General features: G+C 69.7%; 212 protein-coding genes and 4 pseudogenes (1 of these 216 only partly in view). 116 read left to right on the top strand and 100 right to left on the bottom strand.

Features of this window, described 5'->3' with window-relative positions:
* The 5 genes from AB0C30_RS23580 to AB0C30_RS23560 all read right to left on the bottom strand — a co-directional run.
* Positions 1-998: the 5' portion of a hypothetical protein gene (locus AB0C30_RS23580; protein WP_357947580.1), read on the bottom strand. 22 nt of this gene lie to the left of the window's left edge; only the first 998 of its 1020 coding nucleotides appear in the window; it begins with the start codon at positions 996-998; its stop codon lies off the left edge, out of view.
* On the bottom strand, positions 995-1375 hold the full coding sequence (locus AB0C30_RS23575) for a hypothetical protein (RefSeq protein WP_357947577.1): 381 nt from the start codon (positions 1373-1375) through the stop codon (positions 995-997). Before AB0C30_RS23575 ends, AB0C30_RS23580 begins: the two co-directional genes overlap by 4 nt.
* Before the next feature lie 156 nt (positions 1376-1531).
* Positions 1532-2797: an alpha/beta fold hydrolase gene (locus AB0C30_RS23570; protein WP_357947574.1), complete on the bottom strand. Its 1266-nt coding sequence runs from the start codon at positions 2795-2797 to the stop codon at positions 1532-1534.
* Positions 2798-2854: 57 nt separating this feature from the next.
* Positions 2855-3820, bottom strand: coding sequence for an aldo/keto reductase (locus AB0C30_RS23565; protein ID WP_357947571.1), 966 nt, complete (start codon positions 3818-3820; stop codon positions 2855-2857).
* A 169-nt stretch (positions 3821-3989) separates the two neighbouring features.
* Positions 3990-4784: an AraC family transcriptional regulator gene (locus tag AB0C30_RS23560; protein WP_357947568.1), complete on the bottom strand. Its 795-nt coding sequence runs from the start codon at positions 4782-4784 to the stop codon at positions 3990-3992.
* A gap of 138 nt (positions 4785-4922) precedes the next feature.
* Between AB0C30_RS23560 and AB0C30_RS23555 the strand changes: the two genes are divergently transcribed.
* Positions 4923-5657: a GntR family transcriptional regulator gene (locus tag AB0C30_RS23555; RefSeq protein ID WP_357947565.1), complete on the top strand. Its 735-nt coding sequence runs from the start codon at positions 4923-4925 to the stop codon at positions 5655-5657.
* Between the two features lie 8 nt (positions 5658-5665).
* On the opposite strand, the gene AB0C30_RS23550 is transcribed toward AB0C30_RS23555, so the two are convergent.
* A complete protein-coding gene (locus tag AB0C30_RS23550; RefSeq protein WP_357947562.1) occupies positions 5666-6241 on the bottom strand; it encodes an XRE family transcriptional regulator in 576 nt (191 codons plus the stop codon).
* A gap of 47 nt (positions 6242-6288) precedes the next feature.
* Here AB0C30_RS23550 and AB0C30_RS23545 point away from each other — a divergent pair, with 47 nt between their 5' ends.
* From AB0C30_RS23545 to AB0C30_RS23520, 6 genes are all read left to right on the top strand, one after another.
* Positions 6289-7140: a class I SAM-dependent methyltransferase gene (locus AB0C30_RS23545; protein WP_357947559.1), complete on the top strand. Its 852-nt coding sequence runs from the start codon at positions 6289-6291 to the stop codon at positions 7138-7140.
* A gap of 110 nt (positions 7141-7250) precedes the next feature.
* Positions 7251-8126: a hypothetical protein gene (locus AB0C30_RS23540; RefSeq protein ID WP_357947556.1), complete on the top strand. Its 876-nt coding sequence runs from the start codon at positions 7251-7253 to the stop codon at positions 8124-8126.
* Between the two features lie 127 nt (positions 8127-8253).
* Positions 8254-9093: an alpha/beta hydrolase gene (locus AB0C30_RS23535; protein WP_357947553.1), complete on the top strand. Its 840-nt coding sequence runs from the start codon at positions 8254-8256 to the stop codon at positions 9091-9093.
* A gap of 155 nt (positions 9094-9248) precedes the next feature.
* Entirely contained in the window at positions 9249-11909 is a 2661-nt protein-coding gene (gene lanL, locus AB0C30_RS23530) for a class IV lanthionine synthetase LanL (protein WP_357947550.1), read from the top strand.
* 218 nt (positions 11910-12127) lie between these two features.
* On the top strand, positions 12128-13846 hold the full coding sequence (locus tag AB0C30_RS23525; RefSeq protein WP_357947547.1) for an ABC transporter ATP-binding protein: 1719 nt from the start codon (positions 12128-12130) through the stop codon (positions 13844-13846).
* A complete protein-coding gene (locus AB0C30_RS23520; protein ID WP_357947543.1) occupies positions 13846-15057 on the top strand; it encodes a sensor histidine kinase in 1212 nt (403 codons plus the stop codon). The genes AB0C30_RS23525 and AB0C30_RS23520 overlap by 1 nt, the downstream gene beginning before the upstream one ends.
* Before the next feature lie 81 nt (positions 15058-15138).
* Here the strand turns inward: AB0C30_RS23520 and AB0C30_RS23515 are convergent, their stop codons facing one another.
* The gene (locus AB0C30_RS23515; RefSeq protein ID WP_357947540.1) at positions 15139-18639 is read right to left on the bottom strand and encodes a S8 family serine peptidase; all 3501 of its coding nucleotides are present in this window, start codon (positions 18637-18639) and stop codon (positions 15139-15141) included.
* 205 nt (positions 18640-18844) lie between these two features.
* Positions 18845-19270: a MerR family transcriptional regulator gene (locus AB0C30_RS23510; RefSeq protein WP_357947537.1), complete on the bottom strand. Its 426-nt coding sequence runs from the start codon at positions 19268-19270 to the stop codon at positions 18845-18847.
* 53 nt (positions 19271-19323) lie between these two features.
* Here AB0C30_RS23510 and AB0C30_RS23505 point away from each other — a divergent pair, with 53 nt between their 5' ends.
* Positions 19324-20280 carry an SDR family NAD(P)-dependent oxidoreductase gene (locus AB0C30_RS23505; protein WP_357947534.1) on the top strand — a complete coding sequence of 319 codons (957 nt, stop codon included), beginning with the start codon at positions 19324-19326 and terminating at the stop codon, positions 20278-20280.
* 38 nt (positions 20281-20318) lie between these two features.
* Here AB0C30_RS23505 and AB0C30_RS23500 read toward each other — a convergent pair whose 3' ends face one another.
* Together AB0C30_RS23500 and recO are read right to left on the bottom strand one after the other, a co-directional pair.
* Positions 20319-21104: an isoprenyl transferase gene (locus AB0C30_RS23500; RefSeq protein ID WP_357947531.1), complete on the bottom strand. Its 786-nt coding sequence runs from the start codon at positions 21102-21104 to the stop codon at positions 20319-20321.
* The gene (gene recO, locus AB0C30_RS23495; RefSeq protein ID WP_357947528.1) at positions 21101-21835 is read right to left on the bottom strand and encodes a DNA repair protein RecO; all 735 of its coding nucleotides are present in this window, start codon (positions 21833-21835) and stop codon (positions 21101-21103) included. Before recO ends, AB0C30_RS23500 begins: the two co-directional genes overlap by 4 nt.
* Positions 21836-22035: 200 nt before the next feature.
* Here recO and AB0C30_RS23490 point away from each other — a divergent pair, with 200 nt between their 5' ends.
* The 8 genes from AB0C30_RS23490 to AB0C30_RS23455 all read left to right on the top strand — a co-directional run bounded on the left by AB0C30_RS23490 (position 22036) and on the right by AB0C30_RS23455 (position 30461).
* Positions 22036-23544, top strand: a complete 1509-nt coding sequence (locus AB0C30_RS23490) for a CDP-alcohol phosphatidyltransferase family protein (protein WP_357947525.1) — start codon at positions 22036-22038, stop codon at positions 23542-23544.
* Positions 23541-24260 (top strand): DUF5941 domain-containing protein, encoded by a 720-nt coding sequence (locus AB0C30_RS23485; RefSeq protein ID WP_357947522.1) that lies wholly within the window; start codon positions 23541-23543, stop codon positions 24258-24260. Before AB0C30_RS23490 ends, AB0C30_RS23485 begins: the two co-directional genes overlap by 4 nt.
* 43 nt (positions 24261-24303) lie before the next feature.
* Positions 24304-24432, top strand: a complete 129-nt coding sequence (locus AB0C30_RS23480; protein ID WP_357947519.1) for a hypothetical protein — start codon at positions 24304-24306, stop codon at positions 24430-24432.
* A gap of 51 nt (positions 24433-24483) precedes the next feature.
* Positions 24484-25392: a serine hydrolase domain-containing protein gene (locus AB0C30_RS23475; protein ID WP_357947516.1), complete on the top strand. Its 909-nt coding sequence runs from the start codon at positions 24484-24486 to the stop codon at positions 25390-25392.
* A 540-nt stretch (positions 25393-25932) separates the two neighbouring features.
* On the top strand, positions 25933-27057 hold the full coding sequence (locus tag AB0C30_RS23470; RefSeq protein ID WP_357947513.1) for a YcaO-like family protein: 1125 nt from the start codon (positions 25933-25935) through the stop codon (positions 27055-27057).
* 103 nt (positions 27058-27160) lie between these two features.
* A complete protein-coding gene (locus AB0C30_RS23465; RefSeq protein ID WP_357947510.1) occupies positions 27161-29329 on the top strand; it encodes a hypothetical protein in 2169 nt (722 codons plus the stop codon).
* A 111-nt stretch (positions 29330-29440) separates the two neighbouring features.
* Entirely contained in the window at positions 29441-30175 is a 735-nt protein-coding gene (locus AB0C30_RS23460; protein WP_357947507.1) for an FAD-dependent oxidoreductase, read from the top strand.
* Positions 30168-30461, top strand: coding sequence for a hypothetical protein (locus tag AB0C30_RS23455; protein ID WP_357947504.1), 294 nt, complete (start codon positions 30168-30170; stop codon positions 30459-30461). The genes AB0C30_RS23460 and AB0C30_RS23455 overlap by 8 nt, the downstream gene beginning before the upstream one ends.
* A 42-nt stretch (positions 30462-30503) precedes the next feature.
* Here AB0C30_RS23455 and AB0C30_RS23450 read toward each other — a convergent pair whose 3' ends face one another.
* The 4 genes from AB0C30_RS23450 to AB0C30_RS23435 all read right to left on the bottom strand — a co-directional run bounded on the left by AB0C30_RS23450 (position 30504) and on the right by AB0C30_RS23435 (position 31885).
* On the bottom strand, positions 30504-30626 hold the full coding sequence (locus AB0C30_RS23450) for a hypothetical protein (RefSeq protein WP_357947501.1): 123 nt from the start codon (positions 30624-30626) through the stop codon (positions 30504-30506).
* A gap of 119 nt (positions 30627-30745) precedes the next feature.
* Positions 30746-31096, bottom strand: coding sequence for an integrase core domain-containing protein (locus tag AB0C30_RS23445; RefSeq protein WP_357948138.1), 351 nt, complete (start codon positions 31094-31096; stop codon positions 30746-30748).
* Between the two features lie 340 nt (positions 31097-31436).
* Positions 31437-31634 (bottom strand): hypothetical protein, encoded by a 198-nt coding sequence (locus tag AB0C30_RS23440; protein WP_357947499.1) that lies wholly within the window; start codon positions 31632-31634, stop codon positions 31437-31439.
* A 53-nt stretch (positions 31635-31687) separates the two neighbouring features.
* Entirely contained in the window at positions 31688-31885 is a 198-nt protein-coding gene (locus AB0C30_RS23435; RefSeq protein ID WP_357947496.1) for a hypothetical protein, read from the bottom strand.
* A gap of 23 nt (positions 31886-31908) precedes the next feature.
* On the opposite strand from AB0C30_RS23435, the gene AB0C30_RS23430 reads away from it, so the two are divergent.
* Positions 31909-32385, top strand: coding sequence for a hypothetical protein (locus AB0C30_RS23430; protein WP_357947493.1), 477 nt, complete (start codon positions 31909-31911; stop codon positions 32383-32385).
* A 188-nt stretch (positions 32386-32573) separates the two neighbouring features.
* Here AB0C30_RS23430 and AB0C30_RS23425 read toward each other — a convergent pair whose 3' ends face one another.
* Both AB0C30_RS23425 and AB0C30_RS23420 read right to left on the bottom strand, forming a co-directional pair.
* Positions 32574-33278, bottom strand: a complete 705-nt coding sequence (locus AB0C30_RS23425) for a DUF4097 family beta strand repeat-containing protein (RefSeq protein WP_357947490.1) — start codon at positions 33276-33278, stop codon at positions 32574-32576.
* Positions 33279-33399: 121 nt separating this feature from the next.
* Positions 33400-33600, bottom strand: a complete 201-nt coding sequence (locus tag AB0C30_RS23420; protein ID WP_357947487.1) for a hypothetical protein — start codon at positions 33598-33600, stop codon at positions 33400-33402.
* A 118-nt stretch (positions 33601-33718) separates the two neighbouring features.
* Here AB0C30_RS23420 and AB0C30_RS23415 point away from each other — a divergent pair, with 118 nt between their 5' ends.
* The 6 genes from AB0C30_RS23415 (at position 33719) to AB0C30_RS23390 (ending at position 39638) form a co-directional block, all read left to right on the top strand.
* The gene (locus tag AB0C30_RS23415) at positions 33719-34327 is read left to right on the top strand and encodes a hypothetical protein (protein ID WP_357947485.1); all 609 of its coding nucleotides are present in this window, start codon (positions 33719-33721) and stop codon (positions 34325-34327) included.
* An 87-nt stretch (positions 34328-34414) separates the two neighbouring features.
* Positions 34415-35542 carry a histidine kinase gene (locus AB0C30_RS23410; RefSeq protein ID WP_357947482.1) on the top strand — a complete coding sequence of 376 codons (1128 nt, stop codon included), beginning with the start codon at positions 34415-34417 and terminating at the stop codon, positions 35540-35542.
* Between the two features lie 240 nt (positions 35543-35782).
* Entirely contained in the window at positions 35783-36853 is a 1071-nt protein-coding gene (locus AB0C30_RS23405; protein WP_357947479.1) for a hypothetical protein, read from the top strand.
* Positions 36850-37617, top strand: coding sequence for a hypothetical protein (locus AB0C30_RS23400; protein ID WP_357947476.1), 768 nt, complete (start codon positions 36850-36852; stop codon positions 37615-37617). Before AB0C30_RS23405 ends, AB0C30_RS23400 begins: the two co-directional genes overlap by 4 nt.
* A 173-nt stretch (positions 37618-37790) precedes the next feature.
* Positions 37791-39176: a glycoside hydrolase family 16 protein gene (locus AB0C30_RS23395; RefSeq protein WP_357947473.1), complete on the top strand. Its 1386-nt coding sequence runs from the start codon at positions 37791-37793 to the stop codon at positions 39174-39176.
* An 84-nt stretch (positions 39177-39260) separates the two neighbouring features.
* Complete coding sequence (locus AB0C30_RS23390; protein WP_357947470.1) at positions 39261-39638, top strand: VOC family protein; 378 nt, start codon at positions 39261-39263, stop codon at positions 39636-39638.
* Here the strand turns inward: AB0C30_RS23390 and AB0C30_RS23385 are convergent, their stop codons facing one another.
* Positions 39639-40847: a hypothetical protein gene (locus AB0C30_RS23385; protein ID WP_357947467.1), complete on the bottom strand. Its 1209-nt coding sequence runs from the start codon at positions 40845-40847 to the stop codon at positions 39639-39641.
* Positions 40848-40909: 62 nt separating this feature from the next.
* On the opposite strand from AB0C30_RS23385, the gene AB0C30_RS23380 reads away from it, so the two are divergent.
* Positions 40910-41854, top strand: coding sequence for a 2-oxoglutarate and iron-dependent oxygenase domain-containing protein (locus AB0C30_RS23380; protein ID WP_357947464.1), 945 nt, complete (start codon positions 40910-40912; stop codon positions 41852-41854).
* A gap of 58 nt (positions 41855-41912) precedes the next feature.
* Here AB0C30_RS23380 and AB0C30_RS23375 read toward each other — a convergent pair whose 3' ends face one another.
* Complete coding sequence (locus AB0C30_RS23375) at positions 41913-44249, bottom strand: GH1 family beta-glucosidase (RefSeq protein ID WP_357947461.1); 2337 nt, start codon at positions 44247-44249, stop codon at positions 41913-41915.
* 91 nt (positions 44250-44340) lie between these two features.
* Here AB0C30_RS23375 and AB0C30_RS23370 point away from each other — a divergent pair.
* The 3 genes and pseudogenes from AB0C30_RS23370 to rocD all read left to right on the top strand — a co-directional run.
* Positions 44341-44775: pseudogene (locus AB0C30_RS23370) on the top strand (Lrp/AsnC family transcriptional regulator); the annotation flags it as partial.
* 153 nt (positions 44776-44928) lie between these two features.
* On the top strand, positions 44929-45801 hold the full coding sequence (gene ddaH / locus AB0C30_RS23365) for a dimethylargininase (RefSeq protein WP_357948135.1): 873 nt from the start codon (positions 44929-44931) through the stop codon (positions 45799-45801).
* A 1-nt stretch (position 45802) separates the two neighbouring features.
* Entirely contained in the window at positions 45803-47017 is a 1215-nt protein-coding gene (gene rocD, locus AB0C30_RS23360) for an ornithine--oxo-acid transaminase (RefSeq protein ID WP_357947458.1), read from the top strand.
* Between the two features lie 61 nt (positions 47018-47078).
* Here the strand turns inward: rocD and AB0C30_RS23355 are convergent, their stop codons facing one another.
* Genes AB0C30_RS23355 through AB0C30_RS23340 form a run of 4 tightly spaced genes read right to left on the bottom strand, consistent with a single transcriptional unit; the run spans position 47079 to position 51273 of the window.
* Entirely contained in the window at positions 47079-48296 is a 1218-nt protein-coding gene (locus tag AB0C30_RS23355; protein ID WP_357947455.1) for a CU044_5270 family protein, read from the bottom strand.
* Positions 48289-48900, bottom strand: coding sequence for an RNA polymerase sigma factor (locus AB0C30_RS23350; protein WP_357947452.1), 612 nt, complete (start codon positions 48898-48900; stop codon positions 48289-48291). The genes AB0C30_RS23355 and AB0C30_RS23350 overlap by 8 nt, the downstream gene beginning before the upstream one ends.
* 48 nt (positions 48901-48948) lie before the next feature.
* A complete protein-coding gene (locus tag AB0C30_RS23345) occupies positions 48949-49704 on the bottom strand; it encodes a class I SAM-dependent methyltransferase (RefSeq protein WP_357947449.1) in 756 nt (251 codons plus the stop codon).
* A gap of 21 nt (positions 49705-49725) precedes the next feature.
* Positions 49726-51273, bottom strand: a complete 1548-nt coding sequence (locus AB0C30_RS23340; RefSeq protein ID WP_357947446.1) for an alkaline phosphatase D family protein — start codon at positions 51271-51273, stop codon at positions 49726-49728.
* Between the two features lie 244 nt (positions 51274-51517).
* Here AB0C30_RS23340 and AB0C30_RS23335 point away from each other — a divergent pair, with 244 nt between their 5' ends.
* Positions 51518-52795, top strand: a complete 1278-nt coding sequence (locus tag AB0C30_RS23335; RefSeq protein WP_357947443.1) for a Glu/Leu/Phe/Val dehydrogenase — start codon at positions 51518-51520, stop codon at positions 52793-52795.
* 78 nt (positions 52796-52873) lie between these two features.
* Positions 52874-53116: a hypothetical protein gene (locus AB0C30_RS23330; protein ID WP_357947440.1), complete on the top strand. Its 243-nt coding sequence runs from the start codon at positions 52874-52876 to the stop codon at positions 53114-53116.
* A gap of 63 nt (positions 53117-53179) precedes the next feature.
* Here the strand turns inward: AB0C30_RS23330 and AB0C30_RS23325 are convergent, their stop codons facing one another.
* Positions 53180-54175: an MBL fold metallo-hydrolase gene (locus AB0C30_RS23325; RefSeq protein WP_357947437.1), complete on the bottom strand. Its 996-nt coding sequence runs from the start codon at positions 54173-54175 to the stop codon at positions 53180-53182.
* A gap of 71 nt (positions 54176-54246) precedes the next feature.
* On the opposite strand from AB0C30_RS23325, the gene AB0C30_RS23320 reads away from it, so the two are divergent.
* The 4 genes from AB0C30_RS23320 to AB0C30_RS23305 all read left to right on the top strand — a co-directional run bounded on the left by AB0C30_RS23320 (position 54247) and on the right by AB0C30_RS23305 (position 58210).
* Positions 54247-54879 carry a TetR/AcrR family transcriptional regulator gene (locus tag AB0C30_RS23320; protein ID WP_357947434.1) on the top strand — a complete coding sequence of 211 codons (633 nt, stop codon included), beginning with the start codon at positions 54247-54249 and terminating at the stop codon, positions 54877-54879.
* An 82-nt stretch (positions 54880-54961) separates the two neighbouring features.
* Positions 54962-56329, top strand: coding sequence for an APC family permease (locus AB0C30_RS23315; RefSeq protein WP_357947431.1), 1368 nt, complete (start codon positions 54962-54964; stop codon positions 56327-56329).
* Positions 56326-57333 carry an acetamidase/formamidase family protein gene (locus tag AB0C30_RS23310; RefSeq protein ID WP_357947428.1) on the top strand — a complete coding sequence of 336 codons (1008 nt, stop codon included), beginning with the start codon at positions 56326-56328 and terminating at the stop codon, positions 57331-57333. The genes AB0C30_RS23315 and AB0C30_RS23310 overlap by 4 nt, the downstream gene beginning before the upstream one ends.
* Before the next feature lie 52 nt (positions 57334-57385).
* Entirely contained in the window at positions 57386-58210 is an 825-nt protein-coding gene (locus AB0C30_RS23305; RefSeq protein WP_357947426.1) for a hypothetical protein, read from the top strand.
* 46 nt (positions 58211-58256) lie between these two features.
* Here the strand turns inward: AB0C30_RS23305 and AB0C30_RS23300 are convergent, their stop codons facing one another.
* Genes AB0C30_RS23300 through AB0C30_RS23290 form a run of 3 tightly spaced genes read right to left on the bottom strand, consistent with a single transcriptional unit; the run spans position 58257 to position 60408 of the window.
* Entirely contained in the window at positions 58257-59144 is an 888-nt protein-coding gene (locus tag AB0C30_RS23300) for a Gfo/Idh/MocA family oxidoreductase (RefSeq protein WP_357947423.1), read from the bottom strand.
* Positions 59141-60052 (bottom strand): NAD-dependent epimerase/dehydratase family protein, encoded by a 912-nt coding sequence (locus tag AB0C30_RS23295; protein WP_357947420.1) that lies wholly within the window; start codon positions 60050-60052, stop codon positions 59141-59143. The genes AB0C30_RS23300 and AB0C30_RS23295 overlap by 4 nt, the downstream gene beginning before the upstream one ends.
* A gap of 2 nt (positions 60053-60054) precedes the next feature.
* Positions 60055-60408: a YrdB family protein gene (locus AB0C30_RS23290; protein WP_357947417.1), complete on the bottom strand. Its 354-nt coding sequence runs from the start codon at positions 60406-60408 to the stop codon at positions 60055-60057.
* A gap of 113 nt (positions 60409-60521) precedes the next feature.
* Between AB0C30_RS23290 and AB0C30_RS23285 the strand changes: the two genes are divergently transcribed.
* Complete coding sequence (locus tag AB0C30_RS23285) at positions 60522-61223, top strand: TetR/AcrR family transcriptional regulator (RefSeq protein WP_357947414.1); 702 nt, start codon at positions 60522-60524, stop codon at positions 61221-61223.
* A 38-nt stretch (positions 61224-61261) separates the two neighbouring features.
* Here AB0C30_RS23285 and AB0C30_RS23280 read toward each other — a convergent pair whose 3' ends face one another.
* From AB0C30_RS23280 to AB0C30_RS23265, 4 genes are all read right to left on the bottom strand, one after another.
* Positions 61262-61861 carry a TetR/AcrR family transcriptional regulator gene (locus AB0C30_RS23280; protein ID WP_357947411.1) on the bottom strand — a complete coding sequence of 200 codons (600 nt, stop codon included), beginning with the start codon at positions 61859-61861 and terminating at the stop codon, positions 61262-61264.
* A 1-nt stretch (position 61862) separates the two neighbouring features.
* Positions 61863-64379, bottom strand: a complete 2517-nt coding sequence (locus AB0C30_RS23275) for a PEP/pyruvate-binding domain-containing protein (protein ID WP_357947408.1) — start codon at positions 64377-64379, stop codon at positions 61863-61865.
* Between the two features lie 142 nt (positions 64380-64521).
* Positions 64522-65916, bottom strand: coding sequence for an MFS transporter (locus AB0C30_RS23270; RefSeq protein WP_357947405.1), 1395 nt, complete (start codon positions 65914-65916; stop codon positions 64522-64524).
* Between the two features lie 107 nt (positions 65917-66023).
* Positions 66024-66734: a GntR family transcriptional regulator gene (locus AB0C30_RS23265; protein WP_357947402.1), complete on the bottom strand. Its 711-nt coding sequence runs from the start codon at positions 66732-66734 to the stop codon at positions 66024-66026.
* Positions 66735-66838: 104 nt separating this feature from the next.
* On the opposite strand from AB0C30_RS23265, the gene AB0C30_RS23260 reads away from it, so the two are divergent.
* Entirely contained in the window at positions 66839-67270 is a 432-nt protein-coding gene (locus AB0C30_RS23260) for a VOC family protein (RefSeq protein ID WP_357947399.1), read from the top strand.
* 181 nt (positions 67271-67451) lie between these two features.
* Positions 67452-68129, top strand: coding sequence for an NAD(P)H-binding protein (locus AB0C30_RS23255; RefSeq protein ID WP_357947396.1), 678 nt, complete (start codon positions 67452-67454; stop codon positions 68127-68129).
* A gap of 65 nt (positions 68130-68194) precedes the next feature.
* On the opposite strand, the gene AB0C30_RS23250 is transcribed toward AB0C30_RS23255, so the two are convergent.
* Together AB0C30_RS23250 and AB0C30_RS23245 are read right to left on the bottom strand one after the other, a co-directional pair.
* Complete coding sequence (locus tag AB0C30_RS23250; RefSeq protein WP_357947393.1) at positions 68195-68512, bottom strand: helix-turn-helix domain-containing protein; 318 nt, start codon at positions 68510-68512, stop codon at positions 68195-68197.
* A gap of 51 nt (positions 68513-68563) precedes the next feature.
* Positions 68564-68842 carry a type II toxin-antitoxin system RelE/ParE family toxin gene (locus AB0C30_RS23245; protein WP_357948133.1) on the bottom strand — a complete coding sequence of 93 codons (279 nt, stop codon included), beginning with the start codon at positions 68840-68842 and terminating at the stop codon, positions 68564-68566.
* A gap of 50 nt (positions 68843-68892) precedes the next feature.
* On the opposite strand from AB0C30_RS23245, the gene AB0C30_RS23240 reads away from it, so the two are divergent.
* Entirely contained in the window at positions 68893-69027 is a 135-nt protein-coding gene (locus tag AB0C30_RS23240; protein WP_357947390.1) for a hypothetical protein, read from the top strand.
* An 18-nt stretch (positions 69028-69045) separates the two neighbouring features.
* On the opposite strand, the gene AB0C30_RS23235 is transcribed toward AB0C30_RS23240, so the two are convergent.
* Positions 69046-69522, bottom strand: a complete 477-nt coding sequence (locus AB0C30_RS23235) for an ATP-binding protein (RefSeq protein ID WP_357947387.1) — start codon at positions 69520-69522, stop codon at positions 69046-69048.
* A 128-nt stretch (positions 69523-69650) separates the two neighbouring features.
* On the opposite strand from AB0C30_RS23235, the gene AB0C30_RS23230 reads away from it, so the two are divergent.
* The 8 genes from AB0C30_RS23230 to AB0C30_RS23195 all read left to right on the top strand — a co-directional run bounded on the left by AB0C30_RS23230 (position 69651) and on the right by AB0C30_RS23195 (position 76040).
* Complete coding sequence (locus AB0C30_RS23230) at positions 69651-70499, top strand: helix-turn-helix transcriptional regulator (RefSeq protein WP_357947384.1); 849 nt, start codon at positions 69651-69653, stop codon at positions 70497-70499.
* Positions 70487-70699, top strand: coding sequence for a DUF397 domain-containing protein (locus AB0C30_RS23225; protein ID WP_357947381.1), 213 nt, complete (start codon positions 70487-70489; stop codon positions 70697-70699). The genes AB0C30_RS23230 and AB0C30_RS23225 overlap by 13 nt, the downstream gene beginning before the upstream one ends.
* A gap of 130 nt (positions 70700-70829) precedes the next feature.
* Positions 70830-71042, top strand: coding sequence for a DUF397 domain-containing protein (locus AB0C30_RS23220; protein ID WP_357947378.1), 213 nt, complete (start codon positions 70830-70832; stop codon positions 71040-71042).
* Between the two features lie 127 nt (positions 71043-71169).
* On the top strand, positions 71170-71382 hold the full coding sequence (locus AB0C30_RS23215) for a DUF397 domain-containing protein (protein WP_357947375.1): 213 nt from the start codon (positions 71170-71172) through the stop codon (positions 71380-71382).
* A 973-nt stretch (positions 71383-72355) separates the two neighbouring features.
* Positions 72356-72598: a hypothetical protein gene (locus tag AB0C30_RS23210; RefSeq protein ID WP_357947371.1), complete on the top strand. Its 243-nt coding sequence runs from the start codon at positions 72356-72358 to the stop codon at positions 72596-72598.
* Complete coding sequence (locus tag AB0C30_RS23205) at positions 72595-74808, top strand: hypothetical protein (protein WP_357947368.1); 2214 nt, start codon at positions 72595-72597, stop codon at positions 74806-74808. The genes AB0C30_RS23210 and AB0C30_RS23205 overlap by 4 nt, the downstream gene beginning before the upstream one ends.
* A gap of 257 nt (positions 74809-75065) precedes the next feature.
* Positions 75066-75395: a hypothetical protein gene (locus tag AB0C30_RS23200; RefSeq protein WP_357947365.1), complete on the top strand. Its 330-nt coding sequence runs from the start codon at positions 75066-75068 to the stop codon at positions 75393-75395.
* 246 nt (positions 75396-75641) lie between these two features.
* On the top strand, positions 75642-76040 hold the full coding sequence (locus AB0C30_RS23195) for a hypothetical protein (RefSeq protein WP_357947362.1): 399 nt from the start codon (positions 75642-75644) through the stop codon (positions 76038-76040).
* 388 nt (positions 76041-76428) lie between these two features.
* Here AB0C30_RS23195 and AB0C30_RS23190 read toward each other — a convergent pair whose 3' ends face one another.
* The 9 genes from AB0C30_RS23190 to AB0C30_RS23150 form a co-directional block, all read right to left on the bottom strand.
* Positions 76429-77568 (bottom strand): M20 family metallopeptidase, encoded by a 1140-nt coding sequence (locus tag AB0C30_RS23190; protein WP_357947359.1) that lies wholly within the window; start codon positions 77566-77568, stop codon positions 76429-76431.
* Positions 77569-77599: 31 nt separating this feature from the next.
* Positions 77600-79093 carry an AbgT family transporter gene (locus tag AB0C30_RS23185; RefSeq protein WP_357948131.1) on the bottom strand — a complete coding sequence of 498 codons (1494 nt, stop codon included), beginning with the start codon at positions 79091-79093 and terminating at the stop codon, positions 77600-77602.
* Between the two features lie 292 nt (positions 79094-79385).
* Positions 79386-79700: an AzlD domain-containing protein gene (locus AB0C30_RS23180; protein WP_357947356.1), complete on the bottom strand. Its 315-nt coding sequence runs from the start codon at positions 79698-79700 to the stop codon at positions 79386-79388.
* A gap of 2 nt (positions 79701-79702) precedes the next feature.
* On the bottom strand, positions 79703-80452 hold the full coding sequence (locus AB0C30_RS23175; RefSeq protein ID WP_357947353.1) for an AzlC family ABC transporter permease: 750 nt from the start codon (positions 80450-80452) through the stop codon (positions 79703-79705).
* Between the two features lies 1 nt (position 80453).
* Positions 80454-85739: an amino acid adenylation domain-containing protein gene (locus AB0C30_RS23170; protein ID WP_357947350.1), complete on the bottom strand. Its 5286-nt coding sequence runs from the start codon at positions 85737-85739 to the stop codon at positions 80454-80456.
* A gap of 12 nt (positions 85740-85751) precedes the next feature.
* Complete coding sequence (locus AB0C30_RS23165) at positions 85752-88886, bottom strand: amino acid adenylation domain-containing protein (protein WP_357947347.1); 3135 nt, start codon at positions 88884-88886, stop codon at positions 85752-85754.
* Positions 88879-91776, bottom strand: coding sequence for an amino acid adenylation domain-containing protein (locus AB0C30_RS23160; protein ID WP_357947344.1), 2898 nt, complete (start codon positions 91774-91776; stop codon positions 88879-88881). Before AB0C30_RS23160 ends, AB0C30_RS23165 begins: the two co-directional genes overlap by 8 nt.
* Positions 91777-91817: 41 nt before the next feature.
* Positions 91818-92642: an SDR family oxidoreductase gene (locus AB0C30_RS23155; protein ID WP_357948128.1), complete on the bottom strand. Its 825-nt coding sequence runs from the start codon at positions 92640-92642 to the stop codon at positions 91818-91820.
* Positions 92643-92644: 2 nt separating this feature from the next.
* A complete protein-coding gene (locus AB0C30_RS23150; RefSeq protein ID WP_357947341.1) occupies positions 92645-93358 on the bottom strand; it encodes an alpha/beta fold hydrolase in 714 nt (237 codons plus the stop codon).
* Between the two features lie 403 nt (positions 93359-93761).
* On the opposite strand from AB0C30_RS23150, the gene AB0C30_RS23145 reads away from it, so the two are divergent.
* The 3 genes from AB0C30_RS23145 to AB0C30_RS23135 are packed head-to-tail and all read left to right on the top strand — an operon-like array spanning position 93762 to position 95936.
* The gene (locus tag AB0C30_RS23145; RefSeq protein WP_357947338.1) at positions 93762-95165 is read left to right on the top strand and encodes a hypothetical protein; all 1404 of its coding nucleotides are present in this window, start codon (positions 93762-93764) and stop codon (positions 95163-95165) included.
* A gap of 16 nt (positions 95166-95181) precedes the next feature.
* The gene (locus AB0C30_RS23140; RefSeq protein WP_357947335.1) at positions 95182-95484 is read left to right on the top strand and encodes a hypothetical protein; all 303 of its coding nucleotides are present in this window, start codon (positions 95182-95184) and stop codon (positions 95482-95484) included.
* Positions 95485-95501: 17 nt separating this feature from the next.
* A complete protein-coding gene (locus tag AB0C30_RS23135) occupies positions 95502-95936 on the top strand; it encodes a YbaB/EbfC family nucleoid-associated protein (protein ID WP_357947332.1) in 435 nt (144 codons plus the stop codon).
* Between the two features lie 48 nt (positions 95937-95984).
* Here AB0C30_RS23135 and leuA read toward each other — a convergent pair whose 3' ends face one another.
* Both leuA and ddaH (AB0C30_RS23125) read right to left on the bottom strand, forming a co-directional pair.
* Positions 95985-97691 carry a 2-isopropylmalate synthase gene (gene leuA / locus AB0C30_RS23130; protein ID WP_357947329.1) on the bottom strand — a complete coding sequence of 569 codons (1707 nt, stop codon included), beginning with the start codon at positions 97689-97691 and terminating at the stop codon, positions 95985-95987.
* 162 nt (positions 97692-97853) lie between these two features.
* Positions 97854-98597, bottom strand: coding sequence for a dimethylargininase (ddaH, locus tag AB0C30_RS23125; RefSeq protein ID WP_357947326.1), 744 nt, complete (start codon positions 98595-98597; stop codon positions 97854-97856).
* Positions 98598-98635: 38 nt separating this feature from the next.
* Between ddaH (AB0C30_RS23125) and AB0C30_RS23120 the strand changes: the two genes are divergently transcribed.
* From AB0C30_RS23120 to AB0C30_RS23105, 4 genes are all read left to right on the top strand, one after another.
* The gene (locus AB0C30_RS23120) at positions 98636-98881 is read left to right on the top strand and encodes a DUF2630 family protein (protein WP_357947322.1); all 246 of its coding nucleotides are present in this window, start codon (positions 98636-98638) and stop codon (positions 98879-98881) included.
* A 148-nt stretch (positions 98882-99029) separates the two neighbouring features.
* Entirely contained in the window at positions 99030-100352 is a 1323-nt protein-coding gene (locus tag AB0C30_RS23115; RefSeq protein ID WP_357947320.1) for an MFS transporter, read from the top strand.
* A 9-nt stretch (positions 100353-100361) separates the two neighbouring features.
* Positions 100362-101027 carry a response regulator transcription factor gene (locus tag AB0C30_RS23110; RefSeq protein WP_357947318.1) on the top strand — a complete coding sequence of 222 codons (666 nt, stop codon included), beginning with the start codon at positions 100362-100364 and terminating at the stop codon, positions 101025-101027.
* Positions 101024-102361, top strand: a complete 1338-nt coding sequence (locus AB0C30_RS23105; protein WP_357947315.1) for a HAMP domain-containing sensor histidine kinase — start codon at positions 101024-101026, stop codon at positions 102359-102361. Before AB0C30_RS23110 ends, AB0C30_RS23105 begins: the two co-directional genes overlap by 4 nt.
* Positions 102362-102368: 7 nt before the next feature.
* Here AB0C30_RS23105 and AB0C30_RS23100 read toward each other — a convergent pair whose 3' ends face one another.
* Positions 102369-103268, bottom strand: coding sequence for a TAXI family TRAP transporter solute-binding subunit (locus AB0C30_RS23100; RefSeq protein WP_357947312.1), 900 nt, complete (start codon positions 103266-103268; stop codon positions 102369-102371).
* 32 nt (positions 103269-103300) lie between these two features.
* On the opposite strand from AB0C30_RS23100, the gene AB0C30_RS23095 reads away from it, so the two are divergent.
* Positions 103301-104032 (top strand): Mut7-C RNAse domain-containing protein, encoded by a 732-nt coding sequence (locus tag AB0C30_RS23095; protein ID WP_357947309.1) that lies wholly within the window; start codon positions 103301-103303, stop codon positions 104030-104032.
* Here AB0C30_RS23095 and AB0C30_RS23090 read toward each other — a convergent pair.
* Entirely contained in the window at positions 104022-107459 is a 3438-nt protein-coding gene (locus AB0C30_RS23090; RefSeq protein WP_357948126.1) for a WD40 repeat domain-containing serine/threonine-protein kinase, read from the bottom strand. The genes AB0C30_RS23095 and AB0C30_RS23090 overlap by 11 nt on opposite strands.
* Positions 107460-107504: 45 nt before the next feature.
* Between AB0C30_RS23090 and AB0C30_RS23085 the strand changes: the two genes are divergently transcribed.
* The 10 genes from AB0C30_RS23085 to AB0C30_RS23040 all read left to right on the top strand — a co-directional run bounded on the left by AB0C30_RS23085 (position 107505) and on the right by AB0C30_RS23040 (position 117235).
* Positions 107505-110075 carry a BTAD domain-containing putative transcriptional regulator gene (locus tag AB0C30_RS23085; RefSeq protein WP_357947305.1) on the top strand — a complete coding sequence of 857 codons (2571 nt, stop codon included), beginning with the start codon at positions 107505-107507 and terminating at the stop codon, positions 110073-110075.
* Between the two features lie 93 nt (positions 110076-110168).
* Complete coding sequence (locus AB0C30_RS23080) at positions 110169-110471, top strand: urease subunit gamma (RefSeq protein WP_357947302.1); 303 nt, start codon at positions 110169-110171, stop codon at positions 110469-110471.
* A complete protein-coding gene (locus tag AB0C30_RS23075) occupies positions 110468-110779 on the top strand; it encodes an urease subunit beta (RefSeq protein WP_214638406.1) in 312 nt (103 codons plus the stop codon). Before AB0C30_RS23080 ends, AB0C30_RS23075 begins: the two co-directional genes overlap by 4 nt.
* Complete coding sequence (locus AB0C30_RS23070; protein ID WP_357947298.1) at positions 110772-112478, top strand: urease subunit alpha; 1707 nt, start codon at positions 110772-110774, stop codon at positions 112476-112478. Before AB0C30_RS23075 ends, AB0C30_RS23070 begins: the two co-directional genes overlap by 8 nt.
* Before the next feature lie 5 nt (positions 112479-112483).
* The gene (locus AB0C30_RS23065) at positions 112484-113242 is read left to right on the top strand and encodes an urease accessory UreF family protein (RefSeq protein WP_357947295.1); all 759 of its coding nucleotides are present in this window, start codon (positions 112484-112486) and stop codon (positions 113240-113242) included.
* A gap of 12 nt (positions 113243-113254) precedes the next feature.
* The gene (gene ureG, locus AB0C30_RS23060) at positions 113255-113926 is read left to right on the top strand and encodes an urease accessory protein UreG (protein ID WP_357947292.1); all 672 of its coding nucleotides are present in this window, start codon (positions 113255-113257) and stop codon (positions 113924-113926) included.
* A 13-nt stretch (positions 113927-113939) separates the two neighbouring features.
* Positions 113940-114806, top strand: a complete 867-nt coding sequence (locus tag AB0C30_RS23055) for an urease accessory protein UreD (RefSeq protein WP_357947289.1) — start codon at positions 113940-113942, stop codon at positions 114804-114806.
* 9 nt (positions 114807-114815) lie between these two features.
* Positions 114816-115286, top strand: coding sequence for a hypothetical protein (locus AB0C30_RS23050; protein WP_357947286.1), 471 nt, complete (start codon positions 114816-114818; stop codon positions 115284-115286).
* 106 nt (positions 115287-115392) lie between these two features.
* Positions 115393-115896 carry a SigE family RNA polymerase sigma factor gene (locus AB0C30_RS23045; protein WP_357947283.1) on the top strand — a complete coding sequence of 168 codons (504 nt, stop codon included), beginning with the start codon at positions 115393-115395 and terminating at the stop codon, positions 115894-115896.
* Entirely contained in the window at positions 115883-117235 is a 1353-nt protein-coding gene (locus tag AB0C30_RS23040; RefSeq protein ID WP_357947280.1) for a hypothetical protein, read from the top strand. Before AB0C30_RS23045 ends, AB0C30_RS23040 begins: the two co-directional genes overlap by 14 nt.
* Positions 117236-117282: 47 nt before the next feature.
* Here the strand turns inward: AB0C30_RS23040 and era are convergent, their stop codons facing one another.
* From era to AB0C30_RS22990, 10 genes are all read right to left on the bottom strand, one after another.
* Complete coding sequence (gene era / locus AB0C30_RS23035; protein ID WP_357947277.1) at positions 117283-118191, bottom strand: GTPase Era; 909 nt, start codon at positions 118189-118191, stop codon at positions 117283-117285.
* Positions 118192-118209: 18 nt separating this feature from the next.
* Positions 118210-118686: an NUDIX domain-containing protein gene (locus AB0C30_RS23030; RefSeq protein ID WP_357947274.1), complete on the bottom strand. Its 477-nt coding sequence runs from the start codon at positions 118684-118686 to the stop codon at positions 118210-118212.
* Position 118687: 1 nt separating this feature from the next.
* Positions 118688-119035, bottom strand: coding sequence for a cytidine deaminase (locus AB0C30_RS23025; protein WP_357947271.1), 348 nt, complete (start codon positions 119033-119035; stop codon positions 118688-118690).
* 34 nt (positions 119036-119069) lie between these two features.
* Positions 119070-119696 carry a hypothetical protein gene (locus AB0C30_RS23020; protein WP_357947268.1) on the bottom strand — a complete coding sequence of 209 codons (627 nt, stop codon included), beginning with the start codon at positions 119694-119696 and terminating at the stop codon, positions 119070-119072.
* A gap of 328 nt (positions 119697-120024) precedes the next feature.
* Positions 120025-121326 (bottom strand): hemolysin family protein, encoded by a 1302-nt coding sequence (locus AB0C30_RS23015; RefSeq protein ID WP_357947265.1) that lies wholly within the window; start codon positions 121324-121326, stop codon positions 120025-120027.
* Positions 121323-121799, bottom strand: coding sequence for an rRNA maturation RNase YbeY (ybeY, locus tag AB0C30_RS23010; RefSeq protein WP_225290749.1), 477 nt, complete (start codon positions 121797-121799; stop codon positions 121323-121325). Before ybeY ends, AB0C30_RS23015 begins: the two co-directional genes overlap by 4 nt.
* A 10-nt stretch (positions 121800-121809) precedes the next feature.
* Entirely contained in the window at positions 121810-122838 is a 1029-nt protein-coding gene (locus AB0C30_RS23005; RefSeq protein ID WP_357947261.1) for a PhoH family protein, read from the bottom strand.
* A gap of 104 nt (positions 122839-122942) precedes the next feature.
* Positions 122943-123293: a histidine triad nucleotide-binding protein gene (locus AB0C30_RS23000; RefSeq protein ID WP_225291013.1), complete on the bottom strand. Its 351-nt coding sequence runs from the start codon at positions 123291-123293 to the stop codon at positions 122943-122945.
* 4 nt (positions 123294-123297) lie between these two features.
* Positions 123298-124605 carry an extracellular solute-binding protein gene (locus AB0C30_RS22995; protein ID WP_357947258.1) on the bottom strand — a complete coding sequence of 436 codons (1308 nt, stop codon included), beginning with the start codon at positions 124603-124605 and terminating at the stop codon, positions 123298-123300.
* Positions 124602-126584: a vWA domain-containing protein gene (locus AB0C30_RS22990; RefSeq protein WP_357947255.1), complete on the bottom strand. Its 1983-nt coding sequence runs from the start codon at positions 126582-126584 to the stop codon at positions 124602-124604. The genes AB0C30_RS22995 and AB0C30_RS22990 overlap by 4 nt, the downstream gene beginning before the upstream one ends.
* Positions 126585-126941: 357 nt before the next feature.
* Here AB0C30_RS22990 and AB0C30_RS22985 point away from each other — a divergent pair, with 357 nt between their 5' ends.
* The gene (locus tag AB0C30_RS22985) at positions 126942-127421 is read left to right on the top strand and encodes a SigE family RNA polymerase sigma factor (protein WP_214638568.1); all 480 of its coding nucleotides are present in this window, start codon (positions 126942-126944) and stop codon (positions 127419-127421) included.
* The gene (locus AB0C30_RS22980; protein WP_357947252.1) at positions 127418-128077 is read left to right on the top strand and encodes a hypothetical protein; all 660 of its coding nucleotides are present in this window, start codon (positions 127418-127420) and stop codon (positions 128075-128077) included. Before AB0C30_RS22985 ends, AB0C30_RS22980 begins: the two co-directional genes overlap by 4 nt.
* A 12-nt stretch (positions 128078-128089) precedes the next feature.
* On the opposite strand, the gene AB0C30_RS22975 is transcribed toward AB0C30_RS22980, so the two are convergent.
* Positions 128090-128824, bottom strand: coding sequence for a 16S rRNA (uracil(1498)-N(3))-methyltransferase (locus AB0C30_RS22975; protein ID WP_357947249.1), 735 nt, complete (start codon positions 128822-128824; stop codon positions 128090-128092).
* Between the two features lie 484 nt (positions 128825-129308).
* Here AB0C30_RS22975 and iscB point away from each other — a divergent pair, with 484 nt between their 5' ends.
* Positions 129309-130412: an RNA-guided endonuclease IscB gene (gene iscB, locus AB0C30_RS22970; RefSeq protein WP_357947246.1), complete on the top strand. Its 1104-nt coding sequence runs from the start codon at positions 129309-129311 to the stop codon at positions 130410-130412.
* Positions 130413-130420: 8 nt separating this feature from the next.
* Positions 130421-131074, top strand: a complete 654-nt coding sequence (locus AB0C30_RS22965; protein ID WP_357947243.1) for an ATP-binding protein — start codon at positions 130421-130423, stop codon at positions 131072-131074.
* An 11-nt stretch (positions 131075-131085) separates the two neighbouring features.
* Here AB0C30_RS22965 and dnaJ read toward each other — a convergent pair whose 3' ends face one another.
* On the bottom strand, positions 131086-132225 hold the full coding sequence (gene dnaJ, locus AB0C30_RS22960; protein WP_357947240.1) for a molecular chaperone DnaJ: 1140 nt from the start codon (positions 132223-132225) through the stop codon (positions 131086-131088).
* Positions 132226-132236: 11 nt separating this feature from the next.
* Positions 132237-133250 (bottom strand): heat-inducible transcriptional repressor HrcA, encoded by a 1014-nt coding sequence (gene hrcA, locus AB0C30_RS22955; RefSeq protein ID WP_357947237.1) that lies wholly within the window; start codon positions 133248-133250, stop codon positions 132237-132239.
* 144 nt (positions 133251-133394) lie between these two features.
* Here hrcA and AB0C30_RS22950 point away from each other — a divergent pair, with 144 nt between their 5' ends.
* From AB0C30_RS22950 to AB0C30_RS22940, 3 genes are read left to right on the top strand one after another with little or no spacing between them, the layout of a single operon-like run.
* Positions 133395-134159 carry a hypothetical protein gene (locus AB0C30_RS22950; RefSeq protein WP_357947234.1) on the top strand — a complete coding sequence of 255 codons (765 nt, stop codon included), beginning with the start codon at positions 133395-133397 and terminating at the stop codon, positions 134157-134159.
* Positions 134160-134176: 17 nt separating this feature from the next.
* Positions 134177-134986, top strand: a complete 810-nt coding sequence (locus tag AB0C30_RS22945; RefSeq protein ID WP_357947231.1) for a DUF3097 domain-containing protein — start codon at positions 134177-134179, stop codon at positions 134984-134986.
* Positions 134983-135816, top strand: coding sequence for a DUF4870 domain-containing protein (locus AB0C30_RS22940; protein WP_357947228.1), 834 nt, complete (start codon positions 134983-134985; stop codon positions 135814-135816). Before AB0C30_RS22945 ends, AB0C30_RS22940 begins: the two co-directional genes overlap by 4 nt.
* A 56-nt stretch (positions 135817-135872) precedes the next feature.
* On the opposite strand, the gene hemW is transcribed toward AB0C30_RS22940, so the two are convergent.
* Both hemW and AB0C30_RS22930 read right to left on the bottom strand, forming a co-directional pair.
* Positions 135873-137093 carry a radical SAM family heme chaperone HemW gene (gene hemW / locus AB0C30_RS22935; protein ID WP_357947225.1) on the bottom strand — a complete coding sequence of 407 codons (1221 nt, stop codon included), beginning with the start codon at positions 137091-137093 and terminating at the stop codon, positions 135873-135875.
* A gap of 143 nt (positions 137094-137236) precedes the next feature.
* Positions 137237-137542: an MOSC domain-containing protein gene (locus AB0C30_RS22930; RefSeq protein WP_357947222.1), complete on the bottom strand. Its 306-nt coding sequence runs from the start codon at positions 137540-137542 to the stop codon at positions 137237-137239.
* 158 nt (positions 137543-137700) lie between these two features.
* On the opposite strand from AB0C30_RS22930, the gene AB0C30_RS22925 reads away from it, so the two are divergent.
* The 4 genes and pseudogenes from AB0C30_RS22925 to AB0C30_RS22910 all read left to right on the top strand — a co-directional run.
* A complete protein-coding gene (locus AB0C30_RS22925) occupies positions 137701-138189 on the top strand; it encodes a hypothetical protein (RefSeq protein WP_357947219.1) in 489 nt (162 codons plus the stop codon).
* A gap of 563 nt (positions 138190-138752) precedes the next feature.
* The gene (locus AB0C30_RS22920; protein WP_357947216.1) at positions 138753-139700 is read left to right on the top strand and encodes a sensor histidine kinase; all 948 of its coding nucleotides are present in this window, start codon (positions 138753-138755) and stop codon (positions 139698-139700) included.
* Between the two features lie 220 nt (positions 139701-139920).
* Positions 139921-140256, top strand: a pseudogene (locus AB0C30_RS22915) (response regulator transcription factor); the annotation flags it as partial.
* A 396-nt stretch (positions 140257-140652) separates the two neighbouring features.
* Positions 140653-140856, top strand: a pseudogene (locus AB0C30_RS22910) (response regulator transcription factor); the annotation flags it as partial.
* Here the strand turns inward: AB0C30_RS22910 and AB0C30_RS22905 are convergent.
* Positions 140813-141148 (bottom strand): hypothetical protein, encoded by a 336-nt coding sequence (locus tag AB0C30_RS22905; protein WP_357947213.1) that lies wholly within the window; start codon positions 141146-141148, stop codon positions 140813-140815. The pseudogene AB0C30_RS22910 and the gene AB0C30_RS22905 overlap by 44 nt on opposite strands.
* A 284-nt stretch (positions 141149-141432) precedes the next feature.
* On the opposite strand from AB0C30_RS22905, the gene AB0C30_RS22900 reads away from it, so the two are divergent.
* Positions 141433-141882 carry a VOC family protein gene (locus AB0C30_RS22900; protein ID WP_357947210.1) on the top strand — a complete coding sequence of 150 codons (450 nt, stop codon included), beginning with the start codon at positions 141433-141435 and terminating at the stop codon, positions 141880-141882.
* Positions 141883-142357: 475 nt separating this feature from the next.
* Positions 142358-142705 carry a hypothetical protein gene (locus tag AB0C30_RS22895; RefSeq protein ID WP_357947207.1) on the top strand — a complete coding sequence of 116 codons (348 nt, stop codon included), beginning with the start codon at positions 142358-142360 and terminating at the stop codon, positions 142703-142705.
* Here the strand turns inward: AB0C30_RS22895 and AB0C30_RS22890 are convergent.
* Together AB0C30_RS22890 and AB0C30_RS22885 are read right to left on the bottom strand one after the other, a co-directional pair.
* Positions 142698-143138 (bottom strand): hypothetical protein, encoded by a 441-nt coding sequence (locus AB0C30_RS22890; protein ID WP_357947204.1) that lies wholly within the window; start codon positions 143136-143138, stop codon positions 142698-142700. The two genes, AB0C30_RS22895 and AB0C30_RS22890, sit on opposite strands and share 8 nt — an antisense overlap.
* Before the next feature lie 129 nt (positions 143139-143267).
* A pseudogene (locus AB0C30_RS22885) lies at positions 143268-143360 on the bottom strand (helix-turn-helix domain-containing protein); the annotation flags it as partial.
* A 122-nt stretch (positions 143361-143482) separates the two neighbouring features.
* On the opposite strand from AB0C30_RS22885, the gene AB0C30_RS22880 reads away from it, so the two are divergent.
* From AB0C30_RS22880 to AB0C30_RS22870, 3 genes are all read left to right on the top strand, one after another.
* Entirely contained in the window at positions 143483-143806 is a 324-nt protein-coding gene (locus AB0C30_RS22880; RefSeq protein WP_357947201.1) for a hypothetical protein, read from the top strand.
* A gap of 648 nt (positions 143807-144454) precedes the next feature.
* Positions 144455-144751, top strand: coding sequence for a hypothetical protein (locus AB0C30_RS22875; protein WP_357947198.1), 297 nt, complete (start codon positions 144455-144457; stop codon positions 144749-144751).
* Between the two features lie 43 nt (positions 144752-144794).
* Positions 144795-145211: an acyl-CoA thioesterase gene (locus AB0C30_RS22870; RefSeq protein ID WP_357947195.1), complete on the top strand. Its 417-nt coding sequence runs from the start codon at positions 144795-144797 to the stop codon at positions 145209-145211.
* Positions 145212-145369: 158 nt separating this feature from the next.
* Here AB0C30_RS22870 and AB0C30_RS22865 read toward each other — a convergent pair whose 3' ends face one another.
* The 3 genes from AB0C30_RS22865 to lepA all read right to left on the bottom strand — a co-directional run bounded on the left by AB0C30_RS22865 (position 145370) and on the right by lepA (position 148858).
* Positions 145370-146200, bottom strand: coding sequence for a class I SAM-dependent methyltransferase (locus AB0C30_RS22865; protein ID WP_357947192.1), 831 nt, complete (start codon positions 146198-146200; stop codon positions 145370-145372).
* A 6-nt stretch (positions 146201-146206) separates the two neighbouring features.
* Positions 146207-146917 (bottom strand): TetR family transcriptional regulator, encoded by a 711-nt coding sequence (locus AB0C30_RS22860; RefSeq protein ID WP_357947189.1) that lies wholly within the window; start codon positions 146915-146917, stop codon positions 146207-146209.
* A 111-nt stretch (positions 146918-147028) separates the two neighbouring features.
* Positions 147029-148858 carry a translation elongation factor 4 gene (gene lepA, locus AB0C30_RS22855; RefSeq protein WP_357947186.1) on the bottom strand — a complete coding sequence of 610 codons (1830 nt, stop codon included), beginning with the start codon at positions 148856-148858 and terminating at the stop codon, positions 147029-147031.
* A gap of 55 nt (positions 148859-148913) precedes the next feature.
* Here lepA and AB0C30_RS22850 point away from each other — a divergent pair, with 55 nt between their 5' ends.
* The 6 genes from AB0C30_RS22850 (at position 148914) to AB0C30_RS22825 (ending at position 157779) form a co-directional block, all read left to right on the top strand.
* The gene (locus AB0C30_RS22850; RefSeq protein ID WP_357947183.1) at positions 148914-149903 is read left to right on the top strand and encodes a glycosyl hydrolase family 18 protein; all 990 of its coding nucleotides are present in this window, start codon (positions 148914-148916) and stop codon (positions 149901-149903) included.
* A 149-nt stretch (positions 149904-150052) separates the two neighbouring features.
* Positions 150053-150322 (top strand): 30S ribosomal protein S20, encoded by a 270-nt coding sequence (gene rpsT / locus AB0C30_RS22845; protein WP_219527587.1) that lies wholly within the window; start codon positions 150053-150055, stop codon positions 150320-150322.
* Positions 150323-150508: 186 nt separating this feature from the next.
* Positions 150509-153556: an FtsX-like permease family protein gene (locus AB0C30_RS22840; protein WP_357947180.1), complete on the top strand. Its 3048-nt coding sequence runs from the start codon at positions 150509-150511 to the stop codon at positions 153554-153556.
* Positions 153553-156153 carry an FtsX-like permease family protein gene (locus AB0C30_RS22835; protein ID WP_357947177.1) on the top strand — a complete coding sequence of 867 codons (2601 nt, stop codon included), beginning with the start codon at positions 153553-153555 and terminating at the stop codon, positions 156151-156153. Before AB0C30_RS22840 ends, AB0C30_RS22835 begins: the two co-directional genes overlap by 4 nt.
* Entirely contained in the window at positions 156150-157058 is a 909-nt protein-coding gene (locus AB0C30_RS22830) for an ABC transporter ATP-binding protein (RefSeq protein ID WP_357947175.1), read from the top strand. The genes AB0C30_RS22835 and AB0C30_RS22830 overlap by 4 nt, the downstream gene beginning before the upstream one ends.
* Positions 157048-157779 (top strand): ABC transporter ATP-binding protein, encoded by a 732-nt coding sequence (locus AB0C30_RS22825; protein WP_357947172.1) that lies wholly within the window; start codon positions 157048-157050, stop codon positions 157777-157779. The genes AB0C30_RS22830 and AB0C30_RS22825 overlap by 11 nt, the downstream gene beginning before the upstream one ends.
* Here the strand turns inward: AB0C30_RS22825 and AB0C30_RS22820 are convergent.
* Complete coding sequence (locus tag AB0C30_RS22820) at positions 157721-158914, bottom strand: MFS transporter (protein ID WP_357947169.1); 1194 nt, start codon at positions 158912-158914, stop codon at positions 157721-157723. The genes AB0C30_RS22825 and AB0C30_RS22820 overlap by 59 nt on opposite strands.
* Before the next feature lie 76 nt (positions 158915-158990).
* Between AB0C30_RS22820 and AB0C30_RS22815 the strand changes: the two genes are divergently transcribed.
* A complete protein-coding gene (locus AB0C30_RS22815) occupies positions 158991-159494 on the top strand; it encodes a MarR family transcriptional regulator (RefSeq protein ID WP_357948123.1) in 504 nt (167 codons plus the stop codon).
* Between the two features lie 28 nt (positions 159495-159522).
* On the opposite strand, the gene AB0C30_RS22810 is transcribed toward AB0C30_RS22815, so the two are convergent.
* The 4 genes from AB0C30_RS22810 to AB0C30_RS22795 form a co-directional block, all read right to left on the bottom strand.
* Positions 159523-160668, bottom strand: a complete 1146-nt coding sequence (locus AB0C30_RS22810) for an epoxide hydrolase family protein (RefSeq protein WP_357947166.1) — start codon at positions 160666-160668, stop codon at positions 159523-159525.
* Between the two features lie 123 nt (positions 160669-160791).
* The gene (gene holA, locus AB0C30_RS22805) at positions 160792-161763 is read right to left on the bottom strand and encodes a DNA polymerase III subunit delta (RefSeq protein ID WP_357947163.1); all 972 of its coding nucleotides are present in this window, start codon (positions 161761-161763) and stop codon (positions 160792-160794) included.
* Between the two features lie 62 nt (positions 161764-161825).
* Entirely contained in the window at positions 161826-163265 is a 1440-nt protein-coding gene (locus tag AB0C30_RS22800) for an ankyrin repeat domain-containing protein (RefSeq protein WP_357947160.1), read from the bottom strand.
* A gap of 160 nt (positions 163266-163425) precedes the next feature.
* Entirely contained in the window at positions 163426-164124 is a 699-nt protein-coding gene (locus tag AB0C30_RS22795; protein WP_357947158.1) for an alpha/beta hydrolase, read from the bottom strand.
* Between the two features lie 70 nt (positions 164125-164194).
* On the opposite strand from AB0C30_RS22795, the gene AB0C30_RS22790 reads away from it, so the two are divergent.
* The 4 genes from AB0C30_RS22790 (at position 164195) to AB0C30_RS22775 (ending at position 167351) form a co-directional block, all read left to right on the top strand.
* Entirely contained in the window at positions 164195-164752 is a 558-nt protein-coding gene (locus AB0C30_RS22790; RefSeq protein ID WP_357947156.1) for a TetR/AcrR family transcriptional regulator, read from the top strand.
* A 208-nt stretch (positions 164753-164960) separates the two neighbouring features.
* Positions 164961-165788, top strand: coding sequence for a helix-turn-helix transcriptional regulator (locus tag AB0C30_RS22785; protein WP_357947153.1), 828 nt, complete (start codon positions 164961-164963; stop codon positions 165786-165788).
* A gap of 400 nt (positions 165789-166188) precedes the next feature.
* Entirely contained in the window at positions 166189-166464 is a 276-nt protein-coding gene (locus AB0C30_RS22780) for a hypothetical protein (protein WP_357947150.1), read from the top strand.
* Complete coding sequence (locus AB0C30_RS22775; RefSeq protein WP_357947147.1) at positions 166461-167351, top strand: hypothetical protein; 891 nt, start codon at positions 166461-166463, stop codon at positions 167349-167351. The genes AB0C30_RS22780 and AB0C30_RS22775 overlap by 4 nt, the downstream gene beginning before the upstream one ends.
* Before the next feature lie 746 nt (positions 167352-168097).
* On the opposite strand, the gene AB0C30_RS22770 is transcribed toward AB0C30_RS22775, so the two are convergent.
* A complete protein-coding gene (locus tag AB0C30_RS22770; RefSeq protein WP_357947144.1) occupies positions 168098-170662 on the bottom strand; it encodes a ComEC/Rec2 family competence protein in 2565 nt (854 codons plus the stop codon).
* Positions 170663-170873: 211 nt separating this feature from the next.
* On the opposite strand from AB0C30_RS22770, the gene AB0C30_RS22765 reads away from it, so the two are divergent.
* Entirely contained in the window at positions 170874-171047 is a 174-nt protein-coding gene (locus AB0C30_RS22765) for a hypothetical protein (protein ID WP_357947141.1), read from the top strand.
* A 27-nt stretch (positions 171048-171074) separates the two neighbouring features.
* On the opposite strand, the gene AB0C30_RS22760 is transcribed toward AB0C30_RS22765, so the two are convergent.
* From AB0C30_RS22760 to AB0C30_RS22740, 5 genes are all read right to left on the bottom strand, one after another.
* The gene (locus AB0C30_RS22760; protein WP_357947138.1) at positions 171075-171716 is read right to left on the bottom strand and encodes a ComEA family DNA-binding protein; all 642 of its coding nucleotides are present in this window, start codon (positions 171714-171716) and stop codon (positions 171075-171077) included.
* Positions 171717-172458: 742 nt separating this feature from the next.
* Positions 172459-173259, bottom strand: coding sequence for a DegV family protein (locus tag AB0C30_RS22755; protein ID WP_357947136.1), 801 nt, complete (start codon positions 173257-173259; stop codon positions 172459-172461).
* Positions 173260-173284: 25 nt separating this feature from the next.
* Positions 173285-174493, bottom strand: a complete 1209-nt coding sequence (locus AB0C30_RS22750) for an amidohydrolase family protein (protein WP_225290705.1) — start codon at positions 174491-174493, stop codon at positions 173285-173287.
* A 452-nt stretch (positions 174494-174945) separates the two neighbouring features.
* Positions 174946-176358, bottom strand: coding sequence for a GTPase HflX (gene hflX / locus AB0C30_RS22745; RefSeq protein ID WP_357948121.1), 1413 nt, complete (start codon positions 176356-176358; stop codon positions 174946-174948).
* Positions 176359-176441: 83 nt separating this feature from the next.
* Positions 176442-177131 (bottom strand): DUF4097 family beta strand repeat-containing protein, encoded by a 690-nt coding sequence (locus tag AB0C30_RS22740; protein ID WP_357947133.1) that lies wholly within the window; start codon positions 177129-177131, stop codon positions 176442-176444.
* Positions 177132-177286: 155 nt separating this feature from the next.
* Here AB0C30_RS22740 and aceB point away from each other — a divergent pair, with 155 nt between their 5' ends.
* The 5 genes from aceB to AB0C30_RS22715 all read left to right on the top strand — a co-directional run bounded on the left by aceB (position 177287) and on the right by AB0C30_RS22715 (position 183682).
* Positions 177287-178864 carry a malate synthase A gene (gene aceB, locus AB0C30_RS22735; RefSeq protein ID WP_357947130.1) on the top strand — a complete coding sequence of 526 codons (1578 nt, stop codon included), beginning with the start codon at positions 177287-177289 and terminating at the stop codon, positions 178862-178864.
* 159 nt (positions 178865-179023) lie between these two features.
* Entirely contained in the window at positions 179024-180475 is a 1452-nt protein-coding gene (locus AB0C30_RS22730; protein WP_357947127.1) for an FAD-linked oxidase C-terminal domain-containing protein, read from the top strand.
* Positions 180475-181665 (top strand): FAD-binding oxidoreductase, encoded by a 1191-nt coding sequence (locus AB0C30_RS22725; protein ID WP_357947124.1) that lies wholly within the window; start codon positions 180475-180477, stop codon positions 181663-181665. The genes AB0C30_RS22730 and AB0C30_RS22725 overlap by 1 nt, the downstream gene beginning before the upstream one ends.
* A 27-nt stretch (positions 181666-181692) precedes the next feature.
* Positions 181693-182910 (top strand): heterodisulfide reductase-related iron-sulfur binding cluster, encoded by a 1218-nt coding sequence (locus AB0C30_RS22720; RefSeq protein ID WP_357947121.1) that lies wholly within the window; start codon positions 181693-181695, stop codon positions 182908-182910.
* Positions 182911-182929: 19 nt separating this feature from the next.
* Positions 182930-183682 carry an IclR family transcriptional regulator gene (locus tag AB0C30_RS22715; protein ID WP_357947119.1) on the top strand — a complete coding sequence of 251 codons (753 nt, stop codon included), beginning with the start codon at positions 182930-182932 and terminating at the stop codon, positions 183680-183682.
* Here AB0C30_RS22715 and AB0C30_RS22710 read toward each other — a convergent pair.
* Positions 183657-184166 carry a VOC family protein gene (locus AB0C30_RS22710; RefSeq protein ID WP_357947117.1) on the bottom strand — a complete coding sequence of 170 codons (510 nt, stop codon included), beginning with the start codon at positions 184164-184166 and terminating at the stop codon, positions 183657-183659. The two genes, AB0C30_RS22715 and AB0C30_RS22710, sit on opposite strands and share 26 nt — an antisense overlap.
* A gap of 16 nt (positions 184167-184182) precedes the next feature.
* Here AB0C30_RS22710 and AB0C30_RS22705 point away from each other — a divergent pair, with 16 nt between their 5' ends.
* The 3 genes from AB0C30_RS22705 to AB0C30_RS22695 all read left to right on the top strand — a co-directional run bounded on the left by AB0C30_RS22705 (position 184183) and on the right by AB0C30_RS22695 (position 187113).
* Positions 184183-184920 carry an IclR family transcriptional regulator gene (locus tag AB0C30_RS22705; RefSeq protein ID WP_357947114.1) on the top strand — a complete coding sequence of 246 codons (738 nt, stop codon included), beginning with the start codon at positions 184183-184185 and terminating at the stop codon, positions 184918-184920.
* Positions 184921-184924: 4 nt separating this feature from the next.
* Complete coding sequence (locus tag AB0C30_RS22700) at positions 184925-185137, top strand: DUF2277 domain-containing protein (RefSeq protein ID WP_225290696.1); 213 nt, start codon at positions 184925-184927, stop codon at positions 185135-185137.
* 62 nt (positions 185138-185199) lie between these two features.
* Positions 185200-187113, top strand: coding sequence for a hypothetical protein (locus tag AB0C30_RS22695; RefSeq protein WP_357947111.1), 1914 nt, complete (start codon positions 185200-185202; stop codon positions 187111-187113).
* On the opposite strand, the gene AB0C30_RS22690 is transcribed toward AB0C30_RS22695, so the two are convergent.
* Positions 187097-187525 (bottom strand): hypothetical protein, encoded by a 429-nt coding sequence (locus AB0C30_RS22690; RefSeq protein WP_357947108.1) that lies wholly within the window; start codon positions 187523-187525, stop codon positions 187097-187099. The genes AB0C30_RS22695 and AB0C30_RS22690 overlap by 17 nt on opposite strands.
* Before the next feature lie 93 nt (positions 187526-187618).
* Here AB0C30_RS22690 and AB0C30_RS22685 point away from each other — a divergent pair, with 93 nt between their 5' ends.
* From AB0C30_RS22685 to AB0C30_RS22675, 3 genes are read left to right on the top strand one after another with little or no spacing between them, the layout of a single operon-like run.
* Positions 187619-188296: a response regulator transcription factor gene (locus AB0C30_RS22685; protein WP_357947106.1), complete on the top strand. Its 678-nt coding sequence runs from the start codon at positions 187619-187621 to the stop codon at positions 188294-188296.
* Positions 188293-189531 (top strand): HAMP domain-containing sensor histidine kinase, encoded by a 1239-nt coding sequence (locus AB0C30_RS22680; RefSeq protein ID WP_357947103.1) that lies wholly within the window; start codon positions 188293-188295, stop codon positions 189529-189531. The genes AB0C30_RS22685 and AB0C30_RS22680 overlap by 4 nt, the downstream gene beginning before the upstream one ends.
* Positions 189532-189566: 35 nt before the next feature.
* A complete protein-coding gene (locus tag AB0C30_RS22675) occupies positions 189567-189881 on the top strand; it encodes a PepSY domain-containing protein (protein WP_357947100.1) in 315 nt (104 codons plus the stop codon).
* 44 nt (positions 189882-189925) lie between these two features.
* On the opposite strand, the gene AB0C30_RS22670 is transcribed toward AB0C30_RS22675, so the two are convergent.
* The 12 genes from AB0C30_RS22670 to AB0C30_RS22615 all read right to left on the bottom strand — a co-directional run bounded on the left by AB0C30_RS22670 (position 189926) and on the right by AB0C30_RS22615 (position 204924).
* Complete coding sequence (locus AB0C30_RS22670) at positions 189926-190594, bottom strand: HNH endonuclease family protein (protein WP_357947097.1); 669 nt, start codon at positions 190592-190594, stop codon at positions 189926-189928.
* A gap of 63 nt (positions 190595-190657) precedes the next feature.
* A complete protein-coding gene (locus AB0C30_RS22665) occupies positions 190658-193879 on the bottom strand; it encodes a 2Fe-2S iron-sulfur cluster-binding protein (protein ID WP_357947094.1) in 3222 nt (1073 codons plus the stop codon).
* The gene (locus AB0C30_RS22660) at positions 193876-194124 is read right to left on the bottom strand and encodes a sarcosine oxidase subunit delta (RefSeq protein ID WP_357947092.1); all 249 of its coding nucleotides are present in this window, start codon (positions 194122-194124) and stop codon (positions 193876-193878) included. Before AB0C30_RS22660 ends, AB0C30_RS22665 begins: the two co-directional genes overlap by 4 nt.
* Positions 194124-195326, bottom strand: a complete 1203-nt coding sequence (locus tag AB0C30_RS22655) for a sarcosine oxidase subunit beta family protein (RefSeq protein WP_357947089.1) — start codon at positions 195324-195326, stop codon at positions 194124-194126. Before AB0C30_RS22655 ends, AB0C30_RS22660 begins: the two co-directional genes overlap by 1 nt.
* A complete protein-coding gene (locus tag AB0C30_RS22650) occupies positions 195323-197830 on the bottom strand; it encodes an FAD-dependent oxidoreductase (RefSeq protein WP_357947086.1) in 2508 nt (835 codons plus the stop codon). Before AB0C30_RS22650 ends, AB0C30_RS22655 begins: the two co-directional genes overlap by 4 nt.
* 319 nt (positions 197831-198149) lie before the next feature.
* Positions 198150-198512 (bottom strand): phosphomannose isomerase type II C-terminal cupin domain, encoded by a 363-nt coding sequence (locus AB0C30_RS22645; RefSeq protein ID WP_214638474.1) that lies wholly within the window; start codon positions 198510-198512, stop codon positions 198150-198152.
* 192 nt (positions 198513-198704) lie between these two features.
* Positions 198705-199463: a glucose 1-dehydrogenase gene (locus AB0C30_RS22640; RefSeq protein ID WP_357947083.1), complete on the bottom strand. Its 759-nt coding sequence runs from the start codon at positions 199461-199463 to the stop codon at positions 198705-198707.
* Positions 199464-199507: 44 nt separating this feature from the next.
* Complete coding sequence (locus AB0C30_RS22635; protein ID WP_357947081.1) at positions 199508-201784, bottom strand: tetratricopeptide repeat protein; 2277 nt, start codon at positions 201782-201784, stop codon at positions 199508-199510.
* A 19-nt stretch (positions 201785-201803) separates the two neighbouring features.
* A complete protein-coding gene (locus AB0C30_RS22630; RefSeq protein WP_357947078.1) occupies positions 201804-202559 on the bottom strand; it encodes a hypothetical protein in 756 nt (251 codons plus the stop codon).
* Between the two features lie 66 nt (positions 202560-202625).
* Positions 202626-203438 (bottom strand): diaminopimelate epimerase, encoded by an 813-nt coding sequence (gene dapF / locus AB0C30_RS22625; RefSeq protein ID WP_357947075.1) that lies wholly within the window; start codon positions 203436-203438, stop codon positions 202626-202628.
* A gap of 9 nt (positions 203439-203447) precedes the next feature.
* Positions 203448-204353, bottom strand: coding sequence for a tRNA (adenosine(37)-N6)-dimethylallyltransferase MiaA (gene miaA / locus AB0C30_RS22620; protein WP_357947072.1), 906 nt, complete (start codon positions 204351-204353; stop codon positions 203448-203450).
* Positions 204354-204408: 55 nt separating this feature from the next.
* Positions 204409-204924 carry a methylated-DNA--[protein]-cysteine S-methyltransferase gene (locus AB0C30_RS22615; RefSeq protein ID WP_357947070.1) on the bottom strand — a complete coding sequence of 172 codons (516 nt, stop codon included), beginning with the start codon at positions 204922-204924 and terminating at the stop codon, positions 204409-204411.
* Between the two features lie 107 nt (positions 204925-205031).
* Here AB0C30_RS22615 and AB0C30_RS22610 point away from each other — a divergent pair, with 107 nt between their 5' ends.
* Positions 205032-205934, top strand: coding sequence for a class I SAM-dependent methyltransferase (locus tag AB0C30_RS22610; RefSeq protein WP_357947067.1), 903 nt, complete (start codon positions 205032-205034; stop codon positions 205932-205934).
* Between the two features lie 18 nt (positions 205935-205952).
* Complete coding sequence (locus tag AB0C30_RS22605) at positions 205953-206855, top strand: ribonuclease Z (protein WP_357947065.1); 903 nt, start codon at positions 205953-205955, stop codon at positions 206853-206855.
* A gap of 1 nt (position 206856) precedes the next feature.
* Here the strand turns inward: AB0C30_RS22605 and AB0C30_RS22600 are convergent, their stop codons facing one another.
* Complete coding sequence (locus AB0C30_RS22600; protein ID WP_357947062.1) at positions 206857-207729, bottom strand: LLM class flavin-dependent oxidoreductase; 873 nt, start codon at positions 207727-207729, stop codon at positions 206857-206859.
* Positions 207730-207772: 43 nt separating this feature from the next.
* A complete protein-coding gene (locus AB0C30_RS22595) occupies positions 207773-208198 on the bottom strand; it encodes a MarR family winged helix-turn-helix transcriptional regulator (protein ID WP_357947059.1) in 426 nt (141 codons plus the stop codon).
* Between the two features lie 63 nt (positions 208199-208261).
* Here AB0C30_RS22595 and AB0C30_RS22590 point away from each other — a divergent pair, with 63 nt between their 5' ends.
* Positions 208262-208654 carry a VOC family protein gene (locus AB0C30_RS22590; protein ID WP_357947056.1) on the top strand — a complete coding sequence of 131 codons (393 nt, stop codon included), beginning with the start codon at positions 208262-208264 and terminating at the stop codon, positions 208652-208654.
* 12 nt (positions 208655-208666) lie between these two features.
* Here AB0C30_RS22590 and AB0C30_RS22585 read toward each other — a convergent pair whose 3' ends face one another.
* Both AB0C30_RS22585 and AB0C30_RS22580 read right to left on the bottom strand, forming a co-directional pair.
* Complete coding sequence (locus AB0C30_RS22585; protein WP_357947053.1) at positions 208667-209410, bottom strand: isocitrate lyase/phosphoenolpyruvate mutase family protein; 744 nt, start codon at positions 209408-209410, stop codon at positions 208667-208669.
* A 75-nt stretch (positions 209411-209485) separates the two neighbouring features.
* Positions 209486-210043, bottom strand: a complete 558-nt coding sequence (locus AB0C30_RS22580) for a hypothetical protein (protein ID WP_357947050.1) — start codon at positions 210041-210043, stop codon at positions 209486-209488.
* A gap of 183 nt (positions 210044-210226) precedes the next feature.
* On the opposite strand from AB0C30_RS22580, the gene AB0C30_RS22575 reads away from it, so the two are divergent.
* On the top strand, positions 210227-210907 hold the full coding sequence (locus AB0C30_RS22575) for a hypothetical protein (protein WP_357947047.1): 681 nt from the start codon (positions 210227-210229) through the stop codon (positions 210905-210907).
* Between the two features lie 336 nt (positions 210908-211243).
* Here AB0C30_RS22575 and miaB read toward each other — a convergent pair whose 3' ends face one another.
* The gene (gene miaB / locus AB0C30_RS22570; RefSeq protein ID WP_357947044.1) at positions 211244-212731 is read right to left on the bottom strand and encodes a tRNA (N6-isopentenyl adenosine(37)-C2)-methylthiotransferase MiaB; all 1488 of its coding nucleotides are present in this window, start codon (positions 212729-212731) and stop codon (positions 211244-211246) included.
* Positions 212732-212865: 134 nt separating this feature from the next.
* Here miaB and AB0C30_RS22565 point away from each other — a divergent pair, with 134 nt between their 5' ends.
* From AB0C30_RS22565 to AB0C30_RS22520, 10 genes are all read left to right on the top strand, one after another.
* The gene (locus AB0C30_RS22565) at positions 212866-213621 is read left to right on the top strand and encodes an amino acid ABC transporter ATP-binding protein (RefSeq protein WP_357947041.1); all 756 of its coding nucleotides are present in this window, start codon (positions 212866-212868) and stop codon (positions 213619-213621) included.
* A 35-nt stretch (positions 213622-213656) separates the two neighbouring features.
* Positions 213657-214514, top strand: coding sequence for a glutamate ABC transporter substrate-binding protein (locus tag AB0C30_RS22560; protein WP_357947038.1), 858 nt, complete (start codon positions 213657-213659; stop codon positions 214512-214514).
* Positions 214515-214575: 61 nt separating this feature from the next.
* Positions 214576-215247 carry an amino acid ABC transporter permease gene (locus tag AB0C30_RS22555; protein ID WP_357947036.1) on the top strand — a complete coding sequence of 224 codons (672 nt, stop codon included), beginning with the start codon at positions 214576-214578 and terminating at the stop codon, positions 215245-215247.
* Entirely contained in the window at positions 215244-216143 is a 900-nt protein-coding gene (locus AB0C30_RS22550; RefSeq protein ID WP_357947034.1) for an amino acid ABC transporter permease, read from the top strand. Before AB0C30_RS22555 ends, AB0C30_RS22550 begins: the two co-directional genes overlap by 4 nt.
* A 139-nt stretch (positions 216144-216282) precedes the next feature.
* Entirely contained in the window at positions 216283-218127 is a 1845-nt protein-coding gene (locus AB0C30_RS22545) for a prolyl oligopeptidase family serine peptidase (RefSeq protein ID WP_357947031.1), read from the top strand.
* A 210-nt stretch (positions 218128-218337) separates the two neighbouring features.
* Positions 218338-220164 (top strand): ABC transporter substrate-binding protein, encoded by a 1827-nt coding sequence (locus AB0C30_RS22540; RefSeq protein ID WP_357947027.1) that lies wholly within the window; start codon positions 218338-218340, stop codon positions 220162-220164.
* A 48-nt stretch (positions 220165-220212) separates the two neighbouring features.
* Positions 220213-221235, top strand: a complete 1023-nt coding sequence (locus AB0C30_RS22535) for an ABC transporter ATP-binding protein (RefSeq protein ID WP_357947024.1) — start codon at positions 220213-220215, stop codon at positions 221233-221235.
* Positions 221235-222251: a dipeptide ABC transporter ATP-binding protein gene (locus tag AB0C30_RS22530; RefSeq protein ID WP_357947021.1), complete on the top strand. Its 1017-nt coding sequence runs from the start codon at positions 221235-221237 to the stop codon at positions 222249-222251. Before AB0C30_RS22535 ends, AB0C30_RS22530 begins: the two co-directional genes overlap by 1 nt.
* Positions 222248-223216 (top strand): ABC transporter permease, encoded by a 969-nt coding sequence (locus AB0C30_RS22525; RefSeq protein ID WP_357947018.1) that lies wholly within the window; start codon positions 222248-222250, stop codon positions 223214-223216. The genes AB0C30_RS22530 and AB0C30_RS22525 overlap by 4 nt, the downstream gene beginning before the upstream one ends.
* Entirely contained in the window at positions 223216-224178 is a 963-nt protein-coding gene (locus AB0C30_RS22520; protein WP_357947015.1) for an ABC transporter permease, read from the top strand. Before AB0C30_RS22525 ends, AB0C30_RS22520 begins: the two co-directional genes overlap by 1 nt.
* 18 nt (positions 224179-224196) lie before the next feature.
* On the opposite strand, the gene AB0C30_RS22515 is transcribed toward AB0C30_RS22520, so the two are convergent.
* The 3 genes from AB0C30_RS22515 to recX form a co-directional block, all read right to left on the bottom strand.
* Positions 224197-225108, bottom strand: a complete 912-nt coding sequence (locus AB0C30_RS22515; protein ID WP_357947013.1) for a hypothetical protein — start codon at positions 225106-225108, stop codon at positions 224197-224199.
* 791 nt (positions 225109-225899) lie between these two features.
* Complete coding sequence (rny, locus tag AB0C30_RS22510; protein ID WP_357947010.1) at positions 225900-227516, bottom strand: ribonuclease Y; 1617 nt, start codon at positions 227514-227516, stop codon at positions 225900-225902.
* A gap of 534 nt (positions 227517-228050) precedes the next feature.
* The gene (gene recX, locus AB0C30_RS22505; protein ID WP_357947007.1) at positions 228051-228812 is read right to left on the bottom strand and encodes a recombination regulator RecX; all 762 of its coding nucleotides are present in this window, start codon (positions 228810-228812) and stop codon (positions 228051-228053) included.
* Positions 228813-228907 lie beyond the last annotated feature (95 nt).

Below are 228907 nucleotides of genomic sequence, written 5' to 3'. Positions count from 1 at the left end.
GGCGGGAAGATGAGCGCCCGCAGGCCGTGTCCCTCCACCTTGCTCGCCCACTCCTCCGGCGTCGTCATGATCTCGCCGTCGCCGTCCAGGGCGCTCTTGACCGGCGTGTAGCCGAACCCCGAGCCGAACAGCCGCGCCACCAGCTCGCCGCCCCGCGTGGCGGGACCGGGCAAGCCCAGCTTGGCCACGTCGTAGCCGAGGATGTAGCCGGTGTTCCCGGCGACGAACCCGCCGAACTCCCTGGTGTTCTCGCCCGCCGACCTCGTCGGCCGGCCGTGGGCGGCGTCGCTCGCCGCGTCCAGCGTGAGCGCACCGGCGGCGTAGGCGGGGCCGTCGATGGCCGCGTAGTTGAGCGTGGTCAGCACGTACTTCGGCAGGCAGATCTGCAGGATCCGGCCGACGTTGACGCCGAAGACGGCCTTGACCGTCTGGGCCAGCTTCACCAGCCGCGCCATCTGGGCGGCGGCCATCGCCTGCGCCACGCCGTACAACATGGTCGTGAACGGCTGGAAGCAGACCAGCCACAGGAGCTGCACGATCGCCTTGTCCAGCTCGGCGAGCTGCTTGCGCACCCCTTCCACCAGGTCGGCGTACGCGTCGCAGCCGGCGGCGAGCACCCGGCAGTCCTTGGCGAACGCGGCGGGGAAGCCCATGATCCGCAGGATGTAGAGCTGGGCGAAGGCGTCCACTCCCTGACCGCCGTTGTTGTTCCACACCGAGGCGGCGGCGCTGTCGGCCATCCCGGCGACGCCGCCGGTGTGGCCGTGCGGGGGAGGCTGCTCCGGGCCGTTCAGGTCGGCGGCCAGCTCGCGGAAGGCGGCGGCCGCCTTGCGCAGCTCCGCCGGGTCGATCTCCGGCGCGGTGACGCCGGCGTAGACGCGCAGGGCGACCATCGTCCCGGCTGAGGCCAGCAGCAGGGTCGTCATCAGGGTGGCGGGTGACAGGACCCTGGCCCCGCTCAAGGCCGTCGGCGACAGCATCGGCCTGATGGGGATCACGGGGTGTTCTCCGCCGGCCAGGTGTAGACCGGCACGTCCGCGATCTTGATGTCGTCGGCTATGCCCCAGTCGACGGTGGCCACATTGCGGCGCATGGTCAGGATGCCGTCGGCGATGTCCCCGTACACGGCCGCGAAGTCCTCGATCATGCGGAGCATCTCGTCGCGCTTCGGCTTGTACCACTCGACGAACGCCTTGTCGGCCGGCTCGTTCACCGGCCAGCCACCCAGTGCGCTCAGCGCGTCGGCGGCCTTCCCGACGGCCCGCCGCACCGCCGCGGACGCGTCGTCGAAGGCGGGAGCCGCGTGCTTCCTGAGCTGATCGTGGTCTATTTCCAGGGGCGGCCGCGACGGCCCCTCAGAAGGGGCTTCTGCCATCGGTCACCGGTAATCGTGAGGACGGGATCGTCATGCGATCATGCTCACGGTCGGATATGTCCGAAGTGTCTCTCTGTCATTACGATCACATCTACACATTTCCGACATCCGGCGTTCACCGGGTGTTCGCCCGGGAACGCCGTGTCAGAACTCGCATCAAGGGGTCTCAGCGGCGGCGAACCGGGCCCCGACCCAGGCCAGGATGTCGGGCATGGCGCCGTCGTCGATGCCCGTCGTGGTGCCGTAGGTGTCGTGTTCGAGCCCGTCGTACACGCGGTAGGTGATGTGCGAGCCTGTGGCGCGCAGGCGGGCGGCGACCTCGGCGTTGACCGGCTCGGGGGTGACGGTGTCGGCACCGCCCTGCAGGAACAGGACCGGGCCGGCGACGCGCTTCCAGCCGAGGCTGTTGTCGCGCAGGTATTCGGTGAAGCGCGGGTCGCTGGAGTAGCCCGGTTGGACCAGTGCCGGGCCGGTCAGATCTCCGTAGACCGCGGTGGCCACGCCCAGGCAACCGTTCCGGGCGGCGTCCTGGCGGGACAGGGCGGCGGGGGTCAGGAGACGTCCGATGTCGATCTTCGGATCGCTGTAGGCGGCGCCCTGCGCGAGCAGCGGGGCGAACCCGCCGTACGGGACGGTCGTGGCCACGTGGGCGGCCAGCGCGGGCAGGTCGGCGGCGGGCGAGGTGACGACCACGCCCCGGTAGCCCGGCTCGGGGCGTGTCCCCTGGCGTTCGGCGAAGCCGAGTGCGGCGCCGCCGCCCTGGGAGTGGCCCCACAGCACCCAGTCGCCCGACAGGTCCGGAACCGCCTGGCGCGCGGACCGCACCGCCCCGGCGATGTCCTCCGCCTCGGCGGTCTTGTTCACCAGTTCCGGACGGCCGGTCGTGCCCAGGCCCGCGTAGTCCGGGGCGACGACCGCGTACCCCCGCTCCAGGAAGCGGACCATCTGGTTGCCGTGGTACAGGTCGCGCATCAGCGACGGCGCGCAGTCCGCGGCGATGCCGCTGGCGCCGTGCGCGTCCACGACCACCTTCCAGCCGCCCGCCGGGCGCGGGCGGTCCTGCGGCACCAGGACGACGCCGGAGACCGCCACGTCCCGGCCCCGGGAGGTACGGGAGTGATACAGCACGCGGACGGCCTTGACCGGCTTGTTCTCCACCACGTAGTCGGAGGTGGCCGCCGCGCGGATCAGGGTTCCGCTCGGCGCCCACGGCAGTGGGTCGGGAGCGTCGTAGAAGGGGGTACGAGGCAGGGCGTTCTGCCGCTGGGCGGTCCAGGCCCAGTCGATCTGGCAGGCCTGGTCGCAGGTGTCTGCGTTCGCTCGCGGGCCCGTGGCGGGCGCGGTGGCCAGGACGGCGCCGACCGCGATGACCGCCGAGAGCCGGCGAGCTCCGGCCAGGAAGGCATGACGAATAGACCTCATGGGAGGCTCCTGTTTCAAAAGGGGTGGCTCAGCCGCCGATCCGGCCCGGCGGCGCGCTTATCCGACGGGGCGGCCGTCGACCAGCTTTCCGCTGGGTCCGTAGACGAAGTCGGTGGTGGTGTCCATGATGAACTCCATCGGGAAGCCCAGGTCGATCGAGGCGGCCTGCTCCAGCCGCTGCACCGCCTCTTCTGGCAGTTCCAGGTCGATGGCGGCGAGGTTGTCGGTCAGCTGGTCCAGGGTGCGGGCGCCCAGGATCGGGTGGATCCAGGGCCGGTGCGCCCGCGTCCACGCGATGGCGACCTGCGAGGAGGAGACACCGAGCTCGTCGGCCACGGCGTCCACCGTGCGCGCGATGCTCAGGTCACGTTCGGAGATGGTGGCGCGGTCGACCCGGGACGGACCGTCGGCACCGGACCGGGTGAACTTGCCGGACAGGACGCCGCCGGCCAGGGGCGACCATGCGGCCACCGACAGCTCCAGAGCGGCGGCCATGGGCAGCAACTCGCGCTCGATGTCGCGTTTGACCAGGCTGTAGGGCAGCTGGAGGCCGGCGAACGGCGTCCAGCCGCGGAACTCGGCGATGGTGTTCGCGCGGGAGATCAGCCAGGCGGGCGCGTCGGAGATTCCGACATACAGCACCTTCCCGGCCCGTACGAGATCGTCCAGAGCCCGCATGGTCTCCTCGATGGGTGTGCTGGGGTCCCAGATGTGCACCCACAGCAGGTCGATGTAGTCGGTGCCCAGCCGGCGCAGGCTGGCCTCGACCGAACGGACCAGGTTCTTGCGGTGGTTGCCGCCGGCGTTGGGGTCGGTGCCGTCCATGGTCAGGGTGTACTTCGTGGACAGCACGAAGCGGTCGCGGTCGGTGCCGAGCAGTTCCCCGACGATCTGCTCGCTGCTGCCCTCGGTGTAGCGGTTGGCGGTGTCGATCACGTTCCCGCCGGCTTCGGCATAGGCGGCGAACATCTTGCGGCACTCCTCGATGGAGGCGCCCCATCCCCAGTCCTGCCCGAAGGTCATCGTGCCAAGGAACGCCTCAGACACCCTCAAACCGGTGCGACCAAGCAGTCGGTACCGCATCACATAATCTCCTTCACATTCGCGCCAAGTTGGCGACGCGAAGGAACCTATCGACCGTGATCGGCATCCGTATTGCACGTTCTTGCCCCGCCACTTGCCCTGCCCGGGGTCAGCGCGAGGTCCAGGTCGTGCCTCGATAGGTCGACTGATATATGGCCGGGGTCATCCCATAGGCTCGCGCGAACACCCGGGTCAGGTGGGGTTGGTCGTGGAATCCCGTCTCGTACGCGACCTCGGCGATCCCCGCGCCGCGCCGGAGCAACTCCCTGGCCCGATCCAGCCGGAGACGCAGGTGCAGCTTGTGCGGCGGCAGACCGAACCGCGCCGTGCACGCGCGGACGAGCCGATACTTGCTGAGGTCCGCGATCGCGCTGAGTTCGTCCAGCGTCACGTTGCGGGAGAGGTTCGCCCGCAGATACTCGCGTACGAGTTCGGGGGCCCGCTGCCTGGTGTCCCTCCCGCCCTCGGGATCGTAGGCGTGCCGAGCCAGCGCGGCGACGAACTCCAGCACCCCCGTCTCCTGCCGCAGCGCCGAACCGGCTTGCCCCGGCGGCAGGTAGAGAGAGCTGTGTACGGACCGGAAGCGGTCGGCCAGCCCGCCGTCCCGGATCACCGGGTCCCCGTAGCGCACGGCGTCAGGCGCGGCGACCTCGGCGATCAAGGATGGTGACACGCACATGATCTGCCAGTGCGCCGACCCGGGATCATCCGGCTGCCCGGAATGGGCGTCATCCGGATGCAGAGCGAGTAATTGGCCGGGAGCGGCGTGGAATGTCGTGCCACGTCTGCGTACGGTGAAACCGGAGTCGAGCACGAGAACCACTTTGAGCTCTTCATGGACGTTGCCGCTGTAGGACTGCGCCTGCCCATCCACGACCACGACGTCCGGCACGTCCTCGGACACCCGTGGGACTTCTAACTGAGCCACACCTGACACGGCCACAACCTTAGTCAACGGCACTTTGATCGCAGGATCCTCAGGTTTCTGGATCTCATCGCATTCTGGAAGAATCTCCATGACAGGCGACGGACCGGAGGACTGATGGCCGAAGGACCCGGCGAGGCACGTGCGGAGGAGCCTGCGGTCAAGCGCAGGAGGCCCCGCGCGGGTAGCGGGGAGTCGCTCGGCGATCAGGCGTACGAGCACATACGCGCCGCGATCCTCCAGGGCGAATACCGGCCCAACCAGCGGCTTCCGGAAGACGAGGTGGCGGCGCGGCTCAACAGCAGCCGCACCCCCGTACGCGTCGCGCTGATGCGGCTGGTCGACCAGGGGCTGGTCGTCCGGGAGCGGCAGGGCTGGGTGGTGCGCGAGCACACGCCGGACGAGATCCGCGAGATCTACGAGGTGCGGTGCGCCCTTGAGTCGATGGCCACCGGGCTGGCCGCCGTGCGCGCGTCCGAGGAGCAACTGGACACGATCGCCGCGTTCTACGACGGGCCGATGGCGGATTTCATCCAGCGCCCGCGGGCCGAGCTGGGGCGGATGAACCGCGACTTCCACGAGGCCATCGTGCGGGCCTCGGGCAACGGCCGGCTGCTGGACGAATGGCTGCGCAACCGCGACTTCGGCATCACGTACAACATGGCCGTCCTCTTCACCCCGGACGAGGTGGTCACGTGTGTGGCGGGCCATCAGCGCATCGTCGAGGCGCTGACGAACCGCGACCGTGAGGGCGCGGAGCGGCAGGCGCGGATCCACGTCGAGGACGTCCAGGCCGCGGCCTGCCGCCGGCTCGACGCCCTGCGGACGTCCGCCGGGCTGTACCTGTCCTGAAGGCCCGGTCACGGCGATGAGCGGAGATGGGTGCGCTCTCCGTCGTGCTCCAGGATGGTCAGGATCTCGGCCGGGCCGTCGTGGGCGCCGAAGGCGTGGGGGATCATGGTCGAGAACTCCGCCGCCTGACCGGCCTCGACCACGATGGTCCGCTCCCCCAGCAGCAGTACGACGGCTCCCGACAGAACGGTGAACCAGTCCCTGCCGGGGTGGACCTTCAGCTCGGCGGGGTCCCTCGGGGGCGGCTTGGTGAGGCGCATCTTGGCCACGGTCATGCCGTTCGGCCCCGGCTCCCGGCTCAGCGTCCAGATGGTCATCCCCCGCGCCTCGTTGCGCTGGGGCCTGATCACCACATCGTCGTCGGTGACCGACTCGACGAGGTGGTCGAGGGTGGTCTCCAGGGCGCGGGCGATCGCGGTCAGCTGGTCGAGGCTGATGCGCCGGTGGCCCGTCTCGATCCGGCTCAGGGTGGAGGGGCTGAGGTAGCAGCGGGCCGCCAGGTCGTCGAGTGACCAGCCGCGGGCCGTACGCAGGCCCCTGATCCGCTTGCGGACCAAGCCGTCGAGATCTCCGTCTTGCTTCATACGCAAGACCTTATGCCAGAGGAGCAAGGTGGACATAGTCTCCGAACATGGCAACCCACCACGACCACTCCACGGCCGGATCCGACGACGCCGTGATGACCGAACTGCTGGATCTCGACGCGGAGGTGCTGCACGCGTACCTGTCCGAGGTGACCGCCTGGGTCCACCAGCTCGCCGGCGACCCGGCCCCCAGCCATCTCCTCGACCTCGGCAGCGGAACCGGCACCGGCACGTTCGCCCTGCTGGAGCGCTTCGCGAAGGCCGAGGTGACCGCGCTGGACATGTCCGCGCCCTATCTGCACCACCTCCGGAACAAGGCTGATGAACGGGGCGTGGCCCACCGTGTCCGCACCGTTCAGGCGGATCTGGACGCGACCTGGCCCGATCTCGACCCCGTCGACCTCGTGTGGGCGGCCTCGTCCTTGCACCACATGGCGGACCCCGTCCGCACGCTCACCGACGTCCGCACGGCGCTCCGCCCCGGCGGGCTGCTCGTGGCGGTCGAGATCGACTCCTTCCCGCGCTTCCTGCCCGATGACCTCGGCATCGGCCGCCCCGGACTCGAAGCGCGCTGCCACGCCGCAATGGCCGAGGAGCGCAGCGCCCGGCTCCCGCATATGGGCGCCGACTGGGGCCCACTCCTGACCAGGGCCGGGTTCACCGTCGAGACCGAACGGGTCTTCACCGTCGACCTGACGCCCCCTCTGCCCGCCGCCACCGGCCGCTACGCCCAGCTGTCCCTGCGACGCCTGCGAACCGGGCTGGGCGAGCGGCTGAGCGCCGACGACCTGGCCGCACTCGACGCCCTTCTCGACGACGAAAGGCCCGACGGCATCCTGCGGAGGGGCGACCTTCACGTCCGCACCACGAGGACCGCCTGGGCGGCACGACGCCCATAGCCGGTTGACCCACCACGCTCCCGGACAGGTCGGGAGCGTGGTGGGTCAACCGGTTGCGGCGGAAATGGTGCCTCTTGAGCAATTGGATCCAAATTTGTACCCTACGTTGCATGCAATCTTCGAAGCGCTCCTCGTCGGTCGGCCCGCGGACTGAGGCGATCACCACGACGGAGCCCGGCGATGCCGCCCGTGGCGCGGTGCTCCTGCCGTCGCTGCCCGGCAAGCCCGAATTGACCCCCGAAACCGCCCAGGTGATCGAGGAGGTACCGGGCTACCTGGGCGTACCGTTCGTCAGCCCGATCTTCCAGGCGCTCGCGAACTACCCTGACTACCTCGTCCCGGCCTGGAACCGGTTCAAGCCGATCATCGGTTCACCCGAGTTCAAGCAGGCCGCGGCGGGGCTGGGCGTGCCGGCCGGCCTACTGCCCGCGCCGGAGGAGTCGTTGGCGGCCGGTGACATCCGCCGTTACACCATCACGTTCCACCGGCTGCTGCCCGAGATCCTCCTGCTGGCCTCGTGCTGGTACCGAGGGCTGACCGTGGGCGCCCCCGCGACCCTCGCGCTCGACGGCACCACCCCCGATCCGGGCCCGCGTGGCATCGCCCCGGAAGCGGTCAACATCGTGCCGGACGGCACTCCGCCCGGCGAGGAACTGGCGCGGGTGTACGAGGAGATCCGCGCCGTGCACGGTCATCCCCGGGTGCTGAGCTACTACCGCGCGATCGGCGGCTTCATGCCGCAGGTGTGGCGGCGGCTGGAGCCGATCGCCCGCAGCGCGGAGTACGCCGAGGCGCGCGAGCAGGTGCTGGCCGACGCCGCCGCCGCTGCCGCCCGCCTGCCCGTCCCGGTGATCGACACGGCTCACGCGGACGAGGTGGCGGCCATTCTCGCGGTGTTCCGGGTCCGGCTGATCCCGTCGCTACTGCTCGACACGGCGGTCGTTCTCGCGCTTCTGGGGGAGAACGCGGCGATCGTCACCACCTGACCCTCAGGCCGTGTCTCCGAGAGCACCGGCCGACCCGGGACGCCGACCAGACCCGGGCTCGGGGCACTGGCCGGGGCTCGGGATAATCGTTCGCCCTGACCGAAACGCCGCTGACAGGATCCACGCCATGCCTGCCTTCTTCGCACCCGACGGAACCACCCTGGCCTACCACGTGTTCGGAGCGGGGACCCCGCTGATCTGCCTGCCGGGCGGCCCGATGCAGGACGCCGACTACCTCGGCGAACTCGGCGGCCTGTCGGCGCATCGACAGCTGATCATGGTGGACCCTCGGGGCACCGGCCGGTCCGCGACACCGGAGGACACCACCTCCTACCGCTGTGACCGGCTGGTCGACGACGTCGAGGCGCTGCGCGAGCACCTCGGTCTTGACCGGATCGACCTGCTCGCGCACTGCGCCGGCGCGAACCTCGCGGCCCTGTACACGGCCCGGCATCCGCGACGCGTCGGCAAGCTCGCGCTGATCACGCCGAGCCCCTTCGCCGTCGGCCTCGCGGTCACCGGTGAGGCCCGGCTGGAGGTCGCGCGGCTGCGCGAGGAGGAGCCCTGGTTCGCGGCCGCCTTCGCGGCCCTTGAGGCGATCATGGGCGGCAAGGCCACCGACGACAGCTGGACGGCCATCGACCCCTTCTTCTACGGCCGGTGGGACGCGGCCGCGCAGGCCCACCACGCCGCTCAGGAGGGTCATCGAAACGACGAGGCCGCCGCCGCCTTCGGCGCCGAGGGCGTCTACGACCCGGCCGCCACCCGCGCGGCACTGGCCGCCTTCGACGCGCCGGTGCTGCTGCTGGCCGGCGAGGTCGACCTGAACACGCCCCCGAGCGTCGTGGCCGAGTACGCCGGGCTGTTCCCCGACGCCGAGTTCGTCGTTCAACCGCGAGCGGGCCACTTCCCGTGGGTCGACAACGCCGACCGGTTCGTGGCGACGACCGCGAAGTTCCTGGGCTGACCCCGATGTTCTTGGGCTGAAACCCGCGGCGTCGCTCGCCGCCCATCTGACGATCAGTCAGGCGCCGACAGCCCCTGTCAGCGAAATGCAAGACCCGTCGGCCACCCTCCTATGGAGCGCTCCACGAGCGGCGCCGGACTTCGGGAGGTAGTGCCATGGGGGCGGACGCGACCATTCTGCGCGACCTCGTGACCGACGAGCTGGCCCGGTCCGGCGAGGGCGGCTGGGCGATCGAGGCGGCCGATTTCTGGTGCCGGGTCACTCCCGACGGCTATCCGATGCCCGATCAGGGATGGAAGCTGCACGTCTCCGCCACGATGCTGTCGGCTCCCTTCGTACTGGCCCAGGTCGCCCGGGTGCTCATCGAGGCGGGATGCGCCTTCAAGTTCCCCGACCGGCTAGGCGACTACTGGGAGCTGCTCGCCCCGCATTGCGCGCGGGCGCAGGCGGGCAAGTTCGTGACCGCCTACCCGACCAGTGACGCCGAATCTGTCCGCCTGGCCGCCCTCCTCGACGAGGCCACCAGGGGACTGCCTGGCCCGGCGATCCTCTCCGACCGGCCCTACCGCGCGGGCGGCCTCGTCCACTACCGCTATGGCGCCTTCTCCGGGCACCGGACGCTGGGCAACGACGGGTTCTACGAGGTACGACTGCGCGCTCCGGGAGGACAACTGGTCCGCGACGAACGGGCGGCCTCCTTCACCCCGCCGAGCTTCGCGGCCTGCCCTTTCCCTGAACCACCAAAAAAGACCGCAAAAGGGACGTCCGCGGTCATGCTCAACGACCGGTTCGTGGTGCGGGAGGCGATCAGACACGCCAACAGGGGCGGCGTGTACATCGCCGAAGACACGAAGACCGGCCGCGAGGTCGTCATCAAGGAGGGTCGCCCGCATGCCTCCTCCGACCTCAGCGGCCGGGACGCCAAGGACCGGCTGGCTCTCGAACGTTCGGCTCTCGACGACCTCGCCGCCACCGGTGGCGTGCCGGCCGTCGTGGACTTCTTCGAACAGGGCGGCCACGCCTTCCTCGCGGAGGAGCTGGTGCCCGGCCACACCGCGCACCGATGGACGGAGGCGCACGCGACGCCTCTCGGCCGGGACGGCTTCGGCTGCCCGGCCGAGCAGGTCATACCGGTCGTCGCACGCCTGGTCGGCCTGCTGCAGAAGGTGCATGAGCAGGGCTACGTCTTCCGGGACCTCTCCCCCGGCAACGTCATGATCCTGCCCGACGGCCAGATCCGGCTCGTCGACCTCGAGTACGCGGCCAAGCGGGACAGCACCGTCATGATCGGCGGCACCTCCGGCTATCTCGCGCCGGAGCTGGCGCCGTACTCCGGAGCCTTCCGCCAGGCGCCCACGGCGGCGGCGGATCTCTACAGCCTCGGCGCGCTGGTGTACTTCCTCGCGGTCGGCGCCGAGCTCGGCCTGGCGGAGGACGAGGAGGCCGGCCCGGCTTGGGGCGTCCGCGCCGGCGACCTCCTGGCCAGGGTCGCCGAGGGCAACCCCGCTCTGGCGGCGCTCCGGCCCATGGTGGCGGGCCTGCTCGCCGAACCCGAGGACCGCTGGACGCTCGACGCCTGCGCGCGCTTCCTGGCCGAGCTCCGAGAGCCCCTCGCGCGACGCGTTCTTCCGTCTCGCGTGAGCGCGGACGACCTGGTCGCCGACGGGCTCGCCTGGCTGGCCGAGACCATGGACGACCGCGCCGACAGCCCGTCCCCCTGGCCCAACATCACCTATGGGCTCGAAGCCGACCCCTGCGCGGTGAGCGCCGGCGCGGCCGGCATCCTCCCGGTCCTCCCACCCGAACAGGCCGGCACCGTCTCGCGCTGGCTCCGCCGCCGCCTCGCCGAGGAGGACGTCTGGCCGTCCGGCCTCTACGCCGGGCGATCCGGCGCCCTCTGGGCGTTGTACGAGGCGGCGCGGGACGCGGAGTCGAGGGACTTCGCGGTGCGGGCCGCGTACCGGCTGCCGACCGACCATCCCAGCCCCGACATGACCCACGGCCTGGCCGGGTGCGCGATGGCCACCCTGCGCCTGGCCATCCGCGCGGACGACGCCGCGCTGCGCGAGCGGGCCGCGCGGATGTTCCAGAACCTGCACGACGCGCGGTCCTCGTTGGACGGGCGCCCGCAATGGCTGACACCGGCCTCCCATGACTCCAGCCTCGCCGGCACCAATCACTTCGGCTTCGCCCATGGCCTGGCGGGAATCGGCACCGCCCTGCTCTACGGAGGCGTCGCCTTCGGCCAGGCGGAGTGGCTGGAGACCGTGCGCGAGGTGGCCCACACGTTCTACGCGCACGCCGATGTCGAACGGGGTGCGGCCTGGTGGCCGTACCGGCGCGACGAGCCCGAGTCCGTACGGCCGCGCCGCCCCCACTGGTGCAGCGGATCGTCGGGCGTCGGCTCGTTCCTCATCCGCTACTGGCACGCCACCGGCGACCCGATCGCGCTGGAGCTCGCCGAACAGGCGGCGGTCGCCGTACACCGGACGAGGTGGCAGTCGGGCTCGGTGCTGTGCCACGGCCTGCCGGGCGAAGGCGACTTCCTGCTCGACATGGCCGAATTCACCGGAGACGAGCGGTACCACCGATGGGCGGAGGATCTGGCCATCTGCCTGACCGCGCGGGCCGTCAGGCGCGCGGGCAAGCTGCACGTGCCCGACCGCCTGGGCCGGATCCTGCCGAGCTACCTGGGCGGGGCCGCGGGCGTCCTCGCCTTCCTGCTGCGCCTGCGTCACGGACATCCGCGCCTGTGGACGCTCGACGACGTCATCGGCCGCCCAGCCCATGAGCTCACCGCGCTTCGAGCGCGGTGATACCCGAAGGAACGGAACCAGAGAGAGGGGGAGAACATGTCTTTCGACGTTCAGGACCTGCAGAACCTGCAGGAGCGTGAGCCGAGCACCTCGGAGTCGGCGCTGCTGAGCAACTGCATCAAGCACCCGGGTTGCACCGACACCAACTGATGAAGATAACGGCGTGCGGCTTGGCATCGGCCGCACGCCGTTTCCAGATCTCCGAGAGGGCAGGCGTCGTGACGACCCGCAGGATCATCCGGCTGTTCGCGCCGTATCGCCGCGCCGTCCTGCTCGTCGTGCTGCTGGTCGCGATCTTCTCCGCGCTGAACGCGGCCGTGCCGCTGCTGACCCAGGTCGTCTTCGACCGCGCCCTGTTCGGCGCGGGCGGCCCGCGGCCCGGCCTGCTGGCCCTGATCGCCGCTCTCGCGGCGGTCGTCGCGGCCGGGGCGGCGGGCGTCGACCTGGCCCAGGCGTGGATCTCGGCCCGGATGGCCCAGCGGGTCATCCACTCCTTGCGTACGCGGCTGTTCGGCCACCTGCAGCGGATGCCGCTGGGCTTCTTCGCCGCCGCCCGGAGCGGCGAGATCCAGTCGAGGCTGGCCAACGACACCGACCAGATCGAGGACGCGATCAAGGACACGCTGCCCAGCCTGCTCGGCAGCCTGCTCGGGTTCCTGTTCGCGCTGGGGGCGATGTTCTCGCTGTCGTGGCGGCTCGCGGCGGTCACCCTCTGCCTGGCGCCGGCCATCCTGTGGGTCACCGCCCGTTCGGGACGCGCGCTCAAGATCCTCTCCGCCGCCGGCCAGCGCGCCCGCGCGGAGATCGCCTCCATCGCCGCCGAACGCCTCTCCCTGGGCGGCATCACGCTCGCCCGGGTGCACGGGCGCGACGGCCACGAGGCCGCGGTGTTCGCCGCGGAGAGCGAACGGCTGGCCGGGCTGGGCGTCCGCGCGAGCCTGGCCGCTCAGTCGGTGCTGAGCGCGGGGCACATCTTCTTCGTCCTGACTCCGTACATCGTGTTCGTCGCGGCCGGGCTCATGGACGGGATCACGCCCGGCACGCTCATGGCGTTCGTGGTCCTGCAGTCGAGGCTCTACCAGCCGCTCTGGCAGATCCTGCACATCTCGACGGAGTTCCGCACCGCCCAGGCGGCCTTCGAGCGGGTCTTCGAGTACCTGGACCTGCCGCCGGAATCGCCCCCTCCCGTGGGGGGAGCAGGGGCGGGTGAGGTGAGCGTCGCGGGCGCCTCGTACGCCTACGCGGGGCCGCAGGGCGAGACCCGGTGGGCGCTCCGCGAGGTGACCCTCGACCTGCCCGCCGCCTCCGCCACCCTGATCGTCGGCCCGAACGGATCGGGCAAGACGACGCTCGGCCACCTGCTCGCCGGTCTGTACGAACCGGCGGAGGGCTCCGTACGGACCGGCGGGCGCGTCTGCCTGGCCCCACAGGAGGCGCTGCTCTTCCAGGGCTCCATCGCCGACAACCTCCGCTACGCCGCCCCCGACGCCGGCCTGGACGACCTGGTCGCGGCCTGCACGACCACCAGGATGCACGAGCGGATCATGGCCCTGCCCGACGGCTACGACTCCGTGGTCGGCGAGCGCGGGGCGCTGTTCTCCGGCGGCGAACGCCAGCGCCTCGCCCTCGCCCGCGCGCTCCTGAGCGACGCGCCCGTCCTGGTCCTGGACGAGGCGACGTCCGCGCTCGACCCGCTGGCCGAACGCGAGGTCGTCCACGCGGTTCTGCGGCGCCGCAGGGGGCTGACGACGGTGATGATCACCCATCGGTTCGGGGGCCTGGACGCGTTCGACACGGTCGTCGTACTGGACGGCGGACGCGTGGCCGAGTCGGGCACGCCTCCGGAACTGCTCGGCGACCGGCACGGCCTGTACGCGCGGATGGTCCGCGCCCAAGCCGTCCAGCGGCGCGCGGAGATCGCGGCTAACATGCGCTGATGCGGGTAAAGCTGCTGTCGTCCCTCAGACGGCTGGCCGCGATGAACCCTTTCATCGTCGACCTGGCTTTCGGCGCGGCGGTCGCCGCCATCACCTTGACGTTCCTGTTCTCCGTGGGCGGGACCGAGGCGGGTTACGCGGAGCGTCCCCTGGACGCCGTCGGCGTGGGATTGACGCTGGTGACCAACCTCGTACTGGCCTGGCGGCGGCGCGCGTCCCTCACCGTGCTGGCGATCTCCTGCGCCGCGGCGTTCGTCTTCCACCTGGCGGGTTACGACTCCAGGTTCAACGAAGTGGCGCCGCTGCTGGCGCTGTACACCGTGGCCAGTCGGTGGCGTCCGGCCGTCTCGCTCCCCTGCGTGCTTCCCATGACGGCCGTCTGGTGGCACGCCGCGTTCCTCGCCCCGCCCGACTTCGCCTGGCCGAACGTCCTGCAGGTGAGCATCATGGTCGCCGTCGCCTGGACGTTCGGCAACAGCACCCGGATGCTGGTCGAACGCAACAAGCAGCTGGCCCACCTCACCGGACGGCTGCGCCAGGAGCAGGAGGACAAGGCGCGGCGCGCCGTCACCGAGGAACGGGTGCGCATCGCCCGCGAACTGCACGACGTGGTCGCCCACCACATGTCGGTCATCGTGATCCAGGCGGGACTCGCCCGGTACGTCTTCGGCACCGACCCCGCCACGGCGCGCGGCGCGCTCACCACCATCGCCGACACCGGCAGCGAGGCCATGGGCGAGATGAGACGACTGCTGTCCGTCCTGCGCATAGAAGCGAGCGACGACACGGATGGCTACGACCCGGCACCCGGTCTGCAACGGCTCGAACAGCTGGTGGAACGGGTGAACTCGGCCGGCCTGCCGGTGAAGATGTCGATCACCGGCGCCGTACGCCCGTTACCTCCAGGAATCGACCTGTGTGCCTACCGGATCGTCCAGGAATCCCTCACCAACGTGCTGAAGCACGCGGGCCCGGCGACGGCGACGGTCTCGCTCCATTACGGCGCCGAGCTGGAGCTGCGCGTCACCGACGACGGCAGCGGGCCGGCCGTCACCCCGGACGGTGATGGTCACGGCCTGATCGGCATGCGCGAACGCGTCAAGCTCTACGGGGGAACGGTCACGGCCGGGCCGAAGCCGACAGGCGGTTTCGAGGTCGCGGTCACCCTGCCCCTGGCCTCCCCGGCTATGGACGATCGCCCTTCACCATGAAGGCGAACCTGCGATACTGCAGACGCCCTGAAAAGCCTCCCGGGCCCGCCTTAGAGGCGGGCCCGGGTCATTCTGGCTGTTTCACGAGGCCTTGTCGGGCCGCTCCGAGATGCGGATGGCGTTGACGATCGTCATGCCCTGCCGCGTGGCGAAGCGGACGTTGAGCTGGCCGTCGGTGACCTTCACCGTGTACTGCCTGCTGACGGCCGTGTACGTGCCCGCCTCCAGCGCCAGGTCCAGCGCCGGGATCGCGAGCTGGCCCTCGACGAGGACGTCGAAGACCCGGCGGCCGATCTGCGTCGACTTGACGTCGGCGAAGTCCAGCTCGACGGTGTACGTCCCGGCCGGCACGTTGTCGAAGCGGTATTCCAGCATCCCTTCGCGGGCCGACTTGAACAGCGCCTGGTCGTCGGTGCCCTTGATGGCCTTGGACGAGGTGGTCGTACGGGTCGAGGTGGCGATATACCCGTAGCCGCCGGTGCTGTACTTCTTGTCGGCCGTCCACGCGTCACCGGCGGTGTCCGTCACGGCCTTGGTGCCGCCGGCCTCCAGAGCCACCTGGAGCTTGGGCACCACGACCGTCACCGTGACCTCGATGATCGGCTGCCGCCCGCTGGCCGACTTCACGATCAGCTTGCCCGAGCGGTACGTGCCCGGCTGGACGCCGGTGCTGGACACGCTGACCTTCAGCGTGACCGCCTGCCCCTTGGCCAGATCGCCCGCCGTCGGTGTGACGCCGATCCAGCTCTGCGCCGGGTCGGTGGTGACGGTGTACGCCGTGGGCGAGCCGAGGTTGGTCAGCTCCATCGTGCGGGTCCTGGCGGCGTTCGTGGGCATCACCACGGTCAGCTCGCTGACCGAGGGGCTGACCCGGCCGGTGACCAGCGCGGTGTCGATCCTGGTGACCGTCGTCGGCGCGATCGTGACGGTCTTGGTGAAGGTGCCGTAGTTCTCCTTCGACACCACCACCTCATAGTCACCGGCCAGGACCTGCCCGTAGAAGGCGCCGTCCTCGCCGGTGGTGTAGGTGGCCACGTCGCCCACCTTGACCGTCGCGCCCGCCAGCGGCTTGCCGTCGTTGGCGTCGGTGACGGTGCCGGTCACCAGGCCGTGCCTGCTCGCGATGAACGTCAGGCCCTGCCCGGTGGACAGCGCGGCCTCCTCGTTGGCGTACTGGAGCGCGTCGGTGCCCGTCGCGTTCTCGATGCCGATCGTGGCGCTGGTGCCCTTGTCGCGCTCGCTCTCGATGTCCTTGTAGCGGTAGCTCATCGTGCCGTCCTCGCCCAGCAGGGCGGCGAACGAGACGCGCTGATCGGTGGCCGAGTAGAACTTCGCGTTGCGCCACTCGATCACGAACTGGCGGTGCGGCGCCGTCCCCGTGACACCGGTGTAGACGCCGCTGTCGGCGTCCACCACCAGGTCGTCCCAGTACGGGTAGACGGCGTTGTTGGGCGTACCAGCGCTGGGCAGCTTGCCGTTGCTGCCGGTGACGACCTTGTCGGTGGCGAAGGTGGCGAACCCGTTGGTGCTGATCCACGCCTTGCTCTGCCCCACCCCGTAGAACGGGACCGGGAACGGCAGCGTCACCTGCTGCGCCTCGTCGTCGCCCGAGAGCGCGAGCTTGTCGGTGCCCGCGACGTACGGGGCGGCGGCGCTGCGGCAGGTGTAGCCGAAGTCGTCGCCGCGCAACGGCAGCTCGACGTCCTTGGTCACGTCCCCGGCCACCGTGACGGACGCCGTGGCGCTGCTGGCGCAGCGGGAGGCCGGAGTGATCGTGAGGTCGTAGGCGCCGTTCGGCAGCGACATCCGGTAACGGCCGGCGGCGTCGGTGACCGCGCTGACGGGCGTGCCGGCCGCCTCGACCTTGGCGCCCGGCTCCGGCGTGCCCGCCGTGGTGATCGTGCCGGTCACCACGCCCGTGGCCTTCTGGGTCATCACCACGTCGGCGGTGGTGCTCTGGTCGGCCGCGATCGTCGCCGTCGCGCTGCCCTTGTCGTAGCCGAACTTCTCCGTGGCGATCTGGTAGTCGCCCGGCAGCAGGCGCGGGACGGCGTACGTCCCGTCCGTACCGGTGACCACCGTACGGCTCAGCGGCCCGGACAGGGTGACCGTGGCACCGGACACCGGGCTGCCCGCGGCGGTGACCGTACCCTTGAGGTCGCCGAGACCCCCGCGCGGCGCGGCGGACACCGCGGCGAAGGCGTCCAGGCGGCCCTCGCCCCAGACGTTGTTGTCGGCGGCGGTGCCGCCGCAACTGGTGTCGTTGACGTCGATCGCGGTGCTGTCGAGCAGCGGCCGGGTGGCGGCCACGTCACCCTGGAGCCCCGGCGACGCCGACCAGATCAGCGCCACCGTCGCGGCCAGGTGCGGCGAGGCCATCGACGTGCCCGTGTAGCTGTCGTAGCCGTTGCCGGGCACCGACGAGCGGACGTCCACGGCGGGGGCGGCCAGGTTCGGCTTGATCTCGCCGTTCTCTCCCTCGCCCTTGCTGGAGCGGGCGTACAGGACGTTGTTGACGTCGAAGCCGCCCGCGCTGTAGCTGTTCACGTACTGGCCGGGCGAGCCGCTGGTCCGGCAGGCGGGCCCCTCGTTGCCGTTGGCGAAGGCCGGGAAGATGCCGGCGGCGACCCACGCGTCGACGATCTCCTTGTACCAGGGGTCGAAGCCCACGCCGCCCCAGGAGTTGTTGACGATGTCGGGGGCCAGGTCGGGGCGCGGGTTGGCGCCGTTCAGGTCGGTGGGGGCGAGCATCCACTGGCCGGCGGCGAGCAGCGAGGCGTCCGTGCAGGTGTTGACCTCACAGCCCTTGGCGGCGATCCACTTGGCGCCGGGCGCCACCCCGATGCCGTTGACGCCGACCATGGTGCCCATGACGTGCGTGCCGTGCCCGAGGTTGTCGCAGGGCGCCGCGCTCGGGCAGATGTGCGCCGGGTCGAACCAGTTGTAATTGTGGTCGACGGAGCCGTCAGGGCTCCGGCCGCGGTAGGCGGCGGCCAGCTCGGGGTGGTCGAACTGGGCGCCGGAGTCGATGGTGCCGACCACGATGCCCTCGCCGCGGTCGCCGAGCTCGTTCCAGACGCGCGGGGCGTTGACGCGGTCGATGTTCCACTCGACGGCGTTGACCTTCGCCTCGGCCTTGCCGGGCGCCGGCTTCGGCAGCGACACGGTCCGTACGGGGTCGATCCGGTCCACTTCCGGCAGGTTGGCGATCTCGGCCGCCAGCTTGGGGTCGGCGGTCACTCTGACGGCGTTGACGATCCAGTACGGGGTGTAGTCGGCCTTGTGGGAGTCCAGAAGCTTGCGCAGGGCCGCCTGCGAGCTGCCGGCCTTGGCGGTCTTGGCCTCGAAGACCTGCTCGGCCTTGTCGTCCTTGGTCGTGGCCCGGCGGGCGCCGCTGAGGTCGGCGGTGCCCTTCAGGCGTACCCAGAAGGTGGCCTTTCCGTCCGCTGCCAGGTCGGCCTGGACGGATTGATTGATCTTTCCCGGATCGGGCGCGGCTTGGGCCACGCCCTGGGGGAGGATGAGGGTGACAGCGGCGGCGACCGCGATCAAGATCGCACGCCAATGGGGGGTGGACGGCACACGCTCTCCTTCACGCCATGGAGTAGAGCTGATCTTTACGCCTATGGGGAGAAGAGTGAAGAGAACGTGTCAGCTTTGCAAGGGCCCGACCATAACAAGACACGACTTGTCATGAAATGTGATCTGGTAACTGCAGGGGACGGCCGCGCTGCCCGACCTCGTGCGTGCAACCGACGCGCACACAGCGGGTGCATCTTGACCACGCCTACGGAGACGGCGTCGGCGACCAGAGTCCGGCCGCGGTTCCGTCCTCGACATGCTTGCGATAGGTGAGGACCTTGCCATGGATGATCTCCAGGCTCGCCGTCAAGTCGGCGATCTTGTCCCGGACGGTTCTCTCATGCTCCTCCAAGAGCGCGAGCCGCTCCGGCTCGTTGCCCGGACCTGATCGAACCAGCCGGGCGAACCTCTTCACGCCGGCGATGGGCATGCCGGAGTCCCGCAGCCGGTTGCACAGCAGGAGCCACTCCACATCCTCCGGGTCATAGACCCGCTGCCCCCCGGCTGTGCGCGGGATCGGGCGGAGGAAGAGCTCCTCCCGTTCGAAGAACCGCAGCGCGTGCACACCCAGCCCGGTCGCCTTCGCGACGTCGCCGATGGAAAGCCCGTCTCCAGTTGCGTTCTTACTCATGCCGTTCCGCCTAGCTTGACCTAGATTGCAGTCTAGATTCTAACGTTCGAGGCATGGCAATCACGCAACACAAGATCGGTTCGGGATTCGACGCGCACAGCACCGCGAACGACGTTCTAGCCGGTATCCAGCTATCCGGCAAGAACGTCCTGGTCACCGGCGGTTACTCGGGACTCGGCCTGGAGGCCACAAGCGCGCTGGTCCGCGCCGGGGCACACGTCATCGTGCCCGCCCGCCGTCCTGCGGTGGCGAGGCAGGCGCTGTCCGGCGTCCCGCGAACGGAGGTGCACGAGCTCGACCTGTCGGACGCCGACAGCATCCGGACGTTCAGCCACCGGTTCCTGGAAACCGGCCGCACCCTCGACATCCTCATCAACAACGCGGGCGTCATGGCCTACCCGCACAGGCTCATCGCTTCCGGTTGGGAAGCGCACTTCGCCATCAACCACCTCGGTCACTTCGCTCTGGTCAACCGGCTGCGCCCGGCGCTGTCCCCCACCGGGGCACGAGTGGTGTCCGTGGCCTCGTCCGGGCACTTCCTGTCCGACATCCGCTGGGACGACCCGCACTTCCGCCACGGCTACGACCATTGGTCGGCCTACGGGCAGTCCAAGACGGCCAACGCCTTGTTCGCCGTCCACCTCGACACCCTCGGCGCGGCCAGTGGCGTGCATGCCTTCGCGGTGCACCCCGGCAGCATCCTCACTGAACTGCAACGGCGCATCCCCCAAGAAGAGCAGATCGCCCAGGGCTGGATCACCCGGGACGGCCGGCACGCCGACGGTTTCAAGACTCCAGCCCAGGGCGCGGCGACGGCCGTATGGGCGGCCACCTCGCCCCTGCTCGACGAGCACGGCGGCGCCTACTGCCAGGACTGCGACGTCGCAGAGCCCGCGATCACCGATGACATGCTCATCGGCGGTGTCAAGCCGTGGGCGGTCGATCCCGACTCCGCATCCCGGCTCTGGGCGCTCTCCAGCGAACTCACCGGGCTGGATCGCTTCTCCTGACTCGGGGGTGAGGTCACCACGCGCCCTGGCTGGATCGTCTAGACCTGGTTGGGGATCTGGTTGGGGATCGCCCCGCCGTAGCGCCTGTCGCGCTTGGCGAAGGTCTCGCACGCCTCCCAGAGATCGCGGCGGTCGAAGTCCGGCCAGAGCCGGTCGAGGAACACCATCTCGGCGTAGGCCGACTGCCACAGCAGGAAGTTGGAGAACCGCTGCTCCCCCGACGACCGTACGAACAGGTCGACCTCCGGGATCTCCGGCTCGTCCAGATAACGGGCGAAGACCTTCTCGTTGACCTTCGACGGCTTGACCCGGCCCGCCGCGATGTCATCGGCCAGCCGTAGCGCCGCCTCGACGATCTCCGCCTGGCCGCCGTAGTTGACGCAGAACTGCAACGTCAGCTTGCGGTTGTCCTTGGTCAGCTCCTCGGCGGTCTGCAGCTCGGAGATCACGCTCTTCCACAGGCGGCCCGGCTTGCCCGCCCAGCGCACCCGTACACCCATCGCGTGCAACTCGTCACGGCGGCGGCGGATGACGTCGCGGTTGAAGCCCATGAGGAAGCGGACCTCGTCGGGCGAGCGTTTCCAGTTCTCCGTGGAGAAGGCGTACGCGGAGAGGTAGGGAATGCCCAGCTCCAGGGCACCCTCAATAACGTCGAACAGCGACGCCTCGCCGGCCTTGTGCCCTTCGGTGCGCGGCAACCCGCGGGCCTTGGCCCAGCGGCCGTTGCCGTCCATGATGATGGCCACATGCTTGGGCACCAGGTCACGCGGAATCGGCGGCGGAACCGCGCCGGACGGATGCGGGGTCGGGGGTCGGACATTCACGCAGGCTCCCTTTCGACGTGTCGGAGAGAGCGTATTCCGTGCTCGAGGTGCCATTGGAGGTATGCGGCGACGAGGCCGCTGCACTCGCCGCGATGCCGTGACTGCGACGCGTCGGCCGTGGCCCAGTCGCCGCGCAGCAGCGCGGTCATGAGCCCGATCGTCTCCCCCGCGGGCACCACCGATCCGGACGGTTTGCACGCCCCGCACACCACGCCACCGGCCACGATGGCGAACGCCCTGATCGCCGGAGCCTGGCACCGGGCGCACGCGTCCAGCGCGGGGGCGTAGCCGGCGACCGCCAGGGAGCGCAGGAAATAGGCGTCGAGCACCAGCCTGGCCTCGTGCTCGCCGTCGGCCAGCGTACGCAGCCCGCCCACCAGCAGCAGGAACTGCCGCAGCGCCGGCTCCTTCTCGCCCTGCGTGAGCCGGTCGGCGGTCTCCAGCATCGCCGTGCCCGCGGTGTAGCGGGGATAGTCGATCGCCAGCGCCTCGCCGTAGGGCCTGATGGTCTCCGCCTGCGTGACGACGTCGAGCGTGCGGCCGGTGTGCAGCTGCAGGTCGACGTGGGTGAACGGCTCCAGCCTGGCCCCGAAGCGCGAGGTGGTGCGGCGCACGCCCTTGGCCACGGCGCGGACCTTGCCGGTGCGCTTGGCCAGGATGGTGACGATGCGATCGGCCTCACCGAGCTTCTGCGTGCGCAGAACCACGCCTTCGTCACGATAGAGACTCACTCGCCCATCCTATGGCGCGCCAAGGTCATGCTCGGGTGGAGTGGCTTCGCGAAGCCCGGGTGGAACGGTGGCGCGAAGCCCGGCTGGAACGGCTTCGCAGAGCGCGGATGGAGCGACTTTGCGCAACCCTCACTAGACTTTGACGTCCGTCCCCGCTCTACCCGTTGTTCAACCCCCCGCAACCGCCTCGAAAGGGAGTCATGACCCGCGTGGTCCTGCTGGGCTCTTCGCCCGGCCCCGACACCGCTCCGACCGGCCTGAGGCTGGCCGCGCTGCCTGGCAATCCCACCGTGGCCGAACGGCTGCGCAGCCAGATCCTCTCCCTGGATCCGCAGCCGGCCACGATCGAGCCCGGCGACGTGGCCTCCGCTCTGCGCGCGCTGGCCGACGTAGCCGAGTCCGCAACGGAGAACCTGTTCCTGATCCCGGACAACTCGATCGTCCACGACGAGCTGATCTACCAGATCACCAAGGCCAAGCGCGGCGCGCTGGCCCTCGTCGCCAAGGAGCCGCGCCCGGACGTGGTCGACCAGGCGCAAGAGGAGATCGTCCCGATCGACGAGGCGGAGCCCGAGATCGGGCTCAACAGGCTCGAAGGGCTGCCCGTCCGCGCACGCGCGGGCAAGTCCCGCATCATCTCCGTCGGCACCGCCAACCACGCCGTGACCAGGCCCAACACGGCGCTGCTCGGCCCCCTCCACGTGAGCGCGCGCAACGCTCCCATGCTGGCGGAGACCTGCCGCGAGCTCGCCGACATGGCCGGTTCGTTCGGCGCCGACGACGACCTGATCCAGCTGATCGTCTTCGGCCTGGTCCGCAAGGGCGTGTCCGTCGGCATCCGCGGCCGCCGCGACCTCTTCTACCGCCGGGTCACCACCCAGGAGGAGGTCAACGAGGCCGGCACCGAGATGTCCGGCATCGACGAGGACCGGGCCAGACTCAACAACGCGGTCAAGGGTGCGGATGGCTTCTTCACCACCTATTTTGTCTCCACCTACTCCCGCTTCATCGCCCGCTGGGCCGCCCGTCGCGGCCTGACGCCCAACCAGGTGACGCTGATCTCGATCACGCTCGGCGTGCTCGCCGCGGCCTGCTTCGCCACCGGCGCCCGGCCGTGGATGGTGGCGGGCGGCGTGCTGATCTACTTCGCCTTCGTCTTCGACTGCGTCGACGGCCAGGTCGCCCGCTACGCCCGTAAGTTCGGCGTGCTCGGCGCGTGGCTCGACGCCACCTTCGACCGCTTCAAGGAATACGTCGTCTTCGCCGGCCTGGCCATCGGCTGGGTCGTCTCGGGCAACGGCGATGACATCTGGATTCTCGCGCTGGCGGCGCTCGGCCTGCAGTCCACCCGCCACCTGCTCGACTTCTCCTTCGGTGTCTCCAACCGCCGCAAACCGCCCGCCCAGCTGCCCACGCTTCCCCTGGACGCCCCCGACGACCGCGCCCTGCGCAAGGCGCTGGAACGTCGTAAGGTGGAGCGCAGTCAGGGCATCCGCGGCGTGCTCAAGATGTGGACCCGCGCCGGGCGGTTCCGAGCGGTGCACTGGGCGCGTAAGATGATCGTCTTCCCCATCGGCGAGCGGTTCGCGGCCATCGCGATCACCGCCGCCCTCTTCGACGCCCGCATCACCTTCCTCACCCTGGTGATCTGGGGCTCCGTCGCCGCCGCCTACACCCTCACCGGACGCCTCATGAGGTCGCTCGCATGATCACCGCACCACTGGCCGCAGCTACCCCCACGCCGGATCCCGACGAGGAACGCCGCCGCATCCAGACCGCCCGCCTACTCGCCTACCGCGACGACGGCCCCCTCGTACACGCGCTGGCGGGCCGCATCGGCAAGGGCATCCCGCCGGTCCCGGCCACCTTCGTCGCCCTGCTGGCGGTGGTGGCCGTGACGGTCACCGGCGTACTGAAGCCGGGCCCGATCCTGCTCCTGCCGCCGCTGATCGTCCTCCTGCTGGTCCTCCCGACCGCGCCCCGCGACCACCTGGGCCGCCTCGACTGGCTTACCCCACCGCTGCTGCGCGGCGCCGAGTTCCTCACGATCATCGCGGTGGGGCTGGCGGCCGACGTACCGAAGTGGCTGCTGTTCGTGCTCGTGTACGTGGTGGGCTACCACACGTACGACACCGTCTACCGGACGCGGCAGAGCATCTGGCCGCCCGCCTGGGTCTTCCACGCGGGGCTCGGCTGGGAGCTACGCCTGCTGATCATCGGGGTCGGCGCGGCACTGGGCGTACTGACGCCGGTGCTGGCGGTACTGACGGCGTACCTGTTCGTACTGTTCGCGGTGGAGAGCGTGACCAGCTGGGTCCGCCTCGACAAGGCGTCCGCCCAGGCAGGCGCCGACGCCGAACAGGACCTGGAGGCCTCCCCGGAGGACGCCATGGAACAGGCCACCGGAGAGGCCGAGAAGGGCTGACTTCCCTCCCTGCCCTTGCACCACCCCTGTGTTTCATGCGGGGGTGGTGTTTTTCTTTCTGTACGAGCTACGTACGCCACGCAACTCAATGCCCCTCACCGAACTACGGGACGTCTTCTCCCGTATCGACGCGTTCAGCGAAGACCCCGAACAGGAACGTCCGGAGCTGTAGAAGGCCACGCAGGCGATCGTCAATGCCGGTTTCGCCGGGGTGCAGGTGCGCGTGCACGATGAGCAGGGCGAGTGGGTCGGCAGCGCCGGGGTACGCAAGCTGGGCCAGAGCGCCAAGCCGCCGAAGAACGGGTCGTTCTGGACGGGCAGCGTCATGAAGCCCTTCACCGCGACCCTGGTGCTGCAACTGGTGGCCGAGGGCAAGGTCGGGCTAGACGCTCCAGTGGCCGGCTACCTGCCTGAGCTCGGGCTGGACCTGCGGATCACGGTGCGGATGCTGCTGCAATACACCAGCGGGTTGTTCAACTACACCGGCGGGTACTACGACGACCGGACGGTCGTGCCGGGCGTCCCCGCCACCGGCAAGGAGTGGCTGGACAACCGGTTCCGCAGCTACCAACCGGAGGAGCTGGTACGGCAGGCGTTGTCCAAGCCGTCGCGGTTCGAGCCGGGGACGGACCAGAACTACGCCAACACCAACTACACGCTGGCCTTGCTGCTGTTCGAGAAGGTCACCGGCCGCTCCTACCCCGAGGAGATGCAGCGGCGGATCCTGCGGCCGCTCGGCATGCGGGACACCGTGGTCCCGGGCAATCGGACCGAGCTGCCCGGGCCGCACGCCCACGGCTACTACCGGTATGAGGAGGCCGGCCAGCACAAGGTGGTCGACATCTCGCGCCAGAACCTCTCCCTGCTGGCCGGCGCCGGCGACCCGATCTCGATCACTCAGGATCTGGCCACGTTCTTCTCCGCGCTGAACAGCGGCAAGCTCCTGCCGGCCCAGCTGCTGGCCGAGATGCGCAAGCCGCACGCGAAGATGGGCTACGGCCTCGGGCTGTTCGTGCAGGACCTGGGCCCGGGCTGCGGCACCGTCTACCAGCACAACGGCAGCCCCCCGCACGGCTATGGGGCGCTGATGTACAGCTCACCTGACGGCAAGAAGACCTGGCCGCCTCGGTGACCTGGGTGGACGAGGTCACCAGGGGCCCGGCAAAGGACTTCCAGAAGCTGGTGGACGGGCTCGTCAAGGAGGTGTTCTGCGGCGGGCATACCGCGAACTGACGAGGCATACCGTGCGGTCGAGGCACACAATCCCTCGCGGAGAAAATCACGTTCACCATTCTTTTAGAGCGAATGTGTCGCCAAATTCTCCAACGACGTGTTAACTAGGGAATAAGTCCCTATTTGCGCCCTCATGACAGGAGGTCAAGATCATGGGCCTCGGAGTAGATTACACGTTGGTGGAGTCGCTCGCCAGAAGCCGCCAGGAGCTTACATGCCTCGAGGAGGAATGGCTAGACGAGCTGACCGAACCGGGGTACAGAAAGTGCCAGGAAATGCCTGGGTAGAGCGCTCGATACCACTCCTAGAGGCTGATCAACGGGCGATGACAGCCCTAGCCGGCCTCGAGATGGAGCCGGAATTTGCCGATCTCGGCCGAGGAAGCGACCCGACGGCGTGGTCTTGCCGATTGCTCACCCTGAGTGATACTGGGCCGCCCATGGCCACGGGGACGGGCAAGGGAAGGGGCGCGGAAGCACGCGTAGGGGCGTTGTACGAGGCCCTAGAGCATTACCTGACGGGCCCGGCCCTGTTCGACGCCACGGCAGTGACGCAGGCGGACTGCTTGGAGATCGCGCGCGGGCCCCTGAGCAGCGATCTCGCTGTCGCCCTGCTCGCGAGAAGACCGACTCAGCGCCTGGCATGCCACTCGTACCGCTCGCTCACCGAAGAGCGAGCAGTACTGGTACCGGTCTTTCTCTCCGCTCCCTGGTACGTCGAGTCCCACGCGGGCCACCTGCGCGAGAAAGCCTCGGACACCTGTGATTATGGCGAATTGATGCGCTACAGCTGCAACAGCGGCTCGGCCATCGGCGTTACCGCCGCCGAGGCGCTTCTGCACGCTCTCAATGAGGTGATCGAACGCGACGCCTTCTCCCTGCTACTCGCGAGGTCATTCCTGGGCGAGGGCGCCACCCGGCTCACTGTGATCGACCCGGCCACCCTGCCAAGCGGGCTGGCGCGCGCGTTCACGGCTTGTGAGCGGCTTACCAACTCACAAGTCCACCTTCTGGACATCACCACGAACCTCGGCGTGCCTACCATGCTGGCCTACAGCCCTCCCACAGCCGGCCGTCCACACCGGCGCGGCGTTGGCACCTCTCTCAGCTCCACCCATGCCGCCTGGCGCGCTCTCACCGAGTTCCTCCAGATCAGCTTGGGCGAAGAATCGTCCCCGCCATCCCGTTCGCCGCATGCTCACCTGACCGGTCTCGTCGCCTATCCGGCGCTCTTCGCCTGCGGACGGTTCGACCTCACAGATCACCTGCGCACAGCCTGGACAATGCCCTTCATCCCCACCGGATCCGCCTCAGGACCTCCACATGTCCAACTACAAGAGGTGATCGCCACCCTGACTTCGCACCGCTACCCGCTGTACCACCGCACGGTGGCCATCCTTCCTGGAGAGATCACCGCCGTACACGCCATCGTGCCCGGGCTGGAACGGTTCATGATTGTCACTGAGGGTAACCTCGTCATCCCCGGCCCTCGCGGACGAGCAGCCGCCCGGGAGTCGCAGAACCTGACGGTCGCACGCAGAGATCCCGCACAGCCGCAGCACTAAATCTAACATCGCTTTGATTGAGCCGAATTTCTTTTCTGTCGATTAGCCGGGCGTTGCAGCTCCTTTAGTTACACCCGGCCCCCTCCAGGCGCATCATGGGTACATGGGACGAAAAGAGAAGCTCACGCCAAAATCATCAGCGATGCTGGGAGCCTGCCTTATACTCCTGGGCCTGATCCTCCTGTGGGCGACGAAAAAGTGGCAGCAACCGGCTCTCGATATTCCGACATTCCTGTCCACGGCGATCGGCGTGGTGATGCTCACTGACGGAGGATTGCGAAAGCTGTCGCACTGGCGGCGTGCACGTCGGTCTCCAGCCGATCCCACGCCCGATGACGTCCGGGAGGCCAAGGAAATCCTCGCTCGCCAGATCACCGAGCAGTGGAAGGACGCGATGCGACTGCTGCTGCTGGACGACCCCAGACTCATTCCGGTTCCCTGGCGATCCACCCAACGGGAGGAGTTGCAGGACCATCCCAGTCTGATCGCCGAGGATGCCGGCGCCCTCACCAATCGTGGGGACCGCATCGCGATGCTGGCTGATGCATTCCGCAAACTGCGGTGCAAGCGCCTGGTGATCCTTGGCGATCAAGGCGCCGGCAAGACGACGCTCGCTTTGCAACTGCTTGCAGAACTGATGGGAACGCGTGGGCCTGAGGGTCCCGTCCCGGTTCTGCTGCCTGCCGCAGGCTGGACCGTTGAGGCTGATAATTGGGGCAGTGAGAATGAAGAGGACAAGTACGTACCACTGCAGGTCTGGCTCGCCGACTATCTCGAGATGGAGTATCCCGCGCTGCGCGCCCAAGGGCTCGCGCCGAACCTTCCGCAGGCGCTCGCGTCGCACGGCGATGTGCTGCCTGTCTTGGATGCGCTGGACGAGGCACCCAACGAAGCCACGATGCTCAAGGCGCTGAGATCGTGGCTGGACGACCCCGATCATCAGCTGATCGTTACGTGTCGTACCAAGGAGTTCGTCGAAGCTGCCAAGTCAGCTGGGGATGTTCTCGCCTCGGCGACCGTCATCGAGCCGGATCCTCTACCCCCCGGAGCAGTCGCCGACTACCTGGAGGAGTCGTTCTACCTGGAGGAGCCGCATCCGCCGCAGCCTCCTGCCCCCTGGCGTGACATCCTGGCGGAGCTGAGGGAAGGTAGGGCTCCTGCGCTCGCGGAGATCACCTCGAAGCCCCTGGGGCTTTGGCTTGTTCGCGAAGTCTACGTCTCCGGCCCGAAGGACGCCAAGGAACTTCAGCGCCTCGGTGAGATGGCAGATCCACAGCCGCTCCGTGACCACCTGTGTGACGAGCTCATCCCCGCTCTGATCAACTTGCATCCGCACAACGGCGATACGGGACAGCCCTTCCGCCCGCTCCATACCCTCGAAGCCGGACAGGTCCGCGATTGGCTCGCTTACCTGTCCCGTCATACTTCGAAGGACAGCAGCCCTCACGATGTGGCGTGGTGGCAGATGGCCTGCAACCCGCACTCCCTGCTGATCCCATGGGGAGTCGCCGCCCTGTGCGGCCTCGTGGTGGGATTGACGCTCGGCCTCCTGCAAGACCCCGCGCTCGGGACGACGGTCGGCGTCGCCTCCGGCGTTTTGTTGGGGTTCAAAATCAGGTCGTGGTTCAAGGAGCAGCCCGGCTACGCGAACTTCCATATCCAGAACAGGCTTCCCTACCTCATGGGCACCATGGGAGACGCTCTGTGCGTGGTGCTTGTGGGTGCCATGGTCGGCTGGCTGCAGACCAAAGGAGAGCTGAAAGGCACGATCACCCTCGCGCTAGTGTGCGGGCTCGGATATGAGTTCACGGTGGGTCTAATGCGTTGGGTCGAGCAGGCCACCGAAAACAGCACTGCGAGGTCACCCAGCTCAACGTGGAAGGATGACATGCACCTGACGCTCATCCGGATCGCCAGCGGCCTCGTGATCGGCCTTGTCGCAAGCTACATCGGGTGGCGACATGGCATGATTATTCCGACCGCCGTCGTGGGAGGGACACTGGTGGGCCTGATCTTCGGGCTCATCCTGGGAAGCCACCACGCGTGGCTGGCGTACCATCTGACGATTCCCCGACTGGCCACAAGAAGGTGGCTGCCGCTGCGCACCATGAGCTTCCTTGAGGACGCCCACCGGGTGGGCCTCTTGCGCATAGAAGGACCATACTACCAGTTCCGCGACACCTTGCTCCAAGAGCACCTCGCGGAGCATCACCAGCTCGAGCGACCTTGCTCATGCCATCCTCGCACCCGAAAGCGCGAAGATCACAACTGATTACCGAAATCACCACGCTCAACAGGTCGAGTTACCAGTTGAGCCTGATGAGTCGCGTTAGGTAGCCGATACTCGGTGTCGCGGCAGTGCCTCACCTGCTAGAACGCTGGAATGACGGATCGCAGCATTGTCGTGGTCGGCGCCGGCATCTTCGGGGAGTCACTGGCGTACCACCTGGCCGGGCGCGGCCGACCCGTCACGTTGATCGATGCAGGCCTGCCTGGTTCGGGCGCCACCCGCGCTTCTTTCGCCTGGATCGGACGACCGGTCACCAGCGACTTGCCCTCGGCGCCGCTGCGCTACCCTGCACTGGACGAGTACCGGCGGCTGGAGACGGAACTTCCCGAATTGTCGATCCGCTGGTCGGGCTCAATCAGCTGGGACGGCTTCGACGAGACCCCGGGGCCGCGCACGGACGATGTCGGAGCGCTGGAACCGCACCTGCTCAACCCCCCGGCCGTGGCCATCCATCGCCCGGAAGATACGGCATTCGACCCGGTCGCGGCGACCGATCTCCTGGTCACCGCCGCGCGCAACCGGGGCGCGCGGTTGCTGACGGGGGCGCTGGCGACTGCCCTTGACCACCGGGCGGGCACAGTGAGCGGCGTCCAGACGACCGCCGGAGTTGTTCCCGTCGAGACCGTCGCCCTGGCCGCCGGTACCGGCACGGTTGCCCTGTGCTCCGGGATCGGCACACCCTGCCCGTCGAGCCGTCGCCCGCCATCCTTGTCCGGCTGCGCACACGCCATGCCATGCCATGCCATGCCATGCCATGCCATGACAAGACAAGACATGGGCCGGAACGAGCTGTATGTGCAGGTATTCCTATGGTTAGAGAGTGATTGAGTTCGAGCCCGATCGCTTCAGGTGGGAGCAGATCGCCGACACCCTCCGCCAACGCATCAGCGACGGCACCTACCGGCTCAAGCACCTACTGTCCGAGGTGCAGCTCATGCAGGAGTTCGACGTACCCGCGGTACCCTCCGCAAAGCCATGCAGCGACTACGCGACGAAAAGCTCATCTACACGATCCCCAGCCTGGGCAGCTTCGTCGGCCAACGCACCGAACCCAACACCACCGCCGACCAACCCTGAGCAGGCAGCTTATGACGCGGAGGCGGCATCGGCGTAGCGGGGCTCTGCCCGCCGGTTGCGACCAGTGGGGCTGCGCTATTCAGGGCTTGTCGGCCGCCACCTGGCACACGCCGTACGAGGCGCTGCTCTTCGCTTCCCGCACCACCTGGCCGTCGATCTCGACCCGGCACTCCACCACGCCCTCGTTGCCTGCGTTCTGCACCCACGGGTACAGGCGCGGCTGCGACTGCCCGGTCGTCCTGGACTTCGACGGTATGCAGGCAGAGATCTGCCACTAGAAGCTCGACGAGCTGTCAATCCCCTCAAAGCGTGGAGACGGGTCTATGCCACAGCGGTCCTCAGCAGGGCCGATGAGGCTTGTCTCTTCTCGATCATGTGACGTTCGAAGGTGATGGGCGGCAGTCCGTCGTTGGCGCTGTGCCGCTGGCTGGTGTTATAGAAGTCGGCGATCCAGGTGGCGATCTTCAGGCGGGCCTCGGCCCGGGTGCGGAACCGATGGCGGTGTACGTACTCGACCTTGAGGGTGCTGTTGAACGCCTCGGCCGCTGCGTTGTCGAGCGCGCAGCCCACGCGGCCCATGGACTGAACCACGCCCAGGCGCCCGCATAGCTCCTGGTAGCGGGCCGCGGTGTATTCCGAGCCGCGATCCGAGTGGAAGATCACCCCGTGCACAGCTGTCAATCGGCTGGGACGCTATAGACATCACAGCGGCGATCACAGGCTGGGAGTCGCTGGAGCTGACGCCTGAGTGGTCACGCTCCGACGAACGACTAGAGCCATTCGTCGGTCAGGAACTGTCCCAGGTCACTCTGCTCGAGTGGCGATCTTCAAGCCTCGACCTGGCGCGCGGCACCGTTGCCGTGGAGTTTGTGTTCCATAGCAGTCGCTTCCAGATCGTCAACCCCGGCTCGTCCATGTGCGACTCGATGGCCGCCATTCCCTGCCCGTTGATCTCATGCGCGGCATCGAAGTCGGCGGCCTCTCGATGCGCCTGAACGAGGAACCACACCGCTCACGACAACGCCAGCGGATCCTCTGACTCCCGCGCGGCGGTCAGCGCCCGGTCGGCCACCCGCCACAGCAGGTCCGGCGCGGGCTGGTAAGCGACGAACGTCTGAGTCAGACCATATGTCTCCGCAAGCAGTGCCTGGGCGGTGCGCCGGTGCTTGCCTCGGTACATCCAGGCGGCCAGCTGGGCATCGCGAATCAAGTCGGGCAGCAGATCACCGAGGGCAGTGCGGTGATCGGGAGAGGCATACCTGATCACCGCACTGCCGCATCGAGTCGTGCCCGAAGGCTGGTGAGCGGCTGCACAGTGCCGCGCGGCTGGATACGTACGGCGTTGACGGCCTCTCGGACAGCGTTCAGCGCCGGATGGCCGGAACCGGTGAACATCCGCACGGCCGTGCCTATGGCGGCCCGCCGTCCAACGCTCTTCGGTCGTTCGACGAACGTCTTCACGCCACTCTGCTCTGAGGGGGATCATGATCCGCATCGCCGTCTCCGGCCACCGGGGCTTGCCGGAAAAGACTGCCGTACTGGTCGATCGGGCGATTTGTGAGGCGCTCGCGGAGTACCTCCAGGACATCAGTGGATTGTCCTACTTGGCGGATGGAGCCGATCAGATTTTCGCTCGCCGGGTACTCGACCTTGGCGGAGCACGGAAGGCGGTGATTCCGGCCAAGGCGTACCGAGACGGGCTGCCGAGCGAGTGCCATGCGGCTTACGACGAGTTGCTGGGCCGGGCGGTCCGGGCTCACAGGCTGGACTTCGTGGAGTCCACCTCGGAGTCCCACATGACGGCCAGTGCGCGCATGCTCGACGACGCCGATGTGTTGTTCGCCGTCTGGGACGGACAGCCCGCCCGAGGCTACGGCGGCACCGCTGACGTGGTGGCCGAGGCCCGGGGCCGGGAGATGTCCGTCCGGGTGATCTGGCCCGAAGGAGCCCGGCGAGATTAAGAGCCTCTAGGCGCTAGATAGCACCAGGACCTCGGCGTCGCGCCGATCGCCTTGGCCCGGTTGCTCTTGAGGGTCGACCGGCTCGATCAGCGTCATGCCGCGTGCTTCGAGGGCGGAACCCGCTTCCGGGGCGTACGTGCGGGGCGGTGTGGCGGTCGCCGAGATCACCGGCGGGCCGGTGGAGGACTTCAGGGAGTCGCGACCTCCATGTCCCCGGAGTCGCTGGACAGCGCGATCGAACGCTGGGCCGAGGTGTCACTGGCGGTCCTGATGACCTTGTTCCCGGAGTCGGTTTCGGCGTCGATCCGGTACGGCGTCTGCGGCACGTGGATCACGGTCTTGCCCGAATCGGTAACGGTCGTGACCGTGTCGGGCGGCCCGGTGAAGGTCAGGGTCATGTCCCCCGAATCGGTCTTCGCGACGACGTACTTGGCCGTCAGGCCGCTGGCCTCGACGGCTCCGGAGTCGCTCGTGGCCTCCAGCGTGCCCGACAGCCCCTTCAGCGTCAGGTCCCCCGAGTCGGAGCGGACCTTGACGCGCAGGCCTTTGGGCACCTCGACCTGGTAGCTCACGTCGCAGGTCACGCCCCAGGCGCCCAGCCCCCAACTGGTCGGGCAGTCGAACGCCAACTCCAGCGTGTCACCCCGTACCTCGCGGCGGGTCGTCGGCTTGTTCTTGCGCCAGTTGAGGCGCTCGATCACATGAATGCCCTGCCGATCCGACTCGACCACATCCACGGTGCCGGCGTCGGCTTCGATGTGCAGCGCCGCCACCTTGTCGGTGAGGTCGTACGACGCGGTGTCCGCCTCGGACGGAATACCGGCGCCGCATCCGGTCAACACCGCCGCGAGCCCGAGCAGGCCCGCGATCACCGCTGTTCTCTCCATCTTCATGGTGCTCAATTCTGGGCGACCCGCCCCGTACCCGGCCTCAAGGTCATCCCTGAAATCCCCCTGATGACATCACTGAGTGAACCCGGCGATCACCAAGGGCAGCGCCTTGCGAACGGTCTGGTTATGGTCCACGTCGCCCGCGTCGGTGAGGGTCTGCGTCGCGCCGCGGGAGCGCAGGTCGTCGCACCTTGTCCAGGAACTCCGCCGCGAACAACTTCTCGGACGTCGGCGGCAGCGCCTTGACGATCCCCGCGGCCTGGTGGTTCCCGTCGAAGAGCCCCTCGGCCTGCTTGTCGTACGGGCGCGGAACAGGCTGGCACACCCACCCACGATAACAGAGCGCGCGCTCCGGAATGGTGTATCTTTTGTGGATGTCGTCCTGACCGGAGTAATTACCGAAAGTAATGAGGCGATCTTGGTACGTGGGCGGAAGCGGTCACGTGAGCGACCTCGCCAGCGGAGCTGAGGGCCTGCCGCGCCCGCGCTCGCAGTGGAGCCGATCTCCGGACTCGAGCGGCATCCCCCCTGTGACGACGTCAAGTCAGGAGTTTTCGATGTTTCGCAGATCTCTGTCGGTCGTTCTTGCGACGGCCTCCGTCATGACCCTGCAAGCACTCGCGTCAGCGCCGGCGAACGCGGGCGCGTACGGCTGCACCGGATCGCTGGTGCGCAGCTGGCCCCTGCCGCTGAAAGACGCCATTACCCGAAAGACCTATTACCGGAGTGACGTCAAGCTCTACTACAACGCGAGAACCGGCTGGAACTGCGCCGTCCTCGCCAAGCGTCCCGGCCTCCCACGGTACGGCGTGCGCACTCCGATGAATATATATATGGAAAACGACCTTATGGGCGACGACAATGTGAAGAACGTGAAGAACAAGAGAGACTACGATGGTGGGAACTTCAAGGTCTACGCGGGTCCGGTGAAGGTCTACGGCAGGAACCTCTGCGTGACCATCAAGGCCGAACACGATGACGCCGAGAACCACGGCAGCGAGCCCACCAAGTACCAAGGTCGTCTCTGGCTCCTCAGGGTGGGTTGTCGCTGATCCGCTCGGACCGCTGAACCACCGTGCCGGCGTGCTTCCTGCGGGCTGAGCGAGTACGCCGCCCGCAGGATTCCTATGCTTGGGCCCGTGCACGATCACTCCGGCCATCAGCATCCTCTCGACCGATGGGGGAGCGCACTGCGCTACGTCGCGGCGCTGGCGCCGATGCTCTTTTACGGCGCGCTCTGGGTCTGGCTCGTCCCGCAGGAGCCGGATCGGCTGCCACGCGCCCTGCTCGACGTGGGCCTGAGCGTGGTGGCGCTGGTCCTCATGAGGTGGCGGCACCGGTGGTCGTGGCAGATCGCCGCGGTGACCGCGCTGCTGACCGTCCTGTCCAGCATGGCGACCGGTCCCGCTTATGTGGCGTACGTGTCCCTGTGCGCGCACCGCCGCTGGCGGCAGATCATCCCGATCGCGGCCCTGTTCTGGGCCTGCGCGGGCGGGTACGCGTTCGCGGGCGGCCCCACGCAGCAGGCCATGATCAGCCTGGTCACCAGCACCGCGATCCTCGGCGGGCTGACCGTCTTCGGTCTCTACCTCCGGTCCCTGCGCGAGGCCGACCTGGCCGCCAAGCGGGCCGAGCTGCAGCGCATCGAGCAGGCCAAGCTGACCGAACGCGCGAACATCGCCCACGAGATGCACGACGCGCTGGCCCATCGCATGTCGCTGCTGGCGATGCTCGCCGGCGGGCTGGCCCACCGAACAGACCTCGGCCCGGAGGAGATGCGGCAGACCGCGCAGGCCGTCCAGGAGAGCGCCCACCAGTCACTCAACGAGCTTCGCACCGTGCTCGGCACCCTCCACTCCGAGGGCGATACCGCGGGCCCGCAGCCGACACTGGCCGACCTGCGAGAGCTGTTCCATGAGGTACAGGCGGCCGGGCAGAAGGTCGACGTGGCCGACACCATCGAGCAGCGCGACCTGCTGCCCACACAGACCGGGCGCAACGCCTACCGGGTCGTTCAAGAGGCGCTCACCAACGCGCGCAAGCACGCGCCAGGCAGCAGCGTGACGGTCGAGCTGAACGGGCAGCCGGGCGACGCGCTGTGCATCCGCGTGACCAACCCGACGCCTTACGGGGCTTTCGCCGGTCCCGGTGGCAGGCTGGGCCTGGTCGGCCTGGGGGAACGGGTCCGTATGGCGGGCGGCACGATAGCGCACGCCAACCAGAACAGGCACTTCGTCCTCGATGTCCGGCTGCCGTGGAAAGCTTGACCCCCTGAAGAGTTGCCACTCAGGGCCTCTGCGTCCGCGGCTCCCCCGGTGGTGGCGGGCACCCGATCGATGTGGAAGCCGATCTGCGGCGTCCGGGCCGACCAGGGAGCCATCTCGGTCGGATTCTCGACCTGTGTCGGCATCGGCTTGGCCAGGAGCCGTTTGGAGTGTGATTCGAGCGATTAGGGTGAGCAGCGAGGGCACACTAGTCGGGTAGCGGTTCTCTGCCGGGAGACGCGGATGGCGTTCTGGTCGCGGCTGTTCAAGTGGGGGGCGGGCGATCCGCTGGCCGAGCGGGAGGAAGCGCGTCGGCAGGGGATGCGGGATGCCCGGCAGCATCCGCTTGGGGAATTCACGGACCCGGAGTTCCAGCCTTCGTACGTGACCGAGGTGCGTGCTCTGGCGCGGGAGCGGATCACCGAGGTCGATCGGCGGCTGGCGGCCACCAGGACCGCGCTGCTTGAGCGGGCTGTGGGGGCTCGGGAGACGATACTGCGCGAGCTCGGGCGGGCCGATCTGCGGCCGGTCGGCGGCAACGGGTCCGGATCCGGGGTCAAGGGTGCCGGATCGGCGGGTGATTCCACTGCTGCTTCTGCCGATGCTTCGACCCGGACCTCCGCTGGTGGGGAGGATGCGTTCATTTCCATCGCCGAGGCCAGGCGGCGGCGGGGTGAGGCGCGGCGCAGGGTGGTGTTACAGGAGGCCAGTGACACGGTTCATCGGGCCAGGGCGCAGATCGAGCGGCTCACGCAGGAGTGGGAGAGTGCGCTGATCGAGCGCAACCACGCCGTGGAGACCGTGCATGCCAGGGCCGAGCAGCTCATCGCCGCCTATCGGGGTGGGGTGATGCGGGCTCATCCGCGCAAAGAGGAGATTCCGTCGCTGTGGAAGGGCGAGGTCATCGCGATGGACTCCTCGGGGGACAGTGCGGTGGCGGTCTCCGGGCGGGAGGAGATCGGGCGGATCATGGAGGAGGTCGAAGCGCGGATCGAGGTGTGGCACGCCGAGGTCATACCCCAGGCGCTGCCCAGCGAGGTACGGCGCTCCCTGCCCAGAGAGGCGACCCCCGATGACGACCTGGACTCGGAGAGTTCCGATGGGGACCTCAGTTCGGACGCCACCTCCGATTCGGACGCCGCCCTGGGTCCCGACGCCGATCCCGATCCCGGCCCCGATGCAGGCCACCACACCGCTTCCACCACACACACCGACTCGGCCCCCGCCTCCGAACTGGACCCCGTTGAAGAGATGGCGCCTGATCGGAGGGCCGGGCCGGAAGGTGACGGGCCGAGGGCTGGAGGAAGGCGATGACGGATGGCGGTGGCGGCGACGCCGGGAGCCGGGGGAAGCCCTTGACGCAGGTGGCCAGGCGGCGGGCAATCGCTTCGGTGGCCGTGGTGGTGCTGGTGGTGGGCGGGGTCGCTGGGTGTGGGACTGAGGCGAAGGCCGTGTGCGGGGTGGTCGTGGACTCCACGAGTTATGCCGATCCGGCGAGCTCCCGCAGTGATGTCACCTCCAAGTTGCCCGCCTTCGCCCAGGGCTGTGACTGGATCGCGTACGCCGCCGTGACCGGGAGCTCCGAAAGCAGTACGTGCCGCCAGGACCCGGTGTCCATCGCGGCGACCAAAGCCGAGAACCCCAACGCGAACCCGGTCGTCGAGGACCGCATCCGGGCCCATCGGATCACCGAGGTGCTCCCCCGCGCGGTGAAGCTGTTCGACTGCCCGACCGAAGGCCAAGGGTCGGATGTGCTCGGTGCGCTCCGGTACCTGGTCAAGCAGATGAACGCCCAGCGACAGCCGGACAAGGCGCATCAGATCATCGTGTTCAGCGACCTCATCAACAACCGAGGCGAGCTGAACATCAACAAGCTCGACCTGAGCGAGGCTGCCAGAAAGCAGAAGGCCAAGCAGTTGCGGGAGTCGCAGTTGATGCCTGATCTGGCGGGTTACGGGGTGGTCGTGCATGGGTTTCTGCGGGAGAAGACGGCGAGTCCTGACCGTTTCCCGCTGCTGGAGGACTTCTGGAAGGAGACGTTCGAGGCGGCGGGAGCGAGCCCGGTCGACCTCCTGTAGCCGGGGGTTTCGAGAGCGCTCTCTGGCTGCGGGAAAATGGCCTTGCTCCCAGCCGTCAAGGCTGTGAATGCGGTTTGTTGACACGGCGTTACGGCTGTGTTTACGTCTCGGTGAGAGAGCGCTCTCTAGCAAACGATCTCTGCTCAAGCCTCCGCATCCCCCAGGAGCAAGGAATGGCAGCACAATCACCGAGCCGCAGGCGCTTGGCGGCGGTGGCCGTGGCGCTGGCGGTGCTCTCCGCCCTCCTCGTGCACGTGGCCGTGAGTGCGTCCGCGGCCGTGCCCCCAACCCCTTCCGGCTGGTCACTCGTCTGGTCGGACGACTTCAACGGCAACGCGGGCGCGCCGCCCTCGTCGGCCAACTGGATCGTGGACACCGGGCACGCGTACCCCGGCGGGCCGGGCAACTGGGGCACCGGCGAGATCCAGAACTACACCGGCTCCTCCTCCAACCTCGGCCTCGACGGCGCCGGAAACCTGCGCATCACCCCCCAGCGCAGCAGCTCCGGCGAATGGACGTCGGCGCGCATCGAGACGACGCGGTCCGACTTCAAGCCGGCCGACGGGCGGGTGCTGCGCATCGAGGGCCGCATCCAGATGCCGAACGTGACCGGTCAGGCCGCCCTCGGCTACTGGCCGGCGTTCTGGGCGCTCGGCTCGCCGTACCGGGGCAACTACTGGAACTGGCCGGGCATCGGCGAGTTCGACATCATGGAGAACGTCAACGGCATCAACTCCGTCTGGGGCGTCCTGCACTGCGGCGTGAGCCCCGGCGGACCGTGCAACGAGACCACCGGCCTGGGCGCCAACCGCGCCTGCCCCGGCTCGACGTGCCAGGAGGCCTTCCACACCTACCGCTTCGAGTGGGACCGCAGCGTCAGTCCCAACCAGTTGCGCTGGTACGTGGACGGCCAGCAGTTCCACAGCGTAAGCCAGTCGCAGATGGACGCCACGAACTGGGCCAACATGACCGGGCACGCCGGCTACTTCCTGCTGCTCAACGTGGCCATGGGCGGGGCGTTCCCGAACGCGCTGGCCGGCAGTGGGACGCCGGTCGCGGCCACCGTGCCCGGGCGGCCGACGGTCGTCGACTACGTGGCGGTATGGCAGAGCGGCAGCTCCGGACCGACCAACCCGCCAGGCGGGGTGGACGCCCGCTCGACCATCCAGGCCGAGAGCTACCAGGCTCAGTCGGGCACCATCGTCGAGACCACCACGGACACGGGCGGCGGCCAGAACGTCGGCGCCATCGCCAACGGCGACTGGCTCCGCTTCGACGGCGTGAACTTCGGCTCCACGGCCGCCGGGCAGTTCAAGGCCAGGGTGGCGTCGGGGGCGGGGGCCGGGGTGAGCGGGCTCGTGCAGGTACGGCTCGACAGCCCCACCGCCACACCGATCGGCGACTTCGCGCTGGCCAACACGGGCGGCTGGCAGAGCTGGCGGACGGTACCGGCGAACATCTCGGGAGTAACTGGTACGCACACGGTCTACCTGACGTTCAGCAGCGGGCAGCCGGCCGACTTCGTCAACGTCAACTGGTTCACGTTCTCCACCGCCTGATCGCCCCGGTCCGTCAGTCCCCTGAGGGATCGCCTCTGGGGGGAGATGGCGGGACCGCTCTGATCACCTGGCTAGGGTGGCGTCATGATTCTGCGCCATGTGACGATCGACTGTGCCGAACCGTACGAGCTGGGGACCTTCTGGAGCCAGGTGACCGGGTGGCCGGTGTCCGACGAGGACGAGCCGGGTGATCCGGAGGTGCTCGTCGTGGCGCCCTCGCCTGTGCCGGGCCTGCTGTTCATCCGGGTGCCGGAGGGCAAGACGGTGAAGAACCGGATCCACTTCGACTGGATACCCACCGGCCACCGGACCCGCGACGAGGAGGTGGAGCGCATCATCTCCCTTGGGGCGAAGTTGTACGAGGACCACCGGACCGCTGACGGGCGCGGCTGGGTGACGCTGCGCGATCCTGAGGGCAACGAGTTCTGTGTTGAGCGCAGCGAAGCCGAGCGCGCCAACTGATCAGACGCTGGGCGACGCTCCCGGGGTGTTGGCGCTGCGGCGTCTGACCACGATGCGTTCGGCCCAGCTCGCCGCCTCCGGGTCGTGCAGGCCCTCCACCACGCCGCCCAGGTACGCCGTGCCGAGGCTGTCGAACCCGCTGTCGAGCTGCCTCATCCTGCTGGCCTGACGCCGCTCGACGGCCTGGAGGTACTGGGCGACGCTCTCCGCGTACCCGGCGTCTCGCTGGTAGTCGGCCTGGGCGGCGGCGCAGGCCGACGCCTCGGCGTCGCGTTTGGCGCGCAACTCGCGCAGGCGGCGGTCGTTGGGGTTGTGCATCCTGCGCCCCAGGTCCGCGGCGATCAGCGCGGTGGCGACGAGCAGGGCGAGCAGCAGGATCATGGTGGGCAGGAGGCCGACGCCGGAGGAGGTGGGCCCGATCTCCTGGCCGTCCACGACCAGCGGCTTGACCAGGGCCTCGCGGCGGAGCACGGCCACGGCGACGATCAGGCCGAGCCAGACGAGCGCGACACCGATCAGCAGCCAGCGCCCTTTGGCCGGGCTGCCGTTCTCCTGCCAGGCCCGGAACGACCTGCCGTACATGTGCGGTGCGACCAGCATGATCAACGCGGCGCCCGCCGCGAGCAGTGCGGTCATCGCCACGCTGTCGCCCCAGTTCAGGATCACCTGGTAGAGGATGGGCACCTCGACGATCAGCAGGAGCAGCAGGAGCAGCGCGGCGGGCAGCCAGCGGCGTACGACCGGCCAGCGGCTGCCGGACAGCGCGATGGAGCTGGGGCGGCCGTCGCCGGGGCGCCTGCTCGGCTGCTCCAGCTCGCGCACCCGGCGCTGGGTGTCGTCGAGGGCCTGGCGGGCCTCCCCGAACGTGCGCTGCGACTCGGTCAGCTTGATCTTCTGTGCCTCGAACTCGGCCCGGGCCTGCTGGATCTCGCGCTCGGTGAGGTTCTCGATCTGGGCCAGTTCGGCCAGGCGCTCGTCCTCCAGCTCGTGGAAGCGCGGCACGCTGCCGGTTTCGAGGGTGAGCGTGTCGATCTGGCCGTCGGTGGCGTGGGCGCGGCCCAGCTCGCGTTCCTCGCGGCGGCGCTGCGCCCAGTCGGGCAGGTGGTAGAGGTCTCCGTCGTACGCGACGGCGGGGGCGATACGGGCGACCTGGCGTGGCTCGTCGGATTCGTCCCCGTGCTCGTGCTCGTTCCGGCGAGTGAAGCGCATGCGGCCTCCAACGCGGTCCTGTCATTCGATGCTAATCGCCGGGAATGCGGAACAATGGCGTCGTGAGCGAATTGCCGGTGATCGATATCTCACCGCTCCTCTCCAGAGGGAACGCGGACGCCGTGGCGGAGCGGATCGGCGCCGCCTGCCGGGACAGCGGATTCTTCTACGTCTCCGGCCACGGGGTCTCCCCCGAGCTCGTCGCCCGCCTCGACGCGGCGGCCAGGAGGTTCTTCGAGCTGCCGGTCGAGGTGAAGAACGAGATCTCGATGGAGCGCGGCGGCCGGGCCTGGCGCGGGTTCTTCCCGGTCGGCGACGAGCTGACCTCCGGGCGGCCGGACCAGAAGGAAGGCATCTACTTCGGCGCCGAGGAGCCCGCGAGCGAGCTGCCGTTGCACGGCCCGAACCTGTTCCCCGAGCAGGTGCCCGAGCTGCGCGCGGCCGTACTTGACTACCTCGGCACGATGACCGGCGTCGCCCAGGCCGTCATGTCGGGGATCGCGCTCAGCCTGGAATTGCCCGAGGACTATTTCCGGACCGGCTACACGGCCGATCCGACCATCCTTTTCCGGATATTTCACTATCCGCCCGCGGCGCCGGACAAGGACGCGTGGGGCGTCGGCGAGCACACTGACTATGGGCTGCTCACTCTCCTGCTTCAGGACGGCAACGAGGGGCTCCAGGTCCACACCTCTAGCGGCTGGATCGACGCGCCGCCGCTGCCGGGCACGTTCGTCTGCAACATCGGCGACATGCTGGACAAGCTCACCGGGGGTCTCTACCGGTCCACTCCGCACCGGGTGCGCAACCTGAGCGGCAACGAGCGTCTGAGTTATCCGTTCTTCTTCGATCCCGGATGGGATTGTGAGGTGCCGCCGCTTCCGTACACACCTGGAGGCCGCGCGCGCTGGGACGGGCAGGATCTGCGAGCGTTCAGCGGCACATACGGGGACTATCTCCTCGCCAAGGTGTCCAAGGTCTTCCCCCATCTCGCCGACGCGCTATAGCCCCCGCGCCCGGCGGAGTGAGCCGGGCGCGGTGAGGCCGTCCAAGCGGTGAGGCCGTCTAGGTGGATTCCCGCACCACGAGGCGGGTCGGGACGATGACCGACGTGGTGTGCCTGCCTTCCAGCCTCGACAGCAGCAGCCTGGCCAGCGCCATGGCCTGCTCCGCGACCGGCGCCTGAACCGTGGTGAGGGACGGGGTGGTGCAGGCGGCCGCGTCTATGTCGTCGAAGCCCGCGATCGCCAGGTCGTCAGGCACTCGGCGGCCCGCCTGCCGGGCCGCGCGCAGCGCGCCGATCGCCAGGTGGTCGGAGGTGGCGAAGACGGCGTCCAGCCGGGGGTTGTCCGCGAGCAGGCGCCGCGCCGCCGCCGCGCCCGATTCCAGGGTGGGGTCGGCGGTTGCGATCAAGGGGTGCGCGCCTGCCCGTTCGAGCGCGTTTCGGTGCCCCGTCAGGCGGTCCTGGACCGTGACCAGGTCCAGGGGGCCGCAGATGATGCCGAGGTCGCGGCGGCCGGCGGCCAGGAGGTGGTTCGTCGCCGCCGCCGCGCCGCCGATGTTGTCCACGTCCACGTAAGGGACCAGAGAGGCGACCGGCGGCTTGCCGAGCAGGACCAGCGGCAGGCCCGTGCGGGCCAGGCTCTCGGTCAGCGGGCCGGTCCGGTCCGGCATGGCGAGGATGACACCGTCCACCAGCCGGGCCTCGACGTGCTGGACGATGCGCCGGTGGCTCTCCGCCGTGTCGGCGAGCATGAGCGTGATCCGCTTGCCCGCCCCTTCCAGGACGCTCGTGACGTACTGGACGACGGCCGCGGTCAGCGCCTCGCCGCCGGGTCTGGGCGCGGACAGGACCAGCGCGATCGACTCCGTGCGGCGCGTGACCAGGCTGCGGGCCGCCGCGTTGGGGACGTAGCCCAACTCCTGTACGGCGCGCAGCACGCTGGCGCGGGCCTCGGAGCTGACCGACGCCTCGCCGTTCATGACGCGGGACGCCGTGGCCCTGGAGACCGAGGCGCGGGCGGCGACGGTCTCCAGCGTGGGCCGTTTCGGACGGCTCTCGCCCAGGCCGTTGCGCTTGATGACGTCGCGGTACCAGTGGGCGCTGTCCTTCGGCCGCCGCCGCTGGGTGGCGAAGTCGACGTGGTAGACGCCGAACTTGCGCTGGTACCCGTCGGCCCACTCCAAGCAGTCCAGCAATGACCAGAGCAGATATCCGCCGACCCGCGCACCCTCCTCGATCGACACCCGGAGTGCCCGCAGGTGCTCCTCGATGAAATTGATCCTGTCGACGTCGTGAATGCCGTCGCCCGATATCACGTCGACGAAATCGGCGCCGTTCTCGGTGAGCATCAACTGGGTTTCTGGATATTCCCGGGAAAGGCGGCGGAGCAGCAGCGGGAGTGCGTCCGGGACGATCGGCCAGCCCATCGCGGTCACCGCCGTCGGCACGGTGCAGAAGAGAATTCCCGCGCTTCCCGGATAGGCCGGGTCGGCGGGCTGACTCGGCTGGGCCTGTACGACGGTCGGCGCATAGTAATTGACGCCGAGCAGGTCGATCGGCTGGGAAATGGTGGCCAGGTCGCCGTCCTGGATGTGGTCGAGGCCCGCGGCCCGCTCGATGACCGGAAGCAGCTCGGCGGGATAGGCGCCGCGCAGCACGGGCTCCAGGAACTGCCGGTGCAGCAGCGTGTCGATCCTGGCCACCGCCTCCGCGTCCTCCTCCGGCAGCTCCATCGACAGGTCGCCGACCTGGCCCGGCGTCATGACGGGGCCGAAGTTGAGCACCAGCCCGACCTTGGACGGGCGCAGCGCCTGGGTCGCGAGCCCGTGCGCCAGCAGCAGGTGGTGCGCGCTCCTGAAGGCGTCGGCCGCCGAGGTGCGGCCCGGCGCGTGAATGCCGGAGCCGTAACCGAGAAAGGCCGCCACCCACGGCTCGTTGACCGTGAACCAGGTATCGACGCGGTCGCCCAGCCGATCACGCACGACCCGCGCGTAGTCGGCGAAATGAGCGGCCGTGTCGCGGACCGCCCAGCCGCCCTTGTCCTCCAACGCCTGCGGCAGATCCCAGTGGTAAAGCGTCGCGTACGGCTTTATGCCCGCGCCGAGTAATTCGTCGACCAGCTTCTCGTAGAAATCCAGCCCGGCGGCGTTGATCCGCCCCGAGCCATCGGGGACCACCCGCGGCCAGCTCACCGAGAAACGATAGGCGGTCACGCCCAGGTCTTTCAGCAGGCCGATGTCCTCGACATATCTGTGGTAATGGTCGCAGGCGGCCTGCGAATCGGAAAAGGTGTCCCAGATGGACGGTCCCCGGCCGTCGGCCACATTGGCGCCCTCAATTTGATAGGCGGACGTCGAGACGCCCCAGACGAAATTCTCGGGAAAGGCTGCGCTGCTCACTTGCCCAGTATCCTCCGGTGAAAGATCGAGCGCCCAGTCTCCCCCGGCGCGCTCGTCGCGCGCCAGCCGGGACAGGCTGTATACAGGGCGCGTGGAACTGGACCGGCTGGATCGTGACATCATCGCGGCGCTCGTCGACGACGCCCGCCAGACCTATGCGGAGATCGGGCAGCGGGTCGCCCTGAGCGCGTCGGCCGTGAAGCGCCGGGTCGACCGGCTGCGCGATGCCGGGGCGATCACCGGGTTCAGCGCCAGGGTGGCGCCGCAGGCGCTCGGCTGGACCACCGAGGCGTACGTCGAGCTGTTCTGCCAGGGCAAGACCAAGCCGTCCGACATCGCGCTGGCCGTGGCCAAGTGCCCGGAGGTCGTCGCGGCGGCCACGATCACGGGGGAGGCCGACGCGCTGGTGCACATCCGGGCCACGGACGTGCGGCACGTCGAGCGGGTGATCGAGCGGCTGGCCGCCGAGGCGTTCGTGGTGCGGACCAAGAGCTCGATCGTGCTGTCGCGGCTCGTCGACCTGCCGCCGGGAGCCATCCCCGAGGTGCCGCCCACCGGCGGTGCCCTGCCGGAGTCGGACCCGTTCGGGGGTTCCGTACCGGATGAGCGCAACAGAACGCAGGTCGGTGGTTGAGACTCGCAACAGACCCGCGCGTACACGCAATGTCAACCCCTTGGCCTGCGCAAACATAAATTTCTAGGCTGTCTTCGTCCCCGCAGGGGACATTTCCCGACGACCCCGACGGAGACCTGCATGCCCAAGCACTTCCTCATGTGCCGCCCGGAATACTTCACGGTCGAGTACGCGATCAACCCGTGGATGCATCCCGAGGCCGACACCGACCGCGATCTCGCGATCCGGCAGTGGGAGGGCCTCAAGTCGGCTTACGAGAGCCTCGGGCACCAGGTCAGCCTCATCGATCCCGTCGAAGGGCTGCCCGACATGGTGTTCGCCGCGAACGGCGCCCTGGTCGTCGGCGGGCGCGTCTACGGCGCCAGGTTCGCCTTCCCGGAGCGGGCCGCCGAGGGTCCGGCCTACCTGCGCTGGTTCGCCGAGAACGGCTTCCCGGTCAAGGAGCCGGTGCACGTCAACGAGGGCGAGGGCGACTTCCTCACGCTCGACGACGTCATCCTGGCCGGCACCGGCTTCCGTACGAACCTGGCGGCGCACCAGGAGGCGCAGGAGTTCACCGGCCGGCCGGTGATCTCGCTGACGCTGGTGGACCCGCGTTTCTACCACCTCGACACGGCGCTGTTCCCGATCGACGGCCGCAACGTCGCCTACTACCCCGCCGCCTTCTCCGAGGGCAGCCGCGCGGTGCTGGCCCGGCTGTTCCCGGACGCGGTGCTCGCGACCGACACCGACGCCGAGGTCCTCGGGCTGAACGCGGTCAGCGACGGCACCCACGTAGTGATCAACGCCGAGGCGGGCGACCTCCAGCTGGAGCTCAAGCGGCGCGGCTACGAGCCGATCCCCGTCGACCTGTCAGAGCTGCGCAAGGCAGGCGGCGGCCCCAAGTGCTGCACGCTGGAGATCCGGGGGGAGAACTGAGATGAGCACCACCCAAGAGCTGATCGACGTAAGCGAGCGCCGTAGCGCGCACAACTACCACCCGCTGCCCGTGGTCATCCACGAGGCACACGGCGCGTGGGTGACCGACGTCGAGGGCAAGCGTTACCTGGACTGCCTGTCCGGCTACTCCTCGCTCAACTTCGGGCACGGCAACCCGAAGATCATCCAGGCGGCTCAGGAGCAGCTGAAGAACCTGACGCTGACCAGCCGGGCGTTCTATCACGACCAGTTCGCCACGTTCTGTGCCGGGCTCGGTGACCTCACCGGCAAGGACATGATCCTGCCGATGAACACCGGCGCCGAGGCCGTCGAGACCGCCGTCAAGGTCGCCCGCAAGTGGGGCTACGAGGTCAAGGGCGTCCGGCCGGAGCAGGCCAACATCATCGTGATGGAGGACAACTTCCACGGCCGGACGACCACGATCGTCAGCTTCTCCACCGACCCCGACGCCCGCGACAATTTCGGTCCCTACACCCCGGGTTTCCGGATCGTGAAGTACGGCTCGGTCGAGGCGATCAGGGAGGCGATCGACGCCGACACGGTGGCGGTGCTGCTGGAGCCCATCCAGGGCGAGGCCGGGGTGCTGGTGCCGCCGGACGGCTACCTCACGCAGGTGCGGGAGCTGTGCACCGCCGAGGGGATCCTGATGATCGCCGATGAGATCCAGTCGGGTCTCGGGCGCACCGGCAAGACGTTCGCCTGTGACCACGAGGGCGTCGTGCCCGACATGTACGTCCTGGGCAAGGCTCTCGGCGGCGGCGTCGTACCGGTCTCGGCGATCGCCGCGAACGCGGACATCCTCGGCGTGATCAAGCCGGGCCAGCACGGCTCCACCTTCGGCGGCAACCCGCTGGCCTGCGCGGTCGGCAACGCGGTTATCGAGATCCTCAACACCGGCGAGTTCCAGGCCAGGGCGAGCGAGCTCGGCGAGGTGCTGCACGCGCGGCTGCGCGAGCTGATCGGCCACGGCGTGGTGACGGTACGCGGGCGCGGGCTGTGGGCGGGCGTCGACATCGACCCGTCGCTGGCCGGCGGGCGCGAGCTCTCCAAGGCGCTGATGGCGCGCGGCGTGCTGGCCAAGGACACGCACGGCTCCACGATCCGGCTGGCGCCGCCGATCGTGATCGCGGAGGAGGACCTCGTCTGGGCGGTCGACCAGCTCGCCGACGCCCTGGCCTCGTTCCGCCAGAGCTAGAGACCACATCCGGAAACAGGTACGGCCCGCGCATCTACTCCGGGGCGCGGGCCGTACTGGTTCAGCCGGTCTTCGTAGGGACAGGGGCCGTCGGCTCAACGGTGGCCTCGGCTGTGGCCGAGTCGGTCGTCGGCTCAGCGGTGGGCGGGACGGTCGTCTCGACAGGAGCCGGAGCGGTGGCCGTGACGGTCACCTCGACAGTGGGCGGAGCGGTCGGCTGTCCGGTGGAGTCCGCCGTTGCGCCGGGTTGGGGCAGGCAGGAGGAGTCCTTCTCCGCCTTACTCGCTTGCTCCGGCAGCCGGTCCGCGACACTCACCTTCAGCTGGGCCGTCAGGGCGAGCACGCTGCCCACCGGCGCGCCGGCGGCCTTGGCGTCCACGACCGTGTGCCGCTCCCCCAGCAGCATGTGCGTGTCCCGATCGAAGATCAGCTGCTCCAGGATCCCGTGCGATTCCCTGCCCAGGGCCACCCCCTGGCGCCCGTCGGAGTCCTCGACCCCTTCGGCCACCTGCACCCCCGGGATCTCCTTGGCCGCCTCGAACAGCGCGTCACGCTGCGCCTTGGGCATGTACGTCTCCCTGAGCAGGTCCCCCGCCGCGACGAACGCCTCCCGGTCGGCCTCCCCCTTGCCGGCGGCCTCCTTGCCGCCGGACTGCGCGGGCTGCCGCTTGTAGAGGAAGTCCCGCATCGCCGCCGGGTCGTTCGGCAGCGTGCTGAGGTAGGCGTAGTCGGTCCGGAAGGCCGCGAGCCGGTCCGGGCAGGAAGCGAGTTGCATCCAACTCTCCCCCTTCCACTTCTGTGCCTCCTTGGGCAGCGGCTCGCCCGGCCACGGCTTGGGCGAGAGCCCCGCGATGAGCAGCACGCCGTCCGCGCTGGCATCGGCCGACTGCCAGATCTCGCGGTGCGTCCGGTAGAGATAGCGGATCATCTTGCCGTTGGCCTGCGTGAACGAGCTGTACATCGTGTTGGACGCGACCATGATGAACTGCCCCGGCTTGGGCTGCAGCTCACCGTCCGACACGGCCGCCGACTGGGTGGCGGCCGACGTGGCCACCCCGATCTTCGGCTGCTGCGCCGACAGAGCCACGGCCACGCCCCCGACAAGAGCGACCGTCACCCCGAACGCGGCCGCGGCCTGCCAGCCCAGCTTCGGCAAGCGAAACCCGCGCCCCTCGCGGGCCTCTCGTAGCAACCGTTCACGCGCCTTCGCGCGGGCCTCCTCCGGGTACGACGGAGCGGCCGGCCTCCCGTCCGCGAACATCCGGATCTCGTCATCCATGCTGGGGCTCCTCTGCGAAGGGGTCGATGCCGCCGAGAGCTCTGCGTACCTTGACGCGGAGCCGGTGCAGCCTGGACCGGACCGTGCCCACCGGCACGCCGAGCGCGAGCGCCGCGTCCTCGTACGTCAGGTCCGCCCACGCCACCAGCAGCAGCAGGTCGCGCTCCGCCGCGCTGAGCCTGGTCAGCGCCCGCGCCAGCCTGGGCTGGAGCTGCTCGGCGGTGACCCGGTCCGCGCTGCGGTCGTCGAACGAGCCCGGCCGCTCCGCGCTCACCTTCGACATCGCGTGAATGCGCCGTCGCTCCGCCCTGCGATGCTGGGCGACGACCTTGGTGGCGATGCCGTACAGCCAGGGCCTGGCGTCCGGCCACGTACGGTCATAGCGCGCCCGGACGCGGAAGGCGACCAGGAACACCTCGCCCGTCACGTCCTCGGCCGCTTCGGGACCGAGGCGCCTGGCCGCGTACCGGTGGATCTCGTCGGCATGCCGGTCGAACAGCACCGCGAAACGTTCCGGATCAATCACCGACTGCGCGATCAGCGCCGAGTCGTCCAGCGTTTCAGGTTTCTCCTGAACACCCACCACGTGCCGGTCCTCTCTCATGCGGTCACCCTGTTGTTGACCGCACGCGGGACCTCGGTTCCACCTATTTCACGCTATTTCCATGAGCCGCCGCCGAGCCGTCCCTGAGCCGCGCTTGAGCCGCCAGGCCAGGAGGCCCTCCGAAGCCCGCTGGGCCGTGAAGCCGGCCGCGTCGAGCTCGGCGTCGAGCCGCTCCCTGCCGGGCCGGTGGCTGACGCTCACCACCTCGTCCTCGCTGATCAGCACCCCACGCTGCCTGATCTGGTAGAGGAAGCGCCACGTGACGGTCTCGCCCGCCGTCTCCAGCACCTGTCCCCAGATCTCGTACGTGTGCCTGCCGACCTGGTACGACCCCATGCGCTCGAGCTCGCCCGGGACGGCGGGAGGCGGTTCGCGGTGGTTGAACACCAGCAGCCCGCCGGGTTCGAGCTGCCTGGCCAGGACCTCCCAGAGCCGCTCCCGCTCGGCGGCGTCGAACCCGTGCAGGACCGAGATCATCACGATGGCCTCGACCGGCTCGTCGACCTCCACGTCGAGCGCGCCGCACGGCAGGACGGTCACGCGGGACAGCAGGTCGGCGCGCTCGGCCAGGCGGGAGACCAGGACCGAGCGCATGCCGAGCGACGGTTCGACGGCGTAGATCTCCGCCGGCGTCTCCCACGCGATCAGCTCGGTGATCAGGCCGGTGCCGGCCCCGATCTCCATGATGCTCCGACCGATGCCGCTGAGCAGCGGCGGGAGGAGCCGGCGTACTTCCGGGACGTGCCCGTCCTCGTGCCACAGGTCGTAGAAGGGCACGGCGACGGAGTACTGGTCATGGTACACAAAAGCCAACGATAACCGTTTTCACGGAATCCGTACAGAATCGATGTGCTTGACCGCGTCACCGGATGATTCGTACCAGTCCAGTTCGCCGGGCAGCGTCAGCGTGGCCACGGCGTTCTGGAACCACGGCCCGGCGATGACCTCCCAGCGGAACGGCGGGCGCGGAATGCGGGCCAGCCGCGCCAGCAGCCCGCCGACCAGCGTGGCCAGGCCGAACTGGCTGAACACGTTGGCCCAGCGCAGCACCGGGCTGAGCGGGTTGCGGATCGGCGAGCAGACGACCTGGTAGATCGGCCGGCCGTTGACCTTGGCCAGGTAGGAGTAGTGCACGTCGCCGGACAGGAGCAGCACCGGCTTGCCGACCTCGACCAGCAGCCGGGCCAGGTCCTCGAACGAGCGGCGGAAGGCCGCCCAGTGCTCCAGGTCGATCGCCTGCCGGAACCGCTCCGAGAGCCGCGCGACTAACCGGCCCCACTTGCCGTCGCAGAGCGCCTCGTTCCAGTTCTGTACGAAGTGGACGCCCTCGGGCAGCAGGAACGGGATCGACGAGCCGATGACCAGCCGCTCGGCGGGCTTGGCGACCTCTTCCCGCAGCCAGGCCCACTCGACCGGGTCGAGCATCCGCCGGTCGCCCGGAGTCAGCTGCCTGGCGCACCGGGTGTCGACCATGATCAGGCGGGTGTCGCCGAGTTCGCGGGAGTAGCTCCACCGGTTGCTGCTCGGATCGGCGTCGGCCCGCTCGGCGAAGGCGTCGAGCGCGTCGCCGCCCTCGCCCTTCAGCAGGCTCGCCAGCAGCGCGTCGTCCGCCCGCTCGGCCGGCGACAGGTTGCCGAGGTGCTGGTAGACCCAGTAGGCGCCGAGCCCGGCGATCACCCGGCGCTTCCACCAGGAGGTCGCGGCCATCTGCTCGCGCCACGTCTGTGAGGTGTTCCAGTCGTCGCGCAGGTCGTGGTCATCGAAGATCATCGCAGTGGGCACGGTGGACAGCGCCCACCGGATCTCCGGCTCGGTCCACGCCTGGCGGTAGAGCTCGGCGTACTCCTCGAAGTCGGCGATCTCCTTCTGCGGCTCGCTGTTCCTGCGCGCGGCGATGAACTCCAGCATCTCCGGCGACGGGTTGTCGGCGTAGACCTGGTCGCCGAGGAGCAGCAGCAGGTCCGGCCACTCCTCGGGGCCGGCGTCCTTGAGGTGCGAGCCATAGGTGCGCAGCACGTCCTCGCCGTGGGTCAGGACGTACGTGCCGTCGTGAGGCACGCTCGTGCGGCAGGAACCGAACGCCAGCCGGCTCGGCCCCTCCGCCGGGAACAACCTGATCCGGCTGGGTGGCCAGCCTTCCAGCGGCCAGACCCGCTCTTCCCCTATCTTGACCACGTACGAGTCGACGTCCTCGGTCAGGCCGAGCAGATCGACGATCGCGTAGTGGTGTCCGTGGACGGTGAACGTGGACGAGGTGAAGACCCGGCCCGCGGCCTCCACGGTGACCACGCCGGGTTCGCCGACCTCCACCCAGATCGAGGCGCTGGCTGAATCGACGTAACGCAGCATGGGCCCGACGACCAGTGCGGGCATCAGTCCCCCAGATTCGACAGTTCGGCACACTTGCCGGGGCAAGCCTGCCAGAGTGGCGCGTTTGCAGCATCCCGCTCAGCGCATGTAATTGATGACAGCAGATCGCCTTGGATACGGCAATCCGAAAACCGTAGGCGGCGATAAACGCCGCGCTCTAGGATGATCGTGACACGAACGCCCAAACAAGGCAGGCAATGGCGCCTGTCTTACGTACCGGGCGTAGACAACAGGAGGACTCCCTTCCATGACCGTCATGGTGCCGTCAAGGACGCCGGCCCTGATCACACCTGGCCGCCAGGCCCTCGATTCGGCTCTCCACCAGCTGGACCAAGCCGCCGAACATCTCCGGCTCGACGCCGGGCTCCGCACGATGCTCGCCACACCGCGCCGCTCGCTGACCGTCTCGGTCCCCGTGCGCCGCGAGGACGGGCGCATGGACGTCGTCCAGGGCTTCCGGGTCCAGCACAACGTCTCACGCGGGCCCGCCAAGGGCGGCCTCCGCTTCCACCCGAGCACCGACATCCATGAGGTCACCGCGCTGGCGATGTGGATGACGTGGAAGTGCGCGCTGGTCGGCATCCCGTACGGCGGCGCCAAGGGCGGCGTGGCCGTGGACCCGACCGAGCTCACCCAGCGCGAGCTGGAGCGCGTGACCCGCCGCTACGTCAACGAGATCCTGCCGATGATCGGCCCGGAGAAGGACATCCCGGCCCCCGATGTCGGCACCGACGAGCAGACCATGGCCTGGATCATGGACACCTACAGCGTCAACACCGGCTACTCGGTGCCCGGCGTGGTCACCGGTAAGCCGCTGACGCTGGGCGGCTCGCTCGGCCGGACCGGCTCGACCTCGCGCGGCGTCCAGATCGCCGCCATGTGCGCGCTCGGCCGCTCGCCCGAGGGCGTGACGGTGGCCGTACAGGGGTTCGGCAAGGTGGGCGCCCCGGCCGCGCAATACCTCTCCGACGCCGGCTGCACGGTGGTCGCCGTGTCCGACGCGACGGGCGCGGTGTACGCCCCCGGCGGGCTCGACATCGCCGACCTGCGCGCCTGGGCCGCCGAGTCGGGCGGCGTGTCCGGCTACCGCCACGCGGACGCCCTGGACCACGCCGAGCTGTTCGAGCTGGACGTGGACGTGCTGGTGCCCGCGGCCCTGGAGGGGGCGATCACCGCCGAGAACGCGCCGCGGATCCGCGCCCGCCTGATCGTGGAGGGCGCCAACGGGCCCACCACGCCGGAGGCGGATGAGATCCTGGCCGCCAACGGCACGATCGTGGTGCCCGACATCCTGGCCAACGCGGGCGGGGTGATCGTGTCGTACCTGGAGTGGGTGCAGAACATGCAGGCCTACTCCTGGAGCGGCGGCGAGGTGGAGCTGAAGCTGCGCGACCTGATGGAGGGCGCCTACGCCGAGGTGCGTTCGCTGGCCACGGCCCGCGACCTCACCCTGCGGCAGGCGGCGCACGTCATCGGCGTCGGCCGGGTGGCGGAGGCACACCAGATGCGCGGCCTCTACCCGTGACGGCCTGAACTTTAGTAGCCCCCTGCCGTAGCCCTAGGTTCGATGCCCGTGCCTCCACCGACTCGCCATGGTGGAGGCATGAGGGGATTTCTGGGAGTGATCGCGGTCATTCAGGGGTTGGGCGGATTCGTGGCGCGAGTCTTCTTCGACACCGAATGGGGCCTGCTGCACAGGTTGTTCGACATCCCGACCCCCGTGTACCTCGCGGTCGCGGCAGCCGGCGTCGCCCTGCTCATCTGGAGCGATCAGGACCAAACCCCTCAGAGGGACACCAGCGACAACGGACCTTCTCCCTCACCCCCGAAGGAACCCCAGCCATAACGGGGTACCTCCCATAAGGACATCAGCCACCACAGACCATCACAGAGATCGATACCAGGGCGGTCACCGACCCTCATAGAGGCGGTAGGTGGCCAGGATGTTCAGCCGGTGCAGGTCACGGCAGAGCTGAAGCATGCCGGCCTGGGCCAATTCCCGTGGCACCGCATAGGCCGTGAGCGCCGCCGACAGCGCCGGGTCCAGCCGCTCCGCCCACGGGTTCGAGCAGGCGGCGAACGTCTCCTCCAGGCTCCGCCCGGCCGCCACGCTCGCGGCGACCTCGTCGTGGAGCACCTCCAGGTAGCCGACGAGCGCGTCGATGGCCGCGTGCCCGTCACCCATCGGCCCGTGACCCGGCACGATCGTGTCCAGGTCGGGCAGCGCCTCGCGCATCCGGCGCAGTGAGGCCAGGTAGGGCTCGGGTCCGCCCTGCAACAGCATGTGAGCGGTGCCCGCGTGGCAGAGGAAGTTGCCGGTCCACGCGGTGCGGGTGTCGGGGACGTACACGACGGTGTCGCCGGGGCCGTTGCCCGGGCCGAAGTGGTGGAGCTGGACCAGCCGTCCGCCCAGATCGATCTCGGCGTAGGAGTCGAACACCACGTCCGGGGTGCGCCACCGGCTCACCTCGTCGAGCAGCCCGCCGTCGCCGTACATGTTGGCGGACCTGATCTCCTTCTCGTACGCGAGGTCGGACATCTCGCTCTTGTTCCGCCGCGACGAGAGGATGACCACCTCGGCGGGGAACGCCGCGTTCCCGAACGTGTGGTCGCCGTGATACGTGGTGTTGACCAGGTAGCGCACGGGCTTGGCCGTCAGCTCGGCGGCGAGCCGCTGGATCTGGTGGGAGATCGCGGGCGTGATGCCCGCGTCGACCACCAGCGCGGCGTCGCGGCCGGCGATGAGGCCGTTGTTGTCCTTGGGCGGGATGCCGGCCATCAGCGCGTACACACCGTCGGCGAAGGCGTGCGGAGCCAGCTCCAGGCCGACCGGTGACAGGTTGGGCCCGCCGTATCCCTCGGGCCGCTCGGCGATCTCGCGTTCCGGAATTCTGGACTTGGACATCTTCTGCTCCTCTCGGCTGCTGCTAAAATAATAGAACACTCGATTATTTTGCAAGTGATTGGATGGCCCTTGTGGAGACGACGACAGGCCGGCGCGGTCCGGGCCGCCCGCCCAAGGCCGAGGCCGGAGACACCAAGGCCGCCCTGCTCGACGCCGCGTTGCGGCTGTTCGCGCGGTACGGCTACGCGGGCACCTCGATCAGGGCGATCGCCCGCGAGGTGGGGCTGAGCGAGAGCGTCCTGTACGCGCACTTCCCCGGCAAGCAGGCGATCTACGAGGCGGCGATGTCCCTGGCCGGGCCGCAGGTGGCACTGGTCGCCCTGGGCGACGAGGGCCCTGGCGACGACCCGGCGGAGTTCGTCCGCGCGTTCGCCGACCGCGTGCTGGCCGCCTGGGACACACCTCAGGCCAGGCAGAGCATCAGCCTGGTCTCCCGCGACGGGCTGATTCACGACGAGATGCTCGGCCTGGGCATCGAGCGGGCGCTGGCCGGGCTGGCGGAGGTGTTCGCCCGGTGGCTGGCCGAGGGGCGGGTGCGCGACGATCTGGGGTCGCCGGACGATCTCGCGTACTCGCTGCTGGGCCCGATAGCGCACGCCCGCGTGCTGTGGCTGCACGACGGGGCCACGCCGGAGCAGCGCGAGCTGGCCCGGCGGCGGATGACGGCGCACGCCGCCCTGTTCGCCCGCGCGATCACACCCTGACCGGGCCGCCCGCGGCGAAGCCTGTTCAGCAGGAGGTTTTGGATCTACCGTGCGAATTGCCCCCTGCGTCAAGGAGCCGTCCATGAGCAGCGTCGAGCAGTTCGGCTACCGCCAGGAGCTTCAGCGTTCCCTGGGCTTCGCGGATCTGATGATCTACGGCTTGATCTTCATGGTGCCGATCGCGCCGTTCGGCATCTTCGGCAACGTCTTCGCCCTGTCCGGTGGGATGGTGGCTCTCGCCTACATGATCGGGCTGGTCGCGATGGCGTTCAGCGGGCTGTCGTACGCGCAGATGGCCAGGGCCTTCCCGATGGCCGGCTCGGTCTACACCTATGCGGGCCGCGGCATCGCGCCGCCCGTCGGGTTCATGGCCGGGTGGGCGATCCTGCTCGACTACCTGCTGGTCCCGGCACTGCTCTACCTGGTGGCGAGCACGGCCATGAACTCGTTCGTGCCGGCGGTGCCGGTGTGGCTGTGGCTCGTCGCCTTCGTGCTGCTCAACACCGTGGTGAACTATTTCGGCATCCAGATGACGGCGCGCATCACCCGGATCATGCTGGTGGCCGAGCTGCTCGTGCTGGCGATCTTCCTGGTCGTCGGCGGCATCGCGCTGGCGCAGGGCAAGGCCACGACGGGCGCACTGACTCCTCTTTACGACTCCTCGAGCTTCTCCTGGACGCTGGTGTTCGGGGCGGCCTCGGTGGCGGTGCTGTCGTTCCTCGGCTTCGACGGCATCTCGACGCTGGCCGAGGAGAACCGCGAGGACGCGCGGCGGCTGGGCCGGTCCATGGTGGCCGCGCTGGCGCTGGCCGCGGTGCTGTTCGTGGTGCAGACCTGGGTCGCGGCCCTGCTCGTGCCCGACCGGGCCGCCCTCCTGGCCCCGGGGGCCCAGCTGGGCAATGCCTTCTACGACCTGGCCTCGTACGCCGGTGGCGCCTGGCTGGGTGTGTTGTGCGCGGTCGCGACGGCCATCGCCTGGGGTTTCGCCAACTCGCTGGTCGCGCAGGCGGCCACCTCGCGGCTGCTGTTCGCGATGGCGCGGGACCGGCAGTTACCGTCGTTCCTGGCCCGTATCGACCCCAAGCACAAGGTGCCGGTGAACGCCACGTTCGCGGTCGCGGTCGTCTCGCTGCTGCTCGGTGTCGGCATGAGCCTCTACGACAAGGGCATCGACCTGCTCAGCACCATGGTCAACTTCGGCGCGATGACCGCGTTCCTGCTGCTGCACGTGGCCGTCGTGGTGCACTACGTGGTGCGGCGGCGCAGCCGCCGCTGGCTGGCGCACCTCGTCGTGCCGGTGGCCGGCTTCGCCGTGCTGGTCCTCGTCGTCATCAATGCCAACGTCGCGGCCCAGCGGCTCGGCTTCATCTGGCTCGGCATCGGGCTGCTCGCCACGATCGCGCTCTATGTCCTGGGCCGCAAGCCCGTCCTGCCCTCGGAGGTCTCGTGAACGTCGTCTCCTATCGTCCCTCTCCGGAGGAGTTCGGTTACACCTTCGGCGGGCGCGCCCCGGTGGGCAAGGTGACGCCGGGCACGATCCTCGAACTGTTCACCGAGGACTGCTTCGGCGGCCGGGTCCGCACGGTCGACGACCTGCCGTCGCGAGTGTGCGAGTTCCCCTACCTGAACCCCGTCACCGGCCCCTTCCACGTGACGGGCGCCGAGCCCGGCGACACGCTGGCGTTGCACTTCGTCTCGATCACGCCGGCGAGGGACTGGGCGGTCTCCACCACGTTCCCGCACTTCGGAGCGCTGACCGGCACGCACACCACCGCCATGCTGCAGCCGCCGCTGGAGGAGCGGGTCTGGCGCTACGACCTCGACACCGCCAAGGGCGTCGCCGTCTACCACGCCCGCAACAGCGACTTCAGCGTGGAGCTGCCGCTCGACCCGATGCACGGCACGGTCGGCGTCGCGCCCGCCGCGAACGAGTCGCGGATGACGATCACACCCGACGCGCACGGCGGCAACATGGACACCCCCGAGCTGCGCGCCGGCGTCACCGTCTACCTGGGCGTCAACGTGGCGGGCGGCCTGTTCTCCATCGGCGACGGCCACGGCCGGCAGGGCCACGGCGAGGTGTGCGGCACCGCGGTCGAGGCCGCCATGAACACGGTCGTGGCGGTCGAGCTGATCAAGGGGGTGGCGACGCCCTGGCCGCGGCTGGAGGATGATCTGCATCTGATGTCCACCGGATCGGCCCGGCCGCTGGAGGACGCCTACCGCATCAGCCAGCACGACCTGGTCACCTGGACGTCGGCGCTGACCGGGCTCGACACGCTCGACGCCTACCAGCTGGTCAGCCAGGGCGGGCAGGCACCGGTGGGAAATGTGTGCGACACCAACTACACGATGGTCGCCAAACTTCCCAAGTCCTACCTCGGCACCCCGGCCGCCTACGATTCGGCGCACTCGCGGCTGCGCGCCCTAGGCGCCCAGTACACGGTTAGGTAAACCTTCATGTCGCAGGTCAGAGCACTGATGATCATCGGCCTAGAGTGTACGGGTGCTCAGGATGGTGCTCTCTCTGGCCCTGCTCGATCCGACCGGCCTCGCGGAGGTGCCCCAGCGATCGGTGCCCCCGCGCAGGGTGCTGACACCGGACGGCGACCGCCTGGGGTACGCACTGGTCCCCCGCCCCTACACCGGCGTCCAACGGCTCATCGGGGTGCTGCTCGGGCGTGATCCGGCCACCCGTACGACCGTGCTGTGCGGGGGCACCGTGATCAGGTCCCGCAGCCGCAGCCTGGTGCTGACGGCCGCGCACTGCCTCTACCACGATGGCCGGCCGCTGCGGCAGGTGGTCTTCCTGCCGGGCTTCGACCAGGGGCGGCCGCCGTTCGGCGTCTGGCCGGCCGTGCGGACCTGGGTGCCCGATCAGTGGCGGGGCCGGCCGTACTCCGCCGAGCTGCTGCCGTACGACGTCGGGCTGGTCGGGGTGATGCGGCGCGGCGGCACGCTGGAGGACACGACCGGGCCCGGGCTGCGCACGCTGGCCACCCGCAGGGGTACGTCGCTGCGCGGGCTCGACCTGCTCGGCTACCCGGCGGGGCGGCGGTATCCCGGCACCCGGATGTACCACTGCGTGGGGGACGCCAAAGAAGCCACCGCACAGGGGCCGGGCGTGCTGGTGACCCAGAACTGTCACGCCCCGTCGGGCGGCAGCGGCGGTCCGGCCGTGTACGGGGGGGAGGTGGCGGGTGTCGTATCGTCCTCCAGTCCGATGAGCGACGCGGGCGGGTTCACCGTGCTGGCCCGGCTCGGCGGCCGGCCGTTCAGCCGGCTGCTGGCCGGCGCCGACACCTGGATGCGCCACAGGCAGAGCTCGTGACGGCGGCCCGGCACAGGGCGCGCTCGTCACGGTGGCCCGGGGCCGGTCATGAGGCGTTCGCGACGATGTCCTCGCAGATCGCGTGGCTGATCAGCGCGTCGTCCGCGCTGATCGTGCGGCCGTCGCGGACCGCGGCGAGGAACTCCAGGCAGATGCGCTCGATGCCGCGCTGCCGGGCGACCGGGACCCAGTCGGGCCGCCTGGTGAGCGTCTCGCCGCCCGCGTAGTCGATCACGTCACCCAGGTTGACCACCCGGCGCTTGACGCCGTCGCCCATGACCTCGCAGGTCTCCTCCGTGGCGCCGCTGACCCGGTTCATCAGGCCGATGGCGGTGAAGCCGTCGCCGGACAGCTCCAGCACGATGTGCTCGATCCGTCCGTCCTGGACGCGGGTCCTGATCCGGGTGCCGGTGACCTCGCCGGGCGCGAGGAAGCGGAGCGTGTCGACCACATGAATGAAGTCATCAAATATCGCCCGGCGGGGCACGTCGGGGTATGTTTCGCGGTTCTTCGCCAGCACAATGAGGTGCCGAGGGAGGGCGAGAAGTCCGGTGTATCCGGGGGCGTACCGGCGGTTGAAGCCGACCATCAGCGAGCGCCTCTTCGCCTTCGCCAGCCGTACGAGAGCCTCGCAGTCGGCCAGGTTGTCGGCGATCGGCTTGTCCACGTAGACGTGCGCCCCGGCGTCGAGCAGCGGCTCGACGATCTCGCGATGGGCCCCGGTGGCGGCGTGCACGAACGCGACCTCGACCCCGCTCTTGATCACGTCGTCCACCGACGTGGACCGGGCGGCGATCCGGTAGGTATCGCCGAGCCGGTCCAGGGTCTTGCTGTTGCGCGTGCAGAGGTGCAGGTCGAGGCCCGGCTGGGCGGCGAGTACGGGCAGGTACGCCTTCTCCGCGATGTCGCCCAGGCCGATCATGGCTGTTTTCACGCCTCGAGCGTAGCCGCGAGCGCCTCGTCGATCGGCGTGGGCGCGACACCGAACGTCCGCTGGAAGGCCGAGGAGTCGAGCACGTACGGCGCGGTGAACTGGTAGCGGACGTGCTTCAACTCCCTGACCATCGGCGAGAACAGACCCATCGCCTGGACCAGCGGCCACGGCAGCGTGGCCAGCTTGGGCACGGGCCGCCCCTCGATGGCCGCCATCCGCTCACCGATCTGGCGGAAGCTGAGCGGGTCGCTGGTGGGCACGTGCCACGGCCGCCCCCAGGCCCGCTCGTCCGTGCCCGCGACGATCAGCGCGTCGGCCACATCGGGCAGGTACGTCCAGCTGTGCGGAACGTCGGCCGGGAACACCAGCTGGATGGTCTTGCCCGCCCTGAACGGCACGAGGAACCGCCCGCCCAGATGCGACTGGTCGGTGGCGCCGGGGCCGAAGTAGTCGGAGCCGCGCACCTCGGTCGTCCGGATCCGGCCCGCCTTGTGCGCGGCCAGCGCGTCGTTCCAGATCTTCGCCCGCACCTGAGCCTTCGGGGTGGCCGAGGCGAGCGGCAGGTCCTCGGTCATCGGACCCTTGACCGGGCCGTAGGGGTAGAGGTTGCCCAGGATGACCAGCACCGCGCCCGTGGCCTCCGCGGCGCCGAGGAACGACTCCGCCATCGGCGGCCAGTCGGTCAGCCAGCGGTGGTATTGCGGGTTGACGCAGTTGTACAGGACGTCGGCGCCCTTGGCGACCTCCGTCAGCCGTGCCATGTCGGCGACGTCGGCCGCCACCTTGTGGACCCCGGCGGGGCCGCTGCCCGAGCGGGTCACCACGGTGACCTCGTGCCCCTGAGCCAGGAGCTTGGTGGCCAGATGCGTACCGACCTGGCCGGAACCTACGACGACGTGCTTACCCATGATCAGACCTGCTTCCAGACGATGCGGAGGACCGCGTTGAGGACGAAGAGCGCCGCGAAGACGGCGGCCGGTGCGACCCGGCCCGCGGCGTAGAGCGCCAGGGCGCCGCCGCCGAACCAGAGGATCTCCAGGGCGACCCTGGCCAGGCCGGTCAGCGGGAACGTGGCGTTGGCGCCGCCGCCCGCACCGAACAGGGCCCAGGCGCCGATGAACAGCGCCATCCCACCGAGCCCGGCGAGGAGCTTGATCGCCCAGTTGGGGCTCACCGTGAAGCCCCAGTACCCCACGGAGACCAGGACACCCAGCTCCAGGAAGAACATCAGAGCCAGGTTGGCTCCCTTGGCGATGCTCAGCATCTCAACCTCCGCGTGACTGCCGTTCGCTTACGAGAGCAATGCTCTCTCATGAGAGCGACAGTCGTCAAGAGCGGTGCTCTCGTTTTTTCTCAGTGCTCTGATATGGTCGAGACATGACTGCGAGCCGTACCGCGAGAGAACGTGTCAGGGCCGAGCTGACCAAGGAGATCACCGACATCGCCCGTCGCCAGCTGGCCACCGAGGGCGCGGGCGGCCTCTCCCTGCGCGCGGTGGCCCGCGAGATGGGCATGGTCTCGTCGGCCATCTACCGCTATTTCCCCAGCCGCGATGACCTGCTGACCGCCCTGATCATCGACGGCTACAACGCGCTCGGCGCGGCGGTGGAGCGCGCCGACGAGGACAGCCCGCCCGGCGACTTCGCGGGGCGCTGGCTGGCCGTCTGCCATGCCGTACGTGACTGGGCGCTGGCCCATCCGCACGAGTACACGCTGTTGTACGGCTCCCCCGTGCCCGGCTACCAGGCGCCGGAGGAGACGATCACGGCCAGGCTGCGCGATGTGGCGGTGTTCGGCCGGATCACCGCGCAGGCGTACGACGCGGGCGCGCTGACCCCACCCGACCTCGCCCGGCCCGCCCCTGCCACGCTGTCGGCGGACGCGGCGAACCTGCGCCAGATCATGCCCGGGGTCCCCGACGACCTGATCTTCCGTGGCCTCACCGCGTGGACCGGCCTGTACGGCTGGGTCAACTTCGAGGTGTTCGGCCAGTTCGAGAACACGATCGACGACAGGCGTGGGAGCTTCGAGCAGTCGGTGCGTACGTTGGGCGCGCTGCTGGGCCTCAAGCCCGCGTGAACGATTGGCTTGCCCGCTTGCCCGCTTGCCTACCGGGCTCAGGCTCGGGTGAAGAGCGGGACCATGACCTCGTCAGCGATCTGCACGAGAAGCTCGTCCGGGATGGGCAGGCCCTGGAAGAGGAAATGCTGCCGGAGCAGCGCCTGACCGGCGTCGAGCCGGCGCGGGGTCACGTCCTCGGGGGCGACCTCGCCGCGCTCGACCGCCCGGCGGACGATCTCCCGCATCAGCCGTCTGCCGGTGCCCTGCGAGTGCTCCCGGAACCTCGCGGCCCGCGACTCGTCGCCCAGCGCCTCGCTGAGCAGCCCGCGCATCGCCTCACCTGCGGGACCGGCCAGCGCCTCGGCCGTCCGCCGCAACGCCGCCAGTATGTCGCCGCGCAGGCTGCCCGTGTCGGGGACGGACAGCGCGTCGGGCAGTACGTGATAGACGGCGTCCATGACCAGCTCGATGCGGGTGGGCCAGCGCCGGTAGAGCGAGGCTTTGCTGGCCTTGGCCCGCTCGGCGACCCGCTCCATGGTCAGCCGGGCGTAGCCGACCTCGGCAAGCTCGGCGAGGGTCGCCTGATAGATGGCGACGTTGAGCGCCTCGCCGCGCCGACGGGGCAGCTTACGGTGGTCGGTGACCATGACAGGCATCCTATGAGGCCGCGGTGACCGTGCCCACGCCGTCATCTGAGACCGGGGCGACCGCATCCCCGCCCGAGCCCGCGGGGTCCGCGTCCCCGCTCAAGTGGGCGATGACGACGGTGCCCGCGTCCCCGTCGACGGTCACCACCTGCCCGTCGACCAGCGTGGACGTGCCTCCGGCCGTACCCATGACGGCCGGGATGCCGTACTCCCTGGCGACGATCGCGGCGTGCGAGGCGGCGCTCCCGGTGTCGACGACGACGGCCGCCGCACGCTGGAACAGCGGGGTCCACGACGGGTTGGTGTAGGGGCAGACGAGCACGTCCCCGCTCGTCAGGCTGCCGAACTCGGCCGGATCCCGGATGACCTTGACCGGCCCGGTGGCACTGCCGCCGCCCGCGGGCGTCCCGGTCACGATCGCGTCGCCCGCGTCGCGGACGGGGAAGATCGCCCGCGGGTCGATGAGCCGCACACCCGAGAGCTCCTCCCGCTTGGCCGCCCGCTGCCGCACGGCCGCCCGCAGCCCGTCGAGGCACTCATCGGAGCCGGCCAGGCCCTTGATCGACTCCAGCTCCTCCAACCGCAGGTGGAAGACGTCCTCGGGCCGCTGGAGCACGGCCGCGTCGCGCAGCCGGGCCCCGATCTCCAACAGCGACCGGCGCAGAATGGGCAGCGGCAGCGTGAAGTAGAAGTGGCTGTCCTCGCGGAACGCGTGACCCGCGCGAGCCGCCTCGACCCAGCGCACGACCCGGGCCCTCCGGCGCCCGGCCCCCAGCAGGGGGTGCCGGAGCAGCCGCTCGAACGCCCCGCTCGCTTCCGCCGCCGCCCTGTCCGTGGCCGCCCCGTCTGCGGCCGCCCCGTCTGCGGTGGTCGCGGCGGTCACGGGAGTGGGCGGCTTGGCCGCGAGCACCCTGATCGTTCCGAGGACGATTTCCGGGGCCTCGCCCCAGGTCGGCGGGGTGACCAGAATCGGAGTCACCGTCTCCCGGTGCCCGTATTCGGCGAGGAAGTCGCGTAGCTTCGCGGCGAAGCCGGAGGGCATCGGATCCGCGTCGAGCGCTCCGGTCGCCCGGGCCTCCTCGGCCAGCTCCTCCAGCGCCTGGTTGGCGTCGGAGGTACGAGTACGCGCGCCGGTCATCAGCTCGCCGAACAGCGCGCCACGCCGCAACAACTTGACCGCCACCAGCAGCCGCAACAGGGCGAGCCCCGTGCCAGGCAGGTAGTCGGTGCGCAGGTCCGTCACCGGCCGGACCAGGTCCAGTGCCTGTCTGGGCACCCGAATCAGCTCCGGCCAAGACATCGAGGCCAGGTCACGGGCCGCCAGCTCGCGGTTCGCGGCAAGGAAGGTCTGGAAGCGCGGATCCTCCGTCCACCGGGCGGGATCGTAGTGCCTGGCCCGCCGAACGAGCCGGAACGGGATTGCCAGCAGACCGGCTGTCACACGCGGAGAGCGGGGCACCAACCGGTAGACGACACCGTCCTCCTCCTGCAGGAAGTCCTCGAACACCCCCTTGATGCCAAAGGCCGCCGCGACCTCGGCCATCATGCCCGCCGGACCGTACGGCAGCCAGGTTGTCATATCGATCGGATAGGGGCGTACGGGCAGATACTCCAGCAGAACGCTGCCGACCTTGCGCTGGACAGGGTTGAGCGGCCCCACCGGCGCCGGCGGGAGCGCGGTCATGGGACGGGCCTGGACCAGGCTCACCCGGCCGCCCGCGTACGCCCACTCGATGTCCTGCGGGCGGCCGAACCGAGCCGCGACCTCGCTCGCCAGCCGGGCCAGCTCAGCGAGCGCCGCGCGGGGCAGCGCCTCGCCGGTGGCGGGGTCTCCGGTCTCGTGTACGACGCCGCCGCCGGCCGTACCACGGATGACCACCTCGCGACGGCCCGGTGTGAAGGAGGCGACTCGCCCCGAGGCGTCGAGCACGTAGTGGTCGGGCGTGACGAGTCCCGAGACGACGGCCTCGCCGAGCCCGCTGCTCGCGTCCACGACGATCTGCGTACGGTCGCCGGTGACCGGGTTCGCGGTGAACAGCACGCCGGCCGCCTCCGACTGGACCATGCGCTGCACCACCACCGCGATGCGCACCTCGGCCGTGTCGACACCCCGCTTCTCGCGGTAGGCGACGGCCCGCTCGGTCCAGAGCGAGCCCCAGCACCGGCGGACCGCGTCGACCACCGCCTCCGCGCCCACGATGTTGAGGTAGGTGTCCTGCTGCCCGGCGAACGCCGCCCCCGGCAGATCCTCCGCGGTGGCGCTGGACCGTACCGCCACGGGCCCGCCGCCGAGCTCGGCGTAGGCGCCGGTGATCGCCTCGTGCAGGTCCGGGGGGATCTCCACGTTCTCGAAGTACGTACGGGTGTCGTGCCCGTCGGCGACCAGGTCGTAGGCGGCGGTGGTCACGACGAAGCCGCCCGGGACGGGAAAACCGTTCTTGACGAGCTCGCCCAGGTTGGCGCCTTTGCCGCCGGCCAGAGCCAGGTCGCCGCGGCCGAAGGCGTTCAGGGGTGCTACGAGTTTCACTGGCCCTCCCCGGCTTTCACTCGGTACTCGCCGCCTTTCACTTGCTCCTGGCCGTCTTTCACTTGGTTCTCTTCGGCTGTTCACCGGCTCTCCTCGACCGTCGCTCGGTCCGCCTCGGCTGTTCACCGGCTCTCCTCGACTGTCACTGGTTCTCCTCGGCGTAGGCGGTGGTGCGGAGCGGTCGCGCCGGCAGCGCAAACGCGAGGACGAACGCCACCGCGAGCAGCGGCGCCATGGCCGCGAACACCGGTGGCACGGCCGTGGCGAAGGCGTCCCGCACGCTGCCGGGCAGGTCGGCCGCCTCCGTGGCGGTGATGCCGGACCTCCAGGTGATCAGCGCCCCTACCAGCGCGACCCCGGCCGAGGCGCCGATCTGCCGCGTGAACGTCACCGCCGAGGTCGCGGTGCCGAGGTCGGCGTAGTCGACGGCGTTCTGCGTGGCCAGCACCATGACCTGCATGACCAGCCCGACGCCGAGCCCCATCAGCAGCATCACGGCGGCGATCGCCACCGCTCCCCCGCGGTCGCCCACGATCCCGAGCAGCGCCAGCCCGGCCGCCGTCATCGCCGTGCCCGCCACCGGGTACGGCTTGTAGCGCCCCGTCCTGGTGATGAGCCTGCCGGAGACGATGGTGGTGGTCAGCACGCCCCCCATGAGCGCGGTCACCAGCAGGCCCGCCTGCGTGGCGGTGGAGCGCAGGGCGATCTGCAGGTAGGCGGGCATGTACGCGATGGTCCCGAACAGGGTGAATCCGATGAGCAGGCTGATCGCCACGGGCACGGCGAAGGCGCGGTCGCGGAACAGACGCAGCGGCAGGATCGGATCGGCGGCGTACCGGGCGCTCACCAGCCACGCCGCCCCGCCCGCGACGGCCAGGGCGAGGAAGGCCAGGTTCCTGGTCTGTCCCAGCATGACCACGCCGACCACGGCGACCGCCAACGTGACCGCACCGGCGAAGTCGATCGGCGCGCGATTCTCGACCGTGAGCTCGGGCTTGGGGAGCCGCAAGGTCGCCGTCAGCACGACCAGGGCGAGCAGCCCGAGCGGCGGGTAGATCGCGAAGATCCACCGCCAGCTGAGCCGGTCGATGAAGAACCCGCCCAGCAGCGGTCCACCGACCGCGGCGACCACGTACGCGGCACCGATCAGACCCAGATAGCGACCACGCTCACGCGGACTGACGACCTCGCCGATGATCGCCTGTGCCCCGATCATCAGCCCGCCACCACCGATGCCCTGCACCGCACGGAACGCGATGAACTGCGGCATCGACGCGGCCACCGAGCACAGCACGGCGCCGGTGACGAAGATGACGATCGCCGCCTGCATCATCGGCTTGCGCCCGTACCGGTCGCCGAGCTTGCCGTACAGGGGCATCACGACGGTCGCGGCGACCAGGTAGGCGCTGATCACCGCCGGCATCTGATCCAGCCCGCCGAGACTCCCCGCCACGGCGGGCAGAGCGGGCGCCATGATCGTCTGGTCGAGCGCGCCCAGCAGCATCGCCAGCAGCAGACCCGGCAGCACGAGGCCCATGGCAAGCTCCTTAGAGAACGAAACGTTCTCTAAGGAGCATACGATTCACCTCATAGAAACGCAACGTTCACTAACAACCGCGAGCGCGTACTGAAGAGCGATGTGCGCTACCGCTTCGCCGTGGACCCCACAACGCCCTGATCCTCCTGCCCCGGCGGGAGGTCGTGAGCGGTGAGCACTTGGGCCGCATGGTGACGGTGCGCGGCGAACAGCTTCAAGGCGGCGTCAGCGTCGCCGGCACGCAGGGTATCCGCGAGCAGGCGGTGTTCGTCCGCGATGTGCTCGAGATAGCCGTCGGAACTGCGGCCGATCCGGGTCAGCAGGAACAGGTGGATCTGTGAGCGGATCGCCTGCCAGGCTTCACTCAGGCGCCGGTGGTGGGCGGCGTCGTAGACGGCGTCGTGGAACGCGAGGTCGCAGCGGACCATCGCGTGCGCGTCCACCGCGCGCCCCATGCCGTCGACCACCTTGTCGATCTTGGCAAGGTCCTCTTCGGATGCGTGGCCGACCACCCGCTGCACGGCCAGGTGCTCAAGCGCGCCGCGCAGGCTGTCCAGTTCGGCGATGTCCTGCGGGGACAGGGTGATCACTGTGGCGCCGCGATGCCACTGGCTGCGGACCAGACCCTCGCGCTCCAGCAGGAGCAGCGCCTCGCGGACCGGGCCACGGCTCACGTCCAGCGCCTGGGACAGTTCGACCTCGCGCAGCTGGGCCCCAGGGGCGTACACGCCGCCGAAGATGGCCTCCCGTACGCGATCGGCGACCTCGTCGGCCAGCCCTCGACGACGAGCGGGAGCCACTGTGCTCTGTTCCCCCATGACCCTTTGCCCTCCGCTGATTGTCTCAATGTTAACAACTTCCGCGCAGTGACGTAATGTCAACATTAGGACATTTCCTCCTTTGGTAGAAAGGCCCACCCGTCATGAGCGTGTTGAACTCCCCGATCCCGCGCTTCCACCTGGCCATGCCGGTCGACGACCTGACGGCCGCCCGCCGCTTCTACGGCGAGGTACTCGGCCTGCGGCACGGCCGCAGCGCCGAAACCTGGATCGACTGGAACATGTACGGCCACCAGTTCGTCACCCACCTGGCGCCGGCCCGAACCCAGCAGATCCACAACCCGGTCGACGGCCACGACGTCCCGGTGCCGCACTTCGGCCTGATCCTCACGATCGGGGACTTCCACACGCTGGCCGACCGGCTCCGTACCGCAGGCGTCCCGTTCGTGATCGAGCCCTATGTGCGCTTCGCCGGGCAGGCCGGCGAACAATGGACGATGTTTCTGCTCGACCCGGCCGGCAACGCCCTGGAGTTCAAGGCGTTCGCCGACGACGCCCAGGTCTTCGCTGCCTGACCGTACGTACTGCCTGCCTGCCACTCCGCATGTCGTGGCAGGACCGACGGCGCACGGAGAGTCACGGGTTGCCGCATGGTGTCCTTCTAGGGGATTGCAGCGACAGCCATCACGCCCCCTCGGCGGGTGTTCCGCCGTACTGCCATCCACCTGAAAGAAAACACCTCTCGAAAGGATGATCATGAAGGTGTTCCTGATCGGCGCCGCCGGCGGCGTGGGGAACCGGCTGGCCCGCCTGCTGACCGCCCGCGGCGACACGGTGACGGGGATGTTCCGCAACCCCGCCCAGGCCGATACCGTGCGCAGTTCCGGCGCCACCCCGCTGACCGGCGACCTCATCGCCGACACCATGGACGACCTGGCGACCAAGATGAGCGCACATGACGCGGTCGTGTTCTCGGCCGGCGCACACGGCACCGGCATGGACCTCACTACCGCGATCGACGGCAAGGGCCTGGAGAAGGCCGCGGACGCAGCCGCCCGCGCCGGTGTGTCGCGCTTCGTCCTCGTGTCGGTGTTTCCCGACGCGCTGCGTGGCGGCGAGCCCAACGAGGGCTTCGAGCACTACATCAAGGTCAAGAAGACAGCCGACGTCTATCTCGCCCGTACCGGCCTCGACTGGCTCATCATCCGCCCCGGCACCCTCCTCGACGAGCCCGGCACCGGCCGGGTCACGGCTGGACCGGCGATCGAGTACGGCAAGGTGCCCCGCGACGACGTGGCCGCCTTCATCGACGCGGCCCTGCACGAACCGGCCTTGAACCGCGTCATCGTCGAGCTCACCACCGGCGACACACCCGTCTCCGACGCGGTCGCCCACCTCCTGCACCACGCAACCGGCCAGGACAGACCCGCCTGACGATGTTCGGCACGGCAGCCATTGGGTGGCCTCCCTCGCCCTGCGTTGCCCACCAAGAGCGGCTCCTATGCGGGCGGCCCGGCCGCGTGCGCGTCAGGCGGGCCCGACTCATCCAGCTTGGTGAGGAAGGAAGCCGATGGCCAGGTCCGCGTCCAGCTGGCCAGGTCCGCGTCCAGCGCGGCGGCCAGCCGCCTCAGGGACGCCACGGTGATGTTGCCACCACCCGTCTCCGAACGGGGTACCTGTGGTTGAATCATCCCCGCACGCTCAGCCAGCTCCGCCTGCGACAGGCCAAGAACAACGCGCCGGTCGTAGACAAGCTGGCCAAGTCGCTGCTCGGCTTCCGCCTCTTCGTAAAGCCTGGCGTACTCGGGGTCGTTCACTTCACCGGCGAGGCGGCGATGCCGGGTCGTCCGCCACTTACTGTGCCCGCCTCACAGATCCTCCTTGAACTCTCTGTGGTACGCCTGACGCGCCGGACCATGACCACTCTCGCAGACGATCTGCGCCCGCTCCGCTCGGTCGATCTGCGGCGTCTCTTTGCGCCTGGTCTTGTAGAACGTCGTCAGCAACACAACCCGGCGCCCAGGGGCCAACCAGTAGGTGATGCGCACCCGGCGGCGCGACAGCGCCAGCCGTAGCTCACGCACCTTGCCGCGCAAGTGCTTCGAGTAGCGCCCTGAAACTGGCCGGACTAGCTGCCCCCGCCTGATCCATCGAGCCGGTACGGCCTACGGCACGAGGGCCGCCCAAAGCGATGGAGATGGCCCCCGATGAGGGTGGGCTGAGCGCGCTCATCGGGGGCCCGGCCGGCCTGGAGCTACGGGGGATGATCCTGGCCGGACGTTTCTACGGCGTCTCCGCCACTCCCCCTCCACGAGAAGGCGGAGCCGCCTGACCCTGGCCGGCTGCGCGATCAGCCGGGGCCACGTACGCCAGCCGAATCCGAGACCGGTTCGGGAGCGGACGGACCAGTGGATGGAGGAGCCGATCGAATGGCGCACCAGACGGAACGGCCCAGCCCGCGGCCATGCTCGCGGACCCCCCAGTCCTGGGAGATCTCACGGACGATCAGCAGGCCGCGGCCGTCTTCCGCCTCCGGCTCCAGCCGGATGTGCGGCCCGGAGAACGCGGAACCAGGATCGCGCACCTCCAGGTAGACCATCTCCTCCGTCGCGGTGAGGGTAACGCTGATGAGGTCGTACGGCTTGGCGTCGGAGTGACGGAGCGCGTTCGTCACGAGCTCGGACGCCGCCAGTACGACGTCATCCACGGCCGGGTGATCGTCCCCGAGCCATCCGCGCACTTCGGAGCGGGCGCGCGAGACGGATTCGCGAATGCCCACCAGCTGGATCGAACCGATGATCCACGGCTCCGCGCTCACTGCTTTCATGGCTTCACCCACTCGAAGAAGTCGGCCTCGATCGGCCTTCCAACCATCCCCCGACTTGGCTACAGTCAGTAGCTGATTGACTTCAACCAGTCATCAACGGTTCCGCTGGGCTACTGGCTGAAACGCCGATGAAATCCCCCGGAGGTCAGATGCCAAAGGAAAGCGATCTATACCCCTCGGACTCCCCCACCGCACTCTTCGGCTTCGAACTGCGGCGACACCGCAAAGCACGAGGCTGGTCCCAACTCCGACTCGCAAAGACGGTGCCCTACTCCGTCGGCACCATCAGCATGATCGAGACCGCACAGCGGTCACCCTCGGAGGAGTTCGCCCGATACTGCGACGAGGCGCTGGAGGCGGACGGGGCACTGACGCGACTCTGGCCAATGGTCAGCCGCACGGCGGCCCCCACGTGGTTCCGCCCATGGCTCGACGTGGAAGCCACGGCAGAGGCAATTCGTGCATGGGAACCGTTGATGATCCCCGGTTTGTTTCAAACCGAGGACTACGCCCGGGCCATCCTGAGCGGCGAACCAGGCGCAGGACCGGAGCAGATCGACGAGCAGGTCACTGCTCGCATGGAGCGCCAGAGCATTCTCAGGCGTGCCAAGCCTCCTATGCTCTGGGTGGTCCTCGACGAAGGAATTTTGCATCGCCCCATCGGCAACTCCGCCATGATGTCTGCGCAGCTCAACCACCTTATCGAGCTCGCACAGGCACCCCGGATCACTGTTCAGATTCTCTGCCTCAACGCCTATTCCACACCTGGGCTTCTGGGAGGGTTCGCCATTGCCCAGACGCAAGGCGCCCCTGACACCGCCTACATCGAATCAGCCGGAATTTTGGGGCGGGTAACCGAGCGGCCAGAAGACGTCAGCGCTCTAACATTCAGATATGAAGGCATTCGCGCCGAAGCACTGTCACAGCGCGAGTCCATGAAGGTGATCAAGGAGGCAACGCAGCGATGGACGAGCTGACCCAAGAACTCAGCACGGCTACATGGCGCAAGTCCACCCGATCGGGAAGCGACGGAGGCAACTGCGTCGAAGTCGCCGAACTGTCCGGCGGACACCGAGGCATCCGCGACAGCAAGAACCCAACCGGACCCGCACTGATCTTCACCCCCGGCGAATGGAGCGCCTTCATCAGCGGTGTGAGGAACGGCGAATTCGACTGACCCTGCCGATCACCCTGCGGGGAACACTTCCAGCCCCGTCGAGATCCCGGCATTCAGATATGAGGGATATTCGCCCCGAAGCACTGCTCCAAGCGCGAGCCCCGAAACTCACCAAGGAGGTGATGCAGCGATGGACGAGTGGACCGAAGAACTGCGGGTTGCTACGTGGATCAAGTCTTCCAACTCGGGCAGCAACGGAGGCAACTGCGTTGAGGTCGCCGAACTGTCCGGCGGACACCGAGGCATCCGCGACAGCAAGAACCCAACCGGGCCCGCACTGATCTTCACCCCCGGCGAATGGAGCGCCTTCATCAGCGGTGTGAGGAACGGCGAGTTCGACTGACCTTGCCGATCATCCTGCAGGGAACGTTTCCGGCCCCGTCGAGATCCCGGCATTCAGATATGAGGGATCCACTCCGAAGCCCCCTCCTAGCGCGATCCATAAGCATGATCAAGGAGACGATGCGGCGATGGGCGAGCTGACAAGAGAGCTCAACACGGCTACATGGCGCAAATCCACCCGATCGGGACCCGACGGCGGCAACTGCGTTGAAGTCGCCGAACTGTCCGGCGGACACCGAGGCATCCGCGACAGCAAGAACCCAACCGGGCCCGCACTGATCTTCACCCCCGGCGAATGGAATGCCTTCATCGGCGGAGTGAAGAACGGCGAATTCGACTAGCCCCACCAAACAGCCTGCGGGGCAAGGCTCTAAGCCTCCCCGCAGGCCACATAGATAACGCCCGAAACCATCAGCGAACTGACCGGCCCTCGACGTCACACCTTCGTGGCGTCGTACCCCTCAGTGCTGGCGCCGCCCCTGGCCGATAGGCAGGGTCATCGCGTCGGCGATCACCGCCGGAGGCACGAGCATCCCCGCGCTGGCCGGGACCGCCTAGATCAACAATGGCGGCGCGAAATGGAGTGGAGTGGCGAGGGCGAGTTCGAGGGAGCGCTGGAATCCAATGAGGACGGCGACAGCGTGCCTGCCGTCGGCGAGCCCTTCATCTTCAAGCCGCGCGTCCCGATGATGACCAATAGCGCTGCCAGGCTCAACGCCATCTCCACCGAGATCCTGCGCCTCGACGCGGAGACCCGCGAGCCAGCAAGCTCTTCGCGGCCTCGATCCGAGAAGACCGCAACCAGGTCATGGTCCAAGCCGACGAGGCATCGCCCGAACTGCGACTGGGGTTGGCCCAGCGGTACGGCGCCACGCCGGTCTCCATCCGGCGTCGGCCGGGTGTGACACGACGCGCTCTGGCCGGGATCCGCCGAAGGATCCGGACGTCTCCACGTGGAGCGCCACTAACGAGAGCGGCAAGAAGCGTGACTACCAACTCAAAGACGGCATAGCCGGAAAACTCCTTTACTCCTTCCGTCCGATGGACATCATCTCCCGTCCACGGCGGCGTACTCGTCAATCTTCCAATCGCGATTCCGCCCGATGCTTTAGCTGACGCTCAACGGGCATCCGTCGGGTTTTATTCTCGGTGCTAGGTATGCCCTTATCGGAAAAACTGCCCAATCCAGAACAAAAAGCGGAAGGGCTAAGCCTTTCACCGAGGTTAAGCTTGTTTTGTTGATGCGATGTTGATTACGGTAGGACGCCGCCTCCCGATCTGTTCTGGTACTGCGAGCCATGCAAGGGGATCATCGTGGCCTACCTCGACCACCAGGCGATGCGGGCCGTGGCGGAGCGGATCCAGCGGCTGTCCGACGAGCACTGGTGGGCGCTCGATCCGTCCTGCCGCCTGATGGAGAAGGCCGCGTGGGTGGGGCCAACAGGCGTCCGGTTCGGCGCCCAGGTTCACGCCGACCAGCGAGAGTTGCGGGATCTGCTCACGCAGGCCGTACACAGCGCGAACCAGAAGCTGGCCTCGCTTCAGGCCGCGCCATGACGGAGTTCACCGGGGTCAAGCAGCCCGAATTCGACTCCATGGCGAGCAAGCACACCGAGGCCGCCAGGCGTCTGGAGGAGTTGGCGCAGACTCTGCACAGCGAGCTGCAGAGCGCCGGGCTCGACACTTCTCCGGCGGCGCGGCTGCGGCAATTGGCCGGCCGCGTCACCACACAGGCCGAGGACCTGCGGCGGCGGCAGAAACTAATTCACGAGCTGCAGCGGCAGAAGGTGGCCTTCGGCATGAGTACGGCCGCCGGGAGCTTCCTCGAGATGCCTGATGGCCTGGAGGCCGCCAAGGGGCTGCTGGACGGAACGCTGGCTGGTCGCGCCGCGCTGAACGCCGCGGATGGGGACGCACAGGCGCTGGCCGAGCTGCAGAAATACGCGGCACGGACTGGGGACGCGGAGTTCGTGAAGGCGTTCCTGGGCACGCTGGGCGCCCAGGGCGTGACGCGGCTACCGGGCTCGCTCACCGCGCGACTGCGCGACGCCAGGACTCACGGGGACTCCGATCGCATGGCGACCCAGCTCTCCAATCAGGGCAAGGAGGCTCTGCGCATGCTGAGCGCGGCTCTGGCCCGAGGAACAGATCCGAAAAGTCCCGCGTACGTGGGCGCCGGCTTTCTCAAGGACCTGGTGAAGGAGGGCCGGGCTCAGCAGAAGTCCGGCGACACGAAGTACACGGGCTACCAGGCCCAGGCGCTCATCTGGCGTGCCCACGACGGGAAGCCGCCGTACTCGAAGGAATTCATGGAGGTCGTCGGGCGTGACGTGATCGTCTACGAGTACGAGCAGCGTAAGGACGAATGGGCGGCCAGCAAGGATCTGCTGGGCCGGATGTTCGCGGGAGCCCAGGTCCCAATAGTCGACCTGGCCGGTGCACTGGGTCTTGGCAGCATGCTGAGACCGGGAACGCATGTGGGCAATCCGGGCGCGAAGGCTAGCTCATCGTTGGTGGACGATCTTTTCCACGCGGCGAAATCCAGCCGGGAGGCGTCCCATGCCCTGCTGGACCACACGCCGGCCGGGTGGCAGGAGTCTGTGCTGGACTATCTGTTGACGAGCCGGTGGGGGGCTTCCCGCTATCTGGGGGACTACGGGCCGTTCAATGACCTGCTGGTGACTGCGACGACTGGCCGGGATGAGACTTCCCAGAGGTTGGCCGCGGAGATGATCAAAGTCGTCGCAGATGACGTACGCGGCGCCTTCGACAAAGGCGAGAGCGGCAACCTGGAGATCAGGGACAGGGACACATTCGATCGTCTCGCTTCCCTGCGCTACCCGCTGGGCCGCGTGATCGCCGCCAATATCGACGAGCTCTCCCGGCTAATCCTGAACCATGCGACCTTCGGCAAGGTCACGGCCCAGGACATGGACTACGCGTTGGCACTGGCGACCGCCGACGACGACGCGTTTGAGGTACTGGTGAGGGCGCAGACCGAACACATGCGAGCAGCGCTCGACACTGTGCCTCCGGTGGGACTCGATGCTTCGAACGCCGAGCGGCTCGGTTTCAAGAAGTCCGACGTCAAGGAGTACGACTTTGACGGGGATGGGCAGGTGGACAAGGCCGACATCATGCAGTACCTGACAGACCGGACCGTGGCGGAAGCACGGCCTTTCACCCACATCGTGGAGATCCGCCGCCAGGTGCTGATCGCCCAGGGGTTGAACGACAAGAAGGCGGACGAAGCGCTGAAGACCATGGTGGGCGACGCGCTGGGGCTGCTCCCGGTACCGGGCGCCAGGCTCGTAGGCCAGCTGGCCACCGGAGCCTTCGGCGAGCTGATCAGCAAGGAGTACGGCAAACTCGCAGGAGCCGGATATGACGAGATCGCCAAACAGATCGCCCAGCAGATGTCAGAAAGTCGGCGGGGCCTGGACGATACGCACCGGACGCTTGCGGACAACCGTCTGGCGGTGGAGAGGCTGGCGGAGCAGATGCTCGCCACGGCCATGCTGAACAAAGGCTTGTTTGACGAGTTCCCTATGAAGGGCCAGATATTCATTACCGGAACACCGCCGGCGATCAAACCTTTTGCCGAGATGAGCGCGCAGGAATACAGCGAGTTCCTTCGTTGGGTTCGGGACAAAGGTGGAAGCAGTAGTTTGCTCGATCGTTTCGGCGGCACCTTCCGCAGGACCAGTGAGGTGGACGACTATCTCGGCCTGCAGATCCCACCCTCCTCTACAGGGGGTGAAAAATGAGGAATTCTCGTCCGTCTGCCGCCTTTAGCGCTCTCGTGTTGCTCATGGCAGCATGCACCCCAGAGAACGACGTCGTCTCCACACCGACTCCAGCCCTCCAGCCCATCGTGGATGTTCCCCCATACGTCTGCAAGCTTGTCCCTGAGCAGGGGCTTCGTTTGGTGAGCGGAGCAACAGGGTCTCTTGTGGGGAAAACGGCTGGCAGCGAGAAGAGCGGCGAGTGCTGGGCTCCAGAAACGACCCCTTGGCCTCTTCAAGTGAACTGGCTGCAAGCGGACGGTGGGACAAGTCAGGAGCATTTGGACTTTCTCATGGATGACAGGCGTAACGTTTATACGCAGCACGGCGGAGTGAAGCTCCCTACCGATCTCGGCGACGGCATGACTGCCCATCTGACGAATAGCCCATTGGCCGACCAACCGTACCGGACGAGCGCGAAGTTCCGCTGCGGCGGCAAAGAACGAATGATTGACATCTACCTGGCCCAGGTCGCCAAGGGTAGGGACGCGATCAAGGACATGACCGAGCTCATGCGCATCGCCCAAAAACGCTACGGCCACCTGTACAACTGCACCCCCGGCGCCTAGCAAATAGCACCGCCGCCAAAAATCCAGCCAGCCCGTAGCGTCCCAGAATGTCCCAGTCACGACACATTCACGTGAGCCCAAAATTGGACTCAGGTGCATCTCTGCCACACCGCGATGAATAAAACCACACCCGGATTCCGATGACCGTGCGTCATCGACAACAACTTCTTGCGACGATGTACTCACACACAGTGATCTCGGCTGCCAAGGCCGGGATCCTTCCAGCTACCGAAAAGGTAGGGGTACATGAACGAAGAGGCGGAGACTCGCGACGCAAAACTTCGCGCGGCAGCCGTCGAAGCGACAGCGCGTTCCCGTAATGGGGCCTATCGCGGCCCTCGCGCGCGGCGTCAACATGCGAGCCTCCCGACAAACGGCTGCCCATGCCTGGAAGGCATACACACCGCCATCGCCTCAACGACGGTCGCCGTTGCCCGGATAAGAGTTGAAATCGCCAGCATCAAGGCGGAAACGTCCCAGGACTTCGCGGCTCTCGGAGACGAGATCGGCGGCCTTCGCCGACACACCCTCGAGCAGCTCACATCCGCCCAGGAGCAGATGCTAGGCAGACTCGACACCCTGCAGCGCACAATGACCGACGTGGGACTGACACTCGATCGACTGCTGGACAAGGGCGGCGCCTAGCGACGAATAGGTCCTGAGTCGTTCGGGAAATGACAAGGGGTGTTGAGGATTGGCCTGTTGTCACAAAACCGATCATCAACACCCTTATCACAGACCGTACGTGACGGTCGATCGGACGAGCGCCGGAAACTGGCCGAGGTCCAGTTGTTGACCCTGGCAGTGGCCCAAGACCCGCTCGGCCTGCACCCCGAGGCCCGCGCCTCCATTCCGGGAGCCGCCGACCGCACTACCTTCCCGAACGAACGCCTGCCACCTGGCCAGCCTGGCTACATCAAGAATTTCGGCCTAGAAAACCGCTGCTCAAACGCGCGATTTGAGCTCCGGCCCGGCGATACGTCCAGGCCGGCACCCCACAGCGCAAGCCGGCCAAGATCGCGTGACGGGGCGACTAGCTGGCGAAGCCCGCGATAAGCCCGATGGTCAGGGCGGTGCGTTCGGGGATGTACTCGATGATGGCATGCTCTCCCCGGGAGTGGGAGCCCGCTCCGACGGGGCCGAGTCCGTCGAGGACGGGCCGGCCCAGGGCTGAGATGAAGTTGGCGTCGCTGGCCCCGCCGACGCCCGCCTCGCGGAGGTCCCAGCCGTGCTCGATCGCCACCTTGTACGTCCTGGCGTACAGGTCCTGGGAGGCGGGGTTGGGCGTCATGGGCGGCCGGTTCCATTCGCCGGAGAGCGCCACGGAGACCCGAGGGTCGGGGGCGCGCAGCGAGGTGAGTGCGGCGTCCACCCGGGCCATCTCGGCCGGGTCGGACACGCGTACGTCGATGCCGCAGGTTGCCTGGCCTGCGGTGACGTTGGTGCCGGTGCCGCCGCTGACCAGGCCGACGTTGACCGTCGTGCCGAGCGCGGGGGCGCCCAGGGCGGCGATCTGGGTGATCAGGTCGGCCATGGCGTGGATGGCGCTGGCACCGGCGGTGGGGTCGAGGCCGGCATGGGCCTCGATCCCGGTGACGGACACCTGGAAGATGCCGACGCCCTTGCGGGAGGTTTTGACCGCGCCGTCTATGGCGCCCTCGAAGACCAGGCTGGCCAGCGCCCCGGCGCTGGCCGCCTCGATGCGGGCGCGGGAGGCCGGGCTGCCGATCTCCTCGTCGCCGTTGAACAGCAGGCGGACCGTGGGATGCGGCAGGCCCAGCTCACGCAGCCCGCGTACCGCCCAGACCGCCTGGACGAGGCCGGTCTTCATGTCGAAGACGCCAGGTGCGCTGATGACACCGTCGGTGACCTGCCACGGCCAGTCGGCGAGGGTGCCGACCGGCCACACGGTGTCGTAGTGGCCGACCAGCAGGACGAAGCCGGGGGCGGTGCCCTGGTAGGTCAGTTCCAGCACGTCGCCGTACTGGCCGCCGTCGTGACGGGTGAACTCGTCCGGCTCCCCGGCGCGGTCCACCGCCCAGCGGAAGATCGCGTCGAGTGCCCCGTCCAGGAGCTGTTTGTCGTTGCTCGGGCTTTCCAGCTCGACGAGCATACGCAGGTCGTCGAGCATGGAGGGGAGCGCCTGGCGGGTCCACGTGGGAGCCGGTGTCACTAAAGGATCCTTTCGCTAAGAGTGAGGAGAGTTAGGAGGGGACGCCGGGGCCCAGCGGGATGCCGAGCGCCCACCATGCCAGGAAGAACAGTGTCCAGACCACGAGCATGATCAGGCACAACGGCATGGTGAGGGCGATCAGCGTGCCGATGCCGGCTGATTTGCGGTAGCGCTGGATGAAGCCGAGGACCAGCACGAAGTAGGGGCTCATCGGGCTCAGGGCGTTGGTGCAGGAGTCGGCGATGCGGTACACCGCCTGGGTGGCTTCCGGCGAGATCTTCAGCAGCATCAGCATCGGTACGAAGACCGGGCCGACCAGCGCCCACTGGGCGGAGCCGCTGGTGATCAGCAGGTTGATGAAGGTGACGATGATCAGGATGCCGACAAAGATCATCGGGCCGTTGATCCCGGCGGACTTCAGCAGGTCCGCGCCGTTGATGGCGACGATCGTGCCGATGCCGGTCCACTTGAAGTAGGCCAGGAACTGGGAGATGGCGAAGAACAGCACGAGGACCGGCGCCATCTCGCGCATGCCCTCGGCCATGAACGTGGGTACGTCGTTGCCGCTCTTGATGGTGCCGGCTACGCGGCCGTACACGATGCCGACGAGGCAGAAAGCGACGCCGAGCATGACGGAGATCGCGTTCAGCAGCGGGCCGGTGACCAGGCTGCCGCCCTCGCCGCGTAGCGGTGAGTCGGCCGGGATGATGGACAGCGCGATCAGCGCGGCGATCACCAGCAGCGCGATGCCGGACCAGCGCAGCCCGCGCCGCTCCTTGTCGGTCAGCTCCAGCGCGCCGAGGTCGCCCACTTCGGCGTCCTCGTCGATCGGCATGCTCGCCGCCCGCTTGGTGAGGATCGTCTCCGTCACCACGGTGATGACGATGGACAGCACGACCGACGAGCCGATGGAGAAGAAGTAGTTGGCGAGCGGGGTGACGGTGTAGCTCGGGTCGATGGTGTGCGCGGCGTCGGTGGTGATGCCGCCCAGGATGACGTCGAGCGGGGTGACCACCGGGCTGGCGTCGAAGCCGGCCGCGACCGAGACGAACGCGACCACGACGCCGACGATCGGGCTGCGGCCGACCGCGTAGAAGGCCAGCCCGCCCAGCGGGATCAGCACGATGTACGCCGAGTCGGCGGCCACGTGGGAGACCATGCCGGTGAAGGCGAGCGCGAACGTGACCCACCGGGCCGGCACGCGGGAGACGCCCCGGCGCAGGACCGCCGAGAGCAGCCCCGCCCTGTCGGCCACCGCGACGCCGAGCATGACCACCAGGATCGTGCCCAGCGGGGGGAAGGTGGTGAAGCTCTTGATGGCGTCGCCGAGCATCAGCGTGACGCCCTCGCTCGACAACAGGTTCTTCACCGCGACGGTCGTCTTGTCGGCGGGGTTGACCGCCGACACTCCGGCCGCCGACAGGATCCAGCTCAGCGCCATGAGCACGACGCTCAGGATGATGAAGAGCCAGAACGGATGAGGCAGTTTATTACCGGCGCGTTCGACGCTGTTCAGCACGCGCATGGTCACGTTTAAGGCACGTGATTCTTTCTCAGCGGACACGGTCGTCATGGAGACCCGGTCATCCTTTCTTGGTCGTTTCGCCTGAGGCACAGACCGAACGCGAAAGATGCCCCGTCTCTTTATTGCGAGTCCGCACCTGCGGGCCATACTTTAACGGGCGACCGGATCATCTCGCAATAGCTATTTGTCAAGGATGTCTCACCAGTTGAGAGCCGTTATGTGGGCATGCGAAATCGCCCGCGCAATGTCGGGTGTCAAATGAATTTCGACAAACTTAAGACGCCTATAACATTCAGCCGACAAGCCAGCGACTGAGATAGAAAGCGACAATTCCGACTGCTGTCACAAGCAGGAACCTTTTCGACACCAGACCCACGGCGAAGGTGACCGCGCCGCCTATCAGATAAGGGTTCGTCAGGGTCAGCTCGACGCCGTTCCCCGAGGGCGCGAGAACGGCCGGGAACACCAGTGCGGCCAGCACGGCCGGCGGCGTGTACCTGAGCAGCGTCTCCGCCAGCGGCGGCATCTCCCTGTCGGCGAAGAGGGCCAGCGGCAGGTAGCGCGGCAGGAAACTGCACAACCCCATGCCGAGGATCAGCAGCGCCATACTCATCGGGCGATCTCCTTCGTCCTCGACTTCGCCGCGTACTCGCACGCGGCCCCCACCACCGCTCCCACCACCGCGGCCAGCACGACGCCGAGGTTGTACGGCAGGCCCCGCGCCAGCATCACGGTCACCCCCGCGGCGCAGATGGCCGCGGTCACGCGCCAGTTCGCCAGCCCGATCGCGAGCATGGCGATGAACATGGCAGTCACCGGGAAGTCCAGTCCGAGCCCCCGCACGTCCGGGACGGCCGAGCCGAGGGACATGCCGACCGCCGTGCACAGCATCCAGGTGACGTACAGCAGCGAGGACGCCCCGAGGAAGAACATGTGCTTGTTGTGGGTGAGTTCGCCCTTCCTCAGCCGTTCGATCGCCACGAAGAAGACCTCGTCGATCAGCCCGAACCCGAGCAGCACCCGCCACCGCTGGGGCACTTCCTTGATGTACGGGATCAGGATGGTGGAGTAGAGGAGCATCCGGAGCCCCAGGATGAGCGTGGTGAGGATGATCGCGGCCCAGCCCGTGCCGCCGGCGATGAGGGCGAAGCCGACGAACTGGGCGGTGCCGGAGTTCACGGCCATCGCCAGGCCCAGGGTCGCCCAGCCGGAGAGCCCGCTCGACAGTCCGAGTACGCCTCCGGCGATGCCCATGGGAATGGCCGAGGCGAGGAACGGCACCATGCTCCTCGCTCCGGCGAGGTACTGCTGGCCGGGGGTCAGCGGTGTGACCGCCTGGGGGGTGTTCGTGGTGGTCATGTCAGTGCGCTTCGCTCCATCGATCTTTCGTAGGTGGTCCCGGCGGGTCTTCCGGACGCGGCACAAACTCGTGCAGCAGTGTGGCCACGGCGTCCGGGGCCGTCCGGCAGAAGTAGTGGCCGAAGGGCCCGAGCTCCGCGAGCCGCGGCCGATCGGCGAACAGCGACCAGTCCTCGTACCTCCGCCGATGGTCAGGGGTCAGCGGATCGTCCGAGGCATGGACGACCGTGAGCGGCGCGCGCAGCCTGGCCACGGGCCCCCGCTCGGCCGCCGCCAGCAGATAGCCGTTGGCCGAGCCGGAGTCGTGCCGGAACGTCCTGGTGACGAAGGCCGCCTGCTCGGGTGAGAGCACGTCGAGCCCGGAGTACCCGGTCGCCTCGACGAGCCAGCGCACGATGTCCTCATCCGTCATCGCGTCCACCCGCTCCATGGACTCGCGGGTGGTCCGGGCGTCGTGCAGCAGCTTTCCGGCCACGAAGACGTGGAGCGGCGCGTTTCCGCCCGCCTCCATCAAGCGTGCGGTCTCGATGGCCAGAGCCGAGCCGACGCAGTGGCCCCAGAGCAGTACGGGGCGTTCGGCGAGAGCGCGGACCTCCTCCGCCACCCGCCGTGCCGCCTCCTCGATGGACAGGAAGGGTTCGTCCGGATGGCCGGGATCGTGGCCCGGCAGCTCCACGCCATAGACGGCCACGTCGGCGCCCGCCTTGTCGAGGGCGGTGGCCAGCGGCTCGAAGTTGACGGCGTTGCCGGCCGCGTAGGGAAAGCACACGAGGGCGGCCCGGGCCCGGCCGGGGTCGGCCGACAGCGAGCGAAGCAGCGGCGAGCGGGACGTGGACGCGCCATCGTTCAGACGAGCCTCGGCCACCTCACACAGCGGTCCCAGGGTGGAGTTGCGCATCAGGTCGGTGAGCGACACGAGCCCCTCCAACTCCATGACCACCCGCATGGCCGACAGCGAGCTGCCGCCGAGCTCGAAGAAGTTGCCGTCGAGGGTGATCTGCTCCAGCGGCACGTCGAGCACCCTGGACCACACCTCCGCGATGCGCGGTCCCACCGCTCCGGTGGGACGACGGCTGGGGCGAGGGCCGGGGTGACGGCTGGGGTGACGGCCCGTCTCTCCGGCGGCACTCCGCTCTTCGGAACGGTGAAACGTCAGGCGTCGGGGTGCCTGGAACAGCTCAAGGCCGCCGGGCATGCGGCGTCCGTACACACCTGTGGTGGGGATCGTGACCCCGTTGGCGATCAGCACGATCCGCCCCGGCGTGGCGAAGGGCACCCGCAGACCGTGTTCGTCGACGACCCGCGCCCGATAATGGTCTGCCAGCTTCGGCAGGACGCTCTCGCTCTGTTCCATCGCGATCAGCGCCGCGCTCTCCTCGCCGGGCAGCAGATCGGCGAGGTGATGGAGGGCGGCCGGATCGGCTGTCATCTGCTCGAACGCGGCGATGTAGTACGCCCCCATCCGCGCCACCTGCCAGGGCTCGAAGAGGTGGGCGTGGTAGTGCAGGCTGAGCCGTACCTCGTCGGTGATGAAGTGCCGGGAGAACTCGGCGCGCAGCACGAACTCCGTCTCCGAGTTGGCCCGCACGTCGAGCAGGGAGAAGCCGTCGAGCGCCTCCAGCTGCCTGAGCAGATAGAAGTGCGTGAAGTTGAAGGCCGTCTCGAACAGCGCCTGTTGTGTCCCCAGGTCGTGCTTCATCCGCGCCATCGGGTATCGCCGCGCGGGGAGCAGTTCGACCTCGGCCCGGTAGACGTCGCGCACGAGGCTCTCCCAGGAGCCCTCGCCCGTACGCACCCGGAAGGGCACCGTGTTGAGGAACAGGCCGATCGAACGGGTGGCGCCCTCCGCCTCGGGCCGGCCGCTGTGCTCGTACCCGGTCATGACGTCGCGCTCGCCGGTGATCAGGGAGAGGACCTTGACGTGCGCGGCCATCGCGACGTTCTTGACCGGCACGGACAGCGCCCCGGCCAGCGCCACGATCCGGTCGGACAGGCCGCGCGGGAACTCCACCTCGTGGAACACGACGGGGAAGACGTCCGGCGACGCCGATTCCCTCGTGCGGGGCACCTCGGCGAAGGTGCTGCCTTCGAGCACGCCCGCCCAGTAGGAACGGTGGCCCTCGTCGGCGAGGGACCGGCGCTCCAGTGAGACGTAGTCGCGCGCGTACCCGTCCGGCTCCACGTCCGGCAGCGGCCGTCCGTCGAGCAGCCGGTAGTAGGTGTCGAACAGCGTGGTGTGCACCAGGGTGATGCTCCAGCCGTCCAGTGCGGAGTTGTGCTGGCTGAGCGTGTAGCGGAACAGGTCGTCGCCGAGCACGTGCACGTGCAACCGGACGAGGCCGGGCTCGGTCCAGGTGAAGCGATGAGCCTTCTCCCGCTCCGCCCATACGTGGTACCAGGCGTCCTGTTCGTCCTCGTGCATACCGCGCAGGTCGGCGATGTACAGCGGTGACGGCGCGTCCTCGTGGACGAGTTGCAGGTACTCGCTGTAGCCGGTGAGGTGGTAGCTGGTACGGAAGATCGGGTTCGCGGCGACGATGTGCCGGACCGCCCGCTCGAAGCATCCGGCGTCGAACGAACTCTGGATCGTGTAGCTGATGATGTCGTGATATTCGACTGTGTTGTGTGACAGTTCGCTCTGAAAGACCAGTCCCGCCTGGAGCTGCGTCATCGGGTAGGCGTCGGCCACCCCGGCCGGGATCTTCGCCCGGTCCTCAGGCGTCAGCAGCTCGAACGGCCGGAGCGGGCGCGTCGCCGGATCCGCGTCCCGCGCGAGAGCGACCAGACTCGCGATGGTCGGATTCTCGAAGAGCTGCTGGAAGGTGAAGTCGAGGCCGCACGCGCGCGCCCTGGCCAGCACGGTGACGAAGTGGATCGAGTTGCCGCCGAGCGCGAAGAAGTTGTCGTGCACCCCGACCGATTCGACGCCGAGCACCTCGGCCCAGACGCGGGCCAGGTCCGCCTCCTGCGGCGTGCGCGGGGCGACGTGGTCCACTGCGCGGGCCGGTTCGCCGGGGTCGGGCAGCGCGCGGCGGTCCAGCTTGCCACTCGGACTGAGCGGGAACGAGGCGAGCGTGACGAGGCGCGCGGGGACCATGTACTCCGGTAGCGTGCGCCTCAGGTGCTCCTTGAGCTCATCTTCGGGCAGGGGCTCGGCGGCCACGACGTAACCGCACAGATGATCCTGTCCGCGAGGGATGACGACGGCGTCCCTCACGGCGGCGTGCTGCCGCAGCCGCTCCTCGATCTCACCCGGTTCGATGCGGTATCCCCGCAGCTTGACCTGGTGGTCGATGCGGCCCAGGTACTCGATGCCGCCGTCGGCCAGCCTGCGGGCCAGGTCCCCCGTACGGTAGACGCGCTCCTCGCCCGCTTGGGGCGCGGCGACGAAGCGCTCGGCCGTCAGTTCGGGGCGACCCAGGTACCCGCGAGCCAGCTGGACCCCCGCGACGCACAGCTCCCCCGGGACGCCGACGGGCTGGGGTCGCAGGTCCGCGTCGAGCACGTGGATACGCGTGTTGTCGACCGGCCGCCCGATCGGCACCATGGTCTCGCCGCCGTGGCAGGCGTAGTGGGTGACGTCGACGGCCGCCTCGGTGGGCCCGTACAGGTTGATCAGCCGGCAACCCGTGACCACCTCGTGGAAGCGTCGCACGTGGTGCGCCGGCAGCGCCTCGCCGCTGGCGAACACCTGCCGCAAGGTGCCCAGCCTCCATTGCTCGCCCGTTCCCGAGACGAAGTCGAGGAAGGCCCCGAGCATGGACGGCACGAAGTGCATCGTGGTGACGCGGTGCCGCTCGACCGCGGCGGTCAGCGCCTCCGGCTCCCGCTCCGCGCCGGGCTCGGGCAGGCACACCGACGCCCCCGCGAACGTCCACCAGAACAGCTCCCACACCGAGACGTCGAACGACGTGGGCGTCTTCTGCATGATGACGTCCGTGGAGTTGATCGGGTACGCCTTCTGCATCCAGCCGATGCGGTTGACGACCGACCGGTGCTCGATCCGCACGCCCTTGGGAGCACCGGTCGAACCCGAGGTGTAGATGACATACGCGAGGTCGCGGGCGCCGCCCTCGACCGGCGGCGTGCTCACCTCCTGCGCGTAGGACCCCTCGTCCATGAGGTCCAGGACGGCGACGCCGTCGCCGACCAGCTCCTGGTGGCGGGGCTGGGTGAGGACGAGGCGGGCGGCGCTGTCATGGAGGATGTACGCGATGCGGTCGCGCGGGTTGCCCGGGTCGATCGGCAGGTACGCGCCCCCCGCCTTCAGCACGGCGTAGACGGCGACGAGCATCTCCGGCGAGCGGTCCGCCAGCACGGCCACGAGGTCGTCGCGGCCCACGCCGCGGGCGCGCAGCGTGTGCGCCAGGCGATTGGCCCGGGCGTTCAGCTCGGCGTACGTGAGCAGGAAGCCGTCGCCCACCACGGCCACGGCGTCAGGGGTCGCGGTGACCTGGCGGCTGAAGAGCTCGTCGAGCCGCACCGTGTCCTCGAAGGCGGCGTCCGTGTCGTTCGCCTTGTCGATCAGCGCCAGATCGTCGTCGGATCGCAGGTCGAAGGCGGCCATCGCCGTGTCGGGCGAGGCGGTGGCCTGGTCGAGCAGCATCACGCAGTGCGTGAGAAGCCGCCGGGCGGTGTCGGGGCCGTGCGTGCCGGTCCGGTGCCGCAGTTCCAGAGCCAGCCCGGCCGGCCCGCGTACGAAGGCGAAGGCGAGCGGAAAGCCGGGCCGTCCGGCGGGATCCGCCTCGTCGCGTACCGCGTCCACGAGCACGTCGGCGAACGGATCGTCCCCCTCCCCCGCCGCGGTCCCGAACTCGTCGGCGAGCAGCTCGATCGGGTAGTCCTGGTGTTCGATCGCGGCCCGCAGCCGGTCCCCGACCTCGCCCAGCAGCCCGCGCAGCGTGGTGTCGCGGGTGACCGGCAGCCGCAGCACCAGTGAGGAGGCCAGCGGCGTGGGTCCGGCGGGCACGGGGGCGGGAGGCGTGGCCAGCACGGATTCGGCGCCACCGCCGTAACGCTGGAGCAACGCGCCTGTCACGGCGATCAGCACGGAACGCAGAGCGATGTCCTGGCCCCGGGCCAGCTTGCCGAGTCTGGCGGTCAGCTCGGGGCCGAGGTCGAGCGCGGTCACCGCGCGCGCCGCCTCCCCTGCCGAGCCACCGTGCGTGTCGGACGGGAAGCCGGTGCGCTCGGGCAGCGCCGCGAGCTGGGCGCGCCAGAACACCCCCTCGCGGCGACGCTTCGCGGCCGCGACCTTGAGCCTGCCCAGGGTCTCGATGGACTGCATGGCCCCTCCAGTTCAGAAGTCGAAGTCGAACGCGAGCGCGGGCGGGCCGGGCCGGGCCGAAGGCGCCCGGCCGAGCTCGCCGAGCGGCGTGTCCGGCTCGGCGAGTGCCGCGTCGAGCAAGGACAGGAACTCGTCCCGGAACGTCTCCACGGTGGGGCGCAGGAAGAGGTTCGTGGCGTACGCCAGCCGGGCCTCGTACCCTTCGGGTGAGTCCTCGACCTGCAGGTCCAGGTCGAAGATCGTGCGCCGGGTGGCCTCCGGCAGCCACCGGGGCCGGCCGCCGAGGAAGTCCACCTGGTGCAGCCCCATGTCCTGCATCGCGAAGAACGCGTCGAAGAGCGGGTGGCGGCTGAAGTCATGCTCGCCCCGCATCGCCACCAGAGCGTCGAACGCGTGATCCTGGTGGTCGCCGGCGGCCACCGCGTGCCGGGCCACGGCTCGCAGATACGCGCGGAACGGCAGCTCGGGGGCCGGGTAGGCCCGCAGGCACAGGGTGTTGACGAACATCCCCTGAACCCGGTCCACGCCCGGCAGGTGCCGTCCGGAAAAGGGCGTCCCGACCGTCACGTCGTCGCCCCCGCTCACCTGTCCGAGGAAGACGGTGTACACGGCCAGGATCACCTGGAACGCCGTCACCCCTTGGGCGCGGGCCAGCTCCCTGACCGCGTGGCTGCGCTCCGCGCCGAACGCGAACGGCAGGTGGTCCCCCTCCGTCCGGCGGACCGCCGGCCGGGGCAGGTCGATGGGCAGATCGAGAGGTTTGACCGGCCGCGCGAACGTCTCGGCCCAGAAGCCACGCTGGGTCTCGGACAGCACGCGCCGCTCCGGCCCGTTCGCCCACTGCGCGAAGTCCCGGTAACGCAGCTCCACCTCGGGGAGCGGTTCGCCCCTGAGCAGCGCCGCCCACTCGGCCATCAGGAGGGCGAGCGAGCGGCCGTCGGTGAGGAGGTGGTGAATGTCCAGCACCAGCCGGGTCCCATGGTCATGCCGCGCCAGGGCCGCCCGCCACAGGGGGGCCTGATGGACGTCGAAGGCGCGGATCCACCTCTCGGTCCAGCCGTCGAGATTCGCACCGCGAAACAGGCCGACCTCGTCCAGCGCCGTACATAGCACCTCGTGAACGCGCTGGTACGGCTGCCCGTCGTCGCCCACGGCCACGTCGGTGCGCAGGATCTCGTGCCGCTCGACGAGGGTCGCGAGAGCGGCGCGCACCCGTCCGGCGTCGATCCGGCCGGGGAGGTCGACGACGATCGGCAGGTTGTACTGGGTGCTGGACGGGTCCTTGATCTGCTCGACATAGACGCCCTTCTGCTGGGGTGACAGCGGGGTCCGCTCGCCGGCCTGGCACGGACGCGGCCCCACCACGTCGGCGCCGTCCGCGGCACGGACCAGGTCGGCCAGCGCCGACACCGTACGGACCGCCAGCACGGCCGAGACCGGACAGGCCACCCCGAACCTCTTCCGCACCCTGGCGGCCAGCCGGGTCGCGGTGAGCGAGCTGCCGCCCAGCCGGTCGAGCGGGTCGTCGACGCCGATCCCGCGCACGCCGAGGACGTCCTCCCACAGCTCGACGAGCTCTCGCTCGAGCTCGTCCCCAGCCGTCCCGCCGCCCGCGGGGATCGGCTCGGGCAGCGCGGCCCGGTCCACCTTCCCGTTGACGTTGAGCGGCAGCGCGGGCAGCACCACGATCTGGGCGGGCACCATGTGAGCGGGCAGCACGCGCTCGATCTCCGTCCGCAGCCGCTCCGGTTCCAGGGACCGCTCACCCGAGACGTACGCGCGTAGGTGACCGTCGGACGAATCCGGAGCGCGCCGCTCCACGACCACCGCTTCGCGCACTCCGGGGCGGGCCAGCAACGCGGCCTCGACCTCGCCCGGCTCGACGCGCAGACCGCGCACCTTGACCTGGTGATCCGTCCTGCCGAGGAAGTCGATCGACCCGTCGGGCAGCCTGCGCGCCCGGTCGCCGGTCCGGTAGAGAAGCTCTCCTGGCCGGAAAGGGTGGGGGACGAAGGCGCGCGCGGTCAGGTCGGGGCGCCCGTGGTAGCCGAGCGCCAGCCCGTCGCCGCCGACGTACAGCTCTCCGGCGACGCCCGCTGGAAGCGGTTGTCTGTCCTGGTCGAGCACGTACGCGGTGGTATTGGGCACCGGGCGGCCGATGGGCACGCGTTCGCCGATCGGCTCGCGAACCTCGTGGCAGGTGGAGATGACCGCGTTCTCGGTCGGCCCGTACGCGTTGACGAGCCGCAGACCCGGATTGGCCCGCAGCACGGACCTGGCGTGCTTGGCCGAGAGCACGTCACCTCCGACCAGCAGGTCCCGCAGCGGCCCGAACACGGTCGGGTCCTCGCCCGCGAGCTGGCTGAACAGCGCGGAGGTGAAGAGCGCCGTGGTGATACCCCCGTCCGCCAGCGCCCGCCTCAACTGCGCGCCGTCGAGGAACGTCTCCCGGTCGAGGATGTGCACGGTCCCACCGCAGAGCAGGGCGGCCCAGGTCTCCCAGACGGAAGCATCGAAACCGGTCGCCCCGATCTGCGCCACCCTGGCCGTGGAGTCGAGCCGTACATAGCCGACGCCCCGCACCAGCCGGACGATGCCGCGATGCGGGACCAGGACGCCCTTGGGCCGTCCGGTGGTCCCCGAGGTGTACATCAAGTACGCGACGTCCGACGCGTCGCTCAGCGCGGGGAGGTCGGCCTCGGGTTCGGCCGACCAGTCCTGGGCGTCCACCGCGATGGCCGGCCCGCGGGCCGGCTCTCGCGTGGTCAGCTCTCGTGTGGTCAGCAGGAGGCCGGCGCCGCTGTCCTCGATCAGCTGGGAGATCCGATCCGCCGGATGGGCGGGGTCCATCGGCACGTAGAACCCGCCGGCCTTCAGCACGGCGAGCGCCGCGACGATCAGGTCGGGGGTACGCGGCAGCAGCAGCGCCACCGGTTCCGCGGGACGCAGCCCATCGCGGCGTAACCTCTGGGCCAGCAGAGTGCTGCGGTGGTGCAGTTCGGCATAGGTGAGCGTGGTATCTCCGTACACCACGGCCGGGTGGCCGGGCGCCGCCTCGACCTGCTCGGCGAAGAGCCGCTCGACGCGGCTGTCTCGGGGATAGTCCGTGGCCGTGCCGTCGCAGCCGTCCAGCAGCCGATCACTCATGGGAGATCACCCCCGCGAGGCCGTTCACCGTCGGGTGCAGGTACAGCTCGCGCATCGGAAAGGCGGGCAGGCCACGGTCACGCATGGCCGCCGCCACCCGCATGGCGTACAGGGAGTTGCCGCCGAGCTCGAAGAAGTTGTCGTCGGGACCGACGGGCACGCCCAGCACCGCCTCCCACACCGCGGCGAGCGCGCCCGCCAGCTCACCTGACGGAGCCCGGATCGGCGCGGCGGGCGCGACGACCGGCACGGGCAGCCCGCGAACGTCGAGCTTGCCGTTGGCGGTGAGTGGCAGCGTGTCGAGGGGCGTGATGGTGGCGGGCAGCATGTGCTCCGGCAGCACCTTGGCGGCTCGTTGCCGGATCGCCGCCGGATCGCCGCCGGCCGGCACCACGTACGCGTCGATGCGCGCTCCCGCGGCGTCCCGCTCGCCGTTCAGCACCACGGCGGCCGCCGTGACGGCGGGGTCGTCCAGCAGGACGTTGCGGATCTCGTCCAGCTCGACGCGGAATCCGCGCAGCTTGACCTGGGTGTCGAGACGGCCGAGGTGCTCCAGCCGGCCATCGGGCAGCAGCCTGCCCCGGTCGCCGCTGCGGTAGACGCGGCCCATGGTGAAGGGATCGGGCAGGAAGCACTGCGCGGTCAGCTCGGGACGGTCCAGGTACTCCAGGGCGACCCCGTCTCCCCCGACGTGGATCTCTCCGGGGACACCGCACGGCACGGGACGGCCGCGCTCGTCGAGGACGTACAGGTGCCAGCCGGGCAGGGCGTGCCCCACGGACCGCGACCCGGTCATCGCCTCACGGCGGGTCACGTTCTGCGCCGTCACGTGCACCGTCGTCTCCGTGATGCCGTACATGTTGACCAGCCGGCACCGGTCCTCCGGATACCGGTCGAACCAGGCCCGCAAGGGCCGGGCGTCCAGCGGCTCACCGCCGAAGATCACCAGCCGGACCGCCAGCCGCTCGTCCTGCCGCCGGTCGGCCTCCATGAGCTGGGCGAACGCCGACGGCGTCTGGTTCAGCACGGTGACGCGCTCGCGCGCCAGCAGCTCGCGGAACTCCTCGGGCGAGCGAGAGACCCAGTACGGCACCACGACCAGCCGGGCGCCGGTGAGCAGCGTTCCCCAGATCTCCCAGACGGAGAAGTCGAACGCGCTGGAGTGGAAGAGCGTCCAGGTGTCACCGGGACCGAGCCCGAAATCGTCACGGGTGGCCGACAGCAGGGCGATGACGTTGCGATGCGGCACCACGACGCCTTTCGGGCGCCCGGTCGAGCCCGAGGTGTAGATGACGTACGCGGCCTCACCCGGCCCCCGACCCGGCCCCCGCCGCTCTGGACGGGCACGGCCTGCCTCGCCGCCGTGGGTCTCCAGCTCCTCGGGCCTGACCACGCTCGCCGACCCGCCGCCGGGAAAGTCCTGGTCCGCGATGACGATGCGCAAGGCCGCGTCCTGAGCCGTGAACGCCAGCCGATCGGCCGGGTAGGCCGGATCCATGGGCACGTACACCGCGTCCGTCTTGAGCACGGCCAGCATGGCGACCACGAGATCGGGCGTGCGTCCGAGGCAGACGCCGACGCGCTCCCCGGGACGCACGCCCCGGTCGAGGAGGGCGGCGGCGAAGCGGTCGGCGCGCGCGTCCAGTTCCGCGTAGGTCAGGGAGCGGCCCTCGCAGGTGAGCGCCACCGCGTCGGGACGCTCCGCCACGCGGGCGGCGAACACGTCGTCGATCCGCTCCGGCCGCCGGTCCAGCCGCCGTAACGGACGGCCGAGAGCGACCACCTGCCGTGTCTCCGCCTCGTCCAGCAGCTCGACGTCGGCGGGGACCAGGCCGGCGGGCGCGTTGGCCAGCTGCTCGTAGGCGCGGGCGACATGGCGGGCGAAGCGCCTGGCCGAGTCGGCGTCCACGTCTTCCAGCCGGTGGTGTACCACCAGCTGAAGGCCGCCGTCCGGGGTGTGGCCGGGCACGATCGTGAGCGGGAATGGGGCTGTCTGGCAGGGAACGTGCGTACCGGACCCGCTCTCCGCCGGCTCGTCGGCGAGCAGACCGGCCACGGCCCGGCCGCCGGTCTCCGCGAGGAGTTCGGCGTACTGCCGCCCGTCGCACCGCCCGCCGCCCGAGGCCAGGGCTTGGGCGGTCTCGGCCACCAGTTCCCCCGCGGTGCGCGCGCCCGAAAGGTCCAGTGCCAGCAGGAGCCCGGCGTCGAACGCGCCCAGCGCTCCTTCCGGCCGCTCGGGCACGGGGCCGAGCACGCCGATGACCGGGTTCTCCTGGTTCTCGTACCGTCCGAGCACCAGCCCGACCGCCGCCGCCATCGTGGCCGGCACATCCGCTCCGGCCTCGCTTATCGCCACGGTGACCAGGCCGGTACGGTCACCCGCCGCGTCGTCGCCGCTGGCCCACGCAATACGTCCGGAAAAATCCGCTTCCCGCCATCTTTTGAACGTCTCGGCGTCTGCGGCGGCGATGGCATGACTCGCCGTCTTGTCGGTGAATCCCTCATACCGAGCCCGCCCGGTGAGCACGTCGGCCACGGCGCGCAGCGACAGGGCGTCGAGATTGGCGCGATGGGCGACGAGCACGAGGTCGGCGGGCCCGTCCGCGTACCGCAGCAGCACCGCGCGCAGCAAGGCGCCCTCCGCGTCCAAAGGACGGTGCAGTTCGGCCTCGACGCGGCGGCCCGCCACCGCGGAGTCGCAGGCGGCCGGAACCCGCTCGTCCCAGAGCCGGGGCAGCCGGTCAGGCGTGTCCCCCCACCAGGTGCGGACCGCGCGTTCGAAGAGTCCGGCCAGCCAGGTGGCACCAACGCCATCGGGCAGCCTGACGCGGCGGGCATGACAGTGTGCGGAGGGCGAGCGGTCTGGGGGAATGAGATCGGTTCGGGGCACGCGGTGATCTCCAGAGCGTGGTCGTGGTGAAAGAGCGGGCGTCAGCGTGCGGTGAAGCCGCCGTCGACGGTGAGTACGCTGCCGGTGACCTGCCGGGATTCGTCGGAGGCCAGCCATACGGCGGCCGAGGCGACGTCGTCCGGCTCGATGAGGGCGTTCATGGGCTGGGCCTGCACGAAGGCCTCCTCGTGCTCGTCCGCCGGCACGTCGAGCGAACGCGCGATCTCCGCCAGCATCCGGCCCTCGACCTGCGAGTCATCGCGGACGGAACCAGGGCACAGGGCGTTGACCCGCACCTTGCGGGGGGCGTAGTCGAGCGCGACGGCCTTGGTCAGGCCGATGAGACCGTGCTTGGCGGCCACGTATCCGGCGAAGTGCCGATATCCCACCAGCCCGGCGGTCGAGGCGATGTTGACGATGCTGCCGGATCGCTGCTCGACCATCAGTTTGCCGACCGCGCGGATGGCGCGCCACGCACCGGAGAGATCGACGTCGATCATCAACTGCCACTCGTGCTCGTCGATCTCGTGCGCCACCTTGCCGGAAGGCGCGGCGATGCCGGCGTTGTTGACGAGGACGTCGATGCGGCCGAAGCGCCCGATTGCCATGGACACCGCGGCCTCGACTTCGTGCGTCTCCCGTACGTCGGCCTGCCTGGTCAGGACGGAGACGCCGAACTCCCGGCAGAGTTCGGCCGTGTATTCGAGCTGACTGGCCGAGCCGAGCGCGTACGGCACACCCGGCAGATCGCGCGCGACGTCGAGCAGCACCAGGTCGGCGCCCTCCCGCGCGAACATCCGGGCACTGGCCCGGCCCAGCCCGCGGGCCGCACCGGTGATGACGGCCGTCTTCCCGGACAGGCGCATCGTCACCGCTCATCCGGCGTCGCGAGCTCGGCGCCGATCACGCGCAGCAGGGGAGCGGGATCATCGGCCAGGTACATGTGGCCCCCGTCGAGCTCCACGGTGTTGAACCCGGCGCTCGTGGCCCGCTCCCACTGGGCGATCATCGCCATGTCCACCAGCTCGTCGTCGAGGCCGTGCACGGCGGTGATCGGTGTGGACAGCGGCTTGTCGGACTGGGGACGGTAGCTCTCGTGCAGTTCGACGTCGGCGCGCAGCATGGGCAACAGCAGCGCCCGCATCTCGGGGTCCTCCAGGGCCGGGTGCGAGTATCCGGCGAAGGAACGGATCCGTGCCAGGAACGCCTCGTCATCCAGGCCGGTGGCGCGGCTCTCCCGCCCGCTCCACGGCCCGGGGGAACCGCTGACGTACAGGCGGGCGAGCCGCAATCCGGTCACGCCGCTGAGCCGGTGCGCCAGCTCGTACGCCAGCACCGCCCCGAGGCTGTGACCGAAGACGGCCACCCGGGAACCGGGGCCGATTCGCTGCAGCACCTGCGAGCACGCCTCGTCGGCGGCGCGGGCGGCATCGGTGTGCGGAGGCTCGACGAAGCGCTCCTCACGGCCGGGCAGTTGCACCGGCAGGATGCTCAGGCCCTCGGCCAGGTAGCGCTGCCAGCCCTTGAAGAAGGAGGCGCCGGCCCCGGCGAAGGGCAGGCAGATGAGGTAGGTGGGTTCCATGATCCGTTCTCCCGTCTGTAGACGGTGTCTCGGCTGTGGGGGGTCGCCTCGCCTGTCACGGCGTCGATGGGTCACGGCGCTGCGAACAGTCGCGAAACGTCACCGAACGTATGTATCCTTGATCGACACCGTCAAGATCCACATCTCCGATCTAACAAACACTTAAGGTTCGGATGTGATGCGCGGGGCCATACTCGACGCCGGACGTCCTTGATCTCCGGATCTCTGGCCGAACATCCGCCCGCATGCCACAATGCGGGGCACCGCAGCGATCATGACCACATGACCTGATGCCGCCTGCCCTACCGGGAGCCGCATGGGAGGGGGACCTCGAGCGCTTCCCTGCGTCTGCGGATCGCAGCTTTGGCGAATTGAGGACAGCGCGACGCATGAAGGGGAGTACATGGACCTAGCCGCTGAGGGCGACGCGCTGTCGCAGCTCATCACGACGATCATGAACGCCATGAGGGCCGCGGGCAACGACAACGACGAACGCCAGCTGGCGCAGATGTCCGAGGCGTGCAAGCAGCTGGCCGCCAGTCTGGATTCCGTGGGCGACAAGAACATCGACCCGGCCGTGCAGAAGGGCCGCAAGCAGTGGACCGGCGACGCGGCCACGCACTACCAGGAGATGGTCGACACCTACTTCGACCCGGCCGAACGGAAGGCGCTGGTCAAGAGCCTCGGCCACGTGTCGGAAGTGCTCCTCATGGCCAAGGAGGCCACCCACGAGACCAAACGGGCGTTCCGGGAGCTGCTGAAATCCATCCTCCAGGCGTTGGCGATCAGCGTGGTCCTCTCCATGTTCACAGGCGTGATGGGCAGGTACGCCGCGTGGGTCGCCAGAGCCAAGATCGCCGCCCAGGGCGCCGGCCTCGCGGCCACCATCCTGGCGCGGCTGATCTGGTTTCTCAAAAAGGTCGCCGTACCCCTGCGCAAGCTGGCCGAGCTGATGAAGAGGAGCAAGGCGCTCAGGAGGGGCCTGACGGTCTTCAAGTCGCAGAACTGGGTGCTGAACGGCACGCAGGGCATGAGTTTCGGCAAGACGGCCCTGACGTCCTTCAAGAGCTACGCCAAGATGTTCGGCCTCCAGCTGGGCGCCGGCCAGTTCATGTTCGTGGGCCTGGGCCGGGAGCTCAAGGGCCAGTCGTTCTTCGCGCCCTTCGGCCTCCAATACGCGCAGATGGTGAATTCCGCGGCGATATCGTCGGCCTTCCCCTGGGGCCGCGTCGGCTGGGACAAGGCGAAAAAGGCGTACGGCGCCAAGGCCCTCTTCGCGGCAGGAGCCATGACCGGAACGGGCTACACGATCATCAACGACAGGCTCGAAGGCAAGACGCTGGGGCAAATGGTCAAGGACATCGGGAAGGTGGCGGTGCTGAACGGCGGCTGGGGCGCCCTGAACGGTGCCGCACTCAAAAAGATCGGCATCACCGGCGACTTCCAGGTCCAGCTCTTCAACTCCACCGGCGCGATCATCCCCGGCACCGCCCTGCGCAACCTTCCCCCACCCATCGGCGTCCCCTTCAAACAGACGGAGCCGCCGGCGCACATCGACCATAAGAAGTACCCGGAGCCTGATACTCCCCCATTGATGGACTACCGGCCGCAGGACCCCACCACGACCGCCCCCCAGGCATCGTCGCACCAGGTCGGAGGGGAGGAGACGCTGGCAGGCATCGCCAAACGGGTCTACGGCAGCGAAAGGTACTGGCCCCAACTCTACGAGGCCAACCGCGACGTCATCGGCCCTGACCCCGGGGTCCTGAAACCGGGCACGCCGCTGAAACTCCCGAAACTGAAGTGACCGACTGGAGAGTGCGATGACCGGAAAGAGCAAGGAAGTCGGATATTCCACGGACGACCTGAAGAAGGGAGGAAAGGCCACCGACGAATCGATGAGCCTGCTGTCCACTCCCCGAAACGCTTTCGCCGAGGCGGCCAGGCCGACGTCCACCTGCTTCGGCCTGCTCCCCGAGGGATCCCAGGAGCTGGCCGACGACTATCTGAAGTTCTACACCAACACCATCGACTGGGTGGACTCCCTGATGTGGAACCTGAACAACGCGGGCCTGACTCTGAACCAGACCGGAAAGAACTACGACCGGACCAACCCGACCGGATAAGCCGTCAAAGGGAGAACATGAGTTCCGACGACTCCAAAAATATCTACCAGGACGAACTCCACCGAATCTCAGAACAAGCCGAACGGGCACACAGCCGCCTGAAGAAAGCCGGTGGCGGCTTCAACGACGTCTACGGCACCGGCGAGAGCGCCGACGGCAAGATCAGGGCCCGCACCGACTCCGGCGGCCGCATCACCGAGGTGCGCCTCGACCCCCGCGCCATGAAACTGAGCAGCCAGGACCTCGGCGAGGAGATCACCCTCGCGGTGCGGCGCGCACAGGACGACTGCGAGAGGAACCACGAGGAACTGCTACGCGACGCCGTCGGCCGGACGCCACCGTCCCCTGACGCGGCCATGGAACAGTTCGAGGAGGTCATGCACTCCTTCAACCACGCCATGAACAATCGAGAGAGCCGAATCGACCAGATCCTTCGGGAAATGGACCAGTAAGTCGACCGCGCCGCACCATGCTCAGGGGGCGCGGTCGACTGACAACGGTCAGCGCGACGCGCGGTTGACCGCCGAGATGATCGCCTTGAGCGAGGCCGTCGTGGTGTTGGCGTCGACGCCCACCCCCCACAGCACCCGGCCGTCGACGTCGCACTCCAGGTAGGAGGCCGCCTTCGCGTCGCTGCCCGCGCTCATCGCGTGCTCCACGTAGTCGAGCACCCGCACCCGGATGCCGACCTTGGCGATCGCGTCGATGAAGGCCGAGATCGGGCCGTTGCCAACGCCTTCGATCTCGCGGATCTCGCCGTCGAGCCGTACGTCGGCGCCGATGCGGTCCTTGTCGTCCCCGGCCGACTCGTGGCGGTGGGCCATCAGACTGAGGCGGCCCCAGCGGTTGGCCGGGTTGGGCAGGTATTCGTCGCGGAAGATGGAGTACATCTCGGCCGAGCCGATCTCGCCGCCCTCGGCGTCGGTGCGTGCCTGGACGACCTTGGAGAACTCGATCTGCAGCCGTCGCGGCAGGTCCAGCTGGTGGTCGGCCTTCATGATGTAGGAGACGCCGCCCTTGCCCGACTGGCTGTTGACCCGGATGACCGCCTCGTAGGTGCGGCCGATGTCCTTGGGGTCGATCGGCAGGTAGGGGACGGCCCAGGTGAACTGGTCGACCGGGACTCCGGCCGCGGCCGCGTCGGCCTCCAGGTGGTCGAAGCCCTTCTTGATGGCGTCCTGGTGGGAGCCGGAGAAGGCGGTGTAGACCAGCTCGCCGCCCCACGGGTGGCGCGGGTGCACCGGCAGCTGGTTGCAGTATTCGACGACGCGGCGGATCTCGTCGATGTCGCCGAAGTCGATCTGCGGGTCGATGCCCTGGGAGAACAGGTTCATGCCCAGGGTGACCAGGCAGACGTTGCCGGTGCGCTCGCCGTTGCCGAACAGGCAGCCCTCGATGCGGTCGGCCCCGGCCATGTAGCCCAGCTCGGCGGCGGCCACGGCGCTGCCGCGGTCGTTGTGCGGGTGCAGGGACAGGACGATCGAGTCGCGGTACTTCAGGTGGCGGTGCATCCACTCGATCTGGTCGGCGTAGATGTTGGGCGTGGCCATCTCGACCGTGGCCGGCAGGTTGACGATGACCTTGCGGTCGGGCGTCGGCTGCCACACGTCGTTGACCGCGTCGCAGACCTCGACGGCGTAGTCCAGCTCGGTGCCGGTGAAGGACTCGGGCGAGTATTGGAAACGTACGTCCACGTCGGTCGCGTCGGCGAGCTTCTTGACCAGCTTGGCGCCCTCGACGGCGATGGCGGTGATGCCGTCGCGGTCCTGTCCGAACACCACCCGGCGCTGCAGCGTGGAGGTGGAGTTGTACAGGTGCACGATGGCCTGCTTGGCGCCCTCGATCGACTCGAAGGTGCGCTCGATCAGCTCGGGCCGGGCCTGGGTCAGCACCTGGATCACCACGTCGCCGGGGATCCGGTCCTCTTCGATGATCTGCCGGATGAAGTCGAAGTCGGTCTGGCTGGCCGCGGGGAAGCCGACCTCGATCTCCTTGTAGCCCATCTTCACCAGCAGCTCGAACATCTGCAGCTTGCGATGGGCGTCCATCGGGTCGATCAATGCCTGGTTGCCGTCACGCAGGTCCACCGCGCACCATCGCGGCGCTTCGGTGATGACCCGATCAGGCCAGGTGCGATCGGTCAGCCGGATCGGCTCGAACGGCTGATAACGCTGGAAAGGCATCGGGCTGGGCTGCTGAGCGGTCATGTCGGGAGCTCCTCGTCGGTCGAAAGAAAAGCGGCCGACGCGCATGGCTCGCTCCGCGGCGAGGGAGCCGGCCTCAGTGGCCCCCGCCGCGGCAGCTAAGAAGGAGGCCACGCAGCATGCCTTGCACGCTACCAGACGTCTCGCGGTAAACCGTCCTTGATCTCACATGATGAGAACCGACAGGCAGGTGACGCAGCCTTCCAGCTTCTCGAACTCCGAGATGTCCACCAGCGTCACCTCCAGCCCGCGTTCCTGCAGCATCTTGCAGGTCCGCGGCGCGGAGGCGGCCATCAGCACCCGGTCGCCGCCCAGCGGCACCACGTGCGCCCCCGACTCCTCGGCGGGCACGAGCAGGCCCGGCAGGTCCGCGCGGTCGGGGTCGCCGATGAGCGTGCCGTCCGGCAGCGCCGTGACGGCCGACTTCAGGTGCAGGACGCCGGTCAGGTCCACAGGCACCACCTGCCGCTCCGGCAGCAACGCGGAGAGCTGGGTGATCCCCTCGTCGTTGGTCCTGCCCGACCTGCCGACGTACACGGTCCTGCCGACCTGAAGGACGTCACCGCCGTCGAGCGTGCCGGGCCGCGCGATCCTGACGGACTTGACCCCGAGCTCCCGTACGAGGGCCGCCACGGTGTCCACCTCAGGCCGTCGCTCGATCGCCCCCGGTCTGGTCAGTACGGCCAGCCGGTCGCAGACGACGACCATGTCCTCGACGAAGGGCCCGTCGGGCAGGTCGTCGGCCGCCTCCACATGGCGTACCTGCCACCCGGCCTCCTCCAGCGCGGCGACGTAGCGTTCGTGCTGGTCAAGGGCCCGTCCGGGATCGACCGGCTCGCGCTCCACATGCGTGACGATGCCCTCGGAGATCCGTGGGCCGGGCTTTCTTACCAGCGCGATACCAGGCATAGGCCGTGTTCTATCACGTAGTAACTAAAGTCTTGGACATGCGTGACAACGAGATTCTCAGCAAGATCAGCGATCTGGTCACCGAAGAGCACAAGCTGCGGAGCAGGCTGTCGGCGGGCGAGGTCAGCTCGGACGAGGAGCACGCGCGGGTCAAGGAGCTGGAGACGGCTCTCGACCAGTGCTGGGACCTGCTCAGGCAGCGCAGGGCTAGGAGGGACGCGGGCGAGAACCCGGAGGGCGCCAAGGCCCGGCCGGCCGGCGAGGTGGAGAACTACCGGCAATGACGGGAAAACGGGCCTGATCTCACCACTCCGTTTCCTTGATGTTAAGCGGACGTTAGATCTAGCCCGTCTCCCCTTGTCGGAACAACCTTCTGCGGAGAGGCTCTGGCCTGCACCTACTCCCCCCAGGCCCCGCACAGGAGGTATTCCAGTGAGCCAACCCCGCGTGCCGTGGAAGGCAGTGATCGGCGGTTCCGTCGGCAATCTGGTCGAGTGGTACGACTGGTTTGTCTACAGCAGTTTCGCCGTTTATTTCGCCGCCTCCTTCTTCCCCAATGGCAACTCCACCGCACAATTGCTCAACACCGCGGGCATCTTCGCCGTGGGCTTCTTCATGCGCCCGATCGGCGGCTGGCTGCTCGGCCGCTACGCCGACACGAAGGGCCGCAAGGCGGCGCTGACCATGACGGTCACGCTGATGTCGCTGAGCGCGCTGCTGATCGCCATCGCCCCGACGTACGCGTCGGTCGGCTACTTCGGCGCCGTGGTCCTGCTGATCGCCCGCCTCCTGCAGGGCATCTCCGTGGGCGGTGAGTACGCGGCCAGCGCCACATACCTGACCGAGGCCACTCCGGCGGGCAAGCGCGGCTTCGCCTCAAGCTTCCAGTACGTGTCGATGACCGCCGGTCAGCTCGTCGGCCTGGGCCTGCAGATCATCCTGCAGAACACGATGACCAAGGAAGCGCTCAACTCCTACGGCTGGCGCATCCCGTTCATCATCGGCGCCCTCGGCGCGGCGGTCGTGTTCTACCTGCGGCGCAACCTCCTGGAGACCGAGGCTTACGACGAGGAGGAGCAGGTCAAGGACGGCGAGAAGAGCGAGCGCGGCACCATCAAGGCGCTGATGGCCCACAAGAAGGAAGCGCTGCTCGTCATCGCCCTGACCATGGGCGGCACGGTCGCGTACTACACCTACACGACCTACCTCACCAAGTACCTGGTCAACACCGCGAACCTGCCGAAGGAGACCGCGTCGCTGGTCAGCTTCTCGGCGCTGTTCATCTTCATGTTGATCCAGCCGCTCGCCGGCGGGCTGTCCGACCGGATCGGCCGGCGGCCGCTGCTGATCACGTTCGGCATCGGGTCAATGCTCGGCACCGTACCGCTCATGACCGCGCTGTCCAGCGTCTCCGGCTTCGTCGGCGCGTTCATCCTGTCGCTGGTCGGCCTGATCATCATCACCGGCTACACCTCGATCAACGCGGTGGTCAAGGCGGAGCTGTTCCCGACGCACGTCCGGGCGCTCGGCGTGGCCCTGCCGTACGCCATCGCGAACGCCCTGTTCGGCGGCACGGCGGAGTACGTCGCGCTGTGGTTCAAGTCGGCGGGCATCGAGTCCGGCTTCTACTGGTACGTCTCGGGCTGCGCCGCCGTGTCGCTGGTGGTCTACCTGACCATGCGCGAGACGCGCGACGTGGCGCTCTCCCGCTCGGAGCGAGAGGGAGCGGCGGAGTCGGTCTCCGTCCGGGCCTAATCTGGCCTGATGCGAGTTCTCCTGGTCGAAGACGACGATCGACTCGCCTCCGCGCTCACCACGGCCCTCGCGCGCCATGGCCACCAGGTCGCGCGCGCCGGGCTGGCAGTCGACGCCCTCCGTCTGGCGGGGGGCGTCGACTTCGTCCTGCTGGACCTGGGCCTGCCCGACATGGATGGCCTTGAGGTGCTGCGCCGCCTGCGCCGGGTGTCGGCCGTGCCGGTCATCGTGGTGACCGCCCGTACGGAGGAGCGCGAGGTGCTCCGCGGCCTGCGGTCCGGGGCCGACGACTACCTGGTCAAGCCGTTCCGTACGGTCGAGTTGATGGCCCGTATGGAGGCCGTGATGCGCAGGGGCACCCGCCCGATGCCGACGCGGGACCACGTGGTCAGCGTCGGCGATGTGCGCATCGACCTGGAAGCCAGGCAAGTCACCGTGTCGGGTGAGCAGGTGACGCTGACCCGGCGCGAGTTCGACGTGCTGGCCCTGCTGGCCCGCGAGCCGGGCGTGGTGCGCAGCCGCGAGGAGATCCTGGACGAGGTCTGGGGCGACCCGCTGCTGTCCGCCTCCCGCTCGCTCGACGTGCACGTGGCCGGGCTGCGGTCGAAGACCGGCCGCCCGCACCTGGTCGAGACGCTGCGCGGCACCGGCTACCGCCTGGGTTCCACGGCGTGAACTCCCGCCTGGTGGTCACGTTCACCACGCTGATCGTGTTCCTCATCGCGGCGCTGGCGGTGCCGCTCGGCTTCGCCTACGCCTCGCACCGGACGAACCGCCTGCTGCTCGACCGCCGCGCCGACGCCACCCGCTTCGCGGAACTGGCCGACCAGGCCGCGCGCGACGACGATCGCACGGCGCTGACGGCCGAGGTCGTCCGTTACGCCGACCTGTACGGCGCGGCCATCCGCGTCCGCGACAGAGACGGCATGATCGTGGTCACGGCCGGCCGCTTCGAGGGCGACGACCAGGCGGAGACCCGGCTGGCGCTGAGCGGCCGCACGACCGAGGACCTGCCCACGATCAGCCCCTTCGGCCCCGCGAAGGTCCTGCTGGCCGAGCCGGCCGGCCGGGACGCGCAGTTGTCCGGCGTGGTGCTGCTCCAGGCCCGCACCGACCAGTCGCGGCTGGACGTCTCGCTCGTCTGGGGCGCGCTGGCGCTGGGCGCGCTGATCGCGCTGGGCTACTCGGTGCTGGCGGCCAGACAGCTGGCCCGCTGGATCCTGCGCCCGGTGACCGAGCTCGACCGCACCACCCGGGCCATCGCGGAAGGCCATCTCGACGCCCGGGCCAATCCCGGCGGGGGGCCCTCGGAGCTGCAACGGCTGGAGGAGCGGTTCAACGCGATGGCCGACGCGGTGTCGGGGGCGATGGAGCGGCAGCGGGCGTTCGTGGCCGACGCCTCGCACGAGCTGCGCACCCCGCTGACCGTGCTCGGGCTGCGGCTGGAGAACCTGGAGCCGCACCTGCGCTCCGACGGCACCACCGAGTTCGAGGAGGCGATGGCCGAGCTCGACCGGCTGGCTCTGCTGGTGGAGGACCTGCTGGCGCTGGCCAGGGTCGAGGCGGGCGCGGGCACCGAGGCCAAGGAGATCGAGCTGCGGCCCCGGCTGGCGGTGTGGCGGGAGGTCTACCCGGCCAAGGACCTCACCCTGCGGGTGGATGTGCCGGAGATGTCGCTGGTGCCGGAGGCGGCGGCCAGGGTGGCGGACATCGCGCTCGACAACGCCCAGAAGTTCGTGCCCGCGGGCGGCACGGTGACGGTCACGCTCTCCGACGGCGTCCTGCGGGTCGCCGACGACGGGCCGGGGCTGGCCGAGGAGGAGCGGGGTGACGCGCTGGGCCGGTTCTGGCGGTCGGGCGCGCACGCGAACGTGCCGGGCAGCGGGCTGGGGCTGGCCATCGCCACCGAGCTGGCCAAGTCGTGCGGGGCGACGTTGAGCCTGCTGCCCGCCGTACCCCATGGGCTGGTCGTGGAGTTGCGGCTGGCTGAGCCGTACACGGAGCTCTAGCGCTTGTTTACCCGTACACAGACCTGTAGTAGCGGGCGGCGCCGGGGTGCAGGGGGACGATGCCGGTGCCGATGGCGTAGCGCTTGTCGAGGAGGCCGCCCGGTGCCGAGGGGGCCCGCAGGCGGTCGCGGGCGCTGAAGAGCGTCCCGGTGACGGTGTAGGCCACGTCGTCGGACAGGGCCTGACGGCAGACCAGGTAGCTGGGTGTGCCGACGGTGGGGACCGGTTTCGAGCTGCCGTACACGCCCGCGGGGATGGTGGCGTGCTCGTAGACCGGGCCATAGATGCGGCGCAGCATCGGCACGAACGGCTCCAACGAGACGATCCTGATGCCGCCGAGTGAGGCGAGCGCGGGGGTGGGCACACCGCCCGACCAGAAGAACGCGTCGATCACGCCGTCGACGAGCGCCTTGATCGACCCGTCGAGGCCAAGCCTGGCGGTGATGTGATTACGTACCCCGGCGGCGTCGAGCACCCGTTCGGCGGTCACGGCGGTGCCCGATCCGTCGGCGCCGATGGAGACCTGCCGCCAGGCCAGGTCCTTGGGGGCGAAGATGTCCGAGTTGGCGCGTACCACCAGATGGACGTAGTTCATGTACATCCTGGCCAGCGCGGCGACGGGCTGGTGGCGCACGCGTACGGCGTCGTCGGCGCTGTCGGCGAGCGAGAACCCGAGGTCCGCCCGGCCGTCGGTGAGCATGGTGAGATTCTGGACGCTGGCCGCGGTCTCGATCACCTCAACGGTGAACCCGTCGCGCCGCAACTCGGCCGCGAACCGATCACCGAGCGCCCCGTACGGCCCACCGGCCAACCCGGTCGCCAGCCGCAGCGAGCGTTGCTCCGAGGCGGTGACCGAGCAGCCCGCAGCGTTCAGCGCGGCGAGCGCGAGAAAGACACGGCGGGACATCGGCACAGGCTCACGTTATCGAATCAAGCAGAATGGACAATGTGACCGAACGGGACGCGCACCTTCGAATCTCCGCAGACCTGATGATGTTCCTGCCCGTGAGCCGGCGCCGCGAACGCCACCGGATCGCCATCGGCGGCAGCTCGACCCTGGGCCACCACGTGGAGTCGGCCGGCATCCCGCTGACGGAGGTCGGGCCGATGACCGTCGACGGCCGCGGCGTCGGCCCCTCCTACCAGCCCGCAGCTGGCGACCTCATCGAGGTACGGCCGATACCCAGACCCCAGCCGCTGCCCCGCGAGCCCCGCTTCCTGCTGGACGTGCACCTGGGCACGCTCGCGCGACGGCTGCGCCTGCTCGGCCTCGACACGGCCTACCACAACGACATGGACGACCCGGCGCTGGTCGTGCAGGCCAACGAGGAGCGCCGGGTGCTGCTCACCCAGGACCGCGGCCTGCTGCGCCGCCGCGCGCTGTGGCTCGGCGCGTACGTGCGCGGCTCCCGCCCCCACGACCAACTCCGCGACCTGCTCGAACGCTTCACCCCGCCGCTGCGCCCGTGGACGAGATGCACGGCCTGCAACGGCGAGCTGACCCCGGTGGAGAAGCGCGAGGTGCTGCCGGTCCTTGAAGCGGGCACCCGGCACGCTTACGACGCGTACGGGCGGTGCCAGGAGTGCGGGCACGTGTACTGGCACGGCGCCCACAGCGGCCACCTGGAGGAGATCGTGGCGACGGCACGGCAGTGGGCGGCTACGGGCTGACGCAGGGGTCGAACCTGTCGGCCTCGGGCAGGTAGCGCTGCCACTCCCGCTCGGTCAGCGACCGACCGGCGCGGCGGCAGACGGCGGCCGCCACCTTGCCACCGTCGAGCGGGAACGTCCGCACCACGCCGTCTGGCATGGCGCTGTAGAGGGTGCCGCCGTCGGCGCTGAAGGCCAGTGACCCGTCGCCCAGTGGGATCTTCTTCTGGCCGTCGAAGATCAGACCGAGCGGCTGCCTGCTGGGCACGTCCCAAAGCCTGACCCGGTCGCCGTTCTCGTACGTGGCGATGGTACGGCCGTCAGGCGACCAGGCGATCCCCTGGATCGGGCTGTCCGGCACGGCGGGGAACGCCCCGACGGGCGCCTTCAGGTCCGCGTCCCACAACGCCATCCGGTCGGGCCCCGAGAAGGCGATGAGCCGGCCGTCGGGGCTGAAGGCGTGAGTACCGTTCAACCGGCCAAGCCCCTCGGCGAGCGGTAACCGGGCGCCGGTCACCGGGTCGATGGGTTGGGGCTCCGTTCCGGCCACCAGCAGCCTGCCGTCAGGACGGAAGGCGAGCGTGCCGGGGCCGGGCACGGCGGCGCGAGTGACGGTGCCCTTCGCCAGGTTCCACAGCTCGAGCGGAGCGCCGGTGCGGTCGGGCCTGGTGGGGGAGACGGCCAGCGTTCGACCATCGGGGCTGAAGGCCATGTCGTCCACGTCCGCGACCTTTATCGCGTCGAGCACGCGGCCCGTGTGCGCATCCACGATCCGGGTGCCCGACTCGTCGCCGACGGCCAGCCGCCCGCCGTCCCGGCTGAAGGCCAGCGCGGGCTCGCGGCCGATGACGCCGATCGGCGGCCCGGGTGGGCGCTTGGTCGCCACGTCCCACAGCCGGGTCTCCCCGGGCCTCGTGATGGCCACTGTGTGCCCACCCGGCCCCAGCAGCGCGTGCCCTTCGGAGGTTCCCGTGGTCAGCGGTTGGTCGAACAACATGGATATGTCCACGGTGTCGATCTCGCCATTATCGGCCTGGTAGCGCAGCACACGGTCGGCTTCGTCGAAGTGAACGTCGTTGATGCCCCCGGGCATGTCGCGCTCCAGAACGACCGACCATCCGGCGCGCCGCCACACTATGAGCTCCCCCAGGTAGGTCCAGCCCGCGACGTAGCGGTCGCCGAAGCCGAAGGCGGTATCTCGGTCCGATTCGCCGCCGTAACGTCCCCCGATCACGCCTCCGCCCGGGACGGTCCAGACACGCATCCGTCGCTCGCCCGGCGGTGGCGGATTCTCGCTGACCGTGAGCGCGCGCCCGTCGTCGCTGAGACGCACGTACGTGACGTCAGTCTTGGCGGGCAGCCAGGGCGCGGGCAGCCGCTTGCCGGTGCGCAGGTTCCAGAGCTCGACCTTGCCGTGCCCACCTGTGGACACCACGCCGACGTGGCGTGCCGGGTCCACCATGTCGAGCCCCGCTCCCGATCCGGCGGTCAGCCGCTTCCGGGTGGCCACGTCCCAGGCGCGCTCGGCGCCGCCGGTCCCCTCGGGTACAAGGAGGGTGCGACCAGCGCGGTCGAAGGCGAGCCTCCCCCCTCCCTCCGGCACCACGAACCCACCGCCGAACGTGGCGCCGATCGCCGTGCCCGCCATAACGTCCCAGAGGCGCACATCCTTGTCCTCCAGCACGGCGAGCGTCCGCCCGTCGGGACTGAGCGCGACCTGGCGCACGGCCGTGCCCACGCCGGAGAACTCGCGGAGCAGGCGGTGCGCGCGTACGTCCCAGAGCCGCACCCGGCCCTCCTGGACGGCCGCCAGCGTGCGTCCGGTGTCGTCCAGTCCGTAGACACTGCTCGGACTGGCGTACGGGTCGGTGAAGACGTCGCTCGCCGGCCTGGACAGCGACTCGTACAGCGCGCCCCGCGTCTCGACCAGGTCAGGGCTCAGCCGCCAGCCCGCGACGGTCAACAGCCTCGCCAGTTGCGGGTCGCTCTCCCGCAGATCAGCGGCCTGCAACGCGAGCGACTTGGCCAGCGCGTCGTCACGCTGTCTGCCGGACTCCCTGCGCAGGTACTCGGCCGTCCCCAGGCCGCCCAGGGCCGCCACCAGCAGTACGGCCAGCGCCGTCGCCAACAGGCCGCGCCTTCTGGACTGGCTTCTGGTCTGCTTGGCCGCTGCGTCGAGGAACTCGCGTTCCCTCCTGGCCAGCGTGAGGTCCTTGCGTTCGGCGGCGGCCCACTGGAGTGTCCGGTCGAGGCTGGAGCCGTGCAGCAGGTCGGCGGGTTTCCTGCCGTTGCCGTCCCAGAGGCCGGCCGCCTCGACCAGGCGCCGGTGCACCGGCAGCCCCTCGCGGTTGTCGGCCACCCAGGTCCGCAGCCGGGGCCATGCCTGGATCAGGGCGGGCTTGGCCAGCTCGTACGTCGTGCCGGTGCTCGTCACCAGGCCGGCCGCCTCGAAGAAGGCGAGCAGGGCGGACACGGCCTCGGTCTCGGGCAGCTCGTCGCGGGTCACCGGCCTGAGCGAGCCGTCGCCGTCGAGCATGCGCAGCAGCACCTCGGGGACGGCCGCCCGCTCGGCCTCGGACAGCTCGTCGTACAGCTCCTCGGCGATCGCGCCCAGGTCGGGCTCGGCCGGGCTCCTGAGCGAGCTGGCCAGCGCCCCGCCATGAGAAAGCGGGTCGCCGTCGGCGCCGATCAGGTCCAGCAGGGCCGCGCGCGCCGAGGGCCGCGCGGCCGGGTCCTTCGTGAGCGCGCTCGTCACGAGTCGTCCGAGCGGGTCGGCCAGGTCGGCCGTGTCGGGCCGGAAGTCCATGACCTCGCCGATGACCGCGACCGGCTCGCGTACCTCGATCGCGTCCTCGCCCCGCGCGGCGAACAGCACCACCAGCCCCCACGCCCACAGGTCCGCCGCGGCCGTCGCGCCCCGCCCGGCCAGGACCTCCGGCGCCATGTAGTTGGGCGTGCCCATGACCGGACCCGTGGTCGTCGGCCCGGCCTCGCGTGCCACGCCGAAGTCGATCACCCGGGGACCGTCGGGGCCGAGGATGATGTTGTCGGGCTTGAGGTCGCGGTGCACGACGCCGGCCTGGTGGATGGCCGTCAGCGCGGTGGCCACGCCGATCGCCAGGCGCCGCAGCGTGTCACCCTCGTAGGGGCCGTGCTCGGCGATCACCTGCCGCAGGTTGGGGCCGGGCACGAACTCGCTGACGATGTACGGCTCGGCCACCTCGATGATTCTGGCCGTGCAGAACGAGGCCACCCGCGCGGCCGCCGCCGCCTCCCTGGCCAATCTGGCCCGCGACTCTGGATCATCGAACCTGGGCACCTTGACGGCGACGCGCTCCCCCTCCTCGCCGTACGCCTCATAGACGACGCCCTGGCCCCCGGCGCCCAGCCGCCCGGCGAGCCAGTAGCGGCCCAACCGGTGCGGGTCTGAGGGAGTCAGAGGGATCATCAAGTGTGTAATTGTGGTCGAGTTCGCTCTGCTGAGGAAGGCCGCGTGGAATTTCGCATCATGGGTCCGCTGGAAGTGCTCGACGGCGACGACGACCGCACACCGACCGCGCCCAAGCACCGCGACCTGCTGGCGATGTTCGTGCTCAACGCGCGCCGCCCGCTCACCGTCGGACGGCTGCGCGGGCTGCTGTGGCCGCGCGAGGGCGGCGACCGGTCCGACTCCCTGGTCCGGGGCTATGTCGGGCAGCTGCGCCAGCTCATCGGCAAGGACGTGATCACCACGGTGTCCGGCACGTACACGCTGGCCATCGATGAGGAACAACTCGACGTCGACCGCTTCAGGTCGCTGGTGGAGCGGGGCTCGTACCAGGAGGCGCTGGCCCTGTGGCGCGGACCGGCGCTCGAGGACCTCGACCCCGACGGGGAGCGCTGGGTGGAGACGCGGCGGCTGCGCGAGGAGCTGGAGGAGCTGCGGCTGTTCGCCCTGGAACGCCGGGTGCAGCTCGACCTCGACGCCGGCCGTCACCGCGAGCTGCTGTCGGAGCTGCGACGGCTGGCCGGGCAGCATCCGCTCTGGCAGCGCTTCCGCGGCCAGTACATGCTCGCGCTCTACCGGAGCGGGCGGCGGGCGGAGGCCCTCGACGCGTACGCGGCGTTACGTGAGGCGCTCGACGACGGCCACGCGATCGAGCCCGACTCCGACCTGCAGCTCCTCTATCACCGCATGCTGCACGACGACGTGTCGCTGCACGTCTCGGCGGGGCCGCCGGTGCTGCTGCCGCACGACGTGCCCGGGTTCACCGGCCGCGCCGACCTCCTCGATCTGGTGGTAGGCGGGCAGGTCGTGGTGCACGGGCAGGCGGGCGCCGGCAAGTCGGCGCTGGCCGTGCACGCAGCCTGGCGCGAGCGCGAACGCTTTCCCGACGGGATCCTCTACACCGACCTGCGCGAGACGACGGCGCCCGCGGCGGTGCTCGAGGACTTCCTGCGCTGGCTGGGCTGCCCGGCCCAGGCCGTCCCCGCCTCGCTCGACGGACGAGAGCGACTTTTCCGTACGTACGCGGCCAACCGCCGGCTGCTGGTGCTGCTGGACAACGCGTCGGCCGAGAACCAGGTGCGGCCGCTGCTGACGTCCTGCCCCACGGTCGTCACCAGCCGCTCCTCCCTCGGCGGCCTGTCCGGCGCGACCCGCGTGTCCGTGGGCGTGCTCGGCGAGGACGACGCGCTCGACCTGCTCGTCCGCACCTCCGGCCGGGTGGCCGACGAGGCGCTGGGCAGGCTGGCCAGGTTCTGCGGCGGGCTGCCGATCGCGCTGCGCATCGCCGGGTCCCGGCTGGCCGCCCGGCCGGGCTGGACCGTCGACTACCTGGTCGGCCTGCTGGAGGACGAGCACGAGCGGCTTGACGGGCTGCGCTCCGGCGACCAGGCCGTACGCAGCGTGCTCGCCATCGGCTACGACGGCCTGCCCGATCCCGCCAAGGCCACACTGCGCGGGCTCGGCGCGCTGTCGGCGCCGGACTTCGCGGACTGGGTGGCGGAGCTGTTCGGCGGGCAGGCCGAGGCGCTGGTCGACGCCGGGCTGCTGGAGACGCACGTGGTCGACGTGGCCGGGCAGGTGCGCTACCGGCTGCACGACCTGACCCGCCTGTTCGCCCGCGAGCAAACGAGCCAGGGCGCACCGGACGCGCTCGTACGGCTGATGGACGTGGTCCTGGCCAGGGTACGGTCCTCGCGCTTCTCGCTGGTCTCCGGCGATCCGGGCACCCTCGTGGCGACCAGGGACATCAGGGAGTCGGTCGAGTGGCTCGCCGCCGAGCGGGCCTTCCTGGTCAGCCTGGTCTCCGACCTCCATCAGGCCGGCCTCGACGACGGCTGCCGGCGGCTCGCCCACCTGCTCGGACCGTACCTCGAACGCCACCGCTTCCTCGACGACTGGCGCCACGTCACGGCGGCGGCGCTGGAGTCGGCGCGGCGCGCGGGCGACGCCATAGGCGAGGCGCTGATCCTGCGTGACCTGGGCGACCTGCACCTGGCCGAACGGGAGTGGGACCTGGCGCACGACCGGCTCAGGCTGGCGCTCGGCATGTTCCTGCGCGAGGGACGCACCCGCGACGTCAACCAGACCAGGCGGCGCCTCGGCCGCGTCCACCTCGAACGCGACCGGCTGCCCGAGGCCGAGCGCGCCCTGCTCGGCTGCCTGAAGGCGGCGGAGAACGATCGCGACGCCGCCGAAGCGCTGCGCGTGCTTGGCGTGGTCCTGCACCGCGCGGGCCGGCTCGACGAGGCCGCGGACCGCCTCCAGACCGCCGCCGCCCACCTCGACGCGCTCGGCGACCGCTACCGGCAGGCCGACACGCTCCTGGATCTGTGCTCGGTACGGCTGGCGCAGCACGCGGTCCCCGACGCCAGAACGGCCGCCGAGACGGCCAGAGGGATCGCCATACGACTCGGCGACCAGCTGCTCGACGCGTACGCCCTGCTGGCCCTGGCCCGGGTGAACCAGGCGGAGGGCGCGGCGGAGCGGGCCAGGGAGCTGGCGGGGTCGGCGCTGGCGGTCTTCGAGGCGCTGGAGGACGATCTGGGCCGCTCCCAAGCGCTGCCCATGGTGGGGTGAAACGTGGTGGGGTGAAACTGGTGGGCCGACCGGAAACCGACTCGACATCCTCCGGCAACATCGCGGAAACGGCCGGTTCTTAAGGTCCGGGCCATGCGGCTTACCCCACACGAGCAAGAGCGCCTGCTCATCCACGTCGCCGCCGGGGTGGCCCGGCAGCGTCAGTCCAGGGGCCTGCGCCTCAACCACCCAGAGGCTACCGCGATCATCGCGTCGTTCCTGATGGAGGGGGCCAGGGACGGGCGGACCGTGGCCGATCTGATGGACGCCGGACGCTCGGTGCTCGGGCGGGACGACGTCATGGAGGGAGTGCCCGAGATGCTGGACTCCGTCCAGATCGAGGCGACCTTCCCCGACGGCACCAAGCTGGTCACCGTGCACAGGCCGATCCCGTGATTCCGGGCGAATATCTGCATCCCGCCGACGACATCCCGCTCAATCCGGGACGGCCGAGGGTCACGGTCCGGGTCGTCAACACCGCCGACCGGCCGGTCCAGGTCGGGTCGCACTACCACTTCGCCGCCGCCAACCCCGGGCTGGCCTTCGACCGCGACGCCGCCTGGGGGATGCGGCTCGACGTGCCCGCGGGCACCGCGATCAGGTTCGAGCCGGGTGTCGAGCGCGACGTGACCCTGGTACCGATCGCCGGGCGCCGCGTGGTGCCCGGCCTGCGACCGGAATGGGCGGGCCCCCTCGATGGCTGAGATCTCCCGTGCTCGATACGCCGCCCTGTACGGCCCCACCACGGGCGACCGCATCAGGCTGGCCGACACCGACCTGTTCGTCGAGGTCACCGAGGACCTGTCCGTGGGGCCGGCGGGAGCCGGGGACGAGGCGGTGTTCGGCGGCGGCAAGGTGATCCGCGAGTCGATGGGCCAGGCCAGGACGACCCGGGCCGAGGGCGCGCCCGACCTGGTCATCACAGGTGCGGTGATCCTCGACCACTGGGGCGTGGTCAAAGCCGACGTCGGCGTCACCGACGGCCGGATCTCCGCCATCGGCAAGGCCGGCAATCCGGACACCATGGACGGGGTCGACATCGTCATCGGGCCGTCCACCGAGATCCTCAGCGGCAACGGCAAGATCCTCACCGCGGGCGCCGTCGACTCCCACGTACACCTCATCTGCCCCCAGATCCTCGAGGAGGCGATCGGCGCGGGCGTCACCACGATCGTCGGCGGCGGCACCGGGCCGGTCGAGGGCACCAAGGCCACCACGGTCACCGGCACCTGGTACCTCTCCAGGATGCTGGAGTCGCTCGACTCCTACCCGCTCAACTTCGCGCTGCTCGGCAAGGGCAACACGGTGAGCGCCGAGGGCCTGGTCGAACAGCTCGAAGCGGGCGCCTCGGGGTTCAAGCTGCACGAGGACTGGGGCTCCACGCCGGCCGCGATCGACGCCTGCCTGACCGTGGCCGACGCGCACGGCGTACAGGTGACGATCCACACCGACACGCTCAACGAGGCCGGGTTCGTCGAGTCGACGCTGGCCGCCATCGGCGACCGGACGATCCACGCCTACCACACAGAAGGGGCGGGGGGCGGGCACGCGCCCGACATCATCAGGATGGCATCGTTCGCCAACGTCCTGCCCTCCTCCACGAACCCCACCCGGCCCCACACCATCAACACCCTCGACGAACACCTCGACATGCTGATGGTCTGCCACCACCTGAACCCGTCGATCCCCGAGGACCTGGCCTTCGCCGAGTCCCGGATCCGGCCCACCACGATGGCCGCCGAGGACGTCCTGCACGACCTGGGGGCGATCTCGATGATCGGCTCCGACTCGCAGGCGATGGGCCGCGTCGGCGAGACGATCATCCGTACGTGGCAGACTGCGCACGTCATGAAACGCCGCCGCGGCGCTCTGGGCGGCCCCGCGGACAACCTCCGCGCCCGCCGCTACATCGCGAAATATACGATCTGCCCGGCCATCGCCCACGGCCTCGACGCCGAACTCGGCTCCGTCGAACGCGGCAAGCTCGCCGACCTCGTCCTCTGGGACCCGGCGTTCTTCGGCGTCAAGCCCACGCTGGTGCTCAAGGGCGGCGTGGTGGCCTGGGCCCAGATGGGCGACGCGAACGCCTCCATCCCCACGCCGCAGCCGGTGCTGCCCCGCCCGATGTTCGGCGCCGCCCCGGCCACGGCCGCCGCGACGTCACTGCACTTCGTCTCACCCCTCGCCCTCGACGCGGGCCTCGCCGACCGCCTCGCGGTCCGCCGCCGCCTGGTCCCCGTGGCGGACGTACGGGGGCGGGGCAAGGACGCGATGCCGCTCAACGACGCGCTGCCCCGGATCGACGTGGCTCCGGACACGTTCGAGGTACGCGTGGACGGCGACCTGATCGAACCCGCGCCCGCCGAGACACTCCCGATGACCCAGCGCTACTTCCTGTTCTGATGACCATGAACCCCGCACTCCTGCTCCTCACGGACTCCCGCCTCCCGGCCGGGGGCCACGCCCACTCGGGCGGCACCGAACAGGCGATCGCCACGGGCGCGGTCCACGACCTGACGTCCCTGGCCGCCTTCCTGAGGGGCCGCCTGCACACCTCCGGGCATGTCGCCGCCGCCCTCGCCGCCGCCGCCTGCGCGTTGGGCGCCAACCGCTCCTCCGACACCTCATGGGATCTGCTGGACGCGGAGGCCGACGCCCGGACCGCCTCCCCAGCCCAGCGGGCCGCCTCCAGGACTCAGGGCAGACTGCTCTTGCGGGTGGCCCGCCGCCTGTGGCCGCCGCCCACGCTCGACGACCTGGCGCCGGGCGTACCGAGTCCCCGTCGCTCCGTCGCGCTCGACGGCCTGGCGCAGGCCGTACCGAATCCCCATCACCCCATCGCGCTCGGCGCGGCGGCGCACGCGGCGGGAGCGTCGCCCGAGGACGCCGCCCTGGCGGCGGCCTACCACGCGATCACCGGCCCGGCCACGGCGGCGGTCCGCCTGCTCGGCCTGGACCCGGTAGCGGTCCACGGCCTGCTCGCCGACCTGACCCCGGACCTCGCCACCACGGCTTCCGACGCCACGTCATCCGACCTCGCCACCTCGGCTTGCGACACCTCGCCGTACGGCGGGAGCTGGGCCGAACTGCCCGCCCGGTCCGCCCCCGCGCTGGACCTGCTGGCCGAGCGGCATGCGGAGGCCACGGTCAGACTGTTCGTCTCCTAGGAAGGACACACCATGGGCGCCAACCACGACGACCATCACCACGCGCCCGCCCACCACGGCAGAGCACTTCGCCTCGGGGTGGGCGGGCCGGTGGGCAGCGGCAAGACGGCCCTGGTCGCCGCCCTGTGCCGCGCGCTCGGCGGCTCCCTGCGGCTGGGCGTGGTGACCAACGACATCTACACGACCGAGGACGCCGACTTCCTGCGCCGGGCCGGGGTACTCGATCAGGAACGCATCCTCGCCGTCGAGACCGGCTGCTGCCCCCACACGGCCATCCGCGACGACATCGCCGCCAACCTCGACGCCGTGGAGACCCTGGAGGACCGGTTCGGCCCGCTGGACCTGGTGATCGTGGAGAGTGGCGGGGACAACCTGACGGCGACGTTCAGCCGTGGGCTGGCCGACCGGCAGATCTTCGTCCTCGACGTGTCCGGCGGCGACAAGGTGCCCCGCAAGGGCGGCCCGGGAGTGACCTCCGCCGACCTGCTGGTGATCAACAAAACCGACCTGGCGCCGCTGGTGGACGCCGACCTGACCGTGATGGCCCGCGACGCGGCGGCGGTACGCGGCGACAAACCCGTACTGTTCACCTCGATCCGCCAGGACCCCTCGGCGGCGGATGTGGCGGCCTGGGTCTCCGAACAGGCCCTTTCCTGGCCCCACGAGCCCGTCTCAGCGGCTTGACGGGCGTCGCCCTATGACTGACACGGGCTTGCCGCAGACAGCGGCAGAGACGTCGTCAGACGCCCAGGAGGACACGTCGGCGAGCGCCATCAGCGCCGTCGGGCGGCGGGCGATGCGGGCTCGGGCGGCTGTCGCGACCTCCCTGGCCGATGGCCGGACGGTCATCAGCAGGCTGAGCTCGATGCCGCCCCTGACCTTGCGGCAGACGGGTCCGCGGACCGTGCACCTGGTCTCCACGGCGGCCGGGCCGCTCGGTGGCGACCGGCTCGAACTCGACCTCGACGTCGCACCCGGCACCAGCCTCGAGGTCGGCTCGGTGGCCGGCACGCTGGTACTGCCGGGCGACGGTGAGTCCGTCATGGTGATCTCCGCACGCGTCGGGGCGGGCGCCGCACTCCGCTTCGCGCCCCAGCCGACAGTGCTCGCCGCCGGCTGCGCTCATCGCCTGGTGGTACGGCTGACGCTTTCGGCGGGCGCGCGGGTGTTCTGGCGCGAGGAGATCGTCTTCGGCCGGTACGGCGAGACGCCGGGCCGCTGCCACGCCCGCTTCGACGCCACGTACGACGGCCGCCCGCTGCTCAGGCAGGAGTACACGGTCGGCGACCCCGCCATCGACGCCTCGCCTGCCGTCTACGGCGACGCCCGCTGCATCGGCACCACCCTGATCACCCCCTCCCTGGCCTCCGCCCCGCCCCGCGCCATCTCGTCGCAAGCCGCCTCAGGGGCTGTGGTCGCGGAAGGTGTAGCCGTGTTACCGCTGGCCGGACCGGGTGTGCTGGTGTCCGCGCTGGCCGCCGACGCCGTCGCGTTGCGCCGGCGTCTGGAGTGGGGTGAGGGTGTGGCCCTCGGTAACCTGGCAGGAGCCGCGCGCCCGACCTAAGGTGATCGGGTGGCCGACTCTCTCTCACCGAGCCCCGCGAAGCCCAAGGCGCGGCGCGGCTACGCGTTCGTCATCGCGGTGGCGGGGGCGCTGCTGGTGTTCTGCGCGTTCCTGCCGTGGACGGGGGTCGAGGCCAGGATCGGTGCCATCGGCGGCGTGTCCAACGACCTACGGGGCATTGACGACAGTCTTGGCGTCTACGCGCTCATCGCCGGGCTCGCCACGCTGGCGCTCGGGGTCGCGGGTCTGTTCGCCCGGCCGCGGACGGCCGCGTTGGCGGTCATCCCGGGGGCGCTGGCGACGATCTGGCTGGTGATGTTCGTGGTCGATCCGCCCGGTGTCGGCAACGGGGTCTCCGTCGATCTCGGGTTCCTGTCGATCGAGCCGGGGATCCGCTACGGGTGGTTCGCCGCACTGGCCTGCGCGCTGGCCGTGATCGCCCTCGCCGTCCTGTCGCTAGTACGCGGCCGCCGGGCATAGCCGCCCAGCGGGGGTCCGCTCCCGAACGTGCCCCCCGGCGGGGAGACCAAGGCAACCTTCGCGGCGTGCTGTGCGTGTATGGGGTCATGATTTCAAAGGGCGTTCAGTGACGCCACATGCGGGCGGGTTCACGGAGTTCGTGGCCGCCCGCAGTACCAGCCTGTTACGCACGGCGTACCTGACCTGCGGTTCGCTCGGGGAAGCCGAAGACTTACTGCAGACCGCGCTGGAGCGGGCGTGCCTGCATTGGGACAGGCTGTGCCGAGGCGGCGACCCTGAGCCCTACATTCGGCGGATCATCGTCAACCTGGCGATCAGCCGGGCGCGGCGTCTGGCGATCGTGCGATTGATTCCGACGCACACCCCTCCCGAACTGCCCGCCGCGCGGGAGGACATCGAGTTACGGCACGTCGTCATGGACGGGTTGCGGGCGTTGCCGCCCCGTCAGCGGGCTGTGGTGGTGCTCAGGTTCTGGGATGACCTGACTGAGGCCCAGACCGCGAAGATGCTCGGCTGCTCCATCGGCACGGTCAAGAGCCAGACGTCCAAGGCGCTGAAACGCCTGCGGGCGCTGCTGGGTGAGGAGGTGGCGAACAGTGCGCGGTATTGAGGAACGACTACGCCAGGGAATGACCGACGCGACCCGGCCGGTGCGGGGGGCGCCGGAGCTGGCCGTACGGGTGATGGCCCGGGTGGCGCTGCGCAGGAGGCGGCGCAGGCTGGCGGCGAGTGTCGCCGCGGCTGCCGCTGTCGTGCTGGTGGCGATCGGCATCGTGTCGCCGTACATCGTCACCCGGCCGGACCCGGTCGCCGCTCCCCCGGAACTGGAAGGTGTGCGGATCGGCTACATCCCGGAGGGCCTGGGTGCCCCGCAACGCCTGCGGGAGGAGGAGAAAAACGTCGGAGGGCAGATCCGGCTGCGCGGTAAGGCGCTGAGATGGCAGGCCGGCGGCGATTTCGTCCAGGTCTCGGTTTACCGGGTGGACGGCGTCATGCGCGACGCGATGGACATCATGGCCATGAACGTTGTCGACGCACCGGTCGAGCCGCGATCCATCGATGATCCGGTGCTGTCCGGTGACGGCACCAGCGCGATGTGGGTCGCTGACCACCGCCTTGTGCTGGAAGTCACGGTCTCGGCGGCTCTGAAGGGAGAGCGCGACCGAATCGTCGGCGGTCTGCGCGTGACCGGCTGGAATCCCGCCTTCGCCGGGCTCCGCGTCACGTACATGCCGGCGGGCATGTGGGTCTCGGGAACGGTCGGCGCGAATCTCGACGCGCTGACCCGGCTCTGGCAGGGTGAGTCCGGCCGGCAGGTCTCCATCGAGGTCGTATACGGCCAGGCTGGGACGACGCTGGAGGAGTTGCGTGCCGCCGGACCGCCGCAGGAGGTGCTGACCGATGTGCGTCCGGCCTCGGTACACGGCCGGCCGGCCTACGCCGGCGCCACCGGACAGGCAGGCCGGGTGCTGCTGTGGCTGGTCGAGCCAGGAATCGGCGTACGGATCAGGGGGGACCACCTGCCGGAGGCAGACCTGGTACGGATCGCCGAGGGCATCCAGTCGCCCTCCGAAGGCCAGGGCGAGTCCGTCGACGGCATCGCCACCTACCTCGCCGGCCCAGCTCTGCGGCCGGGTCCTGTGGGGACCGTCATCACTCCACGCTGGCGTTCCACCATCCGGCGATGGATCGGCCCGGACGGCGAAGGCAGCGTCACCGTCTCCGTCCAGCGTGGCGCGGCGGTGCCGAGCGCCACTTGGTGGAGCAGCGTCTCCAGAGGCGAGCCGAAGCCGACGACCATCGCCGGGGTGCAAGGGATGCTGCTCGGTATGGGGGCCTCCAGAGCCAGCCGGAAGTTCGCCTGGACTCCAGAGTTCGGCCTGGCCATCGTGGTCACCGCCCCCGCACATGATCTAGGGCGAATCGTGAAAGGTATCGCAGCGCGATGATGGGGAATCCCCACCGGCTTGCAGGCGGGTGTCCCGTGCGAAAGCCGTCAGTCGTAGAAGCCCAGGCGGCGCAGCTGCTTGGGGTCGCGCTGCCAGTCCTTGGCCACGCTGATCCGCAGGTCGAGATAGACCCGAGTGCCCAGCAGCCCCTCGATCTGGGCGCGTGCCCGCGTCCCGACGTCGCGCAGGCGTTCGCCCTTGTGGCCGATCACGATCGCCTTCTGCGACGGCCGTTCGACGAACATGTGCGCGTAGATGTCGAGCAGATCATCCCGCCCTTCGCGTGGCATCATCTCGTCGACCACCACGGCGATCGAGTGCGGCAGCTCGTCGCGTACACCTTCCAGCGCCGCCTCCCTGATCAGCTCCCCCACCAGCACCTGCTCGGGCTCATCGGTGAGCTGCCCGCCCGGGTAGAGCGGCGGCGACTCCGGCAGGTGCTCGATCAGCACCTCGGCCAGCACGTCGAGCTGGTCACCCGACTGCGCCGACACCGGGACGATCGCCGCGAACTCCGCCACCTGCGACAACGCCAGGAGCTGCTGCGCGATCTGCTCCTTGGAGGCCAGGTCGCACTTGGTGAGTACGGCGACGACCGGCGTCTTCTTCACGGCCGAGAGCTTGTCGGCGATGAAGCGGTCGCCCTTGCCGATGGGCTCGTTGGCGGGTACGCAGAAGCCGATCACGTCGACCTCGGTCAGCGTGGACAGCACGAGGCTGTCGAGCCGCTCGCCGAGCAGGGTGCGGGGGCGGTGCAGGCCGGGAGTGTCGACGATGACGATCTGGGCCTCGGGCCGATGCACGATGCCCCTGATGACGCGGCGGGTCGTCTGCGGCTTGGACGAGGTGATCGCCACCTTCGTGCCGACCAGGGCGTTCATCAGCGTGGACTTGCCGACGTTCGGCCTCCCAACGAAGCAGGCGAATCCGGCGCGATGGCTGTCTGGCGAAGTCACATAGTGCATTGTGGCCTATCAAACGCCCTGTCGACGCCACCAGGCAAACGCGTCGGGCAGCACCAACGGCATCCAGGTGGTCGTGGTCAGGCCGGCGATCTCCGGCTCGGTCGCCCATCGGGCGTCGGTGATCTCGTCGCCGTCGGGGGTGGGCGTGCCCGACTCGATGACGCAGCCGTACACGGCGATGACGTACGCGCACAGGTGCCCGTTGGGGTAGACAGTACGGAATTCGGGCCCGCCGTACACACCGATCAGGCCGCGCGGCGCGACGTCAATGCGGAGTTCTTCCTGGAGCTCTCTGACCAGGGCGTCCTCGGGGCGTTCGTCGGGGTCGACGCCGCCGCCGGGTGCGGCCCAGAGGCCCACGTCGCCGTGACGCGCCATGAGCGCCCTTCCCGCGGAGTCGAACACGAAGCCGCAGACCGACGGAAGCATCAGCAGATCGGAGCCGACCTTGGCCCGTACCCCGGCCAAATACGGCGAAATCGCCACGTCAGCCTCTCACTGTGCCGTCGGGCCCGGAGCCCTTCAGCGTGCCGTCGGGCCCGGCCACCAGCAGCGCCTTGACGCCCAGCTCGGCGGCCACCGCCTCGTCCTCGGCGCTCGGCCCGTCGCCCGCCGTGACCAGCGCCGCCGCCTCCAGCGTCTGCGCGCCGCTGGAGACGGCCGTGGCGACCGCCACCTGCACCGCGGACAGCGTGAGGGAGGAGAGCGCGACGTTCGTGGCGGAGTAGGTGCGCCCGGTCTCATCGCGTACGGCGGCGCCTTCGGCCGAGCCGTTGCGCGCCCTTGCCGCCCGCGCGAGCGTAATGATCTTGCTGTCTTCTGGATCGAGAGTCACGAACTCTAGGTTAGGCGCTGACCATCCCCACAGGTTAAGCACTGACCATCCCCACAGCGGCGCTGAGCACCTGCCGGGTACGCTCCGGGTCCACCTTGGCGATGCCCGTGTGCACGACGGACACCAGCGTGTCCCCCGAGCGCGCGAGCATCACGTCCAGCGCGTACGGGTAGCCGTTCAGCCGCCCGCGCAGCTCCGCGCCCACCACCTCGTCGCCCACGTCCTCGACCGGCAGCATCGTCAGCCGCAACCGGGTGCCCCCACCCGCCCGCACCGCCCGGCACGCCTCCAGTGCCTCGGTCAGCTCCTCGATGCGCCCCTCCGCCTCCGAGCCCGCGTAGCGCGCCAGGCCCACCCCGGCCACCTCGCCCAGCTCGTCCCCCTCGAAGCTGGCCGCCGCCTGCGCCGTCAGCGCCAGCGCGGGCGCCCGCCCCGCGGCCGGATCCAGCGCGGCCCGGCAGTTGTGGTCCGCCGCCGCGAACGGCACCCGCCACGGCTCCTCGGACCGGGCGGAGAAGCCGTCAGGCAGCTGCGGATCCTTGTTCAGCACCTCGCGCAGCCGGGCCATGGCCTGGACGTCGACGTAACTCTCGGCCGGCCCGCCGCCGCAGCCGGCGAGCAGCCCGCTCATGATGGCCAGGATGATGATCCCGCGTTCCATGATTCCCCCCGGTTCGCAACGTCCCCGGGCGACGAATACGGCAATCCACCAGAGTCGCCAACAAAGCCCCAAACGCTAAAAGGGGGTTCTCGTCCGGCTTACCGGACGTGAACCCCCTTTACGCCGAGCAACGTCACGATCGGCTAGCAGACCGAGACGTTGTCGTCCCCCCCAGGGACATCCTCCCGCCGCGAACCCCACCCGGCGTTCGGATGCTTCCCCAGTGACACCCACCGCACTGGGGTGTCGGGATTAAGGCTGTCGTACGCCGCTTGCAACAGACTTGTAGAACACTTGCCACATCCATCGCAAAAGGGTCAGCGCGCTGTCAGTCGTGCTCGGCGGCGGCGGGTACGACATCACCCTCATGCGGAGCCACCCTGCGGACGACCACGGTGCTGATCCGGTTACGGCGCCCGGCGAGGCTCTCGGCCGTCAGCCGCAGCCCGGCCATCTCCGCCTCGGAGCCCGCGATCGGCACCCGGCCCAGCGCGTGGGCGAGCAGCCCGCCGACGGTCTCGACGTCGTCGACCTCGATCTCGGTGTGGAACAGCTCGGCGAGCTCGTCGACCGGCATCCGGGCCGTCACCCGGAGCCCGCCGTCGGGCATGGTCTCGACGCGGGGCGCCTCCCGGTCGTATTCGTCGGCGATCTCGCCCACGATCTCCTCGAGCACGTCCTCGATCGTGACCAGGCCGGCCGTCCCGCCGTATTCGTCGATGACGATGGCCAGGTGGATCTGTCTGGCCTGCATCTCGCGCAGGAGCTGGTCGATCGGCTTGCTCTCTGGGACGTAAGTGGCCGGGCGCATGATCGACTCGACCTTCTCCTCGCCGCCGTCCTCCCCCGAGTCCGACTCGTGCACCCTGCGGGTGACGTCCTTGAGGTAGGCGATGCCGATGACGTCGTCCTCGTTCTCGCCCACGACGGGGATGCGGGAGAAGCCGCTGCGCAGCGCCAGCGAGAGCGCCTGGCTGAGCGTCTTGCCCCGCTCGATGAAGACCATGTCGGTGCGCGGCACCATGACCTCGCGTACGAGCGTGTCACCCAGCTCGAAGACCGAGTGGATCATCTCCCGCTCGTCGGGCTCGATCATCCGTCGTTCCTCGGCCAGGTCGACCAGGTCGCGCAGCTCCGCCTCGGAGGTGAACGGGCCGTCGCGGAACCCCTTGCCGGGGGTCAGCGCGTTGCCGAGCAGGATGAGCAGCTTGGGCAGCGGGCCGAAGATCCGGGTCAGGCCGTAGACGATGGGGGCGCTGGCCAGCGCGATCGGCTCGGCGTGCTGGCGGCCGAGGGTGCGGGGCGAGACGCCGACGATCACGTAGCTGACCACGATCATGACGGCGGCCGCGCACACGTACGCCCAGCCCTGGTCGTGCATCAGGTCGATGAACAGCAGCGTCGCGATCACCGTGGCGACCAGCTCGCAGCTCAGCCGGAGCAGGAGCAGCAGGTTGAGATAGCGCGGGGGGTCGTTGACGATGGCCCGCAGCCGCGGGGCGCCACGCCGCCCCTCGCGCACGAACTCCTCCGCGCGCACCCTGGAAATGCGCGTCAGTGCCGTTTCCGCACTGGCGATCAGGCCACCGATCACCACGAGGGCGATGGCCAGAGGCAACCAGGCGTTCACCGCGGGCTGCGCACCTCCCGCCACGACTCGAGGAGCCGGGCCTGCAGGCCGAACATCTCCTTGTGCTCCTCAGGCTCGGCGTGGTCGTAGCCGAGCAGGTGGAGGATGCCGTGCGTGCACAGCAGCTCCAGCTCCTCCTGCGCGCTGTGACCGGCCTCCTCCGCCTGCCGGGCGGCCACCGGCGGGCAGAGCACCACGTCGCCGAGCAGCGCCGGGTCGGCGGCGGTGTCGGCGTCGCCGCGCGCCCCGCCTCCCGGGCGCAGCTCGTCCATGGGGAAGGCGAGCACGTCGGTCGGACCCGGCTCGCCCATCCACTTCTCGTGCAGCTCGGCCATCGTGCGCTCGTCGACCACCACGATCGACAGCTCGGCGAGCGGGTTGATGCCCATCTCGCCGAGCACGTGCGTGGCCAGCTCGACCAGGCCCTGCTCGCCGACCTCAGCGCCCGACTCGTTATTGATCTCGATACTCATCGTCGATTCCTCAACGTCTCTTCCCCCGATGCTGAATCTGCTTCGGCTCCTGAAGCGCGTCGTAGCGACCATAGGCGTCGACGATCTCGCTCACCAGCTTGTGGCGGACCACGTCGGCGCTGGTCAGCCGGGAGAAGTGGATGTCGTTGATGCCATCGAGGATCTCCTGGACCACCCGCAGGCCGCTGACCGTGCCCGAGGGCAGGTCGACCTGCGTGACGTCACCGGTCACCACGATCTTGGAATTGAAGCCGAGCCTGGTCAGGAACATCTTCATCTGCTCGGCCGAGGAGTTTTGTGCCTCGTCGAGGATGATGAAGGCGTCGTTGAGGGTACGGCCGCGCATATAGGCGAGCGGTGCCACCTCGATCGTGCCCGCCGCCATCAGCTTGGGGATCGACTCGGGGTCCAGCATGTCGTGCAGCGCGTCGTACAGGGGGCGCAGGTAGGGGTCGATCTTCTCGTAGAGCGTGCCCGGCAGGAAGCCGAGCCGCTCCCCCGCCTCGACGGCGGGCCGCGTCAGGATGATGCGGTTGACCCGCTTCTCCTGCAGCGCGCGTACGGCCTTGGCCATCGCGAGATAGGTCTTGCCGGTGCCCGCGGGACCGATGCCGAACACGACCGTGTACTGGTCGATGGCGTCGACGTAGCGCTTCTGGTTGACGGTCTTGGGCCGGATCGTCCGGCCGCGTGAGGACAGGATGTCGAGCGACAACACCTCGGCCGGGCGGTCGGACGTCATGCGCAGCATGGCGATGCTCCGCTCGACCGCGTCGGCGGTCAGCTCGCCGCCATTGCGCAGCACCTCGACCAGCTCCTCGAACAGGCGCACCACGGCGCCGCTCTCGTCAGGGCTGCCGGTGACGGTGATCTCGTTGCCACGCACGTGGATGTCGGCCCTGAACGCACCCTCGATGACGCGCAGCAGCTCGTCACGGGAGCCCAGGAGGCTGACCATTGGGTATTCGTCCGGTATCAGCACCTTGGCTTGAGTGCGCGAGGGAGGTGCCGTTCTTCGGGATTCATGTAGTTCGGACATGGGCAGGCCAGCGGCCTGATGCCTCCCGGTCTGTTCGGATGTACTTCTCCGCCCATCGTAGCCGGGACCAGGCTGATTGCTCGCGCCAATATCACCGCGCCGGATCAGCCGGGCGGCCACCGCAGATCACGCCCGCCGAGCACGTGGGCGTGCACGTGGAAGACCGTCTGCCCGGCGCCCGGCCCGGTGTTGAAGACCACCCGGTAGCCGCGCTCGGCCACGCCCTCCTGCACGGCCACGGCATGCGCGGTCTTGAGCACGTCGTCGGCCAGACCATCGTCGGCCTGGGCCAGGGCGGCCGCGTCGGCGTGGTGCTCCTTGGGGATGACCAGCACGTGCGTGGGCGCCTGCGGGTTGATGTCGCGGAAGGCCAGCGCCCGGTCGTTCTCGAGAACGATCTCGGCCGGGATCTCCTTGGCCACGATCTTGCAGAAGAGGCAGTCGGTCACAGGCAGCACCCTACCCACAGGGCTCGCCCTCCTCGGTCCTGCCCAGCTTGGCCGCCTCCAGTTCGTCGGCGATGATCCCGATGTCGTCAAGGGTCGGCTCCTCCGCGGCGAAGACGTACTTCGTCACGCAGGCCCTGAACACCTCGCTGAACCGGGTGTAGTGCTCCAGCTTGGGCCGCGTGGCCGTCGGCAGCGAGTCCTTGATCGCGGAGGCCAGTCGCCGGAGGTCCTCGCGCGTCGGCGGGGTACCCGTCTCGCGCGCGTCGGCCTCGGGGCAGACGGCCACGTCCTCGTAGGCGACCTCGACGACCGGGGCGTAGCCGCCGCAGGCGAACAGCTGCCGCTGGTTGTCCGGCTGGAGGAGGTATTTCACGAACTTGAGGACGCTGTCGTACTTGGTGGATCTGGCGGTGATGGCGAGGTTCGAGCCGCCGAGGGTCGCCGGGCCGGGGAGCTTCGACAGCTTGACCGGCGTCCTGCCGTCGGTGATCAGCTGCAGATCCGCGTACGGCCAGTGCCGAAGGTATCCGGCACCCCCGTCGGCGAAGGCGGCCAGGCTCTCGGCTTCCTTGTCCTTCCAGGAGTCCCCCAGCGTCTGGTCGCTCTGCCACTGCCGCATCCACCGCAGCGCGGCGAGCGCCCGCCGGTCGTTGGGCGCCTGGTCGAGCACGATCTCGCCGTCGTCGTCCACCACGGTGGCGCCATAGGCGCGGAGCAGTTCGAGCAGCCCCACGGTCCTGCCTTCGAAGTCGGCGAGCTGCGCCAGGTACCCGCCGTGTGGGAAGCTGGCCCCGGCCTGGCGGGCGGCGGGCCAGAGCTGGTCCCAGCTCGTCGGCTCGGGCAGGTCGGCCCTGCGGTACAGCAGCCCCACGTCCACCGCGAACGGCAGCGCGTACTGCTTGCCGTCCCACTGGCCGCTCTCGCGCGCCTGGCGTACCAGACCCGAGGGGACGTCCTCGGGCCGGATCTCGCTGAGCAGGCCGGCGGCGGCGAACTCGGCCGTCGAGGCCATGTCGATGATCAGCAGGTCGTACGCCTGGCACGGGTCGGCCTGGGCGGCGGCCAGCATCTCGTCGCGCTTGAGGTCGGCCACCCTGGAGATCTCGATCATCTGGACGAGCGGGCCCTTCCAGCGGCGGATCAGCTCCCTGCGCGCGCCGCCGACGCTCACGTCATCGCCGGTGGCGACCCTGATCACGTCGTCGTCCACGCACTGCTCCGCGGGCGCCGGCCGCTCCTTGACGCCGACCACGCCGAGCGTGAGCAGCACCCCCGCCGCCGCGCCCACGGCCGCGGCCCGCCATCGCCGCACGGTCACGGGCTCTCCCGCCACAGCTCCGTCAACTCCTTGTCGACCTCGTCGACCTGGTCCTGGTACGGCGTCGCGGCCTCGGCCCGGCTGATGGGCGCGCACTTGACGACCTCGCCGGCGGCCTTGACCAACCGCGCGATGTGGTCGGCGTCGCACCGCTGCTCCCCGGTGAGCAGCAGCCGTACCCTGAGCCCCTTCACCTTCCGCAGGGCGGCCACCGTACGGCCGAGGTCGCCCGCCTGGTGACCGCCGTCGGTCAGCATGACCACGACCGGGTTGGGGGTGTCCGCGAGCAGGGGCGCCGCCCGCGCCAGCACGTCCCCGAGCGGGGCGTCGCGCCCGTGTACGGCCAGCGTCCCCAGCCGCCCGGCCACCTGAGCCGAGCCTGTCACCAGGGTCTCGCCGATCCCGCCGGAATCGGAAAAGGTGGCCAGCCGGACCGTGTCGCGGCCCTCGCGCAGCCGCCTGAGCAAGGTGCTGGCCCCTGAGCTGGCCCGCTGCAGCGCGGTGCCGCCCGTGATCGGATTGCCCATCGAGCCCGACGCGTCGACCAGCAGCAGGAACGACGTCTCCGGATGCGCCTTGCCGAGGCGGTCGATCAGTCGGGCCGGTTCGACGATGGCCGGTTCGGCGCTGTCGGCCTGTCCCGAGTCGAGCTCTTTGCCGAGCGGCATGGGTTCCTTGCGGTCGGACACGCCCGCCGAGTCGCGGTAGCCGTAGGGGGCGAGCTTGTCCTGGGCGAGCCAGTCGTGGAAGTCGATCACCGCCCGCTCGCGCGCGTCGTTCCACTGATCGGCCCACTTCAGCCGGACGTAGCGGTAACTGAGGGTGGGCAGTCCATCGAGCCGGTGCCAGGACAGGCCGGCCGTCTGCCGCCCCGGAGCGCAGGCACCCAGGTCCTGGTGGTTGTTGACCGCGTAGACGAGGTGCTCCGGCACGATCATGGCAAGCGATTCCTTGACGGTGTCGAAGCGGTCGCGGGCGTAGCAGAGGAGGCTGGCGGCGTCGGAGAGCGGGAGGTTCGGCGGGGTGTAGGCCATCTCGTCGGAGATGTCCTTGGAGGTGTCGGAGCTGTAGAGCCCGGCGCTGGCGATGAGCCCGATCTCCGACAGGTCGGCGCGCGGCCTGGCCAGGGGTGCCCCGACGCTCTCCAGCCAGGCCCGCATCCCGGGCAGGTCCGTTGGCGGGGACTGCGTGCCCAGCCGCGCCTCCAGCGCGGGCGTGAACGCCACCAGCAGCGCGGAGGTGGCCACCGGGGTCATCCGATCGAAGGTGACCTGGCCCAGGTTGGCGAACGCCTGGCGGAGATATTCCTCGGTGGCGGTGCTGGAGGGGATCCAGATGTCGGGGTGGACCGCGATCAGCGCGCGGTAGGTGCTGCTGTTCCAGGAGGCGGGGTCGTTCCACTCCTTGTTGGCGGCCTGGGACATGGTGGCGAGCGGCGGCTGGGGGGTCACGGCGAACCGGACGCGCGGGCAGCCGCGCAGGTCGGCGCTCTCGTCGGCGTAGCGGCGGCCGACCGCCTGGAGGGCGGCCACGTTCTCGGCGGAGGTGAGCACCCGCAGCTCCAGCGGCTGGTCACAGGGGGTGGAGAGCGCCCAGCCCAGTCCGATCCGTACGAGCGGCCCGCCCTGCAGGACGAGCACCACCGCGAGCATCCCGGCGACGAACCCGAGCGCCCCGGCCGTCAGCGGCCCGGTGCGCCGACTCACCCACTCGACGGCGGCCCTGACCAGCAGGGCGACGAACACGATCAGCCGCCACACCCCGCCGAAGAACGCCCGCAGCAGGGTGCCGAGCCACGCGACGGCCGTCCCGACGGGGCCGAGCCGGGCGCCGAGCATGACCACCACCACGAGGACGGTCAGGACCAGGATCACCAAGGAGGCCACGGTGAACACCACGCGCCCGGCCGCGCCGCCGCCCAGCAGCGGCGCCGCCACCGCCCCCAGGAAGGCCCATAGTGGCGTCACGATGGCAGCCACGTCCTTCAACCGCTCGCTCCGAGCGGCCGGGGCGGCTCTGCGGGGTGACTGGGGGCGCCGCATTCTCCCTCGATCCTAGATCGGCCGGAATCCGCTGTCTCCGTTGCGAATCGGTAATCCGCCGTGCCGTGCGTCCGAAGATCCTCGCGGTTAGGGTTAGTGTGCGAGACTGCCGAAAAATAAGACGATTCAGGGTCGGGCGAAGCCACCTGGCGAGGACACGACTGGCTAATGCCCTCTAAGGAACCGCAAGAGCGTAAACCCTCCGGGAAGGCCGCGCGTCCCAATGATGTGACCACCGAAACCCTCTTGGCCGACAGGTCGCTGGGGGCGGTGCCGGTCGGGTGGGACGCCGACATGGCCGTGACCGCGCTTTACAGTGCGCACTTTCGGTCATTAGTGCGTCTCGCTGTGTTGCTGGTGCGAGACATGGCAACCGCGGAAGAAGTCGTGCAGGACACGTTCGTCGCCATCCATGGCGCCTGGCGTAGACTGCGCGATCCCGACAAAGCACTTGCCTACCTGCGGCAATCCGTCGTCAACCGGTCCCGTTCCGTGCTGCGTCACCGCGCGGTCGTCGAGAAGTACGCGCCCAAGGGCCTGCCCGATGCTCCGAGCGCCGAGAACGGCGCGATCGGCGAGCTCGAACGCACCGCCGTCATCGAAGCGCTAAGGTCCCTGCCAACACGTCAGAGAGAGGCACTCGTCCTTCGCTACTACGGTGATCTGTCCGAGGCTGAGATCGCCCACGCCATGGGCATCAGCAAGGGTGCGGTCAAGAGCCACACAGCTCGTGGCATGGCCGCCTTGCGATCCGTCCTGGAGAAAATGTCATGACCCAGTCCCCCGACGAGTATGGCGACGTCCTGCGCCGTGTGCTCCGTGCGGAGGCGGACACGGTCGTGCCCTCGCCGGAAGGACTGGAGATCATCCGCGCCCGCATCGAGCGGCGCGGAGTGCGCAACCTGTTCTGGTGGCGAGCGGGCGCCGCCGCCGCCAGCGCGCTGCTGGTGGCGGGCACGATCGTGATGGTCGTCCCCGAGCTGCGCCACAAGGTCATCCAGCAGGAGACCGTGGAGCAGGTGAGAGACACCAGGTCCAAGCCGCCATCCAACTCCTCGACCAGTCGGCCCGCCTCGCCCAAGCCGACCCCGCCACCGGACGATCCGCCCGCCGTGGTGCCCGCCCCGATCACCTCCGCGCCGTTGCCCGCCTCGGAGACCGCCAAGTCCACCAGCAAGCCGACGCCCAAGGCGACACCGACCCCCAAGTGCCCGACTCCCACGACGCCCACCGAGGAGCAGCCGCCGGAGGACTGCCCCACGGACGAGGCGACGCCCACACCGACGCCTACGCCGACTCCCACGCCGTCGGACACGAGCATGCCCGGCGGGCCCTGTCCGCTCGAGGAGTGCCCACCGACCGACATCGACACGACGTCCGGCACCTTCGCCAGCCCGCTCGGCGGCACCCCTCTCGCCACCACACCATGAGCGGCTGAGAGCTCACCAGCGTCCGGTACGCGCCAGGAGTACGGCCGCCGCCGCCACCCCCGCCGTCGAGGTACGCAGCACCGTAGGGCCGAGCAGCACCGGCACCGCCTTCGCCGCCCTGAACCCGGCCAGCTCCGCGTCCGAGACGCCCCCCTCGGGCCCCACCACGACGACGATGTCGCCCCCGGCGGGCAGCGTCACGCCCGACAGCGGCTCGGCGGCCTCCTCGTGCAGCACCAGACCGAGCGCCGCGCCGCCGAGCAGCGCCTCGACCCCGGCCGTGGACACCGGCGCGGCCACCTCCGGCAGATGGAACCTGCGGGCCTGCTTGCCCGCCTCCCGGGCCGTCGAACGCCACTTGGCCAGCGACTTGGCCGCCCTGTCGCCCTTCCACTGGGTGACGCTGCGAGCCGCCGCCCAGGGCACGATCACGTCGACGCCCGCCTCGGTCATCATCTCGACGGCCAGCTCGCCCCTGTCGCCCTTGGGCAACCCCTGGACGACGACCAGCCTGGGCTCGGGCGGCGGCGCCTCGTAGCGGCCCAGCACGTCGAGTCTGAGCGCGTCCTTCAACGCCTCACGTACGACGCACTCGGCGACCGTGCCGGCGCCGTCCGTCAGGTCGATCCGCTCTCCGGCGCGCAGGCGCCGGACCGAGGCCGCGTGGCGCCCTTCAGGACCGTCGAGGACCAGCTCCGGCCCGGTGCGGTCGGCGAGGCCGTCGGCCAGGAATACCGGCACGGTCACCGGCGATCACCCCAAAGATTTTCACGTTCAGTAGCCATAGGATCACGAAACGATTAAGGTTGGCCGCGATCGCACCTTCCTGAGGTCACTCTACGAGGGGTCCAGAGCGGTCAACGACCCCCTCCTGAAGGAGAAGGCTTGAGGTGCCGCCAGGTGCTTTGAAGCCCCGTGTTGACCAGCCCTAGTCATCACCGTTGGAGGTGTGATCCAGATGGCTACCTTTCACGCAGGACCGCAGACCCACCAGCGAATGCTTCCTCAGTTCGCTGCTCTGGAATCCGTGGGAGCAGACACGCCCGAGGGTGGGCACGAAACGGCTTACGGACGCGCGGCAGGCCGCGCACCCGGTGTGGAAGTTGGGCGAGGGGAGATCCGCCGTACCGCACCGGGCGGCGGGCGTCACCCCGACCCGGAGCAGTCCGGGAAGGGCGGAAGGGTCCTTACAGACCCACACGTTTTCGTCCTCGATCGCCACGGGAAACCGTTGCAGCCCTGCCGACCCGGCCGAGCCCGGCACTTCCTCAAAGCGGGCCGGGCGTTGGTGGTCCGGCACACCCCGTTCGTCATCCGCCTGACCGACCGCACGGCGGCCGACTCCACGGTCGCCGGCGTCGAGATCGGCCTCGACCCCGGCTCCAAGCACACCGGCATTGCCGTCTTCACCGAACGCGGCGCAAGCCGTGCCGGGAAATACAGCGTCCAACTCGAACACCGGGGCGCCGCGATCCGCGACAAGCTCACCGCCCGCTCGCGCTACCGGCGCGGCAGGAGATCGCGCAACCTGCGCTACCGCGCTCCTCGATTCCTCAACCGCGCCAAACCCAAGGGCTGGCTCGCGCCGTCCCTACGGCACCGGGTGGACACCACCATGTCGTGGGTGGCCCGGCTGGGCCGGTGGGCACCCGTGCGCGCCATCCAGATCGAGCGCGTCGCGTTCGACACGCACGCCATGTCGGCGGGCAAGCCGCTGGAAGGCGTCGAGTACCAGCAGGGGACGCTGGCCGGATACGAGGTCCGCCAGTACCTGCTGGAGAAATGGGGCCGGACCTGCGCGTACTGCGGTGCGGCGGGTACGCGTTTGCAGGTCGAGCACATCCACCCCAAGGCGCGGGGCGGCTCCGACCGGATCTCCAACCTGACGCTGGCGTGCCAGCCGTGCAACCAGGCGAAGAACACAACACCCGTCGAAGAGTTCCTGCGAAACACACCTACCGCCGAACCCGCACCGACCGGTACGGATTCCCCCGCCTGCGGCTCCCCCGCATCAAGCACGTCCATGGGTTCGCCACCGGCGACCTCGTACGCGCCACCCTCACCCACGGCAAACACACCGGAGTCCACACCGGACGCGTCGCCGTCCGCACCACAGGCTCCTTCAACATCACCACCGCGACCGGCACCCGCCAAGGCATCAACCACAAACACATCCGCCTGCTCCAAAGAGCCGACGGCTACAGCTACACCACGAGCAAGGAGACCACCACTGAACGGTGAACCTCAGGGCACACTCAGGCCCTCAAGGGCCTTCCCGCTCCCGCTCCCGTTCCCTCCCCGGCATGAACGCCGGGGTATCCACGGGTGGTTCTGATGACGTTCATGTCCAGGAACACCCGCCGCGCGCGGCGCTGGCCGTGCGCGCTGAAGACCCGGCTGACCGTCCTGCTCACCGTCCCTGCCAGGATCGCCCGCGCGGCGCCGCGCCGGCTCGCCGGAAAGGCCCCGGACACGACGGGGCCCGCGGCCGAGGAGCCCCACCGGCCCGCCACCGGCCGCCCGCGCCGCCCGCCCGATCCCGTGGCCGTACGCGACGTGCTCCGCTCGGCCCTGAGCGCGGCCGGGTCCGGCCGCGCGGTGCTGGGCGAAGTGGACGACGCCCTGCTCAGGGGCACGGCCGTCGCCGAGATCGCGCACCTGGTGACCGAGCTGGTCGACAACGCGCTGACCTGCTCGGCGCCCGACACCGAGGTGGAGATCCGGGCCAGCACCCGCGAGGGCGAGTGCCACATCGCGATCGTCGACCAGGGCGTGGGGATGACCGAGGGAGAGCGCGCCGCCGCGAACGCCCGGCTCCGTGGCGAACGGCGCTTCTTCGCCGCCCCCACCCGCTACCTCGGCCACTACGTGGTGGGCAGGCTGGCCGAGCGGCTCGGTGTGCGCGTGTGGCTGGACGAGTCGCCGCCACACGGCATCACCGCCCGGGTGGCCCTCCCGGGCGAACTCCTGGTGCCCTTACGGGTCACCGGCCGTTGAACGTGTCCCGTTCAGCGGCCGTTGAACGCGTCCCGCAGCCGCGAGAAGAACCCCTGCTGCCCGGGGGCGAACTTCCCGGGCGGCCGCTCCTCGCCACGCTGCTTGGCCAGCTCGCGCAGCAGCTCCTCCTGCGCCGGGTCGAGGCGCAGCGGGGTCTCCACGTTGACGTGGATGAGCAGGTCGCCGCGGCCCGTCTCGTTGAGCCGCTGCACGCCCCTGCCGTACATCGTGATGACCTGGCCCGACTGCGTGCCCGGCCGCACGTCGACCTCCTCGGAGCCGTCGAGCGTCTCCACGGCGAGGTTGGTGCCGAGCGCGGCGGCCGTCATCGGGATCTGGACCGTGCAGTGCAGGTCGTCGCCGCGCCGCTCGAAGATCTCGTGCGGGCGCTCGACGATCTCCAGGAAGAGGTCTCCGGGCGGGCCGCCGCCGGGGCCGACCTCGCCCTCGCCGGCGAGCTGGATGTGCGTGCCGTCCTCGACGCCCGCGGGGATGCGGACCTTGATCGTACGGCGGGTGCGCACACGGCCGTCACCCGAGCACTCCTGGCACGGGTGGCGGATGATCGTCCCGAAGCCGCCGCACTGGGGGCACGGCCTGGAGGTCATGACCTGGCCCAGGAACGACCGGGTGACCTGGGAGATCTCGCCGCGCCCGTTGCACATGTCACAGGTGTCGGGGTGGGTGCCGGACGCGGCGCCCGCGCCCTGGCAGACCTCACAGAGCACGGCCGTGTCGACGACCAGCTCGCGGGTGGTGCCGAAGGCGGTCTCGCGCAGGTCGAGCTCGACGCGGATGGTCGCGTTGCGACCTCTCCTGGCCCGCGAACGGGGCCCGCGCGCGCCCCCGGCCGTGCCGAAGAAGGCGTCCATGATGTCGCTGAACGGGAAGCCCGCGCCGAAGCCGGCCGCTCCCTGGCCCGCGCCGGCGCCGCCGAAGGGGTCGCCGCCCAGGTCGTACATCTGACGCTTGTTGGCGTCGGACAGCACCTCGTAGGCCTGCGTGATCTCCTTGAACCGCTCCTGGGTCGCGGGGTCCGGATTGACGTCGGGATGGAGTTCGCGGGCAAGCCTGCGGTAGGCCTTCTTGATCTCTTCCTGACTGGCGTCACGGCGCACCCCGAGGGTGGCGTAGTAGTCGCTGTTTGCCACTTATCGACCTCTTATGATGCAGCCAGGATTTGGCTGACGTAGCGTGCCACCGCGCGCACGGCGCCCATCGTCACGGGATAGTCCATCCTCGTGGGGCCTAGCACGCCTAGCCGGGCCAGTTCGTTGTCGCCAGAACCGTACCCGGTTGCGACGATCGACGTGCCACGGAGGAACGGGTTCTCCGAGCCGATGCGCACGGTGAGCGTGGACGGGGTGTCTGTGGAAGTCTCGCCGAGCAGCCGCATGAGCACGACCTGCTCCTCCAGTGCTTCGAGCACATCGCGCAGCCCGGTCGAGAAGTCGGCCCCGGCGAGGTTGGCCGCACCGGCGAACACGATCTTCTCATCATGGCGCTCGACCAGCGTCTCGAGGAGCACCGACAGGATAGTGGCCACCACGGGACGGTCTTCGACGGGCAGCCGCTCCGGCAGGTCGGCGACCTGATCGGGGACGTTGAGCAGGCCGCAGCCGTCGAGGGAGGCGTTGAGCACCGCGCGCAGGTGCGCGATGCGGGTGTCCTCCACCACTTCGGGCAGCTCGACCACCCGCTGCTCGACGCGGCCCGTGTTGGTGATCAGCACGAGCATGATCCGCCGGTCGTGCAGGGGCACGAGCTCGACGTGCCTGACCGTCGAGCGGGTCAGCGTCGGGTATTGCACGACCGCGACCTGCCGGGTGAGCTGCGCGAGCAGCCGCACCGTGCGGGTGACCACGTCGTCGAGGTCGACCGCGCCGGCGAGGAACGTCTCGATCGCCCGGCGTTCCGCTCCGGAGAGCGGCTTGACCTGCGAGAGCCGGTCGACGAACAGGCGATAGCCCTTGTCCGTCGGCACGCGGCCCGCGCTGGTGTGCGGCTGGGTGATGTAGCCCTCCTCCTCCAGGGCGGCCATGTCGTTCCTGACCGTCGCTGGGGAGACCTTCAGGTTGTGGCGTTCGGCGAGCGCCCTGGAGCCCACCGGCTCATTGGTGGACACGTAGTCTTCGACAATGGCGCGGAGCACCGCCAGCTTCCGATCGTCGAGCACGCGCTCACCTCCTACCTCTGCCTTTCAGGAAACGACAGGTCTAGCACTCTGTGTTCCCGAGTGCCAAGTGTACGGCTCCCGCCCACAAGGTGCGATAACACCGGAGCTAGCGAGTGGCCGCCAATAGGGCGCACACTGGCCGATATGACCGACGACTCCCAGCCCCCCTCCTACGGTCCACCGCCGGGACAGGGTCCGTACCAGGGGCAACCTCCCCAGTACGGCCCGCCGCCGCCCCAATATGGTCCGCCGCAATACGGCCAGCAGCACTACCAGCCCGGCCCCTACGGGCAGCAGCAGCCGTACCAGCCCGGACCTTACGGCACGCCGCAGCGGTTCGGCCCTCAGGTTGACCCGAAGTTGATCAGACCGCGGTTGCGGTGGATCGCGGTCGCCTGGGGCCTGGCGCTGCTCGCCGGGCTGGTCGGGGTGGGAGTGTTCGTGAGCGGCATCCTGAACACGGTGGGCGCGGTGGCCCCGTCCAAGACGTTCACAGCGGGCCAGAGCGTCACCGTGCCGCTGGACCCGGCGGAGAAGCCGGTGGTGTACCTCGCCAGTGAGAGCCAGGTCCATTACATGTGCCGGATCGACGGCGGTCCCGGCGAGGCCAAGCTCGCCAAGACGTCCGGCACCGAGCGGGTCACCGTCAATGGCACGCAGTGGAATCTCATACTCGTGGTCAACGCGCCTGCCAAGGGCGACTACCAGTTCACCTGCACGACCCAGGAGCCGACGAACGTGCGCTTCGGCGTCGGCCGCGACTTCGCCGCCGCCGCGGGCGGGCTGGTGGGCGGTGTGGCGGCGCTGCTGGTGATCCCGGGTCTGGGCGTGCTGGCCGCCGTCATCACGACGATCATGGTGGTGACCCGGCGCAGCTCTCATCGCAAGCGCCTTGCGGCGGGCGGGTGATTTGCTACGGTCCCCGTGTGTACGACGGCGATGTTCTAGCGGGAAATTGGCGGCGGCCGGGCAAGGGCAAGATCCCCCAGGTGCCCGCCGAACTCGATCTGGTCGTGGAGGACGCCGAGAGCGGCTTCTGCGGCGCCGTGGTGGCCTGCGACAAGGAGGCCGTCACGCTGGAGGACCGTTTCGGCAAGCGCCGCCTGTTCCCGTTCGCGCCCGCCGCGTTCCTGCTGGACGGCAAGGTCGTGACGCTCGTACGGCCGGCCGCCCCGGGGGTGTCGAGCCCCAGGCGGAGCGCGTCCGGCTCGATAGCCGTCGAGGGCCTGCGGGCCAGGGTGGCAAAGGAGAGCCGCATCTACGTGGAAGGCGTGCACGACGCCGCCCTCGTGGAGAAGATCTGGGGCCACGACCTCCGGGTGGAGGGCGTCGTGGTCGAGTACCTGGAGGGCGTGGACGACCTGCCCGCGATCGTCGCCGAGTTCGGCCCGTCGCCGGAGCGTAGGCTGGGCGTGCTGGTCGACCATCTCGTGCCGGGCTCCAAGGAGAGCCGGATCGCCGCTCAGGTGACCTCACCCCACGTGCTCGTCGTGGGCCATCCCTACGTGGACATCTGGCAGGCGGTCAAGCCCTCCGTGCTGCGGATCCCGGCCTGGCCGGACGTGCCGCGCGGGGTGCCGTGGAAGGAGGGCGTGATCGCCGCCCTGGGCTGGCGGATGGAGCCGGCCGACGCGTGGCGGCGGATCCTCGGCGCCGTCTCGGCATTCACGGACCTGGAGCCCGAGCTGCTCGGCCGGGTCGAGGAACTGATCGACTTCGTTACGGAGGCACCATGAGCCAGGATCCCCCGCAGCCGCCGCCGGACGATGATGCGACGCGACGCATCTCGCAGTCGGACATCAACCCCGAAACCCCTCGGCAACCGGAGTACGGCGCCCAGCCTGGCTCCGGACCGACGCCCGGATACGGAGCCCAGCCTGGGTCGGGTCCCGCGCCCGGATACGGCGCCCAGCCAGGGTCCGGTCCCGCGCCCGAGTATGGCGGTCAGCCCGGCTCGGGGCCCGCGCCTGGGTATGGTGACCAGCCCGCTTACGGTTCCGGGCCTCAGAGCGGTCCTGGGTCGGGGCCACAGCCTGGTTACGGTTACGGGCAGCCTGGTTCCGGCGGCTACGGGCAGCCTGGTTCCGGCGGCTACGGGCAGCCTGGTTCTGGCGGCTACGGGCAGTCGCCCGGTTACGGTTACGGGCAGCCGCCCACGCCGCCGCCCGGCTACGAGCAGCCCGGCTACGGCTACGCGGCCCCGCAGCAGCGTCCGCCGCACGTCCCCGGCGTCTACGGTCCGCGGCCGGGCAGCGACGACACCACGATGGCCATGCTGGCCCACCTGCTCGGCCTGCTCGTCTCCTGGATCGGCCCGCTGATCATCTACCTGATGAAGCGGGACGAGTCACCCTATGTCCGCGACCAGTCGGCCGAGGCGCTGAACTTCCAGATCACGATGTTCATCGGCTACGTCGTCGCGGGCCTGCTGACGGTCGTCCTGATCGGGATCATCCTGTTCCCCATCATCTGGATCGTGTCGCTGATCTTCCACATCCAGGCCGCCATCGCCGCCAACAAGGGCGAGAACTACCGCTACCCGATCGCCATCCGCATGGTCAGCTGAGCAGACCGCATACCAGGCCAATAGTCGGCTGAGCTGAGCCCGTACCAGGGCAATGCTCAGCCGAGCAGATCGCGTACCAGGGCATCGGCCAGGAGCCGGCCGCGCAGGGTGAGCACCAGCCGCCCCGCCTTGAACGGCTCCGGCTCCAGCAGGCCGTCGCCCAGCGCCACCGCGACGGCCGTACGCGCGCCCGGAGCCACGTCGGCGACCGGGTAGCCGGAGGCCAGCCGGAGCTCCAGCATCAGGCGCTCGGCCTCGCGGTCGTCGTCGGCGAGCACTTCGCGCGCGTGCGCGGGCGAAGTGCCCGCGGCCAGGCGCTGGGCGTAGGCGGCCGGATGCTTGACGTTCCACCAGCGGGTGCCGCCCACGTGGCTGTGCGCGCCGGGGCCCACGGCCCACCAGTCGCCACCGGTCCAGTAGAGCAGGTTGTGCCGGCACCGCGCGTCGTCGTCCGTGGCCCAGTTGGACACCTCGTACCAGCGCAAGCCCGCCTCCGCCAGCAGCGCGTCGGCGATCTGGTAGCGGTCGGCGGCCACGTCGTCGTCGGGCATCGGCAGCTCGCCGCGCCTGATCCTGGCGGCCAGCCGCGTGCCCTCCTCCACGATCAGCGAGTAGGCGGAGACGTGGTCGGGCTCGGCGGCGATCGCCGCCTCCAGCGACGCCCGCCAGTCGTCGTCGGACTCGCCGGGCGTGCTGTAGATCAGGTCCAGGTTGACGTGCTCGAAACCGGCCTTCTTGGCTTCGTGTACGGCCTGCGCCGCCCGGCCGGGCGTGTGCTGCCGGTCGAGCACCTTGAGCACATGCTCCCTGGCGCTCTGCATGCCGAAGCTGACCCGGTTGAAGCCGCCGTCCAGCAGGCGGCCGAGGTAGGCCGGGTCGACCGACTCGGGGTTGGCCTCCGTGGTCACCTCGGCGCCCGCCTTGAGCCCGAACTCCGCGTCGATCGCGCCGAGGATCCGGCCCAGGTCTTCGGCGGGCAGCAGGGTGGGCGTGCCGCCGCCGAAGAACACGGTCTCGACCGGGAGCTCCACGTCACCGAGGACGCGTCGGGCCAGCCGTACCTCCTCGATGGCCGTGTCGGCGTAGTCGCGGTGCGAGGCACCGGGGCCCAGCTCGGCGGCGGTGTAGGTGTTGAAGTCGCAGTAGCCGCAGCGCGTCACGCAGAACGGGACGTGCACGTAGAAGCCGAACGGACGCTCGCCGAGGCCGCGCAGCGCGCTCTCGGGCAGTTCGCCGGAGGAGGGCGCGGCGTCGCCGTCGGGCAGGGTGGATGGCACGCCTCCAGTCTGCCCGCTGCCATTGACTGCCTGATCCAGCGGCGCTCCGATCCGGTGACTCACCGATCCGGTGACTCTCCGATCCGGTGACTCTCCGATCCGGGAAACTATTTGGCGGCTCTTGGAAGACCGCCCGGCGAGGCTCACGGAGCGTCTTTGAGGACCCGTTCCGCGATCCGGTCCCCCGAGCAGCGCCCCATTGACGTCCGGCCCCGACGTGGTGAGGTTCTCACCGAACCTGCCGTCACGCAGGTCACGTCCCAGAACCCCCTCCACCAGTCGTAATCCTCCCTGGCGTAGGCGTGGACCGCGTGGCACGGCCCGCCGTGGTTCGCCTTGTCGGCCCGTTCGTCACCCGCCAGCCCGTTGGCGTACGCATCCACCCGCCCCGCGACAGACGCCTTGTTGATGGCCGTCCGCCCCAGCTTGCCCGCCCACTCAACATCCACCGGTTTCCCGACATTTACTGAGATAAGACGCATATGCCGACGGCAAACCGAACCCCATGACCGATCCACTGCCCGTGCTCTCCACCCCAGGGTGGAGATCCAGGACTCAACCCCCAGTCCGATCCGCCGCCACACCGCTCATCCCTACCGTCAGACCCATGGATCCCCTGCTGAGCGCGCTGCTCATCCCCGCCGCCGTCATCTTCGTCGTCTACCGGCAGATGATGACCCGCCCCACGGCCAGAAACGGCATCGTCTATGTCTCCGCCGCCCTGGTCGCACTGGGCCTGCTGACCGGCGGCCTCATCGACACCGCCCAGCTTGCCCTCAGCCTGGCCCTCGTGGTGGTGGAGGCCATCGCCGCCGTGGTCTTCGGCGCCGTCCGAGCCGCGACCGTACGCGTCTGGATGGACGAGGCCGGGGTTACCTGGTCGAAAGCCACCCCCTTGACCCTTCTGGCCTGGCTGGCCTCGGTCGCGAGCCGCGTGGGCCTGTACTTCGCCGGCACCGCCCTCGGCCTGAACGTCTCGACCTCCGGCATCCTGTTCTTCGTCGGCCTGACCATCGGCGCCCAGGCTCTGCTCGTCGCCCGTCGCGGCCGCGCCCTTTCCGGTACGACCGTGCGGGCGGATAGCTTCGTGGAGTGATGCCGGACCCGTCAAAGATCGCCCCCTTCGTCCTGCGACTGGGGGTGATCGTCGTGTTCGTATGGGCGCAGGTACGGTCCAAGCCGGCGCTCGGCTTGAGCGGCTCCGGCCTGACGATCACCGGATTGACCGCAGCCATAGTGATCCTGCTGATCGTCGCCCAACTCCCCTTCACTCGGAAGGCGTCAGGGCTCCTACAGCCCCGCAAGGCGCCCCAACCCCAGCCAGACCAGGCACCGTCCCCACCCCGGCCGGCCCGAGCAGCATCCCCGACACCACCAAACCAAGCGCCCTCCCCACCGCCAGTGGATCGAGCGGCGCCCCCGCCACCGGACCAAAGCACCTCCCCACCACCGCTGGACCAAGCCACCTCTCGGCTCTCGCCATACCGCGCGCTCTCCCGATCCCCGCTGGACCGAGCGACTCCCCAGCTACCGCGGGATCAAGTGACATCGCGCATGTCCGGGCCCGCCAGCGTGGCGCGCAAGGGGGTCACAATCGCGTCCCGCGTATCCCGCATGACGACCGTGTTCCGCCGATCCACCACAGCGACCACGTCCCAAGTGCCTGACACAGCGACCACCTCCCGGCTGTCCGCACTGGCGATCACATCCCGGGTGCCTCTCCTGGCGGTCGCGCTCGGCGCATCGACCGCCTTCGCGATCGCTCTCGACGCGGTGGCCGACGGCGGCCCGGCGTTCGCCGTGCTGTTCTACAGCCTCGGCATGGCGGCCATCCGGCTGCCGTTGCGCCAGTCGGTGCCGATCGGGGCGCTGGCCATTTGCGCGCTGCTCGTGGAGGGGGCCATCGCCGGTCGGCTGAGTCGCGATCTCAGCCTCATCCTCAGCCTCTGCCTGGTGTTCCTGGTGGCCTACTCGGTCAAGGAACGCCGGGCGGCCAGAGCCGCCGAGGCCCGCGAGGCCGTACTCGCCGAGAGGGCACGGATCGCCAGAGAGATCCACGACATCCTCGCCCACTCGCTGTCGGCGCAGCTCGTGCATCTGGAGGGCGCCAAGCTCCTGCTCCGCGCGGACAAGACCGAGGAAGCGCTCGACCGCGTCGTCCGCGCGCGCGACCTGGCCAAATCCGGGCTCGAGGAAGCCCGGCGCGCGGTGTCGGCCCTGCGCGAGAACACGCCCGCCCTTCCGCAGGCACTTCGGACGCTGGCGGAGGATTTTCAGGCGGCCACCGACCGGGCGTGCACGCTGCACGTCTCGGGCACGGAGCACCGCCTGCCCCCGGAGACGGAGCTCGCCCTGCTGCGTACCGCCCAGGAGGCGCTGACGAACGTACGGCGGCACGCTCCCGGCTCTCCGGCCACGATCAGACTGGTGTACGAGCCCGGCTCATGCGACCTCCACATCACCAACCCCGCCGGAGCCGAGCGAGGCACACCTGGGGGAGGATATGGCCTCATGGGTATGCGCGAACGAGCCGAACTTCTCGGCGGCACCCTGTCAGCGGGCGAGACGACGGACGGTTTCCGCGTCCATTTGCGGGTCCCGGCGTGAACCAGTGCACAGGTGAGACGAATGGCGGCTTCCGCCAATCCGCCAGTCTCCTGGGCTTCCGCGTCCACCTGGGGAGTCCCTGCATGACCTTCCTCACGTCCGGCAGCCCCGCCGGGATCCGGGCGGCCGCCCCCAGCACGGAGTCGCGAGATTCCCGTTTACTCCCCCTCACGTCCGGCGGCCCCGCCACTCTCGCCCGGTGGGTCACGGTGGCCGGATCATGAGCGTCACGGTCGTGGTCGTCGATGACCAGGCGGTCGTTCGGGAAGGGCTGGTCCTGCTGCTCGGACTCCTGCCGGGGATCGAGGTGGTCGGCTCGGCAGGGGACGGTGAGGCGGCGCTCCGCCTGGTCGCGGAGCGGCGGCCAGACGTGGCACTGATGGACCTCCGGATGCCGCGCATGGACGGCGTCGAGGCGACCCGCCGCATCCGCGCCGAGCACCCGGACACCCAGGTCGTGGTGCTCACCACGTATTCGGACGACGAATCGGTGTTCGCCGCGCTCAGGGCGGGAGCGCGAGGCTTCCTGACCAAGAGCGCGGACTCGGACGAGATCGCCAAGGCCATCGCCGTCGTCGTCAGCGGTAACGCCCAGCTCGATCCCTCCGTCCAGCGCCGTCTCCTCGACACCATGACGGCTCCCGACGGCGGTCGGCCTCAGGGCGCGCGACCTGACCGCGATCCGCGCGATCAGCATGACCGCAACCCACCCGAGCAGCCCGACCGCGACACGCGCACACAACCTGACCAAACCGGTCCGACGACTCTCGACGAGGGTGCCGCCTCCACCGGCCGGAGCGTGTTCGGCGACGATCTCTCCGTCGGCCAGACCGCTCCCCGGCAGCAGCCGGAGCCGGTCCTTGGCAGGCCGGATGCGACAATCGAACGGCGCACTCCCGGCAGCGGAGACGCCGCGACAAGCACCGACGACGAAGCGCTCGCCGACGCGCGTGACGGCCTGACGCGGCGCGAGGTCGAGGTGCTGCGGCTCATCGCCGACGGCCTGTCGAACACCGAGATCGCCGCCCGGCTCTTCATCAGTGAGGCCACCGTCAAGACCCACATCAACAACCTCTTCGCCAAGGCCCGCCTGAGAGACCGCGCGCAAGCCGTCACATACGCGTACCGCCACGGTCTCGTCCGCCCGAACCCGTGACCTCCACGTGGTTGAGCTGGGAATCATCATCGAAGCCCGCCAGCTGTAAGACCGTCTCCAGGGCGGCCTGGCGGGTTTCCTCGACCGAATCGCCACGTTCGCCGAAACAGTCGGCGGCCACGTCGAGCACGGCCACCACCACGGCCGCGTCAGGGTAGGGCACGTCGACCAGGACGGTGCCGTCACCCGCTCCCTCGGCCGGGACCGCGTGAAGTCTCAGCAACCGCCGCATTTCTTCCGCCACGGCGACCCCCAGCACAGCAGCACGCTCGAATTGCTCAGCGGCAATCATGTCACCCTCCTATCGCACAGGTGTTCGGACATGAAGGTAGCGGGCGCCACCGACAGAAACCTCGGCGTGCACGGGGATCCAGGGCTGCGCGTCCTGCGCCACCGAACCTTGAGTGCGGCCATCGAATTTCGAGTGGTGCAGGCCCCTCGCTGAGAGTCCATGGTCCTGACAGACCCCGCAGCCCTCGAAGGGGATGGAGCAAAGGATGTCGATAATGGCTTCTCGGCTCCGCCTCAGGGGCACATGCGGCCACCGTGGCCACAGCACACCAAGGGAGACCCAACATGGCGATTCAGCGGATGGACAATGTCCTCATCGTTGTCGACGACCTGGACGCCGTTATTGCGTTCTTCGTCGAACTTGGCATGGAACTGGAGGGCAAGGGGCCCCTTGAGGGACGTTGGGCGGAGCAGGCGGAGCGCGTCATCGGGCTCGACGACGTCCGGCAGGACATCGCCATGTTGCGGGTTCCGGACGGCCATGGCCGAGTAGAGCTGGCGAAGTTCCACCGGCCGAAGGCCATCACCCCCGAGCCGAAAGACGCGCCGGCGAACACGCTGGGCATTCGCCGCATCATGTTCGCCGTCGACGACATCGAGGACGTCATTGCCCGCCTACGCGCCCACGGCGCCGAACTCGTCGGCGCGCTGGAGCAGTACGAGGACACCTATCGGCTCTGTTACGTCCGCGGCCCCGAGGGCATCATCGTCGGACTGGCGGAGCAGATCGGCTGAAGACTACCGAAAGGACCGTGCACCCAAGCAGCATCCGGGCAGCCGCATCGGGGACCTGCTCTGAACCGCAGGCTGGGCGCGGCTTACTCGCCTCACGCGGAGCGAGGCAGACGAAATGATCAGGCCCACCCCAGCCAACCACTGCGTGAAGATCAATACCGCCCCAATAGGGTCCTTGCTGTCTCGCACAGCCACGCGCTTACCGTTGAAGGTCTCTCGATCATGTTGCCGCCGAGGTCAGTCCAATCAGCCGACCCGGCGAAGCGTTCTTGGGAAGGCGGTCCAAGCGCAGCGAGGCCCTTCAGGGGTCGGGCGTAAGCCCGACTGGGAGGACGTCCGGAGCGAAGCGGAGGCCCGTTGTAGGCGGGCGGCCATCAGACGGCCCGCCACCGAATCGGGTGACGGGTGGGGAGAAGGACTGGGCGAACATGCTGGTAGCGGCGACAGGCGTGACACCATGTGCGACGCTAAACGCATGCACCTTCCTGGCCGCAAGGGCGCACCGCAGCACGGTCACGCGTTCGTGCGGCGGCGCTGGTGGTCTCGCCGCCGAGTCACGCCCGCGGTCCACGCGGACGTAGCCGAGCTGGATGAGGGGCGGCACGTGTGGCGGGTTGCCTGGTGGGGCGAGGGCTGGGGCGTGTGGCCCGGCCGGAAGCCGGACGTCACGACGATGCCCGCCTACAGCACTGAGGACATCCCCCACGCCAAACCTGAGATTGCGGCCCATTGGGCGTTTGAGGTGGTGCCGCCGCTCGGCCGTACGGTGATCGAGTGCCCGCCGTGGGGAGTGGTGAGCGGCAGCCGGCAAGCCCTCAGGTGATCGGTTCGGGGTGGTCGCAGTCTACGTGGCTGCTGGAACTCTCGTCCTGCACCTTGTAGGGCTCGCCGCTGGTGAACGTGCCGACTCTGGAGGCACGCGCCCGGTAGCTGCCGCCATCCCGGCATGGGGTCACGAGGGTGTAAGACTTGGCCAGGCCAGGCAGCTGTTCGTAGTAGTCGTGGTCCACCTCGTACCAGTCGGTGAATAGGCCGTCCTTGTGATCGATGGCGATCCGGGCGTGGAACGTGGTGAGGACTTCCTGATCACATATGACGCGCAGGCTAACCCTCACTCGGGGCGCGGCCGATGCGAATTGGACGGCGGCGAGTGGCCCCCAGGAGTTTTCGCAGCCATGGCGACCTTCGGGGTGGGTGGTGCTGTGGTTGCCGCAGTCTGCTGGGGTGCTGGCCAGAGTAAAGGCTGCGGCGATCACGGCAGCGTGTTTGGTCCACACAGCGGGGGCTCCATCGGTGGCGGGTGATCCGTCGTCTGAAACGGTAGTAGCGTCAGACACGCTGTGTACGCGATAGTTCACCGTCCGCATGTGAGTCCACAGATCGGACGCGTTTATGCCTCGGCGACCAGCTTCGATGCGACTGAGCGACGACTGTGCGACTTCAAGTCGTGTAGCAACCCGCTCAGCAGTGAGGTCGGATTCCTTCCTGACACTTGCCCTGTGCCGCGCATGCGGGGCATCGACGGCGAGCGGTCGCGGACTTCGAAGCGCGCTCCGACTTCATCGCGCAGGCGGCCCGCCACGCGCCACGCCCGCCCGAATTGCCGGAAATCCTCAGGCAAACACAGAGAATCGCAGACGCTCACGGCACCGATCACCGGTTCCAGGAGCAGCTGAGGAAATGCCGGAAGTGCGGCGCCACCTGGCGGTCCTACGAGGGGAAGAAGACCGACGTCGCCATGGTCGCTGACATCGCCCTCAAGCAGGTAGATGTCGTCATGCCTGTGTCGGCCGATTCGGATCTCTGCGGGGCGGTCGAAAAGATCCGGGAGATCGACGGACTCCGTGGCACCAAGACGAGGGCCGTCGCCGTCTTCCCGCCTGGCAAAAGCGCGGACGGCCTGCGCAGGTGCAGCGACGCGTAGTTCCCCATCGGGGCGGCCGTCGTGCGGCGCTCCCAGATCCCCGATGTGGTGAGCGGCCTGGGAGATGCCGTCTACCACCGCCCGCCGCACTGGAACTGAGCGCTCTCCCAACTCCCCCGAAAGCAGTGCGCAACCATACCTCTCGTCAGGAAAGCGAATGTGGCAGTTCATGCCCCGTGTACGAGCACGCCGACGGGCCTGATGCGCCCATGGCACGCATCGCAGGCGAGTGCAGAAAAGCATGCAGGGCGACACTGGACGCCCGGGCGAAGAGGGGCTCACATGGTTTTCGGTTGGACCAAACACGGTGCGCGGGCTTCGGTCTAGGCCAGGTGGTAGGAGTCGGTGCCGGTCTCGATGATGTTGCCGCCTAGGTCAGTTTAATCGGCCGACCAGGCGAAGCGTTCTTGGGAAGGCGGTCCTCGCGCAGCGAGGCCCTTCAGGGGGCGGGCGTCAGCCCGCCTGGGAGGACGCCCGGAGCGAAGCGGAGGCCCGTTGTAGGCGGGCGGGGATCAAAAGGCCAACCACCGAATTGGGTGACGGGCGGGAAGAAAGAACACCCGGAGCGAAGCGAAGGCCCTTTGGCGAGGGGCGCTCGGCATGGGTAGGATCGGTTAGCAATCGCAATCGATTGGTAGGCGATATGAGATGGATGTCGCACGTACGCAGGCCGCGCTCCGGCTGATCGCTCGCGGGTTCGAGGAGCTCGCCGCCGCCCTCGGTGAGGCGGAGGAGGCAGGGGAGGACGAGCGGACGGCTCGGGTCATCGAGGAGTGGGGGCAGCGGGGGCTGACGCAGAAGGAGGCGTCGGTGCTGTTTCAGCGGCATGGGTTCGCCCCGCAGACGACCGGCGGGTGGGCTCGGGGCGACTGGGTCGAGATCCGCGACGACGGCCTGCGTTACCTCACCGCGAAGTCGCACACCTGGCTGGAAGGTCGGGCATGACAGCGGGCACCGTAACGATGCCCACCAGAAGGATGGTGTCCAGGTGACCTTTTCCGTGCGCATCGCCGTACGCGGCTATGAGCTTGACTCGCAAGGGCATGTCAACAGCGCCGTCTATCACCAGTACGGCGACCACGCTCGCTGGGAGTGCCTGCGTGCGGCGGGCATCTCGGTCGACGACATGCTGGGCTCGGGCATCGGCCCCGTGACCCTGGAGAACACCATCCGCTACCTCGGCGAGCTGCGCGGCGGCGACGAGGTGGAGGTGACGTGCGCGTTCCTGTGGGGCGAGGGGAAGACGTTCAGGATCGCGCAGGAGTTCAGGCACGCCGACGGGCGGCTGGCGGCCGAGATGACCAGCGTGGGCGGGCTGCTCGATCTGGCGGCCCGCCGCCTGGTGGATGACCCGGCGGCCCGCTGGCGCGTCCTGGCCGACTCCCCGGATCTGCTCGGACTGTAGAGGATGTGCTCGGCGCGAGTAGGACACGCTCGCTGTAGAGGACGCGCACAGGTCGCAGAGGACGTGCTCGGGCCGCAGAAGGCGCGGGTAGAGGACGCGCTCGGGCCGCAGAAGGCGCGGGTAGAGGACGTGCTCGGGGCTGTTGACGTTCGAGTTCGCTAAAAACGGTAGTGGAGTACGACGTTGCCCCGGCGGGATAGGGCCGCGCTCAGCGCGCCTAGACGGGTCCACCAGCGAAGGACCGGCGGGAACAGGGCGACCTCAGGCTCCCGGGTGCACAGGATCTCCCTGACCAGCTTCAGCTTGGGGTGCCAGCGTTCGGCGTCCCGGGGATCGTCGAGGCCGGGGAACTTGGTGATGTCCCTGACGGCTTGGGTGGCGGCCATGGGAAGGTGCTGCTGGGCCCAGACGTGGAAGCTTCCGTACCCGTTGAAGGCTATCTCCCCGCTTGGGAAGTGACCGATGAGGCGGTCCACCAAGGCGATCATCTCCTCCATGGAGAGGAACGCGATCAGCCCGTCGGCGACGATCACCGCGGGCCGGTCGGTGGGCAGGGTGTCCAGCCACGCGGGGTCGGTCAGGTCGGCGGCGATGCCATGTGGGGTGGCGCGGGCGGGCAGCAGTTGCCGCCGGGCAGCCATGACCTCGAGGAAGTCGATGTCGTACCAGTCGGCCGTGGGCGGTGGGGAGATGCGCAGCACCCGGCTGTCCAGACCGGCTCCGAGGTCGAGGCCGACCCCGTCGGGGTGGCGGGCGAAGAACCGCTGGGCCACCTCGTCCAGCTTCTTGGCCCGGTGCGCGATGTTGATCGCGGCGCTCGGGATGAGGCCGAACTTCTTGTAGTCGTAGCCGGCCTCGCGCACGATCTCGTCGGCCATCTCGTCACCGAGGATGGGGCGGGGCAAGCGGTTGTCGAGGGCCCGGCCGCACAGCGTCAGCCACAGGGTCTCCTGCAGCGGCGTGAGAGCCGGAAGGGTATCTGGGGGCATGGGTCGTCAGTCCTCTTCCCATCGGGTATTGGTCGGTGCTTCTTCTGATCGGTTGTCGGCCGGACGGTCTTTCAAGGTGTCGCTCGGTGCGCCTGCCCAGCGGGGGTCGGTCAGTGCGTCACTGGCCGCCTTGAGCAGGGAGTCATCGGCGTACAGGCCGTGCGTGTAGACCTCGAGCGTCGGCAGCGCGAGCCGCCGCAGGGCCTCCGGGCCGAAGGCCTCGTAGCCGAGGGCGCGCGCCAGCGACGGCGCCATGGTGAGCGTGGCGAGGCTGGTCAGCACGCTGAACACGGCCAGCGCCCGCACGTCCGACGATGGGCGCATGGAGCCGTCGGCGATCCCGGCCCGCAGAGTCGCCTCCGTCTCCTCCACCATCGTGGTCACGAACGTGGCGCCCGCGGGCGAGTCGTCCTCCACAGCGCGGCCCATGTACTGCACGTACAGGTGGTACTCCGCCGGGTCCGCCAGGTATTCGTTCGCCAGATTCGGCAGGCCGGCGCGTCCCTTGCGGGCCAGCGTCCGCAGGACATGCTCGTCGCAGACGGCACGCAGCTTGTCCTTGCTGCCGAAGTGGTGGATGACCAGGCCGGCGCTCACCCCCGCCGTGGCGGCGACGGCCCGCAGGTTCGTTTTCTGGAAGCCGTCGCGGGCGAAGTGGGCGATGGCCGCATTGCGGATCTTCGCCTGGGCGGTCAGATCCGAAGAGGCTGAACACATGTTTAGTACTATAAACAGCCGTTCAGTCGCTGGGCAAGCGGACATGAGGAAGCCCCGCACCTACAAACGGGTGCGGGGCTTCCGAAAAGCTGGCAAACGCCGCCGAAAGGGCTACTTCTTGGCCTTGTCGGCGCTCGAGTCCGTCGACAGCGCCGCGACGAACGCCTCCTGCGGCACCTCGACCCGCCCGACCATCTTCATCCGCTTCTTGCCTTCCTTCTGCTTCTCCAGCAGCTTGCGCTTACGCGTGATGTCGCCGCCGTAGCACTTGGCGAGGACGTCCTTGCGGATGGCGCGGATGTTCTCGCGGGCGATGACGCGGGCGCCGATGGCCGCCTGGATCGGCACCTCGAACTGCTGCCTGGGGATCAGCTCGCGCAGCTTCTTGGCCATGTCGACGCCGTAGGCGTAGGCCTTGTCCTTGTGGACGATGGCGCTGAAGGCGTCGACGGCCTCGCCCTGGAGCAGGATGTCGACCTTGACCAGCTCCGACTCCTGCTCCCCGTCGGGCTCGTAGTCGAGCGAGGCGTAGCCACGGGTGCGCGACTTGAGCTGGTCGAAGAAGTCGAAGATGATCTCGCCGAGCGGCAGCGTGTAGCGGATCTCGACCCGGTCTTCCGACAGGTAGTCCATGCCGCGGAGCTGACCGCGCCGCCCCTGGCAGATCTCCATGATCACGCCGATGAACTCGGCCGGGGCCAGGATGGTCGACTTGGTCACCGGCTCGAAGACCTGCGAGATCTTGCCGCCGGTGGGGAACTCCGACGGGTTGGTGACGGTCAGCTCGGAGCCGTCCTCCATGACCACCCGGTAGACGACGTTGGGCGCGGTGGAGATCAGCGACAGGCCGAACTCGCGCTCCAGCCGTTCGCGGACGATCTCCATGTGGAGCAGGCCGAGGAAACCGACCCGGAAGCCGAAGCCGAGCGCGGCCGAGGTCTCCGGCTCGTAGATCAGCGCGGCGTCGTTGAGCTGGAGCTTGTCGAGGGCCTCGCGCAGCTCGGGATATTGGTCGCCGTCGATGGGATAAAGGCCGGAGAAAACCATCGGCTTGGGGTGCTCGTAGCCCGCCAGCATCTCCGTGGCGCCCTTGGTGACCGAGGTGACGGTGTCACCGACGCGCGACTGGCGCACATCCTTGACGCCGGTGATCAGGTAGCCCACCTCGCCGACGCCCAGCCCCAGATCCGACACCTTGGGCTCGGGCGAGATGACGCCGATCTCCAGCGTCTCGTGGGCGGCTTGGGTCGACATCATCAGGATGCGCTCGCGCTTGCCCAGGTGGCCGTCGAAGACCCGGACATAGGTGACGACGCCCCGGTAGGTGTCATAGACCGAGTCGAAGATCAGCGCGCGGGCGGCCGCGTCGGCCTTGCCCACCGGCGCGGGGATGGTCTGCACCACGTGGTCGAGCAGCTCGCGTACGCCCACGCCGGTCTTCCCCGAGACCCTGAGCACGTCGGACGGGTCGCAGCCGATCAGGCCCGCGAGCTCCTCGGCGAACTTCTCCGGCTGCGCGGCGGGCAGGTCGATCTTGTTGAGCACCGGGATGATGTGCAGGTCGGCGTTCATGGCCAGGTAGAGGTTGGCCAGCGTCTGCGCCTCGATGCCCTGGGCGGCGTCGACCAGCAGGACCGCGCCCTCGCACGCCTGCAGCGACCGGGACACCTCGTAGGTGAAGTCGACGTGGCCCGGCGTGTCGATCATGTTGAGGACGTGGCCGTCCCAGGGCAGCCGCACGGCCTGCGACTTGATCGTGATGCCGCGCTCCCGCTCGATGTCCATCCTGTCGAGGTATTGGGCGCGCATGGACCGGTCGTCTACCACGCCGGTGATCTGCAGCATCCGATCGGCAAGGGTCGACTTGCCATGGTCGATATGCGCGATGATGCAGAAGTTGCGGATCAACGCGGGGTCGGTCTGGCCAGGCTGAGTGCGCACCGAAGTCCGTTTCGACAGGGTTGAGGTCAAGCGTCTTTCATGGTGACATGCCCGGGTGATTGCCCGAACCGCCATTCGCCGTGGCCTGCGCCTTGTCGCGCTGGCCCTGGCCGTCGTCGTCGCGCTGCTCGGCCTCCTCGCCGGCGCGCTCCGCGTTCAGTTTACCGGTGACCCGGCGGCCTGGGCGAAGAGCACGGGCAACGACGCTCTCTGGCTCGGCCACGCGTGGGTCGACGGCCGCCGTACGGAGCAGGACGTGGAGCGGCTCGCGGTACGCCTGCGCGCCACGGGCATCAAGGACCTGTACGTCCACGCGGGCCCGTTCGAGAAGGACGGCCAGCTAAAACCTGATAAATACCCCAGCGCCGGAAATTTCGTTCGATGGGCACGACAGTACCTCCCCGGCCTCCGTGTCTCCGCCTGGCTCGGCCAGAAGGTCGACGGCTTCCTCGACCTCGACGACGCCAAGTCCCGTGAGAACGTCCTGGCCGGAGTCGCCGCCATCATGAAGACCGGCTTCGACGGCATCCACTACAACTTCGAGCCGATCGGCGACGGCGACCGCGAGTTCCTCGACCTCCTCGACAGAACCCGCCAGTACACCAAGCTGCTGTCGATCTCGACACCCCAGATCGAGCCGTACCCCCTGATACGCCTGCCCGCTCGGACGATCCTCGGCCACGACAAATACTGGTCGAGCGGCTACTTCAGGGAGGCCGCCGAGCGCGTCGACCAGGTGGCCATCATGACGTACGACTCCTTGACCCCCCTGCAGTCCCTTTACGGCGGTTATGTCGTGCGGCAGGCCACGCTCGCCCTCGACCTGGTCCCGGAGACGAAGCAGATCCTCGTGGGCGCCCCCGCCTACCACGACCACGGCGTCGGATGGAGCGACGCCGCCGAGAGCGTGGCCATGGCCGCCCAGGGCGCCAAGCTGGCCCTGACGGAGCACGGCAGGCGGGAGCGGTTCGGCCTGGCCCTGTACGTCGATTTCGCCGCCACGGAGGAGGATTGGCGCGAATACACCACCGAGTGGTTCTCCTGAGGCCGTACACTGGACCGAGACTCCAATTCCCAGGGTGTTGATTTGAGCTGTCCTCTGGGTTATTGGTAACCTGTTCAACTGCGTGTGGCGCGCCCCTCTCACGAGCCCGCGCGCCCCATCCATCACTCAGACTTTACCGAGGCTTCTTCGTGGCGAACATCAAGTCCCAGATCAAGCGCAACAAGCAGAACGAGAAGGCTCGCCTGCGCAACAAGGCGGTCAAGTCCTCGCTGAAGACGGCCGTGCGCAAGTTCCGCGAGGCCGCCGAGCAGGGCGACGCCCAGCAGGCCGCCGAGCTGCAGCGGGCCGCCGCCCGTCAGCTCGACAAGGCCGTCAGCAAGGGCGTCATCCACAAGAACCAGGCCGCCAACCGCAAGTCGGCGATCGCCAAGCAGGCCGCCTCCCTGGCAGCCAAGTAAGGCCCAGCCAGGCTCGATCAAAGAGCAGGGCGCCAGAGCGCCGCACCTCCGTCAAGGGGTGCGGCGTTTTTTGTGTCACGATTTCGATATCACACCGCCGTCTCGGGTCTGTCACCGTTGCGAAGATCGCCTTGCCCTCCCCCAGCGGAATGCTCAAAGGTTCACTAAACGGGGCAAGGGGGGCACATGCGGGGGCCGTTGGTCGTCAAACGGGCGTTCAGCGAGCCGTTGCTGTTGCTGGCCGCGTTCGGGTCGATCCTGCTGGCCACCACGACTCTGGTCGCGCTGACCATGTACGCCTCCACCATCGCCGAGGTGGGCGTGCGCCGCACGATGGAGACCGCGCCGCTGGGCCAGGTGGCCGCGACCATCGCCGCGCCCGTCACCGGCGAGACGTTCCCGGCGCTCGACCGGGCGACACGCGCCGAGCTCGCCAGGGCCTACGCGGGCGCGCCCGCCGCCATCACGACCGCCTTCCGCTCCGACTCCTACGTCCGGCCGGGCCAGGAGAGCCGCAAGACCCCCGAACTGCTCAGGTTCGGCAGCTATGACGGCCTCGACGCCCACGCCAAGCTGGTCTCCGGCACCTGGCCGAACGCCACCGAACGCAAGACGGTCGAGGCCGCGATCTCCCTGTCGGCGGCCACGGCGCTCGGCGTCAAGGCGGGTCAGGAGATCACCACAGAAGGCCGCCTCGACCACAAGGCGGTCAACGTCCGCATCACCGGCGTCTTCCAGCTCAACGACCCGTTCGGTGACCGCTGGACCGGCGAGCAGCTGCTCACCAGGGGCGTCGAGACGGGCGAGTTCACCACCTACGGCCCGCTGATGGTCTCCCGCGAGACGTTCCTGAGCCGCTTCGCCACGAACGTCAACGCCACCTGGACCGCCGTCCCCGACCTGCGCGCTCTGTCACCGGAGCAGCTGCGGCCGTTCGCCGCCCGGGTGACCGAGCTGCGCGACCGACTCCACGCGAACGGCTGCGCGAGCTGCACCGCCACCAGCCGCCTGCCGGAGATGCTCGCTCAGCTCGGCACCGCCGCCCTGGTCGCCCGCTCCACCATGCTGATCCCGGTCCTGCAGTTGCTGCTGCTGGCCGCGTACGCGCTCATGCTCACCGCCCGCCTGCTCGCCGACCACCGCCGCATGGAGGTGGCGCTGCTGCGCTCGCGCGGCGCGGGCACGCTGCGGCTGGCCGCGCTGGCGGGCGGCGAGGCGCTGCTGGTGGCCCTGCCATGCGCGATCGTCGCGCCCTTCCTCGGCCCGCCGCTGCTGGCCCTGGTCAACGCGCTGCCCTGGATCAGGGCCTCCGGTGTACGGCTGGCGCCCTCGCCCGACCTGGGCACGTTCGCGGTCTCGATCGGCGTGGCCCTGGCCTCAGCCGTACTCCTCATGCTCCCGGCCCTCGCCGGCGCCCGGCGTACCTACGTGGAGGAGCAGTCGGCGCGCGGCCGCGGCGGCGGGCGCGGGCTCATCGAGCGGGCCGGGGCGGACCTGGCGCTGCTGGTGGTCGCGGGGCTGGCCATCTGGCAGCTGCGGCGCTACGGCGCGCCCGTGACCGCGACCGCCGCCGGTGACCTCGGCATCGACCCGCTCATCGTCTCGGGACCGGCCCTGGCGCTGCTCACCGGCGGCATGCTGGGCCTGCGCCTGGTCCCCCGCGTCTCGAAGCTGGCCGAGCGGATCACCGCCAGGCGGCCCACGCTCGCCCCGGCGCTCGGCGTCTGGCAGGTCAGCCGGCGGCCGCTCAAGTACGCCGGGCCCGCGCTGCTGCTGACCATGGCCATCGCGATCGGCATCGTGTCCATGGCCACGGCCGCCACCTGGCGTGGTTCGCAGCAGGACCAGGCCCGCCATCAGGCCGGGGCCGACCTGCGGATCTCCGGGCCGCCGGACGGTCCCGAGCTGGGCACGTTCGGGCGCGGCACCGCGTTCGCCGCGCTGCCGGGCGTCACGGCGGCCTCGCCCGCCTTCCGCGGCCCGGTCCAGCTCAGCGGCGAGGGCGCGGTCCTGCTCGGCCTCGACGCCGGCAAGCTCGACCGGCTCTTCCAGTTGCGGCCCGACCTGTCGGCGCGATCGGTCGCGGAGATGGCACGGGTGCTCGGCTCGGGCCGGCCGCGAGGTGCCCCGCTGGAGCTGCCGGGCCGGCCCACGACGCTCACGTTGCACGCCCGCGCCGACGCCGCGGTGTCACTGCGGATCATGGTCTCGGACGCGCTCGGCGTCTGGCGCGAGCTGCCCCTGGGCCTGCTCCATCCGGGCGACAACCGGATCGACCTCGACCTTTCGGAGATCGTGGGACGGACCGGGAAGATCACCTATCCGCTGTCGGTCCGCGGCCTGGTCGCCAATCCGCCCGAGAGCGGCAGTGCGCAGGTCACGGTGACCGGTCTGAGCGCGGATCGCCCGATCTCGCTCAAGGCGACCGGATCACAGCCGGTCGCGGTCGCCTTCGGCGAGTTGCCGGGCCCGCTGCCCGTGGTGCTCACCACCGATCTGGCCGCCTCGCTCAAGCTCTCGGCGGGCCAGGTGGGCCGGGTCAACCTGGATCGGCGGATCGTCGAGGTCAAGGTCGCGGGCCTGGTCGACCGGATGCCGACGACCGCCGCTGACCAGCCCGCCGTACTGGCCGACTGGGCCACCCTGCAGGCGTACGGCCTGGCGGCGGGAGAGATCCCCAGACCGGCCACCGAATGGTGGCTCGCCGCCCACGACGGCGACGCCGGGCCCGCGCTCGCGGCGCTGAAGAAGCGGCCGGAGTGGGACGTCACCGCGGTCGACCAGCGCGAGCTCGCCGAGCGGCTGCGGGACGACCCGCTGGCCAGCGGGCTGCAGGGGGCGTTGATCCTGGGCTTCGCGGCGGCGCTGGCGTTCGCCGCGCTCGGCTTCGTGGTGAACGCCACCGTCGCGGCGCGGGAGCGGATGGCCGAGTTCACGATCCTGCGGGCGCTCGGGGTGAGCCACCGGCAGGTGTTCGGGCTGCTGGCGGTCGAGCAGGCGTTCGTCATCGGGCTGTCGCTGATTGCGGGGACGGCACTGGCGGTCGTCGTGGGCGTCCTGGTCGTGCCGCACATCGTGCTCACCGGGCAGGCCGCCGCCGTCACGCCGGACGTGCTGCTCGACATCCCGTGGGCGGCGACCGCGGCCATGCTGGCGCTGGTGGCCGCGGTGCTGCTCGGCATCGTCGCCGTATTGGCCCGTAACCTGCGTGGGCAGCGTCAGGAGGACTTGTGAGGATCCTGCGGCTGGCCCAGGCGTATCTGGGCGCGATGGCCATGCTGTCCCTGCTGACGTTGAGCGCCTGCCTGCTCGTGGCGGGGCTGCCGCGGATGCTGCAGGGCTCGTACGACGAAGCCCTCCACCAGGCCCTTCAGGACGCGCCCGCGCAGCAGGCCGACCTGACCGTACAGACCAGGACGCGCGGCGGGCCGGACGACCTGCACGAGCCCGGCCAGTTCGCCTCCAGGGACGCCCGGCTGCGCTCGCTCGTGCCGCCGCAGCTGCGGCCGCTCGTCTCGGCCACCGGCCAGATGAGCGCGAAGACGTACGACACGCCGGTCCACCTGTCGGGCGGGCAGACCTACATCAACCTCGCCTGGCTGTCGGACAGTGAGCGGCGGGTCGAGTGGGTCGACGGCCGGGCGCCGGGCAAGCCGACGACCATGCGCTGGAGCGGGACGGAGATCCCGCTGTTCGAGGTGGGCATCGTGGAGGAGGCCCGCACCACGATGCCGCTGAAGATCGGCGACGTGCGGATCCTCGGTGAGAGCGACTACGCCGCCGTCAAGATCGTGGGCGTGTTCCGGGCGAAGGACCCCGGCGCCCGCTACTGGAGCCACGACACCGACGTCCTGCACGTCACGCAGGTCCAGCCGCCCGGCAAGCTGGAGCTGGAGCGGCGCACGACCGCGCTGATCCCGGCCGCCGGCCTGGCCGCCCTGAGCGGCGCCGACCGCAACCTGCTCTACAGCTGGATCCTGCCGGTCGATCCCACCGCGGCCGCCTCTCTCGACCTGCCCGAGTTGCGTGCCGCCATCGAGGACTACGGGCACGTGGTCACCCTGCAACCGGCGGGCGCCGACAGCCAGTACCGGCTGGAGACGGAGCTGCCGGGCCTGCTGGACAAGTTCGGGACCGCGCTGGGCACCGCGCAGACCGTGATGTTCCTGGTGCTCGGCGGCCTGCTGGTCGTGGCGCTGGGGGTGCTCGTGCTGGCCGTGCAACTGCTGGCCGAGCGGATCGATCACCCGCTCGCGCTGGCGCGGGCGCGCGGCGGGTCGCTGCGGCAGGTGGCGGGTGCCGGCACGGCGCTCGTGGCGATCGCGGTGGTGCCCGCGGCGCTGGCCGGGTGGGGGCTGGCCTTCCTGGTGCCGGGGCCGGTGCCGTGGCTCGCCCACGCGGGGCCCGCCCTCGTGCCCCTCACCGCCGTCGGCTACGCGGCCGCGCGGCTGGCCGTGACGCACCGGACGCCCCTGCACGAGCGCCGCGACGACGTGGCCGCCGCCCGCCCGTCGGCCCGGCGGATCACCCTGGAGGTGCTGGTCGTCGGTCTGGCGCTGGCCGGCGCGTACCTGCTGCGTGCCCGCGGCCTGACGACCGGCGGCCAGGACCCGTTCCTGCTGCTCGTGCCGGTCGCGCTGACGGTCGCCGCCGCGCTGATCACCATCCGCTGCTATCCCCTCCCCCTCAAGCTGCTCGTACGGCTGGCCGCGCGCGGCCGCCTCGCCGTGCCCTTCCTGGGCCTGACCAGGGCGGCCCGGGCCCGATCCGCCAGCGTGCTGCCGGTGCTGATCCTGCTGCCCGCGCTGGCCGTGTCGGTGTTCGGGACGGTGATCTCCGGCGGGCTGTCCACCACGCAGCGCCTGGCGTCCTGGCAGAGCGTCGGCGCGCCGATCAAGCTGACCTCCCCCGTGGAGTTGCCTCCTGACGCCATCGAGCGGGTGCGCAAGGTGCCCGGTGTGCGGCTGCTCGTGCCCGCGCAGACCGCCACCGCGCAGATCGGCTACGGCGGCGAACGGGCCGAGATCATCGCCGTCGACCTGGCCCCATGGCAGCGGCTGCTGGACGGCGCGCCGATCAGCGTGCCCCTCACCGCCTCGGGAGCCTCAGGGATCCCGGTGCTGGTCTCCAGCGAGCTGCGCGGACGCGGCACCTTCGAGATCGCCTGGTACGAGCGGATGAAGGTCACCACGGCCGGCGAGATCGCCTCGCTGCCCGGCTTCTACCCGCGCGGCAAGTTCATCGTGCTGCCCTTCGCGACGAACAAGCGGCCCGGCGTCAACACCCTGCTGATCAAGGGCGAGGCGGATCACGCGGCGCTGCTGGCGGCCACCGGACAGCCCAAGGCCGAGCTGACCTCGCAGGAACAGGCCCTCGCCACGATCGAGGACGACCCGATGACCGGAACCGTCCAGAACATCCTGCGCATCACCACCATCGCGCTCGCGGTCTACGCGTTCATCGCCGTGCTGGTGACGCTGGTGATCGGCGCGGCCGACCGGGCCAGGGCGCTGTCGTTCCTGCGCACGCTGGGACTGTCGGACCGGCAGGCGCGGGGCCTGACCGTGCTGGAGATCCTCCCGCTCATCCTCATCACCTCGCTCACCGGGCTCGCGCTCGGCCTCGGCCTGCCCGCGGCGCTCGGGCCCGGCATCGACCTGTCCGCCTACGCCGGTGACCTGGCCGTCGGCGACTACTCCGCCGATCCGGTCGTGCCGGTCGTCCTGGCGGCCGGGCTGGCCGCCGTCGCCGTGCTCGGAACGTACGCGCACACCGCCATCAGCCGCCGCCGCAGCCTCGGCGCCGTACTCCGAGTGGGTGACCTCACATGAATCCAACGTTGTCCGAGCTCGAAGCCAAGGCCGCCGAGAAAAAAGCCGCGTTCGGCGGGGACGCGCACATCGTCTGCGACAACCTGGTGCGCATCTACAAGACCGAGGGCGTCGAGGTGGTCGCCCTGCAGGGCCTCGACCTGCTCATCCAGGAGGGCGAACTGGTCGCCGTCGTCGGCGCCTCCGGGTCGGGCAAGTCGACGCTCCTGAACGTACTGTCCGGCCTGGACGTGCCCACGGCGGGCGTGGCCAGGGTGGCGGGCACAGACCTGCTGTCGATGACCGCGAAGGACCGGCTGCGGTACCGGCGCGACATCGTCGGGTTCGTCTGGCAGCAGACCGCGCGCAACCTGCTCCCGTACCTGACCGCCCGCGAGAACGTCGAGCTACCGATGAAGCTGGCCGGTAGGGCACGCAGGGGGCGCGCCGCCGAACTGCTGGACCTGATGGGCGTCGCCTCCTGCGCGGACCGCAAGGTGCCCGAGATGTCCGGCGGCGAGCAGCAGCGGGTCGCCATCGCCGTCGCCCTGGCCAACTCCCCGCAGCTCGTCCTGGCCGACGAACCCACCGGCGAGCTGGACAGCGAGACCTCGGAGGAGGTGTTCGGGGCGCTGCGCAAGGCCAACGGCGAGCTGGGCGTGACCGTGGTCATCGTGACCCACGACCCGCTGGTGTCAGAGCGCGTCGATCGTACGATCGGCATCCGCGACGGGCGTACCAGCAGCGAGACGCTCCGCCGCGAGGGCGTCGCCGAGGAGTACGCCGTGCTCGACCGCGTGGGGCGGCTGCAACTGCCCCGCGACTTCATGAACGCCCTGGACATGGAACGCCGGGTGCGCCTCGAACTCGAATCCGACCACATCGGCGTGTGGCCGGCCCGAGAGGAGCCCTCCAATGAGCAGTGAGCCCCTGGTCGCCGGCGAGCCCCTGGTTGTCGTAGAGGGGGTGCGCAAGACCTATCGCACCGGGCCGAAGGAGGTCGTGGCGCTGCGGGAGGTGTCGTTCTCGGCCTATCCCGGCGAGCTGATCGCCATCCGCGGCCGGTCGGGGTCCGGCAAGACGACCCTGCTGAACCAGATCGGCGGACTCGACCGGCCCGACGCCGGGCGCGTCGTCGTGGCGGGGACCGAGGTGACCTCGATGTCCGAGGACGACCTGCTGGCGCTGCGCCGCGACGTGGTGGGGTTCGTGTTCCAGTCGTTCGGGCTGATCCCGGTGCTGTCGGCGGCCGAGAACGTCGGCGTGCCGATGCGGCTGGCCCGCACGCCGGTCACGGAACGGGAGGCGCGCGTGCGCGTGCTGCTCTCCCTCGTCGGGCTGGAACAGCACGTCAACCAGCGGCCGTACGAGCTGTCGGGCGGTCAGCGGCAGCGGGTGGCGATCGCCAGGTCGCTGGCCAACCGGCCCCGGCTGCTCGTCGCCGACGAGCCCACCGGACAACTCGATTCACAGACCGGGCGGCAGATCATGGAGTTGCTGCGCGCCCTGGTCCGCAGCGAGGGCGTCACCGCGCTCGTCGCCACCCACGATCCGAGCCTCATCACGCTGGCCGACCGGGTGCTGGAGATCAGCGACGGAGTCCTGCGGGAGGCTGCGCCTCTAGAGAGCCGGTCTTCGGAGGCTTGACGGACGTGATCGCGGCCAGATTCGCCACGGCCACGGCGACCGCTCCCGCCAGCAGCAGCCCGGTCATGCCCACGAAGCCCGCGAGCGGCGCCGCCACGGCCAGCCCAAACGGCCGCGACGCGAACGAGATGAGCTGATCGAAGGCCCGCACCCGCCCCAGCGCGCCCTCGGGGATCTCCTCGGCGACGACGGTCTCCCACAGTGGGCTGAGCAGCCCGAGCCCGAACATCGCCACGAAGTACGCCGCCGCGATCAGCACCACGTTCGCGGTCACCGCCAGCGCCACCAACGGCAGCAGGTACAGCGCGGCGGCCACCTGGACGACGACCAGCGGCCGGCGGACGGGCAGCCTCGGCACCAGGAACACCCCCGCGACCAGGCCGACCGTACCGCACTGCACGATGAGCACCCAGCTGGCCTCGCCGCCGAGCTGCTTGACGGCGGTCAGCGGGCCGAGGGTGAGGAACAACCCGGCCATGAAGTGCCATACGCCGTGGCCGAGCACTGACTTGAGGAACCACGGCCGCGTCCTGACCTCGCGCCATCCCTCGGCCAGGTCCTTGGCGAAGGTGTTCCGGGCTCTCTCGGGCTGCTTGGCCGTACGGACTCCGCCAAGGGTGAGCGCCGAGCAGGCGAACAGCGCGGCGGTGAGCAGCGCCGCCCACCCCGGGCCCGCCACCAGCACCACGCCGCCCGACAGGGCGGGCGCGAGCACGCTGGAGGTGCTGGTGGCCACGCCGATGCGCGCGTTCACACGCAACCGATCCGGGCCCGGCACCACGGCCGCGACCAGCCTCGGCACAGCAGGCATGCCGAACGCGATCGCCACCCCCGCCACCGCGGACAACACGGCCAGGTCGAGCACGCGGCCGACGCCCATCAGCAGCTCGATCCCGATGGCGGCCTGGGAGAGGCCGCGGACCAGGTCGGCCACCAGCGCCACCCGCTCGGGCCGGAACCGGTCGGCCAGCACCCCGCCGACCGGGAGGAGCAGGAGGAGGGGGATCAATTCGCAGGCCAGGACGAGACCAAGGGCCTCGGCCGAGCCTGTGGTGCGGAGGACGGCGAGGGTGAGGGTGGTGGGGATCAAGGCGGTGGCCAAGGCGGAGATGGCTCGCCCGAGCAGAAGTCTCATGGGGTTCGACATTAATTCGCTGGCTAATGATTCGTCAACTAAATACTTGCTGGCTTAAGATTGGTGGGTGGACTCGATGAACGCAGGCTCCGGCTCCAGTGACTCTGTCGATCGGCATCTGGCGCGGTGGCGGGGCAAGGCGCCGTACGACGAGCGGGTGGAGGCGGTCGTGACGCGGATGCAGTTCCTCGTCAAGCACCTGCATCAGACGAAGGAGGCGGCGCTGGCGGAGGTGGGGATGCAGGACTTCGAGTTCGAGACGCTGCATCGGCTGGTGGCCAGGGCGGGCTCCGCGACGCCTTCGGAGCTGGCCGCGGAGCTGATGCTGTCGCCCGCCGGCATGACCGGCCGCCTCGACACGCTGGAGAAGTCAGGCCTGGTACGCCGCCTGCGCAGCACGGACGACCGCCGCCGGGTCGACGTGGAGCTCACGGACCGGGGGCATGAGCTGTGGATGGAGGCCATGCGGATCCGGGGGGAGGTGGAGGCCGCGATGGTCTACGCACTGGATCCGGCGGAGCGGGCGACCCTGGACGGCCTGCTCAAACGTCTCCTGGTGAACGTGGAATCCACCCGCTGACCCTCACCCGCGTGAGGGCCGTATCCCGTCAGGTGCGGCGGAGTTCGCGGAAGAAGCTCGTCAGCTCCTCCTGGAGGAGGGCCGGCTCCTCCAGGGGCAGGAAGTGGCCGCCCCTGCCGGGCTCGCTCCAGTGCCGGATGTCCGTGAGGGCCCGCTCGGCGAGCGCCCGCGGAAAGTCGGCCATCAACGGCTCGTGGCTCAGCGTGACCGCCGCCGGCACAGTGATGGGCGGCCGGGCGTAGTTGTGCTCGAAGTCGAAGTATTGCCTGAACGAGGTGCCGATCGAGCCCGTGGCCCAGTAGAGGGTGAGGATCGTCAGCAGGGTGTCCCGGTCGAACCGCGTCTCCACCTCGCCGTGACAGTCGCTCCAGTCCCGGTATTTGTCCACGATCCACGCGGCCAGCCCGACCGGCGAGTCCAGCAGCGCGGCGGCGATGGTGTCGGGCCGCGTGCCCATGATGGCGCTGTAGCCGGCGTCACCCTCGTCATAGACGGCTTCCGCGTCGAGGAACGCCTGCTCCTCCGCCGACAGCGGCGGAACCTCCAGCGACGCCGGGAACGGCGGATGGATCAGGTGGATCCCGATCACCTGCTCCGGATAGAGCGCCCCCAGCCACCCGGTCGCCGCCCCGCCGATGTCACCACCGAACGCGCCGTAACGCTCATAGCCCAGCATCTCGGTCATCAGCGTGTGCAGGATCCGCGCCATCGCCGCCCTGGTCAGCGGCTCAGCGGGCAGCTCCGAATAGAGGAAGCCGGGCATGGACGGGATCACCACGTCGAACGCGTCATCCGGATCGCCCCCGAACCGTCCCGGATCGGCCAGCCGGGCCGCCAGCGGCAGCATCTCCATGAAGCTGCTCGGCCACCCGTGGCTCAGCAGCAACGGCATGGGCGCGGGCCCGTTGCCGGGGATCTTCAGGAAGTGCGTACGCGCGCCGTCGATGTGCGCGATGCCGTGCGGCAGAGCGTTCAGCTCGGCCTCACGTGCCCGGAAGTCGAATCCCTCGGCCCAGTAGCCGACCAGGTCACGTAGGTAGCCGGGGTCCGCGCCGCCCTGCCACGCCTGCTCCCCTGGCCGCGTGGGGTCGCCGAACCGCGTGTTACGCAGCCGACTCCGCAGGTCGTCCAGCACGTCCTCCGGCACCTCAATACGAAACGGCGACCAGCTCACATAACCTCCAGCAACCGACAGAAGGCGCGCATCGCCCTCCGACGCTTCGCGACCTTACCGGGGCGCCGGCTACCGGACTATCGGTTATCGGGGCGGGTGGCACTCACTCTCCCGCACGGGCGGCTACCGGCCCGTACGGTTGGCGACGATCACTTGCACCGTGTGTTCGAGCGCGTACGCCGGGTCGGCGCCGCCGCCCTTGACCTGCTCGTCGGCGTCGGCCACCGCCTGGATGGCGCGTGACAGGCCCTCCGGACCCCAGCCGTTCAGCTGCCGCTTGACGCGGTCGATCTTCCACGGCGGCATGCCCAGATGGCTCGCCAACTGCCCACCCCTGAGGTTGCGCGGCGCTCCGCCGACCTTGGCCAAGCCCCTCAGCCCGCCCGCCAGCGCGCTCACCAGCAGCACAGGGGCCACCCCGGTGCCGAGCGCCCAGCGGAGCTGCTCCAGCGCCTCGGCCAGCCGCCCCTCGAGCGCCGAGTCGGCCACGTTGAAGCCGGTGACCTCGGCCCGCCCCTTGTGATAGCGGGCCACGGCCGCCGCGTTGATCGTCTTGTCTTCCGTGTCGAACACCAGCTGGTTGCAGGCCGCGGCCAGCTCCCGCAGATCGTTGCCCACCGCCTCGAGCAGCGCCTGCGCGGCATCGCTCGAAATGCCGCGCCCAGCCCGCTTGATCTCGCCCTTGACGAAGTCGAGCCGCTCCCCGGCCTTGGTGACCTTGTTGACGGTGACGACTCGCGCCCCCGCCTTCTTGACCCCGTCGACCAGCGCCTTGCCCTTCACCCCGCCCGGGTGGACCAGGATGAGCACGGTGTCGTCGGAGGGCTGCGCCACGTACTTCACGACCTCGGCGATGACGTCCTTGACGAGATCCTGCGCGGACCGGATCACCACCACGGAACGATCACCGAAGAGCGACGGCGAGGTCAGCTGGGTCAGCTCCCCCAGCGCCACCTTCCCGCCGATGAGATCGTGCACCTCCGCGCCGCCGGCGGCCGCCCGCGCCGCCGCGATCACCTCGCTGACCGCCCGCTCGGCCAGCAGCTCCTCGTCGCCGACGACCAAGGTCACGAGTGCTGGATCTGTTGCCGCCATGTCGTGCAGCATGCCATGCGGCACCGACAAGCCGGTACTCGACGACGACGGTTACCGGACCTTCACTCCAGACTTCGCAGGTACGCCGCCGCGCGGTGCATGCCGCCGTGTTCGGCCCAGCCGAGCGGGGTCGAGTCGTACGCCGTGTCCTTGATCGCCGGGTCGGCGCCGAGCTCGATCAGTGTCTCGGCCGTCTCGACGTCGTCGTTCCAGGCCGCCGCGTGCAGCGGGGTGGATCGATGCAGGTGGTTCACGCCGAAGCCGAGACCGGCCAGCAGCCGTACCGCCGCGGGCTTGCGCTGCTCGGCGGCCCTGATGATCAGCCCGGGGAATCGTTCGAGCGCCCGCGCCAGCGGTTCCGGGCCGAATCCGGCCACCGCGTCGGCGTCGGCGCGCATGCAGGCGGCGGTGAAGGTCTCCATCTCGTCCAGTACCGCCGAGGCGCCTGCCCCGGCGAGCAACTCCGCGATCTCGGTGTGCCCGTTCAGCAGGGCGAGCTCGTAGGGGGTGCGCCCGCCGTACGCCGGATGCCCGCCCAGGCCGTCCACCTCCGCGCCGTGTGCCAGGAGCAGCCGGGCCCGCCGCGGGCAGCCGCGCAGCGCGGCGGTGGCCAGTTCGTCGCGCAGCATCTGCTGTGGAGACTGCAGCGTGGGCCCCAGCCGGGCATGCCACGGACCGCCCGCGCCCCGGCCCAGGCCGAACTCCAGCAGCAGCTGAAGGTGGGCGGTGTCGTCGGAGCGGGCGCCGCCGAGCCCGAGGTTGTAGAGGGTCTGGCTGTCGTTGGGGTCCGCCCCGGCCTCCAGCAGCAGCCTGGCCAGCGCCAGGCCCTGCGGATGCGGTGGCTGGTGGCCCTCTCCCCCACCGAATGCGCCGGTGAGTACGGTGAACGGCGAGGTCAGCCCGTCCCACAGGAATCCGGCGTTCGGATCGGCGCCATGGTCGAGGAGGAGCCGGGCGGCGGGCACGTACCGGCCGGGAGCGTCGAGCCGCGCGTAGGCCAGGTACAGCAGCGGCTCCCACCCGAAGGGGCCGCCCTGCTCGCGCGCGAGCCCCGGATTTTCGACCAGCACGTCGGCCAGCGCATCGGCCGAGCCGGTGGCCGCCATGGTGAAGACGTTCGCGGTGGACAACTGCGGATGCCGGGCCAGCAGCAGGTCGGCGTCGGCGGTCCGGCCCGGGTAGTCCGTGCCATAGGTGAGGCAGGCGAGCCGCAGGAACTCCTCCGGCAACTCCTGGCTCGGCGCGACCCGGTGCGGCGAGCGGGAGTAGCGCTCGACGGTGCCGAGGTGTTCTTTGAGCTTGGGCCAGCTCGCGAAGCCGTACATGCGGGCGGTGACGAGTTGCGCGTCGGCCAGCTTGAGCGCCTCCGGCGTTCGGGGATGGAACTCGGCGACGAGCCCGAGCGCCTCAGGAACTCCCGCCTTCGCATCCTGGAGGAGCGTCTTGGCCTGCTTGCGGAGCCGTTCGAGGCTGGGGTTGTCGGGCAGGCGATGGATGGGCACGAGGGCCTCCTTTCCGTCTGGCCTGGCGTCCGCATGATCAGGCCGGAAAAGAGGTCGGGCCGGGTCGTTCGATGAGCATCAGGTGGGCTTAGCCCTGTCCGCGGACCGGTGGCGCCCTGAGCGCGCACCACCCACCCTACGCCGTGACAGCGAGCCCGGCTCAGGTCAGATCGAGGACGAGCCCGGCGACGACATCCGGCTGGGCCAGGAAGGGGTGATGCCCCGTGGCCACCTCGACCACGCGCGTGGCCCGCTTGGCCTGGGCGCGCTGCGCCGCCGGAGGAGTGCCGTTGTCCTGCGCGCACACGACGTAGGTGGACGGGATCTGTTTCCAAGCCGCGGCCTGGACCGGGGCGGTGATGACGGCAGCGCTCTGCCGTACCAAGCGCGCGTGCGCCTGCTCCACCGTCTCCTGGTCGCAGTCTTGCAGGAAAGTCTGCGTGGCGAGCTCAGCGCGCACGCCGAAGGTGCCGTCAGGGCCGAAGTCCAGGTACGGCGCGGGCGTCCCGTCGCCGAACGATGCCAGGCTCTCGCCCACCTCCGGGAGGAAACTTGCGATGTACACCAGATGGCGCACCTGGGGCAGCCCTATCGCCGCGGCGCTCGCCACAACACCGCCATAACTGTGGCTGACCACGATCGTCGGCTGCTTGTCCGCCGCCAGCCATTCGCGCACGGCCGCCACGTCGTCCTCCAGCGTCGGCCCTTTCCCGTTGGGCGCGCGCCCCGTCTCCCCGCAACTCGGCAGCGGCGGAGCGGAACTCGGGACGCCGCGCGCCTCCAGCTCGCCGGCGGCCCGGTGCCACCACCATGCCCCGTCGCGTACACACGCCCCGTGGACGAACACCACCCGCACCATGACCTCCCGGATCTTCCCTGTCGGTTGGGCACGATAATATGCGTAACGCGCATTACGTCAAAGGAAGGTCATGGGACGCAAGCCACAGCCCGACATCAGAAGGTCGCTCCTCGACGCCTGCACCGACCACGTGCTGGCTCGCGGCTTGCCCACCAGCCTGACCCCGCTCGCCGAAGCCGCCGGCACCACGGCGCGCATGCTGATCTACCACTTTGGCACTCGCGAACGGCTCCTACGTGAAGTGCTCGACGAGGCCCGGCGACGGCAACTCGGCTTCTTCGGAAAAGCGCTCGCACCAAGGGACGAACCGTACGAGGAGACCCTCGCCCGAGCCTGGCGGGTGCTGACCGGCCCTGAGGGCGCGCCCTACCTGCGCCTGTTCGGCGCCGTCCACAACACGCCCGACGGGCAGGCCCTGTGGCCCGACTTCCGCAGAGCCGCAACCACCGACTGGCTCGCGGTCCTGGAACAAGGGCTGCGCGCCCACCATGGCGCGGCGGCACCCGCACTGGCCACCGTCGCGCTCGCCGTTGTCCGCGGGCTCCTCATGGACACCGACGCCACCGGCGACACCGCCCGCACCGATGCGGCCTTCACCGCCTTCCTCGACCTGCTCCGCGCGCGGTGAGACTCGCGGGCCGCCGAATTGGCCTGAGTCGCTGCTGTTTCGCCGAAAGCAGCGGTCACATCCGGCCGAACCGTACTCAATGGTTTCTTCATGATTTTCAAGAAACCCTACAGACGGAGGGCCGAACCCGGGCGTAGCTTCGAAGCAAACTCCATCACCCAAGCCGAGGTGGCCCGTGACAAGTCACAGCACAATCATGGAAGCGCGAATGTCGCTCGCTATCCGGCTCAAGGATTTACGCACCGCCCACACCGCGGACGGTCGGCGAATGACCGGCGACCGCCTGGCCGAGGCCATGGGGTGGCGCGGACGCAAGTCCCGCATCTCCAAAATCGAGAACGGCCAGCAGGTCCCGAGCGACGACGATATCCGCGCCTGGGCCACCGCCTGCGGAGCCGAACACGAAATACCCGACCTGCTCGCCGCCGCCCGCCATATCGACACGCTCTACACCGAATGGCGGCGCCTGGAGCGGAATGGACTGGGCCAGGTCCAGGAGGCGTTCATCCCGCTGTACGAGCGCACCACCCGATTACGCGTGTGGCAGCACTCCACCGTGCCCGGCCTGCTGCAGACCGAGGCGTACGCCCGCGCCCACCTGTCCACGATCATCTCCTTCCGCGGCATAACCGATGACCTGGACCGAGCCGTGGCGGCGCGCATGGCGCAGCAGCAGTCGCTCGGGGGTGTACGGCGCTTCGTGTTCGTACTCGGCGAGCAGACGCTGCGCACCCCCATGGTGAACCCCGCCGGAATGAACGCCCAGCTCGACCGGCTGGCCACCTACACCCGGGACAATCCCTACGTCAGCCTCGGCATCCTCCCGTACAGCCGCAAACCGCCCGTCATGCCGCCGGAGAACTTCTGGCTGTACGACGCCACCGAGGTCCGGGTCGACGGTGTCGCCGCGCAGTTCCGGATCAAGAAACCGGACGACGTCGCCGTCTACGAAAAGGCGTTCACCGCACTGGCAGAAGTGGCCGTCTACGGGCCGCTCGCGCTGTCTTGTATCGACGCGGCTCGCCCAGATCTTTAAGAAACTTTTCGAAACTTACTTGAGCGGCCACAACGCTGATTCGTACCTTCGAGGCGGACCACTTCGCGGCGGCCGGAAGGCTCCGGACTTCCAAACCCCGGCCGCCGCAAGCAAGCACCACCTCCGTGAGGAAGTCGCTGTGTCCCCCACCGCCTCACCTGCGGACACCTCCGCACACCGGCCCGCATTACCGGTGAACATCTCCGCACGTCCGATCGCGTCACCCGCGGACACCACCGCACGTCCGATCGCGCTATCTGCGGACATCACCACGCACCCATCCGCATTACCCGCAGGCACCTCCACATATCCGATCGCGGTACCCGCGGACGCCACCGCACACCCATCCGCGCTACCCGCGGACAATCTCCGCGTGTCCCCCCATAGCTGGAGCACGGCAATGATCCCCCTGCTGGACCCGCCAGCCCTGACCCACCCGTGCGACCTCATCAACCAGGGCCCGCTCGATCAGCCGATCGGGCGAGTCGTACGCGACGACGGCACCGACGACCTGGCCGGGGCAGCGCTCCGCCCCGCGACCGAGCGAGCCGCCGCCGCACAAACCATGCGCACCCCCGCTCTCCCGCTCGACGCCGAACTGCGGATCTCAGACGGCAGACGCGGCCAGTGGTACTCGGGCTGCGCCGACGTCTCCGGAAATGGAGGATTACGATGACCCGGCAGCAATGGGAAGACCTCCCGGCGAGCGTGCGCGAAACGGTAGAACTCGAATGCGGCGGCCCGGTCATCAAGGCGGAGCCCGCCGGCGAAGGCACCATGCCCGGCATCTCGGCCCGGTTACAGACCGAGAATCACAGCGTGTTCATCAAGGCCGTCGAGGCATCCGGGCCCGCTGCCAAGGCACACCGTACGGAGTCCTGGACGGCGAACGTGCTGCCCGACGAGGCTCCCGCTCCGCACCTGCTGTGGCGAGGGCAGCAGGATGGGTGGCTGGTGGCCGTGTTCGAGTACATCAACGACAACAGCCGCCACGTCGACCTGACACCCGGCTCCCCCGACCTGCCCGCCGTCCTGGACACGGTGTCCCTGCTCGGCGCCCTGCTCACACCCTGTCCCCGGGGAGCGGCGCCGGTCATCGACAACATCCTGCCGCTCCTGGCCAAGCACTCCCACCTGCGCGACAAGGGCATCCCGGCGGACCGTGACCTGTACGACACCGCGATCGAACGCTTCGAACCGCGCGACCTCCGCGGCAACACGCTGCTCCACTACGACCTCGGCTCGAACAACATGCTCATCTCACAGGGCCGTGTGTACGCGATCGACTGGTCATTCTCCGCTCGGGGCGCGGCCTGGATCGACGCGGCCATGCTCGCTCCCCACCTCGTCGAAGCCGGACACACCCCAGCGGAGGTGGACGAACTGCTGTCCCGCGTACCGTCGTGGTCGTCCGCACCCCCGGACGCGGTGATCGGACTGGCCGCACTGTGGACGCGCTTCCGCACCTACAAGGCTCGGTACGGGCCGGAGGAGAGGCGCGAGTTCCGGGCCAGGATGGCGGGCGCGGGGAGGACGTGGCTCGCGTACCGGCAATCACTGTGACGCGCCGATCCACTGACCTGCCGGGCGACCGACGTAGTGATCCACTGCGTGTTGAGCCGTTCACTTGCCAAGCCGCTGAGCTCGTGAGTCACTGACACGCCGAGCCATTCACCTGCCGAGGCACCGACGTGCCGAGCCCTGTATGCGGTGAGCTGCAAATGCTCCGGGTACCTGCTAAGCCGTTTTACGTGCTGAGCCAATTTCCCGCCTGAGCCCGCGCCGGAGGCGCCCGCCCAGACAAGGGGCGCTCGCCGGGAGGGGGGCGAGCGCCCTTCGCCTGGGCGGGCGCCTTTGCTTTAGCAGGCGTCATTGCTGTCGCGGCCTCCGCAGACGCACTGCCTCCGCAGACGCACTGCCTCCGCAGACGCACTGCCTTCGTGGACGCACCGCTTCCGCAGACGCACCGCCTCCGCAGACGCACCACTTCCGCAGACGACCGCCTTCATAGACGCACCGCCTTCATAGACGCACCGCCTTCGTGGACGCGGCGGCCGCCGCCTTCACGCTCGGTACTCGTCCGCGAGATCCGATGCCTAACTTCATTCCGATGCCTTTCACTGCCGCATCCATCAAAAAGCCTCCGTCGACACAGCCATTGATCGGATCGCAGTCAGCTCTCACCCCTCCTTCGTCTCCTTCCTGTCCGGCGCCCCGCAGAACGGCATGCTGGAACGGATCGGTGCCGACTACCGGCCGTAGCCAGTAGTCGGACCGGTAACCGGTAACTGATCCACGGCCGGTGCCGGCTACGGGCCGCGGGCGACCACCGCCAGTTGTCCGTCCTGGTCGATGACCGCCAGGTCGCCCGCGCGGTCGGTGCGGTAGACGCGGGCGCCGAGGCGGTGCAGGAGCGCGATCGTGGACGGAGCGGGATGGCCGTAGTCGTTGTCGGCTCCTACGCTGATCAGCGCCGCGCGAGCGCCTACGGACGCGAAGAAGGCCGGGTCCAGTCGCCGCGAGCCGTGGTGCGGGACCTTGAGTACGTCCGCTCGCGGGGCGAGGCGCCGCAGCAGCGCGTCTTGAGCCTCGGTTTCGATGTCGCCGCTCAGGAGGGCCGAGCCCGCTCGCCAGCGTACGCGCGCCACGACGCTGGAGTTGTTGATCAAGCTGCCTTCCCCCTGCCCCTCGGCGTCACCCTGGGCCGGGTCGGGGGCGAGGATGGTCATCTCGGACGGGCCCAGTTGCCAGCGACTGCCCGAGGAAGGTGTCCATTCGGGAATCCGGTGGCGGGCGAGGATGGTCGCGATGCGGTTGCTCTCCTGCGGGGCGACGCGTTGCGGGCTGACGATGACCGCGCCGACACGCCTGTTCCTGAGTACGCCGGGGAGGCCGTCCACGTGGTCTGCGTGCGGGTGGGTGAGGAGTAGCAGGGGTACGTCGCGTACGTCCAGCCTGCGCAGGCAGCGGTCCATGACGACGGGGTCCGGGCCGGTGTCGACGACGATGCCACGACCGGGACCGGCCGCCAGCACCATGCCGTCGCCCTGACCGACGTCGCAGACGACCATGAGCCAGTTCGGGGGCGGCCAGGGCTTGGCCATGGGGCGGACCACGAGCCCGACCACGAGAGCCGCGGCGGCCATCGTGAGGGCCGCCGTTCTCCAGGTACGGCGTCTGAGCACGAGGATCATCACAGCCACGGCGACCATCAGAAGCCCGAGTCCCGGAAGACCGCCCGGCCATGGGAGCGTGGCGAGTGGCATGCTCACGGCCCACTGGGCGACCAGGATGATCCAGCCCACGGCGTACCCTGCCGGGATGACCAGCCACTGAGCTGCCTGCGGCCAGAGGGGAGCCACCAACGCGGCGACGAACCCGAGGATGGTCGCCGGCGCCACTGCCGGGCCCGCCAGGAGGTTGGCGGGTATGGCCACCAGGGTCAGTTGGCCGGACATCAGCACGAGAACCGGTGTCACAGCGGCCTGCGCCGCAGCGGACACGGCCACCGCCTCCGCCGCCCACCGAGGCAGCCGCAGACGGCGCCGACCTCGTCCTGGCGATGAGCGAATCGGGGCAGAGTGCGGCTCATGGGACTCGAGGACGACGTCAGGTGTGTCGGCGTCGTCGCTGTGAGGTGCCGAGTCGGAGGTGAAGGCACCAAACGCTGCCGACCCAGCGGCCAAGTCAGCGGCTGAGTGAGCGGCTGAATTAGACGCGACGCCATCGCGAAGCACCGAACCGGACCCGATGGCCCCACGGCCCGCTGAATCGGACGTGGCCGCACCACCAACGACCCAATCGGACCCGACCACACCACGACCCGCCGAACCCGACCCGCCGGCACCACGGCCCGCTGGATCGGACGCGACGGCGCCGTATGGTGCCGAGTCGCGGAGACGGCTGGCAGCGTCGGCCCAGGTGGGAGCGGGGTTCTCGGCAGCGGAGTCGTCGTGGGTGTCAGCGTGGGCGGGGGTTTCTTCCGGGTCGGGGCCAGTGAGGTGGGCTCGCCAGCGGGGAGCCAGGAGGAGGATGCCGGCGGTCGCGAAGACGGACAGGGCGAAGCCGTACGAACGAGCCAGTTCGGGGTCGAACAGGATGAGCAGCAGGATCGACGCGGACAGGGCCGCCACGCCGTCCTTGGTCCGGCCGGTGCCCAGGGCTATGGCGGCGGTCATACCCATGAGCAGGGCTCGCAGGACGCTGGGCGAGGGTCTGGCCACCACGGCGAAGGCGATCATCGCGAGGGCGGCGAGGACGGCTCTCAGGGCGAGCGGGAAGCCGGCCAGGCGAGAGAGGGCCAGGACGGCACTGGCCACGACTGCAAGGTTCGCGCCACTTACCGCGTTCAGGTGGCTCAGGCCTGCTTCGTTGAGGTCGGCGGTGAGTTGTGGGTCCATGCGGGAGACGTCGCCCACGACCAAGCCTGGGAGGAGGCCGCGCTGGTCTGCCGGGAGTACGTCTGCGGCCGTCCGTAGACCTGCCCTGAGGGTGCCTGCCGCGGCCTGGATCCACGACGGGGACGTGAGGACGCGTGGTGACCCTCGTACGAGGAGGACGGCGCCGATCAGGTCACCTGGGGTTGCCGGTGCCAGGCGAGCGGTTACTTCCAGGCTCTGGCTCGGGAGGAGGCTGCTCCACTCGGGGCCCTGGGCGAAGACGACGACAGGGGTGTTCACCGCGATCGCTCTGCCGGCCGCACCCCGCCGAAGCGGCGATCCAAGGCTGGCTGGGGTTTGGAGGACGGTCAGGGTGGCGGGGACGACGATGCGGTCCTGGGTGAAGCGGCCGCCTCGGTGGCGTCTGATCTTCGGATCGTCGGTAAGAGTGATCTGGGCGGTGACCTGCGCTCCGCGGGTTGCCAGGTCAGCCACCGGGCCTGTGCTCACGGCGTGAACGCGCAGGGCCACTGAGGCTGAGGTCGCGGCGACGCAGATAAGAGTCGCGATGGCCACGTTGCGCCACAACCGCCGGACAGCCCCCTGAACAACCGCTCTCGAGGAAGTGCGACCGGACACGATCCCAGTGACTGAGCCCGCTTGGAGAACGCGGGAACGCCTGGAGAGGGTCACGAGTGCGGACACGGTGGCTACGGCGGAGACCATCAGGCTCGTGGTCGGCGAGAAGTTCAGGACGGTCAGGAGCACGGCCACGATGGCCGCAGCGGAGACGATCAAGCTTGTGGTCGGGGAGAAGTTCAGGAGGGTGAGGGTGGCGGCCCAGGTGGCGAGGGCGGGCAGGGCCAGGGACCAGGAGTGAGATGGGGAGGGGAGGCTGTGGGACATGTCAGACGCGGACCTTTCCCTTGATCTCCTCGTATTTCTTCGCGCCGATGCCGCTGACCTCGCGCAACTGGTCGACGCTGGTGAAGCCGCCGTGTGCGGTACGGAAGTCGGCGATGCGGGCCGCCAGGACCTCGCCCACGCCGGGGAGTTGTTCGAGTTGGTCGGGAGTGGCCGAATTGAGGTCGAGGGTCGTGGTGGCGGGGTCGGCTGAGGCGAGGCCGGGTGCGAAGCCTGATGGGGCACCTACGACGATCTGTTCGCCGTCCACCAGGCGTCGGGCCAGGTTGACCGAGGACATGGCGGTGCTGCGGACGGGACCTCCTGCGGCCGTCACCGCGTCGGCCACCCTGGCGCCCATGGCGAGGGTGTAGAGGCCCGGCTTGCGGACCTTGCCGGTGATGTGGACGGTCACCTTGGCCGTTGGAGATGGGGTGGCGGGTCCCGGCGGGCTGGGGGGTGGGGCGGGGAGGGGTTCTGGGGTGGGTTGGGAGCGCCACGCGATCACGCCCGCCACCACCGCGGTCAGGACGGCCAGGGCTATCAGGATGCGCAGGCCCGGCCTGCCGGGGTCGAGCGAGGCGGGCGGCTTGGTGGTGACGGCCTGGCGAAAGGCCTCGAACGAGGGCGGGATCGGGGCCGTCATTCGGCTCGGCCTCTGAGTCGGCTCGTGAGAGACCGCCGCTCGGCCAGACCTTTGAGTCGGCTCGTGCGGGGTGGAAGCGCGGCCTGACCGCACGGGCGTCCCATGTGAGGCTCGGTCCGGCCTCACGGGCGTCTCATGCCGGGCTGGGCCTGGTCTCACGGCCGCTTCGCGCAGGGCTGGGCCTGGCCGGACGAGCCCTTCGTGCAGGGCGCGGCCGGCCTGCGGAGTCGGGTCGTGCGGGTGTTGGAGTGCGCCGCCGGGCAGACTGGGGTTGGTGAGCGACCGTAGGCGGGACTCGGCGATGGTCCGCTCGGCTGTCGCATCGTGGTTGCGCACGCCAGCGAACGTACGAGAACGGCAGGGGCCCGCAGGCCGGTGAACGAGGTTCTGGGGACAACCGAGCCACGATCAGCCGGCCCTGTGGACGAGACAGGTTGTCCACGGCGGAAACGGTGTCAGGCCCGATCCTGCCCGGCTTGCCATACCTGAAGCTGGTCTCGCCCAGCAGGAGGTGCCACAGTGACGGGAGTGCGGCGTGGGTGTCGGCATGGCTCCGCGTGCCCGACGTCTCTTACAGGCTGCATCTCCCGGCGGCGAGTGCCGTGATCGCGCACTCGGCCGCGTGCCGTGCCGCGAGCGCGGAAGGGAAGGGCCCGCGACCGTGGGAGGCGCGGCCGGCCGGCCCGCTCGTGATACGCCACTGCCAGGCGGTGTGTGCGGCAGGAGGCGAGGCCGCAGCGCGTTAGTCGGCCGAGGTGACCGTCAGTCCCAGCATCCCGGGACCCACATGAACCCCGATAACCGCTCCCACCTCCACCACCCGCATCTCCACCGCCCCAGGCAGGCGCTTAACCAGTCGTTCGGCCAGCCCTTCCGCCCGCCCCAGCGCCCCAAGGTGCTGTACGGCGACCCGTACCTCCGCCTTGCCCGCCGCGGCCGCCACCGCCAGGTCCTCCAGCCGGGCGATGGCCCTGGTCGCGGTCCGTACCTTCTCCAGCAGCGAGACCCGCCCATCCACCAGGTGCAGCAACGGCTTGATCAGCAGTGCCGAGCCCACCAGCGAGGCCGCCGTCCCGACTCGGCCGCCTCGCCGCAGGTACTCCAGCGTGTCGGCGTAGAAGTACGTCCGGGTCCGTAAGGCGCACCGCCGGGCCGCCGTCGCCACGTCCGCCGGCGATCCCCCGTCCGCGGCCGTACGGGCGGCGGCGAGCACCGGGTAGCCGAGGCCCATGGCGATCGAGCGGCTGTCGATGACCTCCACCGGTACCGGGGACTCCTTGGCGGCCAGCAGGGCGGCGGAGGCTGTGCCGGAAAAATCACCGGAAAGGTGTATTGAGACCACGGCCGAAGCGCCGCCGGCCGCCAGCGATGAGTAGCACGCGGCGAAGCGCGCGGGTGCGGGTCTGGACGTGGTCGCCGACGACAGGTCACCGGTGAAGGAGTCCTCGTCGTACGAAAGACCGCCGGAAGTCACCTGTACCGGTACGACAGCGACACCAGGCACCGGAGGCAGGTAGGCGGTTGAATCCGTGACCACGAACACCGATGGCGGCATAGTCCGAGATCAACTACTGGACCGGAGTGCCACCCCGCCAGACCCGGCGCGGCTTGAGACCGAAGGACCAGGCGAAGGCGCCCTCGTGGTCGGCGTCCCACTGGACGATGTCGGCGAGGCGACCGGGAGCCAGCACGCCGCGGTCGGGCGCGCCCAGCACGGTGGCGCCGCCGAGCGTGGCCGCCCGCAGCGCGTCGTTGACGCTCATCCCGAACGCCGACACCGCCATCGCGATGACCAGGGACATCGAGGTGATGCCGCAGTAGCCGGGGTTGTGGTCGCTGCCGAGCGCGATCTGCACACCGTGCTTGATCATCTGACGGACCGGCGGCAGGTGGCCGCGCTGAAGCGCCGTCGCGGGGCAGACCACGGCGGGCACGCCGTAGCGGGACATGATCGCGATGTCCTCTTCGGACATGTGGTGCAGCCCGTCGGCGGAGGCGCAGCCGAGCTCGGCGGCCAGCTGAACGGCGCCGCGGCGGCTGTAGAGACCGGCGTGGATACGCGGCAGCAGGCCGACGTTGCGGCCCGAGGCGAGCACCCAGCGGGACTCCTCGGTGGTGAAGTGGCCCTCGTCGCAGTAGACGTCCACGCTGTCAGCGCCGGCGGCGGCCGCGTCGGCGCACCAGGCGCCCACGGCCTCGACGTATTCGCGCTGCCGGCCGAAGTATTCCGGCGGCACCACCTGCGCCGCGAGGAAGGTGACGTGCACCCGCGGCATCATCGGCTCCTTCTCCAGCTCGCGCAGGAGCCGCACGTCGGCGAGCTCGCCGTCGCGGGTGAGGTGGTAGCCGGTCTTGGCCTCGACGGTCGTGGTGCCGCTGAGCAGCCAGCCGCGCAGCCGCTCGCGGACGCCGTTGCACAGGGTCCACGGGTCGGTGCCGCGGGTCACGGTGACGGTCGAGCCCACGCCGCCACCCGCCGCGGTGATCGCCGAGGAGGTGGAGCCGCCGGTGCGGATCGCCAGCTCGGCGTAGCGGTTGCCCGCGTAGACGGGGTGGGTGTGCGCGTCGATGAGGCCGGGCGTGACGAGCGCCCCGCCCAGGTTTTCGACGTGGTCCACGTCGACGATGTCGTCGACAACGCCGGGCACGCTCTGCGGCAGGTCGGGCGCTCGCCCGACCCACGCGATCCGGTCGTTGTGCACAAGGATGGCCGCGTTGCTGAGGACCTCGTTGCCGGTCCAGAGGCGGCCGATGTTGGTCAGGAGCCGAACGGTCACCGCATCACCGCCCCGCGGGATCCCCCAGCTGAGCACAGTGCACAGCAGCGCACGGCTGCCGCCGCGCCCACTGAGTCGGCTCCGGGTCCGGACGACATGGGGGGTCTCCTGATCTCATCCGCTTATGGCTGTGCGGTGACCGTATCGCCAGACTCATGATCCGGCGATTTCAGTTCAGTTACGTTATTTCACAGCTGGGCTTGCTGTACAGGGTTATTCGGAAAGAAGCCCACTCATCCCAACCGCCACTCAGCCCCATCGATCCCCTGTGGCCCCCGCACGCGACCTGACTCGCAGCAGCGATCATCTGAAACCCGTGCCATTAGTGTCGTAAGACTCGGCTTATCCTAGCAATCCCAGCGTTCAGGGACCACTGCCGCCTTTGGGCAGCTCCGCAGTGATTTTGGGGGTTCTGGCCCCCCACAACCACCAAGAGCTGCCCGATGCGACCTCTAGGAGACGCGTTCGACCGGCTTGCCGGCCCGCTCCAGCTCCTGGAACAGGCTCGGGAGCACGCGCGCGTGCAGGACCGTGCCCTCCGCGACGTGGTCCACCGAGAGCACCTCGCCCTCCTTGTGGGCCCGCGAGATCAGGTCACCCCTGTCATACGGCACGAGCAGCACGACCTCGTGGTCGAGCCTGGGCAGCTCACGCTCGATGAGTGCCATCAGCTCGGCGATGCCGGCACCGGTGCGCGCCGAGACCACGATGCTGTCGCGCTCGCGCCTGGCGATGCGGTCCAGCACCTCCTGGTCGGCGGCGTCGGCCTTGTTGATCACCACGATCTCGGGAATGTCCAAGGCGCCCTCGATGTCCGCGAAGACCTCGCGTACGGCGGCGAGCTGGCCTTCGGGGTCGGGGTGAGCGCCGTCGACCACGTGCAGGATGAGGTCGGCGTCGGCCACCTCCTCCAGCGTGGAGCGGAACGCCTCGACCAGCTGGTGCGGCAGGTGGCGGACGAAGCCGACCGTGTCGGCGATCGTGAACAGCCTGCCGTCGGGCGTGTGCGCCCGGCGTACGGTCGGATCCAGGGTGGCGAACAGGGCGTCCTCCACCAGCACACCCGCGCCGGTGACGCGGTTGAGCAGCGAGGACTTGCCGGCGTTGGTGTAACCCGCGATCGCGACGGCCGGGACCTCCCGGCGACTGCGCCGGTGGCGCATGGTGTCGCGTGAGGTGGACATGCCGCTGATCTGGCGACGCAGCTTGGCCATGCGCTCGCGGATGCGGCGCCGGTCGAGCTCGATCTTGGTCTCACCGGGGCCACGGCCGCCGATGCCGACGCCGCCCGCGGCGCGTCCGCCGACCTGCCGGGACAGGTTGCCACCCCAGCCACGCAGGCGGGGCAGCAGGTAGCTGAGCTGGGCCAGTTCGACCTGAGCCTTGCCCTCACGGCTCTTGGCGTGCTGCGCGAAGATGTCGAGGATCAGCGCGGTGCGGTCGATGACCTTCACCTTGACCGTCTCCTCCAGCTGGCGGAGCTGGCCAGGGGCCAGTTCGCCGTCGCAGATCACGGTGTCGGCGCCGGTCGACTCGACCACGTCGCGAAGCTCGAGCGCCTTGCCCGATCCGATGTACGTGGCGGGGTCGGGCTTCTGACGGCGCTGGATGAGGCCCTCGAGGACCTCCGAACCGGCCGTTTCGGCCAGGAGCTTCAGCTCAAGAAGGGAGTTTTCAGCGTCCTCCGCCGTGCCTGAGGTCCAGACGCCGACCAGGACGACCCGCTCGAGCCGCAGCTGCCGGTATTCGACCTCGGAGACATCCTGGAGTTCGGTGGAGAGGCCCGCCACGCGGCGTAGCGCCTGGCGCTCCTCAAGATCCATCTCGCCGGTCTCGAACTCGTCAAGCGCGGAGTATTCGTGCATTCGTGTCATCTCTAATAGGCAACGTCTGAACACCGGAGTGTCTTCCCCGATGGTGACATGACATCCCTCATGCCATCACCTGGTTATCCCGGCAACACGCTGATGTCTCCCGAGCCCGTGGTCAGCGACACCTTGTGCGGAGAGGCCGCGTCCTTGTCGACCGACACCTGCACGTCGCCCGATCCGACCTGGGTCTTCACATCATAGGCACCGGCCGGAACCCGCAGGGTGGCGTCGCCGGAGCCGCTCTTCAGCTCGACGCTGTCGGGCACGACGGCGAACTTCAGGTCTATGCTGCCGGAGCCGGCCTCGGCGAAGATCTTCTTGGTCCCGAGACCGCTGGCGTCCACGTCCCCCGAGCCGGCGTTGGCCTCGATCTGCCCGGTCAGCTGCCTCATGGCGATGTCGCCCGAACCCGCGTCGGCGTCGACCTGAAGACCCTTGGGGACCTCGATCTTGTAGTCGACGCTGCAGCTGTCCCAGCCCTTGGGGCAGCTGTAGAACACCGAGAGCGTGTCGCCGTCGACCTTGTGCTCGGCCTTCGGCTTGTCGTTACGCCAATGGAGGGTCTCGGTGACCCGCACGGCGGTGCCGTCGTACTCGGTGAGCACGGTGTCGCCGGAGCCGCTCTTGAGCTGCAGCTTGGCGACCTTGTCCGTGACCTGGTACGTGACGGTGTCCTGGTTGGTCGGGCCGGCCAGGTCCTTCAGCCCGCAGCCCGTCAGCAGTAATGCCGAGGCGAGGAGGCCACCCGCGATCACGATCGTCTTCATGAGACAGATCCTCGCGTCCACAGGGGATGCCGTACATCGGGGTTTCCCCCTGACCCTCCCCCAGGGGACCCCCACCTTGAACCGGGGACCGCCCATGAAGTAGCTTCACTTCCATAATCCAGAACCAATTTTCCACATCATGGAAGAAGGGGCGTATGGAGATCACCGGCCCGATGCTCGACCGCTTCGACGAGGTCCTCACGCCGGAGGCGCTCGCCTTCGTGGAGAGCCTGCAGCGGGAGTTCGACGCGACCCGCCAGGAGCTGCTGGAAGCCCGGCGTGTACGGCAGGCGGAGCTGTCGGCGGGCGGCCGGCTCGACTTCCTGCCGGAGACCAAGGAGGTCAGGGAGAGCGACTGGAGCGTCGCGCCGCCGGCCCCGGGGCTGGAGGACCGCCGGGTCGAGATCACCGGCCCGGTCGACCGCAAGATGACGATCAACGCGCTCAACTCGGGGGCCAAGGTCTGGCTCGCCGACTTCGAGGACGCCAACTCCCCGCTCTGGGCCAACTGCGTCAGCGGCCACCTCAACCTGCGCGCCGCGCTCGACCGGACGATCGACTTCGAGACCGGTGGCAAGACGTACGCGCTCAAACCCGACGCCGAGCTGGCCACGATCGTGGTCCGGCCGCGCGGCTGGCACCTGGACGAGAAGCACGCCCTGGTGGACGGGCGGCCGGTGTCGGCCTCACTGTTCGACTTCGGGCTCTACTTCTTCCACTGCGCCCAGCGGCAGCTGGACAAGGGGCGCGGCCCGTACTTCTACCTGCCGAAGATGGAGTCGCACCTGGAGGCGCGGCTCTGGAACCAGGTGTTCGTCCGCGCCCAGGACCTGCTGGGCATCCCCCAGGGAACGATCAGGGCGACCGTGCTGATCGAGACGTACCCGGCGGCGTTCGAGATGGAGGAGATCCTCTACGAGCTGCGCGACCACTCGGCCGGGCTCAACGCGGGCCGCTGGGACTACCTGTTCAGCGTGATCAAGAAGTTCCGCACCCGGGGCCGGGAGTTCCTGCTGCCCGAGCGCAACGCGGTCACCATGACCGCGCCGTTCATGCGCGCGTACACCGAGCTGCTCGTCCGGACCTGCCACAAGCGGGGCGCGCACGCGATCGGGGGGATGGCGGCGTTCATCCCCTCGCGGCGCGACGCCGAGGTCAACGCGACGGCTCTGGAGAAGGTGCGGGCCGACAAGACGCGCGAGTCGGGCGACGGCTTCGACGGCTCCTGGGTCGCGCACCCCGACCTGGTGCCGATCTGCCGCGAGGTGTTCGACGGCGTGCTGGGGTCGCGGCCCAACCAGCTCGACCGGACGCGCGAGGAGGTCTCGGTCTCGGCCGCCGATCTGCTGGCGGTCTCCGAGACGCCGGGTGACATCACCGAGGCCGGGCTGCGCGCCAACGTGGACGTGGCGCTGCGCTACCTGGCCGCCTGGATGGGCGGGCTCGGCGCGGTGGCGATCCACAACCTCATGGAGGACGCGGCCACGGCGGAGATCTCCCGCTCGCAGATCTGGCAGTGGATCCACAACGACATCACGCTCGCCGACACGGGCGCGACGGTGACGAAGGAGCTGGTCGAGCGGATCATCGCGGAGGAGCTGGCGAAGATCGCGGCCGAGCCGGGCTACGACGAACTGCTGTACGCGCAGGCCACGGCGCTGTTCAAGGAGGTCGCGCTGGACGACGACTTCGCCGAGTTCCTGACGCTTCCCGCGTATGCCCGCATGCCGTAATCACGAAATTTCCGGATATATCCGGCGGGTCAGCGCCGGATATATCCGGAAAGGTAGTGCGATTGACCGGGTATGACCAAGGATGGCGGAGAGCCGGGTATGACCGAGGGTGACCGAGAGCCCGGTAGGACCAAGGATGGCCGACAGAAGGGGGGCGCCATGGTCGACAAGCCGCTCGACGAGCTGACGGCCGCGCTGCGCGCGCTGCTGCCCGCCGACTCGGTGATCACGGACCCGGTACGCCTGCGCACCTACGAGTGCGACGGCCTGACCTACCACCGAGCCACCCCGGGCGTCGTCGTACTGCCCGAGACGGCCGAGCAGATCGCCGGGGTGGTCCGCGCCTGCAACGACTTCGGGGTCCCGTTCGTGGCCCGCGGCTCCGGCACCGGCCTGTCCGGCGGGGCGCTCCCCCGCCAGGACGGCGTGCTGATCGTCACCTCCAAGATGCGCCGCGTCCTGGAGATCGACCTGCCCAACCGCCGGGCCGTCGTCGAGCCGGGCGTCACCAACCTGGCGATCACCGAGGCGGTCCGCGACCAGGGCTATTACTACGCCCCCGACCCCTCCAGCCAGCAGGTCTGCTCGATCGGCGGCAACGTGGCGGAGAACTCCGGCGGCGCCCACTGCCTCAAATACGGCTTCACGGTCAACCACATCGAAGCCTGCGAGATCGTCACCCCCGACGGCGACCTGGTGACACTCGACCGGATGGATCCCGGCTACGACCTGCTCGGGGCATTCATCGGCTCGGAGGGCACGCTGGGCATCGCCACCAAGATCACGGTACGACTGAGCCGCGCCCCCGAGGCCGTCACCACGGTGCTGGCCGCGTTCGAGAGCATCGAGCAGGGCGGGCGGGCGGTGTCGGCCATCGTCGGCGCCGGCATCGTGCCGGCGGCGATCGAGATGATGGACGCGCTGGCCATCGAGGCGGCCGAGGCGGCGGTGTCCTGCTCCTATCCCGAGGGCGCGGGCGCGGTGCTGATCGTGGAGCTCGACGGGCCGGAGCGGGAGGTCGCCCGGCAGTTCGCCCGGCTGCAGGAGATCTGCTCGGGGGCGTTCGAGCTGCGCACGGCCGACGACCCGGCCGAGCGGGCGGCGATCTGGAAGGGCCGCAAGTCGGCGTTCGCGGCCGTCGGCCGCATCAGCCCCGCCTACATCGTGCAGGACGGCGTGGTGCCCCGCACCTCGCTGCCGAAGGTGCTGGCCGCCATCGACCGGCTGTCGGAGGAGTACGGGATCAGGGTGGCCAACGTCTTCCACGCGGGCGACGGCAACCTGCACCCGCTGGTGCTGTTCGACGACGCGGAGCCGGGGGCGGGCGAACGGGCCGAGACGGTCTCGGGCGCCATCCTCGACCTGTGCATCGAGCACGGCGGGTCGATCACCGGTGAGCACGGGGTGGGCGTGGACAAGGCGAAGTACATGCCGAGGATGTTCTCCGCGGACGATCTCGACACCATGCAGCTCGTCCGCTGCGCCTTCGACCCGAAGGGCCTGTCGAACCCGGGCAAGGTGTTCCCCACGCCGCGGCTGTGCGGGGAGGTGCCGGGGGTGCGCAAGGGCGGCCATCCGCTGGTCGCCTCGGGGCAGGCGGAGCAGTTCTGATGGACGAGCTGGAGGAGCGGACCGGCGTGACGGTCAGGGAGGCCGGGCCGGACGACGTCGTGGGCGGCGTGCGAGCGGGGGTGGTGGCCCTGCCCGAGTCGGTCGAGGAGATCTCGGCCGTGCTGCGCGCCTGCGCCGGGGCCGGCCTGGCGGTCGTGCCCGTGGGCGGCGGCACCAAGCTGCACTGGGGCCACCCGCCCGAGCGGTGTGACGTCCTGCTCGACCTGTGCTGCCTGAACGAGGTCGTCGAGCACGCCGCGGGCGACCTGGTGGTGAAGACCCAGGCCGGGGTGACGATGGACGCGCTGGCGGAAGCGCTCGCCGAGCAGGGGCAGGAGCTGGCGCTGGACGTGCCGTTCGCCGAGGGCGCCACGGTCGGCGGCACGCTGGCCGCCGCGACGGCCGGGCCGCGCGCCTTCCGCTACGGTACGGCCCGCGACCTGCTCATCGGCATCACCGTCGTGCTGCCGGACGGGACCGTGGCCAAGTCGGGCGGCCGGGTGGTCAAGAACGTCGCGGGCTACGACCTGGGCAAGCTGTTCACCGGCTCGTACGGCACCCTGGGCGTCATCGCCGAGGCCACGTTCCGGCTGCACCCGCTGCCCGCCGACCACCGCTATGTCGTGACCGAGCTCGCCCAGCGGCACGTTCAGGAGGTGACCGCGATGCTGGCCGCCTCCCAGGCCGAGCCGAGCGCGGTCGAGCTCGACTGGCCCGGCGGGGACGCGCCGATCACGCTGGCCGTGCTGGTCGAGGGCTCGGCCGCCGGGCAACGGGCCGAGGCGCTGCGCGAGGCGATCGGCGCGGGCGCCGTCACGGACGAGGCACCCGCCTGGTGGGGGCTGATCAGCGACGACGAGCTCCTGATCGAGCTGCGGTTCCCGCCCGCGCGGACGAGCGACGTCCTGGCGGAGGTACGCGACACCGGTCTCTCGCTCCGCGGCTCGCCCGTCGCGGGCCGGGTCTGGCTCCAGCCCACGGCCGAACCGCCTGCGGACTTCGGGGGTGTCGTGTCCGGCCTGCGGGAGCGCTTGACGCCGCTGGGCGGCCGGGTGACCGTGCTGGCCGCGCCGCACGAGGGCGTGGACCGCTGGGGGCCGGTGAGCGCGCTGCCGCTGATGCGGCGGGTCAAGGAGCGGTTCGACCCGGAGCGCCGGATGTCTCCCGGCCGGTTCATCGGCGGCATCTGAGTGAGCGGTAACCAGGAGGCATCTGGCATGACGTCCGGCGGTATCGACCCCAAGCTGATCAACGACTGCGTGCACTGCGGGTTCTGCCTGCCCACCTGCCCGACGTACACGCTGTGGGGCGAGGAGATGGACTCGCCGCGCGGCCGGATCCACCTGATGAAACAGCACGTCGAGGGCACGCCGGTGACGCCGGAGATGGCCGGGCACTTCGACGCCTGCCTCGGCTGCATGGCGTGCGTCACCGCCTGCCCGTCGGGCGTCCAGTACGACCGGCTGATCGAGCAGACGCGGGCCGAGGTCGAGCGGGTCCACGTGCGCGAGCCGCGCGAGCGGGCGGTCAGGGAGATCGTGTTCAGCCTGTTCCCCTACCCGCGCAGGCTGCGGCTGCTGCGCCCCGGGATGGGGCTGGCCGAGCGGATGGCGCCGTTCCTGGAGCGGGTGCATCCCAGCCTCGGGGCGATGGCGGGGCTGGCACCCCGGGTCGGGCGCAGGCAGCGGATCCCGCGGCTGGTCCGGGCCAGAGGGCCGCGCCGGGCCGTGGTCGGCATGCTGACCGGGTGCGTGCAGGGCGAGTTCTTCCCCCAGGTCAACGCGGCCACCGCGCGGGTGCTCGCACTGGAGGGCTGCGACGTGATCATCCCGCCCGGCCAGGGCTGCTGCGGGGCGCTCAGCGTGCACTCGGGACGCGAGGAACAGGCCAGGCGGCTCGCGCGGCGCACGGTAAGGACCTTCACCAGGGCCGGCGTGGACACGGTCGTGGTCAACGCGGCCGGGTGCGGGTCGTCCATGAAGGAGTACGGCCAGCTGCTGGGCAGCGAGCCGGGGTTCCGCGTGCTGGACCTGTCGGAATTCCTCGTCGAGCTGGGACCGGTGGCGGACCGGCATCCCCTGCCCGTCACGGTGGCCTATCACGACGCCTGCCACCTGGCCCACGCGCAGGGGATCCGGGCCCAGCCGCGCGAGCTGCTGAAGGCGATCCCGGGGCTGGACCTGCGCGAGGTGCCGGAGTCGGCCATCTGCTGCGGCTCGGCGGGGACGTACAACATCTTCCAGCCCGAGGCGGCCCGCGACCTGGGCGACCGGAAGGCCAAGTCGGTGGCCTCGACGGGCGCGGAGCTGCTGGTGTCGGCGAATCCGGGCTGCACGATGCAGATCGCCGCCGCGATGCGGCGCGGTGGCGCGCGGATCAGGGTGGCGCACACGGCCGAGGTGCTGGACGCGTCGCTGCGCGGGGTGTCCCTTTGATCGGACGGGGGTTGGGCGGGTGAGCGTGCAGTCTGTCGAGCGGGCGCTCGACGTGCTGGAGGCGCTGGCCGAGCACGGTGGCGAGGCGGGGCTGTCGGAGATCGCGGCCAAGACCGGGCTGCCGTTCGGGACGATCCACCGGCTGCTGCAGACGCTCCTGGCCCGCGGCTACGTACGCCAGGAGTCGGACCGGCGCTACGCGCTGGGCGGCGGGCTGGTGCGGCTGGGCGGCATCGCCGAGAGCATGGTCGGGGTGTGGGCGCGGCCGTACCTGTCGAAGCTGGTGTCGCTGTCGGGTGAGACGGCGAACCTGGCGGTGCTGGAGGGCGACTTCATCGTCTACGTGGCGCAGGTGCCGTCGCCGCGCAGGCTGCGCATGTTCGCGGAGGTCGGGCGGCGGGTGCTGCCGCACAGCACGGCCGTGGGCAAGGTGCTGCTGGCCGGGCGGCCGGCGGAGGAGGCGGTCGCGGTGTTCGTACGGACCGGCATGCCGCGCCGCACCCCCAACACGATCACCGACACCGAGGGCATGCTCACCGAGCTCGGCCTGGTCCGGGACCGCGGTTACGCCATGGACCTGGGCGAGGAGGAGCTCGGCGTGCACTGCCTGGCCGTGCCCGTGCACGACGGCAACCGGGTGGTGGCGGCCATGTCGGTCTCGGGCCCGGCGGAGCGGATCGACGCCCTCGACCGGGATGAGCTGGCCGGGGCCATGCGGAAGCTCGCGCTGGACTTCGGCGCCGAGCTCAGCCCCGTGGCCGGCGCAGGCTGAAGAAACCGCCGCCGCCCGCGTGATGGATGACCGCGATGCGCCCATAGGGCGAATCGAACGGCGGCACGGGCACCTCCCCGCCGAGCTCGGTGACCTTCGCGGTGGCCGCGTCGAGGTCGGCCACGTCGAAGTAGACCATCCAGTGCGGCGGCACGCCCGCCCGGTGCTCGTCCATCTGGAGCCGGCCGCAGACGGGCTCGCCGCCCGCCTGGTAGACGGTGTAGTCGAGACCCCCTTCGACCCGCTGCAGTTCGTAGGGGAAGAGCGTGCCGTAGAACGCGTCGGCCGCCGCGCCGTCGGGGGCGTTGACCTCGGCCCAGCTCATCGCGCCCGGCTCGGCCAGCACGCCGGCGCCGATGAAGGCGCCCGGCTGGTAGAGCGCGAACTTGGCGCCGGACGGGTTGGTGACCAGGGCGTAGCCCGCGACGGGGCCTTTAAGCGGTTCTGTCTGCCATGACCGCAGCGTGTCACAGGGCCCCGACATATTAGTCTGTTGCGCTATGGGCAACACGTCCGTTCAGTCGGTCGATCGGGCCATCGCCATCCTGGAGATCCTGGCGCGCGAGGGCGCGACGCGGGTGACGGACCTCGCCGTCCAGCTCGATGTGCACAAGTCCACGGCCTTCCGGCTGCTGGCCGCGCTGGAGCAGGGCGGGCTGGTGGAGCAGAGCGGTGACCGCGGCCGCTACCGCCTGGGATTCGGCGTCGTACGGCTGGCGGGCGCGGCCACCGCGCAGCTGGACCTTTCGAAGGAGAGCCGCCCGGTGTGCCTGCGCCTGGCCGAGGCCGTCGGCGAGACCGTCAACATCGCGGTGCCCCAGGACGGCGACGCGGTGAACATCAGCCAGGTTCGCGGCCCCGCCGCGATCAGCGGGCACAACTGGGTGGGCCAGCGCACCCCCTCGCACGCCACCTCCAGCGGCAAGGTGCTGCTGGCGTTCGGGGCGCTGCGGCTGCCCGCCGAGCCGGCCCGTTACACGCCCTCGACGCTCACCGAGGCCGGGCGGCTGGGGCTGGCCGAGATCAGGGAGCGCGGCTGGGCCACCACGGTGGAGGAGCTGGAGGTGGGCCTGAACGCGGTGGCCGCGCCGATCAGGGGCAGTGACGGCTCGGTGGTGGCCGCGGTGAGCGTCTCGGGGCCGTCCTACCGGCTCACGCCCGAGCGACTGCCCGAAGTCGGGGCGCTCCTGGCCGAGGGCGCGAGGGAGATAAGCCAGCGCATCGGCTATTACCGTTGACGGCATGTGTAGAAGCATCAAGACCCTGCGCCCGCCGTACACCGAGGACGTGACGGAAGACGACGTACGGGCGGCGGCGCTCCAGTACGTACGCAAGATCTCCGGGTTCCGCGCACCCGCCGCGCACAACGCGGAGGCGTTCGACCGGGCGGTCGAGACGATCACCAAGGCGTCGGAGGAGTTGCTCGCGGCGCTACAGGTGCGCGGAGGGCGTTGACACGATCCCCTGGTGGGAGAAGTCTCCCCTGTAACCGCATCCATCTCGCCAGGGGGCACCCCGTGATCAGTGGGCTGTATCAGGGTACGGACGGAGACTCGCGCCTCGAACTCCGGGTGGACGTGGACGGGGCGCGGCCCACCGGGCGGGTGAGCGGGGACCTGTTCACCACGGCCGGCGCGACCACGTCCTACGCCGGCTCGTTCGTGGTGAACACGGCGGCGGCGACGGCCGAGGGCGCGGGGACGAAGATCACCGGACGCGGGACGTTCTCGTTCGACACCCCGGCCAAGGACGTGACGGTCGCGATCAGCGGCACCGTGGGCACCGCCCAGGTCGCCGGTCAGACCTATCAGCTGACGTTCTCGGGCCGCCACTTCCGGACCGTGCTCCTGGAACAGGACTCGGTGGCGGGCACCGAGCCGTTCGAGAAGTACCACACCGGGACCCTGCCCGGCCCGACCGGCTCGCCGGCGAGGGAGCTGAGCGTGGCCGCCGCCTACGACGAGGCGGGGATCCGCCTGACCGTCAACCCGCCCGGGGTGATCCCGGTCGACGGGTCGGGCGCGGACCTGGCGTGGGACGACGCCGAGCTGCATCACGCGATGACGCAGCAGTTCAGCGCGTTCGGGGACGTACCGGCCTGGCGGGTGTGGCTGCTGGTGGCCAGCAAGCACGTGGGCGGCTACCGGGGCATCATGTTCGACTACGACGACGCGCATCAGCGGCAGGGGTCCGCGGTCTTCTACGACGCGATCAAAGGCCGGACCCCGCAGGCGCAGCGCGCGCAGCTGCGCACGTACGTCCACGAGCTCGGCCACGCCTTCAACCTGCTGCACTCGTGGCAGAAGAACCTGGGCAACCCACCCCAGCCACTCGGCCCGAACGGCGGCTTCGGCGACCTGTCCTGGATGAACTATGTCCAGAACTACCAACCCGGCGGCGAGCAGGGCTACTGGGCCGCCTTCCCCTTCCAGTTCACCGACCCCGAGCTCGTCCACCTTCGCCATGGTTTCTACCGGGACGTGGCCATGGGCGCGAACGCCTTCGGCACGGGCGCCGCCGACATCGCGCCCTTCGAGCAGCCGGTCGTGGACCAGTCAGGGCTGCGGCTCGAACTGCGGGCCAAGGAGTCGTTCGGCTTCGGCGAGCCCGTCGTGGTGGAGCTGAAGCTGTCCACGGCCGGGGAGCCGCGCACCACGCACGGCCACCTCCACCCCGACACCGAGTTCACCCAGGTCACCATCACCCAGCCGACCGGCAGGACCGTGCTCTACCGGCCGATGATGCGGCACTGCGTCGACACCTCACCCGACATCCGGCTCGACTCGGGCAACCCGGCCATGTACCGGAGCGCCTACATCGGGCACGGCCGCGACGGGCACTACTTCCAGCAGCCCGGCGAGTACCAGGTGCGCGGCCAGTACATCGCCGCCGACGGATCCCGCATCGTCTCCCCCGCCTGCCTGATCAAGGTGCGCTACCCGGTCGGCGCGGACGACCACCGGGTAGCCGAGCTGATGCTCGGCGACGAGCAGGGCAAGCTGTTCTCGCTGCTCGGCTCCGACTCGCCGACGCTGAGCTCGGGCAACCGGGCGCTGGACGAGGTGATCGACAGGTACGGCGGCCACCCGCTGGCCGTCTACGCCCGGATGGTCAAGGGGCTCAACGCCGAGCGGGAGTTCAAGGCGATCACCGCCGCCAAGCAGGTACGGGTCCGGCCGCCGGACCTCAAGCAGGGCATCGAGCAGCTCACCGCGGTGGCCCGTGACGCCAGCGTCGACAACATCACCCTGAACATGGTGCTGCGCCGCCTGGCCAGGGCCGAAGCCCGGCAGGGCGACCTCGATCGGGCGAACGCGGTGATGGACAAGATGGTCGCGCTGTTCCAGGCGAAGGGCGTCAACCCCATCGTCATGGGACAGATCAGACGGCAGGCCGAGCTCACGAAGGCGGCCCTCAGCGCGGAAGCATGACCGGCTGGTCGCCCGAACAGCCGATCCGCACTTCGACGTCGGTGCCTTCGTCCTCGGCGGTGTCGAACTCGACCATGGCCTCCTGCCGGGGGCCCGGGTCGACGTCGTCGACGGAGTAGCCCTGGGCGGGGCTCCACGAGCGCAGTGTCACCCGGCCGCCCGCGCAGGAGGCGATCACGGTGCCGCCGGCCGTACGGATGACCTTGTCGCCACGCGGACCCGCTGACGTCTTCGGGGCGGCGGTCCCGGGCGCCCGCACAGTAGCGGTGGCGAGGGCGGCGCGGATCTCGCTTTGGCTCAGCACCCGCCCGGACGTGCCGGTGAACACTCCGCCGAGCAGCCCGAGCACCGCCACGGCCGCACCCGTCGCGGCGAGCGCGGTGGCGGCCCAGGCCAGTACGAGTCGCTTCACCACGCCAGTTTCCCCCCTCTCCGGATAAGGCCGGGTTAACGCCACGATAAGGCGGCCCTGCCCATGTCCTGGCACCCTCTACCGTTGCCATATATGGCTGACATCCTGCTCATCGAGGACGACGTGGCGATCCGCACGGCGCTGAGCCGCGGGCTGCGGGAGCTCGGCCATGCCGTCTCCTCCTCCCCCACGGCCCTGGACGGGTTGCGGCTGGCCGTCGAGGACCGGCCCGACCTGATCGTGCTCGATCTGGGGCTGCCCGACCTCGACGGCGTGGACCTGCTGCGCATGCTGCGGGCGGTGAGCCGGGTGCCGGTGATCGTCGCCACCGCCCGTGACGGGGATGCCGAGATGGTGCCGGTGCTCGACGCGGGTGCCGACGACTACGTGGTCAAGCCGTACAGCTCCGCGCAGCTCGACGCTCGGATCAGGGCCGTGCTGCGCCGCGCGGGCGAGTCCGCGCCCGAGCCGCTGGAGGTCGGCGCGCTGCGCGTCGACCCGCGTGCGCGGGTCGCCACGATCGGCGGCGAGCAGCTGGACCTGACGCCGCGCGAGTTCGACGTGCTGAGCTACCTCGCCGCCCGGCCCGGCGAGGTGGTCACCAAGCGGGAACTGCTGACCGAGGTGTGGCAGCTCCCGTACGGCGGGGCGGACAAGACCGTCGACGTGCACCTGTCGTGGCTGCGCAGGAAGCTGGGCGAGACCGCCGCGGAACCGCGTTACCTGCACACGGTGCGGGGCGTCGGGGTCAAGCTGGTCCAACCGTCATGAGGCGCTGGCTGGCGCTGCTGGTGGCCGCGACCACCTCGGTCGTGCTGATCGCGCTGCTGGTGCCGATGGCGCTGCTGATCCGCTCCGTGGCCGAGAACGGCGCCATGAACCGCGCCACCGCCGCCGCCGAGTCGGTCGCCGTCGCGGTCGGCACGCCCGACCTGGAGCTCGCGGTGGCGAAGGTCTCCCGCCCCGTGACGGTGTTCATGCCCGACGGGCGGACGCTCGGCCAGGCCGCGCCCCGCTCCGACGCGGTACGGCTGGCCATGACCGGCCGCAGCGTCACCGCCGAGGCCCCGGGCGGCAGGGAGGTGCTCGTCTCGGTGCGTTCGCCGGAAGGAACGGTGGTGATCAGGGCGTTCGCGGACGAGGCGGAACTGCTGCGCGGGGTCCGCGAGGCGTGGCTGGCGCTGCTGGTGCTCGGCCTGGCGCTGGTGGTACTGGGCATCGTCCTGGCCGACCGGCTGGCGCTCGCCGTCACCAGGCCGGTCGACGGGCTGGCCAAGGTCTCGCACCGGCTGGCGGGCGGCGACCTGGCCGCGCGGGCGGAGCCGGGCGGCCCGCCGGAGGTGCGCTCGGTGGCGCTCGCGCTGAACCACCTGGCCGGGCGGATCCACGACCTGCTGGCGGCCGAGCGGGAGTCGGTGGCAGACCTGTCACACCGGCTGCGCACCCCCCTGACCGGTCTCAGGCTGGACGTGGAGTCGATGCGCGACCCTGAGGAGGCGGAACGCGTCGGAGCCCGCGTGGATGACCTGGAGCGCGCTGTCAGCGCGGTCATCACCGACGCCCGCCGCCGCGCCGCCGACCTGGAGGAGTGCGACGCGACGGCGGTGGTACGGGAGCGGGTGCGGTTCTGGTCGGTGCTCGCGGAGGATCAGGGACGGGCCGTCGAGGTGGACCTGCCGTCCGGCCCGCTCCCTGTGGCAGTCCGCGCGGAGGATCTCGCCGCCTGCGTGGACGCGCTGCTCGGCAACGTGTTCGCGCACACTCCCGAGGGAGCCGCCCTGTCCGTACGGCTGGCCGCCCGCCCTCCCGGAGCCGTGCTGACCATCGCCGACGAGGGTCCCGGCTTCGATCAGGCGCTCCTGGAGCGCGGCAACAGCGGAGGCGGATCCACCGGGCTCGGTCTGGACATCGCGCGTCGTACGGCCGAGGACGCAAGCGGGCGACTGTCCGTCTCATCCCCGCCTGGGGGTGGGACGGTGGTGGAGGTGACGTTAACCGGGGCTTAGCGCGGCCTTACCGGAGATCGCGATTGCGTAGAGGCATGAACACTATTACCAAGTTCGTCGCAGCAGGTGCCGGTGCCGTCGTACTCGTCGCGGGTGGCGGCGCCGCCTACGCCACCGCCACATCCACGCTCACCGCTCCTAAGGTCACGGTCGAGCAGGCCATCGAGATCGCGCACAAGCAGGTTCCCGGCGCGTGGGTCAAGGAGGTCTCCTACGACGCTCGCGAGACCCGGCCGGACGTGTGGGAGGTGGAGGTGGTCAAGGGCGATGTGGAGCACGAACTCGACGTCGACGCGGCCACCGGGAAGGTCCTGAGCCAGGGCACCGACCGTACGGACGACGACGGCTGACACCGGCATCCGGGCGCGCCTGTTCGAATGGCGCGCCCGGATCGTCAGCAGGAGTCCAGGATGCCGGTCATCGCGTCCTTCTCACCGGTGGTCAGCCACAGGTCGTACTTCGCTTTCACGTCGATCTGCTTGGCGATGTAGGTGCAGCGGTAGGCCTTGCGCGGTGGCAGCCAGGTCGCGGCGTCGGAGTCGCTCTTCTGGCCGTTGAGCGGCCCGTCCACGGCCATCAGGTTCATCGGGTCGTTGGCGAACTCCTTGCGCTTGTCCGCCGTCCACTGCTGCGCGCCCTTCTGCCAGGCGTCCGACAGCGGGATCAGGTGGTCGATCTGCACGGCGGTGCTGGTGTCCTGGCCGCGCTTGAACGTGATGGTCTTGCCGCTGTAGGGGTCGTCCAGCACGCCGGTGAGGACGATGCAGTCGTGCGTGCCCGACTTGAACGTCTCGTCCTTCAGGTCGCGCTTCAGAATGTCGTTACGCGTGTCGCAGCCGTTGTGGTCGACGTCCGCCCAGGCCGGGCCGAACTTCTCGCGCTCGAAGCCGGTACGCGGCGCGCGTCCTTTGACGGCGAGCTTGGCCAGTTTCTTGCGGGCGTCCCCGACGTCGGCCGACGAAGCCTTGCCCGTGTCGGCTTTAGGTGTCTGCGCATCCAGTTGCCCGCATCCCGCGAGCAATCCCACTGTGGCCAAACCGGCCAAACCCACCCGAAGCCGCACGCTCCACCCCCAGACTCAAGTTTTCGTAAAGTCTAGGTAGAGCAATTACCCCTAAGCGCCTATTTATCCCTCAAGTGCGTCAAGCAACCATTCGGCGAGGTAAGAGGCGTAGGACGAACGCACGTAGATCCGGTAGCCGCCCTCCTCTTCCGGACCTTCCGGACCGGAGAACCGTTCGAGCAGGACGGCCGCCTTGCCCAGCAGCGTCTGGGCGTGCCCCGGGAACACCGCCGGATGCAGGTCGATCGGGCAGCCGGTGATCAGGACGTCCAGCGCGCCCGGCCCCGTGAGCTCCAGCACGGTCCGCTGCCCCGACACGTCCACCCACCCGGGCCGCTCTTCGGCGCCACCCGACGCGTCCACCCTCCCGGGCCGCTCTTCGATGTCCCCTGTCACGAGCCACCAGTCTGGTCCCAGCCGCAGCCCCACGCCCGGATCGGTGCCGCGAACCTCCCACATCCGTACGAAGGGCACCTCGCGCAGGCGTACCCGCTCGGAACCGGCGGCCTCGAAGCGGTCGGTGAAGGCCGCCGCCGGGCTCTCCTTGCGGCAGTCCGCCACTCGCCCGGCGACCGCCCGCGCAGCCGGATCACCGTCGCGCCGGGTGTTGCCGGGATCGTAGAAGACCGGCTCGACCACCGTCACGGGCACGGCCGCCTCTCCCGACACCGCCGACAGCCGGTCGCCGACGGCCACGTCACGGACCATGGCGAGGCTGAAGCTCCGCCCGAGCGCCGCGCTCAGGTAGCTGGACGTCACATGCCCCAGCATCGGCCCAGTCTGGCCCACGAGCTGGGCGCCCTCCGCCACGAACGCGGCCGGATCATCGCTGAGCAGCCCCACCAGCCGCTTGCGCCCGTCGCGGGCGGTGTCGGGCCGCGCGTGCGAGCGCTTGCCCACGAAGTCGGGCTTGCGCTTCGACACCAGCCACGACATGCCGAGGTCCTGCGGGGTGACCGTGCCGTCGGTCTCCTGGCCGACGATGGCGAACCCCTTCTCGGCCCGCAGCACGTGCATGGTCTCGGTCCCGTACGGCACCGCGCCCAGGTCCAGCACGCTCTCCCAGAGCGACCTGCCGTACCACCAGGGCACGTTGACCTCGTAGGCCAGCTCGCCGGAGAAGCTGATCCTGAACACCCGCCCGTCGACGCCCAGCACGCTCGTGGCCGCGTACGTCATGAACGCCAGCTCCTCGGCCCCCGGCGCGATCAGTCCGATGATCTCCCGCGCCTTGGGTCCCACCACCGCGACCGTTGCCCAGTGGTCCGTCACGGACGTGAACGACACCTCGAGCCCCGGCCACTCGGTCTGCCGCCACTCCTCCAGCCAGTCGAGCACGGCCGCCGCGTTGCCGGTGGTCGTGGTCATCAGATAGTGGTCATCGGCCAGCCGCGTGGTCGTGCCGTCGTCGAACACCATCCCGTCGGCGGTGCACATCACCCCATAGCGGCACGAGCCAACGCGCAGCGTGGAGTACATGTTCGTGTAGATCCGGTCGAGGAACTCCCCCGCGTCGGCGCCCCTGACGTCGATCTTCCCGAGTGTGGAGGCGTCCATGGCGGCGATACCCGTACGGGCCGCCCGGCACTCGCGCAGCACCGCCTGCTCCATCGTCTCGCCGTCGAGCGGGAAGTAGCGGGGCCGCTTCCACTGCCCGACGTCCTCGAACACCGCGCCCCGCGCGACGTGCGAGGCGTGTGGCGCGGTCGTCCTGATCGGGTCGGAGAGCGCGCCCCGGTCACGTCCGGCGAGCGTGGCGAAGGACACAGGTGTGTACGGCGGGCGGAACGTGGTCGTACCCACCTGTCCGGGAGCGGCACCGAGCAGCGCGGACATCACCCCCGCCACCACGGCGCCCGACGTCTTGCCCTGGTCGGCGCCGGTTCCGGCGGTGGTGTAGCGCTTGACGTGCTCCACGGACCGCATGCCGGTCCCCGCGGCCCGGGCGAGATCGGCCACGGTGACATCTCGCTGCAGATCGGCGAAGGCGTCGGTCGACTGCGGGTCCACCGCCCAGAGCGCCGCCGGGGGCCGCAGGGGGAGCTCGTCGGTCTCCGGTACGCGGAAGCCGCCTCCCTGCCTCTTGCCCGTCGGCCGGGCCGCCTGGCAGCCCGCCGCGTAGCCGTCCTGGATGGCCTCAGCGGTGCCGTAGCGGCCCCGGCAGGCACCGGCGGAGCGTTCGGCCTGGGCGGAGACGCCCGGCACGAACGCCTGCGCCTCCTCGTCGAACACGGTCCGGCCCTGCGACTGGCTGAACAAGTGGACGACCGGGTTCCAGCCGCCGGCGACGGCCAGCAGGTCGGCCTCGAAGCGCCGGTCGCCGACCAGGACCTCGGTGAGCAACCCGTCGGCATCCGCCACGGTCCCCGTGACGACCTGCCCGGCGAGCGCTTCGGCACCGGCTTGTGGGCGCGGGTCGATGATGGCGGCGATCTCGACCCCGGCCGCCCGCAGGTCGCGGGCCGCCTCGTAACCCGAGTCCGTACAGGCGAAGACGACCACCCGGCGGCCAGGCCGTACGCCATACCGGTTGACGTAGGTACGGGCGGCCGAGGCGAGCATCACGCCGGGCCGGTCGTTGCCGGGGAAGGCGATCGAGCGCTCCTGCGCGCCGGTCGCCAGGACGACCTGGGCAGCGCGCAGATGCCACAGCCGCTCACCCCGGGGGCGGCGCTCGACGGCCACCACGTAGTTGTGGTCGTAGTAGCCGATCGCCGTGGTCCTGGTGAGCACCCGGACGTCGGGCATGGACGCCAGCCGGGCCCGTACCAGGGCCACCCAGTCGAGCGCGCGGGCGCCGTCCAGGCGAACCCGACTGTTGAGCAGGTCGCCGCCAAGCCGGGGCTGGTCGTCGACGAGGATCACCCGGGCGCCCGCCACCCCGGCGCTGAGCGCGGCGGCCAGCCCGGCGGGGCCGCCGCCGACCACCAGGACGTCACAGTGCAGGTAGCCCTTGTCGCGGCGGCGATCATCGGTCGCGTGCGGGTCCACCCGGCCCTTGCCGCGCAGGCTCCACGCCGCCAGTCCCTCGTACAACTCCACGGTAGTGGCCGCCAGCATCGGGTCGGCACCCACGCGGATCAGGGCGTTCGGCTCCTCGGGGCCGGCGGAGAAGACGCCGCGCGGGCGGCCCAGCTCGACGCTGTGGCCGACCACGCGCACGCCGTTGGCCAGCAGCGCGGAGGCGAGCGTGTCGCCGGGATGCCCCTCCATGCGGCGACCGTCGAAGCTGAACGACAGCACGACGGAGCGGTCCACCAGACCGCCCCTGTCCAGACGGTTCATGGGGCCTTCCAGAATTCGTGGGTGACGGTGTGCCGCCGGAGCGTGAACCAGGTCCGGCAGCCGTGGACGTGGAACCAGCGCTCGTCGAACCAGCCCTTGGGGTTGTCCCGCAGGAACACGTACTCGGCCCACTCCGCGTCCGTGACGGTGGCGGGCGTCTCGGGGTAGGCGATGCCGGCCTGCCCGCCGTAGCGGAACTCGTTCTCGTCGCGGGGCCCGCAGTGGGGGCAGTCGATGAGCAGCATCAGTGCGCCACCGCCGCCGCGCCGTGCTCGTCGATGAGCGCCCCGGTGGTGAACCGCTCCAGCGCGAACGGCTCGGCGAGCGGATGCGGCTCACCGTGCGCGATCGTGTGCGCGTACACCCACCCGGAGCCCGGCGTGGCCTTGAAGCCGCCGGTGCCCCAGCCCGCGTTGACGAACAGCCCGTCCACCGGGGTACGCCCGATGATCGGCGAGGCGTCGGGCGAGACGTCCACGATGCCGGCCCAGGTTCGCAGCACCCGCACCCGGCTGAAGATCGGAAACAGCTCCAAGGCCGCCGCCATCTGCGCCTCGATGACGTGGAAGGCGCCCCGCTGACCGTAAGAGTTGTAGGAGTCGATACCCGCGCCCATGACCAGCTCGCCTTTGTGCGCCTGGCTCACGTAGACGTGCACGGCGTTCGACATCACCACGCAGTCGAGCACCGGTTCCAGCAGCTCCGACACCAGCGCCTGCAGGGGATGCGACTGGAGCGGCAGCCGGATCCCGGCCTCGGCCGCGAGCACCGAGGTGTGCCCGGCGGACGCGAGCGCGATCTTCCCGGCCGCGATCCGCCCCCGGGAGGTCTGTACGGCCACCGCCCGGTTCCCGGTGATCTCGAAGCCGGTGACCTCACAGCCCTGGATCAGGTCGATGCCATAGGCGTCGGCCTTGCGGGCCAGGGCCCAGGCGACGTGGTCGTGCTTGGCGATGCCGCCCCGCCGTTGCAGCGTGGCGCCCATGACGGGGTAGCGGGCGCGCTCGGAGACGTTGATGACCGGGCAGAATTTCTTGACCTCGTCGGCGTCCAGCCACTCGGCGTCGACGCCGTTGAGCCGGTTGGCGTTGACCCGCCGCCTGCCCTCACGCACGTCGCCCAGGTTGTGCGCCAGGTTGAGCACGCCGCGCTGGCTGAACTGCAGGTCGTAGTCCAGCTCCTGGCTGAGGCCCTCCCACAGCTTGAGCGAGTGCTCGTAGATGGCGGCGCTCTCGTCCCACAGGTAGTTGGAGCGGATGATCGTGGTGTTGCGCGCCATGTTGCCGCCGGCCAGCCAGCCCTTCTCCAGTACGGCGACGTTCGTGATCCCGTGGTTCTTGGCCAGGTAGTAGGCGGTGGCCAGGCCGTGCCCGCCGCCGCCGACGATGACCACGTCATAGGCGGGCCCGGGGTCGGGGTTGCGCCAGAGAAAGTCCGGGTGGGTCACCTTCTGATCTTCTCCATCTTGGGGTCGAACAGGGGCTCGGTGGCGACTTCGGCCGGGACTCGCCGCCCGAAATACGAAATATCGACATGCGTCCCGGGGGTGGTCAGCTCGATCGGCAGCCAGGCGTACGCGATCGGCCGCTGGATCGTGTGCCCGTAGGCGGCGCTCGTCACGTAACCGACCGTGCGGCCCGCGTGCCGTACCGGCTCCTTGCCCATCACGACCTCCGCGCTGAGCAGCGGGACCAGCTTGCGGGTGAGCTCGGTGGACAGCGCGTCCCGGCCGAGGAAGTCCTTGCCGTCCTTGACGGCGAAGGCCAGCCCCGCCTCGTACGGGCTGTGCTCCGGGGTCATGTCGACGCCCCAGAGCCGATAGCCCTTCTCCAGCCGGAGGCTGTTGAACGCGGCCCGGCCCCCGGCGATCGGCAGGCCCGTCGCCCAGAGTGTGTCCCAGAGCTTGAGGCCCAGGTCGGCGCTGGTGTAGAGCTCCCAGCCGAGCTCGCCGACGTAGGAGACGCGCATCGCGGTCACCGGGACGTGCCCGACATATCCGGTCTTGAGGCTGAAGTAGCGGAAGCCCTCATGGGACAGGTCCATGTCCGTGAGGGGCTGAAGGAGCTCCCTGGCCTGCGGCCCCCACACGCCGACGCAGCAGGTGCCGGGCGTGATGTCCCGGACGTACACGCCGCCGGGGGCGTGGCGGGTCAGCCAGTCGAGGTCGAGGTTGCCGTTGGCGCCGATCTGGAACCGGTCCTCCGCCAGCCGCGCCACCGTGAGATCGGAGCGCACACCGCCGCTCGCGTCGAGGAGCAGCGAGTAGGTGACCGAGCCGGGCTTCTTGTCGACGTTGTTCGTGGTCAGGTACTGCAGGAACGCCACCGAGCCAGGGCCGCCGACCTCGATCCGCTTGAGCGAGGTCATGTCATAGAGCGCGACGTTCTCCCGGGTCGCGTGCGACTCCGCGGCGGCGACCGGCGACCAGTAGCGGCTGGCCCACTGGTCCCGCTGGGCCACGCCGAGCAGTCGCTCGACCGCCATGCCGCGCGCCTCTTCGGGCAACTCGGCTTCTGGCTGCTCGGCTTCTGGCTGCTCGGCCGCCTGGCTGTGGTGCCGCAGCACCAGGTCCTCCAGCAGCGGCAGATTCGCCTCGAACCAGTGCGGACGCTCCCAACCGGCCGCCTCCAGGAAGTAGCCGCCCAGCTCGAGCTGCCTGACATAGAACGGGCTGGTCCGCATCGGCCGCGGCGACTCCATCGGCTGGAGCGGGTGGATGACGTCGTAGACCTCGACGAAGTTCTGCTTACCGCGCTCTTCGACGAACGCGGGCGACAGCTGCACCGGCTCGAACCGGCTCAGCTCGCATTCATGCAGGTCGAAGCTGGACCGCCCGTCGACGAGCAGCTCGGCCACCGCCCTGGCCACGCCCGCCGAGTGGGTGACCCAGACGGCCTCGGCCAGCCAGAACCCGTCGAGGTGCGGCGCCTCGCCGATCAGCGGGAACCCGTCGGGGGTGAAGGAGAAGATCCCGTTGATGCCGTCCTCGTACGTGGACTCCTTGAGCGCCGGCAGCAGCTCGACCGCGTCCCGCCACGCGGGATCGAAGTCCTCCTCGGTGAACGCCTGCACCGAGGGCATCACCGTGCCCTTGGGCCCGATCTCGTCCTGCCGGACCGGCATCGACCGGTGCGCGTAGGAGCCGATCCCGATGCGGTCGCCGTGGCCGCGGAAGTACAGGTCGCGATCCTGGTGCCGCAGGATGGGCCCGTCCGGCACGCCCGGCGTCCGCGCCTTGGCGTACTGGTGGGCCAGCGGCAGCAGCGGCACGGTCAGCCCCGCCAGCCGCCCGATCGCCGGCCCCCAGAACCCGGCGGCGCACACGACCACCTCGGCGGCCAGCACCCGATACTCGACCTCGCGCGACTCCGGCCGCCGGACCTCGACGGCGACGCCGGTCACCCGGCCGCCCCCCTGCTCGACGCCCACGACCGTGTGGTGCGGAAGGAACCTGGCGCCCCGCTCGACCGCCCGCCGCGCCTGCGCCTCACCGCAGCTCACGGCCGCGGCCAGCCCATCGGTGGGGACGTGGAAGCCGCCCAGCACCTTGCCCCTGTCGAGCAGCGGCCAGAGCTCCACGCACTGGTCGGCGTCGACCAGCCGCCCCTCGACGCCCCAGGACTCGGCCCATCCCTGCTTGCGGTGCAGGTCCGTCCACCGCTCCTCGGTGGTGGCCACTTCCAGGCCGCCGACCTGGTCGAAGCAGGACCGCCCGGCGAGGGCCAGTTCGCTGTACTTGCGCACGGTATAGGAGGCGAACTCGGTCATGGTCTTGGATGGGTTCGTCTGAAACACGAGTCCGGGAGCATGCGAGCTCGACCCGCCGGCGGCGAACAAGGGCCCCCGATCGACGACGGTGACATCGGTCCACCCCCGCCCGGTGAGCTCGTCGGCCAGGGCACAGCCCACGATGCCGGCTCCAATGATCACCAAACGAGGCCGGCTCACCATGCGCCCTCCGGTTGTTCCCTAATACGCAACAAGCACCGGACTACGCAACGAACATAGAGCCCGCCGCACCCCCGGACAAGGCCCCGGCAAGGTCACATGTCGCCCGGGGAGGGGCATACCGAATCGCCACCGGCTCTCAGCCGGACCACGGACGGGGCCCAGAAGGCGCACGTCACGGCGCCCAGCGCGCTCCACCGGAGGAGCGTGTCCCTGGACAGGCCCCGGCCCTGTGCGGGGGTGGGGCCCACCGTGCTCTGCCGTAAAAAAAGAGGATCCCGCCTGAAAAGGCGGGACCCCTCACGATGGGAGAGCCGGGCGGCTACGAACGCCCGTACGAGTCCTCAAGGCGCTCGATGTCGTCCTCGTCGAAGTGACCGAAGGCGATCTCGAGGATCCGCGTCGCGGGCCCGGACGAGCTGAGCCGGTGCGTCTGGCCCTGCTGGATCAGCACCCGATCCCCCACAGCGGGCTCGATGCGCTTCCCGTCCACCTCGAACACGCATCCCGGGTCGAGCGCCACCCAAAGCTCGGAGCGGTGCTCATGACGCTGCAGGCTCAGCCGCTGCCCCGGCGAGACCTCGATGATCTTAACGGTGGACACCTCGTTGAGGGTGAACCGCTCGAACCCACCCCACGGCCGCTCATCACGGATAACAGCCGCCAGCCTGTCGATGTCCTGCATCGCCCCTCCATGGAAAAATCACGCCATAAACCCGCGCTCAAACTACCAGGCATCCCCTGATCAGGCGGTACGCGGTCCGGCGCCGCAGCCAGACGACGCACAGCCCAGAGACGCACGACCGACCCACTCGCAGCCAGACGACGCACAAGCCCGGCGATACGCAACCGGCCGGCTCGCGGCCAGACGAGTTGGTCAGGTGATGAGGATGCCGCCGTCGACGGGCAGGACGACGCCCGTGATGTACGACGACGCGTCACTCGCCAGGAAGACCGCCGCGGCCACCAGCTCCGCCGCCTCCCCCACCCGGCCCATGACCACCCGCTGCGCGACCATCCGCTCCATGTACTCGGGCTTGAACTGCACCGTCATCTCCGAGGCGAAGAACCCGGGCTCCAGGCAGTTGACCCGGATCCCCCGCCGCCCCGTCCATTGCTGCGCCAGGTCGCGGGTCAGCCCGATCACCGCCGCCTTCGACGCGCTGTAGGCGGCCTGCGGCAGCCCGGCCGTCGTCTCCGCCAGGATGCTGCCGATGTTGACGATCGACGAGCCGGGCCGCATCACCCGTGCGCACGCCTGCGCCATCCAGTACGTGCCGTGCAGGTTGATGTCGACCACCTGCCGGAACTCCTCCGGCGTCTCCCGCAGCGCCGGCACGGCGGTGCCGACCCCGGCGTTGTTGATCAGCACGTCGACCGCGCCCATGGTCTCCACGGCCGCGTCGACCAGCGCCTGGCAGTCCTCGACCTTGGCCACGTCGGTCCGCACGGCCAGGCACCGGCGGCCGGTCTCCTCGACCAGCCGCCGCGTCTCGTCCAGCCGATCCTGCCGCCGGGCCCCGATCACGATGTCGGCCCCGGCCTCGGCCAGCCCGCGGGCGAAGGCCACGCCCAGCCCCGACGACGCGCCGGTGACGATGGCGACCTTCCCGTCAAGGCTGAAGCGTTGCAGCATCCTGGAGACCGTATTCCTTGTCGAGGTTGACGCGTTGCTGAATCCTAGAGACCGTATTCCTTGACGATCCGCTCGTGACGCTCGACCTCCACGTCGACCTCCTTGGCCAGGTCGAGCCAGGCCAGCGGGTGCGACCAGCGCTCGGTGGCGTCGTCGAGCAGGGCGTCGACCTCGGTCGCCGACACGTCCGGCGGCACCGCGACCCAGCCGAACACGCCGGGCAGCGGCTCGCCACCGGTCGGGTGGGTGACCATGTAGTTCTCGTCGCTGTAGACCCACATCGGCCAGCCGCGCTCGGCCATGACCTCGGTGAACTCCGCCCAGTCCTCCTCGCTCGGCGCGGCGCCGTCGAAGAAGTAGCTGGTGTAGCCGCCGGGGCGGAGGATGCGCACCGCGGCGAAGGGCGGCACGAAGTTCTGCTGCTCTTCGGGGTCGTCGGGGACCGGCTCCAGCAGCTGCGGGTCGAAGACGACCAGGTCGCCGGCGTTGTAGTCCATGCCGCGCGGCTGCGGCAGGGCGAGCCGGGCGGTGGCCGGGCCGGTGCGGATGGACAGGATCTGGCGCTGGCCGCCGTCGGGCGCGGGGAGGATGACCCGGATCAGGCCCATCTCCTCCTCGATCGGCCCTTCGGTCGACTTGACCGGCATGCCGATCTTGGCCGTGCCCTTGCGGACGATGTCCCAGTCCTCGCTCGAGGTGGCCATGACGATCATGCGCCAGGTGTCCTCTTCGGTGATCTCGTCGATCACTTCGAGCAGCGCCCTGGCGCCCTTGGCGTTGTCGTCGAGCTGCTGGGCCGCGGTGGCGACCAGGCGGCGCGCCTCGATGCCGCCCCCGGCGGCCACGGCGTGCTCGGCCGCCTCCAGCGCCTCCGGCCAGCGCTCGCGGGCGCTGTGGAGACGGGCCATCGCGAGGTATTGGGTGTCGTGCGGCAGCAGCGCCGCCATCTGCTCCAGCCGCTCGTCCTGGCGGGCCTCGATGAGCAGCGTGGTCAGCGTGGAGACGTCGTCGGCGTCAGCGGTGGCGATGTCGCCGGAGTCGACCAGCAGCTTCCAGTAGATGTCGGCGCCCGTCGCCGGGTAGCCGAGGAAGCCGAGCGTGGTGGTGTGGCGGCGGGTGGTCTCCAGGTCCTCGCCGGACCTCGGGGCCAGCCAGCCGGTCCACCGCTCGGGGTCGGCGTTGTGGCCGTCGGCGGCGTCGAAGTAGGCGACCCGCTCCTCGACCGGGCAGGGCGCGGGCGGCTCGGTCGTCGCGTCGGCGGCGGCGCGCAGGGCGGCGATCCGCTCGGCCACGCCCGTGCTGTCGCGCAGCTCGGCGGCGGCCGACTGGGCCAGGTCGGCCAGCAACTTCGCCTGCCAGACGCTCTGCCTGCCGATGGCCAGCTCGCCCGCGACCAGCGAGAGCTCGAAACGGGCGCGGTAGCCGCCCATCATGCCGTAGTAGTCGATCCACTGGCGCAGCACGCGGCCCAGCTGCCAGGTGTTGGTGATCTGCGAGGAGCCGGCCAGCTTGGCGACGGCGTGCGTCCACTCGACCCACGAGCGCGGGTGCTCGCCGACCACGTCGAGGTCGGGCAGCGCGTCGACGGCCTCGGCGATGCGGCCCAGCGTGGCCAGGATCAGCGCGCGGCGTACGCCGTCGTTGCGCTCCTTGGACACCGGGTCGTCGGCCTGGAAGTCGGCCGCGGCCTGGAGCGCGGCCAGCGCGTCCTCACCGCGCCCGGCGGCCAGCAGCGCGCGGGCGCTCTCGGCGCCGAGCTCCCAGCTGGCCTCGCGGTCGGCGGCGCGCAGCCGCTCGACGGCGGTCTCGGCGTAGGTGACGGCCTCTCCGGCCCGGCCCGCGTCGATGAGCGCGGCGACGTATTGCGTCACCAGCCCGGTGTAGGCGGGGTTGGCCGGCTCCAGGTCCTGGATGACCGCGTCGAGCGTCTCCAGGCGCTCGCCGGCGTAGCCCGGACCGTCGGCGTTGGCCCACGCCAGGGCGAGCGCCTCGACCGCGGCCGGGGTGGCCGGGCAGTCACGCACCTCTTCGCGCTGAGCGAACGACAGCAGGTGCTCGGCGTCACCGATCGCGACGGCACCCTGCGCGCGGTCGCCCACGCGGCCGAGCAGGTGCCAGTAGCGGGCGTAGAACTCGAGCCACGGGAGCTCCAGGGCCTCCGCCTGCTGGGCGATGGCCGGAGCCATCACGTCTAGCTGGGGGTATCGCCCCTCGTAGGCCTGTGCGGGCAGGTCTCCCAGCGCCATGGCGAGCCCCACGTTGCCCGCCTCAGAAAGCTGCTGCTGGGTTTCACCGACCCAGGCCCAGATGTCCACGTCCATGAGCAGTCAGTCTGCCAGGTCAATCACCGTGCCCAAAACGCAGAAGCTCGATGAGCTCGTCCGATTCGTCATTGTTGAGTACCGAAAATACAGATGCCAGCAGATCATCGGTCGCCTCTTCGACCGCGACCCTTTTCGCGACGACAGCGGGACTCGGCTTCTGGTACGGCTCCGGCCACGTGAAGAACTTCGCCATCACCTCACCCGTGGAGTGTCCGAAAGGAGTGCCGTCGTGGTCGGCCGCCAGCATCGCCTCCAGCGGGTCGAGGCCCGCCGCGATCACCGCGTTGGCGTGCAGCCCCCCTCGCAGCTCCCGTACGACGTGCATGAGCTGCGTGGCCCGCGCGGGCGCGTCGTCGGGCAGGGGTACGGCCCGCCACCCGGCGAACAGCGGCGCCCCGGCGGCCGGGGCCTGGGCGACGACCGGTTCGAGCAGCTCGGCGAGCCTGGCGCAGCCGTCGTAGTCGCCGAGCCTGCGCCGCCCCCACTCGTGGCAGACGTCGGTGTAGACCTCGACGGCCCGCTCGACGCTCAGCTTGCGCCCGCCGTACCAGCTCTCCTCGACGTGGGCGGCGGGGAAGAAGACCGCGACGGAGGTGACGACGTCGGCCGCGCACTCGCCGAGGACCCCGCAGCGCCCGCGGAAGTAGAACTCACGCGGGCCGAGGCCGTACTCCTCGCAACGGGCCTTGGCCTCCCTGGAGACCATGAAGCCGCCGCCGTATTGGCCGATGGGGCCCTTGACGCGCGCCGCCGTGGTTCTGGGGTCCGCCATGTCCACCTTCCCTCCGCTCGCAAAAGCTCAGTTCGGCAAGTGGACTCAGCATCCCTCAGGAGAACATCATTCTGCAAGCATCAGGTTCCCGCCCGCGACGATCACGGCGGGGCCGGTCAGGTAGCTGGTCTCCTCGGTGAGCGTGACGACGACGGTGCCGCCGGGCACCTCGATCGTCCACTTACCGGTGGTCTCCCCGCTCAGGGCCGCCGCCGCGACGGCGGTGGCGACCGTGCCGGTGCCGCAGGAGCGGGTCTCGCCCGAGCCGCGCTCGTAGACGCGCATGACCGCGCGGCTGGGGCCCACCGCGTTGAACAGCTCGATGTTGACGCCGCTGGGGAAGACCCCCGGGTCGAAGCCGGGCTGGTGGGTCAGGTCGAGCTGGACGACGGGGTCGCCGATGGGGCAGGCCAGGTGCGGGTTGCCGATGTCGACGTGGACGCCTTCGTACTCGTGACCGGCGACGGTGGTGACGCTGTGGCCGCGGACGACGGGCTTGCCCATGTCGACGGTGACGTCGCCGTTGTCCTCGATGCGGATCTTCCTGACGCCGCCCCTGGTCGCCACGCTGAAGTCGCTCTCCCCGACCAGCCCCGTCTCGACGAGGTAGCGGGCGAAGACGCGGGCGCCGTTGCCGCACATCTCGGCCATGCTGCCGTCGGCGTTGCGGTAGTCCATGAACCATTCGGCCGTGGCGGCCTGGTCGGCCACCTCGGGGCTCAGCTTGGTGCGGACCACGCGCAGGACGCCGTCGGCGCCGATCCCGGCGCGCCGTTCGCAGATCTTGGCGACCAGCACGGCGGACAAGTCGAGCTCGCCCTCGGGGTCAGGGAGGATGACGAAATCGTTCTCGGTGCCGTGACCCTTAAGGAAGCGCATTTGACCATTTTATGCGGAGCCTTGGCCGGCGATCCGCGCCAGGGACCGCTCCAGCAGGTCAGGGGCGTCGTAGGGCAGCCAGTGGACCCGCGGGTCGCGGCGGAACCACGACTCCTGGCGGCGGGCGAAGCGCCTGGTCGCCCGGACTGTCTCGGCGAACGCCTGCTCCTCGGTCCACTCGCCGTCGAGGAAGCGCGCCACCTGGGCGTAGCCCAGCGCGCGGCTCGCCGTACGCCCCTCGGCCAGGCCCTGCCCGAGCAGCGCCCGCACCTCGTCGACCAGGCCCGCCGCCCACATGCGCCCGACCCGGACCTCGATCCGCTCGTCGAGCTCCGGCCTGGGCACCTCCAGCCCGATCTGCACGCTCGGGTAGAGCGCCTCGAACGACGGCATGGTGGCCGAGAACGGGCGGCCCGAATGCTCGATCACCTCCAGCGCGCGCACGATGCGGCGGCCGTTGCTCGGCAGGATCGCCGACGCGGCGGCCGGATCGGCCTCGCGCAACCGCTCGTACAGCGGTGCCGGGCCGCGTTCGGCCAGCTCGGCCTCCAGCCGGGCCCTGATCTCCGGGTCGGTGCCGGGGAAGTCCAGGTCGTCGATGGCCGCGCGCACGTAGAGCCCGCTGCCGCCGACCAGCACGGGCGCGGCCAGTGACTCGATGAGCGGCCTGACCAGCTTCTGGTACTCGGCCACGCTGGCGGTCTCGGTGACGTCCCAGATGTCGAGCAGGTGGTGCGGCACCCCCCGCTGTTCGGCCGGGGAAAGCTTCGCCGTGCCTATGTCCATCCCTCGATAGAGCTGCATCGAGTCGGCGTTGATGCACTCGCCCCCGAGCCGGAGCGCGAGGTCCACAGCGAGATCGGACTTTCCGGCGGCCGTGGGGCCCACGACGGCGATGACTGGTTGCTGACGCACACCGACAAGTGTGTCAACTGTGCAGGTATGGACGGACCGACTAGAGATCGAGCGTCTAGAGATCGAGAAGCGTCGGCTGCAGGTATCCCTCGTGGGTCAGCAGCCAGCGCTTGGTCTCCACGCCCTCGCCGCCGCTGAAGCCGCCCAGCCCGTTGCCCGCGACGACGCGGTGGCAGGGCACCACGATCGGGATCGGGTTCGAGCCCATGATCGAGCCGATGCCGCGGGCCGGCACCCGCGAACCGCTCCGCTCGGCCAGCTCGCCGTAGGTGACGGCGGTGCCGTACGGGATGCCGTGCAGGGTTTTGAGCACCTGCCGCCGCGATCCGGCGGTCAGGCGCCAGTCGATCGGGGTCTCGAACGTACGCAGGTCACCGGCGAAATAGGCGTTCAGCTCGGCGACGGCGAAGGCCGTGCGCTCGGGGTCGTCTACCTCGGTCAGATCCGCGAGCCGCTCCCCCGGATGCGTGCGGGAGCCCCATCCCGTGGCGGCCAGGCCGACCTCGGTCACCGCCAGCACGAACGGCCCTACCGGCGTCGGCACCTCGGCGAACGCGACCGTACCCATCATGTCCTCCCCTGGGGGAATTGCTCCCGGCATAAACACTAGGCGACTCCGGGATGGCCATGTGGCAAAGGCTCTTCAGGGCTGGGAATCCGTGTTGATACCGTCACAGCATGTCAGCACCGAGCGCCACCGCACTCGACCGGATCCCCGGCTGGTTCTGGCCCGCCGACCAGCGCCTTTTCGGCTGGTTTCTGTCGGCCGACGCGCCGGGCGACCTTCTGGAGCTCGGAGCGTACCTCGGGAAGAGCGCGGTTCTGATCGGCGACCACCTGCGGCCGGGCGAGACGTTCACGGTCTGCGATCTGTTCGAGTCGGAAGCGCCGGACGCCGCGAACGAGGCCGAGACCACCGGCTCCTACTCCACCCTCACCCGGCAACGCTTCGAGCAGAACTACCTGAGCGTCCACGACAGCCTGCCGGAGATCGTGCACGGCCCGACCTCGGTGATCCTGAACCACGTCAAGGCGGACTCCTGCCGGTTCGTCCACGTCGACGCCTCACACCTCTACGCGCACGTCAAAGAGGACGTCCTGGCGGCGCGGACGGTGCTGCGGGGTGACGGGATCGCCGCCTTCGACGACTACCGCAGCGAGCACACGCCGGGCGTCGCGCTGGCGGTCTGGGAGGCGGTCGCCGGGCTCGGACTGTCGCCGATCTGCGTCAGCTCACAGAAGTTGTACGCCACATGGGGCGATCCCGTCCCCGTCCAGCGGCGCCTGCTCGCATGGCTGGCGGCCACCCCCGAGCTCTGGCACACCACGGACATACTCGGCGAACGCGAACTCGTCCGCATCAACCAGCGCAAGAAGCCGCCCGCACCGGATGGTGAGCTGAGCGAGCTGGGCCGGCTCAGCGCCGAGCTCCGGCGTACGGCGGCGGACCTGAAGAAGACCGCGGCCGAGTCCCGCACCACTGTCCAGGCGCTGAAGACGGCCACCAAGGAGATCAGCCTGGTCGGTCCCGTCGTCCACCGCGCGGTCCGCTGGACCCGCAGACGCCTCACCCGGCGCTGACGGTCTACCATCGCGCTCGTGTCATCCCGTGAACTCGTCATCCTGGGAACCTCCAGCGCGGTGCCCACGCGCCACCGCAACCACAACGGTTACCTGCTGCGCTGGGACGGCCAGGGGTTCCTGTTCGACCCGGGTGAGGGCACGCAGCGGCAGATGGTGCACGCGGGGGTCAGCGCCAACGACGTCCACTGGCTGTGCCTGACCCACTTCCACGGCGATCACTGCCTGGGAGTGCCCGGCGTGGTGCAGCGCATCGCGCGTGACAAGGTCCGGCATCCCGTGCGAGCGGTCTACCCCGCCTCCGGCGCCGGCTACTGGCAGCGGCTCCGGCATGCCGCCGTCTTCGCCGACACCACAGTCATCGAGGAGCGGCCGGTCAGCGGCGAGCAGGCCACGATCGGCCCGCTGACCGCCCGCCGTCTGTCCCACCCCGTCGAGTCCTACGGCTACCGCCTCCAGGAGGCGGCCAGCCGCCGCATGCTGCCCGACAAGCTGGCATCTTTCGGCATTCGCGGGCCGGAAATCAGCGAGCTCCAGCGCACCGGGTCCGTACGCGGCATCACCCTCGACCAGTGCAGCGTCCCCAAGCCGGGCCAGAGCGCCGCCTTCATCATGGACACCCGCCTGTGCGACGCCGTCTTCGAACTCGCCTCCGGCACCGACCTGCTGGTGATCGAGTCGACGTTCCTGTCCGCCGAGAGCGCCCTGGCCAAGGAGTATGGCCATCTCACCGCGTTCGAGGCCGGTCTCGTGGCCGCCGACGCCGGTGTGCGCCGCCTGGTGCTGACCCACTTCTCCGAACGCTACGGCTTCGCCGACGAGCCTGCCTTCCTCAGCGACGTACGGCGTAGCTATGACGGCGAGGTCATCCTGGCCCGCGACCTGATGAAGATCCCCGTACCGCGACGACGGCACCCGTAGGTCACGGGACCAGCGGGCGCACCTCTTCGGCCACGAACCGGACGAAACCCTCAAGGTCGGGCTCGTCCGCCGTCGGCTGGAGCACCACGGTGTCACCCCCGGCGTCCGCCAGCCGTTGTACGGCCTCGGCCACCGTGCCCGCGTCCCCGGCGACTCCGAAGTCCGGTTTGCCGGCGTCGCCCCAGCGCTCGAGCTCGGCCTTGAGGCGTCCGGCTCCGTCCGGCCCGGTCGCCGCGTGCAGGTGGACGATCACCTCATGGCGGTCGGTACGCCCGGCCGCCGCCCGCCCCTCGTCGATGAGCCCGCGAGCCCGCCGCACCTCGTCGGGCGGAGTCCCGGCGACGAGAATGGTCCCGTCGGCGGCCTCGCCGGACAGGCGCAGCGAGCGCGGCCCGATCGCCCCGGCGAGCACCGGGGACGCCGTCTCCGGCGGCCAGTCGAGGCCGACGTCGTCGAGCCGCACGTAACGGCCCTCCACGGTGACCCGCTCACCGCGCAGCAGCGCCCGCAGAGCCGCGAGGTGCTCGCGCAGCAGGGTCACGGGCGAGTCCACCCGCGCGCCGGCCTGCGCCATCCACTCCTGTACGCCGTGCCCGACACCCAGAACCACCCGCCCCGGGAACAGCCGGTGGAGCGTGGCCGCCTCCATGGCGGTCAGGGCGACGTTCCGCAGGGGCACCGGGAGCAGTCCGACGCCGACGCGCAGCCGCTCGGTCCAGGCCAGGGCCGCGGCCGCGCTGGCGATGCCGCTCTGGGAGAAGCAGTCCTCCCAGAGCCACAGCTCATCCAGCCCCGCCTCCTCCGCGGCACGGGCCGCGCCGCGCATCCGTTCGGGAGGTAGCTGAGGCCGGAACACGGCACCGAGAGCAGTCATGAGATCTTTCCTACCCGCCCGCACCCGGACCGGACAACAACCGCTAGACCAGGATCCGGGTGAGCAGGTCGTGCAGCTGGCCGCGCTCGGCGGCGTCGAGGGGGGCGAGGAGCTCGTCCTGGATGGCTCGCGCCTCCCGCGTCAGGCGGGTGAGTTCGCGCCGTCCCCGGGCGGTGATGGTGGCGGTGACCCTGCGGCGGTCGCCGGGGTCGCGAGCGCGCTCGACGAAGCCGGGCGCCGAGAGCTCGTCCAGGACCTTGACCACGTCGCTGGGGTCGATGCCGAGCCTGGCCGACAGGTCGCGCTGGGCGTGCGGCCCGAAATCCGCCAGCGCCGCCAGCACGGCCATGTGCCACATGCGCAGCCCATCTGCCGCCAGCCGCGCGGCCAGCCGGCCTCTGGCCGCCTTCCCGGTCTTCGACAGCAGGTACGTGGTGAGTCCGAGCAGGCTCGGCGGCAGCGCTTCCATCCTGAATATTGTAGGGTCAACCCCAATAATAGGTCTCCACCCACTATTTAAGGAGATTTCCGGATGGACGTGCTGCATCCTCGGCTGCTGGTCTCGGCGTTCGCGGAGTGCTTCGCCTTCTACGACGCGGTCCTGCCAGAGGTGCTCGGGGCGAGCCTCATGAAGGGCGGCCCGGACGGTCCCTACGCGCACTGGGACGTGGGCTCTGAGGGGGTGCTGTCGATGCTCGACCGTGGCTTCATGCCCGAGGTCGCGGGTGCCCTGCCGGTGGACGCCGCCGCCCAGGATCGCGTCATGCTCGTCAGCCGGGTGGCCGACGTCGACCGGGCCTACGCCGTCTGCCTGGCCCATGGCGGCCGGTCCGTCACCGAGCCCGCGGATCGGCCCGGCTGGGGCGTGCGAGCCGCTCACGTCCGTGACCCGGAAGGCAACCTGGTGGAGTTCCAGTCCTACTGAGCAGGGACGCGGTCACTCGTACGGGCTGCGGCCCTCGTCGATCGCCTGGATCAGGCCGCGAGCGTAGTCGTACGTCGCCCGGTGCAGCCCGCCCCCATAGCTGACCCTGGCCACCCCCAGCTCGGCCAGCTCGGCAAGATCCGGGACGCCCGGCCGGAACAGCACGTTCACCGGGCCGCCGACCTCGCTCACCACGGCCCGGATCTCCTCCGCGTCGCCGAGGACGATCGGGTAGACGCAGTCGGCGCCGGCCTCCAGGTAGCGCCGCGCCCGCGCCACCGCCGCCGCCCGCGTCCCGTCGCCGTGCAGATAGGTGTCGACCCTGGCGTTGATCACCAGCGCCGGACCGGCCGCGGCCCGCACACCGGCCAGGAACTCGGCCTGTGCCTCCACGTCGACGAGCACGTCGGTGCGGGGGTCGGAGTCCTCCAGGTTGCAGCCCACCGCACCGGCCGCGACCAGGCGTTCGACCAGCTCGGCCGGCTTCAGGCCGTAACCGCGCTCGACGTCCGCCGTCACGGGCACGTCCACCACGCGCGTGATGCGGGCCACGGCGGCCATCATCTCGTCGACGGGGGTGCCCTCGCCGTCCTCGTAACCCAGCACCTGGGAGACGGCCGCGCTTCCCGTGGCGATCACCGGGAAGCCGGCCTCCTGTACGGCTCGCGCGGACGCCGCGTCCCAGACGTTGGGCAGCACCAGCGGGTTGCCGGGCACGTGGAGAGCGCGCAGCAGAGCCGCCTTGTCAGTGGTCATGCGGGCAGCCTAGGAAGGAAGCGGCTCCCACCAAAGGGCCAATGCCCCGGGGAACCGCCGAGCCACTTGGCGCGGTCAGCAGCCGCTCTTGGAGCACTGTCCGATGACCTGGCCCGCCGGGCCGTCCGCCGGGCTCTCGCCCGCGGACTCCTGCGCCGGTTTGGTCGGCGCTGACGTGGGCTTCTTGCCGTTCTGGGTCGGAGGCGTGGTGCGCGAGTCGGTGCCCGCCGACCCCTTGTCGAGGCCCTTGTCCGCCTTACCCGTGTTGTCGGTGTTACCCGTGTCGGTGGCGCCCGTGTCGGTCAAGGGTTCGTCGGCCACGTCGGACGGGGTGCCGGCGTCGGGGGCGTCCGTCTTGGCGTCGCCCATGGACGCCTCTTCGTCCTGCTGCAGTTCGTCGGCGGTGGCGGCCTGGCTCGACTGGCCCGCCTGACCGGCCGGCGTCGTCGGCTGGGCGGGGCCGCCCGCCAGCGCGAAGCCGATGCCACCCGCCGCGAGCACGGCCACGAGGGCCGACGCGGCGATGACGACGGTCTTCTTGTTGTCGGTGGACCTGGCTTTTCTGGCAGGTCTCGGCATATCGCCCGGCCCGGTGAGGATCTCCTGGCGATCCGGCTCCATCGGATCTTGCATGGTGGTGCGACTCCCTGCGGTCGTATCGGGAAAGCTCGCCGGCTTCCGCGGGTGATGGACCACACTAGCCGCAGGAGTGGAATGCTCGCGCACCAATCACAAAGGAATCACGACTTGTCACCACTTCATGCCATTCGGCCAGGTCGTCGTGACCGCCTGGCAGCCGCGGCAGGTGTGGCCGGGGTGATCGTCATCGCCGCGCTCGGTATTTTCCTGGCGTTCATGGGATCGCAAAGTCCCGAGCGGGAAAAGGCGCCGGAAAATGATCAGGAAAACGGGCTTTCCCATGGATCAAGCATTACGCCGGCGAGTCGTCCACCGCTCCCGACGTCATGGCCCTCGTACGCGACCCCGGCCGACAGCCTGGCGGCGGACGGCGGCCCGCCGCCGGAGAACGGCCCGACTCCGGAGAAGGGCCTGACACCCGAGAAGGGCCTGGCACCCGAGGATGACCTGACGCCTGAGAAGGGCCTGACACGCGAGAAGGACCTCGCGCCCAAGAAGGCCCTGACGCCCGGGGAGATCGAGGCCCGCCCGCGGCCCGTACCCTCACCGAGCCCGGGAGTGGGCGAAGCGTTGCCACCGCCCGCGCGGAGGGACAGCGCCACACCGAGCGGCCCGGCGGGAAGGACGCGGGCGCCCAGATCCTCGCCGCCCCCGCCGAAGAGCACCGACCTCGAGCCGGCCGCACCGGCGACCGTGACCACCGCGCAGCCGACCCTGGCCACCGCGCAGGCGCCCCGGACAAGCGCGTCCACGCAAAGACCGGAGCCTGCCGCGCCCCTGAGGACCGACCCGTGCGCGACCTTCCTCGACTTCCGCCGCGACTACTGCTACCGGCTCCTCAACCGCCTCGGCCGATGACTCTCCCCGAAGAGGGCGTCCCTGGACAGGGCCGCCAGCCATGACAGACCGCCTTCATCCCCTGAAGGGTGCAGGAGTCCACACCACAACGGCCCAGCGTCATCTGCTCCCCCGAAGGGCAACCCCCACAGAGACCCCGTCACAACGGATCGGTCCGTCACATGACCGTCTCGATCCCTGTGACGGTCCGTCGTGGCTGGGGTCCTTTTGTGGGATGTCCCGTTCGGGGGTGGTTGAAGGCGGGCCGTCGCGGTGGGGACCCTGCGGGGATGCCGGATCGAGACGGACGTGTGACGGACCGCCCGGGGACCCTTGTGGTCACCGCGCCGGGAAGCTCTAGGAAGCCGAGCACGCCCCAGCCGCGGGCACGGCCGGCGGCCGGCCGATGGTGGGCATGCCGAGCGAGACGCCCTTGGCCGGAGCCGGGGCGCCCTGCCGTGCCTCCCAGGCGTCGCCCGCCCGGGTACGGCGGACGGAAACCGGCCCGTCGGCCACCAGGTGGTGCGGAGCCGCGTACGTGACCTCGACCGTGACCATGTCACCCGGCCGCGGCGTGTGGTCGCCGACCGCGAAGTGCACCAGGCGGTTGTCGGCGGCGCGGCCGGACAGCCGCCGCGTGGCGTCGTCCTTGCGGCCCTCGCCCTCGGCGACCAGGACCTCCAGCGTCCGTCCCACCTGCTTGCGGTTCTCCGCCCAGGAGATCTCCTCCTGCAGGGCGACCAGGCGCTCGTAACGCTCCTGGACGACCGCCTTGGGGATCTGGTCGTCCATGGTGGCCGCGGGCGTGCCGGGGCGGATGGAGTACTGGAAGGTGAAGGCGTTGGCGAAGCGGCTCTCGCGTACGACGTCGAGGGTGGCCTGGAAGTCCTCCTCCGTCTCGCCGGGGAAGCCGACGATGATGTCGGTGGAGATGGCCGCGTCGGGCATGGCCGCGCGGACCCGCTCGATGATGCCGAGGTAGCGCTCGGCCCGGTAGGAGCGGCGCATCGCCTTCAGCAGGCGCGAGGAGCCCGACTGCAGCGGCATGTGGAGCTGGTGCATGACGTTGGGCGTCTCGGCCATGGCGGCGATCACGTCGTCGGTGAAGGCGGCCGGGTGCGGCGAGGTGAAGCGGACCCGCTCCAGCCCGTCGATGCCGCCGCAGGCGCGCAGGAGCTTGCCGAACGCCAGCCGGTCGCCGAACTCGACGCCGTAGGTGTTGACGTTCTGGCCGAGCAGCGTGACCTCGAGAACGCCCTGATCCACCAATGTCTGGACTTCGGCGAGAACGTCGCCGGGACGCCGGTCCTTCTCCTTGCCCCGCAGCGACGGCACGATGCAGAACGTGCAGGTGTTGTTGCACCCGACCGAGATCGCGACCCAGGCGGCGTAGGCGGACTCCCGCTTGGTGGGCAGCGTCGAGGGGAAGACCTCGAGCGACTCCTTGAGCTCGACCTGCGCCTCGCCCTGGATGCGGGCCCGCTCCAGCAGCACCGGCAGCGCCCCGATGTTGTGGGTGCCGAACACCACGTCGACCCACGGCGCCTTACGGACGATCTCGCCCTGGTCCTTCTGGGCCAGGCAGCCGCCCACGGCGATCTGCATCCGGGGGTTGCTCACCTTGGCCGGTCGCAGGTGGCCGAGGTTGCCGTAGAGGCGGTTGTCGGCGTTCTCGCGTACGGCGCACGTGTTGAACACCACGACGTCGGCGGTATCGCCCTCGGCCGCGGCCACGTAGCCGGCGTCCTCCAGCAGGCCGGAAAGGCGTTCGGAGTCGTGCACGTTCATCTGGCACCCGTATGTGCGCACTTCATAGGTGCGGGGGCTCTCCTGGGTCACAGTCATCGCACGTCCAAGGGTAGTCCTTGTCCGGCTTGCGGCGGTCGTAGGATCTAAAACACCAGCTTGATGGCATGATGTGATCGGATCGGTACCGCTCGGTTAGTGACCAGCGTCCTAATGGCCCCTAGGTTTTGCACATGACGGAGAACGGGGACGTCACTCCACTTGTAAAGTTGGAGCACGTCAACAAGCACTTCGGGGCTCTGCACGTCCTGAAGGACATCAACCTGACCGTTTCCCGTGGCGAGGTCCTGGTCGTGATCGGCCCTTCGGGTGGCGGCAAGTCCACCCTGTGCCGGGCCGTCAACCGGCTGGAGACCATCGACGGCGGGCAGATCATCTTCGACGGTCAGCCGCTGCCGGAAGAGGGCAAGGCACTGGCCAAGCTCCGCTCCGAAGTGGGCATGGTCTTCCAGTCGTTCAACCTGTTCGCCCACAAGACGATTCGCGAGAACGTCACGCTGGGGCCGATCAAGGTGCGCAAGAAGGCCCGCGACGCCGCCGAGACGCGCGCCATGGAGCTGCTCGAACGGGTGGGCATCGCCGCGCAGGCAGACAAATACCCGGCGCAGCTCTCCGGCGGGCAGCAGCAGCGCGTCGCCATCGCCAGGGCGCTGGCCATGGACCCGAAGATGATCCTGTTCGACGAGCCGACGTCGGCGCTGGACCCGGAGATGGTCCAGGAGGTGCTCGACGTCATGATCGGGCTGGCTCGCGACGGGATGACGATGATGGTCGTCACGCATGAGATGGGGTTCGCGAGAAGAGCCGCGAACCGGGTGGTGTTCATGGCCGAGGGCCAGATCGTCGAAGAGAACACCCCCGACGAGTTCTTCACCAACGCCCAGACAGACCGGGCCAAGGACTTCCTTTCGAAGATCCTCACGCATTGATCCCAGTCCGCAGCAGGAAGATTGAGGTAACCACTATGCAGATGCGTCGAACTGGGGCCGTGTTCGCCGTCACGGCCATGGCGGTCGGTCTTGCCGCGTGTGGCGGTGGCGGCAGCTACACCAACGTCGTGGACAAGCTCAAGGGAGCCAAGGAGATCACCGTTGGCACCAAATGGGACCAGCCGAGCCTGGGCCTGAAAAAGGGTGGCGGTGACCCTGAGGGCTTCGACGTGGACGTCGCCAAGTACATCGTGAAGGAGCTGGCCGGCGGCCAGGATGTGAAGATCACGTGGAAGGAGTCGCCCTCGTCCAACCGCGAGGCGCTGCTCGCCAACGGCACCGTGGACATCATCTTCGCCACTTACTCCATCACCGACGCGCGCAAGCCGAAGGTCACCTTCGGCGGCCCGTACGTCGTCGTCCACCAGGACACCATGGTCCGTGCCGACGCCGCGGACATCACCAAGGCGACGGACCTCAAGGACAAGCGGATCTGCCAGGCGCAGGGCTCCAACTCCTACAAGCGGATCACCGACCCGCCGCCGGACGGCAAGCTCAACCTGCCCGCCAAGCTCGTCGGTGCCAGCAACTACTCCGAGTGCGTGCAGAAGCTCAGTGGTGGCAACCTGGACGCGGTCACCACCGACAACCTGATCCTCGCCGGCTTCGCCAGCCAGGACCCGGGCAAGTACAAGCTGCTGAACGACCCGTTCACGGATGAGAAGTACGGCATCGGCCTGAAGAAGGGCGACAAGACGACCTGCGAGGCCGTCAACAAGGCCGTCGCCAAGATGTGGCAGGACGGCACGGCCACCCAGCTGCTCACGAAGTGGTTCGGCAAGACCGGCCTGGACCTGCCCAAGGAGGCCCCACCGGCCGAGGGTTGCGCCTGATCCTCAAGCCCGCGGCGGCCGGTGACCCGGCCGCCGCCGCCATTCTCTCTGGTGGAGCACGATGGACGAACTGATTCAGTACGCGCCCGACCTGGGCGTAGGATTCCTGAACAACATTAAGCTCTCGCTGATCATCGCGGTGTTCTCGCTGATCGTCGGCACGATCCTGGCCGCCATGCGGGTCTCGCCCACCCCGGTCCTGCGGGCCGCGGGCACGGCGTACGTCAATGTGGTGCGCAACACCCCGCTGACGCTGGTGCTGGCTTTCTGCTACCTCGGGCTCAGCGACACCCTCGGGCTGATCTTCTCCACCGAGGTGCCGCTGACGAACTCGTTCTGGCTGGCCGTGCTGGGCATGTCGGCCTACACGGCGGCGTTCGTCTGCGAGGCGCTGCGGTCGGGCATCAACACCGTGCCCATGGGGCAGGCGGAGGCGGCCCGCGCGATCGGGCTCACCTTCAGCCAGTCGATCACGCTCGTCATCTTCCCGCAGGCCTTCCGGGCGGTCATCGCCCCGCTCGGAAGCGTCCTGATCGCCATGATCAAGAACACGACTGTGGTGGCGGCCGCGGGCTACACCGTGGACGTCGCCGCCACGATGAGGGAGACGTTCGACACCACCGGCGTCTCGATCCCCATCTTCATCGGCATCGTGCTGTCGTTCCTGATACTCATCCTGCCGATCGGCTGGTACACCGGCTGGCTGGCCAGGAGATTGGCGGTGGCCCGATGAGCACGTCCGTCCTCTTCGACGCTCCCGGCCCGCGCGGCCGGGTGCGCAACCACCTGATCACCGGGATCTCCGGGCTTGCCCTGCTGGCGGTGCTCGGCTGGGTGGTGCTGAAGTTCAATGAGAAGGGCCAGTTCGACGGCAAGCTCTGGGAGCCGTTCACCACCGAGACCGTCTGGGTGGACTTCATCCTGCCCGGGCTGGTGGGCACGCTCACGGCCGCTGCGCTGGGCGCGGTCTTCGCGCTGCTGTTCGGTGCGGTCTTCGGCATCGCCAGGCTCTCCGACCACCGGTGGATCAGGATTCCCGCCGCCTGGATCGTGGAGCTCTTCCGGGCGATCCCGCTGCTCCTGCTGATCTTCTTCATCTGGTTCCTGTCGCCCGACCTGTTCGGCGGCGGGGACTACGCGCTGTTCGCGATCGTGCTCGGGCTCACCCTCTACAACGGCTCGGTGCTGGCCGAGGTGGTCAGGGCGGGCATCAACTCGATCCCGAAGGGCCAGTCGGAGGCGGCGTACGCGATCGGGCTGCGCAAGGGCGGCGTGATGCGGTTGATCCTGCTGCCGCAGGGCCTCACGGTGATGATGCCCGCGGTGGTCAGCCAGCTCGTGGTCCTGCTCAAGGACACCGCGCTGGGCTACTTCATCGTCTATGTCGACCTCCTGAACATGGGCTTCAAGACCCTTCCGTCGGTCTACCCCGGCACGAAGCTGGTGTCAGCGATCGTCATCGGCGTCATCTACATCATCATGGCCATGGCGCTCAGCGCGTTCGCCACGTGGCTGGAGAAGCGCAGCCGCCGCAGCCGCAAGACCACGGCCGGGCCGCTCGAGCCGCCGAGCGCGGTGCCGCTGCCCCCGGGGCAGCCGGATATGGGCGGCAGCGTCATGACGCAGTAGCCCACGTCATCAAGCGATCATCGCGCATTGCCGATGACAGGAGTGGGGTGGTCACCGGGCTACGGTGATCGAAGCGGGGTGGTCACCGGAGTGAGGTGATCACCCCGCACTCTTGCCGATCTTCCGGCAGGATGCGTCTATGCCCTTCTGGCGCTCCCCCATCTCGACCACCGACGTCGCCCGGTCCGGCCGACGGCTCGGCTGGCCGACCGCGCTCGACGGCCAGGTGTGGTGGACGGAGGACCGCCCTGACGAGGGCGGACGCACCACGATCATGCACCGCGCCGCCGACGGCACCTGCCGCGAGCTGCTGCCCGAGCCGTGGAGCGCCCGCACCCGCGTGCACGAGTACGGCGGGCGGCCCTACGCGGTCACCCCCGAGGGCGATGTGATCTTCGCCTGCCTCGCCGACCAGCGCCTCTACCTGCTCACCAACCAGGCTGACCGCCCCGACCGCGCTGTCGAGCCCGTCCCGCTCACCCCTGACGGTGACCGCTACGCCGACCTGCTGGTCCGTGACGACCAGGTCTGGTGCGTACGCGAGCGGCACACCGACGACGGGAAGACGACCAGGGCCGTCGTCTCGGTCCCGGTCGGCGGCGGTGAGACGTGCGAATGGGTCACCGGCGGCGACTTCTATGCCTCCCCCGCCATCTCCCCCGATGGACGGCATCTCGCCTACATCACCTGGAACCATCCGCGCATGCCATGGACCGGCACCGAGCTCCGCGTCACCCGCCTGTCCGACGGCACATCGTGGATCGTGGGCGGCGGCCCGTCCGAGTCCGTGCTCGCGCCCAGCTGGAAGGACGACGGCCACCTCTACCTGATCTCCGACCGCTCCGGCTGGTGGAACCTCTACCAGGCCGGCCTCCACGACCTCTCGCCGCAGCCGCTCCATCCCCTGGAGGAGGAGTTCGCCTGGCCGCCGTGGACGCTGGGCGGCCTGCCCTACGCCGTGCTCGGCGACGGACGGCTCGTGGTGCTGCACGGGCGCGGTGACCTGCGGCTCGGCATCCTCGACCCCGAGACGGGCCGGCTCACCGACCTCGATCTGCCGGGCGACGGGTGGGATCCGGCGCTGGCCACCGACGGCACCCACGTGACCGGCATCGCGTACGGTGCCGCGCTCCCGAAGTCGCTCATCCGCGTCGACACCGTCTCCGGCCAGGCCGAGACCCTCAGGCGCGACCTCGACGAGCTGCCCGACCTCGCCTGCCTGCCCACACCCCGGCCGGTGGAGATGGGGCACCGGGTGCACGGCTTCCTCTATCCGCCGTCCAACCCGGCCGCCGAGGACTCGGCGGACGCTCCCCCGTACGTGCTGTTCGTGCACGGTGGTCCGACGGCGCACGAGGGCACGGCGCTCGACCTGGAGAAGGCGTACCTCACCTCGCGCGGCATCGGCGTGCTCGACGTCAACTACGGCGGGTCCAGTGGCTACGGCCGGGCCTACCGCGATCGGCTGAAGGGGCAGTGGGGCGTCGTCGACGTCGAGGACACGATCGCGGCCGCCGAATGGCTGGTGGCCGAGGGGCTGGCCGATCCCGGGCGCATCGCGGTGCGCGGCGGCAGCGCGGGCGGCTGGACCGTGATGGCGGCCTGCTGCCGTTCGGAGGTGTTCGCGGGGGGCGTGTCCTACTACGGCGTCAGCGCGCTGGCCCCGCTCCATGCCCACACCCATGATTTCGAGTCGCGTTACGTGGAGTGGCTGGTCGGCCCGGAGGACCCGCGGCTCTACGCCGAGCGCGAGCCGCTGGCGCTGGTCGACGGCGTCTCCTGCCCGATGCTGCTGCTTCAGGGGCTCGACGATCCCGTGGTGCCGCCCGAGCAGTCGGCGGCCTTCGCCGACGCGCTGGCCGAGCGCGGCGTCCCGTGCACCTATCTGGCGTTCGAGGGCGAGTCGCACGGTTTCCGCCGCACCGAGACGCGGGCCACCGCCCTGGCCGCGGAGCTGGCGTTCTACCAGCAGATTTTCAGCTGATTCTCGCTTTCGTCGCCATCAATCACGGTTCTTGGACAGAACCGGTATCACTCGGCGGTCGCTACTCGCCAACGGTTGAATAACCGTCCTCGACACCGCCCTCCCCAAGTGGATTGCTCGAAGGAGCAGCACGTAGGGCGCGCCTCGCGGCCACGAAGCGCGCCCCACTGGCCAGCCATACATCCCCATCTCGGCACGAGGGAGGGCCAGATGGCCAGCTTGCGCCATCTCAGCATCGCCGTGGTGGCCGCGGCAAGTCTGCTCGCCGCCGCCTGCGCCACGGACACCGGTACGAACGGCTCGGCACCGCCGACAGCGGCCCAGGACACCGGCAAGCCCTTGTCGGGCGGCACGATCAGGCTGGTGGGCGGTGGCGACGTCGACCACCTCGATCCCACCAGCGCCTACTACACGGTCACCAACGGCATCATGCGCGGTTACGCGCGCCAGCTGTTCAACCTGAACGGCGTGGCCAAGGAGGGCGACACCACCAAGGGCTTCGCCGTCGTCCCCGACGTCGCCACCGAGCTGCCGACGACCGCCAACGGCGGCCTCAGCGCCGACCACCTCACGTACACGATCAAGCTGCGGGACGGCGTCCAGTGGGACACCCAGCCGCCGCGGGCGGTGACCGCGGGCGACTTCGTCCGGGGCTTCAAGCGGCTCTGCAACCCGGTGGCCGGAGCGGGCGCGCCCGGCTACTACACCAGCACGATCAAGGGCATGGCCGCCTACTGCGCGGCCTACGGCAAGGCGTTCGAGAAGGCCAAGCCCACGGCGGCGGCGCTGGCCGCCTTCCAGAACTCGCACGACATCGCCGGCGTTCAGGCCAAGGATGACAAGACGATCGTGTTCACGCTGGTCCAGCCGGCGGGCGACTTCCTCAACATCCTGTCACTCAACTTCTCCTCGGCCGCGCCCCAGGAGTACGACCAGTACGTCCCGGACGACGCCACCTTCCGCCAGCACGTGATCTCCGACGGCCCGTACAAGATCACCCAGTACGTGGCGACCAAGTCGATCAGGCTGGAGCGGAACCCCGCCTGGACACAGGCGGCCGACCCGATCAGGCACCAGTACGTCAACGCCGTCGATGTCAAGATGGGCGTCACCGAGCCCGACGCGGTGCAGCAGCAGATCGAGGCGGGCAGCGCGGACCTGTCCTGGGACCTGCCGGTGCCGACCGCCCAGATCCCGCGGCTGAAGAGCGGCGACCCCGACTTCAAGATCTTCCCGGGCGCCGTGACGAACCCGTATCTCGTCTTCAACCAGCAGAGCAAGAACGAGAACGGCGCCATGGGCAAGGTCAAGGTCCGCCAGGCCATCGAGTACGCGATCAACAAGGTGGCCATCGCCAAGATCTACGGCGGTGCCGACGTGGCGACCCCGCTGCACACGGCCATCCCACCGGGCAACATCGGCTACCAGGAGTACAACCCGTACCCGACGCCCGGCGACCAGGGCGACCCGGCCAAGTGCAAGCAGCTGCTCGCCGAGGCGGGCTACCCGAACGGGATGACCCTCATCGGCGCCTTCCGCAACGCGGGCAACCACCCGGCCAACTTCCAGTCCTACTCGGCCGACCTGCAGAAGTGCGGGATCGCCGTCAAGGGCCTGCCCGTACGACAGGGCGACTACTACGGCGCGTTCCTGCAGAACCCGACCATCGCCAAGGACAGCAAGTGGGACATCTCGGCGCCCGGCTGGGTGCCCGACTGGTACGGCAACAACGGCCGCGCCGTCTCCCAGCCGCTGTTCCAGACCAACTGCACCCCGGGCACGAGCAACTACGGCTGCTACAGCAACCCCAAGGTGGACGCCCTCATCAAGCAGGCGCTGGCCGAGCCCGACGCGACCAAGGCGGCCGGGCTCTGGCACCAGGTCGACCAGACGGTGATGGCCGACGCGGTGATCGTGCCGTTCAACAACCAGAACACGCCGATCTACAAGAGCAAGCGGGTGCGCAACGCGCTGTACCTTCCCGCGTTCCAGCTCTACGACATCACCAACCTCTGGCTTGACCCCAACTCGCCATGACGGTGCGGCGCCCCGCGGCACTCCCGCGGGGCGCTGTGAGGGAGGAACATGAGCCTGTTAGAGGTGACGGACCTGAAGGTGGCCTTCCCCACCTCCGACGGCCTGGTCCAGGCGGTGCGGGGACTGTCGTTCACCGTCGACCGCGGCCGGACGCTGGCGATCGTCGGCGAGTCCGGAAGCGGCAAGACCGTGAGCACCCAGGCCATCCTCGGCCTCTCCCCCGGAGCCGACATATCCGGCACCGCCCTGTTCGAAGGGGTGGACCTGCTCGAACTGGACCGCGAGCAGCTACGCCGCATCCGCGGGGCGGAGATCAGCGTCGTCTTCCAGGACCCACTGACCAGCCTGCACCCGCTCTACAAGGTCGGCCGGCAGATCGAGGAGCTCTTCCACGTCCACCGGCCCGCCACCAGTCGCGCCGAGGCCCGCAAGCGCGCGATCGAGCTACTCGGCCTGGTCGGCATCCCCCGGCCGGACCGGCGGGTGGACGACTACCCGCACCAGTTCTCCGGCGGCATGCGACAGCGGGCGATGATCGCCATGTCACTGGCGCTGAACCCGAAGCTCATCGTCGCGGACGAGCCGACCACCGCGCTCGACGCGACCGTCCAGGCGCAGATCCTCGAGCTCATCGGCCGGGTCCAGGCCGAGTTCGACATCGCGCTCATCCTCATCACCCATGATCTCGGCGTCGTGGCGGGCATCGCCGACGAGGTTCTGGTCATGTACGCGGGCCTGGTGGCCGAGCGAGCCGACCGGCGTACCCTCTACTACCGCCCGCACCACCCCTACACCAAGGGCCTGCTGGAGTCGATCCCGGGCAGCACCGGGACCCGGGGCGACCGGCTGCGGCCCATCCCCGGCTCCCCGCCGTCGCTGATCGACCTCCCCTCGGGCTGCGCCTTCCACCCGCGCTGCCCGTACGCCATGCCGGTCTGCGCGGCCGAGCGGCCGCCGCTGGCCAGGGTCACGGGCGGCGGCGGGCACGCCTCGGCCTGCTGGCTGCCCCACGAGGCGGTCGGGCTCGGCCCGGAGGCCGACGCGCTGCGCCGGCACGCGAAGGAGGTCTGATGCTCCTCGAAGTCGAGAACGTCGTCAAGCACTTCCCCATCACCACCGGCCTGCTGGTCAAGCACACGATCGGGCAGGTGCGGGCGGTCGACGGGGTGAGCTTCGACCTGTCGCCGGGCGAGACGCTCGGGCTGGTCGGCGAGACCGGCTGCGGTAAGTCGACGCTCGCCCGCTGCGTCGCGGGCCTGCATCCCATCACCTCGGGCCGGGTCCGCTTCGACGGCGACGACATCACGAACCTGCCCAGGGCCAGGATGCGGGCCTACCGGCGCGACATCCAGGTCATCTTCCAGGACCCCTACGGCTCGCTGAACCCGCGCCGCCGCGTCGGCTCGATCATCGCCGACCCGCTCGTGGTCCACCGGGTGAGCCGCGGCGCCGAGCTGCGCCGTACCGTCCAGGAGCTGATGGAACGGGTGGGGCTCAATCCCGAGCACTACAACCGGTTCCCGGCGGAGTTCTCCGGCGGGCAGCGGCAGCGGATCGGGGTGGCCAGGGCGCTCGCGCTGCGGCCCCGGCTGATCATCTGCGACGAGCCGGTGTCCGCGCTGGACGTCTCCATCCAGGCGCAGATCCTCAACCTGCTGAAGGATCTGCAGGACGACTTCGGGCTGACGTACCTGTTCATCGCGCACGACCTGTCGGTGGTGCGGCACATCAGCGACCGGATCGCGGTCATGTACCTGGGCAAGATCGTCGAACTCGCGGGGGCCGACGAGCTGCACGAACATCCCCGGCATCCCTACACGAACGCCCTCCTTTCCGCCACGGCGGTGGCCGACCCGGACGAGGCCGAACGGCGGCGGCGCATCATCCTCACGGGCGACGTCCCCTCGCCGATCGACCCGCCGCCGGGCTGCCGCTTCCATCCCCGGTGCCCGAAGGCGCGGGACCGCTGCTCCGCGGAGGAACCGCCGCTGGCGCTCCGGGACCACCTGGTGGCCTGCCACTTCCCCGTCGAGACGGGCGAGGACCTGACCACTTCCGATTCCCGTTTTGGGGGGCGGCCCGCATGACGCTCACCGAGATCAGACCGGACGCGGTCAGCGACCGGACGATCGCCGGCCGCAGCCCGTGGCAGCTCGCCTGGGCCAGGATCAGGACCGACAAGGTCGCGCTGGTCTCCGGCCTGATCGTGGTCCTGCTCTGCCTGCTGGCGCTGGCGGCCCCACTCATCGCCGCCTGGAACGGCCACGACCCGGACGAGCAGTTCCGCGACACCGGCATCACCGCGCAGGGGCTGCCGATCGCGCCGAACGGCACGTTCTGGTTCGGCACCGACCGGCTCGGCCGCGACCTGTTCATCAGGGTTCTGTACGGGGCGCGGGTCTCGCTGCTGGTCGGCGTGGTCGCCACCGGGCTGGCGGCGCTGGTCGGCGTCGTCGTCGGCCTGCTGGCCGGCTACTACGGCGGCGTCATCGACACCGTGCTGTCGCGGCTCATGGACGTGGTGCTGTCGTTCCCGTACCTGATCTTCGCCATCGCGGTCGTCTCGATCGCCGGGCCGTCGCTGACCGCGACGATCGGGGTGATCGCCTTCTACTCGTGGGCGGCCATCGCGCGAGTCGTACGCGGCCAGACGCTCTCGCTCAAGGAGCGCGAGTACGTCGAGGCCGCCCGGTCCATCGGCTGCGGCGATCTCCGGATCATGTTCGTCGACATCCTGCCGAACCTGCTCGCCCCGGTCATCGTCCTGACCACGCTGCTCGTGCCGGCAGCCATCGTCTTCGAGTCGACGCTGTCGTTCCTCGGACTCGGCATCGTGCCGCCCACTCCCTCCTGGGGCAACCTGCTCAGCGAGGCGCAGGGCTTCTACCGGGTCGCCTACTGGTACCTGGGCTTCCCCGCGGCCACCCTGCTGCTCACCACGCTCGCCTTCAACCTGGTCGGCGACGGCATCAGGGACGCCATCGACCCGCGCATGGAACGCCTGTTCAGCCGCCGTCGCCGTCGCTCTCGATCTCGCCGCAAGGGGGCCTGATGCTCCGTCGTTTCCTCCTCCGTCGGGCGCTGCTGGGCGTGCTCGTCCTATGGCTCGTCACGCTGGGCACGTTCCTGCTGTTCTTCGTCGCCCCCAGCGACCCCGCCAGGACGCTGGCCGGTCGCCAGGCCACCCCCGAGCAGGTGGAGCTCATCCGCCACAACCTCGGCCTGGACCGCCCGATCCTCGTCCAGTACCTCGACTACCTGAACCGCCTCATCCACGGCGACCTCGGCCAGTCGTACTTCTCCGGCGATTCCATCGGCAAGCTCCTCTCCCAGGACTTCCCGCCCACGGCCTCGCTCGTGATCGGCGGCGCGATCCTCTGGGTGGTCATCGGCGTGGGCGCCGGAGTCATCAGCGCCACCCGGGCACGCTCCCTGCTGGACCGCGTCGTGACGTTCCTGGCCCTGGCCGCCGTGTCCATGCCCACCTTCGTGGTCGGCCTGCTGCTGTTGTACTTCCTGTTCTTCCAGCTCTCCATGGCCGGGGCGCCGCTGCTGCCGCCGGACTCGTACGTGCCGCTCACCGACAGCCCCGGTGAATGGGCCCGCCACCTGATCCTGCCCTGGATCACGCTCGCCATGGTCCAGGCGGCCTCCTACGTACGGCTGACGCGCGGTTCGATGCTGGACATCCTCGGCGAGGACTACATCCGCACGGCCCGCGCCAAGGGCGTCCCCGAGGGCCGGGTCATCTACCGGCACGGCTTACGCGCCGCCCTGACGCCGGTGGTGACGCAACTCGGCGTCGACGTGGGCACGCTGATCGGCGGGGTGGTGGTGACGGAATCGGTCTTCGGCCTCGGCGGCATCGGGCAGGCGGTGGTACAGGCGTTCGTCAGCGGCGACCTCCCGGTCATCATGGGCGTCGTCGTCCTCGCCACCACGGCCGTCGTCGTGGCCAACCTCCTGGTGGACATCACCTACGGCCTCCTGGACCCTCGCATCCGCCTGGCCTGAACCCGACGCGTGGCCGCGTCAGCTGCCGAATTCCTGGTCGACCTTCTGATAGATGGCCTCCGACTTGGGGGTGTAGACCCGATAGAAGTCCTTGCCGCACTCCAGATCGTCCAGCGCGGCCTTGACCTCCTTGGCCAGGTACGGCTGGGCCTGGGCGGGCGTGAGCGTGGCTCCGAAGCTCCGCTTGACCTCGCCCTTCTTGGGAGGCGACGGTACGTCGGGAACGTCCTCGCGCTGCTTGCGGCCGACCTCGTCCTCCTGATCGAGGAAGGCGAGGCGGCCGCGCTGCGACAGTTGCGACGGCCTGGTGTCGGAGACCTTGTATCCCTTGCCCGTCAGGCACGTGGCCATGCTCGATGCCAGCTTGACCAGTTCGGCGTCGCCGTCGATCTCGCGCTCAACCGCCCTGTTCGAGACGGCTTCGGCCTGTTCGTACAGATCCATCTCGGAACTCACCTTCTTGCCGAGGGCCTGCTTGGCCGCGACGACGACGCAGTCGCCCACGGTCTTCCAGTAGCTCTTGTTCTGAGCCGGGGAGAGCTTCGTCCAGATTTTGCCGTTGGGGTCGGCCCCTGAGAGGTCGGGCATGCCGTCGGGAGCGTCTGGGCCCTTCGGGTGGACGTATAACGAGAAGACCCCGAAGCCGTACTTCGCCCGCTGAGCCCTCAACGCCTCATAGTCACCAGCTTTGCGCTTGCGCGCCTCGTCGGTGTCGGGATCTTCCTGCGGCACGTAGGCGATGTATTTGAAGCCCCTCTGCTTCATGCAGTCCGCCTTGGCGGATTCGAACTGGCGCCTCTTCTCCTGTGCCGTCGCGGCCGATTTCGAGGGAGGTGAAGCGCTCTTCCCAGCCGGCTCGGCGTTGCCCCCGCAGCCGCCGAGCACGGCCGTCACGGCCAGGGCTAAGACGGTCTTTCTGATGGTGTTCATGGTCGGTCTCCCTGTATGTCAACGTCACGCGCGCACGCGACCGCCAAGGCATCTGTACGGCTCGTGATGGCGTCCGGCGCTCCCGCCGGCGCGCGTGATCTGCTTCTTCCGTGGCTCGCGTACGAGCCGGCTACCGTCCGATCTGGCAGGTCGTGCGGATCGGGCGCAAGCGACCTCGCGGCTGGCGCCGAGCACTGCCGCAACAGTCGCGCACCTGGACGTGCTGTGGCTCGTCCCCTGTGCCCTGGTCGGAGGCCGTGGACGCGAGTATCACGATCAGCGCCAATGTGGATCTCTCTGACGCGCCCGGCAACCATACTCTGTTTAATGAAGCATGGTCAATCACGGCGGCCTCCACGACCCCGCTCGGATCGCGCGACCAGCCCCAGAACTCAGGTCCACCCTCGATGAGGGCCGAGAGTCCCAGAAGCCCGTGGGCGTCCTCGACCGCCACGGCGCGCGTCGGCGCCCACCGCTCGCCTTGGGGACGGCGGACGGGAAGGCGGGCCGCACGGCACCCACCAGCCACCCGCACAAGGTGATCACGGCCATCCCGGAGCCTGAGCCCCCACCGGAGGCGGGTCATATCCACACTGGCCTGCATCGATCTACGGCGAGCCCAGCGGGCCAACGGCACGCAGTGCGGCGATCGGCCCGAGGGGGTTCCCAAAAGAGCCTCTAAACGCCAGGTTGGGCAGACAGGTCGTCCCCCACCCCACGCCGTACAGAAAACTGATCGTGACTTTCAGCGCGCAAAGCACGGAATGCACTGAATGCACTGATCGCGAACCTCAGCGCGCGAACTCGGTCGCTCGCGACTCCCGGACGACGGTGATGCGGATCTGCCCCGGATAGGTCAGTTCCTCCTCGACCTGCTTGGCCACATCCCGCGCGATCACCTGCGCCTGGATGTCGTCGATCGCGTCCGGCTTCACCATCACCCGGATCTCCCGGCCCGCCTGCATGGCGAACACCTTCTCCACCCCGTCGTACGACTGCGCGATCTCCTCCAGCCGCTCCAGCCGCTTGACGTACGCCTCCAACGATTCCCGTCGCGCGCCCGGACGGCTGCCGCTGATCGCGTCGGCCGCCTGCGTGAGCACGGCCTCGACCGTGCGGACCTCGACCTCGTTGTGGTGCGCCTCGATGGCGTGCACCACGTCCTCCTGCTCGCCGTATCGGCGGGCGATCTCCGCCCCGATCAGCGCGTGGCTGCCCTCGACCTCGTGCGTAAGCGCCTTGCCGATGTCGTGCAGGAGGGCGCAGCGCTTCATCAGCGACTGGTCCATCTTGAGCTCGGCGGCCATGATTCCGGCGATGTGCGCGGACTCGATGAGGTGTTTGAGGACGTTCTGCCCGTAGGAGGTGCGGTATCGGAGCTGGCCGAGGAGCAGCGTCAGCTCGGGGTGCATGTCCGTGATGCCCAGTTCGACCAGCGCGTCCTCTCCCGCCCGCGCGCAGAGGTCCTGCACCTCCGCACGACTGCGCTCGTGCGCCTCCTCGATGCGCTGGGGGTGAATGCGGCCGTCGAGTACCAGTTTCTCCAGTGTGAGCCGGGCAGTTTCCCGGCGTACCGGGTCAAAACACGACAGCAACACCGCTTCCGGTGTGTCGTCGATGATCAGGTTCACGCCGGTCGTCGACTCGAACGCCCGGATGTTGCGCCCCTCACGCCCGATGATCCGGCCCTTCATCTCGTCGCCGGGCAGGTGCAGCACGCTCACCACGGACTCGGCCGTCTGCTCGGCCGCCATCCGCTGCACGGCCAGCGTCACGATCTTGGTAGCGCGCTTCTCGCCCTCCTTGCGCGCATCGCCCTCGATCTCCCTGACGATCAGCGCGGCCTCGCGTTTGGCCTGGTTCTCGATCTCGCGTACCAGCTCGCTCTTGGCCTGCTCTCCGGTGAGCCCGGCGACGCGCTCGAGGATCGCCCGCCGCTCGTCCTCGACCTGCAGCAGCTCCGCGCGCCTGTCGGCCAGCTCGACCTCGGTCTCGCCCAGCTTGCGATCACGTTCGGCCTGCCGCCTGGCCTCCTCATCGAGCCGCTGCTCGCGCTCGGCCAGCCGCCCTTCCCTGCGTTCGAGGTCGGCCCGGAGCTCCTTGAGCTCGGCCTTGAGTATCCGCCCCTCCTCCTCGACCTCGCGCCGCAACTGCGCCGCGCTCTCGGCGGCGGCCGCCGACCTGCGCAGGATCTCCTCGGCATCGGACTCGGCCTTGCCCCGGATCGCCCCGGCCTCTTCACGAGCCAGCTCAAGCTCCTCGTGTACGGCCTGCAGCTGCTCGGGGCTCGGCTTGAGCACTCGCGAACCGCTGCCCGATGTGCGGCGGACGACGATGAGCAACGCGGCGATCATCCCGAACGCCAGCAGGAGCACCGCCACCGACAGCACCACGACAAGCGGCCCCATGTGCTCCCCGCCCTCCTCGCGTCGTCAAGACTCGTAACGCGCCCTCAAAACGGGAGGGGTCACATGCGCGGCGCTGATCGCCCAATCGGCATCTTCACCACGACCGATATCCAACCAAGACTGACCGGGCGTCGACTGGGGTAGCCGACACCTCGCCTGCCTCGATCCACCGAGCTCGTTCGTCCGTCAATCACCGGTATGGCAATCCGCACTGCGCGGAGTAACTCCTCACTGCCGTCGAGGTTATGCGTCGAACAAGTCACGAGCAAGCAAACGAGTCATCAAGCGTGTCTTAAGGGCTTGCATCTCTTCATTGAGGCAGATTTCCCGCTTCTGCCCCGAAATGCCGCTCCACACGCAACTACGCACGCCCTACCCCCAAACCTCGAGCCCGACCAAAGAGGCCCGCCTCCGCTGCCGGCAGGACCCAAACACCTCACCCGAAGAGCCGGGCACCCCTCGGACAGTCCGCACCCCGGTGTGGAACGTGTGTGTGAGGGAGGTGATCCGGTGGGGGCGGGGGCCGTGTGGAGGTCAGGAGAAGTCGTCCTCGATTTCGACGCCCTCTGTCTCCAGTGCCTCGCGGATGACGCGGAAGGCCAGTCCCGGGGCGTACCCCTTTCTGGCCAGCATCCCGGCGAGGCGGCGAGTACGGACCTGAGGGTCCAGGCCGCGAGTGGAGGACAGCTTGCGTTCGACGAGGCGGCGTGCCGTTTCGAGCTCCTGGTCGGGCTCGAGGCGGTCCACGGCCTCGTTGACGGTCTCGGAGTCGACGCCGCGGTGGCGAAGCTCCGCGGCCAGAGCGCGTTTGGCGAGTCCACGACCGTGGTGGCGGGAGTCGACCCAGGCTTCGGCGAATGCCTCGTCGTTGATCAGGCCCAGCTCGGAGAAGCGATCGAGGACCGCCTCCGCGGCTTCATCCGGCACGTCACGCTTACGGAGTGCCTCAGCCAGTTGGGCTCGCGTCTTGGGAGCCATCGTGAGCAGACGGAGGCAGATGGCCCGAGCCACCGACTCAGGGTCGGCGTTGGGAGCGGCCCCGGCGGCCGACCCCTCATCGGGCCCGTCGGGAAGCCACCCGCCACGCCCCCGAGAGCCCGCCGAACGTGCCCCCTTCCCACCCCGCCCACCTGATCGCCGTCCTCTACCGGAGCGCCTCTCCCCACGTCGGCCACCCTGGTACGGATCATCCTGGTACGGATCATCCTCGGCCTGGCCACCGGTATAGGAAGCGCCCTCGAACTGACCGCTGTCGGTGCCCGTACCGGACGACAACCCGTCCTGGGAGAACGGCATATCGCCTCGGAGAGAGGGGTTGTCCGCGGTGGACGATGAAGTGCCTTGGGCAGGCGAAGGCACGTCCTGACCTCGGGGAGACGCATTGCCTGCGG

The organism is Nonomuraea sp. NPDC048901 (assembly GCF_040649695.1).
Lineage (GTDB): Bacteria > Actinomycetota > Actinomycetes > Streptosporangiales > Streptosporangiaceae > Nonomuraea.
Note: the sequence above shows the minus strand (reverse complement) of the source record. Positions and strands in the feature narration are given on the sequence as shown.

Bases quoted from the DNA above. Each gene is read 5' to 3' on its own strand.
- AB0C30_RS23575 (WP_357947577.1), bottom strand. From the start codon at position 1,375: ATGGCAGAAGCCCCTTCTGAGGGGCCGTCGCGGCCGCCCCTGGAAATA.
- AB0C30_RS23570 (WP_357947574.1), bottom strand. From the start codon at position 2,797: ATGAGGTCTATTCGTCATGCCTTCCTGGCCGGAGCTCGCCGGCTCTCG.
- AB0C30_RS23565 (WP_357947571.1), bottom strand. From the start codon at position 3,820: ATGACCTTCGGGCAGGACTGGGGATGGGGCGCCTCCATCGAGGAGTGC.
- AB0C30_RS23555 (WP_357947565.1), top strand. From the start codon at position 4,923: ATGGCCGAAGGACCCGGCGAGGCACGTGCGGAGGAGCCTGCGGTCAAG.
- AB0C30_RS23550 (WP_357947562.1), bottom strand. From the start codon at position 6,241: ATGAAGCAAGACGGAGATCTCGACGGCTTGGTCCGCAAGCGGATCAGG.
- AB0C30_RS23545 (WP_357947559.1), top strand. From the start codon at position 6,289: ATGGCAACCCACCACGACCACTCCACGGCCGGATCCGACGACGCCGTG.
- AB0C30_RS23540 (WP_357947556.1), top strand. From the start codon at position 7,251: ATGCAATCTTCGAAGCGCTCCTCGTCGGTCGGCCCGCGGACTGAGGCG.
- AB0C30_RS23535 (WP_357947553.1), top strand. From the start codon at position 8,254: ATGCCTGCCTTCTTCGCACCCGACGGAACCACCCTGGCCTACCACGTG.
- lanL (WP_357947550.1), top strand. From the start codon at position 9,249: ATGGGGGCGGACGCGACCATTCTGCGCGACCTCGTGACCGACGAGCTG.
- AB0C30_RS23520 (WP_357947543.1), top strand. From the start codon at position 13,846: ATGCGGGTAAAGCTGCTGTCGTCCCTCAGACGGCTGGCCGCGATGAAC.
- AB0C30_RS23510 (WP_357947537.1), bottom strand. From the start codon at position 19,270: ATGAGTAAGAACGCAACTGGAGACGGGCTTTCCATCGGCGACGTCGCG.
- AB0C30_RS23505 (WP_357947534.1), top strand. From the start codon at position 19,324: ATGGCAATCACGCAACACAAGATCGGTTCGGGATTCGACGCGCACAGC.
- AB0C30_RS23490 (WP_357947525.1), top strand. From the start codon at position 22,036: ATGACCCGCGTGGTCCTGCTGGGCTCTTCGCCCGGCCCCGACACCGCT.
- AB0C30_RS23485 (WP_357947522.1), top strand. From the start codon at position 23,541: ATGATCACCGCACCACTGGCCGCAGCTACCCCCACGCCGGATCCCGAC.
- AB0C30_RS23470 (WP_357947513.1), top strand. From the start codon at position 25,933: ATGGCCACGGGGACGGGCAAGGGAAGGGGCGCGGAAGCACGCGTAGGG.
- AB0C30_RS23465 (WP_357947510.1), top strand. From the start codon at position 27,161: ATGGGACGAAAAGAGAAGCTCACGCCAAAATCATCAGCGATGCTGGGA.
- AB0C30_RS23460 (WP_357947507.1), top strand. From the start codon at position 29,441: ATGACGGATCGCAGCATTGTCGTGGTCGGCGCCGGCATCTTCGGGGAG.
- AB0C30_RS23430 (WP_357947493.1), top strand. From the start codon at position 31,909: ATGATCCGCATCGCCGTCTCCGGCCACCGGGGCTTGCCGGAAAAGACT.
- AB0C30_RS23425 (WP_357947490.1), bottom strand. From the start codon at position 33,278: ATGAAGATGGAGAGAACAGCGGTGATCGCGGGCCTGCTCGGGCTCGCG.
- AB0C30_RS23405 (WP_357947479.1), top strand. From the start codon at position 35,783: ATGGCGTTCTGGTCGCGGCTGTTCAAGTGGGGGGCGGGCGATCCGCTG.
- AB0C30_RS23400 (WP_357947476.1), top strand. From the start codon at position 36,850: ATGACGGATGGCGGTGGCGGCGACGCCGGGAGCCGGGGGAAGCCCTTG.
- AB0C30_RS23395 (WP_357947473.1), top strand. From the start codon at position 37,791: ATGGCAGCACAATCACCGAGCCGCAGGCGCTTGGCGGCGGTGGCCGTG.
- AB0C30_RS23390 (WP_357947470.1), top strand. From the start codon at position 39,261: ATGATTCTGCGCCATGTGACGATCGACTGTGCCGAACCGTACGAGCTG.
- AB0C30_RS23385 (WP_357947467.1), bottom strand. From the start codon at position 40,847: ATGCGCTTCACTCGCCGGAACGAGCACGAGCACGGGGACGAATCCGAC.
- rocD (WP_357947458.1), top strand. From the start codon at position 45,803: ATGAGCACCACCCAAGAGCTGATCGACGTAAGCGAGCGCCGTAGCGCG.
- AB0C30_RS23355 (WP_357947455.1), bottom strand. From the start codon at position 48,296: ATGGATGACGAGATCCGGATGTTCGCGGACGGGAGGCCGGCCGCTCCG.
- AB0C30_RS23350 (WP_357947452.1), bottom strand. From the start codon at position 48,900: ATGAGAGAGGACCGGCACGTGGTGGGTGTTCAGGAGAAACCTGAAACG.
- AB0C30_RS23340 (WP_357947446.1), bottom strand. From the start codon at position 51,273: ATGCCCGCACTGGTCGTCGGGCCCATGCTGCGTTACGTCGATTCAGCC.
- AB0C30_RS23335 (WP_357947443.1), top strand. From the start codon at position 51,518: ATGACCGTCATGGTGCCGTCAAGGACGCCGGCCCTGATCACACCTGGC.
- AB0C30_RS23330 (WP_357947440.1), top strand. From the start codon at position 52,874: ATGAGGGGATTTCTGGGAGTGATCGCGGTCATTCAGGGGTTGGGCGGA.
- AB0C30_RS23325 (WP_357947437.1), bottom strand. From the start codon at position 54,175: ATGTCCAAGTCCAGAATTCCGGAACGCGAGATCGCCGAGCGGCCCGAG.
- AB0C30_RS23315 (WP_357947431.1), top strand. From the start codon at position 54,962: ATGAGCAGCGTCGAGCAGTTCGGCTACCGCCAGGAGCTTCAGCGTTCC.
- AB0C30_RS23295 (WP_357947420.1), bottom strand. From the start codon at position 60,052: ATGGGTAAGCACGTCGTCGTAGGTTCCGGCCAGGTCGGTACGCATCTG.
- AB0C30_RS23290 (WP_357947417.1), bottom strand. From the start codon at position 60,408: ATGCTGAGCATCGCCAAGGGAGCCAACCTGGCTCTGATGTTCTTCCTG.
- AB0C30_RS23285 (WP_357947414.1), top strand. From the start codon at position 60,522: ATGACTGCGAGCCGTACCGCGAGAGAACGTGTCAGGGCCGAGCTGACC.
- AB0C30_RS23280 (WP_357947411.1), bottom strand. From the start codon at position 61,861: ATGCCTGTCATGGTCACCGACCACCGTAAGCTGCCCCGTCGGCGCGGC.
- AB0C30_RS23270 (WP_357947405.1), bottom strand. From the start codon at position 65,916: ATGGGCCTCGTGCTGCCGGGTCTGCTGCTGGCGATGCTGCTGGGCGCG.
- AB0C30_RS23265 (WP_357947402.1), bottom strand. From the start codon at position 66,734: ATGGGGGAACAGAGCACAGTGGCTCCCGCTCGTCGTCGAGGGCTGGCC.
- AB0C30_RS23260 (WP_357947399.1), top strand. From the start codon at position 66,839: ATGAGCGTGTTGAACTCCCCGATCCCGCGCTTCCACCTGGCCATGCCG.
- AB0C30_RS23255 (WP_357947396.1), top strand. From the start codon at position 67,452: ATGAAGGTGTTCCTGATCGGCGCCGCCGGCGGCGTGGGGAACCGGCTG.
- AB0C30_RS23240 (WP_357947390.1), top strand. From the start codon at position 68,893: ATGGCCCCCGATGAGGGTGGGCTGAGCGCGCTCATCGGGGGCCCGGCC.
- AB0C30_RS23235 (WP_357947387.1), bottom strand. From the start codon at position 69,522: ATGAAAGCAGTGAGCGCGGAGCCGTGGATCATCGGTTCGATCCAGCTG.
- AB0C30_RS23230 (WP_357947384.1), top strand. From the start codon at position 69,651: ATGAAATCCCCCGGAGGTCAGATGCCAAAGGAAAGCGATCTATACCCC.
- AB0C30_RS23225 (WP_357947381.1), top strand. From the start codon at position 70,487: ATGGACGAGCTGACCCAAGAACTCAGCACGGCTACATGGCGCAAGTCC.
- AB0C30_RS23220 (WP_357947378.1), top strand. From the start codon at position 70,830: ATGGACGAGTGGACCGAAGAACTGCGGGTTGCTACGTGGATCAAGTCT.
- AB0C30_RS23215 (WP_357947375.1), top strand. From the start codon at position 71,170: ATGGGCGAGCTGACAAGAGAGCTCAACACGGCTACATGGCGCAAATCC.
- AB0C30_RS23205 (WP_357947368.1), top strand. From the start codon at position 72,595: ATGACGGAGTTCACCGGGGTCAAGCAGCCCGAATTCGACTCCATGGCG.
- AB0C30_RS23195 (WP_357947362.1), top strand. From the start codon at position 75,642: ATGAACGAAGAGGCGGAGACTCGCGACGCAAAACTTCGCGCGGCAGCC.
- AB0C30_RS23185 (WP_357948131.1), bottom strand. From the start codon at position 79,093: ATGCGCGTGCTGAACAGCGTCGAACGCGCCGGTAATAAACTGCCTCAT.
- AB0C30_RS23180 (WP_357947356.1), bottom strand. From the start codon at position 79,700: ATGGCGCTGCTGATCCTCGGCATGGGGTTGTGCAGTTTCCTGCCGCGC.
- AB0C30_RS23175 (WP_357947353.1), bottom strand. From the start codon at position 80,452: ATGACCACCACGAACACCCCCCAGGCGGTCACACCGCTGACCCCCGGC.
- AB0C30_RS23170 (WP_357947350.1), bottom strand. From the start codon at position 85,739: ATGCAGTCCATCGAGACCCTGGGCAGGCTCAAGGTCGCGGCCGCGAAG.
- AB0C30_RS23165 (WP_357947347.1), bottom strand. From the start codon at position 88,886: ATGAGTGATCGGCTGCTGGACGGCTGCGACGGCACGGCCACGGACTAT.
- AB0C30_RS23155 (WP_357948128.1), bottom strand. From the start codon at position 92,642: ATGCGCCTGTCCGGGAAGACGGCCGTCATCACCGGTGCGGCCCGCGGG.
- AB0C30_RS23150 (WP_357947341.1), bottom strand. From the start codon at position 93,358: ATGGAACCCACCTACCTCATCTGCCTGCCCTTCGCCGGGGCCGGCGCC.
- AB0C30_RS23145 (WP_357947338.1), top strand. From the start codon at position 93,762: ATGGACCTAGCCGCTGAGGGCGACGCGCTGTCGCAGCTCATCACGACG.
- AB0C30_RS23140 (WP_357947335.1), top strand. From the start codon at position 95,182: ATGACCGGAAAGAGCAAGGAAGTCGGATATTCCACGGACGACCTGAAG.
- AB0C30_RS23135 (WP_357947332.1), top strand. From the start codon at position 95,502: ATGAGTTCCGACGACTCCAAAAATATCTACCAGGACGAACTCCACCGA.
- leuA (WP_357947329.1), bottom strand. From the start codon at position 97,691: ATGACCGCTCAGCAGCCCAGCCCGATGCCTTTCCAGCGTTATCAGCCG.
- ddaH (WP_357947326.1), bottom strand. From the start codon at position 98,597: ATGCCTGGTATCGCGCTGGTAAGAAAGCCCGGCCCACGGATCTCCGAG.
- AB0C30_RS23120 (WP_357947322.1), top strand. From the start codon at position 98,636: ATGCGTGACAACGAGATTCTCAGCAAGATCAGCGATCTGGTCACCGAA.
- AB0C30_RS23110 (WP_357947318.1), top strand. From the start codon at position 100,362: ATGCGAGTTCTCCTGGTCGAAGACGACGATCGACTCGCCTCCGCGCTC.
- AB0C30_RS23100 (WP_357947312.1), bottom strand. From the start codon at position 103,268: ATGTCCCGCCGTGTCTTTCTCGCGCTCGCCGCGCTGAACGCTGCGGGC.
- AB0C30_RS23095 (WP_357947309.1), top strand. From the start codon at position 103,301: ATGGACAATGTGACCGAACGGGACGCGCACCTTCGAATCTCCGCAGAC.
- AB0C30_RS23090 (WP_357948126.1), bottom strand. From the start codon at position 107,459: ATGATCCCTCTGACTCCCTCAGACCCGCACCGGTTGGGCCGCTACTGG.
- AB0C30_RS23080 (WP_357947302.1), top strand. From the start codon at position 110,169: ATGCGGCTTACCCCACACGAGCAAGAGCGCCTGCTCATCCACGTCGCC.
- AB0C30_RS23070 (WP_357947298.1), top strand. From the start codon at position 110,772: ATGGCTGAGATCTCCCGTGCTCGATACGCCGCCCTGTACGGCCCCACC.
- AB0C30_RS23065 (WP_357947295.1), top strand. From the start codon at position 112,484: ATGAACCCCGCACTCCTGCTCCTCACGGACTCCCGCCTCCCGGCCGGG.
- ureG (WP_357947292.1), top strand. From the start codon at position 113,255: ATGGGCGCCAACCACGACGACCATCACCACGCGCCCGCCCACCACGGC.
- AB0C30_RS23055 (WP_357947289.1), top strand. From the start codon at position 113,940: ATGACTGACACGGGCTTGCCGCAGACAGCGGCAGAGACGTCGTCAGAC.
- AB0C30_RS23020 (WP_357947268.1), bottom strand. From the start codon at position 119,696: ATGGAACGCGGGATCATCATCCTGGCCATCATGAGCGGGCTGCTCGCC.
- ybeY (WP_225290749.1), bottom strand. From the start codon at position 121,799: ATGAGTATCGAGATCAATAACGAGTCGGGCGCTGAGGTCGGCGAGCAG.
- AB0C30_RS23005 (WP_357947261.1), bottom strand. From the start codon at position 122,838: ATGTCCGAACTACATGAATCCCGAAGAACGGCACCTCCCTCGCGCACT.
- AB0C30_RS22985 (WP_214638568.1), top strand. From the start codon at position 126,942: ATGGCCGTGACCGCGCTTTACAGTGCGCACTTTCGGTCATTAGTGCGT.
- AB0C30_RS22980 (WP_357947252.1), top strand. From the start codon at position 127,418: ATGACCCAGTCCCCCGACGAGTATGGCGACGTCCTGCGCCGTGTGCTC.
- AB0C30_RS22965 (WP_357947243.1), top strand. From the start codon at position 130,421: ATGTCCAGGAACACCCGCCGCGCGCGGCGCTGGCCGTGCGCGCTGAAG.
- AB0C30_RS22950 (WP_357947234.1), top strand. From the start codon at position 133,395: ATGACCGACGACTCCCAGCCCCCCTCCTACGGTCCACCGCCGGGACAG.
- AB0C30_RS22940 (WP_357947228.1), top strand. From the start codon at position 134,983: ATGAGCCAGGATCCCCCGCAGCCGCCGCCGGACGATGATGCGACGCGA.
- AB0C30_RS22925 (WP_357947219.1), top strand. From the start codon at position 137,701: ATGGATCCCCTGCTGAGCGCGCTGCTCATCCCCGCCGCCGTCATCTTC.
- AB0C30_RS22905 (WP_357947213.1), bottom strand. From the start codon at position 141,148: ATGATTGCCGCTGAGCAATTCGAGCGTGCTGCTGTGCTGGGGGTCGCC.
- AB0C30_RS22900 (WP_357947210.1), top strand. From the start codon at position 141,433: ATGGCGATTCAGCGGATGGACAATGTCCTCATCGTTGTCGACGACCTG.
- AB0C30_RS22895 (WP_357947207.1), top strand. From the start codon at position 142,358: ATGCACCTTCCTGGCCGCAAGGGCGCACCGCAGCACGGTCACGCGTTC.
- AB0C30_RS22875 (WP_357947198.1), top strand. From the start codon at position 144,455: ATGGATGTCGCACGTACGCAGGCCGCGCTCCGGCTGATCGCTCGCGGG.
- AB0C30_RS22865 (WP_357947192.1), bottom strand. From the start codon at position 146,200: ATGCCCCCAGATACCCTTCCGGCTCTCACGCCGCTGCAGGAGACCCTG.
- AB0C30_RS22860 (WP_357947189.1), bottom strand. From the start codon at position 146,917: ATGTGTTCAGCCTCTTCGGATCTGACCGCCCAGGCGAAGATCCGCAAT.
- AB0C30_RS22840 (WP_357947180.1), top strand. From the start codon at position 150,509: ATGCGGGGGCCGTTGGTCGTCAAACGGGCGTTCAGCGAGCCGTTGCTG.
- AB0C30_RS22830 (WP_357947175.1), top strand. From the start codon at position 156,150: ATGAATCCAACGTTGTCCGAGCTCGAAGCCAAGGCCGCCGAGAAAAAA.
- AB0C30_RS22825 (WP_357947172.1), top strand. From the start codon at position 157,048: ATGAGCAGTGAGCCCCTGGTCGCCGGCGAGCCCCTGGTTGTCGTAGAG.
- AB0C30_RS22820 (WP_357947169.1), bottom strand. From the start codon at position 158,914: ATGAGACTTCTGCTCGGGCGAGCCATCTCCGCCTTGGCCACCGCCTTG.
- AB0C30_RS22815 (WP_357948123.1), top strand. From the start codon at position 158,991: ATGAACGCAGGCTCCGGCTCCAGTGACTCTGTCGATCGGCATCTGGCG.
- holA (WP_357947163.1), bottom strand. From the start codon at position 161,763: ATGGCGGCAACAGATCCAGCACTCGTGACCTTGGTCGTCGGCGACGAG.
- AB0C30_RS22795 (WP_357947158.1), bottom strand. From the start codon at position 164,124: ATGGTGCGGGTGGTGTTCGTCCACGGGGCGTGTGTACGCGACGGGGCA.
- AB0C30_RS22790 (WP_357947156.1), top strand. From the start codon at position 164,195: ATGGGACGCAAGCCACAGCCCGACATCAGAAGGTCGCTCCTCGACGCC.
- AB0C30_RS22785 (WP_357947153.1), top strand. From the start codon at position 164,961: ATGTCGCTCGCTATCCGGCTCAAGGATTTACGCACCGCCCACACCGCG.
- AB0C30_RS22780 (WP_357947150.1), top strand. From the start codon at position 166,189: ATGATCCCCCTGCTGGACCCGCCAGCCCTGACCCACCCGTGCGACCTC.
- AB0C30_RS22775 (WP_357947147.1), top strand. From the start codon at position 166,461: ATGACCCGGCAGCAATGGGAAGACCTCCCGGCGAGCGTGCGCGAAACG.
- AB0C30_RS22760 (WP_357947138.1), bottom strand. From the start codon at position 171,716: ATGACGGCCCCGATCCCGCCCTCGTTCGAGGCCTTTCGCCAGGCCGTC.
- hflX (WP_357948121.1), bottom strand. From the start codon at position 176,358: ATGCACGAATACTCCGCGCTTGACGAGTTCGAGACCGGCGAGATGGAT.
- AB0C30_RS22740 (WP_357947133.1), bottom strand. From the start codon at position 177,131: ATGAAGACGATCGTGATCGCGGGTGGCCTCCTCGCCTCGGCATTACTG.
- aceB (WP_357947130.1), top strand. From the start codon at position 177,287: ATGGAGATCACCGGCCCGATGCTCGACCGCTTCGACGAGGTCCTCACG.
- AB0C30_RS22730 (WP_357947127.1), top strand. From the start codon at position 179,024: ATGGTCGACAAGCCGCTCGACGAGCTGACGGCCGCGCTGCGCGCGCTG.
- AB0C30_RS22725 (WP_357947124.1), top strand. From the start codon at position 180,475: ATGGACGAGCTGGAGGAGCGGACCGGCGTGACGGTCAGGGAGGCCGGG.
- AB0C30_RS22720 (WP_357947121.1), top strand. From the start codon at position 181,693: ATGACGTCCGGCGGTATCGACCCCAAGCTGATCAACGACTGCGTGCAC.
- AB0C30_RS22710 (WP_357947117.1), bottom strand. From the start codon at position 184,166: ATGTCGGGGCCCTGTGACACGCTGCGGTCATGGCAGACAGAACCGCTT.
- AB0C30_RS22705 (WP_357947114.1), top strand. From the start codon at position 184,183: ATGGGCAACACGTCCGTTCAGTCGGTCGATCGGGCCATCGCCATCCTG.
- AB0C30_RS22700 (WP_225290696.1), top strand. From the start codon at position 184,925: ATGTGTAGAAGCATCAAGACCCTGCGCCCGCCGTACACCGAGGACGTG.
- AB0C30_RS22685 (WP_357947106.1), top strand. From the start codon at position 187,619: ATGGCTGACATCCTGCTCATCGAGGACGACGTGGCGATCCGCACGGCG.
- AB0C30_RS22680 (WP_357947103.1), top strand. From the start codon at position 188,293: ATGAGGCGCTGGCTGGCGCTGCTGGTGGCCGCGACCACCTCGGTCGTG.
- AB0C30_RS22675 (WP_357947100.1), top strand. From the start codon at position 189,567: ATGAACACTATTACCAAGTTCGTCGCAGCAGGTGCCGGTGCCGTCGTA.
- AB0C30_RS22665 (WP_357947094.1), bottom strand. From the start codon at position 193,879: ATGAACCGTCTGGACAGGGGCGGTCTGGTGGACCGCTCCGTCGTGCTG.
- AB0C30_RS22660 (WP_357947092.1), bottom strand. From the start codon at position 194,124: ATGCTGCTCATCGACTGCCCCCACTGCGGGCCCCGCGACGAGAACGAG.
- AB0C30_RS22650 (WP_357947086.1), bottom strand. From the start codon at position 197,830: ATGGTGAGCCGGCCTCGTTTGGTGATCATTGGAGCCGGCATCGTGGGC.
- AB0C30_RS22645 (WP_214638474.1), bottom strand. From the start codon at position 198,512: ATGCAGGACATCGACAGGCTGGCGGCTGTTATCCGTGATGAGCGGCCG.
- AB0C30_RS22640 (WP_357947083.1), bottom strand. From the start codon at position 199,463: ATGCTGCAACGCTTCAGCCTTGACGGGAAGGTCGCCATCGTCACCGGC.
- AB0C30_RS22635 (WP_357947081.1), bottom strand. From the start codon at position 201,784: ATGGACGTGGACATCTGGGCCTGGGTCGGTGAAACCCAGCAGCAGCTT.
- AB0C30_RS22630 (WP_357947078.1), bottom strand. From the start codon at position 202,559: ATGGCGGACCCCAGAACCACGGCGGCGCGCGTCAAGGGCCCCATCGGC.
- dapF (WP_357947075.1), bottom strand. From the start codon at position 203,438: ATGCGCTTCCTTAAGGGTCACGGCACCGAGAACGATTTCGTCATCCTC.
- AB0C30_RS22615 (WP_357947070.1), bottom strand. From the start codon at position 204,924: ATGATGGGTACGGTCGCGTTCGCCGAGGTGCCGACGCCGGTAGGGCCG.
- AB0C30_RS22610 (WP_357947067.1), top strand. From the start codon at position 205,032: ATGTCAGCACCGAGCGCCACCGCACTCGACCGGATCCCCGGCTGGTTC.
- AB0C30_RS22600 (WP_357947062.1), bottom strand. From the start codon at position 207,729: ATGACTGCTCTCGGTGCCGTGTTCCGGCCTCAGCTACCTCCCGAACGG.
- AB0C30_RS22595 (WP_357947059.1), bottom strand. From the start codon at position 208,198: ATGGAAGCGCTGCCGCCGAGCCTGCTCGGACTCACCACGTACCTGCTG.
- AB0C30_RS22590 (WP_357947056.1), top strand. From the start codon at position 208,262: ATGGACGTGCTGCATCCTCGGCTGCTGGTCTCGGCGTTCGCGGAGTGC.
- AB0C30_RS22585 (WP_357947053.1), bottom strand. From the start codon at position 209,410: ATGACCACTGACAAGGCGGCTCTGCTGCGCGCTCTCCACGTGCCCGGC.
- AB0C30_RS22580 (WP_357947050.1), bottom strand. From the start codon at position 210,043: ATGCAAGATCCGATGGAGCCGGATCGCCAGGAGATCCTCACCGGGCCG.
- miaB (WP_357947044.1), bottom strand. From the start codon at position 212,731: ATGACTGTGACCCAGGAGAGCCCCCGCACCTATGAAGTGCGCACATAC.
- AB0C30_RS22565 (WP_357947041.1), top strand. From the start codon at position 212,866: ATGACGGAGAACGGGGACGTCACTCCACTTGTAAAGTTGGAGCACGTC.
- AB0C30_RS22560 (WP_357947038.1), top strand. From the start codon at position 213,657: ATGCAGATGCGTCGAACTGGGGCCGTGTTCGCCGTCACGGCCATGGCG.
- AB0C30_RS22555 (WP_357947036.1), top strand. From the start codon at position 214,576: ATGGACGAACTGATTCAGTACGCGCCCGACCTGGGCGTAGGATTCCTG.
- AB0C30_RS22550 (WP_357947034.1), top strand. From the start codon at position 215,244: ATGAGCACGTCCGTCCTCTTCGACGCTCCCGGCCCGCGCGGCCGGGTG.
- AB0C30_RS22545 (WP_357947031.1), top strand. From the start codon at position 216,283: ATGCCCTTCTGGCGCTCCCCCATCTCGACCACCGACGTCGCCCGGTCC.
- AB0C30_RS22540 (WP_357947027.1), top strand. From the start codon at position 218,338: ATGGCCAGCTTGCGCCATCTCAGCATCGCCGTGGTGGCCGCGGCAAGT.
- AB0C30_RS22535 (WP_357947024.1), top strand. From the start codon at position 220,213: ATGAGCCTGTTAGAGGTGACGGACCTGAAGGTGGCCTTCCCCACCTCC.
- AB0C30_RS22530 (WP_357947021.1), top strand. From the start codon at position 221,235: ATGCTCCTCGAAGTCGAGAACGTCGTCAAGCACTTCCCCATCACCACC.
- AB0C30_RS22525 (WP_357947018.1), top strand. From the start codon at position 222,248: ATGACGCTCACCGAGATCAGACCGGACGCGGTCAGCGACCGGACGATC.
- AB0C30_RS22520 (WP_357947015.1), top strand. From the start codon at position 223,216: ATGCTCCGTCGTTTCCTCCTCCGTCGGGCGCTGCTGGGCGTGCTCGTC.
- AB0C30_RS22515 (WP_357947013.1), bottom strand. From the start codon at position 225,108: ATGAACACCATCAGAAAGACCGTCTTAGCCCTGGCCGTGACGGCCGTG.
- rny (WP_357947010.1), bottom strand. From the start codon at position 227,516: ATGGGGCCGCTTGTCGTGGTGCTGTCGGTGGCGGTGCTCCTGCTGGCG.
- recX (WP_357947007.1), bottom strand. From the start codon at position 228,812: ATGCCGTTCTCCCAGGACGGGTTGTCGTCCGGTACGGGCACCGACAGC.